This is a genomic window from Jonesia quinghaiensis DSM 15701, from assembly GCF_000423205.1.
Lineage (GTDB): Bacteria > Actinomycetota > Actinomycetes > Actinomycetales > Cellulomonadaceae > Jonesia > Jonesia quinghaiensis.
In genome coordinates this window covers 57,672-288,357 of sequence record NZ_AUHN01000009.1, presented here as the reverse complement: position 1 = coordinate 288,357, position 230,686 = coordinate 57,672, and the positions used below count along the sequence as shown (strand labels likewise).

The following is a 230,686-nucleotide window of genomic DNA, read 5'->3' as shown; positions in this document are numbered from 1 at the left end:
GTGGCGTTTGGTTCACCTTCGAGGGCTTCATCCATGTACTTCTTCCACATTGGAGCAGCCAATGTGGAGCCGTACACACGAGGAATGAAACGACCGTTGATGGTTACGTTCACCATTTTGATCTTCTGGTTGTCTGGGTTGCCCATCCAGATTGCTGTGGACAGATCAGGGGTGTAGCCAATGAACCAAGCACTACCGTTGTCGTTTGTTGTACCGGTTTTGCCAGCAGAGGGGCGACCGCCGGAGAGAGCAGACGCGGCAGCGCCTCCGCCAGGTTGCATGACCTTACCCAGTGCGTAGTTCATCGCGTTGGCTACGTCAGTGTTCAGTGTCTGACGGCAGTTTTTGCCTTCGATAGGTAGTTCCTCGCCGTTGGCGTCTGTCACTTTAGTGACTGCCATGGGGGCACAGTAGGTTCCCCCTGAGGCGAAGGTTGCGTATGCGGCAGACATATCAAGAGGGGAAGACTCCTGGATACCCAGAACCATGGATGGGAAGACTTTCACTTCACCGTTAGCGCTGGGGTGGGTGGGGCGGAAGCCAATGTCGTACGCGGTGTCAGCTACTGCACAGAGGTCCATTTCAGACATCATGTAAGCGAATGCGGTGTTGACTGATAGAGCAGTTGCTTGCTGGACGGAGATGCGTCCTGCTGCACGACCGTCAGCGTTGTTGGGGTGCCACGTGTCAGTACCCATGGCTACGCACGATGCCTTGAACTGGTTTGATACCCAGTTTTTGCGGTCTGCGTTGACGGATTCGCGCAAGGTGTGACCTTCTTTGAACCATTCTGCTAGGGCGAATGCTTTAAAGGTCGACCCAACTTGGAATCCGTTAGACCCGCCCATGTCAGAACCTGCGGAGTAGTTCACCGAAGTTGCAGTTTTTGATTTGGTGGCGTTCGGGACATACCTGCGGTTTTGGGCCATTGCAAGAATTTCACCGGTGCCTGGTTCAACGCTGGTGATGGCACTGGCGAATCCGTAAGCGTTGTCGCGAGGCATGCCGTCGCGAACAGTGCGGTAGGCAGCCTTTTGCTTCTTGGGATCCAGTGTGGTGATGATGTTGAGGCCACCGCGGTAGAGCTTGGCGGTGCGCTCGTCTTCGGTTTCGCCCAGTGCAGGGTCCTGAATGATGGATTTTGTGACGTAGTCACAGAAGAACCCGTTGTATCCCGCTCCTTCACAACCGTTGTGCAGTGGTTGAACGTCAAGTGTGTCTTCAAGCGGTGTGCCGATTGCTTCGTCGTATTCGTCTTGAGTGATGTAACCCTGTTGGTACATCAAGCCCAGTACGATGTTGCGGCGACGCTGCGATTCGTCAGGGTTGAGTGAGGGGTCCCATGTTGAGGGAAGCTGTGTAACACCAGCGATCGTTGCTGCTTCAACGACGGTGAGGTCTTTCGCGCTCTTGTCGAAGTAGTAGTTGGATGCGGTTTCAACTCCGTACACCTTGGAACCGAACTGCGCGAGGTTGAGGTAGTTCTCAAGGATTTCTTCCTTGGGCATCGTCTTCTCAAGGTTGATCGCGAGCTTCGCTTCACGGAGCTTACGGTCAATGGTTCCTTCGCGGGCCTCTTCCACGGCGAGGATGTCGCCCTCTTTGCTGGCCTTGTGGATGAGTACGTTCTTCACGTACTGCTGAGTCAGAGTTGATCCACCGGCTTGGCCACCTTGCGCGTTGGTGCGTGCTGCACGCAGGACACCTCGAACATCGACACCGCCGTGTGACCAGAAGCGTTGGTCTTCAGTGGCGATAACAGCGTTTTGCATGTGCTCGGAAATGTCGTCCAACGGCACAACGAGGCGGTACTCGGAGTAGTACGTTGCCAGGACAGTTTTCCCGTCACGCGCATAAATCTTTGATGCCTGTGACGGTTCGTCAATCTCAAGTTCTGTCGGGAGTTCATAGAACGTCTCCGCAGCTGTCTCGGTGGCAGTACTGGCCCCGGCAGCAAATGGAACTATCAGACCCGCTGTCAGCACCCCACCAATCACAGACAACCCAAGGAACATGGTGATGAGCCCAGCGACCTGGAAAGGATTCACGGGCTTAGTGTTCTTGATTGTGGATGAGGAGGAAAACGGTGTCTGTTCGGTGGATTGGTCGTCACGAGCAGAGTTCGGCATACGTATACCCTACGTGAATTGACAGGGTTGTAGTGGCTCGTTTCCGCGAAAGTATGTGCGGGTTTGGTAACAGCACAGTTAGGATCAGTGTATGGCTCAAAAGTGGGAATACGTGACCGTTCCGTTGATCATTCATGCAACAAAGCAGATCCTCGATAACTGGGGATCAGAAGGTTGGGAGCTTGTGCAGGTGGTGACCGGCCCAGATGGCAACGGGCTCGTTGCTTATATGAAGCGTCCTTTGGCAGATTCCTGATGGGGCGAGTGGAATCCCGGCTCGCTGATTTAGGAATTACCTTGCCTCAGGTTGCTGCACCAGTGGCATCCTATGTACCTGCTGTCCGTACTGGTTCGCAGGTGTGGACCTCCGGGCAACTGCCCTTCATTGAGGGGAAATTACCCCAGACCGGCAAGGTGGGTGACGGGGATGGGCTGGTCAGTCCTCACCACGCCACAGACCTCGCAAGGACTGCAGTGCTCAACGCAGTAGCGGCGCTGCAAGCACTTATCGGTGATCTCGATGCCGTTGAACGCGTCATCAAGGTTGTTGGGTTTGTGGCCAGCGCGCCAGATTTCACGGGTCAGCCTGGCGTCATCAACGGTGCAAGCACCGTGTTGTCAGAGATCTTTGGTGACCGCGGTATTCACGCACGCTCCGCCGTCGGCGTAGCTGTGCTTCCTCTCGATTCACCAGTTGAAGTTGAGATCATCGTGGAGTTGGCCGCCACCGCATAGGTGTGCTTTCCATCTAGACAAAGCAATGCCGTGACAACCACAAGGTTGTCACGGCATTGCTTTTACTCTTGTTGTTCTCCGCGCGTACTAGCGTGCGCGGCGTTCCAACCGGTCGATGTCCAGTAGGACAACGGCGCGGCCTTCGCGGCGCACCCAACCGCGGCCAGCAAAGTCAGCAAGCGCCTTGTTCACTGTTTCACGCGAAGCGCCAACCAACTGGGCGAGCTCTTCTTGGGTGAGGTCGTGGGCAACTCGCACTCCCTCATCAACCCGTTCGCCAAAGCGAGTGGAAAGGTCAAGGAGTGCCTTGGCAACGCGGCCTGGAACGTCTGAGAAGACGAGGTCAGCGAGGGCTTCGTTGGTACGGCGCAAGCGACGGGCAAGCGCAGTCAGCAAGTGGCTGGCGAGACCTGGGTTGTCTGCAATAGCGGCTACTAGTGCTGAGTGCTCAAGTTCGTACAACACTGAATCTGAGACAGCGCTAGCACCCAGGGAGCGTGGCCCTGGGTCAAAGAGTGAGAGTTCACCAAACATTTCGCTTGGGCCAAGGATCGCGAGGAGGTTCTCACGCCCATCACCTGAGGAGGAGCCAAGCTTAATCTTGCCCTCTTCGATGATGTAGAGGCGATCGCCGTTCTCCCCCTCGTCGAACAGTACTTCACCCCGGTTGAGTTCCACCTTGGTCATGGACGCGAGCAGGGCGCGCCGGTCGCTGTCCTCCATGGTGGCGAACAGGGGCGCAGAGAGGACGACGTTTTCGTTTTCCACGGGACACTTCCTTCACATGAGAAATTCGTTATTCCTCAAACAGTGTGCACTAGGCGTGCAGTTTCACGGTACCGCGTTTTGGCCAAACCGTCAGGTTGTGGCGCGCAGCCCAGCGATCATACCCGTTATACGCGACGTTATGCGCTTTGACGGGCGACAAGCTCGTCTGTGACGGCCATGAGAGCGGTTCGCACGTCCTTCTCATACGTGGTGAGTGCGAGTTCGCTCCGTTTGAGGTCGGGTAGGTCAGTGACAGAGTACAGGGTATGGGCGGTGAGAACCTGTGCGGACACGTCCTGAAGCTGGGAGTTCATCGTTGGTGAAATTGACAGAAACTCTTGGAGGTACCCGCCCAACTGAGGGGGCGGGGTCGCTTGAGCGATTGTTAAGTCAATTCTGGCGCGGATGAGCCGGCGCCAATGCGCGATAGTCGCGAGTTCTGTACGCAGGCGTCGTCGAGTTTCCTGAAGTTCAGTTTCAGAGAGTTCGACGTAGCTTTCCTGCGACTCGGCGTGAGGCATACTCGCTCCCGGTAGAGTGTGCTCTGCGGTGAATGTTGCGGCGGTGAGGCAGTAAAAACCTGAAGATTTCCGGCCGCATGCCCCTATGCCAATGAATACGTTGAGGATACCCCACATGAGGGGGAGAGTAGAGGAGTAGGTCGAACTGTGGTGGAAAGCGCTCAACCATCGCTGTCTTTGGTCCGCCGGGCGCGCCGCATACATCGTGAACTTGCAGTGATCCACCCAGACGCTCACTGTGAACTCAACTTTCGTTCACCCTATGAGTTGCTCGTTGCAACTGTGTTGTCGGCGCAGACCACTGATGTTCGAGTGAACTCTGTGACACCTGAACTTTTCGCACGTTTTCCTGATGCTTGGGCCCTTGCTCAGGCGACCGAGACGCAGGTAGAAGACATTATTCGACCTACCGGTTTTTTTCGCGCGAAAGCGCGGTCGTTGATTGGTATTGGTCAAGCATTGGTGGAGCATCACCAGGGTGAGGTGCCTGCCCGTTTGGAAGATCTTGTGGCGTTGCCTGGTGTTGGCCGTAAAACCGCCAACGTTGTGTTGGGTGATGCGTTTGGTGTCCCGGGAATCACCGTAGATACCCATGTGGGTCGTTTAGTGCGCAGGTGGCAATGGACAACGCAAGAGGACCCTGTTGCTGTTGAGCGGGAGATTGCTCAACTGTTCCCCCGCAAAGAGTGGACGATGTTGTCTCACCGCATCATTTTTCACGGCCGTAGGGTTTGCCATGCCCGTCGGCCGGCCTGTGGGGTGTGTCCGCTTACGGCGCTGTGCCCCTCTTCGCGCGTTGGGGAACAGGATCCACTACGTGCCGAAAAGCTGGTCAAAGGACCAGAAGAACTACTCGAACGACTTACCCAGCCAATCCACGAGTAGATCGTTCACCGTGTCCGGTGCTTCTTCAGTGAGGAAAAACCCGGCGTCGCTGATCATTTCAAAGCGTAAGTTCATGCATAACGCCATGGAGTCGGCGGCAATAACTTCCCTGCGTAACAAACCATCATGTGCACCATGCAATTGCAACGCCGGAACTGAAATCCCCGTACGGATCGCTTGAACGTACCTGCGCCCCAGAGGTGTCGGCATGCCACGTGCGTACCAACGTAATGGCTCTAAACTTCCGCGCGCAGCAAAGGGAATCCGTAACGCGTTGGCGTACACATCAACAATTTGGCCGGGAACAGGTTGATGGCCGAGGTGATCGAACACTAAGGACACAGTATTTGCTCGGGCGATACGTCGTTCACCTAAGGAGGGGATGCCCAACCCGGCGAGCCTGCTTACCGGGCGTTTGTGCAGCGAAGCGCGCAGAGAGGCGTGTAACCGGGCTGGGTGAGGGGCGCTCAGCGCTGCAACCCCACGGGTGACTGCTGGTTGTAGGGCAGGCATCGACCAGGCTGTTATTGCTCCTAGACCATGCCCAACGATGACTGCGTTGCGGGCGCCCAGCGACCTGATGACTCCGGCGACGTCCCGGGTGAGAGTGATTTGGTCGTATCCACTAGGCGGTTTGTCCGATGCGCCGGTTCCGCGCATGTCCATGGCGGCTACCCGGTACCCGGCCTCAGTGAGGGCGGGGATGACATGGCGCCACTGCCACCAAAACAGCGGGGTGGAGTGGAGAAGTACTACCAGGGGGCGGGTGCTTGCTTGCCCAGCGGTCACCACATGGAAGCGCCCGCCGTGAGCTGAGACGAACTCATGCTCCCACGGGCCCTCGATTAAAACATCGGAGTAATCGCGATTCACCCTGCTGAGTCTAGTGACCGTGTGCGGGTGATGCGTCAGCCCGCAGTCTGATTCTCCTGCGACTCTCGTCGCTCTTGTTCTTTTGCACGCCGGTCTTTTGGTGGATCAAACCGGTAGCCGACGTTACGGACAGTTCCGATGATCTGCTCGTATTCCACACCAAGTTTCGCGCGCAGGCGGCGCACGTGGACGTCAACTGTTCGAGTGCCTCCGTAGTAGTCGTAACCCCAAACCTCTTGGAGGAGTTGCGCACGGGTGAAAACTCGCCCTGGGTGCTGGACCAGGTACTTCAGGAGCTCAAATTCCTTGTACGTCAGGTCAAGGGGCACCCCGCGCAATCGTGCGGTGTAGCCCGATGCGTCAATGTATAGCTCACCTGAACTGAGTTCCTCAGGGTGACTAGCCGATTCGATGTGTGTGGCGCGTTCTCGAACAAGCCTCAGTCGCGCTTCGACTTCGGCAGGGCTCGCCGAGTCGAGCAAGAAATCATCTGCACCCCAATCAGCGGTAACAACCATCAGGCCACCTTCGGTGACCACGAGAATTACCGGGACATCGAGACCTGTGGCGTGCACCATGCGACACGTGGAGCGTGCTCCCACCAGATCTTTGCGCGCATCAATGAGGACTACGTCAGTCTCAGGTGCGTCAACAAGTGCCGATGCGTCCAGTGGTAGTGTGCGCACCTTGTGGGTAAGCAGCCCCAGTGCTGGTAGAACTTGCGCCGAGCCCCCAGAGGCTGTGGTCAGCAACAACAGTTCAGCGATGGGACTCACCTCCAACGATTGCGTCCAGTGATGGACCACGGCATGTGATCCAGTCGTCATTCCTGCGCCCTATTATTGCAGTTGGTGAGGTCAACGGGGTGGATCTGTCCGAAAACGCCGCAGACTAAGTTCGAGGGCTGCGCCAAGATCTGAAAGACTGGACCGCGTGAAACTCTCTACACGGGCCGTTTTGACGGCGGCAGCGGCAGCGGGGCTAGCAGCTGGGGCTTTCCTTGGTGAATTGCCCTTCATCGCTGCATTGGCGCTCATCGCATTCCTCTTCGCCTACGGGTGGAGGCCTCTGTTGCGCCTCCCATCGGGCGGTTCAACGCTCATTGTGGTGTTGAGTTCGCTCGGCGGCTTGGCAGTTGTGTGGGCAACGGAAGATGAACCGTGGCTCCGTTTCTTACCTCTTGTGCTGGCCATGGGCGTGCTGCTGGCGTTTATCGCAGAGATGCTGCGCCCCTACCCCCGGTTGCGTTTGGTGGATTCCCTTATTGGCACCGTTACCGGAATCGTGGTGGGCGTGTCGAGCGCGGCGTGGTTGGCAACCTACCGGCTTGAGGGCGGTGTGGAACTGGTGGTGGCATGCACCGTTGGTCTCGCTGTGGCATCAGCTGTCGCGGCCACTCCACTCGCTGGCTCCTTAGCGTTGCTGGCATCAGTTGGTGCAGCAACTGTTTCTGCTGCTGCTGTAGCCATTGTGATGCCTGAACTCACCTGGGTGTCCGGGGTGAGCATCGGGGTTTTAGCGGGGATTATCGTTGGAGCTTTGCAATTGTTGTTCGACAAACTACCGCAACTCAAAACGCGCCGGTCATCGTTCTCCGTTATTACCCTGCCCCTCGCTGTCACAGGGATGATGGGCTATGTGGTGGGACAAATTCTGATTTAGTTTCACACCGTTGGTCAGGCGTGGTGTGGTCGTAGCTAGTACACCAAAGCTTGCGCACCTGGCCGCATAATTTCCTCCACAAAAGCTGGCGCCCCTGCTATTCGCACACCGTCAAGGAGGTCTTCTTGGCGCAGATTGCGGCGCGCAGCGCACTGAGAGCACACCGTTACCGTGCCCTCCTGACGCAGGAGAGTCATGAGTTCCTCGAGGGGTACCGCATGCTCAAGGTTGAGTTGACGCACCCCGCCTGGGGTGGCTAACAGGGCAGAGTTCCCGGTCAACCACACCGACACCTCGACGCCTGCCGCAACCGCTGCTGCCGCGACGGTGAACGCTTGGTTCGTCAACTCCGGCGCATCAATGCCTTGCGTAGATTTCACAACGAGTGCACTCATCACTGCTCCCTTATTTTGGTGCCTGCAACACGCCCAGATTACCCCGCGCGCGAACACCTCCCAGGGGGCCGATGCACCCGCTAGACTGATCTCATGGACGTAGATATCAAGGTGCTCGAAGGTTTCTTCCTCGGCTTGCTCGTCGTTGTATCAATAACAATCGCGTGGTTTGCGGGCTACGTGGTGTACAAGCTCTTCAAGGGGCAGCGGTAACAGTGAGTTTTACGATCCCCGAAGGGCTAGCACCTGAGCTGTACCCGCTGGCATGGCTGGTAGGAACGTGGCGTGGAGAAGGAATTGTTGAATACCCAGGCATAGACGCCTCGGGATTCACCCAAACCGTGGTGTTTGATCACGACGGTGGCCCTTATCTGCGCTACGAATCCACCATTCACCTCACCCCAGGGCGTGCACCACAGGTTCCCGACCCGTTGAACCCACAATCCGCCGTCACTGATGATTCTGGGACTGACGCTGACGGCGAAAACGCTGCCACACAGATGCAGGACTCTGACGTGTTTTGGTCCACAGAAACCGGTTACTGGCGGATCGCCCCTGAACCACACCAAGGAGTACCCGAGGGCCAAATCTCCCTCGAAGTTCTCCTTGCGGATCCAGCTGGCCGGGTTTCTGTCTACCTCGGCGCATCAGGGGACGGCAAAGTGCAACTAGTGTCAGACCTCATTGCAAGAACAGGCACAGCCCCTGAGGTCAGCGCATCACAACGCATGTATGGCAACGTCAACGGGCAACTCATGTGGGTGCATTCACTGGCCGCCTTTGGGCACCCGTTGCAAACATACGCCTCGGCAACCCTTACCCGGCAGGAACAGTGACCACACAAAGCACCACCCCCGCATCGCCCACCCCACACTTCACCAGCCCACTACTACAACGCCACGGAGCTGTTGCAGCCACCGGAGCCGATGCTGGTATTGCTTGGCACTACGGGGACCCCACCGCTGAACAACGGGCACTCGCACGTGGCCAAGCGGTCGTTGACCAGTCACACCTGCACATCATCACAGTCAGCGGACCCGACCGCCTGACCTGGCTGCACTCCATCACCTCCCAACACCTCAGTGCGCTGCCACCGCGTACCTCCACCGAACTGCTCGTCATGTCCCCTCAAGGGCACCTCGAACACGCCGCTGCGGTCATCGACGATGGCACCACAACCTGGCTCATCACCGAAGCCGCCACCGCACAAGGCCTCACCACCTGGCTAAACCGCATGAAATTCGCCATGCGAGTCGACATCGCCGACGTCACTGACCAATGGGCGGCACTCGGCGAACCACGAGACGCCGAAGCCACAGCAGACGAACCAGTAACTTGGCGAGACCCATGGCCCAACGTCCTTGACGGGGGCACCCGCTACGGTCCTGACATAAGCGAACACCCCGGCGCTGAACGCCCATGGCGACTCGTCATTGTGCCTCGCACAGAGCTCGCCTTTGAGGTCACTCAACGCGAAAATTCCGGCTGGACACTTGCTGGAACCTGGGCTGCGGAAGCCGCACGAGTCGCTGCCTGGCGCCCCCGGTTCTCCGCTGAAGTTGACCACCGCTCCATCCCTCACGAACTCGACTGGCTACGCACCGCCGTACACCTCAACAAAGGGTGCTACCGCGGCCAAGAAACCATTGCCCGGGTCCACAACCTCGGCCGCCCACCACGCAGACTCGTCATGCTCCACCTCGACGGATCCGGTCACCTCCTGCCTGAGCCCGGCGCAACAGTGCACAACGGCGACCGCGAAATTGGTCACATCACCTCAATGGCTCGCCACCACGAACTAGGACCGGTGGCGCTCGCTGTTATTAAACGGTCTACACCGGAAGAAGACACCCTGACGGTGGCTTGTGATGGCGGAGATGTCGCTGCCGCCCAAGACGTCATCGTTCCGGGTCACGGGCAGGCCGCAAGCCGTCCAGCGCAGCGCGGACCAACATCTCGACTTGCCCGCGGCGCGGTCAATCTCACCGGTCCGGGCCGCCCCTCTTAACCCACAACGAGCAGCTCTCTTTCTGCACGAAGACCCCCACCGTAGGTCCTTGCCCCGCACTGACCTGACACATCACGAAAGCCGACGACAGTGCCACTGACTCGGGGCCAAGCCCTCGTAGACCGATTACGTTTGTGGATGCGACGCGGCTGGGCTCGAGTGAGCAGGGCGGCTTGGCCAACTGCGACCACTGCGATTGCGTGCGGGTTGTCCTACTGGGTGGGACAACACATCGTTGGGCACCCCTACCCGTTTTTCGCCCCCGTCGCAGCCTGGGCGTCACTGGGCTACACCTCAGATCGATCGGTTCGTAAGGTCGCAGAAACTGGCATCGGTGTGTCTATCGGTGTGTGGTTGGGTGACCTTTTTGGGCACACCTTCGGATCAGGACCGTGGCAGGTAGCGGTCATTGTATTTATTGCGGTACTTGTTGCCCGCTTTGTGGGTTCCGGAGCACCGCTTGCTACCCATGCTGGAACTCAAGCAGTGGTGCTGGTGGGGCTACCCATCGGTGTGCTTAGTCCGGCGTTGGGTGGAGGGTTTGGCCGGTGGTCTGACGCGCTTATTGGCGCTGCTGTCGCCACACTTATTGCAGCGATTATCCCCAACAATCCGACGCGTCGGACGCGTTCTGCTGCCCACCATGCCACCCGTGAATTGGCTGAAACACTGACATTGATATCAACGGCGCTTGCCAGTGGCAACGAAAACGATCACGACACAGCAATGACTCGGGCCCGCTCAACTCAGGCAAGTTTGGATGACTGGTCGTCGGTGTGCACGGCAGCACTGAATGCCACAAAAATTAACGCCTCCGCCCGAACCTACCGGAGGCACATCGTTGAACTGGATAAACAGCGGGTACTCATTGATCGAGCAATTCGGTCCACCCGAGTTATCGCTCGGCGTGCAAAAGCAACCACCCCAAGCGAGGGCAGTGAGCAGGTTGCGGACTTGCTGCTTCAGACCGCGCATGCAACCAGAGCGTTGGCTGATGCGATGGCATTGGGTAAGGACCCTGCTGTCGCTCGCGAGTATTTACGTGACGCAGCACACCTTGCGGCACCGGGCTTGTTGGGTGAGAAGGAATGGCAAGCACAGGCGCTCATTTTAGTGTTGCGCTCGGCCATCGTAGACTTGCTGGAAGCAGCAGGTGCCAGTGAGCAAGAAGCACGCGACGCCCTCGCTGCGATCTCCTGACCCGCCATTACCCGAGGTGACCTCCATGTTCGCGTTCATCCAACATGCCATCATGTTCATCCTCACGACCGCATGCTTCGCGATTGAAGTGTGGGCGTTGGTTGACGCCTCACGTCGCCCCGCTCGTGCATTTACCGCTGAGGGCAAACGCACAAAGAAGTTCTGGTTGATCCTTCTTGGTGCCTCGACACTTGTTGGATTCCTGGGGCTCGAACCCCCACTGGGCGCCGGCTATCTCGGACTCATGGCGCTCTTCATTGCGATCCCTGCGTTTATTTATTTCGCCGATGTTCGCCCAGCGTTAAAGCCCTATGGTTCTGGGAATTCTCCACGAGGCAACACTGGGACGTGGTGACATGCGCGCAATTTTGCAGCGCGCATCGCGAGCTAGTGTGACTGTTGACGGGCAGATTGTTGCCTCGTTTGACCGGCAAGGGATTGTGGCTCTGGTGGGGGTCACCCATGATGACACCGTTGAGCATGCTGAGAAACTAGCGCGAAAAATTGCGGATCTTCGCATTTTGGATGATGAGTTGTCTGCTGTGGATGCACAAGCGCCCATCATTGTTGTGAGTCAGTTCACGCTCTACGCTGACGTGCGCAAAGGCCGCCGCCCAAGTTGGAACAACGCGGCGCCGGCTTCAGTTGCAGCGCCACGTGTCGATGACGTGGTTGACAGGCTTCGTGAACGGGGCCTTGAAGTGGGTACCGGGGTGTTCGGGGCTCACATGGACGTCGAACTCATCAATGATGGCCCTGTGACCATCATTGTTGAGGCATGACACGGTAGGAGTGACCACCCGTGGACAAAGGAGAGCAGATGACCAAGGACACCAAGCCCCTGACTATTGGCCTGGTCATTGACGATTCTCTGGACAGGCCTGATGGTGTGCAGCAGCATGTTTTGACGCTGGGCCGTTGGCTCACCGGCAAGGGGCATACTGTGCACTATTTGACCTCAACCACCCAACGGTCAGACCTGCCGCGCATCCATTCGTTGGCTCGCAACCTTCCTATGACGTTTAACGGAAACCGGTTGGGCATTCCTATTGCGGCGGACCGCAAAGCAATCGCACAACTTTTTCGGGACGTTACCTTCGATGTTCTGCACATCAATATGCCGTACAGCCCGCTGTTAGCTGGCAAAATCATTGCTGCGGCTCCGCCCTCCACAACCATTGTTGGAACGTTCCACATTATGCCGTGGAACACGTTGACCTCAGTGGGGACACACCTTCTTGGGGCGATTCAACGTCGGCAGCTGGGGCGGTTCCGTCAGGTCATTGCCGTGTCGACCCCGGCGGCGGAGTTTGCTGCCAAAGCCCTGCGCGTCGACCCCATCGTGATTGGGAACCCTGTGCGGGTGCTTGGTTTCAGCCAAGCGCGCGATGCGGAACTAGCCCTGCGTGATGAGCAGCCAGAGGGCCAGCCCGTGAAGATCTTCTTCCTTGGACGACTCGTTGAGCGTAAAGGAATACTCGAACTCCTCGCGGCTGCTGCGCGCCTCCGTGAACTCACGACAACACCGTTTGAACTCGTTGTTGGCGGCAAAGGCCCCCTCCAAGACACCTGTCTGCGCTACGTGGCTGAAACCAACCTTGATGACATCACCACGTTCTTGGGGTATGTCGCTGAGGATGACAAAGCCGAACTTCTCGCAGCGGCTGACATCGTGGCGTTGCCCTCCACAGGGGGCGAAAGTTTTGGAATTTCTGTCGTTGAAGCGCTCGCTGCGTGCCGCGGCGCGGTGATCGCTGGGGACAACGCAGGGTACCGAACTGTCATGGAAGGACTGGAAAACCAACTCATTGACGCCACTAACACAGAGGCGTTCGCTCAGCTCCTTCAAGGTTTTGTTGAAGACCCGCAGCGGCGCGATGACGCCAGCGCGAAACAGGTTGAGACCGCCCAACGTTTTGACGTGGACTACATAGGGCGCAGAGTGATTGAGATATACGGTTCGTAACACCTTTCACGCCGCTGGCGAACATGGGCATATCTGAGCGACCAAGAGGGGTTCAAACCACTACAGTCGTACATAAGCCCGCCTAGTCATGCACCGCCTAGGCAGCACTCGTGAGGAGCGCACCATGTTTGAAAGATTCACGGATAGAGCACGACGTGTCGTCGTCCTCGCCCAAGAAGAGGCGAGAATGCTCAACCACAACTACATCGGGACTGAGCACATTCTGCTCGGACTCATCCATGAGGGTGAGGGCGTCGCAGCAAAGGCGCTCGAGTCCCTTGGCATCTCGTTGGACGCCGTGCGCTCCCAAGTCACCGAGATTATCGGTGAAGGGCAGCAAGCTCCGAGCGGCCACATCCCCTTCACCCCACGCGCGAAGAAGGTTCTTGAACTTTCCTTGCGTGAGGCGTTGCAGTTGGGCCACAACTACATCGGGACTGAGCACATTCTCCTTGGCCTCATCCGTGAGGGCGAGGGTGTAGCAGCTCAGGTTCTCACCAAGTTGGGAGCTGACCTCAACCGGGTGCGCCAGCAGGTCATCCAGTTGCTTTCTGGCTACCAAGGTAAAGAACCAGCAGGCGTTGGCGCTCCTAATGAGCCCACACCTGCAGGGTCAGCAGTCCTTGACCAGTTTGGCCGCAACCTCACCCAGGCAGCACGTGAGGGAAAGCTTGACCCAGTTATTGGCCGTAGTAAAGAAATTGAGCGCGTGATGCAGGTTTTGTCACGCCGCACAAAAAACAACCCCATCCTCATCGGTGAGCCCGGTGTTGGTAAAACTGCCGTGGTTGAGGGCCTCGCCCAAGACATCATTGCCGGGGATGTACCAGAAACCCTCAAAGACAAGCAGCTGTACACCCTGGACCTTGGGGCTCTTGTTGCCGGGTCACGCTACCGTGGTGACTTCGAAGAGCGACTGAAAAAGGTCCTCAAGGAAATCCGCACCCGTGGTGACATCATCTTGTTCATTGATGAAATCCACACCCTAGTCGGGGCAGGTGCAGCCGAGGGTGCAATCGACGCTGCGTCGATCTTGAAGCCAATGCTTGCTCGTGGTGAACTGCAAACAGTGGGTGCTACCACTCTTGATGAGTACCGCAAGCACATCGAAAAAGACCCAGCCTTGGAACGCCGTTTCCAGCCTATTCAGGTTGCTGAGCCAAGCCTTGCGCACGCCATTGAGATTCTTAAGGGGTTGCGTGACCGCTACGAGGCGCACCACCGGGTCTCCATTACCGATGATGCACTTATTGCGGCAGCGACACTGGCTGACCGGTACATCAACGACCGTTACCTGCCTGACAAAGCAATCGACCTGGTTGACGAAGCAGGTGCGCGTTTGCGTATCCGGCGGATGACTGCGCCACCAGAGTTGCGTGAACTTGACGAGCGCATCGCTGAAGCACGCCGCGAGAAGGAATCTGCGATCGATGAGCAGGACTTCGAAAAAGCTGCGTCACTGCGCGACAAAGAGAAGAACCTGATTCAGGAACGTCAAGACAAAGAGAAAGCCTGGAAGAACGGCGATCTCGACACTGTCTCTGAGGTAGATGAAGACCTCATTGCTGAAGTGTTGGCAATGTCGACCGGTATCCCAGTGACCCGTCTCAACGCAGAGGAATCCCAGCGGATCCTCAACATGGAAGGCGAACTGCACAAGCGTGTTGTTGGTCAAAACCGTGCGATCAAGGCTCTTTCGCAAGCGATTCGCCGTACCCGCGCTGGGTTGAAAGACCCCAAGCGTCCAGGTGGGTCGTTTATCTTCGCTGGTCCAACTGGTGTTGGTAAAACCGAGTTGGCTAAGGCGTTGGCAGAGTACCTGTTCGACGACGAAGACGCACTGATCCAGCTCGACATGTCTGAGTTTGGTGAAAAGCACACCGCCTCACGTCTGTTCGGTTCCCCTCCAGGGTATGTCGGGTATGACGAGGGTGGACAGCTCACTGAGAAGGTGCGCCGTAAGCCATTCTCTGTCGTGTTGTTTGACGAGGTGGAAAAGGCACACGCTGACATCTTCAACTCGCTGTTGCAGATCCTTGAAGAAGGTCGCCTTACCGACTCCCAAGGTCGAGTGGTTGACTTCAAGAACACTGTCATCATCATGACCACTAACCTCGGTTCAAAGGATGTTGCCAAGGGCGTTCAAGTTGGGTTCAACCTCAACAATGACGCAACAACAACCTACGAACGCATGAAGTCGAAGGTCAACGAAGAACTCAAGCAGCACTTCCGCCCAGAGTTCCTCAACCGTGTTGATGACGTCATCGTCTTCCCACAGTTGTCCCGCGAAGAAATCCTCAAGATTGTGGATCTCATGGTTGCCAAGCTCGACAAGCGACTTGCCGATAAGGCAATGAGCATTGAGCTGACACCAGCTGCGAAGCTCCTTCTCGCAGACAAGGGTTACGACCCAGTCCTAGGTGCCCGACCACTGCGTCGTGCCATCCAGCGTGAGATCGAGGACGTCCTGTCAGAGAAGCTACTCTTCGGTGAGTTCAACGCAGGTGACGTCATCCTCGTTGACGCTGAAGGGGAAGGCCTCTTGGGTGAGTTCACGTTCAGCTCGGAACCTAAGTCTGGTCGCGGAACCGTTGCTGTTGCTGTAAACAGCGACGGAAGCGTTGATGTTGATGAGTTGCCAGCGGTTGACTGATCACCGGTAAGACACACAAAGGCTCGGTCCACGCACTGCGTGGACCGAGCCTTTGTTATTGCCTGCTGCTAGCAGGCAATAACTCGTGAAAGTGTTAGTAGATGGCGGCGGATACTACTCAGCTGCCATCACGTGTCCATCTTCGCGCCGCCGTGTGACGTGGTGGGCAAGGAATGCCAGAACAGCCACGGTTGCGCTGACTAGGGCTACAGCCAGGGACGCTAACACGGCATCGTCAAGAACAAGGGGTAGCGCAGCTTCTACGACGTTTTGTGGCGCTCGAATGGCGTTGAGCTGTTCAGCGACTGCTGGGAGCCCCCACACCAGTACGCCCCACAGCACTGCACCAACGATGGCTACACAGGTGGCGGTGATACCTAACGCCCGCAATCGCCACCGCGCTAAGAGGGTGCCGCCGATGACCAGCAGGAAGGCCACAAAGGGCAACCACGCGCCGCTCCACGACAGCAGTGAATAACTGGTTTCTAGGTCAGCAACGCTGCCAATGTCGGCAACGGGAATGACGTAGTCAACCTCGGGAATGTATGGTGCAACCGCAATGTCACGTTCTTCGAGGTAGGTGCGTAGTGACGCGACGAGCGCCCCGCCGTCAACATTGAGAATCCCATCATCGGTGACCGTGAGCCCGGCATCTTGCCGCCCACTTGCTATCGCGATGACGTGGCGGTGAGACAACGAGAGAGAATTCGACCAGGCAGTGGCAAAGGTTTCTGATGCCACAAACTCACCCACATATTCCTCAACGATCTCGGTGAGCTGCGCCGTTGCCCGGTTTTGTGCGAGCGCGCGCAGTGCTGCGGTGAGCCCGTCATTGTCGCCACTTGGGAGGTTAAGTTCGTTCGTTTGCTCAGCGATTGTGTCGATCACAACGGTTGAGATCTCAGTGGTCAGGTATTCCTGAACGGCTGGTTCTTCGGCGAGGGGTGTCAGCGTGGTGGTGAACTCTGCGGTGTCGAGGAGGTGGGTGGAGCCCCAGGCACTCATGAGGCTTAGAGGGGTCGCTATCACTGCCAGGGTGAGGAGGAGCGCGCTGAATAGTGATCGGATCATGGGCGTTCCTCGATGCGTGGTGGCCGGTGGCGTGCCACCTGAGAAGGGGGGGCACTGGTCACCATTGTTCACCGGTTCAGGTGCTTTCGCCCGGCGACACGAGGTTTAGGACAAATCGGCGACTCGTTGCACGGCTTGGTTGATGCTCACTGGTGTGCATCCTTGTTCTATCCAGGCTGCGACTTGGCCTGGTTCATCGCGCATGAGCCCTAACCCGCGTCGCACGAGCGTGAGTGGGGGTTTGCGGGATTCTGCGAGGTCGCGCATCAGTCGGAAAAAGAATGTTTGCAGGCGTGGGCGTTTGATGCACAGTGCGTCTGCGAGTATTCCGGCTTGCCGGGCGTCCTCGATGAGTTGCGCCGCGAAGATTCCTTCGGCAATGAATAGCGGTGCGCCGGTGATGTCGGCGTGTGCCATTCCGGTGCGCCGTGAGGTGGAGATGTCGTAGATCGGGATGTCGCATCGTCCGGTGGTGACTAGGCTGCTGAGCGCGGCGAATGCTTCCGCGCTGTTCCATGATGCTGGTGAGTCCCAGTCCACGATCCCGAACCTGCGTGGCATGTCGGGGTGGTCGTGGTCGTGGTAGAAGTCATCAAGGTTGATGGAGGGGAGCCCGAGCCGTTCTGCGAGGCGTGATTTTCCTGAGCCTGATGGGCCGGTGAGGAGGAGCACCTTCGTCGTGCTGGTTGGTGGCCCTGCGGGGGCGTGTGAGGTGGCGGGCGCAGTGGCGGCGGCTTGCATGTCAGACTCCGAAGGCATGGGTGCCATTCTCTCACCTTAGGGCCCTAGATCTGTATTGCTGAGACCAGGTTCTCACCTGTGCCGCGCACATTGCCTATGGGGTGTGTGGCGTGCCGGGGGAGGGGTGGGGTTGTGCGTGCTCTTCGTGGTGTTCGATGTGGGCGAGGGCCACGTCAAGGAGGTGGCGGATGTGATCGTCGGCTAGTTCGTAGTGGATTTCTCGCCCGTGCCGGTGGGCGGTGACGACGTGGTGAGCTTTGAGAAGCCGTAGGGAGTGAGATACGGCTGATTGGCTGTGTCCGATGAGGTCACTGAGGTCGCTGACTCGGGTTGGCCCGTTAAGGAGGGCAGACACGATTCGAATGCGCCCTGGGTCGCTGAGGATGCTGAAGGTGTCGGCGAGGTGCTCTGCAGTGTGTGGAGTGATGATGCGTGGGCTGCTGGAGGTCACGGTGTCCTTCAAAGCGTTGACGGGCTTAGGGGTGGGCGGTTGTGCCTGTTGTGCACACCTGGCTGCGTGGTTCGCATTGGATTGTAGCGTGGGGAATGTTGTGGTCGCTGGCAAAGAGGCGAAGCGCTGCGGTCAGTATGCGCTGGTGGTTGGTGGGGTCGTCGATGATCAGGTGAGCGCTCGCTGCGTGGGTGTCGGTGGTGATGCTCCAGACGTGTAGGTCATGAACGTCGATGACGCCGGGGATGGTGAGTAGGTCCCTGCGCAGCTGTGTGAGGTTGGTTTCTGGTGGCGCTGATTCCAGCAGGATGCGCAGTGCGGTGCGGGCGAGGGCCCAGGTGCGGGGAATGATGAACACGGCGATGCCCAGGGCAACGGCGGTGTCGATCCACACCCAGCCGGTGGTGGCAACGAGCATGGCCCCGACTATCACTGCGAGGGAACCGATGAGGTCGGCGAGGACTTCGAGCCTAGCGCCGGTGAGGTTGAGGTTGGTCTTGGAGCCGCTTGCGAGGAGCCGCCACACGATGATGTTGACTGCTAGCCCGGCGCTCGCTGTGATGAGGAGGGGTGTGGTGGCGAGGGTATGTTGCGCGCCGATGCGGGAGAACGCTTCGTAGAGCACGTACCCGGCAACCCCGGTGAGGAGGGCGGCGTGGGCTAGGGCGGTGAGGACTTCGAGGCGGTGTGAGCCGTAGGTGCGCCGTGTGCTGGGTGTGCGTTGAATGGCTGTGACGGCGAGCAGGGCTAGGAGTAGGCCGATGCTGTCTGTTCCCATGTGGGCGGCGTCGGCGATAAGGGCTAGGGATCCGGTGAGGTGCCCTGCGATGAGCTCGACCACCATGAAGGTGAGGGTGAGGCAGAGCGCTATGGTCAGGATGCGTTGGTGATGGCGGGCTTCGTTGGGTTCTGTGGGGTGGGGGATGTGGTGTGAGTGGTTGTGTCCCATGGTGCCTCGTCTCGAGAATATGAAAGCATGAACATTCTTTCATATATTAGCGGGTGAGAAAAGTGACACAATGACAATGTGGTCAGACCACAGCGTGCAATGGCGAAATCTCAGGGATAGCATGAGGGCATGCAGACCTACGAGACCGTCCTAATGCGCATCGAGAGCGGTCTAGCGCAGGGCAGATGGGAACTAGGCGACCACCTCCCCTCAGAGCGATCCCTCGCTGAAGAATTCGCTGTATCCCGAGCGTCCATCCGCGAAGCGCTCCGAGTCCTCGAAGCCATGGGAATCATTACCCGAGGCACCGGATCGGGGCCAGAAGCAGGCGCCGTCCTCGTCGACCGACCAGCCGCCGGCCTCGGCGCAGCCATCAAACTCCACGTAGCCTCCGGTGCGATGCCCGTCCACGACGTCGTGCAAATGCGGCTCCTCATTGAAACCTGGGCCGCGCAAACGGTCGCCATGCGATGCGCCGCTGAACACCTCCACTCCCCAGCAGACGAGGACTCCTGCCTCAATCGGGCCGTTGCGCTCCTGCACGACATGGAAGACAGCGCACTCAACCACGTCGAGTTCCAGCGCCTCGACACCGAATTCCACGTTGAACTTGTTGCCCTTGCTGGCAACACGCTCTGCGAAGCAACAATGCTTGGCCTGCGTCAAGCAATCGCTGACTATGTGGCAGTAGGGAGCGCTCGCATCGACGACTGGTCGGCTCTGGCGCATCTTCTCATGGATGAACACCGGCAGATCATCACCGCATTACAAACTGGTGATGCTAGTGGGGCAGCAAGTGCTGTGGAGCAACACATTGAAGGGTTCTACCGCCGTGCCCTAGGGCACGGCAATTACTGACCCGCGCCACCTGCCAGGCAAGGGTTGTGAGAAAATGGTGCGGTCACGCGCGTACTGAGCGGCGATGCGTGGCCATCCACACCACCGCGGTGCAGACGATTGCCACGGCGCTAAACGCTGCGACCCACCCAACGATGACGTTGGGGTTTTGGTCACCGAGGCGCGCCACACTCACCCAGGTCAAGCCCCAAGCGATAGCGAGCGGCGCGGTGACGAGGCCAGGGAGACGGAATGTCAAGGCCACAGCAATGATGACTGCGATGATGATCAGCAGAATCGCCCAAAAAGTTCCGCCGGGTGGGATGTCTTCAACGCCGTAAAACACCAAAGCAGATGCCACGTTGGGGATGGATGCTACGGCAACCCACCCGACATAGAGCCCAAACACTGCGCGCCACGCTAGCTGAGCGGCCGTTGGTAGTGATGAGTTCGGGACAAGGGCAATGGCGATGACACACAACACTGCGAGCAGTAGGAAAATAACAAGAACGGACAACCAGAGCAGTTCAAACCGGACGGTAAAAATCCACCCCACATTGAGGATTAATGAGGCGGTCACCCAGGGCCATATTTCTTGGAAAAGTGCGCTGTCGCGAATCCGTGGGTTGAGGTTCCACACCGCCAAAGCGACCAAGCCTAGGTAGATCACAGTCCAGATGCTGAACGCCGGAGTGTCGGGGGCAACTAATGTCGCGTCCGGAGCTAACACCCCACCGGCAGTCTCTGTCATGGACATTCCACCAAAGACCCCGGAGCCGTACATCGCGCCAAATAGCGCGAGAATAGCGGTGACAAGGACGATCAGGGATGGGGTAAGCGTGTTCTTCTCTGACATGTCTTCCTCTCAAAGATGGGGGTGGACAGCCAAACCGATGCGGAGAAGTCCCCACTCCACACATCAGATCAGACCATTACGCCACAGAGTTTGGCATCATTTTCCTTGAGTACCTATCACCTCGCAACGGGAAGTCAATGAACAGCCACTCTTGGGACGACATTTCTGACACGACGCAGCCCATGCGTTACCTGCTCGCGCTGAGCGACGGTCAGCGGTACGCTCTCACCACCCCCACACTGATCGGCCGTAACCCCCACCGTGAACAGGGCGAGGAATCCTTCGCCTGCGTAATGATCACCGATCCAGACCGGACTGTCTCAAAAACGCACCTGCTTATCGCAGTTGACTCGGCGGGACCTTACGTTATGGACAGGCGATCAACTAACGGCACTGTGGTCACCCTGCCCGACCATCAACAAATAATCTGCGGCCCTGGACAGCGCGTACGGTTCAGCACAGGGACAACGATCCTCTTTGGTCAGTTCTCACTCAGTGTTGAACTGCACCGCTAGCCATCTGACCGAATCAAAGGAGTAACGATGGACCACGCATGGGGAGCGGCGACATCACACGGCAATCGCCGGACAGTCAACGAAGACTCATTCCTCGCGGGCCTGCCGGTGTTCGTCGTTGCTGACGGGATGGGAGGTCACCAACACGGTGACATTGCTTCCGCGATCGCAGTAGACGAATTTTCCCGCCTATCCCAGTACTCAGTGATCAACCCTGACCTCGTGGACGCAACGTTCCAACGCGCCGCAAACAGGCTACGAGATTCACTGACTGAAGGGGTGGGCGGCACCACGGTATGTGGTGTGGGGGTCACGTTGCAAGATGGTGCACCCTACTGGTTGGTCTTCAACTTGGGAGACTCGCGCGCCTACCGGCTCCAGGGTGCCCGCGAACCGCGTTCCACTGAAAACGGTATGACCACCCGGCTCGAGCAGATCTCCGTGGACCACTCAGTGGTGCAAGAACTCATCGAACGTGGCGCGGTTGACCCCTCAGCTGCTCACACCCACACACAACGTCACGTCATCACCAAAGCGCTTGAAACGCAGAGCATACCGTTACCGGATTATTGGATGCTCCCAGTGGAGTCTGGTGATGAGATCATGCTGTGTTCTGATGGATTGACGGACGAGCTTGCCGATGAAGAGATAGAGGCTATTTGGGCAACAGCCCTCAACCCTCAACACGCTGCGGAACAACTCGTTGCGGGGGCAGTAACTGCCGGTGGACGAGACAACGTGACAGTCGTTATCGTCACCAGCAGCGTGGTAGGTTACGCAGCATCCCAAGTGCAAGAAAGCACGGGAGCGATAAGCGCTGAAACAGGGGAGATACCCGCTGCTTTAGCATTGGAAGAGAGCCTTGAGCACACCACGCCAAGGTACCCCAGGAGTTAACATGATGCTGTGCCGCACTGGTCAAGGAAACCTCTTGACTGTGGCGAGGGACAATACGTTCATTGTGCTGCGCCCTCGCGCTGCCGAACACCCCCTCGATCGAGAGATGGGGGTCCACTTGTGGCATGCCCTGGCATCGGAACGTGGTGTCCAAAAATGTATGAGTTTGTTAGCGCAAAATGGCTTAGAAGAGATGCCAGATTTTGCGTTAATCACTGTGCGAGGCGCTGGCTTGCACGTCATTGTGCGGGGCTTTTTTACGGTCCTACTCCTCAATCACGACGGGCGTTATTCCTCCGTTGACGCTGATGGTGCTGCCACGTGGCGTGAGTACGCCGAACTTCCCGCAGCAGAGTTTTGCATTCGTGGGGTTCCCGGGCTGACATTAACTGGCGCAGATTCATCATATTTGGCGTCCGGTGTCGCATCCGTATCGATCCTGTGTTCCCTCGGGTGGGATGACCCTGATGACCCAGTCACCTCCATTGAGCAACCCCCAACCGGTGCTCACAACATGGGCGCACTTCTCGACGCAGCAACAGCACACGATGCCCCGCTACACCGCGACGCTCACATACCCGATGCGCTGACCCCGCACGTCAAAGCGTGGGAGCAACGGCAAGGCGCCGTTACCCAGGTGATGCCTGTCATAGAAGATGACCCACGGCTTGCTGACGCTGAAGCGCGTAAAAAATCCGCCGCATCGGGCGCACCTGCACAACCCGCATCAAGCATGCAGCGCCCCACCCCAGAATCCGGTGCACACGCAGCCCACGCCCCTGTCTCGCCCGTCTCAGGGGCAACACGGATGCCCCAGCAGGTGTCCTCCGCAATCGCCTCAGGGGCGATCCCTCTGCCAGATCTTGCCGATGCCCACCTGGGCTACCAGCACAAAACAGCGACACAATCCACCATGCCACCGCCCCCTCCGCCCAGCTTGCCCCGTTTAGGGGAAGCCACCCAACCAGGGCTCCCGGCGTACGTCACTGAGCTAGAAAGCCGTCACGATGAGGCCTACCGGCCGCGCCCAGCGGCACCGCAACCAGCAGGGATCGACAAAGAACACACACCAACTCCGGCGCCACCCGCTCCGGAGAAGCCTCAGTCACTCACGGAACCCCACATTGGGGACAGCACCATCACCGCTCACCACGACGCCGATGATAACCACGCTGGCTCTGACAGCGACGGTGACACCAGCTCCACCATCCTGACCGGAAATCTTGTGGAGTACCGCCAAGCGATGGCACACGGCTCTGAACTTCCCGTCCCAGAGGACCCCGTTTCAACCCAACGTGCCGTGCCAGTCCCTGCCCTGCGACTGTCCAACGGTGTTCGCATCCCACTAGACCGCACAGTCCTCATTGGCCGCGCCCCCCAAGCCTCCAGGCTCCCCGTCCACGAGTTACCACGTCTCGTCAACGTAGCCAGCCCCAACAATGATGTGTCGCGAACCCACGCCCAAGTGCGCATCGACGGTGAACTCGTCCTGGTCACAGACCTCAACTCCACCAACGGGTTACTCCTGACCGAACCAGGCCAACAACCACGACGTCTACACCCTGACGAGCCCACCCCACTGACACCAGGAACACTGGTTGACCTGGGTGACGGCGTGACCTTCGAACTTGAGGTCACCAGATGAACGGACGCCGCCAACCCTCCATCCCTCCCAAGATTCCCGGCTTCGAATACGTCGGGCTGTTAGGCATGGGCGGATTCGCTGACGTCTTCGAATACCGGCAAGACTTCCCACGCCGCCCAGTCGCTGTGAAGGTCCTGCTTTCCACCTCGCTCGATGCTGGTGCCCGTGACTCGTTCTTCGCTGAAGCCAACATCATGGCCCGGCTCTCCCAGCACCCCTCGATCGTCACCATCCACCAAGCAGCCATCGCCTCTGACGGGCGCCCCTACTTTGTGATGGAATTCTGTGCCAAACCCTCCCTTGGTGCACGGTTCCGTTCAGAACGCATCTCCGTTGCGGAAACACTACGCACCGGGGTGCGCGTCGCCTCAGCAGTAGAAACAGCACACCGGTCCGGGGTGCTTCACCGCGACATCAAACCAGCGAACATTTTGGCCACCGACTTCGGGTGGCCCGCCTTGACTGACTTCGGGATCGCTGGGGCAGTGGGAGACAAACTAGCCGCCGCAGGCATGTCCATTCCATGGGCCCCGCCTGAAATGTTGCTTGATGAACCCTATGGTGACGCGCGCTCTGACGTGTACTCACTTGGCGCAACAATGTACTCCTTGCTCGCCGGGCGCTCACCCTTTGAATTACCGGGGCAATCAAATAGCCCCACGGACCTCATCACCCGCATCGAACGCGCCCAACTGCCAGCCATTGGACGTATCGACGTCCCACAAGAGCTCGACGCTGTGCTAGCGCGGGCCATGGCACGCGACCCCAACCACAGGTTCTCCTCAGCGTTGGCATTCGCCCACGCACTACAAAATATTGAACGCCAACTTCAACTCCCGGTAACCGGCGTTGACGTTCCAGACATCACCCCAACAGCTCCTCAAACATCGGCTGCGTCCCCGGCGAAACCAGCCTCGGAACGTTCCGTCACTGTTGTTCGCGGGCAAGACACCAGCGCCTCCAGCGCCCATACGGCAACAGGTCTAGCGCCAAGCACCATCGCGCCATCAGCACATTCTGCCCCGCTCCCAAGCGACACCACCGGTGGGCCAGGCAATAGCGTGCTGACGGGGCAAGAGGACATCGTCACACGGATGCGTAGCGTGTCAACCATTAACCCTGAGGTGGAAACCGAGGCGGATAAAGCCACGCGTCTACGCCCCATCACCACCATCAACTACGAGATTCCAGAGCAAAGCGCCGCGCCAGCGCAAGGGCAAGCTCCAGGAACACCTGGGCAACAAGGGTGGTCAGCACAACTAGCGCAACGGGCGAATGACAAAAGTTTTGAGCCCCGACAGTTTGAAGACACTGACGACAAAGCCCCAGACTTCTACGATGCTATGCACCGTTCTGCGGCAACTGGGCGCGCTCGCCGCCGCCGGGGCAAGATGCTCATCACAGTTGTTTCGCTGCTCGCGCTTATAGCCATGCTCGTGTATATCGGGCAGAATATATTGAACAACGAGGCACCAACTGGCAACAGTACAGAGCCGATCTACGATGACGCGCCAGACCTCAACCTCACCGACTCTGTACCGTCAGTTATCAACCTTCGGGTTGCTCAGCAGAGCGATTCATCGGTGACATTTACGTGGGACAACCCGCAACCAGCACCAGGAGATAGTTACCTGTGGCGCGTCGTGAACGTCACCGGCTCTGGCACGCCAACACGAACTGACACTGCGCTCGCCCAGATACCGCTGCTGGACGACAGCGATTCAGTGTGTGTGGAGGTGTCGTTGGTGAGAGAAAATGGTAAGGCGTCCACGACGCCAACAAGGGAGTGCACCGAGTGAAACTATTGCCCTTGCGCAATAGAGGGAAGCAGCAGGATCGTACGACGCATATGTCCCCCTCGCGGATGTCGTCGATCGCTGCAGGGATTGCTGTGCCCGCTGTTTTAGCGACGCTAGCTATCATCAACCCCGGTTACGACATTTCTGATGTTGATCTCAATGACGGAACCGTGTGGGTCACGAACAGCACGGAACTCAAAGCTGGGCGCTTCAACGCCAAAGTCCGTGAACTCAACGGTGGTGTTATCCCTACCGAACAACGCTTTGATGTGCTCCAAGACGGTCAAGACATCATCATGCATCAAGGTGCCACGCTCTCTCACGTGGACCCCGCGAATATGGCCATCGACGTTGTCGCTCAAATGCCCGCTGGTGCCACTGTTGACATGTTTTCCGGTGCGGTCAGTGTCATTGACCCTAGCGGTAGTTTATGGATCAAGCGAGCATCGGACCTGCAAAGCATCGACGACACCACCCCCGCGGATGCTGACCTTGCCGACGGGGCTGTGGCTACGGTGGGGCGCGATGGGGCAACGTATGCGTGGGACCCATCGAGCGGAAACGTCACAACATATGTGATGGGCGGCGCACAAGCTAGCCAAACAGGTGTTGTTGAATTAGCCGATGCAACGGGAATTGCCGTTGACCCCACTGTCCCTGCGTTAACCCCCCAGATCACAACCGTAGGCACCCGCCCCGTCGTAGCTGTGGGCACTACCGTGTACACGGAAAAGCAGTCAGTTGCCCTAACAAGCTACGGTTCAACTCTGCGTTTGGCCGACAATACCGGCGCTGGTTCCGACGTTGTGGTCGCAACTGACCGGTCGCTGTTGTCGATCAACCTTGACTCGGGAGAAGTCACAGAACTTGCATCGGGAGCACAAGGCGTCCCAGCGACACCCGTGGCTTTGAATGACTGCCTCTATGGTGCGTGGGCTTCAAGTTCGATGAACTACATCAATACTTGTGATGACGTAGGCATGCAAAGCATCGAGGGGTTAACTGAAGCGTCATCCCCAGTGTTCCGGGTCAACCGCAACATCATTGTGCTCAATGATGTTGCGCAAGGGCGCGTGTGGTTGCCGGAGAACATCCCCACCCCGGAGGAACCCAACTGGACTGAAGTTCAGGCTCCAGATTCTCCTGACAATGAGAACAACAATGATGATGAATCTGAAGTGGTGCAGTCCAACACCGCTGAGTGTTTAGCTGACGACCGCGCACCCAACGCCAATGATGACGACCTTGGGGTGCGGGCAGGGCGTACAACAATCCTCAACATTTTGGGAAACGACACAGTGGGGCAGTGCGGGATTATCGCAGTGTCAGAGACGAGCGCGTTGCCGGATAGTTTTGGCTCCGTTGAGATGATCCACGCTGGCCGTTCGCTGCAAGTCACTGTCGACAAAAATGCAACCGGCACACAGGAGTTCACATACACGATTGCCGACGGCCGGGGGAAGAACCCGCCATCTACCGCAACCGTAACGTTGACTGTTTCAGATGAGGCCAGTAACTCCGCCCCAGAGCAGATCCAAGATTCCCGCTTCGATGTGGAGCAAGGCGCCCAGGCCACCTACAACGTGTTGGCTGACTACCTTGACCCAGACGGTGATCAGATGGTGTTGGAATCAGCGTCACTGGAATCTGAAGAAGGCGCAGTACGCGCCAGCCAAGATGGAATTCTGACCTATATTGCCGACATTGATCAGCAAGGTGTCCAACAAGTTGACGTTGTCATTAGTGACGGTACAGAACGCATCACCTCAACTGTTGCCGTTGAGGTCGCTGCGGCAGGGACGCTACCTCCTACCGTTGACCCCATCCACCATGTGACGTACGTTTCCTCAGATGTTGAGGTCAACGTGTTGTCCGCGGTGAACCTGCGGTCGGTGGAGCCTGCGCGTCTAGCGGGAGTTGAAGAGGTCGCGGGAACCACGATCACCCCTGATCTTGATTCGGGTACTTTTACGTTCTCCGCACCAACACCGGGTACGTACTATGTGCGGGCAACTATTGTTTCTCCCCCACACAGTGTTACTGGACTTGTCCGTATTGATGTGCGTGAGTGGCCTGGTGAACCGTTACCGCCAGTGGCAGTGTCAGATGTTGCGTTGTTGCCAGCTGGTGGGCAGGTCACTGTTGCGCCGCTTGCTAACGACTATGACCCTAATGGTGGGGTATTAGTTATCACTGGGGTGACGGCGTCGGAAGACTCGGCGTTGTCCATCGGTGTGACCGAACACCGGTTTGTCACGATTAAATCCAGGCTGACGCTGACAGAACCGGAGGTCGTGACGTATGAGATCGACAACGGGTATGCGAAAGTCAGCGGAAATATCCTGGTGCAACCCACTGAGCCCTCTACACAGCAGCGGGCGCCGGAAGTAAAACCCATTACAGCGACTGTTCGCACTGGTGGGGTAGTGACCATCCCCGTTCTCGACTATGCAACGGATGCTGATGGTGACCGTATTTCCGTGGTTCAAGACTTACCGGAACCGCTCCCAGAAGACCAAGGTCTACTTTTTGTCTCGGGTGATGTCATCCGATACCAAGCACCTCAAGATCCCCGCACCACAACCACCACGTTCTCTGTGCGTGATGAACACGGCAACGTATCCAATGGCCAATTAACGATTTTGGTTCACGAGTCGGACCCGGAAGCAAAACAACCGCCAAGCCCGCGGAACATTACGGCACGTGCCTACGCTGGGGAAACTATTCGTATTCCGATTCCGTTGACCGGGATCGATGTTGATGGTGATGGTGTGACCCTGCTGGGTTTGGGCGACGAGGCCCCCGTTCAGGGGTTCATCAGTGCACAGGGCGCGAACTGGTTGGAGTACACAGCTTCGCGTACTGCGCGTGGGACTGACGTGTTCACCTACGCGGTAGAGGATTGGACTGGTCAGCGTTCTATTGCCAGTGTCCGCGTGGGGCTTGTTGAGAAGCCTGAAGGTGCACTTCCCATTGTCGCCACCGATGATGAGGTCACGGTTGAGCCAGGTGCATCGGTTGAGGTTCGGGTTCTCCGCAATGACATTGACCCGTCTGGTCTTGATCTGTCCTTGCAACCTCTCCCTCAAGTTGAGGGCATTATTGCTGTAGTTTCTGAGCGGCGAATTGCTGTTGAGGTTCCGCGAAACGCTGAAGAGAAAACGTACGCCATTCCTTACAGTGTGACCAACCCGGTTGGTGGGACTGCCTCGGCTGTGTTGCGTGTCCACGTTTCTGCTGAAGCGGGTATTGCTGCGCCAATTGCCGAAGACATCGTTGTTGCACCAACTGAAGTGGTTGACAAACAAACCGTTGAAGTTGACGTGATGGAAGTCGCTGAGAACCCGTCCGGGCCTCTCAGCGACCTGGACTTGTCGATCCCGCCCAGCCACTCAGAAGCAGCAGCAGTTTCCCCAGGTGGCAAAGTGATGGTGACGTTATCGAGCACTACACAGACCATTCCTTATCGGTTGTCGAACCGCAACGATAGTTCCGCGTACACATACGCGTTTATTACTGTGCCAGCTTTGGGTGACTTCCCACCGACAGTACGCCCGAAGGTGCGCGAATTACGTGTTGCTAGCGGCTCTGAAATCACAATTCCGTTGGCTGAATTTGTTCAGGTGGGACCAGGTAAAACTGCGCGAGTGTTAAACCCTCAAACGGTGACAGCAACCCAAAGCGACGGCAGCTCGTTGGTGGTTGATGACACCACGTTGCGTTTCGTTTCGTCACCAGGTTTCTCCGGAACAGCTTCGATCACTTTTGAAGTGTGGGATTCGCAAACGCAGTCAGAATCTGGCCGATCAGCTGTCCTCACGTTGCCCATCACAGTGTTCGCGGAGGAGGACCTACCACCGGCCTTCTCACCCACAGTGGTTCGAGTGCCGCAGGGGTCTGATCCAGTGAGTGTTGATTTGAACCTCTTCACCACCCCCGCTGATGGTGCGGAGAACGCCCAGTTCGGGTTCCGAGTTGCAAGCCCTGCAACGTCTGGTTTTGTGGCAGGAATTGACGGGTCAACGTTGAACGTTTCCGCACCACCGGAGCTTGCGCGTGGCACCCAAGGTTCGCTCGCAGTGACGATCAATTATGGGCTAGCAGGTTCCACTCAGGTCACGGTGCCGTTTGAGGTTGTTGCCTCGACAAAACCCTTGGCTTCGGTGAGTAATAAAGATGTCCTTGCTGATGCTGGTGTGTCGCAAACTGTTGATCTTTTAGTTGGCGCATACGACCCAGTGGGGTTGGGGTTGCGCATCACTAGTGTGCGCGTGTTGACCTCCGGTACGGGAACGACCGCATCGGTGCAGGGCAATAAGGTGGCGGTCACTCCGGGCGGTGATTTCTCAGGCACTGTTCGGATTGCTGCAACGATCACTGACGGACTCAATGACCCGAACCGTAACATTGAGGCCACCGTCAATGTCACGGTCCGTAAGGTTCCCGATGCGCCGCGCACCCCGCGTGTTTCTTCACCGTCGAACCGGTCAGTGACTGTTGCGTGGGATGCCCCCAACGCCAACGGGGCTGTCATCACCGACTACCGGGTGACAGCGCAACCGGGTGGCCAAGTACAACAGTGTTCCTCAACGAGTTGCACAATAACTGGGTTAACGAATGGCACCGAGTACCGGTTTACTGTTGCTGCACGCAACGATGTTGGGTACTCGGATGAGTCACCGGTGTCGAGCGGTATCACCCCTGATGTGTTGCCCGGTGCCCCAGGTACACCGCAACTCACTGACGGCGATGGGCAAATCACCGCAACGTGGGATCGGGCGTCCAACGAAGGTTCCGCGATTCGCTCTTACACGGTAGAGATTTCCCCAGGTGTGGGTGATCAAGGAGTTACCGTTCGTGAAGTAACCGGAACAAACACCACCATCACTGGCCTAACAAACGGGACGTCATACAAGGTCCGTGTGCGTGCTAACAACTCTGCCGCAACAGAGGGTGGCGCTGGGCCATGGAGCCCGATGTCCGCCTCCGCGACTCCTGCCGGTCCACCAAGCGCACCGTCAGCATCGGCGCGGCTTGGCGGTTCCCAAGAAATTAAAGTGTCGTGGAAACTCGACTCCACAAATGGTGCGGCTCTGCGTAACTACACGGTGACCGTGTTGCAAGGCGGCAATGAAGTGCGCACTGTGACCCTCGATGCGAACGTGACTGACTGGTCATTCAACCGGGCGGAAGACGGCGTGGACTACCGGTTTGCGGTACGCGCAATCAACCGCGCTGGTACTTCACGCCCGGGAACCACTGAGGCGATCTCGACGTTCTCAGCGCCCAATGCACCGAACGCCGGGTCAACGTCAGTGGACGACAACCGGGACTACGCGCAAGGCGGCAAGATCACCTTGAACTGGTCAGCGCCATCAAACACCGGTGGTGCGAATATTGCGATCACACACTATGAGATCGCTGGTATTGACCAGCGCATTAGCGGCACCAGTTACTCACTAGATGGGCTCACCCCAGGGCAAGCCACCTCCACCCACCGGGTGCGCGCCTGTAATACCCGGGGCGCCTGCTCAGACTGGTCCACGCTACCCAGTGCAACACCACTCACCAGACCACAACGCCCGTCTGTTAGCGCTAGCTTCACCTCCGATTTCTCGGATTTCACAGTGACAATTACTGGCCGAAATGCGGGAGGTTATTCCGGTGTTTCTTATGAATACCGAATCAACGGTGGGGCATGGAGGGGCGCTAATCCTGGTGACTCTATCGACCCTCCTGGGAATACAGAGTCGAGCGAACAGTCAGGACAGATTCTTATCGAGGCTAGGGCGAAGAATGACTCTGGGTTTAGTGCCATTGAATCCACTTCACTAACCTTGCGCCAGCCAAATGCGCCCACGATCACTCAAATCAACGCGTGGTGGGAAGGCGCGATTGAAATGAAGTGGACGTCAGCGCCGAGCCGGGGCTATGCGGTTAAAGAATATGAAGCCTGCTGGTCTGTTCGCGGTTCCACGTGTTCGAACTGGCAACGTGTTGGCGGAAAAGACGCAGACGAAGCAAGGATGGACTTGGCGGATGACAACAAACTGCCTGAGGAAGGTAGTGGAGAGTTCGATCTCCACCTGAGGGCAGTGACCAACACCGGTAACGGTGCAACAACCGTCACAGGGTTCACTTACACTCGGTAAGGCAGCCAGCAGAAACCACAGCAGCCAAAGGCCATTCGCCAAAACGAACGTGCCGTGACCAGCACTGTCGCTAGGACAGTGCATACTTGGGGTTAGTAGTGAGGGAGTCGAAAGGGATATCCGTGGACGCAGAGACAAAAAAACCGGCACCGGCCGGCAAACAAGAGAGCCCAGCATCCGCGGCACTCACCCCCATGACCCCGCAAGACGCAGCGAAATTCTCCACCATGTTCAACGCCATTGTGGACAACATTTCCCGAGCAGTCCTCGGTAAAAAACGCGTCATACGGCTCGTCCTCACCACCCTGATCGCTGAAGGGCACATCCTCCTCGAAGACGCCCCAGGAACAGGTAAAACAGTCCTCGCGAAATCCCTCGCAGCCTCCATCGAAGGCAGCCACTCCCGTATCCAGTTCACCCCCGACCTCCTGCCCTCAGACGTCACCGGTGTGAACATCTACGACCAACACTCAGGCACCTTCGAATTCCATAAAGGCCCCGTGTTCGCGTCCATCGTCCTCGCCGACGAAATCAACCGAGCCTCACCCAAAACCCAATCAGCGCTGCTCGAAGTCATGGAAGAATCCAAAGTCACCGTTGACGGCGTGACCTACGGTGCAGGGCGCCCCTTCATGGTGATCGCCACCCAAAACCCCATCGAGCAAACAGGGACCTACAAACTCCCCGAAGCCCAGCTCGACCGGTTCCTCATGAAAACAGCCCTCGGCTACCCAGACCACGACTCCGTGATCACCATCCTCACCGGCTCCGCGCAACGCGACCGCACAGCATCACTACGCCCAGTCATCAGCGGAGAAGACATCACCGTCCTCTCCGACATCGCCGGGCACGTCTACCTCAACCCCGCCATCGCCGACTACGTGGCCCGCCTCGGAGCCGCAACCCGCAACGACGCCGAAACACGCATCGGTGTATCTGTGCGTGGCTGCATCGCACTCGTGCGCGCCTCCAAAGTATGGGCCGCCGCCCAAGGGCGTAACTTCGTCATCCCAGACGACATCAAAGAACTCGCCTCCGAAGTCTTCACACACCGGATCATCCTGGACCCCGAATCAGAGTTCAACGGCGTCACCCCAGCAGATGTCATGACCCGGATCCTGGCATCAGTGGCACCACCAACCGAACAGATGTGACCCCCACGCCTCCATGACGACGCCCCCCACAACCAGCAACGCCGAGGTGCGGCTAAGACGCCTCAGCGTCAGCCCACTCGCGGTCTACCTCGCTGCGCTTGCCCTCACCGCAATCATTGCCGGGCAAATCCTGGCCTGGCGAGAATTTATAGCAGTGGGACTCGTCGGCCTCACTGGGATTCTGCTTTCAGCGGCCTACACGGCCGGAAAATCACACTATGGTGTGCGGCTCGTGCTCGCAGACACCCACGTCAAAGTTGGGCAACGAGCGATCGGACAAGTAGACGTCACCAACATTGGCCGCCGCCGCCTCCTGCCCGCACGCATCGAAATGCCCGTAGGGCGACGCCGCGCAGAATTCTCCCTACCATCCCTCGCACCAGACCAAACACATGACGAAATCTTCGCGATACCTACTAAACGACGTGCCGTCATTACAGTGGGACCAGTCTCATCCGTCCGCTCAGACGCACTCGGGCTCATCCGCCGCGAAATCGTGTGGACCCAACCCTACGACCTCTACGTGCACCCCCCAACAGTTCGTTTAGGCACCCAAATTGCCGGTGTTTTACGCGACCTTGAGGGGCAAACACTCAAAACAATCTCCGACAACGACATGTCCTTCCACGCACTGCGCGAATACGTGCCCGGCGATGACATGCGCAACATCCACTGGAAAAGCTCAGCCCGCAACCAAAACCTCCTCGTCCGCCAGTACGAAGACACTCGGCGCACCACCACAGTGCTTGGCATCGACGAAGATGCAGCATCATGGCGCAGCCCCCACGACTTTGAGCTTGGGGTGTCCGTGGCAGCCTCACTAGGCACCCAAGGAATCAGTAACGGCCTCGAACTCACCGTACTGTCACAGCAACGCCAACTGCGAACCATGAGCCCACGCGCACTCCTTGACGACTCCTGCCGCCTGGCCACCACAGCAGACAACCCGGACTGGATCAGCCACGTCATGTCCCGTGACGAACCAACGGCAACGTTGGCAATCATCGTTACCGGTGCCGTGCACACCCCCATCCAACTGCGAGAACGCCTCACCGTGTTTGATCCCGGCCTGCGAGTGCTCGTTGTGCAATGCGACAGCGGCCACCGTGCCACCGTCACACACCGGGACCAACTGAGCATTTTGCGCCTCGGTAACCTCAACGACCTTCCCCGTGCCCTAGCGTTGGCGGTTGCCCGGTGACCCCCGTCCAACCCACCACACCGAAAAAAACCTCAGGAACCCGCTTCAGCGAATGGGGTGCGATCTCAGCGTTCATTGACGTTGCGCTCATCGTGCTGCTCGTCGCTGTTGCCCTACTACCAGTCCTGTCCGCATACGGAACCTCAGCAGCTATCTACGCAGTCATTACCGGTGTGCTCGCGGGCGCAATCCCCGTACTCATTGGGGCGTACCTGCGTTGGCCGTTGCCTGTGACCCTTGCGATATCGGTGCTGGTGTACGTCGTCATTGGGGGAGCGGTCGCCTTCGGTGACAGTCTCACCGCAGGGCTGTTACCCTCCCGCGAATCAATCGCAGGGACCCTCACAGGGCTTGTCGCCTCATGGAAACAAGCCCTCACGCTCGACCCGCCACTGGGCGGAGATTCCGGGCTTCTTCTGCTGCCATTCCTCATGGGATACCTCGGGTCACTGCTCGCAGCATCACTTGCGGTACGCCGCCGCACCTGGACAATGACTCTCCTGGCAGTGACCGTTCCCCTCGTCATCATGGCAACTGCGATCCTCTGGGGAACTGCCACCGCTACCTACGCGTCATTAGTTGGCACCATTGTGGCTGTGTCAGCAGTGGTGTGGAGTTCCTGGCGCATGGGGTCCTGGCGCCCCCGGAGAATCGCAGCCCTAGCAACAGTTCTCGCGGGGACCATCGCGGCCGGTGTCGTCGCTGCCCCGGCGGTCATCATCGACACACCACGTTTTGTGTTGCGCACTGTTGTTGAACCACCCTTTGACCCACAAGACCAAATCAGCCCTCTGAGTCAGTACCGTTCCTACGTCAAGGACTACGCAGAATCTGACCTTGTCACAGCCCGTGGCCTGCCCGAAGGTGCAGTGATTAGGTTGGCGACCATGGACAGCTACGACGGGGTCGTGTGGTCTGTGTCCGGCGATGGCAACCGCGCAGGTTCAGGGAGTTTCCGGCGTATCGGTGAACAAGTGACCGCAACCGTTGACGGAGAACGCATCACCACCACCCTGGAAATCGGGGCGCTACGGGGAGTGTGGCTCCCCACAGTGGGTTACCTCAGCAGTATTGACTACCGCCGTGGTGTCGCCAACGACGTCCGCTACAACGACGCCACCGGCACCGCCATCGACGTGGCTGGGGTTCGTCAAGGCCTCACCTACCAGCTTCAAGCAGTATTGCCACCTCAACCCACCGACGAAGACCTTGGTGAAGCCCGCGCCGGGCGTATCGCCATCGCCGATGCTGACAACATTCCCAGCGCTGTCGGTGAACAAGCGTCCCTCGTTGCCCGTGAAGCCTCCACGGTTCCCCTGGTTGTGCGGGCATTTGAAGAGTACTTCACCACCCAGGGCTACTTTTCCCACGGAGAACAAGTCTCAGGGTTTCCCTCCCTGTCAGGTCACGGTGCGGCACGCATCGCAGACCTTCTCACTGCTGAGCAGATGGTGGGTGACGCGGAACAATACGCCTCAGCGATGGCGCTGTTTGCCCGCCAACAAGGCTTCGCCTCACGTGTGGTGATGGGGTTTATTCCTGAAGAAGAGGACTACGAAGCCGAAGAAGTCACATTCACCGGTGAAGACATGGCTGCCTGGGTGGAGGTGTACTTTGAGGACTACGGGTGGGTGTCGTATTACCCCACACCTGATGAATCGCGCACCCCAAACATGGCGGATGACCAATCTGAACCAGAACCACAACCAGACTCAGTGCAACCACCACCAGACCCAGCACCGTCGGTGACACCACCATCCCCAGACATCGAAGACCCAGCGGTAGAAACCCAAGAAGACCAAGACCGTTGGTCCATCGACTGGGCAACGGTAGGCAGACTTGTCGCTGTGGTTGGTCTACCCCTGATTCTTTTGCTGGGGCCACCTATTCTCATCATGGCGTTGAAGCTTAAACGGCGACGCAGGCGCGCGCGCACCCAAGGGCGCGCAAAAGTCGCCGGGGCGTGGAATGAAATCCTTGACACTGCGGTGGACCACGGAGTTCCCCCACGTCAGGACCTCACCCGCCGAGAAACCGCGAAGTACATCGAAACTCAAACACAGGTGCGTGGCATGGTTGGTCTTGCTGAACGTGCGGACCGGGCCATCTTCTCGGATGTGGAACCTTTCAACGACAATGTGGAACGGTTCTGGTCCGATGCGCTCCAACAGGTGGCTGCCCTATCTGCAGGCAAGAGCAGGGTGCAACGGGTTCGGGCTCGCCTGTCCCTCGCCTCGTTGTCACGTACCCGAGGTGCTCACACCACCGAGCAAGCCCGCCCCGCCTCACGCATCACTGTGATGGCAGATACCAGCGCTTCGGATGACTGGGTGACACATGACAAAACCCCCACCCCAGCCTCACGGAGGCGGGGCAGGGGCATCGGCATCATGACTAGCGGCCTGTTCCGTCGATTGCGAACTCGTCGATCGCGTCCACCACGTCAGGAGTAAGCGCGGGGGCGTCGAGCGCTTTGAGGGAATCTTCGAGTTGGGCGACACTGGACGCACCAATGAGGACTGAGGTGACTCGGTCGTCACGCAGTAGCCATGACACTGCGAGTTGGGCCAAGCTCTGACCGCGTTGCTCAGCAATAGCAGCGAGCCCTCGTGCGCGGGTCAAATAGTCGTCAGAGACCTTCTCAGCGGTGAGGAAATGCCCAACTGCGGCCCGGGAGTCAGCAGGGATTTTCCCGTCAAGGTAGCGGTTTGTGAGCAGTCCTTGGGCTAGGGGAGAGAACACGATCATTCCCATACCGAGCTCGTCGACTACCTCAAGTAGCGACTTCCCGATGCCCGTCGGCGCTCCGGCGTCCGGCTTTTCGACGTGCCGGTTAAACATGGAGTACGAGGGTTGGTGGAGCAGGAGTGGGGTCCCTAAGTCGCGGGCCACAGCATACGCACGTTTCGTTTGCTCAGGGGAGTAGTTGGAAATACCGGCGTAGAGGGCTTTTCCGCTTGTTACCGCAGTGTGCAGAGCCCCCATCGTCTCTTCAATGGGGACGGTTGGGTCAGGGCGGTGCGAATAGAAAATATCAACGTACTCCAGCCCCATCCTGGTCAAAGATTGATCCAATGAGGACAGAAGATATTTGCGCGACCCGCCATCACCGTAGGGTCCAGGCCACATGTCATAGCCAGCCTTGGAGGAGATCACCATTTCATCGCGGTAGGGGAGGAAATCTTGGGCGAGGTGGCGCCCAAAGTTCTCTTCGGCGCTGCCGTAGGGCGGGCCGTAGTTGTTGGCTAGGTCAAAGTGGGTGATGCCGTTGTCGAAGGCTGCTCGCAGGATGTCGCGCTGCCGGTCAAACGGGGTTGTGTCACCAAAGTTGTGCCACAACCCCAGTGAGATTGCTGGAAGGTCCAACCCGGAACGACCAGTGCGTCGGTAACGCATTGAGTCATAGCGGGCGTCGTCGGCGCTATAGCGGGCCATGAGGTGTTCTCCCAAAATGTTGTCGAACCGTGATGCAATCTGTGATCACCACCACGAAGGGTTGGGTAGGATCGGAGTGCGCCAGACTCAATGGGGAGTCACGGCGCACCTAACTTTTCCCACAGTGGACCCTACCGGACACTGCCCGGCCGCCACACCAGATGTTAGAAGCTGGTCTGGGCGAGCTCATCGAGAGCCACAATGAACTCCTGGTAGGTGCTGGCTCGAGTGGGGAACCACGACGGGTCGTGGAACCCCACTCCAGCGTTGTCTGCTGCCACAGCCCATTGTTCGGTGACACCTAACACCACAGCCCACGGCAACCAACGGTAAAACACCTGTGGGGTTAGTGTTTCTGGTGTGGGGTCACTGAGGTAGGTGCGGAAACCGATGAGTTCCTCAAAGTAGGCGCGCCCCAATGGGGTGCGTTGTTTGCGCCCTGCTTTGACCAGTGCCTCATGTTCGAGGTCTTGACGGAATAGGCCAAGTTGCGCGGTTTCTTGCCCAATTTCTTGGAGTACTTGAAGGAACTGGGGGGCGAGTTGTTCGGCGATTGAGGTGAGTTCAGCGCGGGGGGCATCAGCGAATATGGCGTCGAGCAGCGCTGACTCAGCGGCTGTGGTGGAGTCTTCGAGGTCTGGGTTGTGAGTCAAAATCCATGACCCAGTGTTTTGGGTGATGGTGAGGTGACCGCGGTCAGCTAGGTCTAGCAGCATCGCTGTTACCTCGCGGGCGCGGAGTTCTTTTGCTGCTAGGGCCCCAGCCACTGCGACGGTGAGGTCGTGGGGTGGGGTGTTGCGGGCTGGGATTGTTGGGGTGTCCATCACGGTGGTAATGGGGCTTCCACTGTGTTCCCGCACCCATGCGACGTCCGCTAAGGGTGCGTCTTTGGCGCGTTGGTCTGGGCGGCGTCGGGTGAGGAGGTACACCCCTGCGGTGACGCTTAGCGCAATGACAGCGATCATGGCGACCATAGTCCACGAGTTACCTTCATCGAGGCCTTGATCAATGTTTTCCGTCCAGGTGGGGTCAAATTCTGGCCCTTCAGTGCCTTCGCCTGGGGTGTCGCTGTCTTCGGGTGAGTCCACATCAATGTCATTGACTCCTAGGCGTGTGAACGTCCCTTGGGGCCAGGTGACGCGAGCGGCCAGGGTTGTGCCCTCGCGGGCATCGAGAAGGGAAAGGGTAGGGTTCGCGTTGCCTGAGACATCACAGGTGACTGGGGGAATCTCGGATTCCTCGTCTTCGTCTTCGTCTTCTTCTGTTTCGGGGGCAGCGAAGTCGCAGGTGGCTTTCCGTGGTGCCCGTGGTCCATCGATTGCTGTGGTCACCGTGGTGGTGAACCGGTCAGTGGTCATAATTGGCCAAAAGAACTCTTGGTCGAGGTTCTCTGATGCGCCGCGGGCAAAGGTTAATGTGCCTTCAACGGTGTAGGACAGTTCAGCGGTGAGGCGCTGCGGTAGTTGCCCGGTGGTGGGGGTTAAGACCACATGGAGCGTGTTGCCGTCATCAAGCACGGAGTGCGTGAACTCTGTGTCTTCGCTGGTCGCGGTGATGTTTGCATATTCGAGGCGGCGCCATTCTTCAGGGGCATACTGTGTGAAACGGTCGAGTTGGCGCCCCAGTGTGCTCGGTGGGGTTGAGGCGAACTCCCAGGTGTGTTCTTCGTGGACGGTGACTTGCCCCTGTGCGGTGAGTTCAACGGAGATGTCGATCTCGTGGGTGGTGACCTCAGGTGGCTCTACCTCGGCGAAACTTGCTGGTGCAAACACCATCATGCTCACCATCACTGTGCCAAGTGTGGCCAGTACCCGCCGTGAGGCGGTGGTGAAGCGGTGCGAACTCAAAACGGTGTTACGGGGCATCAGTGCTAATCCAAGGTGAGGGGTTGGTGTACACGTCGCGAACAGCTTCGTGGGCTGCACCGACCATTGCGGCCCCGGACCCAAGGGTGCCGGGGAGGATGTCGAACGTCGCCCATGGTGCAGAGAGAACTTGGCTGCGTAGCGCTTGGGTGATCGTTTCGACAATATACGGGTAGAGGTCAGCGTAGATCCCACCGAGAACGACCATGTGTATGTCGAGGAGGTTCGCGTAATCGCTGAGGGCGCGTCCTAATGCTACGGCTGCGCTGTGGACAGCGGCTGTGGCTGCTGCGTCGCTCGTGTGAAGAGCGGTGGTGAGGCCTGTAATGCCGTCAGCTGTTTCGAGGCCTGCGGCGGTGAGGATGGCGTCGAGGCCGGCGTATTGTTCGAGGCACCCTTGTGATCCACATGAGCACGGTGGGCCCTCAGGGTCGATGGTGACGTGCCCTAGTTCACCTGACCAGCCGCGCCGACCGAGGAACAGTGTGTGGTCCAGAATGATGGCTGAACCAATTCCTACTTCCCCGGACACGTAAATGAAGGTGTTGAGACCCGCTGCGTGTTTGGCTGCGAGTGCGCCGTAGTTCGCTTCATTTCCGATGCGCACGGTGATGTGTTGGCCGGTTGCGTTGGTGATGGCCGTGGTGATGGCGGAGGTGTCGACCGGGTCGAGGTCAGCCCACCGGAGGTTGGGGGCTATGCGCAGTGTGGCGTTGTTGGGGTCGACGAGTCCGGGCAGGGCTAGGTGTGCTCCAGCGATGATGGGGGTGGAGTGGGTGGGGCGGTCATTGGAGGTGTGGACTGCGTTGATGAGTTCAGTGGTGACGTGTGCGAGTTGGTTGAGGACGTCGGTTGGGTTTGAGCCGTGAAAATCACCCGGGATGATCACACGGTGGTAGGGCGTGCCGGTGAGGTCGTGGATGACTCCGCCCAAGTAGGACACGTTCACTTCGAGCCCGATGCCAAAGTAGGTTCCTCGAGCGGGGACGAGGGGGACTGCTGGGCGCCCGGCACGTCGGGAGAAGACGGGGTCGAGTTCGGCGACGATTTGGGTGTCGACGAGCAGGTCAACCAGTGAGGAGACGGTTGCTCGGGTGAGTCCGGTGCGTCCAGCGATGGCGGCGCGAGAGAGCGGCTCGTCAGCGGAGTAGATCTCTTGGGCGACGAGTGCGAGGTTGCGCTCGCGCAGGGTGTGTTGCCCTGCGGCGCTATGAACAACTGCCATGGTGTTGACCTTACCGAAAAGGAGGGTTAAGTTTAATCACACAACAAATATCATCACCTTCGATAGGAGAGCGTGCAATGGCGCAGCAAAACATCAACTTCTCATTCGGCCTATGGACCACCGGATGGCAAGGACGTGACCAATTCGGTGACGCCACCCGCGAACACCGCAACCCAGCCGATGACGTCCGCCACCTCGCAGAACTCGGTGCCTGGGGCTTCACGTTCCACGACGACGACGTTGTACCTTTCGGTTCCGACGACGCCACCCGTGACCGCCTCCTCGGTGAAGTCAAAACCGCAGCCGAAGAAACCGGACTGACCATCGAAATGGTCACCACCAACCTCTTCTCCCACCCCGTTTTCAAAGACGGTGGCCTCACCTCCAACGACCGCTCAGTGCGCCGCTTCGCACTACGCAAGGTGCTCCGCAACATCGACCTCACCGCAGAACTCGGCGCAAAAACCTTCGTCATGTGGGGTGGACGTGAAGGCTCCGAATACGACGGCGCCAAAGACCTCCACGCAGCCCTCGAGCGCTACAAAGAAGGCCTGGATCTCGTTGCCGGGTACATCAAAGACAAGGGCTACGACATCAAGATCGCCCTGGAACCCAAGCCAAACGAACCACGCGGAGACATCTTCCTACCCACCGTTGGCCACGCACTAGGGTTCATTGCTGAACTCGAACACGGCGACATCGTGGGACTCAACCCAGAAACCGGCCACGAACAAATGGCAGGCTTGAACTACACCCACGGTCTCGCCCAAGCGCTGTGGGCAGACAAACTCTTCCACATCGACCTCAACGGGCAACGCTCCATCAAGTTCGACCAAGACCTCGTGTTCGGCCACGGTGACCTGCTCTCCGCGTTCTTCACCGTTGACCTGGTAGAAAACGGTTTCCCCGCCTCACCAAACGCGCCACGCTACACCGGCCCACGTCACTTCGACTACAAGCCATCACGCACCGAAACTGTTGCTGGTGTGTGGGACTCGGCAAAAGCCAACATGGACACCTACACCATGCTGGCCACAAAAGCCGCTGCCTACCGCAACGACCCAGAAGTCCAAGAAGCCTTCAAAACTGCTGGTCTATTCGAACTAGCCACCCCCACCCTGGGTGCTGACGAAACAGTGGCTGACCTCCTCGCAGACACCACCACATTCGAAGACTACGACGCCGACACAGCCGCCGAACGCGACTTCGGTTTCGTACGCCTCAACCAGCTTGCCCTCAAGCACCTGATCGGCTGACCCATGACACGACGACTTGTAGCCGGGGTGGACTCCTCCACCCAGTCGTGCAAGATCGTCATCCGTGACGCGGAAACCGGGGCGCTCGTGCGCTCCGGTTCCGCGAAGCACCCCAACGGAACTGAAGTCCACCCCACACACTGGTGGACCGCATATCAGGAAGCGGCAGCAGCCGCTGGTGGCCTCGATGATGTCGAGGCCATTGCCGTTGGCGGACAGCAACACGGGATGGTCGCACTCGACGAAAACGGTGACGTCATCCGTGACGCACTGCTATGGAACGACACCCGCTCCGCCGCAGCCGCACGTGACCTCATCACCGATCTCGGTGCCCTACGCGGAACCGACGGCGCACACGCCTACGCACACGAGATCGGGCTCGTCCCCGTCGCATCGTTCACCGCCACCAAAGTGCGCTGGATGCGTGACACCGAACCCCACAACATGACACGGGTAGCAGCAATAGCTCTGCCCCACGACTGGCTGATGTGGCAAATCATCGGCGCAGGTGGGGAACCCGGCGCTGCCCGCGACCTTACCGCACTGGCCACCGACCGGTCAGACGCATCGGGCACAGCGTACTTCAACCCCACCACGGGGCAATACGACCGTGAACTCTTCGAACTAGCCGCCGGGCCAGGCACCTTCGACCGCATAACGTTGCCACGCGTTTTAACCCCCAACGAGGCTGCCGGGCGCACCCCGTGGGGTGCGATCGTGGGCCCAGGGGCAGGCGACAACGCAGGAGCAGCACTTGGGCTAGGGGCAGCGGCAGGGGACATCGTTCTATCTGTTGGTACCTCCGGGGTAGTCACCGCCGTATCAGCGCAACAAGTGTGCGATGTCACCGGAAACGTGGCCGGATTCGCCTCCGCCACCGGCGACTACCTGCCGCTCGTGTGCACCATCAACGCCTCACGAATCCTCGACGTGGCCTGCCGCATGCTGTCCGTGGACTACGACGAACTCGCACGCCTGGCACTCAGCGCACAACCAGGCGCTGGCGGCCTCGTACTCGTGCCCTACTTCGAAGGGGAACGCACACCAAACCGCCCCGACGCCACCGGCACCCTGCACGGCATGACGCTGGAAAACACCACACCAGCAAACATCGCCCGCGCCGCCGTCGAAGCGCTCCTATGCTCACTGGCCGACGGTGTGGATGCCTTACGAAGCCTAGGAGTGGACGTGCAACGGTTGCTCCTCATTGGAGGTGGAGCGCAATCAGTAGCCACCCGGACAATAGCGCCACAAGTATTCGGCATGCCGGTCACCGTGCCTGCCGCCGGAGAATACGTCGCTGACGGCGCAGCCCGCCAAGCGGCGTGGGCTCTCCTCGGAGGCGACACGCCACCACACTGGCCGCTCGCCGGAGTGCAAGTGTTCGAGGGTGAACCACAACCTATCATCCGTGAGCAATACGCGGCGGTGCGCGACCTGGCGTAACCCTTCGTTGTTGATGCCCGGGCCGTCGCAGCCCGGGCATCGTACTCTCTGCCCGCGTCCCCTCTCTGCACTTCACTTCTCTCGTCCCATCGTCCCTCTCCTTCTCCTTCTCCTTCTCCTTCTCCGGAACGAAAGTGGGCGCAATCCCACTTTCCCTTTCGAAAGTGGGCAGGATCCCACTTTCGTTGGTAGGGGCGGAGGTTGGCGGGTGCTAAAGGGGCGGAGGTTGGCGGGTGCTAAAGGGGCGGAGAGGGGCAGGTGCTAAAGGGGAGGAAGCGCGCGGGAACCGGGCCACCCTCAACGTTCGTTACACAACGGCAACCAGATGCGCATCACAAGACCCACATCACGATTTAACAATGCCTTAACCTTGAAAGGAGCTTCGCCCCGGGAGTCGCCCCCGCAACGAGCGACGCCCGCCCGCAGGAATGAGGAAGGCCCGTGTCCACCCCCACCGCAAAAGTCATCTCCGTTGGAATCGTCGACGACTCCGCCAGAGACCGCGAACGCATTGTTGAGCTCCTCGAGCACTACCAAACACAACACTTAGTGCATTTACACATCCGCCAATTTGAAGACGGCGCAGCGCTCCTCGAAAACTACCGCCCCGACTACGACGTCCTCTTCCTCGACATCCAAATGGGCGGGATCGACGGCATGAAAACCGCTGCCGCGATCCGACGCGTCGACTCCTCAGTCATCGTCATCTTCGTGACAAAAACCGCCCAATACGCCACCAGCGGCTACGCCGTCGACGCCCAAGGCTACCTCCTCAAACCCGTATCATCCTTCGCATTCGACGCAGAACTCACCCGCAGCCTCCGCCACCTCAACCGCATGAAACGCGACTCCATCCTCGTCGGATCATCCGTGGCACCACGCAAAGTCGACGTCGCCGACATCCTCTACATCGAAAGCCGCAAACACAAACTCACCGTCCACACCATCGACGAACACATCTCCTTCAACGGAACCCTCAAAGACTTCGAAACACTCCTGGCACCCCACAACTTCTACCGCTCCAACTCCGGATACCTCGTCAGCCTCCGCCACGTCGAAGCCATTGACCGCGAAGACTGCATCATGTCCAACGGCGACGCCCTCAAAGTCAGCCGCGCCCGCAAAAAAGGCCTCCTCGAAGCCCTCACCGACTACATCGGCGGGAAAGTCGTGTGATCCTCCAAGCCCTCCCAGACATCCCCCGCTGGTACACAGGGCTCGCAGAATGGTCCGCCGCACTCGTCTACATTCTGCTGCTACGCCCCCGGTTCACCGGATGGAAACGACCAACACTCATCGCCGCAGCACTACCCGCACTCATCGGCATCCAAGTGTTCATGGGGTCCCTACCCCTATCCTTCTGGACCATCGGCATGGCAACCGCCGTACTATCCATCTTCGGATTCATCTACCTCAGCAGCGAAACAACCGCCAAAGACGCCGGATACCTCACCGCCCGAGCCTTCGTCCTCGCCGAACTCGTCGCATCACTGCAATGGCAACTCTGGGTCCACTGGCTCCCCGAACACCCCACCCCAGCACTAGGAACCATGGCATTCACCGCCAGCATCGGATTCCTCGCAGTGGCCTACAGCGCCGGATTCACCTCCGCCTACTTCGCCGAAAAACGCAACATCCCCCGCGGCCAAACCCTCGCCATCGAAGGCCACTCACTCGTCACCGCCCTGGCCATCGCGCTGGGCACATTCCTCGTCTCCAACCTCAGCTTCATTACCACCGCCACCCCCTTCTCCGGGCGCACCGCCATCGACATCTTCTACATCCGTACCCTGGTAGACCTCGCCGGATACGTCGCCCTCTACACCCAACAAAGCCACCTCAACCAAGTCAACAACGCCGTAGCGCTCGCAGAAACCCAAGCGATTATGCGAGCTCAACGCGACCAGTATCTTCAGTCAAAACGCAATATTGGAGAACTCAACAGGATCCACCACGATCTCAAGCACTACGTTGCTGCGATCCGTGATGAAGATTCCGCCGCGTTACGGTCCACCTATCTGTCACATATTGAAGACAGCATCACCGGGTACGAATCCCAAATCGAAACAGGGAACTCAGTTCTGGACATCATTCTCAACTCCAAAATGGAGCGTTGCCTGCGTGAAGATATCGCCATGACCATCGTGGTGGACGGAACATCAGTTGAGTTCATGGACGTTCTGCCACTCAGCTCCCTGTTTGGCAACGCTCTGGATAATGCCATTGACGCGTGCCGAAAAGTTGAGGACAAAGAAAAACGCCTCATCAAAGTGTCCGTGTACACGAAAATGGATTTTGTTCTCATCCGCTTTGAAAACTACACCGATGCCAACGTCGCCTTTGTCGAAGGGCTGCCCCAAACCACAAAACGCAATAAAACCCGCCACGGATACGGGGTATTGAACATGCGCAACGTGGTGGAAAACTACAACGGTTCCATGACTATCGACGTGGAAGAGAACTGGTTCACTGTGCGCATTCTCCTGCCCCGCCAGTGACAAGTGACAGCCGATGCTTGGGCTAGGTAACAGCAACACCCCGGCGTTTTCCGCATAAAAAATGGGCTGGGGTCTCTCGAATATCGAGAGACCCCAGCCCACGTGCTACTGCGTCGTGAAGGGTTTAGATGACCAGCTTACTCAGCGGCCTCAGCGACGTTTCCGTCCTGGTCCATGGTCCACACCTTGCCTGTTGCTGCAGAGGTCGCGGTGACAACAAACTTGCCGTCCTCAACCTGCACAGTGGACATGTACTTCTCCACAGCCTCTGATGGGTAGTAAGGCATAACCCACATGCCGTACTTCTGAGTGGGGCTCTGCACGTCAGATGCCAACATGATCTGTGGTGCGGTGCCGATTTCAGCCAACTGGTCGTTGATGATTTTCACACCCTCTTCAAGGTCAGCGATGAACTCAGCGCTTTCCTCAGCGTTGTCACCAGCTGCGTCGCCGCTGCCCTCGCCCTGAGTGGACTGGGTAGAAGAGGTGGTGGCGTCCTGCTCGGCATCGGAGTCACCACAAGCCGTCAGCCCGAGGGCCCCTGCAGTGGCGATCGCTGCGGCAATCGAGAACCTGGTCAGTCGGTTGTTCATGTTTTTCTCCTTTGTCGTGCGCCGCCGATGCATCAGCGGCTTGGTCTGCCCCACCCGTTCAACAGGTGTGTGGGTACAGGATGTGGAAATCAGGGTGGTGCGGTCGGCTAGGCCGACCGCACCGGGGGTGGTACTTACTGGATGGGTTCGCCACCACAGGTGAGGCCGAAACCGAACTCGTAGGAGTTCCCTGCGGAGTCTACGTAGGGGTCGATCTCACCGGCAACGTCTTCGAGGCTAGCCTCAACGGTGTCCATGTTCTTTGGCATGACGATGGGGAGGCGGCCACCTGGTTCAGACAACCCAAGCGCAACATCGAGCATTGCTGCGTCTGACACACCGAATCCAACCAGGATGCCGTCGGAGTCTGCTTCAAACTCAGCGGGAATCACCATTCCTGAGCTCAGGGACAACATGGTGATCACAGGGATGTCCTTACCGGAATCCTCGATTGCTTTGGTGGCACGTTCGAAAGCGTCAAGGTCAGCTTCGTTAGAGATCCGTGATGTTTCACCGAAGTAGGAACGGTTTTGCTTGCTGCCATCTTCGAGGATGTCACCACCGATGGAAGTCTTACGGACGTTGTCGCCGTCAGCGGTGTAAGGGCGGTACTGGAGAGACAGCGGGTAGAACTCTTTGGTTTCCTCGTCCATACCAGCGTTGGTGAAGTTTCCACCGTTGTCAGGGTTACGCATTCCGACAAGCACCATGTCAACATCTGACAGGTCAGGCGCTGTGTACTTGGTGACTTTCTCGTCGTCGTCGAGTTTGACCTCATCGGTGATGACGGTACCGAAGTACTGCTCAGCAACCTCAATGTCGATGCTTGGGCCGTGGGTGTATTCCCCGGGGCCAAAGAGGCTGTTGTGACCGGTGTCGTAGCTCTGCGGAATGTACACAGTCATGTTTTTGTAGTTCGCCGCGTCAGCGTTGCAGGTCATTGCTTCGCCGGAGTTCTTCACCGAGATCACAGACTTGTGCTGAGCGTCGAGGCCAGCTTCAACGAACTCGTCGTTTCCAACTGTTGCCAAGGACGCGTCAAGGTCCTGGTAAGGGTTCTCGTACAAGCCAACACGGAAGATGTTCGTCAGAACGCGGCGCCCGGTGTCAGCCCAGCGAGCATCTGCGTCAACGTCAACGTCCCCAGCTTCAAATGCTTCGCCCCACATGTCATAGGCGGCACGCAACGGTTCGATGTCGTTGTTCCCACCGAACTGGTCAACACCAGCCTTGAGGATTTCAAAGTGACGTTCCTCAACGGTGAGCTTTTCTGCACCCCACGACGTGGCGATGAAAGCGTCAGGGTCAGTTTCACCACCTGAGGTAACCCCCCAGTCGGTGACAATGACACCGTCGTAGTTGTTGTCAACGCGCAGAATGTCAACGCGTTCCTTGTCGTAAGCGGAACCCATGGCGTTGCCGTATGCAGGGTTGCCCTCAGCATCAAGAATGATCGAGTAGGAGGTCATCAGCCCACCGGAAGACAAAGCCTCGGTGAATGGCTTGAGCTGACCGGCCGAGTTACCACCTGGCAGCACAGCGTACTTACCTGATTCGGTGTGAGCCTCACGGCCACCTTCACCAGTGCCATCACCAGGGAAGTGCTTGATCACTGTGGAGACCGAGTCTTCACCCCAACCAAGGCTGTTACCTTCGTCGTCGTACGTGTTCTGGAACCCGTCAACGTACGCCTTAGCCATCTCACCAGCCATGTCAGCGTCTTCACCAAGTGTTCCGGTGATACGGCCCCAACGTGGTTCAGTGGCGAGGTCAATTTGCGGGCTGAGCCCATTTGCGAGACCCATTGCACGGTACTCAGCGGAAACAACTTCACCGAACTGGCGCACAACCTCGGCATCAAATGTTGCAGCAAGCCCGAGCAGTGCTGGCCACTGTGACACGCCACCTTCTGCACCGGCGTAGCTGTCTTTAGCGTCATTGCGTGGGTCGGTAGAGAAATTCACCGGAATGTACGGTGTGGATTCTGAGGCAAGCGTTTCTACGTGGGCTTGCATTTCATTGGTCCACAGAACAACGGGTTCAATCTCGTTACCACCGGCGTACAGGACGTTACGCAGGTAAGAATCTGCGAGATATTCCTTCTGGGCGTCAGTGAGACCGTCGCCAGGTGCGCGCTCGTGGCTGGAGAACAGCATGAGACCGGATACTTGGTCAATAGAGACCTGTGGGGCAAGGTCAGCGGCACGGTCCTCAGGGGACAGGCGCCAGTCTTCCCACGGGTCGAGGCTGCCGTTGCCGTTCATGTCTTTAAATGCGTAAGTCACACCGTCGGTTTCTTCTTCCAAAACAGTGAAACCGGCGTCCTTACTGAAGGACAGTGTCTCCCCGTCCCGCGGGTTGTCAACGACGGTGAACGTTGTTGTTCCGTCGGTGACCTCACGAGTGGTGTAAGTGGTAGGACCCTGATCTTCAGCGTCCTGCGCAGGTGTTGTAGATGAGCAGCTAGCCAGCAGGATCGAAAGTGATCCAGCTAGAGCAAGCCCACGGGTGACGGGTGAGTTCCTCATTAAATTCCCCATATCAGCTTGTGGTCTGCCACGAGACGGCAATCGTCTGTGGTTGCTTGGTCGTGTCACGCGATGGGCTGGGTGTTACTCACTGTGGTGTGTGAACGTCGTTGTCGTTGATGGATCTCAGCGCCTTACTGCCATGTACGGCTCTCAGCCATCGCGTACTGGCCACGCTAGATACTGTTGCGCAGCGGTTAGACAACATGTGCATGTTCTGGCGTTTTCTTTGCATGATCCGTTGACAACACGGGGAGTTCACGCTTTCGTTAGGCCATTGTGCTGCCGATCTTTTCCTTGAGTCGTTACTGCTGCGTGCGGTGTTCTTCACCGCACGGTAGCGCGGCTGTGATGCAACTCGTGCACGCAAAACGACTGAACGTTGATCGGCGCTCCAACGGTAGGGGCATCGACCCTATGGTAGATGGGACTGGTGACGGCGCCTTTGCCGAAGGGGGCAACCGCGGGAGGAAGACGTCGCCGTCAACGAACATCAACCCATTGAAGGGTTGTACAGCTCAAAGGAGTGCTCTTGTGGAATCCACACCAGTGAAAGACGCCAGCGGGCGGAAACCGATGTCGAACAAAAAGTTCCTCGGCATTTGGGTCCCCGTTCTGGCACTCTTGACGGTGATCCTCGTTGTCGCGAACGTTGCGTTGAACATCGGCTCCAACTGGGTGGCCTCGCAGCTGGGAACGGGAACCTACACCGTGAACAGTTCCGAGGAAGCCGAGGGGTGGGACACCGACTACTACACCTCGGAATACGACTCCATCGAAGCTGTTGACGCCGCCGCCAAGGAAGTTGTGCAAGAAATTGCTGGCGAGGGAATTGTCCTCGCTAAGCACGAAGGCAACGCACTACCACTCGCATCTGGCGCTAAGGTCACGATGCTTGGCCGCGCAGCCGCAGACCCCGTTTACGGTGGTTCCGGTTCCGGTTCGGTAGACACCTCGCAGGCCGTTGACGCACGCCAAGGCCTCATCAACGCAGGGTTCGAGGTGAACGAAACGGTCTTTGAAGAGATCAGCGCGTTCGCTGGTGAAAACCCACGCGGCCACATCGAAATGGACCTGCCAGACCAGTCCTCATACAACATCGGCGAACTTCCCGTTGGCAACTATGAGGAACAGGCTGGAACATTCAGCGACTACAACGACGCCGCACTCATCTACTTGGGCCGCCCCGGTGGTGAAGGTGGCGACCTCGCCACCGACCTCAAGGACTGGGACGACAACTACACCCAGGGCCAACACCAACTGGAACTCAACAAAGATGAGTTGGACCTTATCGACCTGGCCACTGAAAACTTTGACACCGTCATCGTGCTGGTGAACTCCTCAACCTCCATGGAGCTTGGTCCAGTTCAAGACAACGCAGATGTTGACTCCGTACTCCTTATCGGATCCCCTGGAGCAACCGGCTTCAACGCGGTTGGCGAGGTCCTCACCGGTGACATCAACCCCTCTGGGCGCACCGTTGACCTGTGGGCCACTGACTTCACCGCTGACCCAACCTTTGTGAACTTCGGGAACTTCCTCTACAGCAACCTTGAGGTGTCATACCCAGCCTCAACACTGGAAGCTGTGGCATCCAACGCCACGGTGACAGATGAAGCACCATTTGTGAACTACCAAGAAGGTATCTACTTCGGTTACCGCTACTACGAAACCGCAGCAGCAGAAGGCTTCATCAACTATGACGACGCCGTGGTGTACCCCTTCGGGTACGGCCTTTCCTACACTGACTTCGAATGGAACGTCACCAACTCTGAACTAGGTGCGGTTGACGGCAGCATCGCCGTTGACGTCGAGGTCACCAACACCGGTGACGTTGCAGGCAAAGACGTTGTTGAACTGTTCTACACCGCCCCATACACCGAGGGTGGAATCGAAAAAGCTGAGGTTGTGCTCGGCGGGTTCCAAAAGACCGGCCTCATCGAACCTGGGCAATCAGAAACAGTCACCATCACCCTCATGGTTGAGGACATGGCGTCCTACGACTACGAAGGTAACCGTGCCTACGTGCTCGAAGCCGGGGACTACGTACTGAGCTTGCGCACCGACTCACACAACGTGGCTCAAGGCGTAGAACCCATCACGTACACCGTTGATGAAACTGTCGTGTACTCCGGTGACAACACCCGCTCCACTGACCAGGTTGAGGTCACTAACCAGTTCGACGACGTCTCAGCGATGTTCACTGACAGCGACGAACAAGGCAAAATCCGTAACATGTCACGTGCGGACTTCGCCGGAACATTCCCCACCGCGCCAAGCGATGACATGCTCATCGCAAACGACGATGTTGCTGCTGGGTTCGCAGCCTACGATGCGCAGGCAGCAGCCGAAGCATCTGACGTTGAGATGCCCACAACCGGCAAAGACAGCGACCTCACCCTCATCGATATGCGTGGACTTGAGCGCGACGACCCACAATGGGGCGAACTGCTCGACTCACTCAGCGTTGATGACATGACAAACATGCTGCTCAACGGTGCATACCAAACCGGTGCCATCGTCTCCATCGCTAAACCAATGACGACGGATCTTGACGGACCAGCTGGGTTCTCATCATTCATCAACGCATCAGTTAACGGTGTGGCCTACCCTTCCGAGTACCTCATCGCTCAAACATGGAACCCTGACATGGCGCGTGCCATGGGGGACATGCTTGGCAACGAGGCGCTGTTCAAGGAAGTTAGCGGTTGGTACGCGCCAGCAATGAACCTGCACCGTTCACCATTTGCCGGGCGTAACTTCGAGTACTACTCCGAAGACCCATTCCTGTCAGGTGTGCTAGCAACAGCAGCATCCAACGGTGCAGCACAAAAGGGCCTTTACACCACCCTGAAGCACTACGCACTCAACGACCAAGAAGCTAACCGTGTCAACAACGGCATCGCGACCTGGGCCAATGAGCAAACGATCCGTGAAATCTACCTCAAGCCATTCGAAATGGCTGTGAAGAACATCGAGATGCCTGTCCCATACATTGCGGACGACAACGGCACCATCGAGGAAACCACGGTTGGTGCAACCGCTGTCATGAGTTCCTTCAACCGTATTGGTTCCGTGTGGGCCGGTGGTTCCGAAGCGCTCATGGACACGGTGCTGCGCGACGAGTGGGGCTTTGAAGGTTTCGCGATCTCCGACTTCAACCTGTACCGCTACATGAACCCCAACCAGGGCATCGCAGCCGGAACGGACTTGACGTTGACGTTCGCACCATCGAAGTCGTTTGACGACACCAGTTCAGCGTTTGCTGTGAGCAACATCCGCAACGCCACCCACAACATTTTGTACACGGTGGCTAACTCCAACGCGATGAACGGGTTCGCCCCTGGCGCAACCGTGACCTACACCCCACCAACCTGGCGTTACATCCAGATCGGGGCGTCAATCGGTCTAGGGCTGCTCATCGTGGCCGGTGCGGTACTGGTGTTCCGACGTGTACGCAAACACTCCGCTGCACAACCAGCAGTAACAGTGACATCGGACTGACACTCATGTGAGTGCAGGTCATAAAGCAGCGGGGCCCGTGGTAATCACCACGGGCCCCGCTGTTCTATGTCTTACTTCACTGGCATGTATGCCAACTTCGGACGGTTGCTTTCGATCCGGGCTACACCCCGGCGCGGTACCCGTTCTGCCGCCACGTCTCGTACAACGCGATGGATGCCGAGTTAGTGAGATTCAAGGAACGTAGTCCAGGGAGCATGGGAATACGCACCTCGCTGGTGATCCGTTCATGGTTGAGAACCGTGTCATCCAAGCCGGTGGGTTCTGGCCCAAACACCAACAAGTCAGTAGGTTCGTACGTGATGTCAGTGAAGTTCACGGTCGCGCGTGTGGTGAAAGCGAACACCCGAGATGCCGGGTACAAGCCCACAAGCGCATCAAAATCACGGTGAATGTCCATGACCGCAAGGTCGTGATAATCCAGACCGGCCCGCTTCAACTTAGGTTCAGACAGGTCAAAACCTAACGGCTCCACCAGGTGCAACCGCGCCCCGGTCACAGCAGCAAGGCGAATCGCACTGCCAGTGTTCCCCGGAATGCGCGGCTCATGAAACACCAGATGCGGCACCCCAGACGGGCTCGGATCAACGGCAACAGGGGTTCGGTGTAATGGGTGCTCAGTCACCGTTCCATTATCGCCGCTTCACCGGCCCGCCTGGGTGAAGTTACGCGGAGATCCCGCGCACAGCATCGGGAATGGGGGTGTCACCATTAATGGCTTCCCACTGTGTTCTGATACTTGAGTCGTTGGCGAGGGCAGCAGCAATGAGGGAGGCAACATCGCCGCGGGTGATCTCACCGCGATCAACCTCAGTGCCAACGGTGACCTGACCGGTGGGCGCGTCATCGGTCAGGGCGCCTGGGCGAATAATGGTCCACTGCAGACCACTGTCCCGCAGGGCGATGTCAGCGTCACGCTTAGCGTCAACGTAAGCCGCCCACACCTCACCGGCGTCGTCGGGGACGGGGTTATCAACGCCCATCGCAGAGATTTGCACAACGCGGGAAATACCTGCTTGTTGTGCTGCCGTGATGGTCTTCACTGCGCCTTCGAAGTCCACTGTGTGTTTGCGCTCGATACTGCCATCTGGGCCACCGCCTGCAGCGAAGACCACGGCGTCACAACCAGCGAATGCCGCTGCGAAGTCGTCAACGGTGGATTTTTCGATGTCGAGGAGGCGTAGCTCGGCACCAGCCTGCTTGAGTTCTTCGCGGTAGTCCTCACGGCGCGCCAAGGCAATCGGCAGGTGGCCGCCTTGAACGAGAAGGGGGTGGAGGTGCATGGCGATTTTTCCGTGGCCGCCAACCACTGCAATTGTGCTCATTTATCGACCGTAACAGCGGGGGTGAAGCCCTGCGCGCTGGTCCGCTCAGCGCGAACTCTCCCCGGATTAAAGACCTAGTTCTTCGGTTAGCTCCGTCAACTCCTCAGCCGCCGAACGCTGTTCGCTGAGGCTTTGTTCGCGATAGTGCAGGAGTGATTGCGCGTCCACTCTACGGTGTGTTCCGACCCTGCGGTAAAGGATCTTTTCTTCATCGAGTAGACGGATGAGGAACGGGCGAGAAACCTTCAGAAGGTCAGCGGCTTGCTGTGTGCTGAGTTCAGCGCTTTCTGGAACGATCGTGATTGTTTGCTCGGCAGCTATCGAACCGATGATGTCCCGCAACATGGGAAGAAGGGTGGTTGGGATGTCCACGCTGACGTGTGTGTCTGTGGAGTCCTGTGGTGTGAGAGTGCGCAGGAGCGTCCTCGCGTCACGCACGCGATCTTCTGCTGCCTTATGGATAGTCGCCATGAGTGGCCCTCTTTTCGCAATAAACGAACTAGTCGAAATAAGTGAAACACTTAAGCGTGTTGGGAGTCAATGTTCGCTTTTGAGTTTTGGTTCGGAGCGCGCGCGCGAGAGAGGCGTTTAGGCGATTGAGATAGTGTGGCGGAAATGTGAATGTCCACGTCGTGGCCCTTAAGTCTCTTTACGGCTGTCAGTCAACGGGGTGATAATGGGACGCAATAGTCAAGAGCGACCGCGAAGGTATCATGCCGCAGAACAGACAACCTCCCAGCCGATGGGTCATCATCGCTTCCGTGATTGCCCTCTCCGCTGGGCTCAGTTCCTGTTCCGATGAGCAACGAGAAGGCCGCAGCGATCAACAACCTGGTGGGGTAGTGGGGGAAACGATAGACCCGGAACTGGACTACTCGTATAAAGCTGTCATTGACAGAGCCAGCGGAACCGTGCGGCTACCGCTTGATGTTGCGCTGGGTTTCCCAGGAACCACTGATCATTTCAGTGAGAGTTCTCCCGAGGAGTCAAAATATATGGTTGCGTGCCTTACGAAGGCTGGCTACCCCCACACATACGAACCGGAACGTGATTCACTCGATACCGAGTGGTACTACTTTGGGCCGTGGGTGGAGGGCAACGTTGAACGGTGGGGTTACGCAGGGCCGCCCAGCCCGTCCGGGGACGCGGACACAACTTTCAGTGTTGTCCAACCTGGCCCAGGTGTCAGGGAAAAAGAGGGCTACCCCGACGCAGTCGCTGACTGTGTTGCTGCAGTTGCCGTGACTGGTAATACCGTGTGGAGCATCTATACAAAGCTACCTGAACCGGTCACGATGGCTGACTCGGATGCGATTGATTTTGCCACGTCAAGTGACACCTACCGGGAGGTGATCGGTGAGTGGCGAGAATGCATCGAGGGCAACGGCCTAGAGATGGTGAAAGAGTACACCGGTAGTGGGTGGATTGAGGGTGTAGACCTCAACGTGCTCGATGAGAAAAATATTCGAGCTGCGGTCGTTGATGTGCAGTGTAAGGACGAGGTGAACTATATGCAGCGCATTCTCGACGTCGCTGCAGCGTATCAAGGGCCTATCGTTGAAAAATACGAAGCAGAACTAGCAGATGCATCCCAACAAATAGCGGATCACCGCCGTGAGGTAAAGGATTCTTACCTCACGTGGTTGAGCGAAAACCCGTGAGGTTCTGACTATGAAAGTTAGGCGTTGGGGCACTGTCTTCGTTCTTCTCACCACTTTCATCACCGGTACAGGTGTCGCTGGGTGTTCACCAGGCAGTGGACGTGATGAAGCCGGAGCCCGTGATGAGACAGTGGTGACGCCGGAGCTGGATTACTCCTATAAGGCTGAGATTGATGAATCGACTGGCGCTGTGCGCTTACCGATCACTGCTGCTCTTGGTCTGCTAGGGGAGGGAACCGACATCGATTCTGAAGGGTCACCTCCGTACATTGCGCGATGTTTGACGGAGGCCGGGTACCCACACACGTACGACCCTGACCGGGTTCAACCAACACAAGAGTGGTACCACTTTGGCCCATGGGTTGAAGAAAACGTCGCCATCTGGGGTTACGTGGGCCCGCCCGGCGGCGGTGGTGACGGCGTGCGGACGTTTGATGCGGTGCAACCAGTGAATGCTCGTTCTGAGGCGGAGGGCTGGCAGGAACAGCGAGCTGAGTGTGCTGGTGAATTTATCAATGAGGTCGGTTTGGTGTCGAAAGTGTTGGAGAAACTACCTGCTGAAGTTACCCAATCACATTCCCTCGAATTTGCGCACTCCTCTGACACATACCACAAGGTGCAAACCGAGTGGCGCGAATGCGTGGAAGGCCGCGGCCTTGAACTCGTTGACGAATACACGGGGGCTGGATGGATTAAAGGCGTTGACGTGAATGAACTCAGTGAGGAGAACATTCGTGTTGCTTTAATCGATGTGCAGTGTCGAACCCAAGTGGACTTTATGCAACGCATCCTCGATGAAGCGGCCGCCCTTGAAGGTCCAATAGTCGAAAAATATGAGGCTGAAATTGCCGAGGCTGCTCGTGAGATCGCTGATATTGCAGAACGCAAACGTGAACTAGCCGCTTCCGCGCAGTGAGGGGCGGTGGGATCACTGCGCCGCTAAACAGGTGTTTATTTGCATGGTGAAAAATAAGCTACACGTTCTCTGCCAGTGTGAATACGGTGAAGGCTCTCTCACGGCGGGGCATGTGGTGGGTAACTTCCAAGGCGCAAAAATCCATAGGTAGCCTTTGCATGACTCAGTGCAAAACCGTGCTCAACCGAAACTTTCAAGAAAGAAGTTCCCTATTGAATGTTCCACCCCTGGTAAAAACAAAACCTAGACTACGTGTCGTACTAATGGGCGGCATCATATTTTCAGTTGTGACAGGTTGTTCTTACGCAGGTGGGGCTGCGCAGAAGGAGACTGTGGAGAACTCGCCGACCGTATCCCGCGATTCCACGTATAAGGCAGTTGTTAGGGAGGGCGCAGGAGAAATTTCATTTCCGACTGACCAATATGAATCTTCTGCTCAAGGGTACTTATTGGAGACCTCTGCAATGTACCTGGATCTCGCACTCTGCCTTCACGAGAAGGGCATGCCGTCCTATTGGGCACAACGTGAAAACATTGGGCCCGAAGAGAATAGGCGATACGGGCGCTGGATCATGAGCAACGCCGAAAGTCACGCGTATGTCCTTGTCCCCGACAAAGAGCTGGAAAGAGCTTTTCAATGGGAAGCATTGTTCAATGCTGAGCACGAAGATGTCTTGTCCAGTGAGCAGTACGAAAAGGCGGAGTCAGAATGTCTCGACACTCCATCACCCGATCTGATGGACGCATTAGGCGGTCCGCCCCTGCCTGATGAGATCTCGAAAATAGGAAATCAAACCTATGACCTCATGTTGGCATCTGACGACGCCGCTGCAGTCTTTGCTGACTGGGAAGTCTGCCTGAATGAAGCTGGTTTGGAACGTGTGGGCGATGATGACCCGTACGGCATTGTGGGCGTTGATTACAGTGTCGCAAGCGAACAGTCCATCAAAGTGGCGGTCACCGACGTCGCATGCAAACAGGAAACCGACTTCGTGCAGCGCCTCGCGGACATCGAAGCATCTTTTCAAGGCCCAGTTGTGAAGAAGTACGAAGCCGAACTGGCTGAGCTTCACGCATTCGACGAAAAGGTCACCGAAAACCGTAAGGCATTCCTGAACGCAAACGCGGCCAAGGGTGAAGCCCTGTGGAAGCCATGAGCACCAGTCTGAACTCCGAGTCAACACAGCGAAGTGAGGATGGAACTTGAATAGTATCGTTGGCAGTTTACTCATTGTCCTGCTCTTGGCATCATGTGGAGCCACTCCGGATGAATCGAGCGCAACACCACAGGTGATTGGTGGAGAATCGCTCGATCCGGATGATTACGAGCGTGACATGAAAGCGACCGCCATCCTTGATGGTGATACGGGTGAGATTGTCTTACCGCTTGAGCAGTTCTTCATGAGTAGAGATGAGCAATCAAAAGTTGATGGGGCGATTATTCTTTCCATGGCGTCATGTATACATGATGCTGGTTATCCAGCGCTATGGGTTCCGTTTGGAGAAAGAGAGCGTAAAGAAAGCCAGCGCTATGGTCGCTGGGTGTTGGAGTACGCAGAGAAATATGGATACAGCGATATACCTGACTTGATAGGTCAAGAAATACGCGACCACGAAGTTGCCTTTGGTCAGTATTATTCAGAGGAAGTCAATATCCCTGAATATGACAAAGTTATCGAGGACTGTGGGGGTAACGGTGAGGATTCCGAGATTATTGCCTCTGCCTTCGAGGACGGCGCACCGCCTGAAGTGCTGGAGATGAGGCAGCTGTCATACAACCTCATGAAAGAAACCCCAGAAGCGCAAGCAGCCGAAAATGAGTGGCGGCAATGCGTCGAAGAAGAGGGACTCGTCGTTGAAGAAGTCGACAATGAGTACGCCATCAAGGATGTTTCTTACATTGATGCTGACGAAGATTCCATACGAGCCGCGATCATAGATGTTCGATGCAAGGAAAAGACCGATCTGATCAAACGGCTCTCAGATATTGAAGCATCGTATCAGGCGCCAATCCTCAAAAAATATGAAGCCGAGCTTGTTGAAATGCGCTCCTCCGTAGAGGAAAGCATAGCGGCAGTTGATGTCTTCATGAATAACCACAAGAAAGAAGCACAAACCTTGGAAGCCTTGGCCAACAACATCCCATAGATGTACACCGCTATATGATCGACGAGGCAATTGTTTAGTTTTCATTAGTGCAGCTATTGCCTTCGCTGGTTCTAACATCTAGGTGGCGTCTTCGGTCTGCCTCGAAGGCCCAAGGTGCCACTACTAATTTTATTGAGGAAATAGTGAAAAAGTTTTTTGTAGGTTTAGTTATTTTGGGTCTCATGACGAGTTGCTCTTCAAAGCAGAGCGCGCCAAGCGACGATGTGGAAGTCTCTGACGTCAGAGACAAGAGTTTCAAAGCGGAAGTCAATGAAAGCACCAGTCAAGTCCAACTGCCGATAGATGATTTTTTATTCACGGATGATGAACTGCGCGAGAGTGATTCCGCGGTTCTTCTAGAACTTTCTTTGTGCATGAACAGCGAGGGTTATCCTGCATCTTGGTCTCCTGCAGAGACCGGAATCGAGCGCGAATGGTATAGGTATGGGCGTTGGAATAAGGATTACGCCGCTAAACTCGGGTATACGGATATTTCTTCAGTGGAAGGGTCATCTCCCGCGTTGATTAGTGAGCAGAAGTTCCTTAAAGAGTTTGCCGAAGTGGTTAACAGCGCCGAATATGATAAAGCGCAAACTAAATGTTCTAGCACTAACAGTGAAGTGCGGAGCGTGATGCGTACTATGAAGGAGCTTTCCGAAGAACTTGTTCAAATGCGTGAACAATCGTACTTCCTCATGATGGAAACAGACGATGCTCAGCAAATACTTGCGGAGTGGGAAGAGTGTCTCAAGGTTTCAGGGCTGGAACGAGATGAGTCTGTTTCCCCGTTCGCGATTAAAGGGGTGAGCCACGATGTGGCAGATGAAGATTCGATCAAAGCTGCTTTAGCAGATGTAAAGTGCAAAGAAGAAGTTCATTTCATCCAACGGTTGGCAGACATCGAAGCGTCTTTTCAAGGGCCCCTAGTTCAGAAGTATCAATCTGAACTTGTTGCTGCTCAAGAAGAGATTGACGAGACGATCACCAGCAACCGTGAGTACCTCAAGTTAAACGCAGCCAAGGGTGAAGCCCTGTGGAAACCGTAACTCTCAAGACATAAACACAACAGCACCGCCTTGCGGGAGGTTCAAACTCCCACAGGGCATCATGCGCGTTAAACCCAACACCCAACTAATGAGCACACTGGTGCACAGTGTGAAAGGCACACCATGACAACACCCGAGTGGGACACCGAGATAATGTCCCGCGACACCCCAGATTCAGCGGGCCACACCGCCCCACAAACTGACGGCGACGGGCCACCGCGCCGCCGGTTAGGGCTCACCCGCAACTGGATGGTGATCTGGGTTGTTGGCACACTCGCGGCGCTGAGCATCGGGTACCTAGCGGGATTCCTGGTGCGCACCCCACTCGACCAAGCACAAGAGAACTCAGCTGTCGCCATCGAAGCGACCGCTACTGTCACCATGCACGAGTTCCTCCCCGACATCGCAACCGCCAAAGGGGAAGTACGCAAAGGCCGCACCGTCACCCTCCCCGAATTCACGTTACCCGGTGGTGAAAGCCCCATCGTCACCGAACGCATCGCAAAAGCCGGTGCCACAGTGCCCAGCGGAAAACCCGTGGTGTCCATTGCCGGGTACCCCGTTTTTGTGCTGTCCATACCGTTCCCGCTCTACCGCGACCTCGCCCCAGGGGACTCCGGCCAAGACGTCAAAGCACTCCAAACCGAACTGTCACGCCTCGGCCACTACACCGGCAGCATCGACGGCGAATACGGACCCGGCATGGCTGCCGCCGTCCGCGACCTGTACCGCAGCGCAGCAGCCACCGCACCACAAGCATCGGCCGAACTGCGTGACGCAGTCACCGCAGCCCAACAAGAACTCAACGCAGCCCGCGGCACCACAACCAGCAACACCGGTGACACCCCAAACAGCGACGCCGCAGAAAACACCGGCGCCGCTGACGGCACCGGCCCAGCAGCAAACACCAGCACCGCCGCGCTTACGGCGGCACTCAACGCAGCAACCCTGAAAGCTGACACACCGCTGCCAAAGTTCTCAGTCATCGCGATACCGGGCAAAAAAGTTGACGTCATCAAAGCCCCAGCCGTAGGGACCAGCCTCGCCGACGGCGCTGACAGCCTCCAACTGCGCAGCCAAGGCACCAGCGCCACCGGTCGGCTCACTGTTCTCGACGCGGAAGGGTTCGCTGAAGGTGACACAGTCAGCATCACCGTGCAAACCAACACGAACGTCACCGGTGAAGGGAAAATTACCAGCATCTCCGACTTCACCGAAGGCGACAACGCGAATAACATCCCACCCGGTTACGACTTTGTGGTGAACATCCCCAGCGAAGACGCCGCCGCGTTCAGCGACAACGACGCAGTAACCATCACCAACAACCAACAAACCGCGAAGGGCACAACAGCCCTGGCTGTACCACTGCTCGCGATCCGGCAAGACGCCAACGGCACCTACGTGCTCACCGTGGATGACCCAGCAACAGCGGCAGACCCCACAACCCACACCCGTGTAGACGTCACAGCAGGTCAACAACAAGACGGCTGGGTTGACGTCACGGGCGCTAACCTCACCGACACCAACACCGTCGTACTAGGTGGTGGCCGGTGACCGCAGTCATCAACGCCCACCAACTATCACGCAGCTTCCCCGGCACCCCACCCATCCACGCACTACGCGACGCAACCCTCAGTGTTGAACCCGGCGAAAAAGTAGCCATCTATGGGCCATCCGGTGCCGGAAAATCAACGCTCCTCAACCTCCTGGGCTTACTCGATGGCCCCACCACAGGAAGTTACACGGTCCTCGGTGAAGAAACCGCCACCATGCCTGCACGCACAAAAGACCGCCTCCGCTCCCAAGCAATCGGTTTTGTGTTCCAACAGTTTCAAATCCTGGGGCACCGCACCACCCGCGAAAACATTGACCTCAAACTCTCCATCGCCCGCATACCCCACGCTAAGCGAGCAGCGCTCGTTGATGACGCCCTGGAAAAAGTTGGCCTCACCCACCGGGCAACATCCCAGGCACGGAACCTTTCCGGGGGAGAGAAACAACGCCTCGCTATTGCCCGCGCCATTGTGAACCGCCCGCAACTCCTCCTCGCCGACGAACCCACCGGTAACCTCGACGCCCGCAACACAGACCTCGTGTTGAGTTTGCTGGATGACTTCTCCGCAGCAGGCATCGCCGTGGTGGTCATCACCCACTCTGACCGCACCGCCGCATGGTCCCACCGCAACGTGTTCATCTATGACGGGGTACTCTCAGCGACCCCACCAAGGAGCTGACCGGTGCGAATCTTTGTAGATACCTTCCAGGACTGTGCCATCGACATGACAGCGCGCCTACAACGCACCCTGCTGCTCATCATCGCGGTGGCGTTAGGGGCCGGAACGTTTGTGATGTCGTTGGGGTCCAATGTCACCGCATCGCAACAAATCGCCAATGACATGGCCGCTGGGACCCTCGACCAGATCAGTGTGGCGGTGTCAGGGGGAACAGACACCAACAACTTCCCCGATGACGCCGATGCCCGCGCCCTGACCCTACCCATGGTGCTGTCCTCCGGTCGCCGCATTGATGTCGACATTGACACGGCCCAACCCAACAGGTTCACCACCGCCAACGTTGACGAATACGTCCAAGGGGTCGCTGTCGCTGGGGTAACCACTGGGTATTTTGACGTCATGGACCTTACCGGCGGAACTGCCGGGGCGTGGGTGTTGGACTCCACCCAGCACACCAACGTCGCCTACCTGGGGGTGCAGGCAGCCAAGGAGTTAGGGATCCCCACAGATACTCCCTACCCTAGCGGCTATCAAATTTCTCTTGCCGGGCATCGGGTTGATGTTGTTGGCATTGTGCAGTCTTCCGAGCGGGCCCGGGTCGACAACGTCATCCTGGTGCCCTACGCCCAAGCGGTGGCGATGAAAATTTCCGATAGCGAGGCTGTGTTGACGGTGCGCACCGCCATTGGTGCGGGTGGGCCGGTATCAAAGGCTCTGCGGCAAGTGGTGCGCCCGGACGCCCCCGAACGCCTCACCGTCACCCAAGTGGCGACGTTGGATTCGCTGCGGTCCGGGGTGGATTCCCAACTGTCCCGCCTGGGGATGTCCGTGGGTGTGATGCTGCTTGCCCTGACCACCCTGCTGATCGCGAACTCCATGATTGTTGCCGTGATGTCCCGCACCTCAGAGATCGGGTTGCGCCGAGCCTTAGGGGCCTCCCAGGGCGATATTGCGCGCCTGTTCCTCACTGAGGGGGCCATTACCGGGTTCCTTGGCGGGTTGGCTGGCGCCGCACTGGGTGTGGTCGGCACGCTCGTGACTGCGTTGGCGAACGGGTGGAGCGTCACGATGCCCTTGTGGCTGCCCTTCATCGGGTTGGGAATCGGCACGGTTGTGGGGATCCTTGCCTCGGTGTACCCGGCTACCTCAGCTGCACGCATCAACCCGGCAACAGCAATTCGCGTCGACTAGTCGACGAGGGGAGGGGCTAGAGCTGAACCCCAAGCTCAGTGGCAAGTGCGGTAACGCGGGCGTTCAAATCGTCGCGGATGAGGCGCATCCGCTCCTCACCGTCAATGCCGTCATGTGATGGTTCAACGGTGTCCCACACAACGATGGGCGCTTGACCGGGGTGCTCAATGGTGGCTTCCGTCCCCACCAGAACAACACGGTCAACGGTGTCGAGAAGTGCTTGGTCAATTGCTTTAGGGTGTTCGCCGTCCATGGTCGCGCCGATCTCTTCAACGCTGCGCTGGGACAGGGCGTTGAGCGCACTGGCAGGGTGGGTGCCTGCTGAGTGAACAGCTACGGCGTCACCAACGAGGTGGCGCATGAGAGCTGCTGCCATTTGCGATTTTCCGCCGTTTTTCACACAGACAAATAAGACGGATGGCGTGGGTGATGGCATAGGTGGCCTCCTGAGTTGATGGTGGTCTCACCGCACACACTATCGCCAATATAGAAGAGTGTCTATATAAGTGTGTGGAAACATGCCGATGCCCGCCTCACCTCGCGCTGGACACAAGGTGGAACGGGCATCGGCTGGTGGCGCTTGACTAACCTACCGGTTAGGCAACCGCCGACTTCATGGGGAGTGGCCGCCACCGCTCCTCACGAGCTGTTGCCCACCATGCGGTTGCTCCAGCAATCAGGAGCCACATGATGAGGCCAACAACTGCCAGTCCAGCATTCGCTGATGTTGCTCCCGCAATTGACGCATTCAGTGCGTCAGCCGCCAACGGGAGGGGCAGAAGCGAATTAAGGATCTGGAAAAACTCTGGCGCAGTATCAATCGGCAATAAACCGCCAACACTTGCTGCCTGCACAGCAAAGAACAACAGTGACAGAAGCCACCCTGTGGCCCGGCCCCACACAAGAACAAACACCTCAGTGAGCACCATAAATGTCAACGTCCCAACGAGAAGCACCACGATGGTCAGTGGCCAGTTCGCGATCTTCACACCAAAAGCTGCGAGTACGGCAAGTAGCGCCGCAACCTGCACCACAGTGACGATGCCGGGGATGACCAAGCCTGCCCTCAAACGCTCACCGGTGGGAACAGTAGTTCCCAAGAAGCGCCGTGGGGCGATGCGGTGAATGAGGGACAGGGCGAACGCCCCCACCCACATGAAGATCGCAGCGATCGCTGCGGCCAACCCGGTGATGGAGCTGCCCAAGGGGTTGGTTTCGTTGTGCAACGAGGTGATGGGCTGAGCTAAAACGGAACCGAGGCTCTCAGGAATGTCGCCAAGTTCAGCAACCTGATCCGATGCTTCAGTCAGGCCACCTGCAAGGTCACCGGCACCGCCAGCAATATCCCCAGATCCATCCTCAAGTTGATCTAACCCGTCAGCGATACCTGTTGCGCCGTCTTTAGCGCCAACGATTCCAGTGGCAAGTTCCGAGGTGCCGGTGGCGAGTTGGGAGGACCCTGATTGCAGTTGTCCCGCATTCGATGCTGCGGAGGACAGGCCACCAGAGAGTTGGGTGAGTCCTTGGGAGAGTTGCCCTGCCCCGCCGGCAAGTTCTGAGGTACCAGTTGAGAGCTTTTTCGCACCGGTGGACAGTTGTCCGATTCCCTGTGTCAATGCGGGAGCGTCTTCTGCGAGTTGTGACGTGCCGTTGGCAAGTTGGCCCGCTCCTTCAGCAAGGTCATTGACCCCGCCTGTTAGGGCTGGTGTCGACGCAGAAAGGAGCTCCGTGCCCTGTGCTAGTTCGCTTGCCCCTGTGACAACTCCCTGGGAAGCTTCCTGCGCTTTCGCGAGCGCTTCAAGCGCTTGGGCGCATTCGGGTGAGGTCACGTCAGCGCACGCTGCGTTGACCGCAACGATAGCGTTGTTCGCTAGCGCTGCCCCTTGGGCGATGCCTTGAGCGGCAGCATTGATTCCTTGAGTGGTTTCAGGCAGGGACTCTACGTTCTGTGCTAAGGCGTTGAGACCGTCAGCCAGGCCTTGGACACCATTGTCGAGCTGCTTGATGCCCTTGGGGAACGCTTTGGCTTCTTTGTTGAGTTGGCTTAACCCCGTGGATAGTTCTTTGGCGCCGCCAGCGAGCTCTTGAGCGCCGCCCGCTAGTTGGCTACTTGCGGTAGCAAGTTGTCCTGCACCAGTGCTTGCTGATTGCACACCAGAGGTGAACTGGCCAACCCCAGAGTTGAGCTGCTGCGCGCCATCGGCGAGTTGGGTGGCCCCGGCGCCAGCACCGTCGAGCCCGTCAGCGAGTTCACCAACACCACCAGCGGCCTGCCCAATAGCGTCGTTAAGTTGTTCCGTACCGTCAGCGAGTTGGGTGGCGCCATCTGCGGCGTCAGTGATCCCGTCAGTGAGTGGTGCAACCTCAGTCAACGTTGAGTTAATGAACATCTCGGTGATGGTGTGGCCAGTTGTTGCCGCCGCTGTTTGGGAAACGTACTGGGCGAGGAAAGAGACAAGTTGTGAGTTCGCCTCGTTGGTTTCCACCGTGATGTTAGCTTGGCGGGGGTTATTTTGTAGCGCCCCCGTGATGTTCGCGGAGAAGTCTTTGGGGATGGTGATGACTGCCGCATAGTCACCGTTCTCTAAACCATCACGGGCGGAATTCTCCGAGACAATATCCCACGTCACGGTGTCATCGTTGGTGGTGAGCCCAGCGGTCAGAAGGCGCCCGCCAGGGAACTGTTGGGCGTCGTCGCCTTCGCCAATGGTTGCCATCTCGTCGAGGTTGACAACAGCAGCAGTCAGGTTCGACGCGGCGTCTGCTCTGTCATGGTAGGACCACAACATGATGGCAATTGATGCCACCGGCAGAATGGTCGCCAAAATGATGGCGATGATTTTGGTACGTGAAGTTCCGGTCACGGGATGTCCTTGATGCGGTAGGGCGTGCTCGGTGCGGTTTACAGGGCGCTGCCGGCGAGGCGGCGGGTGACAAGCGGGGTGACAGTCAGTGAAGCATCGGCGTTAGCTGATGTTCCAATGAGCGTGACAATGCCGTGCTCGTGAAGAGGCGCAAGGTGCTGATACAGGGCGTCTAACGTGCCCGCATCCAATGTGGTGTCTGTTCCTGTGGTGACCAGCAGCATGCCGGTGTCTAGGGCGACAACCGCGGCACTGTGTGGGTCATTCATCAGGTTTTTGGTAACACGCCGGACATCGTCAAGTGTGTTGACCTGCGTGTGGAAAGCAGTAGATCGACGCAACTTACTGCGTTCCTCTGGTTGGACACAGTCCGCAACCGTGACGGTGCCTGATTCGATGCGGTGCCGGCCTGTCAGCGCGGCCAACACACCTTGGCGAACCGAAGGGTCGGTGCTGTGCAACAACACAACGTCCCCTGGGGTGGCGGTCAACGTGAAGCCTGACAGAAGCGGGCGGTCCGTTGTGTCGTGCACGGTGACGTCCTCGGCGCGAATGACCACACCAGGGTTGTCTTGCGCCCAAGCATCTTGGCTCAGGCGTTTTTCCAGCCCTGTGCCTTCCACATCAAGTTGCGGCATGGAACGCTCCAACCAACGGGGTAACCACCAAGCGCGATCACCAAGGATCGCCAGAACGGCTGGAACAAGGGTCATGCGCACAATAAACGCATCAATGAACACACCGATGGCGAGAGCAAAAGCCAGAGGTTTGATGATGGCGTCCCCCGTGGGAACAAACGAACCAAACACAGCGATCATAATGATCGCCGCTGCGGAAACAACGCGTGCTGACTCGGTATACCCGGTCAGAATCGATTGTTGAGCATTCCCGGTATGCACGTACTCTTCGCGGATTCGCGAAACGAGGAACACCTCGTAGTCCATCGCCAACCCAAACAGCACACCCATCACAATGATCGGCATGAAGGAAATAACCGGGCCAGTGGTATCAACATTCAACAGTGACGCGCCCCAGCCATAACCGAAGACCGCCCAGGTCACACCAAACGATGCCATCACCGACAGGAGGTACCCAACTGTTGCCTTCAGGGGGACCGCAATGGAGCGGAACACTACAAGCAACAGCACGAGGGACAAGCCCACGACAACAGCGCCGAACGGTAGGAGAGCATCAGAAAGCTTCTCTGAAATGTCGATGCCCGCCGCAACCTGACCAGTAACCATCATGTTGGAAACACCAAGGTCATTTTCCCAGGTGGCAGCTTGTTCACGAATGTCATGCACCAGGTCAGCGGTGCGCGGGTCTGTTTGCCCCCACTGAGGCACAAGCTGAATCATGCCGAGGTCAGCGGTCATATTGGGTGTGGCAACCGCAATAGACACAACCCCGTCGATCTGCTCAATGTCCTGAGCTAGGTCAGCGACAACACCAAGTGGGTCATCGGACGCGATGATGTCTGCCGTGACCAAGATTGGGGCGTTGTATCCCTCACCGTACTGCTCAGCAATGAGGTCATAGGTGTCCCGCACTGCAGTACCAACAGGCTGAGAGCCGCTGTCCATGAGCGCCAACGCCATGTCTTTGACCGGTATCGCAGCGATACCCAGCAATGCAACGCATGTCACGACAGTCAGCCACGGTTTCCGGGTCACCACAGTCACCCACCGGGCTGTTTTCTTCGGTGCGCCGGGTACAACGCGCTTGCGTGGGCGTAACCGCTCCCCAAGAAGAGAAAGCACGGCAGGGAGAAGAGTTAAGGCAACCAACACGGCAATAGCGACAGCGGCTGCTGCCGCCAACCCCATCACAGTGAGGAAGGGGATGCCCGCCACAGCCAACCCGGACAACGCAATAATGACGGTGATACCAGCAAAAATAACTGCAGAACCGGCGGTAGCCTGGGCGCGAGCAATAGACTCCTGGACCTCAAGGCCTTCAGCGAGTTGACTTCGGTGCCGCGAAATAATGAACAGTGCGTAGTCAATCCCCACCGCCAAACCAAGCATGATGGCCAACGTGGGGGTTGTTGACGACACGTCGGTGAATGCGCCAGCAGTGACAACCAAAAGCATCGACACCGCCACGCCAATAATGGCAGTGATAATTGGGACGCCAGCAGCCACCAACGACCCAAACGTGATGGTCAACACCAGTAGCGCAACCCCGACCCCAATGACCTCAACGATGGAGAAGTGCACTGTGGTCATGGTGAACATGCCACCACCCACGTTCGCTTCGAGCGGCGTGGTGTCATTGATCTCTTGAGCGAGGTCAGTGAAACCATCAAGGGTTTGCTCACTGATGCTACCGAGTTGAGTGTCGAGCTGAATTTGGAGTAGCGCCGCTTCGTTACTCGGGGAGAAAGCCGTTTCCCCGCCCTCGTCAAAAGGGTTCGAGATGACCGCGACATCCTCAATCTGTGAGGCGTCATCCACGATGCTGGTGATCTGCGATTCGAAATCACGGATGTCCTGACCAGCTGGAGCCGTCAGGAGAAGCTGGCCACTTGCCCCAGCTACCTGCGGGAAACGCTCAGACAGGACATCGAGGCCCTCTTGCGCTTCCGTTCCTGGGATGGACAGGTTGTCGTTGAACTTGCCACCAGAAAACACCGCTGCCGCAACCGACAGCACGATAATCAGTAACCACGCCCCAATTGTTGCGAGACGATGCCGGGACAGAGTCCGACCAAGGTTATACAGCGCAGTTGACATGCGGGCTCCTGCGGGATGGAGGCGTGGTGGGCGATGCGGGATGTCGCCAACTCGGGCTCAATACGTTTTTGTATTCAATACAATAGTGGATTGAACTAGAATGAGGGTAGTGTGCTTTATCGCACACGATGGTGAGAACAAACGATCACAGCAGAAGGGCACCACCATGACCCAGGAAACGGAAGGCGCAGCAACGCAGCCCAGCGCCACCTCCCACGCTGTGCGCCGCCGCGAAAACACGCGACTACGCCTCCTTGAAGCAGCCGAAAAAGTCTTCGTCGACAAAGGATTCGGAGCCACCCGCGTCGACGACCTCGTCAACGAAGCTGGGTTCACCCGCGGCGCGTTCTACTCAAACTTCGACTCCATCGAACAAGTCTTCTTCGACATGTTCGAACGCATGTGCCAAGAACGCATCGACGTGTCCCTCGCCGTCCTCGACGAATTCCCCGACAACGTCGACCCCCGCATCGCCATCACCGAAGCCTTCGACCGGCTCGAAGTCCTCTCCGACAACTGGTACCTGATCCTCCAAGAACTCCACCTCATGTCCGTGCGAGTCCCCGGCGCCCGCGACCGCCTCAACTACCACCGCGACGTCTTTGGACCCCAAGCACAAGTCATCATCAGCGGATTCCTCACCAAATTCGGGCGCACCGCAAACGTGCCCCTCAGCCAACTCACCGAAGCCGTCGTCGCGCTCTACCTCAACACCATCGTCATGCGCCTCATGCACGGCATCAACTACGAAGGCATCCAAGCCTCACGCGCCATGATCGGCGAAATCGCCATCCGATTCTCCGACCCCATCGAACCCAACGGCGCCCAACCCCAAGTCACCTCACCTACCCAGGCATAACCCCAGACACCCCGCCGCCACCCTCACCCAGGTGATCCTGCGGCAGTGGGTCGGTACCGGTTTTAGGGTCGCTATACGTGTGGTGAGTAACGGCCTGCACAGGGAACTCCACCACCGAGCCGCGGAACAACTGCTCACCCGCCCGACGCGCAGACTCATGCACAATCGCCACCACCGTGTGCGCCAACTCCACCGGGGTGTGAATAAGAATCTCATCATGCAAAAAGAACACCACCTGCGGGTCACCCACAAACGGGTCAGCCAACGTCAGGTGACGCATCCGATTACGAACCTCCAACATCCACAACATCGCCCACTCCGCAGCGCTACCCTGCACAATGAAGTTGCGGGTAAACCTGCCATACCCCCGCGACCGCATGCGGCGCTCGCGGGCCCCCTCAGCGTCCTCGCCCTCATCCGGTGAGCCAAAAGAACCTGCCGGCGATGTCCGCCCCAGCCACGTCGTGACCTGACCGCCCTGTTCACCCGTGCGAGCGGCGGCCTCCAGCATCGACATGGCATGAGGGAACGCAGCACGAAACTGGGGGAGTACCTGAGCGCTCACCCCCGTGGTCCCGCCATACATGGCCCCCAACATGCCAAACTTTGCGTGCTTACGGCTGGGGACAACCTTCGCGTCGGCAATGGCTTGATACATGTCCACGCCCTGCCCCGCCTGCGCCATCGCAGCATCGCCAGACATCGCCGCCAACACGCGCGGTTCCAACTGGGCGGCGTCAGCGATCACAAACGTCCACCCCTCATCGGCACGCGCAGCCTCACGAATAGTGTGCGGAAGCTGCAGCGCACCACCACCATCCGCGCCCCACCGGCCCGTCACCACGCCACCAGGTGTATACACCGGGCGGTACCTGCCGTCCTTAACCCACTCATCCAGCCAGGACCAGCCATGCGCGGTCCACAGCCGTTGCAACTGTTTGTACTGTTCCAACGGTTCCAACACTGGGTGACGGTGCTCGCGCAACGCCCACTTACTCGTTGTTGTCACCGGAATGCCCGCACTGTTTAACGCCTTCAACAAGTCCTTCGGCGAATCAGGGTTCATCTCCGGGGCGTCAAGCAGTCTGCGCAACTCTTGAGCTTGACGTTCCAACAACGCAGGCCGGTGACCAAGCGGCGGACGCTCACCTAACTGCGACACCAACAACGCCTCATGAACGTCTCGATCCCACGGCACGCCAGCATCCCGCATCTCTCGAGCAATGAGTGCCCCAGCCGACTCCAACGCAATAAGAAACCCTAAACGTTGCCGATGCCCATCCGCGGCACTTGCCAACACCATCATTTGCCGTGCGAGTTCCGCCACCGCGTCGGGCGGAGAATCCATTGCTGACAAATCAAACAGCGCATCACTGCGGGTAGGTGTTGGAGAATCCCACCAGGCTGCGTCAGGTGACACCACTTGTGGTGCACCTTCAGAAGCGCCAGAATCCACCCACAACGCGTTACGCAAAATTGCCCGCGCCAACCGCAGATCGTGACACCGCATCACCCGAACATCGTGCGCTAACAGAACGTCATAGGTCACTGAGGAGTCCGCCCACACCCAACGCGGGCGAGTTTTGTCCTGCTCAACCACCCACGCAGGCAGATCCGCTGCATTCAGGGTGAGAGGGGCATCGGCGTCAACGTGCCCCGTTACGGGGTCCACAGTGCACGGCGTCGCGCGGAAGGTGTCGCCCAGCGACTCAATGACGATGTACACACCACCATTGTCCGGTGTCCCTCTGACACCCGCCTACCCGCTAGGCGAAAGCTGAGCGGGGCAGGGGGCACGCAAACGGGCTGCCCCTCACAAGTGTGAGGGACAGCCCGTTGTCACGATGCGTGCGTTGAGATTACTTCACGTCGTCATCAACCCAGTCGAAGGTCTTGGTAACGGCCTTCTTCCACAAACGGTATTGGCGCTCGCGCTCAGCTTTCTTCTCGCTGGGCGCCCAACGCTTGCCTTCCTTCCAGTTGGAGCGGACATCGTCCTCCCCGTTCCAGAAGCCCACAGCGATACCTGCAGCGTACGCTGCACCCAGTGCGGTGGTTTCCGCGACCTCGGGACGGATCACCTCAACGCCGAGTTGGTCTGCTTGGAACTGCATGAGCAACTCGTTGGCGACCATGCCGCCATCAACCTTGAGTTCGGTAAGTTCCACGCCAGAGTCAGCGTTCATAGCGTCAACAACTTCACGGGTTTGGAACGCCACAGACTCTAGGGCTGCTCGGGCAATGTGGTTCTTATTGACGTAGCGGGTCAAACCAACGATCGCGCCGCGTGCATCGGAGCGCCAGTGTGGTGCAAACAGGCCAGAGAACGCGGGTACGACGTACGCGCCACCGTTGTCATCCACCTTGCGCGCCAAGTACTCAACGTCCTGGGAATCTTCAAACAAGCCCAGGTTGTCGCGCAACCACTGAATGAGTGACCCGGTGACCGCAATGGACCCCTCAAGGGCGTACACCGCTGGTTGGTCACCGATTTTGTAGCACACGGTGGTGAGCAAACCATTCTTGGAGTGAATGGGTTCGGTGCCGGTGTTCATGAGCATGAAGTTCCCGGTGCCGTACGTGTTCTTCGCGGTACCAACCTCGAAGCATGCTTGACCGAAGGTTGCTGCCTGCTGGTCGCCCAAGATACCGGCAATGGGCACACCAGGGACGAGCCCCTGCTTGCGACCGTGACCATACACCTCGGAGGAGGACTTAATCTCAGGGAGCATCGACATGGGGATCCCCATGGCCTTGGCCATCGATTCGTCCCACTGCAGGGTTTCGATGTTCATCAGCAAAGTGCGTGACGCGTTGGTGACGTCAGTGACGTGAACACCACCGTTGGGTCCACCGGTCATGTTCCACAGCACCCAGGAGTCGGTGGTGCCGAACATCAGGTCACCCTTTTCGGCCGCTTGACGGGCGCCGTCGACGTTGTCCAGGATCCACTTCACTTTGGGCCCAGAGAAGTAGGTGGCAAGAGGCAGACCAGTGAGTTTCTTGTAGCGTTCCGCGCCTTCGTCACCACCAAGCTCGTCGACGATCTTCTGGGTGCGGGTGTCCTGCCAGACGATGGCGTTGTAAACAGGCTTACCAGTGTTGCGGTCCCACACCACAGCGGTTTCGCGCTGGTTGGTGATACCCACAGCGGCCACGTCATCGTAGGTTGCGTTGCCGCGGGTAAGAGCCAAGCCCACAACTTCGCGGACGTTGTTCCAAATTTGGTCGGCACTGTGCTCAACCCAACCAGCCTGCGGGAAGATCTGGTCGTGTTCGAGCTGCCCCACAGAGTGGATGGTGCCTTGTTGGGTGAACAGGATAGCGCGGGAGCTAGTGGTTCCCTGGTCGATGGCGAGTACAAATCGCTTGGTCATTATTTTCTTTCCCTCTCAGTGTCAAACAGGTTCACGGCAAACAAAGATGGTCAGTAGATCGCTGCGTAGAGTACACCGGCGATGACACCACCGATGATGGGGCCAACGATAGGTACCCAGGCATAACCCCAGTCTGAGGTGCCCTTGCCCTTGATGGGCAAAATCGCGTGGGCGATGCGGGGCCCAAGGTCACGAGCAGGGTTGATGGCGTACCCGGTTGGTCCACCGAGGCTCATACCAATGGCAACAACGATGAGTGCTACTCCCAGTGGGCCGATCATTGTTTCGGTGTAGCCCGAAACCAGAACCCAGTACACGAGGATGAAGGTACCGATAACCTCAGTGACGGTGTTCCACAAAGGGTTGCGGATCTCTGGGCCAGTGGCGAACACGGCGAGTTTGAGGCCTTGGTCTTCTGTGGCGTCGAAGTGTGTTTTGTAGGCGAGCCACGCGACGACAGCACCAAGGAATGCGCCAACAAGTTCAGCAGCGAGGTAAACGGAGATACTTGTTGCATCAACTGCGATCTGGCCGTCAACGAACCATTCAGCACCGGATGCGGCAATACCCAACGTTACTGCTGGGTTGAGGTGTGCACCCGAAGCGAAGGCCACGTACACACCAGCGAAGACTGCGAAACCCCAACCAAAGGTGATAAGGACCCAACCAGTGGAGTTGCCTTTTGTTTTGGCAAGTACCTGGTTAGCGACAACCCCTGCACCCAGAATGATCAGTGTTGCTGTTCCGAGAACTTCGGAGAGGAAAACATCTCCGAGTGTCATGCTGTCCATGCATTCCTGCTTTCTTTGACGTCGTTGTCAATAATCTCCCGCACCTTTGTGACGTGCGCGTCGGACGGGATGCGCCCGGTGCGGGTTGTGTCGTGTGGGGTGGCGTCGGGCCACCCCACACGGACAAATCAGGCGAGTTTTTCCATCGGGGCTAGGTCAGCGGCCTTGAGACGTGCCCGCTCAGCAGCAACATCGTCAAGTTCTTTCTCCGCTGCTTGTTCAGCCTCGACCCGGGCCGTGTATGAGGCAACCTCTTCACTGCGTTGCTCCTCATCCCAGCCCAAGACCTCAGCGGCGATGTGCGAGATCTCCTCCAAAGCAGCCAAGCCCTTGTCTGCGTACTCGTAGATGATCCGGGTACGGTGCAACATGATGTCCTCCAAGTGGAGAACCCCTTCATGCTGGACGGCGTACCAGATCTCCGCGCGCAGGTAAGCGTCAGCGTGCTTCAGCGGAGCAGCAAGTGATGGGTCTTGCACACAGGCTGCAGAAATTTCGTTGATCATCGAACCGTAGCGGTGCAGCAAGTGTGCCATCATCTGCTTTGACCAGCCGAAGCGCTTAGATAGCGCCTTGGCTTGGTTAGTCATGGCAGCCAAGCCCACAGCGCCAAGCAGTGGGATGTCGCTGGTCACTGAGGGGCGGCTGGATGCTTCTGGGCCAAGAGCGAAGTCCACGGCATCTTCAGCCATAACCCGGTAGGTGGTGAGTTTTCCACCAGCAATAACGGTGAAACCTGGGTTCGGTGAAGCCACCGTGTGTTCACGTGAAACCTTCGAGGAGGACGTTCCCTCTTTGGTGCCTGGTTGGAGCAGCGGGCGCAAACCAGCCCACGTGCCGATGATGTCGTCGCGGGTGAGTGGGTCTTGCAACACGGCGTTGGCGTGGTCAAGGACATAGTCAATGTCTTCAGCTGTTGCCACAGGGTGTTGCAAGTCGTGCTTCCACGGGGTGTCGGTTGTGCCAATCACCCAGTAGCGCGACCACGGGATAACAAAGAGGACGGATTTTTCGGTCTGCAGAATCAGCCCGGCAGTACCTTTGATGCGGTCGCGGGGAACCACAATGTGGATTCCCTTAGAAGCCAACACCTTCAAACCACCAGTGCCACCAGCAAGCGCCTCGGTTTCTTCCGTCCACACACCGGTTGAGTTGATGACGTGGCGGGCGTGGACTGTGAAAGATTCACCGGTCTCAAGGTCTTTGAGGACTGCGCCGTTAACGCGACCAGCGGGTGACTTCTTCAGTTCGGTGACCTGCGTGCGTGAGCATGCGTGCGCGCCATAGGACACAGCAGTACGTACCAGCGTCAACGTGAGGCGGGCATCGTCAACTGAACCGTCGTAGTACTCAATAGCGCCGACAGCTGCGTCATGGCGTAGTGAGGGGAACTTGCGTTTCATCGATGCGCGACCGTGGTGACGGTGGAACGGCATAGCCCGCTTGCCAGGGGCAAGGGAGGCAAGAATGTCGTAGAGCATGATGCCCGCGCCAATGTAGGGGCGCTCATAGTGCTTGGTCAGTGGGAAAAGGAACGGCACTGGCTTGACCAAGTGGGGTGCGAGTTTGTTGATGAGCATGTCGCGCTCCGTCAACGCTTCATGCACCAGGGAGAAGTCGAGCATCTGAAGGTAACGCAACCCGCCGTGCACAAGCTTTGATGAACGGCTCGATGTCCCAGAAGCCCAGTCTTGGGCTTCAATGATCGCGGTGTTGAGGCCGCGGGTGACCGCGTCAAGCACGATTCCCGCGCCGGTAACACCACCACCGATGACAAGAACATCCAAAGGACTGTCTGGTGTTGTTGCCTTCAACGCTTCCAACGAGCGGGTGCGAGTATCTGGCGTCATTGCGGTGTTGGCTGTCTGGGCAGACATAAGTGACCTTCCACGGGGATTGGGTTCGCTCTAAATATTCATCCGGTAGAACAGTTGCGCAACTCGTGTGCACATATGTGCGACACTGGGGTATGGCGTACCGAGACCAAGACATCCTCAAAGCTGCGTCAATGTACTACCTGCAAGACATCAAGATGGAGACAATCGCACGCCACCTCGGCACCTCCCGATCAACCGTTTCCCGCATGATTAAAGAGGCCCGCGAGTCTGGTCTCGTTGAAATCAATCTTCGCCCAACCCAGTCCCGCGCGCCTGGGATACGCCAACATTTCCGGTCTACCTGGGGTGTCGAAGCGTTCGTCGTACCAGTACCCGAGTCAATGTCCTACGAGGCCAGGCAAGACCATGTTGCAATTACGTGCGCCCGACTTTTAGGCACATGGATCCAATCCGAGATGGTTTTATCCATTGCCTGGGGCACAACAACCTCGGCGATCGCCCGCCACCTCACCAAAAAACCCACCCACGGCACAGTAGTTGTGCAACTCAACGGTGCAGCCAACACCCGCACCTCCGGCGTCGCCTACGCGGGGGACCTGATCGCAACAATTGCCGATGCGTTTGATGCGCACGCCGTGTACTTCCCCGTCCCAGCGTTCTTCGATTACGAAGACACAAAAGCTGCGATGTGGCGTGAACGCTCCATCCAACGGGTCCTTGACGTACAACGACAAACCGACATCGCCCTGTTTTCCGTCGGAGCACTCACAGGCGGTCTACCCAGCCACGTGTACTCCGCCGGGTATCTGGAACCCCAAGACGTCGCAACCCTCGACGGTGAAGGCGTCGTCGGTGACGTGTGCACAGTGTTCCTCCGCAAAGACGGAACCTACGCAGACATCCCCATTAACCGCCGCGCAACTGGCCCAAGCCCAGAACAACTCCGCACCTTCCCCCGCCGGGTATGCGTCGTCTCCGGTGACAACAAAGTCACCCCACTCCTCGCGGCCCTACGCGCCGGAGTCATGACAGACCTCATCATTGATGAAGTCACCGCAACCCGACTCATGGTGCTCGATGCGCAATAGACCACCATCCACCACTGGGCGTAATCTTGCGCTGTGACATCTCCCCACTTCACACTCCGTAACGCCCAGCCCCGCGACGTTCGCACCATCCGCCGCCTCGTGGAACCCTACGCCCACGAGCGAATCCTCATCGCCAAAGAAGCGGTCGCCTACTACGAAACCGTCCAAGAGTTCGTCGTGGCAACCACAGCACAAGACACCTCCCAAGTGATCGGCTGCGGCGCCCTGCACGTCATGTGGGAAGACCTCGCCGAAATCCGCACAGTCGCAGTCGCCCAAGAACACCTCGGGCAAGGCATCGGACACGCCATCGTGGCCGAACTCATCAACCGGGCCCGCGCCATGGGACTGCGCAGGCTGTTCTGCCTGACCTTCGAAGTGGACTTCTTCGCCAGCCACGGCTTCCACCCCATCGACGGAACCCCCGTATCCATGGAGGTCTACGCCGAACTCCTACGCTCCCACGACGACGGTGTCGCAGAGTTCCTCGACCTCGCCCGAGTAAAACCCAACACCCTCGGCAACACGCGGATGCTCCTCAAACTCAATGAACCACAGGCGACGTAACCACACCTCGAACCGGTGGCGGCGGGGCATCAGGTAAATGCAACACATCACCATCGTTCTCAATCAACCCATCAACAATGAGCGACACAATGCACGACTCCAACTGCGCCGCATCAGGCCACACACCATCTAACTCACGCCGCTGCGCAAACCCGTTATCCCGCAAATAGCGCATCACCTTGCCACGCACCTGACGGTCAGTACCCTCAAAACGCTGCGGGCGGCGCGCATCGGCATGCTCATCCACGGGGTAACCAGCCAACCGCCACGCGCAATGCTTTTGCACAGGGCACAACCCACACTGTGGAGCACGAGCTGTGCATATCAACGCACCAAACTCCATCGACGACACCGCCCACAACGCCGCCTCATCATCGCCATGAGGAACCAACGACTGCGCCAACCGACGCTCCACCGCCGAATACGACGGCGACGGCAACGCCTTCCCCTCAACAACCCGCGCCAACACCCGCCGCACATTGGTGTCCACCACGCTCGACCGGCGCCCAAACGCAAAAGCCACCACCGCAGCAGCCGTATACTCACCAATCCCCGGCAGCGCTCGCAGTTCCTCCACCGTGGAGGGAACCTCACCGCCATACTGGGCTGTAATGACCCCAGCACATTCATGCAGGCGCAACGCACGGCGCGGGTAACCCAAGTTCGCCCACTCTTTGAGGATCTGCGCACGCGGGGCGCCAGCAACATCAGCCGGGGTGGGCCACCGATCCATCCATCGTTGCCACAGAGGGGCAACCCGGGCGACAGGGGTTTGCTGGGACATGACTTCGCTGAGTAAAACACCCCACGCCGATGTTCCTCTCCGGCGCCAGGGCAGGTCACGGGCGTTGCGACCAAACCATAGTGCTAGTTCCGTCTGAACAGGGACAAGAGTCTGTGCGGTGGGTATGGGGGCGCTCACGCGCACCATTTTGACACGCCGGTGATGCAAGATGCGTCGCAATCGGCGTGGCTCACACCACAACGGGGTGAGTGGCTTTACCGTAATCGCATGGACGAGCCACCACGCCGACCATCGACAACACGACCACCGTTGCCCGGTGATACACCAGGCAGCGCGCCTGGCGGCGCGCCTAGACAGCACACAACTGCGCGCCCGCGTGGTAAACGTCCCCCGCCACGCCGCCCACCAGTTCCGCAGTGGGTGTACTGGATCAGGCGCACCGTGGCGCTTGTGATTGTGCTTGCTGTGCTCGCGCTGATTGTGTTTGCGGTAGTGGGTGTTTCTCGCCTGGTTTCTTCGGCGTTGGCCAGCTCTGATGCTGGTGAGGGGCAGGGAAGTGCGCAATCCGCCGATGCCGGTGACACTGGGCCACAACCGTGCAGCCCAGATGACTTAAGTTTGGCGTTGAGTGGCGCAAAACAGAGCGTTGCCGCTGGTCAAGCGATGGCGTTCACGGTGTCGATGGAATATGACGGTGAGGCTGACTGCACGGTAGATGCTGGGCTCACTGAGCGGGTGGTGACAGTTCATTCAGGCAGCGACGACATTTGGTCCTCAGCGCACTGTGATGACGCTGGGTCGCGGGCGCTACTTTTTTCAACGGGCGACAAAGACGAAATTTCGGTGCCGTGGAACACTGTGCGCTCGGACAAAGAGTGCAGCAGTGACCTACCAGCGTTACGTGAAGGCACGTACTACGCGGTGGTGAGTTATGCGGGAAAGTCCTCGCAGCGAGTTGTTTTCCAAGTCACTGACGGCTAACCCGCAATGTTCGGTTAGGTTACACGTACCGTTCGAGGATGCTTGATTCGGCGAGCCGTGACAGGCCTTCGCGTACTGCGCGGGCGCGTTGCTCTCCGACACCGTCCACTGCCATGAGGTCTTCAATGGTGGCGGATAGGAGTTTCTGCAATCCGCCAAAGCGTTGAACTAGGCGATCCAAAATGGTTGGTGGGAGCCGGGGGATGCGCGCCATCAGGCGGTAGCCGTGTGGTGCAACAGCTGCGTCGAGGGCTTCGCCACCACCCGGCAAGCCGAGCACCCGACCAATGAGCCCAAGGTCAAGTAACTGGGTGGAGTCGAGTGCGGCCAGTGCGGCAAGAACTTCAGGCACTGAGTGGTTCTTTTTGCTGGTGTCGACGTAGTCGCGCAGCACAAGTTCTCGGTCTGAGCTGATTGCACCAATGAGTTCGTCATGTTGCAGGGCAAGGAGTCGCCCCTCCACGCCGAGTTCAACAACGTAGTTAGCGACCTCGTCAGAGATGCGCCCCACCATTTCGAGGCGCTGGACGACGATGCACACGTCGCGCACCGTCACGAGGTCTTCAATTTCGAGCGCGGATAGTGTGCCACTGACCTCATCGAGGCGAGCTTTATAGCGCTCCAAGGTGGCAATTGCTTGGTTAGCGCGCCCAATGATGGTGTCAGGGTCTTCGAGAACGTGGCGCCTATTGCCAACGTACAACGCGATGATGTGCATCGATTGGGACACGGAGATCACTGGGAAGCCGGTGTGCTTCGCGACGCGTTCCGCTGTGCGGTGACGGGTCCCGGATTCTGAGGTTTCAATGGTTGGGTCAGGCAAGAACTGCACGGCTGCCCGGCGGATTCGCCGGTTAGTGGGGTCCATAACAACCCCGCCGTCCATTTTGCAGAGCTCTCGCAGCCTAGTGGCGGAGAAATCAACGTCCAACGCGAAACCGCCGGTGGAAATCTTCTCGACTGTTTCGTCAATACCTAACACGATGAGAGCGCCGGTCCGGCCCCGCAGGATCCGCTCCAGCCCATCACGCAGTTCGGTGCCTGGGGCAACAGCCGCCAGGGTGTCGCGTAAGAGTTGGTCATTGAGTGAATCTGCAGAGAAAGCCACAGCAAAATACTACGGGAACAACCCATGAAAACGCGGTCACGCCACAAAGATCAGCCCGTAGTATGACACCGCCGTTAACTGTGTGCTCGTTCTAACGCCTCCTGAACGGTGCGGGCAGGCAGGATTTCAAGCCCAGCAATAGGGTTTAACTGGGAGTTTGCGGGAACGACAGCTCGGGTGAATCCGAGGCGCGCGGCTTCTGAGAGTCGGCGGGCAAGCCCTTGTACTGAGCGCAGTTCACCAGCCAATCCAACTTCACCTAACGCAATTGTCCCAACGGGGAAAGCTTTGTCTTCCACTGCGCTCATCACGGCGAGCAACATCGCAAGGTCAACGGCTGGTTCAGTGATGCGGGCGCCACCAACGGTTGAGACGTAAATGTCGGCATCCATGAGCCTCGCGCCCAGGTGACGGTGCGCAACCGCAAGGATCATCGCGAGCCGTGAGGAATCCACGCCGCTGGTTGTCCGGCGCGGATTGTTCAAGGAGGAGGGGACAACCAGTGATTGAACTTCAAGGGCGAGGGGCCGCCGCCCTTCTAAGGTCACCGTGATGCAGGTTCCAGGGACCAGCATATTCACTTGGGAGAGGAACAACCCTGACGGGTCAGCTAGCCCAACAATCCCGGCTTCGCCAAGGTCGAAACATCCCACCTCATCGGTGGGGCCGTAGCGGTTTTTCACCGCACGAACCATGCGCAGACGCGAGTGGCGGTCGCCTTCAAACTGACACACCACATCGACAAGGTGCTCTAGTGTGCGCGGCCCCGCAACACTGCCGTCTTTGGTGACATGCCCAACGAGAATGGTGGGGATGTTCCGCTTCTTTGCCACACTAATGACCGCAGAAGCTACCTCTTTAACTTGGGCGACCCCACCTGCAGCGCCTTCAACTTCGGTGGACGCGATGGTCTGTACCGAGTCAAGGATGAACAGGTCAGGCTTTATGGCATCGACGTGCCCCAGTACTTGCCCCAGATCAACCTCAGCGGCCAGGTACAAACCGTCACTCAACGCGCCGATGCGTTCTGCGCGCAGGCGCACTTGACCGGCTGATTCTTCAGCGGTCACGTACAGTACACGCTGACCGGAGCGCGCCGCAGTGGCCGCGACGTCAAGGAGTAGCGTGGATTTTCCCACCCCAGGTTCACCAGCGAGCAACACCACGGCCCCTGGCACTAAACCGCCACCTAAAACCCGGTCAAATTCGCTAATGCCGGTGGCGCGCGCCTGCGCAATGTGTGAATCAACGTCAGAGATGAGTGTTGCTGACGTGGTGACGGTAGAAGCGGCGGTACGTGGCCCTGAGGTTACTGATGCCTCAGTGAGGGTTCCCCATTCGCCGCACTGGGTGCAGCGACCAACCCATTTGGGAGTCGACCATCCACATGCAGAGCAGGTGTATGAGGTACGGGCTTTCTTTGGTGCGGCAGGCATAGACACAATGTAGTGCCTGCCCCCGACATGTTCGGGTTGTGCTCCACCCGTCGTGCGTCTGCGCGCTATACAGTAGGACCAGAAACCCGATGCCAGGAGGCAACAATGACGCAGCCACCCATGAGCCAACCGGACCCGAACGAGCCTGGTGCACAGCACTCACCCGCCCCGGAGGTCAACAATGAGGTTGATGCACAGACCTCCGATCAAGATGCCCCGGAGGACAAGAATGCTCTGCCGGTAACAAATGGGCGCAAACTCGTGTGGGTCGCTGCCATTTTGGTGGCGTTGTATTTCATTATTCAAGGACTCGTTGGAATCGTCACAGGGTCCGATGCTGCGCCAGCACCCGCCGCGACAGTGACACAAACGGCAGAGGTTCCTCAACCTACCGGCGAACCAGTGGCGCTGCCGGAAGATGCAACAACCTTTGCCTCCGCCATGCCAGAGACTGTGCGGCAGTACACGCGCACCTCATACACCCAACTTGATCAGTTGCCGTTCCCAGACGCTGTCGAGGGCCACACCTTGACGTACCAGGGTGAACTTGACGGCGCGACAACCACCTATAACGTGTTGGCTGTGCAGTTCGCGACACCTGACGAGGCCGCTGCTGCTGCCAGTGAACGCATGGGTGAGACGCCAGCGGAACCTGTGATGATTGATGAGCAAGAAGTCGGTTTGTTGTACTTGGTCCAAGACACCGCACAAACACTTGAACCGCTCAGTGCTGATGTTGCCATTGACCCTCAAACCGGTCAGGCAGTGTGGACAAATGCTACTGCTCTTTTTGAGGTCTACGGCGCTGTTGCCGATTTGCGCAATGTGACTGTCGGTTTCCCGCTATAGCATTAACGCCACAACCAACAAGGTGAAGAGGGAAACAACAACACCATGGCCAGGACCCGCCCACCGGGCATGAATGACGTTGCCCGCCTGGCTGGAGTGTCGCATCAGACAGTCTCGCGTGTGCTGAACGATCACCCTTCTGTGCGCCCACAAACGCGAGATCGTGTGATGGAAGCAATTGCTGAGTTAGGGTATCGCCGTAACTTGGCTGCCCGCGCTTTGGTGACGCGGCGCACCGCAACGATCGGTGTTATCACCTCTGGCTCGGCGTTGTTCGGTCCGCAGCGTGCATTTGTCGCCATTGAAGAAGCTGCCCGCGAGGCCGGGTACATTTTGGCTGCTGCCACGGTGAAGCGCCCCACCCCTTTGGCGATGAACACGCTACTGGACCATTTGTTATCCCAAAATGTTGAAGGCATCGTCATTATCGCGCCGCAACGTGAAGTGATTGAAGCTCTGAAGAGTTTTGAGTGTTCCGTGCCCGTGGTGGTGTTGGCCGATGCCCAAGAGATGCCCGCTCACATTAGTACTGTCTCCCTCGACCAGGTGGAAACCGGCCGGTTGGCGGTGCGGCATCTCGCTGAGTTAGGGCATCGCGAGATTGCACATATTAGCGGCCCGTTGGACTGGACGGATGCTCGTGGTCGCTTGGAAGGCTGGCGCAGTGAGTGTGAGGCCTTGGGGTTGAACCCGGTGCCATTGATTCAGTCTGACTGGTCCAGTGAGCGCGGCTATGAGGTGGGCTGTGATCTGGTCCGGGCTGGTGTACCGACTGCTATTTTTGCCGCGAATGACATGATCGCTCTGGGTGTGATGAGGGCATTGTATGAGGCTGGCTTGCGGGTTCCCCATGACGTATCTGTCATTGGCGTCGATGATGTTCCTGGGGCCAGCCAGTTCATTCCGCCGTTGACCACGATCCACCACCAATTTGCCCGGATGGGGCGTCAGATTATTGCCACGTTGCTCGCCGCGATTAACGGCGCTGATGTGTCTAATGTGGTGTTAGCGCCAGAACTTGTGGTGCGACGTAGTACCGCTGAACCGCGGTAGTGAGGCGTGTTCTTGAGCAGACCGGGTTTTCGGTGTTTATCACGCCGGTAGGACCCGTTCTGGGACTTGCCCCGCACCATATGTGAACGTTAACATTTAGGCATCCAGAGTCCGGGTAGACGGTGGTGGCCTCCACCAAACACCAACCAGCACTACCCGCGTGAGCATCACTGTGACGCGGCCGGCCTGGGCACAACGACGTGGCGACAAGGACACCGATGAATCACGACACCACCCAACCCACCACCGAAGCAGTACGCAGTGCACTGCTCTCCGGCGACACATCACTCGGCATAGAATTTGGGTCCACCCGAATCAAAGCCTGCCTGATCGGCCCGGACGGCACTCCCATTGCTACCGGCAGTCACGACTGGGAGAACTCCTATGTCGACAAAACCTGGACCTACGCCCTCGACGCAGTCGACGCAGGCCTCCAAGACTGCTACGCCAAACTTGCCGCAGACTGCGAAACTCGCTACGGAGTTCGCCCCACAACGTTTGGTGCCATTGGCGTTTCCGCCATGATGCACGGCTACCTGGCGTTCAACGCCAACGACGAACTTCTCGTCCCCTTCCGCACCTGGCGCAACACCTCAACAGGGCCAGCCTCCGCTGAACTCTCTGAACTTCTCGGGTACAACATTCCCCTGCGGTGGTCCGTCGCCCACTGGTACCAAGCCATTCTCGACAACGAAACCCACGTCAAAGACGTTGCCTTCCTGACGACACTGGCCGGGTATGTCCACTGGCGCCTCACCGGCGCCAAGGTGCTGGGTGTGGGAGATGCATCGGGCATGTTCCCAGTAGATCCTGCAACCCGCGACTACGATGCGCGCCTGCTAGCACTCGTCGACGAACGCGCCACCAACCACGGCACCTTCCCATCATTGCGATCCCTGCTGCCACAAGCGCTCATTGCCGGGCAAGACGCAGGTCGCCTGACGCAAGAAGGTGCTGCCTGGCTTGACCCAACAGGCACCCTGGCGGCAGGAATTCCACTGTGCCCACCAGAAGGCGACGCGGGAACCGGAATGGTTGCCACCAATGCTGTAGCAAAACGCACCGGAAACGTCTCAGCGGGAACATCAATTTTCGCCATGGTTGTTCTCGAAGAACCACTGAAAAAAGTCCACCACGAACTGGACCTCGTCACCACACCAGCTGGCGACCTCGTAGCAATGGTGCACTGCAACAACGGTGCCTCCGAGCTCAACGCGTGGGCTGGACTGCTCGGAGAATTCGCCCAAGCACTCGGCGTCACCGCTGGAGCAGACGACATTTTCGGCGCATTCTTTAGTGCCGCCCTCGAAGGTGCCGCCGATGGTGGGGGACTCCTGGGGTACAACTACCTTTCTGGTGAGCCCATCACCGGGCTCGACGAAGGACGCCCACTCTTTGTGCGCACCCCCGACAGCCGCCTAACCCTAGCGAACTTCGCCCGCACGCAAATCTATGGTGCCTTTGGCACGTTGGCGTTAGGTATGCGAGTGCTGCATGCTGAAGGCGTCAAGATTGATGACATGTTCGCCCACGGCGGGATGTTCCGCACCGCCGGAGTTGCTCAACGCCTCCTGGCAGCTGCAATTGATGCACCGGTGAGCGTAGGAGACACCGCTAGTGAGGGTGGCGCATGGGGTATTGCGGTCCTTGCGGACTACACGCGCGCCCGTGCAGCCGAAACAACAACCGCTGAACTCGGAACTCACCTGCGCGACCACGTTTTTGCGTCCGCGCGCATCGATACCGTCACCCCAGATCCTCAAGATGTCGCAGGCTTCACGGCCTACCTCGATCGTTACGACGCAGGCCTCGCTATCGAGCGTGCCGCCGTAGCAGCCCTGTAAATACGACCATCACGTAAGGAACCTCATGTTCAGTACCGAAGAATCTGGTGCCGCACCAGCGCGCACCGCAACCGCCGCCCCTGGGCTTGCGGGGTATAGCCAAGAAGTTCTCGACGAAATCGCCGCCGTGCGCAAAATTGTCTCGGACCTGCACGCAGAACTCCCCAAATGGGAACTTGTCGTGTGGACAGCCGGGAATGTCTCGCAACGGTTGAAGAGTGCGGACCTGTTGGTGATCAAACCATCGGGGGTCACCTACGACGAACTCACCCCAGAGAAGATGGTGGTGTGCGACCTCGACGGCAACCTCATCGACGGTGACAAAGCACCATCATCTGACACTGCCGCACACGCGTACGTGTACCGCAACATGCCAGGTGTCAACGGAGTAGTTCACACTCACTCCACCTATGCCACCGCTTGGGCTGCTCGGGCAGAACCCATCCCATGCGTCTTGACGATGATGGCGGATGAGTTCGGTGGGGATATCCCCGTGGGGCCATTTGCGCTCATTGGCGATGACTCCATCGGTCAAGGAATCGTCGAAACACTGCGGGACTCGCGTAGCCGCGCAGTCCTGATGCGCAACCACGGCCCCTTCACCATTGGTAAAGACGCAAAAGACGCCGTGAAAGCTGCCGTCATGGTTGAGGAAGTAGCTCGTACCGTGCACATTTCCCGCCAACTTGGCGAGCCTGGGCGCATCGGCCAGGCAGACATCGATCGGCTGTTCGACCGCTACCAGAACGTTTACGGTCAGTGACGCATCGGCGTGTTACTGCACCACCTGAAGTAGATACCTCTCACTCACCAACGCAAGGACACACACTATGAAGAACCCATTTGAGGGTAAAGAGATCTGGTTCCTCACCGGATCGCAAGACCTCTACGGCGAAGAAACACTCGCCCAGGTTGCCCAGCAATCCCAAGCCCTCGTTGACATCATTGACGGGGCTGACGCCATCCCCGTCAAGGTGGTGTGGAAGCCAGTCCTCAAGGACTCAGACTCGATCCGCCGGGCCATGCTGGACGCCAACGCAGATGACTCTTGCGTGGGTCTCGTCGCGTGGATGCACACCTTTTCACCAGCGAAAATGTGGATCCGCGGCTTGGATGCGCTGAAGGTACCCCTCCTTCACCTGCACACCCAAGCCAATGTTGAGTTGCCGTGGGCAACCATCGACATGGACTTCATGAACCTCAACCAGGCTGCTCACGGTGACCGTGAGTTCGCGTACATCCAGTCGCGCATGAACGTACAGCGCAAGATCGTCTCAGGGCACCCCAGCGACGAATCAGTCATCAGTGACATTGCTGCGTGGGCTCGGGCAGCAGCTGGTTGGAATGCTGCTCGTTCGATGCGCGTCGCACGTTTTGGTGACAACATGCGCAACGTCGCAGTGACCGAAGGCGACAAAACTGAAGCTGAGATCTCTCTTGGTGTCTCAGTCAACACCTGGCCTGTTAATGAGCTGGTCGCAGCTGTTGACGCTGTCGAAGAATCAGCCATTGATGCGCTTGTCGCCGAGTATGAAGAACTCTACGACGCGGACGAGCAACTTCGCCGTGGCGCTGAACGCCACGACTCGCTACGTTACGGTGCAGCGCAAGAAATCGCATTGCGCGGGTTCTTGGAAGAAGGCGGCTTCGGCGCATTCACCACGAACTTCGAAGACCTTGGCGCGCTGCGTCAGCTCCCGGGCCTTGCTGTGCAACGCCTCATGGCCGATGGGTACGGTTTCGGTGCTGAAGGTGACTGGAAAACGGCAGTCTTGGTGCGCATCGCAAAGGTGATGGGATACGGCCTCCCAGGTGGCGCGTCGCTCATGGAGGACTACACCTACGACCTCACCCCCGGTAATGAACTGATCCTCGGTGCGCACATGCTTGAGGTCTGCCCCTCACTGACTACGGCTAAGCCACGCCTTGAGGTGCACCCACTTGGCATTGGTGGCAAGGAAGACCCAGTACGTTTGGTCTTCACCGCAGATCCAGGGCCCGCCGTGGTTGTGGCGATGTCTGACATGCGTGAGCGGTTCCGTCTCGTTGTGAACGTGGTGGAGAACGTTGAGGCACCTGCCGAACTGCCTAACTTGCCCGTTGCTCGTGCTGTATGGCGCCCAGAGCCAAACTTCAAGGTGTCAACGCAGGCATGGTTGCTGACCGGTGCGGCCCACCACACCTGCATGGACACTGCTGCCAGCCTCGAAACGTGGTTGGACTTTGCGCAAATCGCTCAGACTGAGCTTGTTGTGATCGATGAGAACACAAAGATCCGCGAGTTCGCTCAGGAGTTGCGCTGGAACCAGGCGTACTACCGTTTGGCTCAGGGGTTCTAACAAGTTTCCTCATGTGGTGTGTGGAAGATAAGGCCTAGGCCTTCGTAGCGGGGTGTGAGCATGTGCTCACACCCCGCTGTCGTTCGTGTGCGTGTGCCCGCTTAGCAGGGCGCTTGGTGGCTATCGTGCGCTCTTGTGCAGGTTCATCGGGAGAGGGAGGGGAGTGAGGTCACCAGACGGTAACAGTATTGTTCAATCGATTGACATTTATTAGTACAGCGGAAAAACTAATGGCAGGTCGGTGGTGGGTTTGCCCACTGTGGCCGCGGAACACTCCGGAGTGAACAACGACGTTTCAAGGAGAATCAATGTCAATGAAGAGAATTCTCAGCGTGGCAACCATTGCCACAATGGCTGTAGCGCTTGGAGCCTGCTCGGGTGACGGTGCCGGTGGGCAAACATCAACACCTCCCGAAGGTGGTGGTTCTGCGGGGGAATCGAAGACTGTTGGTGTTGCGATGCCAGAGCAGACGCTGGAGCGCTGGCAGGCTGATGGTGCAGCCGTCACGCAGGGATTGGAGGCTGCAGGGTACGCGGTGGACCTGCAGTTTGCTGGCAATGACATCCCTACCCAGCAAGAACAGATTGATCAAATGATCACCAAGGGTGTTGACGTGCTGATCTTGGCGTCTATTGATGGCGCGTCACTATCCACGCAGCTTGATGCTGCAGAGGCGAGTGGCATACCCGTGATTGCCTATGATCGGCTTCTCACAGGGTCACCAAACGTCGATTTCTACGTTACCTTTGACAACTTTGCTGTTGGGCAACAACAAGGCACCTCACTCCTCGCGGGACTCGGTGTTCTTGATGCTGAGGGAGAAGCAACAGGAGAAGAAGGGCCATTTATGGTGGAACTCTTCGCTGGCTCACCCGACGACAACAATGCCAAGTTCTTCTTTGACGGGGCAATGAGCGTGCTGCAGCCATACATCGATAGTGGTGTGTTGGATGTCGCGTCAGGGCAAACTGACTTTGGGCAGGTGGCTATTCAAGGCTGGGACCAAGCAAAAGCTCAATCGCGCATGGATGACTTGTTGACGTCCACCTATCAGCAGGAGCAAATTCAGGGCATCCTTGCGGCAAATGATGCTTTGGCGCGCGGTGCGATTACAGCTCTGCAGGGTGGCGGGTACGGGCTCGAGGATATTCCTGTGGTGACTGGCCAAGATGCCGAACTAGCGTCCGCAAAGTGGATTGCCGAAGGGTGGCAGTACTCCTCGATTTTCAAAGACACCAGGAAGCTCGCGGACACCGCAGTGGACTCTGCCACTGTGCTGCTTGAGGGCGGTGAACCAGAGCCTAATGACACTGAGACCTATGACAACGGGATGAAAGTTGTACCGTCTTACTTGCTGGAGTCTGACGTGGTGACGGCGGAAAATCTTAGTGCGTTGCTCGTAGATTCTGGCTACTACAGCCAGTCTGAAGTGGATTCCGGTAGTTCTGACTAACACTGCTGTTAACCGAGGTGCGGGTTCCTGAGGTAAAGCCTTTATGTGAAGGTGCAAACTCAGGAACCCACACTCTTGTCAGATTTCTACATCGATGTAAAAATGGTCATAGCGATCGAAGAAGCAGTCTCGCGCGGGCTGCTGCATTTTTTTCACCGGTTTCTACATCGATGTAGGGACGTTAGGGAGCGAAGGAAAAACAATGGCAATCACGCAGCCGGCACCAGGCGAATTACTGGAGCGCAATACCGCCCTCGTTCAGAGCATGCCCGCAAATCCTGTGGTTGAATGCCGTGCAGATCCGTGGGTTATTAACGAAGGGGAGATGTGCTATTTCACTGCTTCTTACCCGGATTTCGATAAAATCGTCATTCGCGGTGCTGCCACAATCGATGATCTCCGAGATGCCCCTGAGGTTGTTGTCTGGACCCGCCCGACAGTTGGTGACATGGGCGGCAACATCTGGGCGCCTGAACTACACCGCCTCAATGGGCGGTGGTATGTGTACTACACAGCAGGGCACGCAGATAAGCCATTCCGCATTCGCATGTATGTGATTGAGGGGATTGGTGATGACCCGCGCACTGCGCAATGGTCCCAGCCCCGGCGCATCCATTCGACATGGGATGAGTTCTCACTGGACGGCACGGTCTTCCAGCACCAAGGCGAGCTCTACTACGTGTGGGCACAGCGACCCTTGCAGCCAGAAGAGACACCTGAGGAACAGGTCATTAACTCAGACCTCTACATTGCACGCATGACTGATCCCTTTACTCTTGGTTCGGAACCTGTGCTGCTGACAACCCCCGAGCTTCCCTGGGAAATTATTGGCTACCGCGTCAACGAAGGTGCGGCAGTCATTGTCCGTCACGGACGAGTGTTCATCACTTACTCAGCCAGCGCCACCGACCACAATTACTGCATGGGGCTGCTGTGGGCCGATGCCAACGCTGACTTGTTGGACCCGCAGTCTTGGCACAAAGCGCAAGAACCTGTTTTTACCTCGCACGATGCAACGAGCTCTTATGGTCCAGGGCATAACTCGTTCACTATCGATGCTCAGGGAAACGACGTGATGGTGTACCACGCGCGGTCTTACCGAGACATTGACGGAAACCCCTTGTTTGACCCCAACCGTCACGCACGAGTACAGCATGTGTACTGGGATGCGAACGGTTTCCCCCAGTTTGGTGTCCCAGTTGGCGATGGCGTTGTTCCAGTTCGCTGTGTTGGTCCTAGCGGAACCGTGTTGTCCGCCGCCCCCCAGGGCGGCGGGCAACCTTCCCTTGCTCCGCTCATGGTCGAAGAGTCCCTTTCCGATGCTGCGACGATCGCCTCAACGCAGTTTCGGGTTGTACACAGCGACGATGTTCGCATCGTTCTCGAGCCACTTGAACACGCCGGTGTGCACCTTGACACCACGTGGTCTGAGATCGATGCACTCCTTGGGGGAGGTGCGCGCTTCACCCCATAGTGGAGGACTGAGGTCCTAGAGTCCTCACCTCACTCGTCGCTGCGTTACCTTCCAGCGGGCACCGGTTATCGCCGGTGCCCGCTGTTTTGCGTTCATAAAGTTTCTTGTCTTCAAGACTTGTACAAAGGTCCAGTTCCCTGTCTCGGTCATGAAATACCGGTAAACAACACTGTGACCTGCAGGGCCGCCAGATTGTGCCGTTACTGGGTGAAAGTGGCTGCGTTTTGTGGTTTCGTCACCCCCTCGCTCGCGAAAGCCTCAAAACACCTAAAAGACTCGAGGTTGGGCCGTTATCGAAATGAAACCACTTCTTGTCTTCAAGAAGTTGACTCAACGTGATTGGTGCGTCACTCTGTAAGAGTCTCAAGACATACCGCGAGTGAGACAGTCACCTCTAAACAGGTGACGCAAGGCGATGGCGCCCGAACTTTAGGAGTCAACGCTGACATCCCACTCGCACCCACCCTTTGACAGGATGTTTTCTCAAGGAGGAGAAATGATCAGCAGGAAGTTCACTGCGATTGCAGCAGGACTCACACTGACACTAGGACTCGCAGCATGTGGCGGGGAAGGTGCAGGCAGTGGTACGAACAACGACACGGCAGACAAAGACCCCAGCGAGCTCGTCGTTGGTGTAGCAATGCCTACCCAAACATCAGAGCGTTGGATCGCTGACGGTGACGCTGTCAAGTCGGGCCTCGAAAACGCCGGCTACCAGGTTGATCTTCAGTTCGCTGACGACGACATCCCAACCCAGCAAGAGCAGATCGACCAGATGGTCACCAAGGGCGTTGACGCCCTGATCATCGCCTCGATCGACGGCACCGCACTTTCCACCCAACTCGATGCCGCTGGGGCTGCAAACATCCCCGTCATTGCATACGACCGCCTCATCAACGGTAACGAGAACGTAGACTTCTACGTCACCTTCGACAACGAAAACGTCGGTGTCCAGCAGGCCACCTCACTTCTCGTTGGTCTTGGTCTGATGAATGAAGATGGCTCCGAAGGCGATGCTGAAGGTCCATTCAATGTTGAGTTGTTCGCTGGTTCACCAGACGACAACAACGCAACCTTCTTCTTCAACGGTGCGATGAAGACTCTCCAGCCATACATTGATGACGAAACCCTCGTTGTCCAGTCTGGCCAGAGCGAGTTCGGTGCCGTGGCAACGCAGCGGTGGAGCCAGGATGAAGCACAGAAGCGCATGGAAAACCTCCTCACCTCGACCTACAACTCAGGTGACAAGGTTGACGGCGTTCTGTCACCATTCGATGGGATCTCCCGTGGAATCATCTCCGCACTCGAAGGTGCTGGTTACGCAACTGACGAGATGCCTGTCATCACCGGACAGGATGCAGAAATCGCATCTGTGAAGCTCATCAACGATGGCGTGCAGTTCGCCACCATCTTCAAGGACACCCGCAAGCTCGCTGACCAGGCCGTTGACGCAGCAAGCACCTTCCTTGAAGGAAGCATCCCAGAGCCAAACGACACCACCAGCTACAACAACGGTGTCAAGGATGTCCCATCCTTCCTCCTTGAGTCAGACATTGTCTACAAGGACAACATTGCAGCACTCCTCGTTGACTCTGGGTACTACACCCAGGCTCAAGTCGACGCAGGCCAGTAATATCCACTGGGCCGGGCAGCAGCGCTGCCCGGCCCAGCACCACCCTATTAATTCAGTGACCCACCAATGAAGGAGGGACGGGTAGCATGAGCGACAACATCCTAGAGATGCGCTCGATCACCAAGACGTTCCCCGGTGTCAAGGCGCTCGATGACGTAAATCTCAGTGTGCAACGCGGAGAGATTCACGCCATCTGCGGCGAAAACGGCGCGGGAAAATCTACCCTGATGAAGGTACTGTCCGGCGTGTACCCACACGGAACGTACCAAGGAGAAATCCATTTTGACGGTAAACTCGGTGAGTTCGGATCTATTAATGACTCCGAAGCGCGCGGGATCGTTATCATCCACCAAGAACTCGCACTCATCCCTTACTTGTCAGTTGCTGAGAACATCTTCCTCGGTAACGAACAGAAAACACGTGGGCTCATTGACTGGGACAAAACCAACGCCGAGGCGGCCAAACTGCTCGCACGCGTTGGATTGTCGGAGAACCCAACCACTCCGGTAAACCAACTGGGTGTGGGCAAGCAACAACTGATTGAAATTGCCAAAGCGCTCTCTAAGCGCGTCAAGATCCTCATTCTTGATGAACCCACTGCGGCACTGAATGACTCAGACTCCGCGCACCTTCTTGACCTGCTCCGTCACCTCAGGGGACAGGGCATCACCTGCATTATGATCTCCCACAAACTCAATGAGATCACTGACATTGCAGACTCGACCACCATCATCCGTGATGGGAAAACCATTGAAACGCTGAAGGTCGGACCTGAGTTCACGCAGGATCGCATTATTCGCGGCATGGTCGGCCGAGACCTGGAAAACCGATACCCCGAACACGTGAGTTCAGTGGGCGAAGAAATCTTCGCTATTGAGGACTGGACTGTTCATCACCCCACGCAACATGACCGCGTCATCGTCGACAATGCAAGCCTGCATGTCAACAAAGGCGAGATCGTCGGTATTGCAGGGTTGATGGGGGCGGGGCGTACTGAGCTCGCCATGAGCGTTTTTGGACGTTCATATGGCTCGAAGATCAGCGGCACCGTTCGTATGCACGGCAAACCAGTAAATCTGAAGACCGTGTCTGATGCGATTGATGTTGGCATCGCCTACGTCTCTGAAGACCGTAAACGCTATGGACTGAACCTCATTCAGGACATTAAAACCAACACCACGGCAGCTGGTCTGTCCAAAATCTCCCGCGGTGGATGGGTGAATAGCAACGAAGAACTCAAAGTTGCTGAAGAATACCGCACCTCGTTGCGCACCAAGACCCCCAACGTTCACGCGCTTGTGGGCAAGCTCTCCGGTGGTAATCAGCAAAAGGTTGTTCTCGCTAAGTGGATGTTCACTGACCCTGAGCTGCTGATTCTTGATGAGCCAACTCGAGGCATCGACGTTGGTGCGAAGTACGAGATCTACACGATTATTAACAAATTGGCAGATCAAGGTAAAGCCGTCCTGGTGATCTCCTCAGAGTTGCCGGAGTTGCTGGGTATCTGTGACCGCATTTACACCCTGTCAGCTGGAACGATCACTGGTTGCGTGCCCAAAGAGCATGCAACCCAAGAAAGCTTGATGGAACTCATGACCAAGGAAAAGGAACGAGTCTGATGTCAGAGACGAAAGGGCTCGTAGCCCTTGTCACGCGCAACCTGCGCCAAAGCGGTATTTACATAGCTTTTGTCGCCATCGTTATTCTCTTTGCGATTTTGACTGATGGTATTCTGCTCGCTCCGAACAACCTCACCAACCTGGTTCTGCAGTACTCATACATCCTGATCCTTGCTATCGGTATGGTGATGGTGATCATTGCAGGCCACATCGACCTCTCCGTTGGTTCGGTGGTGGCGCTCTCCGGGGCTGTTGCTGCGGTACTGATCCAACAGCAGGGCTGGCCTTGGTGGGCAGCTGTACTCGCCGCACTAGTGGCTGGTTTGCTGGTTGGTGTTTGGCAGGGTTTCTGGATCGCCTTTGTGGGGATCCCGGCATTCATTGTGACCCTTGCCGGTATGCTTCTCTTCCGTGGGCTAGCACTCCTCATCTTGAGCAATATCTCAATCTCCATCTACGACCCCGCATACAAGCAGGTTGCTGGCGGATTCTTTAACGGCTTGATCGGCGGAGACGGATACGACGCCTTCACCCTTGTCATTTTCGGAATCGGTATTCTTGGCTTCGCAGTCATGCAGTGGCGTGCCCGCATGGCCCGCCTGGCATACCAGCAAGATGTCGAATCAATGCCACTGTTCATTGGCAAGCTTGTCGTTGTTGCCATTGTGGTTATGGCATTCGCATGGCAACTCGCTACAGCACGTGGATTGCCATACGTTCTGATCCTGCTTGCTGCTCTCATCATGATCTACACGATGATCACCAAGCGCACCATCTTCGGTCGCCACATTTACGCAATCGGTGGAAACCTCGCCGCAGCGCAACTGTCTGGTGTGAAGGTCAAGTGGGTTAACTTCTCGATCTTCGTCAACATGGGCTTCCTTGCTGCTCTCGCAGGCATCGTCTTCTCCTCACGATCATCCTCCGCTCAGCCAGCTGCCGGTGAAATGTTCGAGCTTGATGCGATCGCGGCCTGCTTCATCGGTGGTGCTGCAGTGACCGGTGGTATCGGAACGGTCATCGGAGCGATGGTTGGTGGTCTCATCATGGCCGTCATGTCCAACGGTATGTCGATCCTCGGTGTGGACCAGTCCATCCAATCAGTGATCAAGGGTCTCATCCTCCTGCTCGCTGTTGCATTCGACGTCTACAACAAGCGGCGCGCTGGTACGCGCTAATAACAGACCTCCTGTCAGAGGCCGTGCGTGACCGTCCCCCTGCGTCATGCACAACTAATAGGGCGGCATCTCCACCACCTGGTGGACATGCCGCCCTATTGGCTTGTCGGAAGCCTGCTATGGGCGCGCAGCGAACCGTTCGAGAAGTTCTGAGTGCCCGGAGACCACAATGAGGTCGTTTGCGGAGATGCGTGTTCCGGGGGTGGCATAGATAAATTCTTGCCCCGGCGACTTCACCCCAATGATCGTGACACCGTATTTTTCCAACACTCGAGACTGCTCAAGTGTGAACCCCTGTGTTTCCTTAGGGGGGCGCATTTTCACGATCGTGAAGCCGTCCTCTACCTCGATGTAGTCCAGAAGTTTTCCGGACACGAGGTGGGCGACCCGGTTACCGGCATCGGACTCGGGGAAAACCACGTGGTGGGCGCCGATGCGTTGCAGGATTCTGCCATGCTCGGCGGAGATAGCTTTTGCCCAAATTTGTGGGGTGCCTAGGTCAACGAGGTTTCCGGTAATGAGAACCGAAGCTTCCAATGCGGTGCCGACACCCACGACAACCACGGAGTAGTCGCGGATACCGATTTGCTCGAGCGCTTCGGGGTTCGTGCAGTCTGCTTCAACAACTGAGATCCGGTCAGCGTAGTTTGCCACCAGTTGAGGGTTTGTCTCTACGGCGAGGACATCTTGCCCCATGCGGTCTAAGGTCAGTGCGAGGGAAGAACCAAAACGCCCCAACCCAATGACTAGCACGCCTGCGTCGTTACGCGATTCTGTGGTGCGTCGACGCCTCGCGACGGATTGTGCGATGGAAACCCCGGCGCCGCGGCTAGCTCCGCTGCTTCGCTCAAGGGCGAGGATATCCTCGTGTGTATCAGCCAACGATCGGCCTTTCCTCTGGTAGTCGAATGACACGTCGCCGTGATCGCAGGGCAAGTGCAGCCCCAAATGTCATGGTACCGACACGTCCCACATACATCAGCATCACGAGCATGTATTTCGCAGAATCTGGGAGGTCGGGTGTGATCCCCGTGGACAACCCCACGGTGGCGAACGCTGAGATCACTTCGAACAGGATGACATCGAGAGCCAGCCCGGTCAGTTCCAGCATGATCAGGCAAGAAACCAGGATGATGGTGGCGCCTAGGAACGTCACTGCCACCGCTAGGCGCAGAATATCTGCGGGGATCCTGCGCCGGAATACTTCGGTGTCACGGTCACCGCGAGCTTCCGCCACGATGGCGAGCATTAACACCGCGAGGGTCGTGACTTTAATACCACCTGCCGTGGAGGCACTGCCACCTCCCACAAACATCAGCGCGTCAGTAATGAGCCAGCTGGATTCGTGCATCGCCCCGATGTCGATCGTGTTGAACCCGCCAGAACGCGGCATGATGGCCAGAAAGAGGCTCGAGAGAATTTTCTCGTCAAAGGTCATGCCGCCCAGTGTTGCTGCGTTGCGCCATTCAGCAATGAGGAACCACACCGCTCCCACGGCAACAAGAAGAGCTGAGGTGACCACGGTGAGTTTGGTGTGCAGTGTCCACAGCGTGCGATTCCGACGGGCTCGCGCGAGGTTGAGGATGACCGGGAACCCCAACGAGCCGATAAACACACCCATCATGATGGGACCCAAGATGAGCCAGTCACTGTAGTAAGGCATCAGCCCTTCAGTGGTGGGGAGGAAACCGGCGTTGTTAAAGGAGGACACGGCAAAGAACACGCTGTGCCACAGCGCTGAACCTGCGGAGTCGTATACCGCAAAGAAACGAGGGAACAGCAGCAGCGCAATGCATAGTTCGAGGGTGACTGAGGTGATGACCACAACCCGGATGAGTGACCCTACCTCACCGAGACGAGTTGTTTTGGTTTCGCGGGCGGTAAGGATCTTCGCGGTGAGCCCAAGTTTCCGAGACACTGCCAGCCCAAGGATGGACGCCAGCGTCATGACACCGAACCCGCCGATTTGAATGCCAGACAAAATGGTTGCTTGCCCAAAGAATGACCAGTGAGTGGCAGTGTCGACGGTTGTTAGACCAGTGACTGAGACTGCTGAGGTTGCGACAAAGAGGGCGTCTGCAAACGGGGCACGAACCCCAGTGGTTGTAGCAATGGGCAGTGATAGCAAGCCTGCGAAGGCGAAAATAACAAGACCGAAGGCTAGGAGGGCGAGCGCAGCAGGGTAGCGCCGTGCGATGCGGTCAGCAGATTCTCTGCCCGCCCAGAACGCTGCCAAAAAGCGTGCTAACACCCCAGTCCTTTCACACCGCCGCTTAGGCAAATATCAGGGGGCGGTGAACTTGTTCAAAGGAAACTCTGCCACATTTCCGCGGTTCTGCGCGTCTAGGGGACCGTTGCGTCCCAGTAAGCAGCCACGTATTCGGAGAATGTAAGCCATCTCACGTGCGAACTCGATTATCCAGGGTGTCTCGTTGTACCGTGGACCATGCCCATCTTTGCCCACGTGGCGTGGTCCGGGGAGATGCTCAATTATGACTTTGGGCCAACCCATCCGATGTCCCCTCTCCGCCTGGATTTGACGATGCGTTTGCTTCGTGAGTTGGGCATCGTCAACGAGCCGCATATCCGGCTTTCTCCCAGTGAACCTGTTGCACGTGACCTGTTAGAACGCGTCCATGAACCGCACTATGTGGACGCAGTCATGAAAGCGTCGCAGGGGGACTACACCGATGAGGTGTGTGGTTTAGGGACAGAGGACAACCCCAGTTTCCCCGACATGCATGAGGCTGCTGCCCGCATGACGGGAGCAACCGTGGACGCCGCCTTGGCGGTGTGGGGTGGGCAGAGTATGCATGCGGTGAATCTTTCTGGCGGGATGCATCATGCGATGCCAGGCGCAGCCTCGGGTTTCTGTATTTATAACGATGCCGCGGTCGCCATCAAGATGGTGCAGGAACTGGGCGCCCAACGTGTCATGTACATCGACCTGGACGCGCATCACGGTGACGGTGTTGAGACGATGTTTTGGGATGACCCCAGTGTGTTGACCTTCTCCATCCACCAAAGTGGGGCAACCCTGTTTCCTGGCACGGGATTCCCCACAGATATGGGTGGCCCTGGTGCGCTAGGAACAGCGGTTAATATTGCGCTGCCACCACGTACTGACTCTGCGGGCTGGCTGCGAGCGTTGCATGCGGTGCTCCCCGATGTTGTGCGTGCTTTCCAGCCAGATCTCATTATTTCTCAGCATGGTTGTGACGCGCACTGCCTTGATGCCCTCTCTGATCTTCGGGTTAACGTCGATGCGCAACGCCAGGCAGCTGTTCTGGTGCATCAGTTGGCCCATGAGGCCGCTCAGGGGCGCTGGGTGGCGCTGGGTGGTGGGGGCTACTCTGTTGTGGACGTGGTGCCCCTTGTGTGGACGCATGTGGTGGGCATCGCTAGTCATCAGGAGGTGCCGAGCGACACGCCTACCCCGCAACGGTGGCAAGGTTACATTGACATGCTGTTGGACCACGACCCGCCGCAGTTTCTTGGCGACCGTCTTGGTGCCGCTACTTTTACCCCGTGGTCTGCGGGTTTTGACCCTGACAGCGAAGTGGACCGGGCAATCAGGGCCACACGGAACGCAGTTTTCCCACACCTAGGAATCGATGCAACCCACGAGTTGTGAGCGAGACGCCACGCCGAGGAATGGACAAGAGGGTGGCAAAAAACTTAAGGTTGACAGATATCTGTGGTAAAAACACGCTACTTCTCGCGGTAAGATAGTAGACGGACTTTTCCACACGTAGTAAAGACACCAACGACTGTGAGGAACCAGCATGGGCTCCGTCATCAAGAAGCGCCGTAAGCGCATGGCGAAGAAGAAGCACCGTAAGCTGCTTCGTAAGACGCGTCACCAGCGTCGTAACAAGAAGTAATTACGCTCCTTATTTTGAAGCGTCTCTGTGGGGCTCACCAGCAACAGCTGGTGAGCCCCACAGTTGTTTTGTGGAGAAAAAGGCAATCGCGGTAACTTCTGTCGGAATCCACGGGAAAATGTGGAGGTTGCACTAACACATCACGTAGAGTGTGAGAAACACTGAAACTCAGCGCTTTCTATCGATGAAGATGGCGGAAGAGAGAAGCATTAATGGCTGCCACTATGCAGGATGTCGCCAAACGGGCTGGCGTCTCTGTGAAAACCGTGTCCAACGTCGTGAACGGTTACCCCTACATTCGCGACACCACAAAAGAAAAAGTCCTCGCGGCAATAGCCGAACTCGACTACCAAATGAACACCACAGCCCGGTCACTCCGGTCCGGGAAAACAGGCATGATCGGTCTCGCCGTCCCAGAACTGTCCCTGCCGTACTTTGCGCAACTAGCTGACGCAGTCATCCAACACGCAGAAACCCGCGGCCTGACCGTACTCATTGAACAAACCGGCGCAGACCCAGCCCGCGAACGCGAAGCCCTCTACGGTAGCCGCCGCCAACTCACTGACGGTCTGATCATGTCCCCGCTTGCCCTCGGCCCCAACGACGTTGACCTCTTCACCGTGCCCTACCCCCTCGTACTTCTCGGCGAACGAGTATTCAACTCCAGCGCAGACCACGTCACCATGCACAACGTTGCCGGCGCACAAGCCGCAACAGAACACCTCATTGCGCAAGGATGCCGAAAGATCGCTGTCCTAGGTGCCCACGAAGGCGAAGTCATGGGATCAGCAAAACTCCGGACCGAAGGCTACCTCAAAGCGCTCGCAGAACACGGCATGGAGCCCGATCCACAACTCATACGCGAAGTTGGGCTGTGGCACCGGTCAACAGGCGCTGAAGCCCTCTTCCAGCTCGTGGATGAGGGTGTGGAGTTCGACGGGATATTTGCACTGAACGATGCTCTTGCCTTGGGAGCGCTCTACGCACTCCATACGCGCGGCATTGCCGTACCAGAGCAAGTAAAAGTGATCGGGTTCGATGACATCGACGATGCCCGTTACTCGTTCCCTCCGTTGTCCACCGTTGACCCTGGCCGGGACCAAATTGCCCACACAGCAGTGGACCTTCTCCAGCAGCGCATCGACAATCCTCACGTAACCCACCAGCCACAAAAAATCGTGACAAGTTACTCGGTGGTGCAGCGAAACTCTACCCAGCTGTAACGGGCTGTCCTGTCATACGCGGCGGCTGAGTCGAATGGTGCGCTCCACCTCAGCATTGATGAGCAGGGAATCATCCGAGCGAAACCCGGGTGCCAGCCGTCGGTCAATGGTGGACCCAGCAATCACCGCGGGTAGGGCAACAGGGACGATGAAACCGGCAAGAATAATGATGAGTGGAAGCTGCCAGGTGAGCATCGTAAAAGCTGTGAGGAGCAGCAGAATAGACAAACTTGTCGGGAAGAAAGTTAGTGGCGCCAGGAGAACAAACCTCCACGTCGCAGCAAATGCGTCGGTGTAGCGCAGTTCCACAGCGAGGTAGAACGAAAAAGCCACCGTCGTCATGGCAGCCACAATCAGGAACGGAATGAGGAAAAACGCTGCGGTTTCGAGGCCGTTAAGTTGGGCTATCCGGAAGGCGTACAGGTCAGCGGCAGCTAAGGCCGCCACCGCAAGGAAAGGCCAACCGCGCTGGTTCGATGCCTTCCAACTGCGAGCGTAATAGGACCAAAAATCATGCCACACCCGATCGCTTGGACTCCCAAGAAACAACGCAGTGACCAGCCGCGAACAGCTGCGTGATGCGGGGAGTATGCCGGTGACGATACCCCCCGCAAGAACGCCAAGAATCCACAAAAGATTCAGCAGAACGAGGGACGTTGCATAGTTCAGGTAAACCATGACTCGTGCGGCCCAGTTCATCTGATCCTTCTTTCTTCACGCACGGTCAAAGTGCTGTCACTGTGGTGCTGGTGTTCCATCAATCCCACGATAGCCGCTGACATGAACAAGCCGGTCACCGGCTTGACGGTACCCGGCGAAAGCTATGGTGGACTGACCCGTTGGCAAGGTGACAGGGAAGGTGACCCCTTCGACCAAGCCAAGGTCGTTGAGGTTACCTGATGGCAGGGCAACAGGTTGAGCAACAACCATGGGAGCTAACCGCAAGTGGTCCGGGAACCCATCGGGAAGAGGCACTGGTACCTGCTCAGGAACAGCTGATAGGTCCAGCACAAACCAGGTGCCACGCAACGAGTCATCACACAGAGTTGTTGAAGTTTCTCGTGACTCTCCGCCATAAGGCAGGGGAGAAACGACCGGCCACCCGGACGGCATGAGGAGCAGTCGGCGGATCTGCGCCTCATGCTGTCCGGGGGAGTCTGCGTGGCGCACATGGTGGACGAGGAACTCTGTGCCATCGTCGTCACGGAATACGCTGCAGTGCCCAGGTGCGATGAGCCCAGGCAATCCCGGAAACTGGTGCCCAGCGAGGATTTGTGTTCCCACATTGGTGGGGTCCAGTTCGCACGTGTCATCCATGAGTCGCCGATCGAGCAACCGGTTACCTGCGCGGTCGATGTAGGGACCAATGGGTGCGGGTGCGTGAGCGACCCGAACGTCGTAGGCGTTGAAGAGTGAATCGAACGAGACAAAGAGGTTGTAATTGTCAGGCTCTCCAGGCTGTGGTGCACGCAGGAAAGGCCCTTCGAGAGCCCCTTCAACGGCCCGGGGGCGAGCAGCGATGCGTTCGCCCATGCTGCCAGGATGACGAGGCATACCTGTGATGGGATCAAGCTCTAAGGCGTAGAGCCCGGAAAAGAACGAACCGTAGGTGAGCCACGGGCGTCCCTGGTCATCCCAGGTCACGCACGCGTCGATGGCGTTTTGGGAGGAGTGGTTGTGGTGCGTGCGCACCACAATGCCTTCGTCGTGCCACGGGCCAAGCGGTGTGGGTGCAGTGGCTAAACCAATCGCTGATGTTCGTGACCCAAAGGACGATGCTGACCACAGCATCCGCCAAGCGGTGTCAGTTCCTTCAGCGCCACGCCATCGAACTACTTCGGGTGCCCAGAGCCCTTGTGCATTCGCCCAGTTATGGGCTGATGGGGGAACACCATCAAAAGCGGTGCCATGCCAGTCCCAGGTGACCAGGTCAGGTGAGGTGCGGATGTGGACGCCTGATGGGGCTGGCCCATCCGCGCAAGCGTCGGTGGACATCATGACGTATAGGCCATCATCAGCGCGAACAACGGTGGGGTCGTGCGCATTGCGCAGACCCCACGTTGTTGGTGCTGAGCTGATGGACGAGCGAAGTGGCTGCGTCTCAGCGGTCATGGTGCGGTGTTATCCCTTCGACCCAGTCAAGGCAATGGACTCAATGATTTGGCGCTGGAAGATCAAGAAGATCAACAGCACAGGGATCAGTGCGACAAATGATGCGGCCATGATCAGGGGGTAATCGGTTTGAATGGCGTACTGCGCGTTGAATGATGCGATAACAAGTTGCAGTGTCTGCTTCTCGGGGGAGTTCAAGTAGATGATGGGGGCGAGGTAGTCGTTCCAGATCGCCATGAACCACAGGATGAACTGAGCAGCGATAGCTGGTCGGATCAGTGGCAGTACCATGCGCCCGAAGGTTTGCAGGTAGCCAGCGCCATCAATTTTTGCTGCTTCGAGCATCGAGTCAGGGACTGAACTGAGGTATTGACGCAGGAAGAAGATCATCATGATGTTTCCGAACAGCCCTGGCACAATCAGCGGGAGGAGGGTGTTAACCCAGCCCCACTCGGAGAACATGACGAACTGCGGAATCATCAGGGTGGGGTAGGGGATCATGAGCCCTGATAGCAGGATCAGGAAGAACCCATTGCGGAAAGGGATGCGTAGCTTGGCGAAGGCATAGGCTGCCAAGGAGGAGAACACTGTTCCCACGATGGTGACGGAGAACGCAACGATCAGTGAGTTCGTAATACCGGAGAGCAGTGGGCCAGCGGTCCAAATGCGTACGTAGTTTTCCCACACAAATGGGTCGGGGATCCACTGTGGAGGTAGAGCGAAGACGCCTTCACGGGTTTTCAGTGAGGTCGATAGTGTCCACAGGAGGGGGCCGACCATGATGATCCCGCCGAGGGATAAAACAAACCCAACAATGATGTTGCCGAGGCGTTGCTTGCCCTGGGAGCTTGCTGGACCAAAGCCTTTGCCGGGGATAAGGAGTTTCCCGGTGCCAAGCTTGGGGAGTTTAGAGGAGGGCGCCTTGATGGGGTCAAGGCCTTGTGATGGTGATTCAACGGTGGTCATGGCGCGGCCTCACTCGATGGAGAAGGAGTTACGGGCATTCAGGCGGAACTGAATGGCGGTGATGACAAAGACGATGAGTCCCAGCACGATTGACATCGAAGCCGCATAGCCCATCTGCAGGTTGTCGAATGCCTTCTGCCAGATGTACCAAACGATGGTTGCGGAACTGAACTGCGGGCCGCCGTCAGGGGTCATGATGTTGATTTCAATGAACACCTGGGCTCCACCGATGATGGAAGTCACCACAAGGAAGAACGTCACGGGCCGGACCATTGGCAGGGTGATGGAGCGGAACTTGCGTAGCGCTCCTGCACCGTCAAGTGCTGCTGCCTCATAGAGGGAAGCGGGCACGGACTGGATGGCTGCTAAGTACAGCAGCATCGAGTATCCCAGCCCTTTCCACACTGTCATGAGGATGATGGCGGGTTTGACTGTTGAGGTATTTTCAAGCCAGTTGGGACCGTCAATACCAAAGATTGCGAGGGTCTGGTTGATCAGACCGAAGTCACCGTTGTAGGCCCACTGCCACATAATCGCGATTGCGGCAAGTGAGGAGATAACGGGGATGTAGTAGATCGTTCGGAAAAAAGTTGTTCCTCGCATCTTGCGGTTCATCGCTAGTGCGAGCAGAAGCGAGAGGATAAGACCGATCGGAATACCGATCATCAGGTAGAAGGTGTTGAACAACGCCTTGTGGAAGTACTCGTCCTGGAGGAGTCGCTCGTAGTTTCCCAATCCGATGAAGTTCATCGGACCCAGGCCATTCCACTGTGTTAGTGAGGCATAGACCGAAAAGATCAGCGGGTACAGGGTAAAGATGGTGAAACCGACGAGCGGTACGGCGATAAAGGCAAGTCCGATACGGCGTTCACGGGCGTGAAGCCTACTGGTGCCAGAGGATCTCTGGTTTGCTGCTTTTTTCGTGGCCGGCGTCGGGGGTGTCGTGGCTACATCATTGAGTGCCATCACAGTCTCCCTCCAGGGTGTGGCGGGAGGGGAGCGATGCTCCCCTCCCGATGATGATTAGTTGACGCTTGACATCTCAGCGTCGGCGTTTGCTGCGTCGAGGAAGGACTGCATTTTTGGTTGTGCTTCCTTGAGATATTCCTCAGCGGTCATGTCCCCATCAAGAACCGGTTGAATGTTGGTGAACAACTCGTCGTACCATTCACCGTTGTATGTCCGGTTAGCAGGCAGTGCCCGGCCGTAGGTCTGGACAACGTCGAGGAACTCTTTGCGGTTCGCTGGAACAGCGCCTTCTTCAGCTGCCCATTCCTCAGCAACATCAATGAGGTTAGGGATCTGAATGTTGGCGTCAACCAGTGCTTGCTGACCTTCTTCGTTGGCGGTCAGGTAAAGCAGGAGGTCAATGGCCTCGTCTGGGTGTTCCGTGGTTGCTGAGGCAGCAATTCCCAAGGTGCCGATCCAGGTTGCTGGCTCACCGGTGGAGCCAACTGGGTAAGGCATGAGGTCCCAGTCAAAGTCGAGGGTCTGGTAGGTCGAAACGTCCCATGGCCCAACGGGGAAGAACCCGATTTCGCCCTTCATCCAGCGCTGGTAGGTGTCCAGAGTCTGGGCTTGTGCGGTGGAGGGGGTGACGCCGTGCTTGTTTTCAACATCTGCCATGAACTGCAGCGCTTCAGCAAATTCAGGGGTGTCTACAGTGACGGTTTTGCCGTCTTCTGAGAGCCAGTCCCCGCCGTTTGACCAGACGAAGGATTGCAGGTTCCAGGTGATGTTCAGGCCGGTGCCCCACTGGTCGAGTTCGCCGTCACCATCGTTGTCTTTGGTGAGTTTTTTGGCAATGTCCAACCATTCGTCCCAGGTGTAAGGCTGGTCTGGGTCAGGGATATCTATCCCAGCCTCTTCGAACATGGTTTTGTTGTAACCCATGGAGAAGGGGCCAACGTCCTTGGGCATGGCGTAAATGGCGCCTTGGCCTTGGACGGTGCCGTCGTAGCGGTAGGAGTCCACTCCGTACTGCCAGATGTTGTCGAGGTTGACAACGTCAGAGCCCTCAACGTGCTCGGTGATATCCATGATTACACCAGAGTTCACAAACGACTGAACTTCACCAGGGGCAATGTAGAAGACGTCAGGGACTTGGCGGCCTGTAATGGTCGCTTTGAGCTTGGTGGAGTAGTCATCTGCGGTGGTAACAATGACCTCAACGTCGACGCCAGTGTCTTTTTCGTATTGGGCGATGACAGCCTCGTAGGCCTTCTTTTCGTCTTCGCCGCCACGGAACATAAAGGTTAGTTTCTTGCTGTCATCATCGGCGTTTCCACCACCTGCACAGGCGGTCAAAGCCAGTGTTGCCGTCAAAAATGCGGCGCCAACATGGATGAGGCGTGACTTCTTCATCACGAGTCCTTCCTAGAGTGAGTACTTCTGGGCAGAGCGCGGTGGGTGAGTACAGAGTATTCTGCGTCCGCTTCTGCCGTGAATCGTCATCGATTCATCAGTTCTACATCGATGTAGATAACCTTGCACGAGAACTCCGGGAACGTCAAGAGTGTGACGCAGGCAATTTTACATCGATGAAGAACTGTGACCTTCGCAGAAGAAGCATCGCCGTTTCACCTCGCAGGCACTCGACAGAAAAAGGCCTGGTTGCGGTGTTGACGTTCCCCCGGGGGGTGGCGGTAAACTTTCTACATCGTTGTAGAAGCGAGGTGTTGGAATGCGACACCGCACTGTAAATACCGCCACACAGCAAGGGAGCTGGAGATGGGGCACGCACGCCCACCCATGGGTTGGAACTCCTGGGACTGTTACGGCACAACCGTCACCGAGACGGAACTTCTCGCCAACGCGCAGTTTATGGCTCAGCACTTAGCTGAACACGGGTGGGACACCGTCGTCTGTGACATTCAGTGGTATGAACCAAACGCCCGTGCCGGAGGCTACAACGACAACGCCACACTTCTCCTTGACGCCAACGGGCGCCAACTTCCCGTCCCCGAACGGTTCCCCTCCGCACTGAACGCTGCAGGCCACAACACTGGTTTTACCGCAATCGCCAAACAGATCCACCAGCTGGGATTGCGGTTCGGTGTGCACCTCATGCGCGGTATTCCCCGTCAGGCAGTACGGGACAACCTTCCTATTGCCGGATCAACCTGGCATGCCGCAGACGTGGCGAATCCAGCCTCAACGTGCCCCTGGAACAGCGATAACGTCGGTGTGAACACTGAGCACCCCGGGGCGCAAGACTGGTATGACGCACTCATCGACCAACTCGCCCGTTGGGGAGTGGACTTTCTCAAAGTTGATGACATGCTCGCGCCCTACCATGCTCGCGACATCGAGATGATCCACGCCGCAATCAAACGCGCCGCCGCTGCACACGGCACGGACATCACCCTCTCCTTGTCACCAGGCACCCGAGTATCACTACGTCGCCAACCCCACCTAGCCGCCCACAGCACGATGTGGCGCATCAGCGATGACCTCTGGGACCGTTGGGAAGACCTCACCGCCCAACTGGACCGCCTTGCCCTATGGGCGCCACACCAAACCCCAGGTGCTTGGGCAGACGCAGACATGCTCCCACTAGGGCGCATCGGGATTCGAGCCGAGCGTGGAGAACCCCGCGATTCCCGGCTCACCCACAGCGAACAACAGGTCCTGATGAGCGCCTGGACGCTGGCCCAATCACCGCTGATGATGGGGGGGGATCTACCAACATCAAGTCCCCAAACCATCGAGCTCCTCACCAACGCTGACCTTTTAGAGCACTACCGCCAAGGCATCGCAGCGCACTGCATCCTCCATGAAGGTGACATCCGGGTGTGGGCCACTCCACCGCAGGCGAAACTGTGCCACGTTGCAGTGTTTAACCTCGCAGATAACTCCCACACCGCTGTCATCGACCTAGCAGATATTCCTGCCTCTCCACAGGCCACAGCGGTAGACATATGGAGCGGTGAAACATTCACCGTCAACCCAGGCAACGAACAACACCCGTACCCGCACATCGTCCTTGAGCTTGCACCACACAGTGTGGTGCATCTGCGGCTAGACACCGGTGACACCGACGTAAACACGGTCTAATCACCACCGCAACCACGACACACCCAAACGTCTTGTACCCCCGCCCCGCATCTCACCGAGGAGAACACCATGGCAACCGCACGCCTCCACCTAGACCCAGCATTCACAGTTGGCCCCGTCCGCCCACGCACCTTTGGTGCCTTTGTTGAACACCTTGGCCGGTGCGTTTACGAAGGTATCTTTGAGCCCGAACACCCAGAAGCTGACGACGACGGATTCCGCACCGACGTTCTGGCCCTGACCCGCGAACTTGGAGCAACCTCCGTACGCTACCCCGGAGGGAACTTCGTGTCCGGGTACCGCTGGGAAGACGGCATCGGCCCAGTAGAAAAACGCCCCACCCGCCTCGACCTCGCCTGGCACTCCTCAGACCCCAACCACGTTGGGGTCGACGAATACATGACATGGTGTGCCAAAGCAGGTGTAGAACCCATGATGGCCGTCAACCTCGGTACCCGCGGAGTCCAAGAAGCACTCGACCTCCTCGAATACTGCAACGTCCCCAGCGGCACCTACTGGTCAGACCTCCGCCGTGCAAACGGACACGAAGAGCCCTACCGCATCAAAATGTGGTGCCTCGGCAACGAAATGGACGGCCCTTGGCAGATCGGGCACAAAACCGAACACGAATACGCCCGCCTCGCCACCGAAACAGCCCGTGCCATGCGGATGATTGACCCCAGCATCGAACTCATTGTGTGCGGATCCTCCGCGTCCGACATGCCAACCTTTGGGCGCTGGGAAGCGACCGTCCTCGAAGAGGCCTACGACTACGTCGACATGATCTCCGCCCACGCCTACTACTGGGAAAAAGACGGAGACCTCAACTCCTTCCTCGCCTCAGCAGTCAACATGGACCACTTCATCGACTCAGTAACCGCAGCCGCAGACTACGTGCGTGCCGTCAAAAAGTCTGACAAACGCATCAACATCTCTTTTGATGAGTGGAACGTCTGGTACATGGACCGTGCCGAATCCGTCCCGCCAACCGGTGACGACTGGCCAGTTGCACCCAAACTCCTCGAAGACCACTACAACGTCGCCGATGCAGTGGTTGTCGGGAACCTGCTGATCTCCCTGCTCCGCCACACCGACCGAGTAGCCTCAGCATCCCTCGCACAACTGGTCAACGTGATCGCGCCCATCATGACCGAAAAAGGCGGGCGAGCCTACCGCCAAACAACGTTCCACCCCTTTGCCATCACCGCTGCTAACGCAACCGGCGACGTCCTGCAAGTAGGCATCGACGCACCAACAATGACCACCACCCGCTTTGGTGACGTCAAAGCCATTGATGCCGTCGCCACCCGCGACACCGACACCGGGACCACCAACCTGTTTGTGGTGAACCGTGCGCCAGAAGAAGCAACAGAACTCCGCGTAGACCTACGCGCACTTTCTGGGTTCGCCGAGAACAACATCAGCTCCGTCCAAGCGGTGACCTACCACCACGACGACCACACTTGGCAAGCCACCGCAGACGACGACACCACCGTCGTCCCCACGGCAAACAAGACCGCACGCATCGACGGTCACGAACTCGTGATCGAACTGCCCGCAATCTCCTGGTCACACATCGCCCTATCCCACTAAAAACTTCCGGCTGCACGGGTGAGGTCTACACCCCGTGCAGCCGGAACACCACGCAAGGAGTCGCTGTGGCACACCGCCAGATCATCGCAACCACAATGTTGGCGCTACTCGCCCTCACCAGCGGGTGTGCAAACACCCAAAACGACACACCAACCGCCACAGCCCTCGAAGTCAACGGGTCACTCGACGCACACGACCCATCCCTCATCATCGACGACGCCGGGACCCCCGACACCAACGATGACGTATGGTACGTCTACTCCACCGGCAACGGAGCGATTGGACTAGGCTCACCCCAAGTACGCCGCTCAGAAGACCAAGGAACCACCTGGGAAGACCTCGGGCCAGCCTGGACAGCAGCAGACGAACCCTACTGGGCACGAGAAATCATCACCGGTGTCGACAACTTTTGGGCACCAGAAGTCGTGGAACACGACGGCACCTACTACATGTACTACTCCGCCTCAACGTTTGGGTCTAGCACCTCACTCATCGGGCTCTACACCAACACCACCCTTGATCCGCAAGACCCCAACTACAGATGGGAAGATCAGGGCGAAGTTCTCCGCTCCACGTCAGACTCAACAGTCAATGCCATCGACCCAGGAATATCCGCGGACGCTGATGGCAATCCATGGATGGTCTACGGCTCCTTCTGGGACGGACTTGTTATCGTTCCTCTGGAATGGCCAAGCGGAAAACTCCCGGGACAAGCAGAAACCACCGACGACCCACTCGCAGCTTCAGGCGTCGAACCACAACTCATCGCCCAACGCGGCTACGCTCCCAACGCTATCGAAGCTGGTTTCCTCTACCAACGTGACGGCTGGTACTACCTCTTTTTCTCCCGCGACTCCTGCTGCAAAGGCACCGACTCCACTTACAACATGGCCGTTGGCCGATCCCAAAGCATCACCGGCCCCTACGTCGACGCTAACGACGTCCCACTCACAGAGGACGGCGGCCTCCCACTGCTGTCCACCACGGGAAATATGATTGGGCCAGGCGGACAATCCGTCGCCCGCTCAGGAGAAATAGACGTTCTCGCATACCACTACTACGACGCCGACCTTGGCGGCCAATTCCAACTAGCGCTACGCGAACTCGCCTGGGACGACAACGGATGGCCCATCGCCACTACCGACGCCGAACGCCAAGCGCAGGAGGCCAACGCATCCGTAGAATGACACTATGACAAGTCCCTCAGCCGACGTAGTGCTTTACTCGCGAACCACCTGCCCCCTGTGCGACGAGGCCCGGGACATCGTGGCCCGGGTATGCCGCGAGGCTGGCGTGGAATGGGTTGAAACCGTCATTGATGACTCACCGCAACTCATCGCAACATTTGGCGACTACGTCCCCGTGGTCGAAGTTGCCGGCGTGCAACAAGGGTTCTGGCACATCAACGAACCGCGACTCGTGCGAGCGATCGCCGAGTTACGCCCGTGAACACCAACCGAGACGTCCCTGTCTCAACGTTGCAACGCCTCCCCGCCTACCTGCGAGTCATCGACGCACTGATGTCCCACAGTGTTTTCCAAGCACCCTCCACACTCCTCGCCGAACGCGCAGGCGTCGGGCCAGCAAAGTTCCGCAAAGACATGTCCGTGATGGGAGCAACCGGGGTTCGCGGCTACGGCTATGACCTGACCACACTGCGAGAACAAATAAGGGAAACCCTCGGTTCGCGCTCGCAGGTGGGTTTTGTCATCGTGGGGATGGGACACCTTGGGCAAGCACTTGCGCGGTCTTCCACCTTTGGCCGGGGAGGGTTGAGTTTACGCGGTTTGTTTGATGTTGACCCACATATTGTGGGTCGCCTGGTGGCAGGCCATATCGTTGAGCATGACCATGTGATGCCGGCAGCAGTTGTTGACCGCGGTGTTTCTATCGTTGTGTTGACGACTCCCTCCGAGGTTGCTCAGGAAGTCGCCGATGCTGCCGTTGCAGCTGGTGTGCACGAGATTTTGAACTTCACCACTACAGCGTTGCGCGTCCCACCGTGCGTTGAAGTCAGGGGAGTGGACCTTGGCGTTGAATTGCAGATGTTGGCCTTCCGCGCCCGTCAGGGACCTGCGCGTCTAGCGCCTGCGCCGGGGGTGGTGCAGCCGCCACCGGCAAAGAGCCTGTAGCGATCTCGTTGTGCTGGGTATCTGGTTACTCCGTGTCATTGTGCGGACACAAAAGGTCGGGTCCTCTTGATGGGAGGACCCGACCTTTTGTTGTGATCAGCTATGCGGCGAGGTATCAGCCTTTGATTGCTGAAATGTCGAGGGAGATCTTGACCTTGTCACCAACGAGAACGCCACCAGCTTCGAGAGCTGCGTTCCAGGTTAGGCCGAATTCCTTGCGGGAGATTTCGAGTGAGCCTTCGAAGGCTGCGCGTGCGTTACCGAAGGGGTCGGTTGCTGCACCTGTGTACTCAACGTCGATGGTGACCTGTTGGGTCACGCCGTTGATGGTGAGGTCACCGGTCACGGCGAGGTCTTCAGGGGTTCCGGTGACGGAGGTTGAGGCGAAGGTCCACGCTGGGTTGGCGTCTACGTTGAAGAAGTCTGCTGACTTCAGGTGACCGTCGCGGTCTGCGGAGCCTGTGTCGATGCCGGAAGCGTCGAGTTCTGCAACGACTGACGATGCTTCAACTTCTTCACCAACAGTGATGGTGGCGGAGGTGATGGGGACGGAGCCGCGAACCTTGGAGATTCCGGCGTGGCGCACGGTGAATGATGCGTGGGAGTGGCTTGCGTCGGCGACGTAGGTGCCGGTGGCGAGTTCGGTGGGAACTGCAGTCATGAGTTACTCCTTGGTGAGGTGATGGATCGGTATGGTTGAATGCTCAATATTTGAGCCTTCAACTAACTCTTACCGCCACTCTAATCAAAAACCATCTCGAGCGCAACCGCTACTTGAAACGTCAAATAACATAACCCCGGGGTGTCCTCTTTTGTGTCACTCCACAGAAGAAGAAAACATCACGGCACTCCGCATTCTGAGGGATAAACACCCGACGCGAGGTTTTCCGGTATTTTGAAGACAGAAACGACAACGTCGCACGCGCCGAATCGCGCATCAGTGCAGGGGGATTTATGACTGACACCGCCCAATTCACCGATTGGCTCACCCATGACCAGCAGCAACACTGGCGTTGCTACCTGGAGGGCAACGCCAGGTTATGGGATGCGCTCGCCCGGGACCTTGAATCCCAAACGGACCTTTCGCTCAGTGAATACGAAATTCTCGTACGCCTCTCAGAGCGCAAAAATACTGCAATGCGAATGTCGGAACTTGCTGATGAACTAGCTCAATCCCGATCCCGCATCACTCACACAGTCCGCCGACTTGAGGAACGGGGGCTAGTCATCCGATCCCAAACCCCGGGTGATGGGCGTGGAGTGAACTGCACCATGACACCTACTGGACGTGACGTCTTGCAGCAAGCTGCCCCGATTCACGTGGCTTCAGTGCGAACACGGCTTGTCAATGTCATTACGGATGAAGAACTCGCGGTCCTTGGGCGGATGTTCGCGCGGCTGGCGCGCCAGGATTCAGACGAAGATCACCACTGCTGACATACTCAATCCCCGCAATCTTTGACAGACTAGTGGCATGTCTACGACCATCGTCCACTTGTTGCGCCACGGCGAAGTCCACAATCCCGAAAAAGTCTTGTACGGGCGGTTACCGAACTACCGACTTTCTGAACTTGGGCAAGAGATGGCTCGACGAGTTGCGCAGCACCTCCACGGCGAAGGCCGCGACATCACCGCGGTCATTGCGTCTCCACTCCAGCGCGCGCAGGAAACAGCCCAGCCCACCGCGCAGGCTTTTGGTCTTGAGATCGCAACTGATGAACGAATTATCGAGGCAGAAAACTACTTTGAAGGCAAAACCTTCGGTGTAGGTGATGGCTCATTGCGTCACCCACAGCACTGGCCGCGCCTCATCAACCCATTCCGCCCGTCCTGGGGGGAGGCGTACAAACAGCAAGTGCGTCGCATGCACGCAGCAGTTGATTCAGCTCGCACTGTTGCAGCAGGACACGAGGCACTCCTCGTTAGCCACCAACTACCGATCTGGATCGCTCGGCAAGCCTATGAAGGCAAAAAGTTGTGGCACGACCCCCGCAAACGTGAATGCAACCTTGCTTCGCTGACCTCCCTTCATTTTGACGGAGATCAACTTGCCAAGGTTGTCTACAGCGAACCCGTTGCTGACCTTTACCCAGGCGCATCCCGCGTCGCAGGAGCGTAAAGGAACTTTTCCAGAATCTTCACAGGCAAGTGCGAGAGAGTTTTCACGTGGTCTCCCCAGCGCGAACAGCACGGTATGTCTTTGTAGCTCTTACGGTCACCCTGTCAGTGGCCGTGACATCGAGTTGTGCCCAAGAATCGGGCAACAATACCGATGTCGCCCAACAGGGCTACCAATCCGGCGACGGTTCAATTACGACGTGGTCTCCCCAGGAACGTCGTGAACCTGTCACCCTCACCGGCACTGATTACGCCGGAGAACCAGTTGATACCTCAGTACAACAGGGCGGCATTGTTGTGCTGAACACGTGGTACGCCGCATGCCCGCCATGTCGCGCAGAGGCTGATGACCTCCTCCAAGTCGCTACTGACAGAGCAGATGACGGAGTGACTCTCTTAGGTATCAACCGGCATGACGACGCCGGTACGGCACAGGCCTTCGAACGGGAACACAGCGTGACCTGGCCGTCAATCAATGACGCCGATGGAGCTGCCACAGCAACTCTGTCAGGGGTTGTGCCGGTTAAAGCCGTGCCTACCACAGTGATTTTGGACCGTGAAGGACGGGTTGCAGCGCGCGTTTTAGGCGAGGTTGACGCTTCAACGCTCAACGGGCTGATTGATGATGTCCTGGACGAGAGCGCGTGAGCGCCTCACTGGGAGATCTCTTTGCATCAACCGCGTTCTCCGGTTCGATGCTGCTTGCCGTCCCTGTAGCGCTCCTCGCGGGTCTTGTATCTTTTGCCTCTCCCTGCGTTGTGCCACTTGTGCCGGGGTATGTCGGGTTTGTGAGTGGATTAGCAGCTCAGGGAGTTGGCCAACACGACACCAACACCACCGCAACGAAACCGGTAGCCTCACGCCGAGTCATCCTCGGTGTGGCGCTGTTTGTTGCTGGCTTCACGGTAGTTTTTGTCGCTGCAGGTGTCCTCACAGGAGCGTTGGGGGCAGCACTAAACCAGTGGTCCACGACGATTACCCGCATCTTAGGTGTTGTGGTCATCGTCATGGGCCTCGCCTTCATGGGGGTGTTCTCCGCCCTCCAGTGGGAGCGTCGTCTCCACGTTGCCCCGCGTGCTGGGTTATGGGGCGCCCCAGTTTTAGGCTTCGTCTTTGGGCTAGGTTGGACTCCGTGTCTTGGTCCAACTCTTGTTGCGATTAATGCCCTCGCCCTGTCAGAGGGCACGTGGCAGCGCGGGGCAATACTGGCTGTTGCATATAGCCTTGGGCTCGGCTTGCCCTTCATCCTTATCGGCGGCGCACTGGAACGCTCACAACGTATTTTGGGTGTGTTGCGCCGCTATCGGGTGGCGATCATGCGCATCGGCGGGGGTATGTTGGTGCTTCTGGGGCTTGCTCTGGTGACAGGGGCGTGGAACTGGTTGGCGACACAGATGTCGCTGTGGATTGGCGGAGTGGGAACGGTGGTGTAGCAGATGTCTGAACTCAACGTGCCAGTCCTGGGCGTGGGAGGGTGGCTGCGTTTTTTGTGGCGCCAATTGACGTCGATGCGGGTGGCCCTACTGCTCTTGCTGTTGCTTGCGGTTGCTGCGGTTCCTGGCTCCGTGTTTCCCCAATGGGATCAAGATGCTGTGCGCACAGCCCAATACGTTGCAGACAACCCAGACACTGCACCGTGGCTTGATCGCTTGGGTTTCTTCGAGGTGTATTCCTCTCCGTGGTTTTCCGCTATCTATATTTTGCTGTTCATCTCCCTTATCGGGTGCATTATTCCGCGCACCATGGTGTACGCGAAAGCGTTGCGCACACCACCACCTAAAACGCCTGCGACGTTGACCCGGTTTGAGTACCGCGAACAGGTCAGCACTCATGATAGTGATCTCGATCAGATCAGCGAGCGTGTCACCCGAGCACTGCGTGGGCGATCGCTGTGGCCTCGTTTCCGTGTGTCGATGGTGGATGAGGCTCCAGGTCAACGTTCCTTTTCTGCTGAGCGCGGCTATTTACGGGAAGCAGGGAATCTTGTTTTCCACATGTCGTTGATCGGCATTCTTGTGTCCTTTGGGCTTGGGCAGATGCTGGAATATCGTGGGCAAGCGATCGTCCAGCAGGGCAGGGGCTTTGTAAACGCTCAGGTGTCATACGACACTTTCGAAACAGGGTCACTGTTCTCTGATGATTCGATGCCTGCGTTCCGCATTACGTTGGATGACTTCACGTCCCAATTCAGAATCACCGATTCAGCCGCACAAGACTTCACCGCTTCGGTGACGTTGACGGAGGAAGACGGCACGGCAAGCCAACACGACATCAAAGTGAATGAACCGCTGTCTGCACACGGTGCAAGTGTGTATCTCATGGGTAACGGACACGCCCCAGTGGTTACTGTGCGTGACGCCGCTGGTGAGATTGCGTTTTCCGGTGCGGTGACATTCCTCCCAGAAGATGCCCAATACACGTCCCGTGGTGTCATCAAGGTTCCTGATGTGTCAACGGGCGAGCAACTGGGATTTGTTGGATACCTTCTGCCTACCGCAGACTTTTCGCTGGGTGCTGGGCGTTCCGTGTATCCAGAGGCGCTCGACCCGTACCTCATTCTTGACTTATTCCGCGGGGACCTTGGGCTGGATGAGGGTGTTCCACAAAATGTGTATCAACTCCAGACCAACAAAATGACCCAGGTTACTGGGAATGAGTTGACGACCGCACCTGTGGTGATAGCCCGTGGTCAAACAGTTGACTTACCGCAAGGGCTTGGCACTATTACGTTCGACGATGTTGTGCGTTACGCAGCGTTTGACGTGCGCTATGACCCCACCTTGGTGTGGTTGGCGTTGTTCTCCATCACGGCGCTTGTGGGGGTGGCTTTGAGTTTGTTCATTCCGCGCCGCCGTGTGTGGGTTCGAGTACGTGAGATAACTCCGGCAGGCGCCCCACCCACAGTGGACATTGAGATGGCGGCGTTGGCGAGGGGCCAGGACTCAGGGTTGGGTCATGAACTGCACCGAGTCCGCGATGCAATAACTGGTGAAGTAACTCAACGTCAGCGAAGTCGCGACATTTAACGTGGCCCGTGTGATAACTGAAAGGCGAGAACATGCAGCTCGGTGAACTGAGCGACTACTTCGTGTGGGGGACTGTAACGGCCTACACGATTGCGATGGTGGCGTTTGCCGTCGATCTATCGAAGGTCGCTGAAGGTGCGCGCGACCAAGAACGCCCAACGTTTGTGGGGCGCCGCACAACAATGCTTGGTGTTGCTATGGCGACAACAACCCTTGGTGCGCTTTTCCATGTTGTGGCCACGGTCCTTCGAGGCGTGGCAGCAGGCAGGGTGCCTTGGGCGAACATGTATGAGTTCACGTTGACGGGTACGCTCGCCGCGGTTTTGGTGTTTCTTGGCGTGAATCTGTGGAAGGAGATCCGGTTCCTGGGAGTTTTTGTCACCCTGCTCGCCGTGACCTTCCTGATGGTTGGCTTGCGTGGGTTTCACGTCGAGGCTGATGGTGTCCAACCAGCGCTACAGTCCTACTGGCTTGTCATTCACGTAGGAATTGCAGTGCTGGCGACGGGTGTCTTCACGGTGGCGTTTGTGTTGTCAGTTCTCCAACTTATGCGTGCGAACTATGACCGTGCTGAAGTAACAGAATCCACGCGTGCCAAGTGGCGAGTTGCCCTTCCTGCCTCTGACCGATTGGAAGCTCTAGCTTTCCGAATCAACGCCATTGGTTTCGTCATGTGGACGTTCACCATCATCGGTGGGGCGGTGTGGGCTAGTGAAGCGTGGGGGCGGGCCTGGAACTGGGACCCCAAAGAGGTGTGGTCATTCATTGTGTGGGTTATCTATGCCGCATATTTGCATGCACGTACCACCCGTGGGTGGGATGGAAACCGGGCAGCGTGGTTCGCGATCGTTGGATACGCCACCGTGTTGTTCAACTTCACTGGTGTCAACATCCTCTTCTCAGGTTTGCACTCCTACGCTCAGTTGCCGACCTGACCGTCTTGATCGTGGAGCGGCGCACCGGGTGAATGCTGCTAGCCATTGATGGGGGCGAGCTCTCAGTAGTCTCAAGCTAGTGAAGAACGCGCATAGTGATGGGGCCCTGACAATGTCAGGGCCCCATCACTATTTACTTAGTCACTGGATCCGCCAGAATCACTTGAACCACCGCCGGAATCTTGACCATCAGGAGGGGTGGTGTTGTCATCGCCACCTGGTTCAGCATCGGGCTTGGGTTTTTTATTGTGGCCTGTATCTGGTGATGATGCGCTTGATCCGGTGTCAGAGTTTTTCTGAGACGAGTCAGAGGGCTTTTTGCCATTGCGTGGGGTGTTGCGTTGCTGTTGGCTTTTGAGGCGCCACAAAAATTCAGGGTCGTCATCTGGTGCTACTGGGCCAGAGCGCCCGCGGCGTGACGGGGGCGGAGAGTACCCTGCCGGCGATGATGTGGCAGTGGAACGCCCAGAGGTGAAAACAACCCAAATGAGTGGGCCAAGTAACGGCAGAAGAATGATCACCACAGCCCACAGGAACTTTGGGGCGTGCCCTCGCTTGTGCTCATCAGCGTTGATGAGGTCGATGAGGCAGTACAAAGCAGAAAGAAAGATGGCGAGGAAGAGCAGGACACGTAACATGCAACTAGCCTAGACGGTTTAGGCTTATGGTGTGCCATTGATCATCTACACGTTTATCCGTCTCGCTGCCATTATTGTGTGCGCCCTCGGCCTGTACGCCGCCGGTGCTCGTAGTTCGGTGCTGTGGCTCCTTGCGATCATCATCGGAATGATGGTCTCCTATTTGCTGTTCCGCGGTCCGCGCGATAATGCCGCACGATACCTCCAAGAGCGGGCCGAGCAGCGGAAATCCAAAGGTGAACGGTTTGGTCCAGCCGCAGCGTTGGATGCTGACTATGAAGATTCCCTTGGGGTCGATTCAACAACGCAAAGCCCTGATACTGCAGGCAGGTCAGAGAGCTAGGCCCACACCGAAGAGGACGCCGTAGGCCAGCTCGTAAAGCCCGGTCGCGGCAAGTACAGGGATGAGCAGTTTGCCACGTACCCCAATCCGCACTGACAGCGCGAGGATGCTCGCTGGGATGAGTAGAACAAGTGTGGCTAGTGTCCAAGGTGCCCAGAACGCTGTAACAATGGCGAGGGCGAGTGGAATCCAGATCATCGCAACGTAGATTTTGCGGGCGCGGTATTCGCCGAGGCGTACCGCTAAAGTGCGTTTTCCACTCATGAAGTCGGTGGGGATGTCCCGGATGTTGTTGGCCATCAGGATGGCGCAGGCGATGAGCCCAACTCCCACGGCGCCAAGTGTGGCAGGCCAGGTGATTGTGTCGGCTTGAATGTATGTGGTGCCGAGTGTGGCGACCAGTCCAAAGAACACAAAAACCCCGACTTCGCCAAGACCTGCGTAACCGTAGGGGCTTTTACCGCCGGTGTAGTACCAAGCAGCGGCGATGCATGCGACACCTACAGCGATTAGCCACCAGTGCCCGCTGAGGGCGACAATGATGACCCCAAGGATCGCGCTGATTCCGAACGCAGTGAAGGCTGCTGTGCGTACGGCTTGGGGGGTGGCGAGGCCGGCTGCGGTCAGGCGTAGTGGGCCAACGCGGTCGAGGTCGGTGCCTTTCACGCCGTCAGAGTAGTCATTGGCGTAATTCACCCCTATTTGCAGTGCTACTGCGAGGGCGAGTGCCAGCAGTGTGAGGAGCGGATTGAAATGGTCGATGTGCGCTGCGGCTCCGGCTCCGATGAAAACGGGGGCTGCTGCTGCGGGTAGTGTGCGGGGCCGAGCCCCGGCTATCCATTCTGACGTGCTCGCCATGACGTGTCCTTTCGTGGGCTACGGTGTGTTCCCCGACAGCAGGTGTGTGGCCAGTTCGGTGACTAGCGCACGACTCACTTTCCCGGTTGTGCCCACTGGAAGGTTGGGCACGAGCAGAATGTCTTGAGGTGCGTGTGCTTTTCCAAGATATCGTGTGATCTGTGCGCGAATGATGTCGCGTTGGGCTATCTCGCTGTGGGCAGAAGCGGCAGTGACCACAGCGACGACTCGTTGTCCCCACCTGGGGTCAGGGAGACCGATGACGCAGGCTTCGCCGATGCCGAAGTTCCCGGTGAGGGCATGTTCTACCGCAGCAGGGGCCACGTTGACGCCGCCGGTGATGATGATGTCGTCGGCTCTGCCATGGACGGTGAGTTGCCCATTTGTCAGGGTGCCGAGGTCGCGGGTGACGTGCCATCTGGTGTCAGATTCCCAGTAGAACGATTCTGCTGTTGCCGTGGGGGCATGCTGGTAGCCATCTGCGAGCATCGGCCCGGCAATCATGATTCGCCCTGTTGGTGAGATGCGGATGGTCACGCCGTCGAGTGGGATGCCGTCGTAGACGCACCCGCCTGCTGTTTCGCTCATGCCATACGTTGTTTTTAGGGTGATTCCTTGGGTTGCTGCCTGCTCGAGTAATGCGGGTGGGGCTGCGGCTCCGCCAAGCAGGATCGCGTCGAAGGATCGTAGTGCGGCGATAGTTTCGTTCGCGAGGGCTGGGTCAGGTGGGTTGAGGAGTTTGTGGAGTTGGGTGGGGACAAGCGCTGTGTAGGTGCGCGGGGCGTTGAGTTGGTGGGTGGAGGTAATGAAAGCTTCTGCGGTGAAGCGAGGTTCGCGGGGTACTGAAATGGGCGAGTATCCAGCTACGGCGCTTCGGGCAAGGACTTGAACGCCGGCGATGTGCGTGGTGGGTAGGGCGAGAACCCATTGGCCGTGCCCGCCGAGGCGTGTTGCAGTGGCGGTGACAGAGGCGAGTAGCGCCTGTGCTGATAGCGCGACGAGCAGTGGTGTACCGGTGGATCCTGAGGTGGGCACGGTGAGGCGGGGTGCGGACTGAAGATCATCGAGGAACTGGTCGATGTCTTTGATGCTGTACGCGTGGGGTGGTGCGGGGGAAATTCGTGTTTCTGGGCGCGATGTCACCACTCCAGAGTAGTCGGCGCCCTACACTGGCAGTGATTCACATGTCTGTCACACCTTGATCACGTATCGGAGTTGTTGAGTGGTTACTCAGGCCAAAGCCCGCCCTTCGGTGGTACCCAGCCCTTTGTCGATGCGTTCACGTTGGGGGCGCAGTGTGGCAGGTGTCCTGGTGGCGGCAGTGACGTTGGCCGGTTGTAGTGGTGACCCGGAGCCTGGCGTCACTGAAACAGCGACGGTGACGCCACCGTCTCAGATGGACAAAACCACACCTCCAGAACCTGTGTTGGATATCGTGTGGCCGCTCACGGGGGTTCCTGTTGAGAAGTTGCCGCAACGACCTGCGGTGGCAATCAAGGTGGAAAACACCTCAGCGTCACGCCCACAAAGCGGCCTAGAAGATGCTGATGTTGTGTGGGAAACCATCGTGGAGTTTGACGTGTCGCGGTTTGTTGCGGTGTTTCATTCCACGTACCCGAAAGAGGTTGGTCCTTTGCGCAGTGTGCGCCCCATGGACCGCCGCATTGTGTCGCCACTTGATGGGGTGTTTGTCTTCTCCGGCGCTCAGGCTGGGATTTTACGTCAAATCCGGCAAACCGATGAGCTCTTCCCTGTTGATGAGAACAATGCTGCTGGGTCAATGTGGCGTTCGCCGAATAGGTTCGCACCGCACAACCTGTATGGCAATGTGGAGCAGTTCGCCGAGATCGCCGATGCTTCACACAGCGATTCCCCCCAGGAGCAGTTCGCCTTTGCGCGAGGGGATGAGAAGTCTGTGGTTGCCACTGAGGGCAAGAAAATCAAGAACTTGTCGCTGAGGTTGTCCTCCGCATCGGCGCCGTCGTGGCGTTGGGATAGCACGTCAAAAACTTTCCTTCGTAGCGAGGGTGGGGCTCCGCACTACTCAGCGGCTGGTGATCAGCTGTCTGCTGTGAATGTTGTTGTGGTGGAAGCCGAGCATTTTGATTCGGGTTTTAATGCCCAAAACGATGCTGTTGTCCCGGACTACAGGTTGAAGGGTGAAGGTAAAGCAACGGTCATAACCCAAGGTCGGGTCCTTGAGGGAACGTGGCGCAAGAAGAAGATGGCCGATCCGTTGACATTGTGGACCAAAGACGGCGAGCCGTTGACCTTGGCGCATGGAAACACCTGGGTAGAACTCTTACCAAAAGGTAAAGGGAGCCTCACTACCGAGTAACAACTTGGTGTCAATGTATGCCAGGACTAGCACGGTGTTGGCAAAGTTGAGATCATCAATATATGACCGCTCTCCCCGAAGACATCTCCCCGTTGCCCTACGCAGCGAACTACGGTGCGCGGCGCGTCACGTCCCACCCCATCAAGGGGTATCGCCCACTACGCGCTGTCGAAGACATCATCGAAGACGATGATGATGCCGAAGAGCTCGTCTGGGTTCGCCCAACTGAAGTATCAGCCCCTAGCGCAGCGGCCGTGTCGGTTGCCTTCGTCCTCCTCGGCACCGTCACCGTAGCGGGTGCTGCCCTCGCCGCAGAAATCATCGTGTGGATGGCGGGGGGATTCGCTGCCATGTGACAGCGAATACCCACAACTGAGAGCGCTTAGTAGTAGTACGGGAAGGCGTCCCATTGTGGGTCGCGTCGCTCTAAGAAGGCGTCTCGCCCTTCAACAGCCTCGTCGGTCATGTATGCCAAGCGGGTTGCTTCTCCTGCGAATACTTGCTGGCCCATGAGTCCGTCGTCAGTGAGGTTGAAGGAGAACTTCAACATTCGGATTGCTTGCGGTGATTTGGTGGCGATAATGCGGGCGTACTCTAGCCCGGCGTCTTCGATGTCATCGTGGTCTACGACGTCGTTGACGCTGCCCCAGTCGTAGGCGTCTTGGGCGGAGTATTCGCGGGCGAGGAAGAACACTTCTCGTGCTCGTTTTTGCCCGACTTGCTTGGCGAAGTAGGCGGAGCCGAAGCCTCCGTCGAATGAGCCCACGTTGGCGTCGGTTTGTTTGAAGCGGGCATGTTGACGGCTCGCTATGGTGAGGTCGGCGACGACGTGTAGTGAGTGTCCGCCGCCTGCTGCCCACCCGTTGACGAGGGCGACAACAACTTTAGGCATCGTGCGAATGAGTCGTTGTACTTCAAGTATGTGGAGGCGTCCAGCACGTGCGGGGTCGATGCCTTGTGCGGTGTGTTCGTTGGTGTCTGTGACGTATCGGTAGCCGTCGCGTCCACGGATACGTTGGTCTCCGCCGGAGCAGAATGCCCAGCCGCCGTCTTTGGCGCTTGGGCCGTTGCCGGTGATCAGGACTGTTCCCACGGTTGATGTCATGCGTGCGTGGTCGAGTACTTGGTAGAGCTCGTCGACGGTGTGGGGGCGGAACGCGTTGCGTACCTCGGGGCGGTGGAAGGCGATACGGACCACGGGGAGGTCGCGTTCGGTGTCGCCGGTGCGGTCCACACCGCGGTGGTAGGTGACATCGGTGAGGTTGTCAAACCCTTCGATGAGCCGCCACCGGGCGGGATTGAACGTTGTGGAAACCTGTTGGGGAAGTGCGCTCACCCCTTCACTGTAGGGCAGGAATTGGGTGCTCGGCACATGTTGTTAACATGCCGGTAGCATGCGGGGTGTCACCGTTACATGATCGATACGCGCGCATCGCTGCGGGAAACACCGAGTACATGACCGCTCAGTAGGGTTGCGACATGACCACGCAACCGCGCCGACAACCCCGAGGTATGGCGCGCCGTGAGGCGATAATTCTTGCCGCACGTGACCTCATCATCACGTGCGGCCCTGCGAGTATTACGCACCGTCGAGTTGCTCAAGAGGCTCAGGTTCCCCTTGCTGCTACGACATACTACTTTGATTCATTGGATGAACTGTTGGCTGATGCTGGCCAACGTTTGTTCAGCGCGTGGGCAGCGCACGCAGCAGAGGTTGCCACATCTGCGTTGACCACTGTGCCAACGCACGTCAATGAGGTGGCGCACCTCATTGCGGAGGCAGTGTTGCCGCCAGGGGACGACAACGCTATTCGAGGTCACTATGAACACCTCATCACCCAAGGCCGTGACCCACAACATGCTGTCCTGGTCAGTGAATGCCGTGACATCCACCGCAGCGCCATCACCGCGCTTCTGCGTTCCTTCACTGTTCCTTTAAGCGCCGATGTGTTGGTGGCGTACTGCGAAGGGGTGGCTATGAATGCGTTGGCTCATGGGCAGTCGCCACGAGAACGAGTCGCCCACAGCATTGCCACACTCATTGGTAGTGCCCTGCCTCCTCTTACGGGTATTGATGTCACGATTGATTCCCTCCAGGACGCCAGAACACCCGCGACACTCCACAGCGTGTAGGGCGCAGACCGCAAGATCACGTGGGGTGATGCGCGTACGCTGGTCACGTGCATGTCTACTCACTACCGTTGCGTACCACGTTCCGAGGTCTTCAACGCCGCACCGGCGTCGTCTGGTCAGGGCCTTATGGGTGGGCAGAGTTCTCCCCCTTTGAGGAGTACGACGACCACGAAGCGCTCAGTTGGCTCCAAGCCGCCTACGAGGCCGCGAATCTCCCGCCCGTCCCAGTGCTACGCAACCGCATACCCGTGAACGTCACCGTACCGGCGACTACCGCTGAACGGGCGCACCACATCGTCACCTCATCGCAAGGCTGCACCACGGCGAAAGTGAAGGTCGCTGAACCAGGTCAAAGCCTCGGCCAAGAAATTGAACGACTCGAAGCGGTCCGTGACGCTCTAGGACCAGCCGGGCATATTCGTGTTGATGCCAACGGGGCATGGGATGTCGACACAGCCGCTGCCCGACTCACCGTCCTCAACCGGGCAGCAGGGGGACTGCAGTACGCCGAACAACCCTGCCCTACTGTGCCTGAGCTCGCGCAACTTCGCCGCCGCATGAGTGTGCCTATCGCCGCCGACGAATCTATTCGCCGTGCTGAAGACCCCTACCAAGTCATCGCCCAAGATGCCGCAGATATCCTCGTCCTCAAAGTGCAACCACTCGGGGGAGTACGCGCCTGCTTGCGTCTTGCCGAAGAACTTGGCAAACCCGTCGTGGTGTCATCGGCGCTAGAAAGTTCAGTGGGCCTGCGCCAAGGACTACACCTAGCAGCAGCCCTCCCCGAGCTGCCCTACGCGTGTGGGCTCGCCACCGCTCAACTCTTCACCACAGACACGATCGACCCACCACTGCTCCCCGTCAACGGCCACATCACACTCACAGACACCGCACCAACCCCCGCCACCCTGACCGCCAGCGCAGCCTCACCGGACACCACCCACTGGTGGGAACAACGCATCACACGGGTACAACAACTTCTCGGCTCAGCACAACCACCGACCGCCCACACCGGAGGCAGATGACAATGCCCACCCCACCAACCACCCTGCCTCAACTCCCGCCATCACTGACCACCACAAGCGCCATGATCGCCGAGTTCATCGCCCACGGCGGGCAACACATTGTGCTCAGCCCAGGGTCACGTAGCGCCCCCATCGCCTACGTAGCCTACGCAGCAGCCCACCACAAACACATCACCCTGCACGTCCGTATCGACGAACGAAGCGCCGCCTACCTCGCCCTCGGCATCGCCAAAGCACACCCCACCAGCCCAGTCCTGGTCGCCATGACCTCAGGGACCGCAGTAGCCAACGCGCACCCTGCCGTCCTCGAAGCACACCACAGTGGGCTACCACTGATCGTCATGAGCGCTGACCGCCCCCACGAACTCCGTGGAACCGGCGCAAACCAAACCACCGAACAACCAGGGCTGTTCGCACACGCACCACGCCTCACCATTGACCTGCCCGCACCCTCCACCCAACCCAGCGAACTCACCCGAGACGCCCGCCACGCCCGCACCATCATGGCGCGCAGCATCACCGCCGCGCTCGGCACCTTCACCCACCACCCCGGGCCAGTACACCTCAACGTTTCCCTACGGGACCCCCTTGCCCCCACCACCCAAGAACTGGCCACCCTCACACAATGGTGGGTGAACACCCCCACCGCGCAGGTCACAGTGCCACACCACGTGGCAACAGTCACCACACAAACAACCGAAGAAACATCTCCCCAAGCCAGCACCGCACCAACAGCAACACTCAACACCGACATCCACCGCCCCATCATGAGCCACCCACACACCGTGGTTGTCGCAGGCGACAACGCAGGGGTACAAGCCGCAGCGCTCGCAGAACGCTACCAGTGGCCCTTAATCTCAGAACCTTCCAGCGGGGCCCCGAGCGAGCTGTGTACCGTGCCAGCCCCCGGAGGGTTATTGCGCCACGCGCAACGCCACCCCGAGTCACCTGTTGCGCGCATCGTTGACGCCACAACACAGGTCATTGTGTGCGGACACCCCACTTTGACACGCCCCGTCATGGCTCTCATGGCACAGGTGGATCACCTCGTCATAGCGCCAACGGATGCCGGGCCCTGGAACGACCCCACCGGGAACGCTGACCTTGTTATCCCCTTAACAGAACTGGTTAGCCTCCCGCAGCACACCACCTCTCACGATGATCCACCGCGAGGCGAGTGGCTGAACCAGTGGCTTCACGCAGCCCACAACCTCACTGATTCGATGCGCCAGATGAGTAGCGGCAACGACCTGACCGGCCCCTTCACCCCGCAGCGACTAGCGATGCTGCTCAGTGACGAACTCGATGCCCGTCACACCCTGGTGCTGGGATCATCCTCAGTGATTAGGGACCTTGACCTGTACGGGGCGCTGTCCCCCCAGGTGCGTGTGTACGCTAATCGCGGGTTGGCTGGCATCGATGGCGTGACCTCCACCGCTTTAGGAATCGCTGTGGCCCAACCACAGCACCACTGCGTGCTTGTGGTGGGGGACCTAACGTTCCTGCACGACATCAACGGGCTGCTGCGTGGACCGCAAGAACCACACATCAACCTCACCATCATTGTGCTCAACGATGATGGTGGGGCGATCTTCCACGGGCTAGAACACTCCGCTCACGGCGACGACGAACTTTTTGAACGGGTCCTTGCCACCCCACATGGGGCGAGCATCGAGCACCTATGTGCTGGCTACGCAGCGGCCTGGCAACAAGCCGAAACCATTGATGAGTTGCGAAGCGCCCTTGCCACGCAGCCCAACGGGATTCAGGTTGTTGAACTGTCGATGTCCCGAGCAGACCGCGTAGCAGGTCGCGCCGCCCTCGATCACCGGGACATCACTTCATAGCAAACTCTCAGGTCATTGTAAGGGCCCTTTGAGGCCACGGGTGTTTCCTTAAGTCAGGACAAAGGAGGACACCATGACAGACAACAACTCACTCACCCCGGACCAGCCGGAAGCCCAACGCCCCACCACACCTCGTGCAGCAGACGCGCACACCACCGCACCAATCCCCGCAGTGCCACAGCCGCCGGCGCCCCCAGCGCCAACGTCTGCACAGGCGAGCGGGTATGCCAGTGTGCCGCCAACCCAGGCGCACGCAACACCAGCCCCACCCGCACCACTGGAAACACAAGAAAAACCAGCAGGCAAGCAGCGGATCTGGGCGCCCGTCGCAGCCACAGCCGTGGCATCAGCACTACTGGCTTCGCTGGGGACAGCAGCCGCAACAGGTGCGTTCACGGCCAGCGATAACGAACCGGCTACCACCACAAACACCGCTAGTGAAGCACCGGAAGCGGTAACCGTCCCTGTTGCTAACTCCACCTCAACCAACCCTGACTGGCAGGCAGTGAGCGCTGCTGTGTCACAAACCGTGGTCGCCATTGAAGTCACGTCGACCAGTGGTGATGGGCAAGGCTCCGGTGTCATTATCGGAACTGATGGTCGCATCCTCACCAACAACCACGTGGTTGAAGGCGCAACAAACGGAAAAATCACAGTCACCCTCGACGATGGCCGCATCTACGATGCAACAATCACCGGTCTCGACGCAGCAACTGACCTTGCCGTTATCACATTGACTGACCCACCCTCAGACCTCACCGCTGCAACATTCGCTGACTCTGACGCTGTGACCGTTGGCGATTCAGTCATCGCTATCGGTAACCCGTTGGGCTTGTCACAAACCGCAACCACAGGCATCGTCTCCGCATTGAACCGCCCAGTAACCACTGCGCAAACCGAAGATGGCACCCTTGTAGTCACCAACGCAATCCAAATTGATGCTGCCATCAACCCAGGGAACTCTGGCGGCCCACTGTTTAACGCCAAAGGCCAGGTCATCGGTATCACCTCATCGATTGCGACCATGTCCCAAGGGTCCCAAAGCTCCTCAAGTTCGGGCTCTATTGGACTTGGTTTTGCCATCCCGTCAAACTTGGCCCAAAACATTGGTGACCAGCTCATCGACAACGGGGAAGCTGAACACGCATTCCTTGGTGTATCGATGACTGACGGTACTGGGAAAGTTGACGGCGCCACGCGTCAGGGGGCAGTTGTTGCTGAGGTGACCCAAGGGTCACCGGCAGCGGAAGCGGGAGTGCAACCCGAGGACATCATTGTGTCCATCAATGGGAAGTCAGTGACAGGCGCTGAAGCGCTGACCGGTTTGGTTCGTGAACTGCAATCAGGCCAACAAGTGCCGCTCGGGATCATCCGGGACGGCGAGTACGTCGAAGTGACTGTCACGTTGGCAACAAAAACTGAAGAGGCGACCACGGTTCCGCAAGAGGAATCCTCACAGGACTCTCAGTCAACTGACCCAACAAACCCCAACAACATCCCTGACTTGTCAGACATGTTTGGCTCTGGTCCAGGTCGCCAAGGGTGATCATCAGTTACTGATATAGCTGGTGACTCAACGAGGTACCACCACAGCGTGGGTGTTGCGCACGATCCTCCACGTGCACAACACCCACGCTGTGTCCTTTGTTTATCACAGCCCATCACATGAGGAAGGACCGGGTTTCCTGGTCTAGTTGGCTCCACACTGCGTTGCGCGCAGATTCTGCGTCAGCGCAATTCCTTGCTGCGGCCGCTAAGTCTTGGCATTGTGCAATGGTGTGGCGTGAGAGTATCCATCGCACCAGCGGTAGGGCATCGGGCGACATCGACAAACTGGAGACCCCTAACCCCGTAAGGACTAGTGCCATGAGTGGGTCAGCGGCGGATTCTCCGCACACTCCCACAGGTTTTGCCTGGCGTTTTCCCGCCTCACATGTTGCGGCAATGAGGTCGAGGACTGCAGGTTGCCACGCATCAAGAAGGTCCGATAAACCGGTGTGCATGCGGTCTGCTGCCATCGTGTATTGGGCAAGATCATTTGATCCGATCGACACGAAATCAATGTCACGCATGATCTCGTGGGCTCTTAGCGCAGCCGCTGGTACTTCGATCATGACTCCTACGCGTTCGATGCCATGAGCCCGAGCAAGCCGGGCAAAATGCGTCGCCTCAGCAGAGGTAGAAATCATCGGAGCCATGACCCATATGCGGTCGCGTTGATTTGTTGGCAGTTGCTGAACCAGCGTTCCGAGTGCTGCGAGTTGCTCCTCGAGGAGTTCTGGCATGGTCCGCACCAAGCGATAGCCGCGTACGCCCAGAGCAGGGTTTTCCTCAATGTCATGGTGTGCAAAGGACAACGGTTTGTCGGCACCTGCGTCCAGGGTGCGGATCACGACCTTCCGCTCACCTAATTGCTCGGCAACGAACCGGTAGTGAGGTAACTGCTCGTGGCGTGACGGTGCGTGCGAGGAGTCGAAAAAGAGCACTTCAGTGCGGAAGAGCCCCACACCTTGAGCCGCTGATTCTGATAGGTCAGTGGCGTCTTGGCTGGTGCCAATATTTGCTAAGAGTGCAACAGCATGGCCGTCTTGTGTCGCTCCTGGTGCGGTACTTTTTGTCGCTACGTGCCGGTTATGCGCTTTGCTGAGTAATGCGGATACCTGTTCGTCCGTGGGATGTACTATGACACTGCCGGTGTATGCGTCAACAGCAACCAATGTGCCATCAGCTAGAGAGGCGCTGCCTGGGGCGCGAACAACGCAAGGGATCCCACGTTGAGCAGCGATAATAGCTGTGTGCCCTGTTGTGCCGCCTTGCTCGGTCACTATGGCTCTGACAAGTTTCACGTTGAGTGCAGCAGTGTCAGCCGGAGAAAGGTCTTCCGCGCAGATCACGCTAGGGATAGTGAGCTCTGAAGCTCGGTTGATGGCTCTGCCGTCAAGCAGAGAGACAACCCGATCGCGGACGCTATACAGATCAGTGACGCGCTGCGAGAGAGGACCTCCTGCTGCACTAAACATGGTGGCAAAGTGTTCGATGCTCATCTCGACTGCGCTGGTCGGCGATTGCCCGTCTGTGATGCGTTGGGAGATGTCATCGGCAAGTGCCGGGTCACGCGCGATGGCCACAGTCGCGAGCAGGATGTTGCGCAGGTCGCCGTCGGAGCTGTGGGCGTGCTGATTGAGGTCACTGGCAACACACTCAATCGCGTCCATTGTTCTCGCGATAGCCGTTTGTGGGTTCTCATCGTGGGGTGGCGCATCAGAGTTTCGGGGTGCGGAGTTGTTTGCGGTGAACCGAAAAACCGGTGCAACAGCACACCCATGGCCTATGCCTTGTCCTTGTATGACAAGGGATTCAACAACGTCCGTCACGAGGCGTCCCAGTTTGTTTCCACTAGTTCGGCAAGTTCATCGAGGGTGTCCTTGCCAGAGTCATGAGGGCAACTCAGCACAACTTCTTCGCCGTGTTTCAACGCCAAACTCATCACCATCAGTGTGCTGTTTGCGGCCACGGGTGTGTCATCGGGGCGAGAGATAGAAATGGTGTGCCCGCTGGCAGTAACAGCCTGGGTCAGTAGTGAGGCCGGGCGTGCATGGAGGCCTTGAGCGGAACCGATATAGGTGCGTCGTTGCAACATACTTTTTCCTGTCGTGGTGGTTTTATCTAAGATCGTCACTGGAAGAATGCAACAAAAAAAGACCTAGGTATACCGCATTTGCGGGCACCTAGGTCTTGCCTGAATCGCTCAGTAACAATCCGTGCTTCCATATATAGCTCAGCTGATATCTGCTGGTCAAGCCCTTCGAAAAGTGCGTTATGTGCCCACCCTACGGTATGGACATGTCGTGGGGCAGTGCATTGACCTCGATGATGCTGGGCTTTCCTTGATCGATGGATACGGTGCTTACTGAGGCATTTGCTAGTGATGTGATCAGCGGAGATTCGCTGATCAGGGACAAATACGTTGTGAGCGTTACCCCATGAGAGATGACGGCGACACAACCATCTGGGTGGTGGTTCTCAATCGTGGTGAAGGCGGAACGCACGCGGGTGCGAAACTCCAAGCCGTTTTCACCGCCAGGGAAGCTCGTGGTGTCTCCAGTCAAGACATCATGAAATGTCTGGTAGATGTCTCGCTGAGCAAAAACCTCAGCTTCGCGCCGAGCTTCGTCACTGCCGAAGGAAAGCTCTCGGAGATTATCATCCACATGCAACGGGGTGTTGGGGTGATGGGCAAGGATTTCTTGAGCGGTTTCTACCGCCCGCCCTGATGGGCTTGTCCAGACGGCGTCCAGAGGCTGGTGGGCCAGCATGTGTGCTGTAGCGCGCACCATGCGTAAACCATCGGCGGTGATGGGTGAGTCGCACCAGCCCTGCATGCGTGCGGTGTCGTTGTAGACAGTTCGGCCATGACGAACAAGGAACAGGGTTAGCGGCATGCCGTTATCGTACTCAGATGGATCGATGTTCTGTCTATGGTTGACAGGTAGGGAAAGATCGGTTGATACTAATCGGAGTTCGGGATTGTTACTGTCTGACAGGCAAGACCCAAGTTTCGCAGTGAACCCTTTGAGGGGTTCGCTCTGCGCGGCTTGGGTCTTTTTTGTTGTCGTTTTCGCCAGTACCTGAACAACTACCTATGCTGTTCATGCTCGGTTCAAGGAGGAATCGAATGAAATACGATCAGACTGCTGAACAAGTGCTTCGTGGAGTGGGTGGTGAAGGCAATGTTGCTTCGCTCGTACACTGTGCAACTCGCCTACGATTCACGTTGAAGGACGCATCCAAGGCAAATAAAGATGCTGTAGAACGTGCTCCAGGTGTCATTACGGTTGTTGAATCTGGAGGGCAGTTCCAAGTTGTCATTGGCAATGACGTTCCGCTTGCCTACGAGGAAATTGGGAAGATATCTCGGCTGACGCAGCAAGAATCTGGTCATGTTGCGGCCACGGGCAACATTTTCAACCGGTTTGTTGAACTGATCTCGTCAATCTTCCAACCGATTTTGTGGCCACTCGCTGGCACCGGGCTCCTCAAAGCCCTCCTGGCTTTAGTGGTGCAACTGGGTTGGATGGATACGGCAACCAGTACATACACTATCCTCAATGCAGCGTCAGATGCGCTGATCAACTTCTTGCCTATGGTGTTGGCGATTACAGCAGCTAAACGCTTCAACGCTAACCAATTCGTCTCACTCGCCATTGCTGGGGCGCTGGTCTACCCCGCAATCATCGATCTCAATGCGCTGGGTGAGCCAGTTGACTTCTTCGGCATCCCGGTCGTGATGGTCAGCTATGTGTCCTCCGTTATTCCCATCATCGTTGCGGTGTGGGTTCAAGGGCATCTTGAGCGCTTCTTCAAGAAGGTGCTGCCAAGTGTGGTCAGGAATTTCCTCACCCCGATGCTTGTCATTCTCATTCTTGTTCCACTGACATTGCTGACTATCGGCCCAGCAACAACCTTTGTTGGTAATGGGATCTCAGGTGGCATCGAATGGTTGTGGAACCTCACTCCAGCCATTGGTGGAGTTCTCATGGGTGGTCTGTGGCAAGTATTTGTGATCTTTGGTTTGCACTGGGCATTCGTTCCCATTATCACCAACGACCTCGCCGTATCAGGGTACTCATTGCTCACTGGACCACTTTTCGCGGCAGTCCTTGCACAAGCGGCAGCTGCGTTTGGAGTGTTTTTCCGCACCCGAAACTCAAGTATGCGTCAACTCGCTGGCTCATCTTCGCTGTCAGGCTTCCTCGCAGGTATTACTGAACCAGCTATCTACGGGGTGACTTTGCGACTCAAAAAGCCCTTCATATACGGGGTTATTGGAGGTGCAGTAGGAGGTGGAATCGCCGCTGCTGGTGGGTCCGCAGTAGAGGGTTTCGTCTTGCCAGGCGCAATTACTATCACGTCCACCATGGGGGTTGGGAACTTTGCTATGCAACTCCTGGGCACCGGAATCGCCATGGCCATTGCCTTCACGCTCACCGTGACCCTTGGATTCACTGACGTCCCTGAAGACTCCACAGCGTCATCAGCGCCTCCAGCGGGCGACAACACAGTTATTACGACACCAGTTGCAGGCGATGTTGTTGCCTTGAAAGATGTGCCTGACAAAGTCTTCTCCGGCGGTGCGTTAGGTGCCGGTGCTGCTGTTCACCCCCGCGACAACACCCTGAGCGCCCCAGTAAGTGGCACCCTGGTCACTGTGATGCCTCATGCCTTTGGGATTCACACCGACACAGGAGTTGATGTGCTGATCCATGTTGGAATCGACACCGTCCAACTCAATGGAAAACACTTCACAACGGCCGTCACTCAAGGGCAACGCATCAATACGGGGGACACGCTCACCGTCATAGACCGAACAGCGATTGCAGAAGCCGGCTTTTCACCACTGACAGTTGTTCTCATTACCAATCCCGCCGCAGTAGGTGAGGTTGAGGTGGCACAACCCGGTGCTATCGAGCAGGGGGAACCGCTGCTCACAGTTGCCAGTGTAAAAACACCAACACCGGCCTAGTACCACCCTGAGTGTGGGGGCGCACTATAGCGCCTCCACACCCCTTCCCATTGTTTCGTCATCTCGATTCGTTCAAGGAACCAGTATGTCTCAATCCACTAGTCCACTATTTCCTCAAACTTTTCTTTGGGGTGGAGCAACAGCAGCAAATCAGATTGAAGGTGCTTATCAAGACGGCGGTAAAGGGCTGTCCATTCAGGATGTGACTCCCCGTGGCATTATGTCTGACCGTGTTGAAAAACCCACACCAGATAACCTGAAAAACATTGGCATTGACTTCTACCACCGCTACGCCGAAGACATTGCGCTATTTGCCGAGATGGGATTCACTGTTTTCCGTTTCTCCATGGCGTGGTCTCGGATCTTCCCGAATGGCGACGAAGAAACCCCCAACGAGGAAGGGCTAGCATTCTACGACCGGGTCCTTGATGAACTTGAGAAGTATGGCATCGAACCTCTGGTCACCCTGTCACACTACGAAACTCCGTTGCACCTCGCCGAACAATACAATGGCTGGGTCAACCGGGATATGATCGGCTTTTTTGAACGGTATGCAAGAACTGTTCTTGAGCGGTACCACACCCGAGTCAAGCACTGGCTCACGTTCAACGAGATCAACTCGGTGCTGCATATCCCCTTTGGTTCCGGGGCGATCAACACTCCAACCGCCGACCTTGAACCCAATGATTTGTACCAAGCAATCCACCACGAACTTGTTGCCAGTGCGCGAGTAACCCGGCTCGCTCATGAGATCAATCCAGCTCTCAAAGTGGGGTGCATGGTCATCGCCATGCCAATCTATCCGCTCACCCCTCACCCTGATGATGCGATCAAAGTGATGAATGCTGATCACGCCAACTTGATGTTTTCCGATGTCCATGTACGCGGCTACTATCCCGGTTACGCACAACGGTTCTTTCGGGATAACAACATCACTATGACGATCACCGACCAAGACCGCGAAGACCTCAAAAACACTGTTGATTTTGTGTCCTTCAGCTATTACATGTCTATCTGTGACAGTGCTGACCCACGGGCTAGACAGGGCGGTGCAGGGAACATCATGGGTGGAGTCCCAAACCCGACACTTCAGGCATCCGAGTGGGGATGGCAAATTGATCCGCAAGGGCTGCGCGTGGTGCTGAATCAGTTCTGGGATCGCTGGCAAAAGCCGTTGTTCATTGTTGAGAACGGGCTAGGTGCCCGCGATGAACTGACCCCCGATGGCGACACGTTCACTGTCCATGACGACTACCGAATTGATTACCTCAATGATCATCTGGTGCAAGTAGCGCAGGCACTTGACGATGGCGTTGACATCATGGGGTACACCGCCTGGGGTTGCATCGACCTGGTTAGTGCTTCAACAGCACAGATGTCAAAACGCTATGGGTTCATTTACGTGGACCGCAACGATGACGGTTCAGGGACGTTGAAACGCTACCGCAAAAAGTCTTTCCATTGGTACGCTGACGTGATTCGCACCCGCGGTGCCTCGCTGAGTCGGTGACAACTCCAGTGAGCAAGAGCCTTCAGCAACTGCCACAAACCACAACAGCTGAACCAAGGACGTGACAACTGTGCAAGTAAAACGGGTCTTTAACAACAACGTGGTCCTGGGGTTGGATGATGCTGGGCGCGATGTTGTGATCTTGGGGTGCGGAGTTGGATTCGGTGCTCATCCGAATGACGTTATCGATAAAGAACGTATAGAACGCACCTTTGTGCCCCACGATACGTCGGTAGAACGCCTCGCAAGTTTCGTTGCGGATATTCCTTTGTCTATCATCGAGGCCATTGAAAATGTCCTGCCCTACGCCCGTGAACAACTTGGTGAACACATCACAGAAAGGGTGCTTATTCCATTAGCGGACCATGTCAACTTCGCCGTCATGAGAGCGCGTGAAAATGCACACATTGAGTATCCCTTGGTCTGGGAAGTGGAAAACCTATACCCCGCAGAAGTGCGAGTTGCTCGCTATGTTCATCAATACATTGAAAAAACTATTGATGTCAGCCTTAGCCCACAGGAAATAGTCCCGCTTGCCCTCCATTTTGTGAATGCACAGTATGGTTCAGGCGATATGGAATCAGTGATGCGAATGACCAAAGCGCTCGCTGCTTCTTTTGAGATTATTGAGCAGGACCACGGCATTTCGCTTGATGAAGAATCAGCAGCTGTCGCGCGTTTCATTACGCACATGAGATTCTTGTTCTTTCGGCAACAAACACACGCCAGTACTTTGCCTATAGGGGACGGAATCACTGCCGCTGTTCAAGAAGCACAGCCACGGGAGTACGCAACCGCCCGGCGCGTGGCTGCCCGGCTGGGTGAGTTGTTTCAGTGGAACGTGACTGATGAAGAGGTGTTGTATTTGGCGCTACATGTCACTCGCCTGACCGCCCCATTGCGCAGCAATGCCCCCACGGCTGAGAGCAGGTGATCGCCATGCCTTCAGCGCTGCAAGATGATTCGTCACCACGACAGGTTGCTTGTGCCGTGCTGGAATACATTGGAGGAGCCGGCAATGTGGTGTCAATGAGTCATTGTTTTGTGCGACTGCGATTTGCTGTGTCCCATGAAGAGCAGGTTGATGAAGGGTTGCTGAGCGCAGTCCCTGGGGTTGCGATGGCGCTGTGGCAGCGCGGAGAGATTCATGTTGTTCCCCGCGAACATCTCATGGAAATTTACAGCGAAATCCAGGTAATCGTGGGGCGTTGACGTCAGGGACGTGGAGCTTGCAGAGCTGACATCATGGGGGCAAGTTTTGCCCGAGTTTCAGCTAGTTCGTCAACAGGTGAGGATGCGGCCACAATCCCGCAGCCAGCAAATAACCGCATCCGGTGTGGGTTAGTGGGGTCAGACTGTGCGGAGCGCAACGCGATTCCCCATTCACCGTCCCCGTCACCGCCCAGCCAACCAACAGGCCCGGCGTAACGTGCCCGGTCCATGTGCTCAATGTCGGCAATGGTGTGTGCTGCTTTCATCGTCGGTGTTCCGCACACCGCCGCAGTTGGGTGCAAAGACGCCGCTAAACTCAGCGACGTTTCATGACGTTGAGGGTTAATGACACCGGTGACATCACTGGCCAAGTGAAGAACGTTGGGCAGGTGAAGAACAAACGGGGCTTCAGGGACGTTCAACGATGTGCAGTGCGGGCGCAGCGCATCGGCAACAGAGATCACCGCATACTCGTGTTCTTCAAGGTCTTTGGATGACCGCGCAAGAAGACCGGCACGAGCGGTGTCGGTGGCATCATCCCCAGTGCGTTGGATTGTGCCAGCAAGAACCCGGGACGTGGCAAGCCCCTTTTCTGCTCGGACTAAAAGTTCTGGGGTAGCGCCCACCAACCCATCAACACTGAACGTCCAACAATCCTTGTAGGCGGTTGCTAGGTATGTCAGCACATGGCGGGAATCCAGTGGGTGTTCGGTGGTGGCGATCAGGTCACGGGCAAGCACAATTTTGTCGAGCTCCCCGCCGCGAATCCTATTAACAGCGTCGGCAACAATTTCCATCCACTGCTCAGAGCTGAGCGTGCCCTGGGTGAAGCGCACCTCACCAGGGGACAGCACAGGTTCGTGGCGGCGAACGTGATCCATGTGCGCGGTGAGGTGGTCAACATGGGCGCTGGTGTGAGCAGCGGCACCAGCCTCAGTCACGGTGGTGAGCCACCACGTGTCCCCGCGACGCCCGACAATAACCCGTGGAATCACCATGACGGATTGGTCTTGGGACGCGTAGGAAAAGGCGAACGAACCAAACGCCACCAAACCGCTTCCGGGTTGTTGCACATCGTCACGAATCACAGCTTTGCCGTGGATGCGCGCCCACCAGGCTTCAGCTTGATCGAAACGATCCGGGCCGCTGGTAGAGATACGTGCCACCTCACCCCAGCCCACGATGCCCTGACCACGGCGTACCCACGCTAGTGGGGCAGTGCGCGGCAGCAAAGAAATAAGAGAGTCTGTTGCTGTACCCAACGGTTCAATAGCGACCGTGTGAACCAGCAAGGATGGTTCTTGGGCAGAAGGGTGCGCTGCGTCAGCGACAGTAGGTGCGGGGTTGTTCTGCATGCTCACACCCACCACAATACGGTGTCTTGCTGGGGTGGGTCTGCGATAATGAGCGCATGCCACGAGCCTCCCTAGACAAGAAGCCAAGCGATGTAGCCGCCATGTTTGATGGAATTGCAGATCGCTACGACCTCACGAACGACATCATTTCTCTCGGTCAAGACCGTGCATGGCGCCGAGCCACGGTGCGGGCAGTGTCTCCACAGCCGGGGGAGCGGATCTTGGATTTGGCAGCAGGTACGGGAACGTCATCGTTGCCGTTCAGCGATGCTGGTGCTGACGTTGTGCCCTGTGATTTTTCCTTGGGAATGCTGCAGGTGGGCAAGTCTCGCCGTCGTGACCTGCCGTTTGTCGCCGGTGACGCCATGCAGTTGCCTTTTGCGGCGGAGTCATTTGACGCCGTGACAATCTCCTTTGGCCTGCGAAACGTCTCTGATACCACGGCCGCATTGAGTGAACTGTTCCGTGTTCTGCGACCAGGTGGCCGCCTGGTGGTGTGCGAGTTCTCTACCCCCGCTTTTGAGCCTTTGCGCACGGTGTACTCCGAGTATCTGATGAAGGCGCTACCAAAAGTTGCTGGTTTTGTGACCAGTGATTCAGGGTCCTATGACTATCTGGCGGAGAGTATTTCTCAGTGGCCAGATCAGCAAACACTTGGCCGGATGATGCGCGGTGTGGGGTTCACTCCTGTGCGTTTCCGTAATCTCACGGGTGGCATTGTTGCACTGCACCACGCGGTGAAACCGCGGTAAGTATTGCGGCAAAAATAGCGGTGGGGGTGATGACAGGACATGTCATCACCCCCACCGCTATTTTATTGAGGTGTTAGTTGTCGTGCATTACCACGAAGCGTTCCGGGCGAGCTCAAGAGCGCCTTCTTGCCACCATTGTCCAGCGCCAGGGCCGCCGTTGCAGCTGCCGTCTGATTCGCCAGGCAACTTGATCCACAACGTTCCGCGGAATGCGCCGTCGTCTTTAAGTGCGGGCTTGTCACCAAGGGCACGGCCGCGAGGGTTGCACCATTCGCCGTTAGAACCGTTGCCGTTGCGTGAGGTGTCAACAACAAACTTCGCGCCGCCGGTGAGTTCGGAGATGCGGTTACCGTACTCAATTTGTGAGGCTGTCGTTTGGTAGTTCGAGACGTTCAGGGAGAACCCTGCTGCGTGCTCGAGACCAACTTGCTGGAGGCGCTGAGCGATGTCCTGAGCGGACTTCCACCCGCTGTGTCCAGCATCGATGTATACCTCTGCGCCAGCGTCACTGAGTTCTTCTGCAGCGTATGCCAAGAAACCGACCCGGTCACCTTGTCCATCACAGTCACCCAGTTGGGCTAGTGCATCGGGTTCAAGAATCACGATCGGATCGCCGACAATTCCTGCTGCCACTGCATCGATCCAGCCAGCATATTCGCTGGTGGACACTCCACCGGAGGAGTGAAGTCCGCAGTCACGCCCTGGGATTGCGTAGGCAACGAGGGTCGCTTTTTCTCCGGCTTCGTGTGCTGCGGTGGTGTACTCACGTACCGAGTTTGTAGTGTCTGCGTTGCTTGTCCAGTCACCGATCCAGCGGGCAGCGGGGGTGAGGGCAATTTTTGCCAGAAGTTCTTTGTTGGTTCCCGATGCCTGTTCCCACGCTGAGTAGGCCTGGGTGGATGTGTCGACGAACAGCTCGCTGGACCCTGGTTGGGTTGGGTCGGAGGGGTCGTCTGTGGGTTCTGGTTCAGGATCGGTGGTGGGGTCAGGCGTTGGGTTGTCTGTGGGTTCTGGTTCTGGGTCTGGTGGATCAGGGATCTCGGTGTCGCCTGAGCAGGAGATGCCGTTGAGTGAAAACTGCGACGGTGCAGTGGGGGAGTCACCAGTGGCGATAAATCCGAATTGGGCTGAGCCGTTCTTTGCTAGTTGGCCGTTCCATGAGGCGTTGCTGGCCGTCACGGTTCGTCCTGTTTGGGAGATCTGAGTGTTCCACGCTTGGGTGATGGCTTGGCCGGTTGGCTCCTCCCAGGTGAGTTCCCAGGAGTTGATGGCGTTGCCCGTGTTGATCACGGTGACGGTGCCTTGGAATCCGCCTTGCCACGAGCTGGCAATGGTGTAGTCGACGCTGCAGTTTCCGGCGGCGCTGGCAGGTGCTGCGGTGATGAGTGCTGTGGGAACTAGTCCGGCAGCGACGAGTGCCGTTGTGCTGAGCAGACTCAGGGTACGTTTCCTCATGTGACCTCCTGTGATGGGTTCGATGCCTGTTGTCCGACTATGGTCTAGCGCGGTGTGATCCGTAAAGGTGCAGAACTCGCCATGGGGTAGTTGTGCCGTGCGTGTGGGGCAGTTTGGCATCGGTGCTAGAAGGCTAGTTGATCGCATGTGCGTGGTGTTCGCACAGTGGGTGAATCGTTTAGGCGCGCAGGGTAGGCGCGTTCCTGTGGTCCCGGACCTTGGTCCTGCTGTGGTGGTGGGTGGTTGGGGTCACTGTGGTGGGGTCATGGGGAGTTTGACCGGTCCGACACATATAAATCTCGCAATGTGAGATTTGGGGCGGGCAAGTTTTCGTGCCCCGTTGAGGCGGCATGGGGGCCATTCTCAGCGGTTCTCGCTGATGTTCTGCGTGCTGTCAGGCTTGTGACCTAACTCATCGGCCGCGTTGGTGCGGACTTTAACTGTGATCGTCGCTACAGTATGTAGCGTGCTTGTGCGTCCCTTCACAAGCAACCGCAGGAGTCGATGGTGATTCACATGCGCGCCCGCCTGCCAGAGCGGACGCACCGGGACCTCGGTCCCACAAAAAGTGTGAACAAGTGGCAAAGGATGGGGAGAAGTTATGAGAGTCATCGGCAGAGCTGCCCATGGCTGTGCCGGGTGCTGCGGCACAGTCCTCGCTGCTCGCGCACTCCCGCACGTTCCCGCAACTGAACCCGTGACAAGGGCGGTAACCCAGCCATGAACAATCCGTACGTGCCCCTGCTTGTGCTGATGGGGATCAGCATGGTTCTCGCCATCGGCGGCGTCGCCGCCAGCGCACTTATCGGTCCCAAGCGCTACAACAAAGCAAAACTCGAAGCGTACGAGTGTGGCATTCAGCCCACACCGCACGCAGTAGACGGCGGTAAATTCCCCGTCAAGTACTACCTCGTAGCGATGACCTTCATCGTGTTCGATATCGAAATCATCTTCCTGTACCCCTGGGCAGTCGACTTCACCCACCTCGCCGCTTTCGGTGCCGTGGCGATGCTCTCCTTCCTCGCCCTGATCACCGTGCCATTCATCTATGAATGGCGTCGCGGCGGATTTGACTGGGTCTGAGCAGAAAGGCACCACTGACCATGGCACACGACGAACCATCACCAGGTTTCCTCACCGCTTCCCTCGAAGACCTCGCCGGGGTTTTCCGCAAAGGCTCCATGTGGCCAGTCACCTTCGGGTTGGCATGTTGCGCAATCGAAATGATGGCCACAGCATCATCACGCTTTGACGTGGCGCGATTCGGTATGGAAGTTTTCCGTGCCTCACCACGCCAAGCTGACCTCATGATCGTTGCTGGGCGCGTCTCGCAAAAAATGGCACCCGTGGTCCGCCAAGTGTATGACCAGATGGCAGAACCCAAATGGGTGCTATCCATGGGGGTTTGTGCGTCCTCGGGGGGCATGTTCAACAACTACGCAATTGTGCAAGGGGTCGACCACATCGTGCCGGTCGACATCTACTTGCCAGGCTGCCCGCCACGCCCAGAAATGCTCATCAACGCCATGCTGGAACTGCACACCCAGGTGCAGAACGCACCGTTGCTTGGCAACCGCCGCCGCATTATTGAATCCGTTGAACGCGCAGCCCTTGAAGCCACCCCGGTATCCCAGATGAAAGGGCTCCTGGCATGAGCGACATCACTGGCCCAGCGACCCAACAGCACACCCCGTCACTCTTCGGGGACAATAGCCATGAAGTTGTTGATGTTCGCACCGGTATGTTTGGCTCCAACGACTCCGGTGACACCTCAGGCTTTGGTGGCTTGACCCGGGTTGTGGGGATCCCTAACGCATCACCGCGCCCACTGGGCTCATGGTATGACGATGTGGTTGACGTCCTTGAGGAAATCCTCCACGAACAAGACACCACAACCGCCATCGAATCGGTGGTTGTCGACCGCGACGAACTCACCCTATTCATCGCCCGCGAACACCTCGTTGCAGTGTGCCAAGCGCTACGCGACGATCAAGACCTTCGCTTTGAACTATCCCTAGGGGTCTCTGGGGTCCACTACCCACACGACCAAGGCCGCGAACTCCACGCCGTCTACCACCTGACATCCGTCACCCACGGACGGTCACTGCGCCTCGAAGTTGCTGCGCCAGACGAGGACCCAACGATCCCCTCCACGGTGAGCGTCTACCCCGGCAACGACTGGCATGAACGGGAAACGTTCGACTTCTTCGGCATCAACTTCACTGGCCGTGATGACCTCACCCGCATCGAAATGCCCGATGACTGGCCCGGCCACCCACAGCGCAAAGACTATCCACTGGGCGGAATCCCCGTGGAGTACAAGGGTGCCACCATCCCTCCAGCCGACCAACGGAGGTCATACTCATGAGCGCCCCCACCAGCGGCCCACACGCCACCCGCAACGTTTTTGATACTGATGACGCCTCCTTCGAAGCAATGGGAGGAGACTGGGACGATGTCGCCCAGCGCATCCGTGAACTGGGTGAAGAACGCATCGTGGTGAACATGGGCCCGCAACACCCCTCAACGCACGGGGTGCTGCGCCTCATGATTGAGATGGACGGCGAGTACGTGACCGAAGCCCGCGCGGGAATCGGATACCTCCACACCGGCATCGAAAAGAACATGGAATACCGCACCTTCACCCAGGGTGTGACGTTCTGTACCCGCATGGACTACCTAGCGTCCTTCTTCCAAGAAGCCGCATACTGCCTTGCAGTGGAACGACTCCTCGGCATCGAAGCACCAGAACGCGCCCAAATCATCCGAGTCATTCTGATGGAACTCAACCGGATCTCCTCACACTTTGTGTGCCTGGGGACCGGTGGTAACGAGTTGGGCGCCACCACCGTCATGACAGCGGCGTTCACAGGACGTGAAGAGATCCTGCGGATCTTTGAATCAGTATCCGGGCTACGCATGAACAATGCGTACATTCGCCCCGGTGGGATCGCCCAGGATGTTCCACGAGACTTCGCCGACGAAGTGCGCTCACGCATCCCGAAGATCGAAAAATACCTCAAAGACCTCGCTGACCTGTGCCTCGGGAACCCAATCTTTAAACTCCGCACCGTTGGGGTGGGGCACCTGAACCTCTCAGGGGCGATGGCCCTAGGCATCACCGGCCCCATCTTGCGCTCAGCAGGGTTGCCCTACGACGTGCGCAAAGCAAAACCGTACTGCGGTTACGAAAACTACGACTTCGACGTCCCTGTTTCATCAGATGCGGACTCCTACTCGCGTGTGGTGTTACGCGCAGAAGAATGCTGGCAGTCACTGCGGATCATCAAACAGGCTCTCGCCAAGTTGGAAGGCACCGCCGGTGCACCAGTGATGGTCGAAGACAAAAAGATCGCGTGGCCCGCCCAACTAGCTATTTCCTCAGACGGCCAAGGAAACTCCTTCGAACATATTCGTCAAATCATGGGCAGTTCCATGGAATCACTGATCCACCACTTCAAACTGGTGACCGAGGGCTTCCGAGTACCAGCTGGCCAAGTGTGGCAAACCGTCGAACACCCGCGCGGTGAGCTGGGTGTTCACCTGGTCTCAGACGGCGGAACCCGCCCCTACCGGGCCCACTTCCGTGACCCGTCCTTCAACAATCTTCAAGGCACGTCCATCATGTGCGAAGGCGGCCAAGTCGCCGATGTTGTGGTGGCTGTGGCATCAATTGACCCCGTGATGGGAGGCGTGGACCGATGACCGCCAACGCTGGTTTTCCGCAGGCACACACAGGCGGGTATGAGCCCGATGTGTATGACCAGTTGGTGCAGGACACGCAAAACATCATTGCTCGCTACCCTCAAGCCAGGTCAGCGCTGCTGCCCATGCTGCACCTCGTGCAATCGATTGATGGGTTTGTGTCTCGCAGAGGCATCCAGTTCTGTGCAGAACAACTAGGCATGACCGCAGCAGAAGTGTCCGCTGTGGCAACGTTCTACACCCAGTACAAGCGCAAACCCAACGGCGATTACACCGTTGGGGTCTGCACAAACACCCTGTGCGCCATGATGGGCGGTGACGCCATTTACGAGGAACTGTCCGAACACCTCGGAATTGGGCACGACGAAACGACCGAGGACGGCAAAGTAACCCTTGAACGGGTTGAATGCAACGCCGCCTGCGACTTCGCCCCCGTGGTGATGGTCAATTGGGAGTTCTTCGACAACCAAACCCCAGACACTGCCCGCACCCTGGTGGACGAACTACGACTAGGCAACGACGTCACCCCAACACGTGGACCGTCCAAAGTATGCGACTTCAAACATGTCTCACGAGTACTCGCTGGTTTCCCAGACGGGCTAGCTGACGAGGGGCCAAGCGCTGGTGAAGCATCTGTGCAAGGCACCCAGTGGGCAAAAAACCACCAAGCCCCGCACTCCCAACACCCCGACACTGCCGCAGAAACACAAGGCACACCACGTGATGGTGAACCACACACCGGTGACGAAGGCTCCTCCGCTGAGCGGCCAACAGGTGCTGGCACCCCCACCACAGATGATGGGAAGGATCTGACATGAGCAGTGACGTTGGGCTCGCCCCGGTACTCACCAGCCTGTGGGACCACCCTCAGTCTTGGACGCTCAAAACCTACCTCGACAACGGCGGGTACCAAGGGCTGCGCCAAGCGCTCACCATGGCACCAGCAGACATCGTCCAAGCTGTGAAGGACTCTGGACTGCGCGGTCGTGGTGGAGCTGGATTCCCCACCGGCATGAAATGGGGATTTTTACCCCCAGACGACGGTGGCCCCCGCTATCTGGTGGTCAATGCTGACGAATCAGAACCAGGGACCTGCAAAGACATCCCCTTGATGATGGCCACCCCCCAATACCTCATCGAAGGTGTAGCCATCACCTCCTTTGCGATCGGGTGTACCCACGCATTCATTTACGTACGCGGTGAAGTTGTTCATGTGTACCGCAGGCTCCTCAACGCAGTCGAAGAGGCCTACGCCGCCGGATACCTAGGAAAGAACATTCTCGGGTCAGGTTTTGACCTTGACGTCACCGTTCACGCTGGTGCAGGGGCATACATTTGTGGCGAAGAAACCGCACTGCTCGACTCCCTCGAAGGACGCCGCGGGCAGCCACGCCTGAAACCACCATTCCCCGCTGTCGCAGGGTTGTACGCCCGGCCAACAGTGGTCAACAACGTGGAATCTGTGGCCTCCGTACCGCAGATCATTGCGCAAGGCGCCCAATGGTTCACCTCCATGGGGACAGAAAAGTCCGCAGGTCATGGCATTTTCTCCTTGTCTGGGCACGTTGAACGACCCGGCCAATACGAGGCCCCACTTGGCATCACACTGCGTGAACTCCTGGGCATGGCCGGTGGGATGCGCGGCGGACGCCCCTTGAAATTCTGGACCCCAGGCGGCTCGTCAACTCCACTGTTCACCGACGAACACCTCGATGTGCCCCTCGACTACGAGTCCGTCGGAGCTGCTGGGTCCATGCTCGGCACCCGCGCACTACAAATCTTCGATGACACCACCTCCGTGGTCCGCGCTGTCACTCGATGGACAGAGTTCTACGCCCACGAATCCTGCGGCAAATGCACACCATGCCGCGAAGGGACCTACTGGCTCAAACAAGTGCTCCGGCGCATCGAAGCTGGGCAAGGAACACCAGGGGACATCGAGAAACTCCTCGACCTGTGCGACAACATCCTCGGGCGAGCATTTTGCGCACTCGGTGATGGGGCCACCTCATGCATCACCTCCGCGATTAAATACTTCCGTGAAGAGTTCGAAGCAGGAATGCACACCCCAGCAGCTGAACTCTTCCCCCCACAACGCACAGCGTTGTTCGACTACACCCCACGCACCACCGCCCTCACCGCAGTGGGAGGACACTGATGAGCGACGACATCACCATCACCATTGACGGTATCGAAACCCAAGTCCCCAAAGGATCACTGGTGATCCGGGCCGCAGAAAACCTAGGAATCGACATTCCCCGGTTCTGCGACCACCCACTCTTGGAACCTGCTGGCGCCTGCCGGCAATGCCTCGTCGATGTGGAAATGCCGGACCGCGAAGGAAACCTGCGGGCCATGCCAAAACCACAAGCATCGTGCACCTTGGCAGTATCGCCGGGCATGGTGGTCCGCACCCAAAAAACATCCGCAGTGGCGGACAAAGCTCAAAAGGGTGTGCTGGAACTCCTCCTGATCAACCACCCCCTCGACTGCCCAGTCTGCGACAAGGGCGGTGAATGCCCCCTGCAAAACCAGGCACTATCACACGGGCACCCCGACTCCCGGTTCACCGACGTGAAACGCACCTTCCCTAAACCCATCAAAATCTCCACCCAGATTCTGCTCGACCGGGAACGCTGCGTCCTGTGTCAACGCTGCACCCGGTTCTCACAACAGATCGCCGGAGACGCCTTCATCGACCTCCAACAACGTGGCGCAATGCAGCAAATCGGCCGGTTCGACGCGAAGGTTCTTGGGTTCGCCGACGAATACAACCTCGATGACCTCCCCGAAGAAGGGGACACCATCACCCGCACCGCAACCGACACCCCAACCGGCCCAGCTCAACTCGACGAATCAGGAGAAACCTTCTCCTCATACTTCTCGGGAAACACCATCCAAATTTGCCCCGTCGGAGCCCTCACCTCAGCGGCTTACAGGTTCCGTGCCCGCCCCTTCGACCTCGTCTCAACACCGGCCATCTCCGAACACGACTCATCAGGGTCAGCAATCCGCGTAGACCACCGTCGCGGAACAGTGATGCGGCGCCTCGCCGGGAACGACCCAGCTGTCAACGAAGAGTGGATCACCGACAAAGACCGGTTCGCCTTCACCTGGCAAAACGCCCCTGGGCGCATCACCACCCCCATGATCCGCGAACGCGGCGACGGCGGTTTCCGCGGTGAACTGCGCGAAGCATCCTGGGGTGAAGCGCTAGCCTACGCGGCAGCAGGCATCACCCGGGCACGCAACAACCACCAACAACCAACAGCGACCAACCGCGTCGGTAACGGCGTGGCAGTCCTGCCTGGTGGCCGGCTCACCATCGAAGATTCCTACGCCTACGCCAAATTCGCCCGGGTAGCACTCGGCACCAACGACATTGACGCCCGCGCTCGCGTCCACAGTTCCGAAGAACTTCAGTTCCTCGGCTCACAGGTTGCTGGGCAGGGCATCGGTGTGACATTCGGTGACCTCGAACATGCTGACACTGTTGTCCTGGTGGGCTTTGAACCCGAAGAAGAAGGCGGTGTGGTGTTCCTGCGCCTGCGTAAAGCAGCGCGCACCGGGAAACTCGCCACCTACGCCATCGCGCCGTACGCATCACGCGGAGTGCAGCGCATCCACGGTTCCACGGTGATCACGACGCCGCCCGGTGAGGAAGCCGCACTCCTGGCTGCTCTTGCACAAGAATCAACGGAGAGTACTGAACTCAGCGATCTACACACGGCACTTCACACCAAAGATGCTTCTCGTATCCTCGTGTTGGGTGAGCGTCTTGCCGCGCACCCAGGTGCCTACAGCGCGGCTGTTCGTTTAGCCGCAGCAACAGGCTCACGGATCGCTTGGATTCCTCGACGAGTCGGGGAACGCGCCGCTGTGGATATGGGTGCGCTCCCTTCCCTGCTGCCAGGTGGCCGCCCAGTGGAAGATCCAGGCGCGCGCGTCGATATAGCAGCAGTATGGAACGTTGAGCACCTGCCCACTTCAGCGGGGCGAGACACCAACGCCATCATGACCGCGCTTGCTCAGGGTGATGTCCGCGCACTGGTTGTCGGTGGTCTCCAACTTGAAGACCTCCCCGACCCAACACAAGCGCACAACGCGTTAGATGTTGCCGACTTTGTGGTCAGCCTTGAAGTGCGGGCATCAGACGTCACCACCTACGCCGATGTTGTTCTCCCCGTTGCTCCTCCAACGGAGAAAGCCGGTGCGTACTGGAACTGGGAAGGGCGGGTGCGCCCATTTGGTCGGGCGCTGACCACCTCGGCACTCCCAGACCACCGAGTGCTGTCCTTACTTGCCGATGCGCTGGGTGCCCCTATTAACACTGCGGACTTGGCAGCGGTGCGAGGAGAAATTGATTCCCTCGACCGCTGGGACGGTGTACGCATGTCTGCCCCAGGTAATCAGGCAGCATCAGGCCCCAAGCCTGGCCCGGGAGAAGCGATCTTAGCGAGCTGGCACACGCTACTAGATGACGGTGCACTACAAATCAGCGAACCTTATCTTGCTGGCACCGCAAAAACACCAGTGGCACGAATGAGCGCAACACTTGCCGCTCGTTGCGACATCACCGAATCAGACCACGTCACGGTCTCCACAGAGCACGGATCCATCACTGTGCCGGTGGTCATCACCGACATGCCCGTGAACGTGGTGTGGTTGCCGTTGATGTCTCCGAGTTCTCATGTCCACCGAATGCTCAATGCTCGCAGCGGTGACATTGTGCGCGTCACGCGAGCAGCCGACTCCACAGACCTTCAAGGCGGTGACCAGTGATGGCCGATTTTTCCGGTGACACACTCATCACCTACGTGGTGAAATCCATCTTGATTATCGTCTTCTTGCTGACCAGTGTGCTCATTGCGATCTGGTTTGAACGCAAGGTCATCGGGCGCATGCAGGAACGACCCGGCCCTAACGTGCACGGCCCTTTCGGGTTGCTTCAATCGTTGTTTGACGCGATGAAACTCCTCATCAAAGAGGACATCACCGTCAAAGGCGCGGACAAGTTCCTGTACATTTTGGCCCCCATGATTTCGGTGTTCTGCTCACTGTTGGTGTTCGCGGTGATCCCTCTGGGGCCAGAAGTGGCCATTCCTTTCACCGACATCGTCACTCCGCTGCAACTGACCGACTTCCCAGTGGCCACACTGTACATTTTGGCGTGTGCCTCAGTAGGTGTGTACGGCATTGTGCTTGGTGGTTGGTCGTCAGGTTCAACCTACCCACTGCTTGGCTCGGTGCGTTCAACCGCTCAAGTCATCAGCTATGAACTAGCCATGGGACTGTCCCTGGTGTCGGTATTCATCATGGCCGGGTCCATGTCAACCTCGCAGATTGTGTCTAGCCAAGACACTATGTGGTGGCTGTTCCCACTCTTCCCAGCATTCATCATTTATGTGATCTCGATGATGGGAGAGGTTAACCGACTACCGTTCGACCTGCCAGAGGCTGAAGGCGAACTTGTGTCGGGGTACATGACTGAATACTCCTCGATGAAGTTTGCGTGGTTCTTCCTCGCTGAATACATCAACATGCTGAACGTGTCCGCAGTAGCGACCACCCTGTTCCTTGGGGGCTACCACGCACCATGGCCTATCAGCCAAATCAACGACGGCATGTTCGACCAGGGCTGGTGGGGATTGCTCTGGTTCGTGCTGAAAATGTGGGCCTTCATGTTCTTCTTTGTGTGGGTTCGAGGAACGCTGGTGCGGTTCCGGTACGACCAGTTCATGATCTTCGGGTGGAAGGTTCTGATCCCCGCAGCACTCGGATGGATTTTCATTCTGACAGCGTTCCGTGGCATCCAGGAGTTCGGCAACGTTGACGCCCGCCCAGCACTATTCACGGTGGCGGCAATAGCGGCAGTGCTCCTTGTTATCACCTTGATTGTTGATCAACGGCAAGCCAAACGCGCCGCACAAGCTGCCCCGCCACCGGGCACACCGCAACCACAAGAAGCATTCGACGCTTTCGAACACGGCTACCCAGTGCCACCGCTGCCTGGTCAACAACTGCCACCGTCGCCACGCGCTGCCCGACGCACCGCACAGGCGCCAACAGCCCAACTGGAACCACAACGTGAGGAGGATGGCGATGACCGCTGATGGCCAGACACCCAACGAGCTGCCCGGAGCCGACGACTATCAGTCGGCAATGCCCGAGGCAGGTCCCATCAAAAAGCTCCTTGCGCCAGTCGCAGGTTTTGGCGTCACCTTGAACTCGTTCTTCAGCCCCACGGTGACAGAACAGTACCCGTTTGAAAAAGTACCCACCAAACAGCGGTATCACGGCCGACACCAACTAAACCGTTACCCTGACGGCTTAGAAAAGTGCATCGGTTGTGAACTGTGCGCATGGGCTTGCCCAGCGGACGCCATCTACGTTGAAGGTGGCTCCAACGCCGATCTACCCGATGGTGGACACATGTCGCCAGGCGAGCGGTACGGCAAGGTCTACCAAATCAACTACCTGCGGTGCATCTTTTGTGGGTTGTGTATCGAAGCGTGCCCCACCAGGGCACTGACAATGACCAACGATTATGAGCTAACGGGCCCAACCCGCGAAGGGTTGATCTTTGAGAAGAACGACCTGCTCGCACCGTTGCATGACAACATGCTGGCCGCCCCGCACCCCATGGTTCCTGGCACCCAGGACACCAACTACTATCGCGGTGAAGTCAGTGGACCGACACCAGAACAGGTTGAATGGGTTGAAGAACACCGGCCCCACGACCCAACGTTGGCAACGGTCCGCACCGCAGCGCACAGTGCAACGTCACCGTCAGGCAGTTCAATCCCATCAACGCAGCCTGGGTCGGTGACACCATGACCTCACCTGCCGAAGCTGTCCTGTTTTGGTGCCTAGCACCACTGATGGTGCTCGCCTCCCTCGGGTTGCTCTTTGCCCGCAAAGCAGTGCACGCAACAATGTCCGTGGTGTTTGTCATGATCTGCCTCGCGGTGTTGTACATCGCTAACGAAGCCCCCTTCTTGGGGATCGCTCAAGTTGTGGTCTACACCGGCGCAATCATGATGCTGTTCCTCTTTGTCATCATGCTGGTTGGTGTGGATGCCTCTGATTCCCTCGTCGAAACAATCCGCGGTCAGCGGTACCTCGGGTGGATGATCGGTGTGGGGCTAACCATCGTTCTCCTCACGTTCTTGGCGCGTGTCTCCTTTGATCAAGGAATCGGTCACAGCGCCACCGTGGACCAAAACCCCACGGCTATCGCCCGCACACTATTGGGTAACTACGTATTCCCCCTTGAATTGGTTGGAATTCTCCTTGTCACCGCGGCCTTGGCTGCGCTGACGATGACCCACCAGCGCAGGCTCCACCCGCGCGTCTCCCAAAAGGACCTCGCCGATGCCCGTGTTGCGCATGGCCGCCGGCTTACCCCGCTGCCAAGCCCTGGTGTGTTCGCTGGACGCAACGCTATGGATGTTCCAGCGCTCGACCCAGATGGAAACCCGGTGGAGAGTTCAGTCTCACGGGTACTTCGTGCTCGTGGTCAAGACCAGGTTGCTTTCGTGGATCCAGACATTGTGCAACTCACCGAAGCTGGTGAATCTGCCCCGGCTACTTGGAATCGGGTGAACGCAAACACCGAGTCCGCTCCAGAGGCCGCTGCCCCCAATGATTCGGTGGACAAGTCAACACCAGAAGAACAGGAGAAGTGACGTGGAATACTCCAACTACCTGTATCTCGCTGTGTTGTTGTTCTGTGTGGGAGCTGCCACCGTCCTGCTGCGGCGCAACGCCATCATCGTTTTCATGGGCATCGAACTCATGCTCAACGCAGCGAACCTCGCCTTTGTCACCTTTTCTCGCATGCATGGTGACATCACAGGTCAAGTTGTCGCGTTTTTCGTCATGACTGTTGCTGCCGCTGAAGTAGTTGTTGGCCTCGCCATCATCGTGTCCATTTACCGATCACGCAGGACGGTGTCAGTCGATGACGTCAGCCTGCTGAAGAACTAGCCGCCAGGAGTCACAGATGATCAACGCTGCATGGCTGCTCATCGCCATTCCGCTGGCCAGTGCCGCACTGCTCCTCCTTGCCGGTCGCAAGGCTGACACGTGGGGTCACTGGCTCGGAGTGTTCGCCTCCGCCGCCTCATTTATCCTGGGAGCGGGGCTATTATTGGCCCTGCTTGGGCGCGACGCAGGGGACCGAGTGCATGACGTCCACCTCTTTGACTGGATCACTGCAGGTGATCTGGTCCTGCACGCTGGACTGCGTGTTGACCCACTGTCCGTCACCTTCGTCCTGCTTGTGACGTTCGTGGGATCGCTGATCCACTTGTACTCCGTGGCATACATGTCTCACGACACAGATCGCCGCCGCTTCTTCGCCTACCTCAACCTCTTTGTTGCTGCGATGCTCATTTTGGTGCTCGCAGATTCCTACCTGTTGCTATTCGTTGGGTGGGAAGGTGTCGGCCTGGCATCCTATCTGCTGATCGGGTTCTGGAACCACGTACCCACCTACGCCACAGCGGCGAAAAAAGCTTTCATCATGAACCGTGTCGCTGACGTTGGCATGATCGTGGCACTGGGTGCCTTGTTCTCCGTCTTTGGGGCGCTGGACTTCGCCAGCATCGAAACTAGCGCGGCGACTGGAGGAGCCAGCGAAGGCATGATGACCCTCATTGGGTTGATGCTGCTTGTTGCTGCCTGCGGAAAGTCAGCACAATTCCCACTTCAGGCGTGGCTTGGCGATGCGATGGCTGGACCGACCCCCGTGTCAGCGCTCATCCATGCCGCAACGATGGTCACCGCCGGGGTCTACCTTATTGTGCGCTCAGGCCCTATCTACGACCAAGCGCCCATGGCGCTATTGGCCGTGGCAATCATCGGTGCTATCACCTTGCTCTTCGGTGCCATTGTTGGTTGCGCGAAAGACGACATCAAGAAGGCGCTCGCCGCCTCAACAATGTCCCAAATCGGGTACATGATGCTCGCCGCTGGTCTCGGGCCTATTGGGTACGCTTTTGCGATCTTCCACCTCATCACCCATGGCTTCTTCAAAGCAGGAATGTTCTTGGGCGCAGGGTCAGTCATGCACGGCATGAACGATGACGTTGACATGCGCCGCTTTGGTGGCCTGTCGCGCTACATGAAAATCACGTGGATCACCTTTGGTTTTGGCTGGTTAGCTATTCTGGGTGTCCCACCGTTCTCAGGGTTCTGGTCCAAAGACAAAATCATTGAAGCAGCGTTCTCGGCCGGGCACGGTGAAGGCTGGCAGCCGTGGGTGTTCGGTATGGTTGCGCTCTTTGGGGCAGGGCTCACCGCGTTCTACATGTCGCGGTTGTTCTTCATGACCTTCCACGGCAAAGCACGCTGGAACTCTACGGGAGCAGATGGGCAACCAGAACGGCACCCGCACGAGTCACCAGTACTCATGGTTGTACCCATGGTGGTTCTGGCGGCTGGCTCGGCATTCCTCGGCCTCATTTTGGCTGCCGGGGGACGGTTCGCTACCTGGCTTGAACCTTCTACCGGGCACGCAGAACACCACGACCCAGTACTTCCCATCCCGGTGATCATTGCAGCAACTCTCATTGTTGTGGCCGTCGGTGTGGTCATCGCTTGGCGCCAATACGTTCTCGCTCAGGTTCCCGCGATCCCACCGGTTGGATCACCACTGACCCGCGCTGCCCGGCGTGATCTGTACCAAGACGACGTCAACGAGGCAGTCTTTATGCGACCTGGTCAATACGCCACCCGCGCCCTGGTTTACGCAGACAAAAAAGCTCTCGATAACAGCATCACCGGTGCGGCAGGGCTTCTTGGCTTGCTGGGACTGGGGTTGCGACGACTGCAGAACGGATACGTGCGCACCTATGCAGCGTTCATACTCATCGGCCTGGTCGCGTTGCTCGTCGCGGCCGCTGTGCTGTGGAACTAAAGGGGGATTAACTCATGTCAACTGATTCCCTCCCACTGATCAGCATTGTTGCGCTGATTCCTCTGCTTGGGGCCGCAATACTGTGGGCACTACCCGCTCGGGCTACACGCCATGCCCGCACTCTCGCGCTTGCCGTGTCACTCATCGCGCTGGTGGGAACAGGGTTCCTGGTTGCAGCTTTTGATGCGCGCAACCCCGGAGTTCACCAACTGAGCGAAACGTACCGCTGGATTGAGACCATCGGAGCCTCCTACGCGGTGGGAGTTGATGGTGTTGGGCTTGCACTCATCGTGTTGTCCGCAATCCTTGTGCCATTGGTGATTTTGGCTGCGTGGCATGAACACGCAACCACTGATTCTTCACGCGGCAGTAACCGGATTCGCCACTATCTCGCACTGGTACTGGTGCTGGAAACCTTCATGATCCTCATTTTTGCGGCTCGTGACGTGTTCTTGTTCTATGTCGTGTTCGAAGCGATGCTGATCCCCGTATACTTCATGATCGGCTCATTTGGAACAGGCGCCCGCCGGCGCTACGCAGCAATTAAGTTCCTCATGTTCTCCCTCATCGGGGGACTCATCATGCTGATCGCGATGATCGTGCTGGTGCAGCAGGGGCCAGGGGGGCCGCAAGCGTTCCTGACAGAAAACCTCACCGGTGTTGTCGCCAACGCTGGTTTGGAACGGTGGTTGTTCCTCGGGTTCTTCATACCCTTCGCTATTAAAGCCCCCATGTTCCCGGTGCACACCTGGCTTCCCGATGCCGCCCAACACGCCCCAGCAGGCACCTCGGTTCTCCTTGTTGGAGTGTTGGACAAGGTCGGAACATTTGGGATGCTCACCCTGTGTCTGCCGCTGTTTCCCGCAGCAAGCCAGTGGGCTGCACCAACGATTATTGTGTTCGCACTCATTTCGATCATTTACGGTGCGCTGTTGGCTTTGGGGCAACGCGACCTTATGCGGTTGATCGCTTACACATCGGTGTCGCACTTTGGCTTTATTGTGCTTGGTATCTTCACTTTTTCCAGCGCTGGGATCTCTGGTGCCTCGTTCTACATGGTCAACCACGGGCTTTCAACAGGGTTGCTCTTCCTCGTCGCCGGGTTCTTGTTCCTGCGTTCACGCAGTGACCAGCCCCACCTCATTGCAGGGTATGGCGGCATGCAACGAGTTACACCAGTGTTGGCGGGGGTGTTCCTCATTGCTGGTCTCTCCGCGTTGTCAATGCCGGGACTATCCACGTTCATTTCAGAAATCACCGTTTTGGTGGCAGCCTTCGAAACATCGCCGTGGGTTGCGGCTATTGCCGCACTTGGTGTGGTGCTAGCAGCGTTGTACGTGCTACTGACTTACCAACGGATTTTTACCGGACCACCGCCGGAAGACTTTTCAGCCCCTGATCTCACCATGCGCGAACGGTGGGTAGCCGCTCCATTGATCGCGCTGATGCTTGCGCTGGGCTTTGTGCCAAATATTGCGCTGAACTATCTCAGCGATCCAGCTGAGGTCTCTGTTTCCACTGTGCAAGGAGGCAACTGATGTCTGTTGAACCCCTGGCGTCATTCATTGCGCCACACATTCAGTGGTCCTCCCTTGTGCCGCTCCTCATTATTTTTGGGACGGCCATCGTCGGTGTGCTTGTTGAGGCCTTTGTTCCTGGCCCCTGGCGCCGGACCGTACAGATCGTTCTTTTCCTTCTTGCTCAAGTTGCAGCGCTGACCGCAGTTATTGTTTTTGCGGTGTTGACCCTTCCGCAGGCCACGGAGCACGATGTTTTCCCGGTGGGGACCTCGTTGATTTTGGACCAGTGGTCTATCGGTGTCCAAGGGATCCTTCTGGTTGCCTCGATCCTCGCCTCGTTGGTGATGATTGATCGCACCTCGGCGCGTCAGGACCACTTTGCCCCGCTGGCCTCCGCTATTCCAGGTTCTCGTTATGAGGAAGAGGCGCGCCTGCAGGGGGTAGAGCAAACAGAGCTATTCCCGCTGACGCTTTTCGCCATAGGGGGCATGCTGGTTTTCCCAGCGTCCAACGACTACCTCACCATGTTTGTTGCACTTGAGGTGTTGTCACTGCCGTTGTATGCCATGACTGCGATGGCACGGCGCAGGCGTTTGCTGTCCCAAGAAGCATCCTTTAAGTACTTCACGCTCGGTGCGTTTTCCTCCGCGATATTCCTGTTCGGGGTTGCCCTCATTTACGGTTACTCTGGTCAACTCACCGTAGGAAGCAGCTTCATTGCTGCCCAAGCGCCTGAAGTAGCAGGCGTTCTCCCCGACACCATCATCATGTACTACGCAGGGGTGATCCTGGTGGCTGTGGGCATCCTCTTCAAAATCGGTGCAGTACCTTTCCATGCGTGGACGCCTGACGTGTACCAAGGTGCACCTACCCCCATTACGGGGCTCATGGCTGCTTGCACAAAAATCGCAGCTATTGGTGTTCTCGTGCGGTTCCTCTTTGTGGGGGTTTACCCCCTGGGGCTCGAAGACATCAAGCCACTGCTTTACCCTCTGTGGGGTGTCGCTATCCTCACCATGCTGGTGGGGGCAATCATTGCAACAACCCAAACAGACATGAAGCGCATGTTGGCTTACTCCTCCATCGCCCACGCTGGGTTCCTTCTCATCCCACTGCTGGGACCAACGGGAGAAACCACACTAGCTATCCAGTTCTATCTTCTGGTCTATGCGGTGGCAACCATTGGCGCATTCGCTGTGGTCACCCTTGTCCGCGAAACAACAGCACAGGGAGAAATCCTGGGAGAGGCAACCCACATTGGTCAGTGGGCTGGGCTTGGGCGGCGTTCACCGTTCCTGGCTGCAGCAATGTCAGTGTTCCTGTTGTCATTTGCTGGATTGCCACTTACAGCAGGGTTTATCGCTAAATACCAAGCGTTCAGCACTGCAGTTGGTGGCGATGCCTGGATTCTTACCGCGGTGGGTATCGGTGCCTCTGCTATCTCGTTGTTCTTCTACATTCGGGTGATGGTCCTGATGTTCTTTGTGCTCCCAGCAGAAGAACGTACCGGTGAGCACGATGACACAGCGCCACGCCCTAACCCTTCAGACCCAGCTGAGGTCCCGGACGACACACTTCACGGTGAAGCAGCAGAGCCTGCTGGCACTCCAAGCGCGGTCTTGTCACCCGCGCGTACTGCAATCGTTACGCCTGACATGCCGACCCGTGTTGCTGTCGTGCAGTCACAAGGGCCAGCGCTTGCCGTTATTGGTCTCAGCGCTGCTTTCCTCCTGATCGTGGGGGTTTTCCCCACCCCGATCCTTGATGTTCTCTCAGCGCTGATGTGACACGGGTGAACACCCACCGTTGTGCGCGACATCTACGGTAGATTAAAGGGTAAACGTCAGTATGCGTGGCGGACACCACCTAGCGATGCTCAGGGTGTTCGCCACGCATCTCCGAACTCAACAGGCTAAGTTCAACTTGTGACTAACGTATCTCTGGCATTTCCCCTTGCGGATGACGACATGTCCGCAGCGCTCGCCCGCGAACTCCACGCGGTTGAGCAGTCCCTTGCTGGCGCCACCGCCCACGCTGACCCCATCGTCAACGAAGCGGCCAACCACCTAGCGAGCGCTGGAGGTAAACGCCTACGCCCAGTCTTGACACTTCTCACCGCACACCTAGGCGCTGGTATCAACGATGATGTCCGCAAAGCAGCGGTTGTTGTCGAACTGACGCACCTTGCATCCCTCTATCACGACGACGTCATGGACTCAGCGCCTATGCGGCGAGGAGCACCATCAGCGCACGAGGTATGGGGAAACTCTGTTGCCATCCTCACGGGGGACCTTCTTTTCGCTCGTGCCTCACGTCTCGTAGCTGACCTTGGCCCAGAGGCAGTACGTATTCAAGCAGCCACGTTTGAGCGCTTGTGCTTAGGGCAACTCCACGAGACCCTCGGCCCGCTAGACGGGGTAGACCCCGTGACGCACTACATTGATGTCCTTGCGGACAAAACCGCCTCTCTCTTGGCGACATCCGCGTTGCTGGGTGCCCGGTATGCACAGGCATCCCAAGAAGTTCAGGACACCGTTGCCCACTACGGGGAACTTGTTGGTGTTGCTTTCCAACTTGCTGATGACGTCATTGACGTCATGTCAGACGGCAATGTCACAGGCAAAACCCCTGGCACAGATCTGCGCGAGCAAGTTCCAACAATGCCCGTGCTACTACTGCGCAAGCTGGTCGCTTCAGACCGTGCCACGGCATCGGACCGTGAACTATTAGCCATGATTGATTCCGACCTCAGCTCAGATGAAGCGCTGTCAGCAACGGTGGCGCGCCTGCGCGAACACCAGGTCATTGAGGACACCCGTCAACGCGCCACCCACTACGCCTCACAAGCCGTGGCCGTTCTTGCGGCATTACCGCAAGGCACTGTCCGCAAAGCACTAGAGGATTTTGCCCAAGCACTTGTTGACCGGACTGCGTGAGTATCGTTGTCCACGAAGGAACCCTGGTCCTGCACAACGCCTATTCCAGTGGTTAGTATCAAGGGATACGCGCACCTCGCGCATGTCCATGTCTGCCAAGGAGGGCAGGCGGCCAACATGCTCGTCGCTCCGGCGGCGGACACGAGTGAAGTAAAGGCTTTGTGACGTGTTCTTCTATTCGCCCGGTGACCACATTGCATTGGTTGTCGACCACTTTGCTGTCTTGCTTCCCAAGGACACAAAGGCCACCGTTGTCACAACGATTTGGGAACGTTGCTCGTCCACGAGCCAACGTGGATTGTTGGGGGTTCTGCAAGCAGTGACCTCAGCTTTGGACCAAACTCTGGAGAACTTGCCAGACTTTGTCATCGTTGAGCAACGTCAACATGGACACACAAGCGATGTCCGTATCGCGGTGAGCGGTGAAGCGATTGCCCGCATTAAAGTCACCAACGAACCCAAGATCCAAGAAGTCAGCGGCCGTCACATCGCGATGTGGTTGGAACAGAGTTACTCCGCAGTGGAGTACTTGGAGTTAGGGAACCACAGCGGTTCCCAGTCGTTGCCCTTGGTGTCGGGTGTGGTGCGGTGTTCCGGCCTCATGTGGGAGGCCGCCGAGGTGACTGTGTCATCTCCCGAGTCCCACCCGTTGACTGTGGTGTCACCACCCAGCGCCCCATTACACACTATCGATGAAGATTTAGGGCGCACCCTCATAGAAATTCCAGAGGAATGGCTTTCAGATCATGAGGTAGATGACTCTCGCGCCGACTACGCCATGGACCAAAGTCTCTCGGTAGAGGAAGCGCAGGAGCTCGCTCCAGTTGCGTCCCAGAACCACGAACGAGCTAACGATGATGCCGTGGCACCACTGATGAATAATGTGTCAGATAGTGTGGCTGCACCTGTCGGAGGGCTCCGTGAAGTAGCAAGCGGGAACGTTACGTCAATCACAGTTCCACCGCCTGCTCTCTCCACCTCGCCGGTCGGAACTCGCAACCGCGGAACAGGCTACGCGCCGCCTATTGTCGGTGTTGGCGTGGTGCGTTTCTCTCATGGGGAGGTCGTGGAATTAGGTAGCCCCATCGTCATTGGACGCAAGCCCACAACTGAAGGTTCTGGGGCGCCGATGACAGCGCGGCTCATGTCTGTGCCCAGTCCGTCGAAAGATATATCAAGGAACCATCTGATGATCCGAGTAGAGGCCGGCCACGTGTTGGTTGAAGACCTCGATTCGGTCAATGGCACGGTGCTTCGGCGCCGTGGCGAGTCCGAGCGAACATTACCTGCACGTGAGCCTGTGTTAGTGCTCAATGATGATGTAGTCGACTTGGGGGATGGAGTGAGCCTTGAGTTTGTTGGTTTGAGATGATACTTGCTCCTGATGCTTGGTCAGGCGCATACTCATAACCGACGACGGCGGGAGATGGGGAGATTTCCTGCAAGAAGTATTGTCATAGCTAGTGAGCGTGTTTCGCTGGCTGAAATTCGATACAGTCAACCTCTGTATTACTGTGCGCTACGTTAAGTTTTGGGAGTCTTCAGCATGTCAGCACCGCAGCTGTCACTCGAGTATTGCGGCGAGTGGTTCCAGCCGGATCCGGCAGATACCTTCGACATTGGTCGTGAAGGGGACCTGACGATCGACGACAATCCGTATCTGCATCGGCGATTTCTGAAGATTTCGTACCAGGACGGTATTTGGTGGCTCGCAAACGTCGGGTCGTTGCTGTCCGCGACCGTGTGCGACACCTCAGGTGGCGTACAGTCGTGGCTGTCACCGGGTAACCGAATCCCCATTGTGTTTCACTCAACCACCATTGTCTTTACCGCTGGACCCACCACGTATGAGTTACTTGCTCAACTTGAAGGTCAGCGTTACCAAGCTGAGCACGTCCCAGCGCCTGAGTCTGGTGACCAGACCATTGGGATGATTAACTTCACGCTCAGCCAGAAGCAACTCATTGTTGCTCTGTGCGAACCGATGTTGCGCCGTGAAGGAACAGGATTCACCGAGATCCCGTCAACAGCCGATGCTGCTAAGCGTTTGGGCTGGGCAATCACCCGCTTCAACCGCAAGCTGGACAACGTGTGCGACAAGCTAGACCGCATGGGTGTTAAAGGCCTGCGTGGGGGACCTAAGCAACTCGCCACAAACCGCCGTGCTCGCCTTGTGGAGTACGCAGTGACCACCAGGCTGGTCACGGCAGAAGACCTACCGCTTCTCGATATCAAGGATGACGAGGCGTAAAAGTTCACGTCTAAGCCAGCAGGACATCCCGCTGGCACGTACATGGGGCACCGTCTAGCGTGAGCGCTGGGCGGTGCCCCATGCGGCACAATGGGTATATGTCACGTGCAACATTCCCATCTCCTGCCTTTCCCGCCTATCCAGCTTTGAGCATGAACAAGCCAGAAGGCTGGGTTGAACTTGCTGCCGTGGGGTTACCCCTTGCGATCGCAGCGGACGTTCCGGCAAAGCAGTTCCGGCCCAATGTGTTGGTGACCATGACTCGCCACGGTGTTGATCATTCGATGGAGGCCGCTGAGCGTGATCTGGCGTCTCGGCTGAAACGCCTCACGCGATTTCGCGAAGAATCCCGTGTCCAGGATGAAGCTTTTGGTGGCCAGCGACTCACCATCACCGGGCGCTTTTCGTCGGGACGTGGTGAAATCATCCACCAAGTTGTGACTGTTGTGGTGATAAACCGTGGATATGTCTACGACGTGGTCGAGATCACGGGTACATGTTCGGCTCAGTCGGGTGAGAATATAAGAAACGATGTTGTTGACATAATGAAAAGTCTCGACATCGCGTGCGAATGACAGGGCTTCACGGGGTGTTACAACCTCCCAAGCCGTGAACCGGTGATTCCATCTCCCGGTCTTTCTTGTCACTGTAGTGCACAGAGAACAACAGATCCGCGGCCACTGACAGGTTCAGTTGCCGCCAAGCAACGGAAGGCGCTCAACTCCGTGACCATTGACCGTCAATTGCGAGTGGCTGTCGTCGGGGCAGGCCCCGCAGGCATTTACGCATCAGACATCCTGTCGAAGACCGATCTGGACGTGTCCATCGATCTCTTCGATCGGCTCCCAGCGCCTTTCGGGCTTGTCCGTTACGGTGTCGCTCCAGACCACCCACGCATCAAACAAATCATCACGGCCTTGCATAAGGTGCTTGACCGGGGGGACATTCGTCTCCTGTCGAATGTTGAGTTCGGGGTTGATGTCACCCTTGATGAACTCCGCGAGTTCTATGACGCCGTGATCTTCTCCACTGGCGCAATCAAAGACGCAGCGTTGTCGATCCCCGGGATCGACCTTCAGGGCTCTTATGGCGCAGCTGACTTTGTGTCCTGGTATGACGGGCACCCAGATGTCCCAGACACCTGGCCGTTAGAGGCGCAGTCTGTCGCTGTGCTGGGCGCCGGGAACGTTGCCCTCGACGTGGCTCGCATTCTTGCTAAGCACCCCAAGGACCTGCTGAGCACAGAGATCCCTGACAACGTGTACCAGGGACTGACTGCAAGCCCGGTGAAAGACGTTCACGTTTTCGCGCGCCGTGGCCCTGCGCAGGCAAAGTTCTCTCCTCTTGAGTTGCGTGAACTGGGGCACATCCCCGATGTTGACGTCATTGTTTACCCAGAGGACTTCGACTTTGACGAGGGCTCCATTCAAGCCATCAACTCGTCTAACCAAACAAAGCAAGTTGTCAAGACGCTGACCGACTGGACGCTCAAAGACCCAGCGTCATTCACCGCGTCACGCCGTTTGCACCTGCACTTCCTGCATGCACCACACGAGTTAGTCGACATCGATGGCGATGGTGCAGTAGACGTTTTGCGTACCGAACGCACCAAACTGAACGGTGACGGCACAGTATCCGGCACAGGTGAACAGCACGATTGGCCAGTGCAGGCTGTGTACCGTGCCATTGGGTACTTTGGCTCTGAGCTCAAAGACGTTCCTTATGACGCTACTCGTGGCGTTATCACCAATGCTGAGGGGCGAGTGCTCGACACTACCGGTGAGCACGTGAACGGTTTGTACTGCACCGGGTGGATTAAGCGTGGGCCAGTTGGCTTGATTGGTCACACAAAGTCTGATGCTTCAGAAACCATCCGTCACCTTGTTGAGGACGCATCAGATCTTTCTGAGTTCGCCACCGCGTCGCGACCAGAACCAACCGCTATTTCGGAATTCCTTGCCGAGCGTGGAGTTGACGTCATTGAGTGGTCGGGCTGGAAACTTCTCGATGCTTGGGAGCAGTCCCTTGGTGAGCAGAACGGCCGTGAGCGCGTGAAGGTTGTGCCACGTGCCGAACAAATCGCGATCTCGTTGGGCCGCCAGGCTGCCCATGTCTAACACGCGGCAGATTATCCTTTCTGCCTTTGTGTAAACAACCCCTCGACCACGCTTGTGGTCGAGGGGTTGTTCGCTGTGGGCGAGGAATCGCCCGATGAGGGAACCTCTGGCGCGATGAAGGCGTTGACGTGAGTGACACATCAGGTTGTGTTACAGGTAGAGCAGGGCTGTTGGCGATGACCAACAAGGGCGAGAGGATGGGGCCATGGGGCACCGACACTTTAATGGCGTGAAAACTGCAGCGCTTTTTGGTGTGATGTGGGCGCTGTTACTTGGCTTGTGGTACCTCGTGGGCAATGGTTCTCCTGGGCTGCTGGTGCTCTTCAGTGGTTTTGGGCTAGCCATGACGTTCTACACGTACTGGAACTCAGACAAGCTGGCTATTAAATCCATGCATGCCCGCCCGGTCTCCGAGTTTGAGCAACCAGAGATGTATCGGATTGTGCGTGAACTCTCTACGGCAGCACGTCAACCGATGCCTCGCCTCTATGTTTCTCCAACGATGAGCCCCAATGCGTTTGCCACTGGCCGTAATCCCCGCAATGCAGCGGTATGTTGCACCGAGGGAATTTTGCAGCTCCTGGATGAACGTGAGCTGCGCGGTGTGCTTGGCCATGAGTTGATGCACGTATATAACCGGGACATCCTCACGTCATCTGTTGCTGCAGCGATCGCTGGTGTTATCTCATCAGTTGCGAACCTCCTGTTCTTCTTTGGTGGTTCCGACCGGGATCGCAACCCATTGGTGCTTATCGCCACGATGGTGTTCGCGCCCCTCGCGGCGTCAGTGATTCAACTCGCTATTTCACGAACCCGCGAATACGACGCTGATGAAGACGGAGCAAAACTGACCGGTGACCCGTTGGCTTTAGCCTCGGCGCTTCGCAAACTCCAATCGGGAACAGTGCGAGCACCATTGCCACAAACCCAAGACCTCGCAGATGTCTCACACTTGATGATCGCCAACCCTTTCAAAGGTGGGGGTATTGGGGCGTTGTTTGCCACTCACCCTCCGATGGATCAACGCATCGCACGCTTGGAAAACATGGCTCGTGGCATGAACGGTGGATCGCCCCACACAGGGCGGTACTGACCGTACAGTCCTCAAGCGTGTCACTCGTCTTGATGGACGCATAAACCGCGCCGCCCACGCACTAAAGTGTGAGGGTGCGCTGGTCAGATACCCCCCGAGTCGAGCAAACCCTTCTTGTCGTGTTTTTGCTGTGTCTTACTGCTGCCGCTGGAATCACGCCGTGGAATGCTGAGACACCACTGACTGCATCTGAACTGGGATGGAGTGGCATGCTCGCGAATGTCGTGAGCGCGATCATTTTTACACTCTGGTGCTTTTTGGTTGTGCTGATCTGGTGCCAACCAGTCACTGCCCTCATTGTTGGTACGCCTATGATGTTGCTGAGCATTCTCGATATCTTCCATCCTGACTTACAACACCCTCTGTCCATTGTTCTTAGCCTAGGAATGGCGCTGTCATGGGTGGGTGCTCTTGTCGTCCTGGTCAAGCGGCACAGCACCATGAAGCGGGTTGTGTCGCGTGCTGTTTCTCATGGAGCGCCATTACAAGACGATCTGGCACACTACGTCTTGGGTCAGATTGACATGGTCACGGTGGGGCGCCGCAGCATTGTCACCGTTGCAGTAGTACTCCTCGCAGGTGTCGTGGCGTCAGGTATGTATATGTCTCATGTCATCGAACAACGCAATCAGGCTCAATGGAAGCTAGCTTCCATCACCGCTGTCGGAGAAAGTACCGTGACAGTGGCCCAAGACAACGGTGGAACATGCACTGTGTCAGTGGTGGAGAGCCACACGGTGGGGGATTGGGTGCCAACTCTGATATCCGAGTCATGGTGCGAGATCACAACCCAAGGGGAGTACCACGACCCCACTTTCGCAGTGGCGATTCTTTGTGCAGTGTTCCTTTTTGGTCTCCTCGGCTTTCGATCCTGGTATGTGACTCCTCGAAGGGTGCACCGTATCGTCACACAAGGGGTGGCCACCCAGTGTGTGGGGGCTGTCGATGGTCGCCGTTTCCCGCTACCAGGAGTGCGTTGGGGGCGTATGCCACTGATGACCATCTCAGTGCCGTGGAATCACGCTGAAGTCACCGCGCCACGGAGCCCTTACTTGATGCCAGGGGGCCTTGATGGTGGGCATCACGCTGTGATTCAGGCTGTGGCGCTCACCAAAGCCTGTGGGTGGTCCCACGGCTTGCGGATCTTCCTGAACGAGTTGGCGGCAGATGCCAAACCGTCCGCAGCTACACCACACAAAGAGACCGCAAGTATATTTCTGATGGATCCCAAAAATCCTCGCCGTGGAGTGCTGTTGTATCGCACCGGTGAGATTTTCTGGGTGAATCTGGTGTTGGCGCAACAGCGATAGTTCGGCGGTGGGTCACAAACATGCTCACCCACCTGCCTACGTGCTATCCCCGAGTAGGTAAGTTGTAGAGGTCCGCAAGGAACCGGGCGACACCATCGTCATCGTTGCTGGTGGTGTGGGCATCGGCATGCGCCTGTGCGTCCTGGTGTGCATTTGCCACTGCCACACCAAGACCAGCCCACCGCAGCATCGGGATGTCGTTGGGCATGTCACCAAAGGCCACAACCTCGTGCGCGCTAACACCGTGACTAGTGGCCCAGCGCTCAAGTGCGGCGGCTTTTGTCACACCTGGTGCCGTCATTTCGGCCAAGCCGTGTGCCCCTGAATAGGCGAGGAGGGCACGGTCGGCAACAACTTCTGAGACATGGGTGAAGAACTCATCGTCTTCCATGCCTGGGGAGCGTGCCAAGAGTTTGCCAGTAGGTTCGTCTCTCATCGTCTCAACGGAGGCAATGAGTATGCCGTGTTCCAGTGCTGAGGGCACCGCAAAATCTGCCTCTCGAACAGCACCACTGACACGCTCTGCGGCGAACGTGACTGCGGGCAGCCGCTTACGCAGGTCCCGAACGATGCCCGCCACAGCATCGTAAGTAAAGCCCCGCACTTGCGTGGCTTGTTGGGCACCAAAATCCCACACGCAGGCACCATTAAGGCAGATCGCGCGCCCGTGAGCAGGGGCAATGTGGGCGAGAGGAGTCATCCACCGCGGAGGGCGGGCAGTGACAAAAACCACCTGGACGCCACGCCGCTCAAGGTCCTGCAACACGTTCCTTGTGAAATCAGAAACGGTGAGGTCACGACGAAGCAGTGTGCCGTCCAGGTCGGTGGCAACGATGCGGGGCAGAGCCATCAGCGCGGCATATCAGCGGTAGTTGGTGAACTGCACCGCGAAGTCGAGGTCAGATTCCCGCAGTAGTTGCTGAATGGCTTGGAGGTCATCGCGTGACTTTGAGGTTGCGCGAACTTCCTCACCGGTGATTTGGGTTTTCACTCCCTTTGGGCCTTCTTCACGGATAATTTTGGTGACCTTTTTCGCGCGGTCCCCGGCCAACCCTTCCTTCAAGACCCCCTCGAGGCGGTATTCCTTGCCAGAGGCCTGAGGTTCACGGTCATCGGTGTCGAATGCTTTGAGTGAAACGTTGCGCTTGATGAGTTTTGTTTGGAAAACATCAAGGACAGCGAGTACTCGCTCAGAGGAGTTTGCGGTCAGGACAATCTTTTCTGTCCCAGACCACTCAATGGAGGCTCCCGTGTTTTTGAAGTCGTAGCGCTGCGAGATTTCTTTCGCAGCCTGGTTGAGCGCGTTGTCCACCTCTTGGCGGTCAACCCGCGACACGATGTCCATTGATGAGTCAGCCATGAAAACTCCATCGGTTAGCAGGCGGTGAGCCTGAGCGGTCTTGTGGGGGAGAGTCTATGCGAGGTCCACTGTATCGGTCACGCGGGGTTGGCGCAGTCGGCTACTGCGTGCTTGGCGCACCGCATCGATCGTGAAGAACGTCAGCGCCACCCACACCAGCGCAAAACCGACCCAACGTGCTGTGGGCATCGGCTCATGAAAAACCAGATAGCCGATGATGAACTGCAGCGTTGGCGCTAAATATTGCAAGATGCCCACGGTTGCCAGCGGTAAGCGTCTCGCTGCGGTGCCGAACAGGATGAGCGGGAGCCCAGTGACGATGCCTGAGGCAAGTATCAGCCCCAGGTGGGTTGGTCCGTGAGCGGCAATACTCAGTCCGCTGGTTGTGCCAATGAGTACGAGCAGTGTCACTGCAACAGGAGTGGAAATGATCGTTTCTGCAGCCAAACTCGTGATGGAGTCAATGTGCCGACCAACTTTCGCTTTCACGAGTGAGTACAGCCCAAAGGAACAAGCAAGCACCACTGCGATCCACGGGAACCTGCCCAACCCGGCGGTCATGACAAGTACTGCGGTTGCGCCAATACCTAAGGCCACCCATTGCAGTGGACGGATTCGTTCCCGCAACACGATGACGGCAAGCAAAACGGTGACGAGGGGATTGATGTAGTACCCCAACGATGTGTCGAGGATGTGCTTGGTTGATACCCCGTACACGTAGACCAGCCAGTTGATCACAATGAGCAGTGATGCGGCTGTCAGGCTGAGCCAGGCGGGGCGCGCCGCCCGCCACCCAGTGCGCAGGGTGCCTGTTATTGCGAGGAGTGCGAGGCAAAATATTGTTGTGAACACGATGCGCCACGCAATGATTTCCCATGGTGAGGCTGCGTCAATGGCGGCAAAGTAAAAGGGTAAGAAACCCCAGATGACATATGCCCCTATTCCAGCCGCGAGGCCTAGACGCACAGGGGAGGAGGGGGCGGTGTTCACATCGTTGATCCTAGTTCGCGTTGTGGTGTTGCGGGGTGGCAGGGTCGAGGTTGTGGAGTGTGACCACTGACTCACCGCAGGAGCGGGGTGACGATTTTTCATTTAGCCGATGATTGAGTATTGTTAATTCTGCTCGCAGGCAGCGCAACGTTAATAGCGTTGGGTTGAATGAGAGTGGATCGGCAGCTTGCCCGAGCGGCCAAAGGGAGCTGACTGTAAATCAGCCGCGTTACGCTTCGGGGGTTCGAATCCCTCAGCTGCCACATATTGACGGGGAGAGTCTTATGACTCTCCCCGTTTTTTGTTTTCCTTTCGTTCGGTGGGGTGTGTTAAAGGCCTCACAAGGGTGTGTTTATCCGTTTTAGTTGGCGTATTACGGCCATTTTCACCGAGTCGGAAATAGGGTGACCACCATCACCTGCTCTGGGATTTGGTGTTGATGCAACAGAGTGTGTAGTCTTTTTCTCGTTGCCCCCGTAGCTCAGTGGTAGAGCGCAATCTTGGTAAGATTGAGGTCACGGGTCCGATTCCCGTCGGGGGCTCTGTTGATGCTCGAAAGCACGGCGTGCCATAATGGAACGTCGTTGCTTTGGCGTCACAGGAAGATCGTCTGGTCTTCATCACGAGGCGGGATAGCTCAGTTGGTCAGAGCGCACGGCTCATAATCGTGAGGTCGCGGGTTCGAGCCCCGCTCCCGCTACAAATTCATTCCATGCACGCTACGGCGTGCTTTTTATTCGATCCGGCTGCGCCCAATACGGCGCGAGAGGTGGCACTACCGTGGCAAGCAAGAGCTCTGACGTTCGCCCGAAGATCACGCTCGCATGCGTGGACTGCAAAGAGCGCAACTACATCACCAAGAAGAACCGTCGCAACAACCCAGACCGCCTGGAAATGGCGAAGTTCTGCCCACGTTGCGGCAAGCACACTGCACACCGCGAGACTCGCTGATTCACGCGGAGGGTTAACACCTGTGTCGATCAACCACGACTATGTTGGCCGTGAGTACCCACGTACCACTGCTTACCAAGTAAGTCGCGAGAAGATCGCCGAGTTTGCCCGATCAATAGGCTCTCAGAACCCCGCCTGCCTCTCTTACGAGGCAGCGCGGGGTTTTGGCTACCCTGATGTCGTCGCGCCCACCACGTTCGCTGTGATCATTGCTCAGCGTGCTGAAGCGCAGTACATCGAAGATCCGCAAGCTCGTGTTGATTTCAGTCGAGTAGTTCACGCTGACGAACGATTCTCCTACAGCCGCCCGATTTTCGCTGGAGATAATCTGGTCACTGTGCTCCATGTTGAGCGCATTGTTGAACGCGGCGGACTAGCAATGGTGACTACACGGTGCGACATCTACGCACAAGGCAGCGATGCTGATGAGCATGTGGTTACTGTTCGGTCGACACTGGCCGTGCGTGGGGAGGAGTCATGAGCGAGATGCCACAACTTGCCGGGAGTGTTCCCGAATTTGATTCTCTAGAACTACGTGCTGTGGTTGCCCAGCGTACTTACGCTGTCGAGCGGTCAACACTAGTTCGCTACGCCGGGGCAAGTGGCGATTTCAACCCCATCCACTGGAGCGATCACATCGCAACGAACGTGGGGCTCGACAGTGTCATTGCCCACGGTATGCACACCATGGGAGCCGCGACCAGTGTGGTAGAGGATTGGGTCACAGACCAGCGGGCCATCCTTGACAGCCAAACGCGTTTTGCTCGCCCCATCCCGGTGCCACATGACGGTGAAACGAGCGTTGACGTCACTGCGACAGTTGGGCTCCTTGACGCAGATAAGCGTCAGGCGCGTATTGATCTCACAGTGGTTAATGAGGGCAACAAGGTGCTTGCCAAAGCACAAGTGCTGGTGCAGTTACGTTAAGTAGCGCATCGCACTTCATCAAGACACCCACCGCGGGGCCAGCTCACTGAGGAGCTGGCCCCGCAGTGTTTCCTGCCACAAACTCAACGTCAAGAACTTCTTGACGGATGGCACCGTGCTCCAACAACGACACAACGATAGAGCCGATCATCTCGCCTTTGCCGGGTAATGGTTGGCGCACGGTAGTGAGCCGGTCACCGCCCAACCAGGGAAGATCCACACCGTCAAAACCGGTCACGGATAGCTGCCGCGGAACATCGAAACCCATCTCGCGTGCTTGCTGGAGAACACCAGCGGCGAGCAGGTCTGATTGCGCCATGATCGCTGTGGGGAGCACACCATCGGGGTATGTTGCTGGGTCAAGAAGCGCGCGCGCTGCTTGTTGCCCATCTTCTATGAGTGACGAGCGAGCTTGCCATATTGCGGTTGGGGTGACACCAGCGTCTAATACACCGCGGAGTCGAGCGCGGCTCGGTAGGTGATCCGTTGCTGGGTCTGCTTGTGCATCACCAGCAATGCGGTCAGCCGCAATACTCTGTGAGGAGACTAATCCGGGCGCATCGCCGGTATTTAACGACAGAGTCACACAGGCAATGTGCTGGTGACCAAGGGATCGTAGATGCTCAGCCATTTTCCGCATGCCCGTGCGGTCATCGAGTCCAAGGTGCGGTGCTCCGTCGATACGTTGGCCTTCTGCGATAACAACGGGGATGTTGCGTTGGCGCATAGCGCGGTAGGCAGGGTCGTTTGTGTTTCCACCCCACAGCAGGATGCCTGCGTCCATGGCAGCAGTTTGCACAAGGGGGTGGGTGCCATGTTCATTGTGTTCTTCCGAGTCGCCTGGGATAAGGAGAACGCCGAGACCATTTTCTCCCAGCGTGCGGACCAATCCATCAAGTGATGACACCAAAACTGGGTCCCGAAAACCTCGCCTGATGGCATCGCCAATCACAACCCCTACGATTCCGGTTTTCCCGGATCGCAGCTGACGTCCCAGTGCCGATGGGCCAGTGTAGCCAAGTTCTTTGGCTGCTGTGAGGACTTTTTCGCGGGTGGTGACAGCGATGGGACCAGACTCTGAGAACGCAAGGGAAGCAGTGGATATAGACACACCTGCACGGCGGGCCACTTGCGACAGGGTGGGTCTGGTGGCTGACATCGCATCGCTTTCTCTGGTTTTTGCATTGACTCGGTGGTTGAACTCGCCGACTATATACATAGTAGAAGTCGAATCGATTCGATTCTTGCAGACGCCGCACCATTGTGAAAGGGATACCACGATCGCCGCTCCACCTTCCCCTCCCTCATCAGGGGTGATTGAACCTCGAATCCAGCAGGCCCGCTGGTCCCTCATTGTGCTCTTTGCGCTGCTTGGATTGTCCTACTCCAGCTGGTTGGGGCGGTTGCCCACTGTCAAAGAGCGCCTTGCGCTATCTGAGGCAGAACTCGGGCTCGTCTTCCTCGCTGGAGCAGTGGGCTCCCTGGTGTGTGTCACCTTTGCGGGCAGCCTCGTGCAACGCTTCGGCGGACGAACACTACTAACTGTCAGCGCTTTTGGTATTTCGGTGGCTTTCCTCCTTGAAGGGTTGGGTCCAACCATCGGGTCAGTGGAACTTCTTGCGTTAGGAATCTTCCTCAACGGATGTTTTGTTGCCCTGACAAATGTTCCACAAAATGTTGAAACTGCTGCAGTGGAACGGCGCATCGGCCGCGCAATTTTGCCGCACTTCCATGCTGCCTATTCCATCGGTGCAGTTCTTGGGGCACTCATCGGTGCGGCCTGCTCTGCCGCCAACGTCCACATCATGGTGCAACTTGGCGCGACCTCAGTCATCGCACTGATCGTGCGCCTCATCCTTATTCCCCGAGTCATTGTTGACACCGAACTGACCCCACATGAACGGTGGGACAGGGCACTCAGTGCTCGCAAACGACGGGTCGAACGAGTCGAAATCAAAGCAGGCATTGTCGTTCCCACGGAACCGCGCACCCTTGCTGTTCTCCTGAGATCGCGCCGCGCATCGTTGGGTTCTGCGCTTGGAGCGTGGCGTGAACGACGCACCCTGCTCATCGGTGTAGTGATTTTTGCTGCCGCGATGTCCGAAGGGTCAGCCAACAACTGGTTAGCAATCGCCGTCGTGACTGGATTCGACAAAACAGAATCCACTGGAGCGATCATGCTCAGTGTGTTCCTGGTGTCCATGACTATCGTGCGGCTCGCCGGCACACGCCTCATCGACCGGTACGGGCGGGTTGCCGTCCTCGCCGGGTCTGGTGTGACCTCGGCAATCGGACTAGTCCTGTTTGGTGTTGCCCCATCCTTCCCACTCGCCATCGTTGGGATTGTGCTGTGGGGTGCAGGGGCGGCACTTGCTGTCCCGCTCGGTATCTCTGCTGCCTCAGATGACCCACTGAAAGCTGCGGCCAGAGTCTCTGTCGTGTCCGCTTTCGCTTCCACCGCTTCGCTGGCAGCCCCACCGGTGTTGGGTTTCGTCGCTGACGTCACCGGCACCCGGTTAGCCCTCACCCTGATCGTCGTCTTCCTCATCATCGCTGTCCTTGTGTCGCGCAACGTTGCACCGCTGCCACGTACCGCAGCCGTTCACTCATCAGGAGAATCCACCCCATGACACCTGTGCTACCTGAAGCTCGCATTCTTGCGCGGGCCAAACTTGCTGTGTACACCACCTTCTTTGTGGTGGGTTTTGTGTTTGCGTCATGGGCTTCACGGATGGTTGCTATCCGTGACACCCTGGACTTCCAACCAGAGCAAATGGGAAGGCTCCTGCTGGTGGGTGCGGTGGGGTCAATATTGGCCCTACCGGTATCGGGGTGGGTTGTGCAACGCATCGGCGGGCGCCGAACCATCATCGTGTTTTCCATCGTGATGTGTGGCGGGTATGGCCTGACCGCAACAACACTGGGAAGCGTTCCCATCATGATGACAGGTCTGTTCCTGTTTATCGGGGGCATCGGCATGGGGGTCAATGACTCCGCAATGAACTTTGAAGGGACCCGGGTCGAGGGGGCGCTCAAACGCTCCATCATGCCCCGATTCCACGGATTCTTTTCCCTTGGCACAATGGCGGGTGCGCTCGTTGGAGCGCTGGTTGCTCGCAACGGCATCACGCTGATGCTGCACGTTGGCATCGCCATCATTGTCGGATTTATCATCGTTCAACTTGGCGCCCGGTGGCTGCTCCCCGCAGGGTTTGATACCCAAGACATCGATGTGACATCCCCTGCACCAGCGGTAGGTGCACCCGCCCCCCTTGAATCCCCACAGTCTGCTCTTGCTCAACCTAGTGTGTGGGCGGCTTGGCGTGAGCCGCGCACCTGGATGATCGGGTTAGTTGTGCTCGCTGCAGCGCTGACTGAAGGCGCCGGAAACGACTGGATCGCACTAGGCGTTACCGACGGGTTCCACGTCACCGAAGAATGGGGATCACTCACCCTCTTTATCTTCTTGACCTTTATGACAGTGGCCCGTTTTGCAGGCACCACCCTCATCGACCGCCTGGGGCGCGTCACCGTGCTAAGGATGTGCGGTATTAGTGCGATTGTTGGGCTCATTCTCTTTGCCTTAGCGCCGTGGATGTGGCTCGCACTTGTCGGCGCAGCACTGTGGGGCTTAGGTGCAGCCCTAGGATTCCCCGTCGGGATGAGTGCAGCAAGTGATGATCCGCGGCAAGCAGCAGCACGCGTCGCTGTTGTCGCCACCATTGGTTACGCAGCGTTCTTTGCTGGTCCACCACTCCTTGGCGAGCTTGCCGCTCACGTAGGGTACCGAAACGCGATGCTCGCCATCATCGTGCCAGCAGTGGTCTCCGTGATTGTCGCTTTTGTCGCTCAAGCCAAACAACCACAGAACACGAATGCCACCAGCGAACGGTAGGGTAGACGGGTGACTTCACCGACGCATCCTCGCCCCACAATCCTCGACGCAGCCCGCAACGATGTGCGTTTCAGCGACCTAACAACACTGCGAGTCGGTGGCCCCATCGCCACCTACGTCGAAACCTCCACGCACGATGACCTGATTGCCGTAGTGGACTACGCAGACACCCACAACATCCCCCTCGTTGTCCTCGGTGGCGGGTCCAATATTGTTGCCGGTGATGCCCCATTCCCCGGCATCGTCGTGCGTGACATCCAACAGGGTGTGTCAGTCTCTGCACAAGATGCCTGTGGTGGCGCTTCAGTCTCCGTCCCTGCAGGTCACAACTGGGACGCATTCGTTGACGAAGCGATCACCCGCGAATGGGTTGGTGTGGAATGCCTCGCAGGTATCCCGGGCACTGTAGGAGCTGCACCAGTACAAAACATCGGCGCATACGGCCAAGATGTCTCCCAAGTCATCTCCTCCGTGCGAGTGTGGGACCGCGAAGAACGCAGGGCCAGGATGCTTGCACTCTACGAACTGCAGTTCGCCTACCGGGATTCACTACTCAAACGCAGCATGACCCAACCGCCAACTGACGGCGAACGCCGGTGGGGACCAAGCCCGCGGTACATCGTGCTAGAAGTGTCCTTCCAATTCCGGTTAGGAACCCGATCTGCCCCCGTGGCATACCGGGAACTAGCAGCACGCTTAGGCGTGCAGATGGGGGAGCGGGCAGACACCCGCCAAGTTGCTGATGCAGTCTTAGCGCTCCGCGCTGGTAAAGACATGCTGGAGGATGCCGTTGGTCGGCCACACGTAGCCGACACCCCAGGAGTTCGCGCGACACCAACCCAGCCTTCTCCTGCAGACCAACCTCACGACGCTGAACCTCGCTACAACCGGTGGAGTGCGGGATCTTTCTTCACCAACCCCATCGTTGACGCCACCCGCGCGCAAAGTCTCCCCCCAGGAGCGCCACGGTTTGACGTGCGAGGCCAAGAATCTGAGGGAACAACAGGACCATCACTGGGGAAGGTCGACCCAACACGGGTCAAAACCTCCGCCGCGTGGCTCATCGAGCACGCCGGATTGTCAAAAGGATTCACACTCGACACCAACGCCCCAGCAGGGCTATCAACCGTACACACCCTCGCCCTAACAAACCGTGGCGGAGCCCAAGCCGCTGACATCGTGGCCCTCGCAGAACACGTTGTGACCACAGTTCGTGAAAAGTTTGGCATCACACTGCACCCAGAACCTGTTGCCATCAACATCAGCAGCGCGGCGTTTCAACACCCCAGTGAATAACCATCACAAACGCCACACCAACAGCCTTGTGGTAGTGATCACACAACTTTTCCGCTGATTGTCTGTCACCTTAGCGTCGCCTCCGCGTCACTTCAGTAAGCAACAATGAGCAGATGAGCGCACCTCCCCACGCAACCGCCACACCCACACCAGTACAACGGCGCACAATAGCCGCCTGGTCTGCATGGGACTGGGGTTCAGCCGCATGGAACGCCGTGATCACCACGTTCGTGTTCACCACCTGGCTCACCTCATCAGCTTTCGCCCCCACTGACATTGCTGAACAAGCAGCAAACACCAGCGACCCAGGGCATGCCACAGCCAAACTCGAGGTCGCCGGCATCATCGCGACACACACCACCTGGCTGAGCTGGGGAACAGCGCTCGCAGGATTGGCTATTGCGCTTATCGCACCTGTCCTGGGTGCGCGGGCAGATGCTGGGGGGCGCCGGAAACTGTGGCTGGGGATTAACACCACCGCAGTGGTTATCTTGTCGATGCTGTTGTTTTTTGTGACTCCAGATCAAGAAAATCTTTCCGGCAACGTGGTCCTAGGTATTGTGATTTTGGCCGCTGGGAACATCTTCTTTGAGCTAGCTTCCGTGAACTACAACGCGATGCTGAACCAGATTTCCACGCCAACAAACCGCGGCCGTATTTCAGGCATCGGGTGGGGAGCAGGGTACCTCGGGGGCATTGTGCTCTTGGTGATCGTGTACTTTGGCTTGGTCGAACCAGAAGTCGGTGTCTTTGGTATCACCGGTGAAAACGGACTAGATATCCGGGTGGCAGTGTTGTTCTCAGCGCTGTGGTTCGCAGCATTCGCGATTCCCGTGTTCCGTGCCGTTCCAGAACAACCCAGCGTCGCAACTGTGCCACCCACAATCATGGCGTCCTACCGCAAAGTGGGCGCTGACATCGCCCGCTTGTGGCGCACCGACCGCACAACCCTGCGCTTCTTGTTTTCGGCAGCGATCTACCGCGATGGCCTAGCCGGGGTTTTCCTCTATGGGGGCATCCTCGCTAGTGGAACCTTCGGTTTCACCAGCGGTGAAGTTATCCTCTTCGCCATTGGTGCGAACGTGGTCTCAGGGATCGCCACCATTGTGTTCGGGTTCCTTGAGGACCGGGTTGGTGCGCGCTTAGTGATTATTGGTTCCCTGCTCGGCATGATCGTGTCCGGACTAGTGGTGTTCCTCGGGCACAACGGTGGGCCCACAATCTTCTGGATCTTCGGTTTGATGCTGTGCATTTTTGTTGGCCCAGTGCAATCAGCGAGCAGGTCCACTGTTTCTCGGCTTGCAACGCCCACCACTGAGGGGGAACTCTTTGGTCTTTACGCCATGACTGGTCGTGTTGTGTCCTTCCTTGCGCCCTTGAGTTTCGGGGTCATGGTGGCGATTTTTGATGAACAACGCTTCGGCATATTGGGCCTTATTGCGATTTTGGCCGTCGGGCTTGTGCTTGTGTGGCCGCTCAACCTTATGGGGCGCGATCGCTCTACAGCCCACCGTGCCCCCATAGAACGTCACATCACTGACTGATGACCAATGACCTGTGTGCATCAAAGAGTGTGCCACCAGTAGGCTGACACTATGTGGCAGAACGACATTCTTGGCAGCCCCTGGCGTGCACTCACCACCACGCTTCCACCGATTCGTGGGGCGCAAGTAACTGCAACTCTGGTCAGCACTGAACATACCCTTCATCGACCACCAGGGCGCACCACCGCCGTGCTCTACCTCCACGGATACAACGACTACTTCTTCCAACGTCATGTTGGTGAATTCGTTGAATCGCAAGGCCTTGGGTTTTTTGCCCTAGACCTCCACGGCTATGGCCGGTCAACTACTGATGAAACCACCCGAAACGACTGCCATGACCTGCGCGAATACGGCCACGACCTAGCCTGGGCAACCGCACAAATCAACGCTGCAGGCTACGACAAACTCCTCATCATGGGGCACTCCACGGGCGGGCTTATCGCCACGTTGTGGGCGCACTCCGCCACCGGGCGGCGCACCGTGGATGGCCTGATCCTCAACTCACCGTGGTTCGATCTCAACCGCCCATGGTTCGACCGGGTGATCGCCACAGCGATGCTGGACGCCGTAGGCCATCGAGTCACCGACTACATCATCACTAATGACCCGTCGCCGTACACGGACACGCTGCACACCTCCACGGGAGGAACCTGGGAGTTTGATTTGCTCCTCAAACGTGCTGAGCGCACACCAGTGCGCGCCGGATGGCTCCGTGCCATTCGTGCCGGGCACGCCAGGCTTTCCCAAGGGCTTGGGTTAAACATCCCCGTTCTCATTGCCACCAGTGCCCGAAGCGCCCACTGGAACTCCTCGCCCCAAGAGTTAAAGTCCAGTGACATTGTGCTTGATGTCAACCAAATCCACGCACGCGCAGACAAAGTTGGGTACAAAGTCACTACTGTGCGCATCGACGGTGGAGTTCATGACCTCTCTTTAAGCGCACCTGGCCCACAACAGGCTTACTTTGATGCGATCTCCCACTGGCTGGGAGACAATGGTTACACCGAACCAGGTGCGATCAACCAAGGAGCACAATCCCATGATCCAACTCGACCTGACGTCTGACGTACCACCGTTCACACAGATCAAACGCCAGATCGTTGACCACATTGCGCGTGGTCAACTGCCTGTTGGAGACAAGCTGCCCCCTATCCGTGTCTTGGCACAGGAACTGGGTGTTGCAGTGAACACGGTGGCGCGTAGTTACCGGGAACTTGAAGATGAAGGCTACGTCATCACCCAGGGGCGAGCCGGAACACGGGTGAGTGCCCGTGCAGTGTCCAAAGAACTTGCGTTAGCCCAGCACGCTCGCGCATATGTGGCGATTGCTCGCGAGGCCGGAGCCACAGACGACGAAGCATTAGATGTGGTGCGCACGTACCTCAAAGAGATCACTCAGTAACCGCCTAGCCTGTACTTTTGTGGGTGATCACGGCACAACCCGTAGAGTTGAACCGTGATCATCGCAACCCACAACGGCAAGTTCCATGCAGACGACGTCTTCGGCGTGGCTCTCCTCACGGAGATTCACCCTGATGCGACTATCGTGCGCACCCGAGACCCTCAACGCCTCGCCGAGGCTGACATCGTGCTTGATGTCGGTGGTGAGTACAACACCGAAACACGGCGCTACGACCACCACCAAAAATCATCTGGTGCCCGGCCAAACGGCATCCTGTACTCAGCTTTTGGTTTGCTGTGGCAGGACTACGGCCGCCAATGGTGTAACAACGACGACGTGTGGTTAAAAATTGACACCCGACTAGTCACTGCCATTGACGCTGTCGACAACGGGCAAGACCTCTACTCCCTGACAGACTTTGGTATTCGCCCCTTTGACCTTTCCGAATACCTCGGTTTATTCAACCCCATTGGCGATGATGAAGACTTTGATAGCCAGTTCACCGTTGCGGTCGAGTTGGCGCGAACCATTCTTCACCGGCTCAAAGCAAAATACGTGGCAGTTCTCGATGCTGAACGCTACTTCCAGCAAGCCTATGCGGCGAGCCCAGACCGCCGTTATGTCATCTTGGAGCGGTACATCCCACACGGTGGGATCTCCTCCAAGCAACCAGAGCTGTTGTACACGGTTTACCCAGGAGCGACGGGGAACTGGACCATTCAAGCGGTGCGCCCAGACAACGCCCAGTTCTCCAACCGCAAAGACCTCCCCGCTGCATGGCGCGGTCTCAATGGCAGCGAACTAGCTGAGGTCACAGGTGTGGCCGATGCTGTGTTCTGCCACAAAGCCGGTTTCATTTGCGCAGCTCAGACGCGTGACGGAGCACAAGAACTACTCCGCCAAGCGCTCGAGGCCTAAAACGCTTGTGACCGTGCCGGGGCAGGTTCGGTCAGGAGTCGGAAGGCTCTGGTGGGCTCATCAACCACTCATCGATGTCCACTAGCGCCGCATCGATAACACTGCGTGGCGCGCGGCTTGCTAACAGCGAATCGCGCGCCAGTTGTGCAAGTTCAGGGTCTGTGAAGCCGTGAACATTTCTGGCAGCTTCATACTGAGCAACCAACCGCGACTTAAACAACAGCGGGTCATCCGCACCAAGCGCAACACGCACCCCAGCATCTACCAGCGTCCGTAATGGGACGTGGGCGTCATCCTGATACACGCCCAAACTGACGTTGGAGGCCGGGTTGACTTCACAGGCAATACCAGCGGAAGCAACACGATCCAAAACCCGCTGGTCCTCAACAATGCGTACCCCGTGCCCGAGGCGATCGGGGTGAAGCTGATCAAGGACCACCTCCACATGGTCCGCACCTAACAGCTCACCGCCGTGGGGGAGTGATGCTAAACCGGCGTCTCTGGCCATTCGGAACGCGTAGGCAAACTCGCTGGTGCGTCCGCGCCGTTCGTCATTAGACAGGCCAAATCCCATCACGTCGCCATCGGCGTCACCTGCATATTTCACGGCGAGCCGGGCAAGGGTGCGGGCTTCTAGTTGGTGTCGCATCCGTGAGGATGCCACCACAATGCCAACAGAAACACCCATTGCTCGCCCTGCGGTGCGGGCTTCATCCATCACAATCTCTAGTGCTGGTGTGATGCCTCCAACAAAGGGGGCATACGAGGTGGGGTCAACTTGGAGTTCTAGCCGGCGTGAACCTTCCGCAGCATCATCGGCAATAACTTCGCTGACAACTCGGCGCATATCCGCTTCACTGCGCACACATGCTCGTGCCGCGTCGTATAGCCGCTGGAACCGAAACCACCCGCGAGAGGTGGCAGGTAGACGAAGCGGAGCATCTGTGGTGACCCCCTCGGGTAAGCGTATGCCGTGCTGACGGGCGAGGTCAGCGACAGTCGAGGGGCGCATCGAGCCGGTGAAATGGACGTGCAGGTGGGCTTTGGGGAGCAAGCGGAGATCGCGCATGACCAGAGTCTGCCACAGTGATTGCGATCACGAGTAGCCAGCACAATCTTCGGGACCTCCGGCCCAAGGAAAAGACGCGTGTTCAGGAAAGACTAAAGAACATACATCTCATTTATTCGTGGAGGGGGAATCATGAAGGTACTCGTCACCGCAGCATCGCGGCACAGTTCAACCCGTGAGATTGCTGCCGAGATCGCCGCGACAATCCGTGCTCAGGGGATCGAATGTGATCACCGTGAGCCAGCAGAAGTTAAAGACCTGTTGGGATACGACGCGGTTGTCCTTGGCTCAGCAATCTACGTTGGTCAATGGTTGGGCGACGCAAAAGACTTCGCAGACCGGCTTGCGCCACAACTGCGGGAACGCAAGGTGTGGCTCTTCTCGTCAGGGCTTGCTAACCAACCCAGCAAAGAAGCGAACAATACCCCTGCTTTGGCGGCGCGGGTTCAGCAAGTAGGTGCAGAGGGGCACAAGCACTTCCCCGGCAAACTCGATGTTCTGCAACTCAGTCTGGCAGAGCGGGCTGCCATCATGGCAGCGCGCGGCAAATACGGCGACTCACGTGACATGAGCGTTGTGCGCGGCTGGGCGATGGCAATCGCTAGTGAAGTAAGCAGTGTCAACGCTTCCTAGGGGTGGGATGCCGTTCAATCACTGAAGAATGTGTGATGTTGACCGCCACTCTCACCCTCAGTTAACACTTTCGTCGGAGATTCGCGTAGTATGTTGAAGGCGATAACGACTGGTGAGGCCATGTGTCATACATGGTGTTCACGCTCTTGTTTGAGAGTTGACGGTTGATATCCACAGGGTAGTGGCGCAATTGGTAGCGCAGCGGTCTCCAAAACCGCAGGTTGCAGGTTCGAGTCCTGTCTGCCCTGCAGTGAAAACCACCCATACAATGTGTATGGGTGGTTTTCTTTACCCCGGAAAGCACCATAAGATTATGGACCAGCGCAGCGTGCTTGTAGACTATGCGCTGACGCGTGGCCACAAGGTCACAGGGCAGTGGCGCAATTGGTAGCGCAGCGGTCTCCAAAACCGCAGGTTGCAGGTTCGAGTCCTGTCTGCCCTGCGCTTCGGTCGTTGTGATGCGCTTGTGCACCGCTAAGACTTGGTACAACGTTGGGATAAAAAGTAGTGAGCGATTCAGCTTCGGACGCAGTCAACGGCGACGTCACACGTGCCCAGAGTGGGTCGTCCTCCTCATCTCGTGGCGGCAAAAAAGAAAAGCGCCCAAACATCTTCAAGCGCACTGGCCGGTTCATCCGCCAGATCGTGACCGAACTCAAGAAGGTCGTCACGCCAACTCGTAAAGAGTTTGGGCGCTATGTCGTGACGGTTATCGTGTTTGTGATTGTGGTCATGGCGTTTGTTCTTGTTGCGGACTGGATCATCAAGATGGGTGCCGACGCGCTCTTTGGTTAAACATCACACTGCTGCAGGACGCCACTCGTCGATTCAGTAACTCACTGCGCACAATCGACTGTGGGCTTTAATGAGTCCCGCCAGATTTGGTTCTGATCACATTTGTCATCAGAGTTAGCCAGAAGCCAGTAAATAATGGAACAATAGTGAGTTGCAGGTTTTCTGCATGCCTCCACAACATCTGGAGCGCTCACAAGCAGATTTAAGAAAGCAGGTTGGCACGTGTCTCAGGAGTCGTACGAATCGACAGAAGAGAACGTAGACGCTCTCATCGACACCACCGACGAGGGCGACGTTACTGTGTCCGAGGACTCCACCGCAGACGCGACCGACGTGACGGCTGACAATGCCGAGACTGAGGCCGACGAGCACGCTGGTGAGCCAGCACAGGAACTCGACCAGAGTGACGCTCCATCCGACGAGGATTCAGTGTCCAGTGAGGCTGCTGAGTCAGAGGAATCTGACGAGGACGGCGAAGCAGGCGAAGAGGACCCACTCGAAGTATTCCGCAAAGAGTTGGATTCCCTTCCTGGTTACTGGTACGTCGTTCACTCTTACGCAGGGTACGAAAACCGTGTGAAGACGAACCTCGGCACCCGCATCCAAAGTCTCAATATGGAAGACTTCATCTTCCAAATTGAGGTACCGATGGAGGAAGTCGCCGAAATCAAGAACGGTCAAAAGAAGATTGTTCGTCGCGTGCGTATCCCAGGGTATGTTCTGGTTCGCATGGACCTCACCGATGAGTCATGGGGTGCAGTTCGCCACACTCCAGGCGTGACCGGCTTCGTAGGGAACACACACCAGCCAGTGCCGCTCACCAGGGATGAAGTTTTCTCCATGCTCTCGCCAATGATCGAGCAGCCAGAGCAGCCTAAAAAGAAGAGCAAGAACAAGCCTGCAGAGATTACTGTGGACTTCGAAGTTGGCGAGTCGGTCACAGTTACCGATGGGCCATTCGAAACCTTGCCAGCCACGATTTCCGAAATCAACATCGAAGCCCAAAAGCTCAAGGTGTTGGTGTCGATCTTCGGCCGGGAGACTCCGGTCGAACTGAGCTTCAACCAGGTCGCCAAGATCTGACCTTGACCTACGAACGATCGCCCGCTTGCCACAAGATGGCTGGCGGGCATCGTGCGGTCGGTCACGAGAAGCTCCGCCCTAGGCTCCGGAAAACCTGGAGCTCAGCACTGTCAATCAGAAGGACCCGAAATGCCTCCAAAGAAAAAGAAGGTCTCTGGACTCATTAAGCTCCAGATCAACGCTGGTGCAGCAACACCTGCACCTCCTATTGGCCCCGCGCTCGGTCAGCACGGTGTCAACATCATGGAATTCTGCAAGGCCTACAACGCAGCGACTGAAGCTCAGCGCGGCAATGTTATCCCTGTGGAAATCACCGTGTATGAAGACCGTTCATTCACCTTCATCACTAAGACCCCACCTGCTGCCCAGCTCATCAAAAAGGCTGCTGGCGTAGACAAGGGATCAGGTGTTCCACACACCAACAAGGTCGGCTCACTGACCATGGGTCAGGTACGCGAGATCGCTCAAACGAAGCTCGAAGACCTCAACGCCAACGACATTGACGCTGCTGCAAAGATCATTGCTGGCACCGCACGGTCCATGGGCATCACGGTTCAGGACTGATCACTTATTCATCCGGCTCATTCGTGAGCCTAGTGGCAGGATCCGCGCGGATCCAGACCACGACTGCTTAAAGGAGACAGCAGATGACAACGCGCAGCAAGGCTTACAAGAACGCGGCCGAGAAGATCGACCGTTCACGCCTCTACACCCCAATCGAAGCAGTTCGTCTCGCCAAAGAGACCGCTGCAGCTAAGTTTGACGCAACCGTTGAGGTAGCGTTCCGCCTTGGTGTGGACCCACGTAAAGCTGACCAGATGGTCCGCGGAACCGTGATCCTTCCACACGGCACCGGTAAGACCGCACGGGTCCTGGTCTTTGCAACTGGTGAGCGCGCTGAACAAGCACGCGAGGCTGGCGCTGACATCGTCGGTGGCGACGAACTCATCCAGAAGGTCGCAGACGGTTTCACCGACTTCGATTCAGCTGTGGCAACTCCAGACCTCATGGGTAAGGTTGGCCGTTTGGGTCGTGTCCTTGGCCCACGTGGTTTGATGCCAAACCCAAAGACCGGAACGGTCACCATGGATGTCGCTAAGGCAGTGAACGACATCAAGGGTGGAAAGATTGAGTTCCGCGTCGACAAGCACTCAAACCTTCACTTCATCATCGGTAAAGCTTCTTTCACCGACGTGCAGCTCGTGGAAAACTACGCCGCTGCCATCGATGAGGTACTCCGTTTGAAGCCATCGTCCTCAAAGGGCCGCTACATTTCCAAAGCGACTCTGACCACAACGATGGGCCCTGGTATTCCAGTTGACCAGTCCAAGACCTCGAAGCTTCTCGAAGAGAACTAGTCGTTTGCACTGAGCAACAAGGCAACACCCAACAGCGGGAGAGAACTGATGTTCTCTCCCGCTGTTTGCATGAGATCTGTCGCTGTGACGCATGCCCCTTTATTGGCTGTTGCATCATGCCAGGCTCTTCGCCTACAGTTGCTCTGTACCCAAGACCGCTGGTTGTCTGACGCCTGACGTTAGACCGAAGTCCTTTACCGGGGCCCGCGCAGGTAACGATCTTCTCCTACAGTCTGTAGGTTGTAGCCTCGTGCCTGTGCGCGAGGCTTTTTTATTGCCCTGATGGGATGGGAGCTGGATCCACCAGCAAGGCAAGCGGCATCGAATCGGAAGGATTGCCATGGCGAGGCCGGACAAGGCAGCCGCAGTAGGCGAGGTAGCGGAACTCTTCCGTAACTCAAACGCTGCAGTGTTGACCGAGTACCGCGGACTCACCGTCTCGCAGCTCCAAGAGCTGCGTCGGTCGCTCCGCGGCAACGCATCCTACGCCGTGGTGAAGAACACGCTCGCTGGCATTGCGGCCAAAGAAGCTGGTGTCGAGGGACTCGACGCTGACCTCAATGGTCCATCAGCCATCGCATTCGTTACTGGTGACCCAGTAATGGCTGCAAAGGGCCTGCGTGACTTCGCCAAGGCTAACCCTCAGCTCGTGATCAAAGCAGGTGTTCTTGACGGACGCCCACTCACGGCAGAGGAAATCACCAAGCTCGCAGACCTCGAGTCTCGCGAAGTACTGCTTGCCAAGACCGCTGGTGCCGTTAAGGCCGCCATCGCGAAGGCTGCTTACGTTTTCCAGGCGGCACCATCCAAGGCTGTCCGCACAATCGAGGCCCTGCGCGAGAAGCAGGCATCGACAGAGGCTGCCTGAGTTTCCGCTCAGTTCGCCCCTGTAAGACAGAACATTCTGCTTCACGCAGTAAAGATCGAAAGGATTGCCTATCATGGCTAAGCTCACCACTGAAGAGCTCATCGAAGCTTTCAAGGAACTCACCCTCATCGAGCTCTCTGAGTTCGTCAAGGTCTTCGAAGAGACCTTCGACGTCACCGCTGCTGCTCCAGCTGCTGTAGCTGTTGCTGCATCTGCTGGCGGCGAAGCTGCTGCTGCAGAAGAGAAGGACGAGTTCGAGGTTATCCTCGAAGCTGCTGGCGACAAGAAGATCCAGGTCATCAAGGAGATCCGCGCTCTCACCAGCCTGGGCCTCAAGGAAGCCAAGGACCTCGTTGACAGCGCTCCTAAGGCTGTCTTCGACGCTCCAGTTGACAAGGAAGCTGCAGAGAAGGCTAAGGCCGCTCTCGAAGGCGCTGGCGCAACCGTCACCCTTAAGTGATCAACGCCCCGCTCGCGGGGTATATGCATCGTTTCTCGATGCTCTGATCAGCTGGCAGGCGACCCGTATCCAGTTTGTGGATGCGGGTCGCTTCGTCGTCACTGATAAAACACAACTTCACTCCTTGAATGACGTGCCGCGCGTCTGTTCTGAGAGTAAGTTGCCACGTGACATGCCCGACATTTCTTGCGCCTATTTGGCGACCTCGGGTATGCTAACGGTTTGCGCTAACGTATGCCCGCCCTTGGGCTTTTTTCTCATGGGCGGCTACACAGAGAGTTCATTACTACCAGCATGATCCTGCTAAATAATGCGGGTGAACGCGATGGAGTGAACTCACTAGGCACTTAATACGGTGTCTTGAATTGTGGACTCCACAGGCTAACAGCACACGTCTGAGGGGTGACTTACGTTGGCGTAGTAGCGTGCACACGAACCGCAGGGAAGGACCCCTCTTGGCTGCCTCGCGCACCCCTTCTGCTCCGACCGCCGACGCAATTGCTCAACGCACTGTGTCACGACGTGTCTCATTTGCAAAGATCTACGAGCCTCTCGAGGTGCCAGACCTTCTAGGTCTGCAGGTCGACAGCTTTGACTGGCTCATTGGCCATGATCGCTGGCGAGCACGCGTCGAAGCTGCGAAATCAGCAGGTCGTAAAGACGTACCAGAAACTTCCGGTCTGGAAGAAGTTTTTCAAGAGATTTCACCGATTGAGGACTTCGGTCAAACGATGTCCCTCTCGTTCTCGAATTACCGATTCGAGCCACCAAAGCACACAGCTGACGAGTGCAAGGATAAGGACTTTACCTTCGCCGCACCACTCTTCGTAACTGCTGAGTTCTTCAACTACAACACTGGCGAAATTAAAAGCCAGACAGTCTTCATGGGTGACTTCCCCTTGATGACTGAGCGCGGCACCTTCATCATCAACGGCACAGAGCGTGTCGTTGTCTCTCAGTTGGTCCGCTCCCCAGGCGTGTACTTTGAGCGCACCCCGGACAAGACCAGCGACAAAGACATTTTGTCAGCGAAGATCATCCCGTCGCGCGGTGCGTGGCTGGAGTTTGAAATCGACAAGCGTGATGCTGTCGGCGTGCGTGTTGACCGTAAGCGTAAGCAATCGGTTACCGTGCTCCTCAAAGCACTGGGCATGTCGGAATCAGAGATCCGGGAATCCTTTGCTGAGTTCCCAGTAGTGCTTGATGCACTCGAAAAGGACTCCGTCCACACTGCTGATGAAGCACTTGTTGACTTGTACCGCAAGATCCGCCCAGGCGAGCCACCAACAGCTGAAGCTGGACGCAACCTCTTGGAGAACTTCTACTTCAAGTCAAAGCGTTATGACCTCGCCAAGGTTGGTCGCTACAAGGTCAACAAAAAAATCGGTGTAGACGCAGCCATCGATCAGTCAGTCCTCACCCTTGAGGACATTGTCTCGACGATTAAGTACCTTGCTGCGCTCCACGCAGACAAGACATCACTTACTGCTCAGCACGAGAGTGGCCCAGTTAACATCCGTGTTGAAACGGACGACATTGACCACTTCGGTAACCGCCGTATCCGTGCAGTTGGTGAACTGATCCAGAACCAGATCCGTACTGGTCTGTCACGTATGGAGCGTGTCGTTCGCGAGCGAATGACAACTCAAGACGTCGAAGCCATCGCGCCTCAGACACTGATCAACATTCGGCCTGTTGTTGCAGCAATTAAGGAATTCTTCGGAACATCCCAGTTGTCGCAGTTCATGGACCAGAACAACCCACTTGCAGGGTTGACTCACAAGCGTCGCTTGTCAGCCCTGGGCCCAGGTGGTCTTTCTCGTGACCGCGCAGGCATGGAAGTGCGTGACGTTCACCCATCCCACTACGGCCGTATGTGCCCCATCGAAACACCAGAAGGCCCGAACATTGGTCTGATTGGTTCGCTGGCATCATTTGGTCGCATCAACCCCTTCGGCTTCATCGAGACCCCATACCGCAGGGTTGAAGATGGTCGCGTGACCGAAGACCTCGTTTACCTGACTGCAGATGATGAAGACCGTTACGTTATCGCACAGGCAAACACCCCTCTGAACGAGGACGGTTCATTCGCTCAAGAGCGCGTGTTGGTCCGTACCAAGGGTGGCGAAACTGACGACGTCCTCGGCGTCGCAGTGGACTACATGGACGTGTCACCACGCCAGATGGTTTCGGTTGCTACGGCATTGATCCCATTCCTTGAGCACGACGACGCTAACCGTGCGCTCATGGGAGCCAACATGCAGCGTCAAGCTGTGCCGTTGGTTCGCTCAGAGGCTCCTTACGTGGGAACCGGTATGGAGTGGCGTGCGGCTGTTGACGCAGGTGACGTCATCGTTGCGACAAAACCTGGTGTCATCACCGAGGTCTCAGCTGACCTCATCGTTGTTGCCAACGATGACGGAACAACAAGTTCATACCGAGCATCGAAGTTCCGCCGTTCAAACCAGGGCACCTCGTACAACCAGCGTGTGATTGCCTTCACTGGTGAGCGCGTAGAGGTGGGATCTGTCCTTGCAGACGGTCCAGCCACTGATGGTGGAGAGCTCGCACTGGGGCGTAACTTGCTCGTGGCGTTTATGTCATGGGAAGGGCACAACTTCGAGGACGCGATCATTCTGTCGCAGCGCCTTGTCCAAGATGATGTCCTTTCTTCGATTCACATCGAAGAACACGAGATCGACGCACGCGACACCAAGCTTGGCCCAGAAGAGATCACGCGTGACATCCCGAATGTTTCGGAAGATGTCCTCGCAGATCTTGACGAGCGAGGAATTATCCGAATCGGTGCCGAGGTGTCTTCTGGTGACATTCTCGTTGGAAAGGTAACTCCTAAGGGAGAGACCGAACTTACCCCTGAAGAGCGCCTACTGCGTGCAATCTTTGGTGAGAAGGCACGCGAAGTGCGTGACACATCCCTGAAGGTTCCACACGGTGAATCGGGAACCGTCATCGCGATCCGTACCTTTAACCGTGAAGACGGCGATGAGTTGCCCGCTGGTGTCAACGAACTGGTCCGCGTCTACATCGCGCAGCGTCGTAAGATCACCGCTGGTGACAAGTTGGCTGGTCGTCACGGTAACAAGGGTGTCATCTCGACAATCCTGCCTGTTGAAGACATGCCGTTCCTCGAAGACGGAACCGCTGTTGACGTCATCCTGAACCCCATGGGTGTTCCAGGGCGTATGAACGTCGGACAGGTACTTGAGGTGCACCTCGGATGGATCGCTAACCAAGGATGGGACACCGCGCTGGCAACAGAAGGTGACTTGGCCTGGAAGGACAAGATTCCTTCTTACGCTCAAACATCTACTGCTGGTACTCCGGTTGCAACACCTGTGTTCGATGGTCTTGAAGAAGACGCACTGATCGGGCTTTTGCAGTCCACCATGCCTAACCGTGATGGTGAACGAATGGTCCGGCCAGACGGTAAAGCTCGTCTCTTTGACGGTCGCTCCGGTGAACCGTTCCCAGAGCCGATCTCCGTGGGTTACATGTACATCTTGAAACTCCACCACTTGGTGGATGACAAGATTCACGCACGGTCCACTGGTCCGTACTCCATGATCACCCAGCAGCCACTCGGTGGTAAGGCACAATTCGGTGGACAGCGATTTGGTGAGATGGAGGTGTGGGCTCTGGAAGCGTACGGTGCTGCATACACGCTTCAGGAACTGCTCACCATCAAGTCGGACGACGTCCCCGGGCGTGTCAAGGTCTATGAGGCGATCGTTAAGGGTGAGAACATCCCAGACTCCGGAATCCCCGAGTCGTTCAAGGTTCTCCTCAAAGAAATGCAGTCGCTATGCCTCAACGTTGAAGTTCTCTCATCAGATGGTGTTTCCATCGAGATGCGCGAGAACGACGACGAGGTATACCGTGCAGCCGAAGAGCTAGGCATCGACCTCTCTCGCCGGCCCAACGCTGCATCGAGCATCGACGAGATCTAAATCTCACCTCTATGGGTGGGCATCGTGGGGCGATGCCCACCCATACAAGCCACATTTCTGTAACACCTCCACCGTGCCTTCCAGAACAACCCATCTTGAAGGCAAACGAAGGAAGTAGGACACCTTGCTCGACGTCACTGAATTCGACGAGCTGCGTATCGGACTGGCAACTGCCGAGGACATCCGCACCTGGTCTTATGGCGAAGTTAAGAAGCCTGAGACCATCAACTACCGTACTCTCAAGCCTGAGAAGGACGGCCTCTTCTGCGAAAAAATCTTTGGTCCCACCCGTGACTGGGAGTGCTACTGCGGTAAGTACAAGCGAGTCCGGTTCAAGGGCATCATCTGTGAGCGTTGTGGCGTTGAGGTCACCCGCTCCAAAGTACGTCGTGAGCGAATGGGGCACATCGAGCTCGCCGCTCCTGTCACACACATCTGGTTCTTCAAGGGTGTGCCTTCACGTCTAGGGTACTTGCTGGACCTCGCACCAAAAGACCTCGAAAAGGTCATTTACTTTGCTGCGTACATGGTGACGTCCGTGGACGTCGAGGGACGCCAAGAGGACCTGCCAAACCTCCAAAACGAAATCGACGTTGAGCGCAAAGAGATCGAAGATCGCCGCGACAACGACATCAACACGCGCGCTGAAAAGCTCGAAGCAGACCTCGCACAGCTTGAAGCTGATGGTGCACGCGCCGATCAGCGTCGCAAGGTTCGCGATGCTGCTGAGCGCGAGATGGCGCAAATTCGCAAGCGTTCAGACATCGAATTGGAACGCCTGGATCTCGTCTGGGACAAGTTCAAGAGCCTCAAGGTCTCTGACCTCGAAGGCGACGAACTGATCTTCCGTGAACTTCAGGACCGTTACGGCACCTACTTCGAAGCGTCCATGGGTGCTGCGGCAATCCAGAAGCGCCTAGAGAGCTACGATCTCACCGCTGAAGCAGAAAACCTGCGCGAAATCATCCGCACAGGAAAGGGCCAGAAGAAGACCCGTGCGCTGAAGCGTCTCAAGGTCATCAACGCGTTCCTCACCACAACGAACAAGCCATCAGCAATGGTGCTTGACGTTGTTCCTGTGATCCCACCAGACCTTCGCCCCATGGTGCAGCTCGACGGTGGACGCTTTGCCACCTCTGACCTGAACGACCTTTACCGTCGTGTCATCAACCGTAACAACCGACTGAAGCGTCTGTTGGACCTCGGTGCACCAGAGATTATCGTGAACAACGAAAAGCGCATGCTTCAAGAAGCTGTGGACTCATTGTTCGATAACGGACGTCGTGGACGCCCAGTTACCGGTCCAGGTAACCGCCCACTGAAGTCCATCTCAGACATGCTCAAGGGTAAGCAAGGACGTTTCCGTCAGAACCTCTTGGGTAAGCGTGTTGACTACTCAGGACGTTCCGTCATCGTGGTTGGCCCAACCTTGAAACTCCACCAGTGTGGTCTGCCTAAGCAGATGGCTCTGGAACTCTTCAAGCCCTTCGTCATGAAGCGTCTTGTCGATTTGAACCACGCCCAAAACATCAAGTCTGCTAAGCGGATGGTTGAACGTGGACGCTCCGTGGTCTGGGATGTCCTCGAAGAGGTCATTACTGAGCACCCAGTGTTGCTGAACCGTGCACCAACCCTGCACCGTTTGGGTATCCAGGCGTTTGAACCCCAACTCGTTGAGGGTAAAGCGATTCACTTGCACCCACTCGTCTGTGCAGCGTTCAACGCTGACTTCGATGGTGACCAGATGGCTGTTCACTTGCCGCTGTCTTCTGAGGCGCAAGCCGAGGCGCGCATCTTGATGCTCTCCTCGAACAACATTCTGAAGCCATCAGACGGACGCCCCGTGACTATGCCTTCACAGGACATGATCATCGGTTTGTTCCACTTGACCTCAGAGCGCGAAGACCCCATCGGCGCAGGCCGTGCGTTCTCTCACGTCTCCGAAGCGATCATGGCTTTCGACGCTGGTTCATTGGACCTCAACGCCCCTATCAAGGTGCGCATGGATGGGTTCATTCCACCGAAGAAGGGCTGGACTGCTCCAGAAGACTGGCAGCTGGGTGAACCCATCGTGGTTGAAACCACTCTTGGACGTGCACTGTTCAACGAGCTGCTTCCCGTTGACTACCCATACGTCAACACGGTGGTCGACAAGAAGAAGCTGTCGCAGATTGTGAACGAGCTTGCTGAAACCTACCCCAAGGTTGAGGTTGCTGAATCACTGGACGCACTGAAGGAAGCCGGCTTCCGCTGGGCAACCCGTTCCGGTGTTTCCATTGCGATCTCCGATGTCGCTACCCCATCAGCGAAGGCTGAGATCCTTGCGGACCACGAGGCTAAGGCCTTGAAGATCCAGCAACAGTACGACAAGGGTCTGATCACCGATGATGAGCGCCGTCAGGAACTCATCGAGATCTGGACGCAGGCAACGGACAAGGTTGCTAAGGCGATGCAGGACAACTTCCCGGCTCGCAACACTGTGTTCCGTATGGTTGGTTCCGGTGCGCGTGGTAACTGGATGCAGGTTCGCCAGATCGCTGGTATGCGTGGGTTGGTGGCAAACCCTAAGGGTGACATCATTCCTCGCCCAATTAAGTCCAACTACCGTGAGGGCTTGTCGGTTCTGGAATACTTCATCGCGACCCACGGTGCCCGTAAGGGACTTGCTGACACCGCGTTGCGTACAGCAGACTCCGGGTACCTCACCCGTCGTCTGGTTGACGTTTCACAAGACGTCATCGTTCGTGAGCCAGACTGTGGCACAGAACGTGGTTTGTCGTTGCCAGTTGGTGAAGACATCGGTGACGGTACCTTGGTCCGCCACGAGAAGGTCGAGCAATCGATCTACACTCGTACGCTGGCTCAAGACGTTGAGGTTGATGGCGTTGTCATTGGCCACGCTGGAGACGATGTCGGTGACCTACTCATCGACCAGCTTGTTGCTTCCGGCGTGCACAACCTCAAGGTCCGTTCCGTTCTGACGTGTGAATCGCGTGTTGGAACGTGCGCGAAGTGCTACGGACGTTCACTTGCTACTGGCAAGCTCGTCGACATTGGTGAGGCTGTTGGTATTATTGCAGCGCAGTCCATCGGTGAGCCTGGTACCCAGCTGACGATGCGTACCTTCCACACCGGTGGTGTGGCATCCGCAGATGACATTACGCAGGGTCTTCCTCGTGTTACTGAGCTCTTCGAGGCGCGTACACCTAAGGGTGAAGCACCAATCGCTGAGTACACCGGGACTGTGCGTATTGAAGACGGTGACCGCAGCCGGCAGATCGTTCTTGTTCCTTCTGATGACTCCGAAGAGATTTCCTACCAAGTCTCCAAGCGTGCTCGTCTGTTGGTTCAGGATGGACAGCAGGTTGGTGTTGGTACTCAGCTGGTTCAGGGTGCCGTTGACCCCAAGAAGGTTCTGCGTATCCTCGGCCCACGTGCGACTCAAAAGCACTTGGTTGATGAGGTTCAAGAGGTTTACCGCTCACAGGGTGTGGACATCCACGACAAGCACATTGAAGTTATCGTGCGTCAGATGTTGCGTCGCGTGACGGTGCTCGATTCTGGAACCACGAACCTTCTGCCTGGTGAACTCGCTGAGCGTTCTCGCTTCGAAGATGCGAACCGTTCATCGTTGTCAACGGGTGGAACCCCAGCTTCTGGTCGCCCAGAGCTTATGGGTATCACTAAGGCATCGCTGGCAACTGATTCATGGCTATCAGCAGCGTCGTTCCAGGAGACCACTCGTGTGCTCACTGAAGCGGCAATGTCTGGACGACGTGATCCTCTGCTTGGTCTGAAGGAGAACGTCATTCTCGGTAAGCTCATCCCTGCTGGTACGGGTCTTCCTCGTTACCGCAATGTCAGTGTTGAGCCAACTGAGGAAGCGAAAGCTGAGTTGTACCCGAACTTTGGGTACGACGAAATCGACTTCTCCGGTTCAGGGTTTGGTGGAGACACCATTTCTCTCGATGACATCGAGTTCCCTGACTTCCGCTAGTCATTAGTAGCAATGGGGTGTGCCTAGTTGTCTTAGGTGCCCCCCATTGTTGTTTCTGCAGGACACCCCAGAGGTAGCGAGTAATTCTGTGCGCCAGAGCACTTTGACTGGTGAATGACTCGGCGGTATCCTAGAGAAATGTGCCTGCTGTCGCAGGTCGCCTCTTGAACGTCGACCATCGGTCGCACAGCACTCTTGTACCACCCGCGCAATGTCAGAAAACGCGTGTCTGGGGGAGATGTGCTCTCGCAAGAGATGACATGACGATATTTTTGTAGGTACCCCATGCGAAATTTCTGACAGATCTCGTTGGGCCATCGAGCCGGTGGAACGTGGCGTATCGCAGCCTGTGCTGTGGTGTGCCCGTGAGCGCCCGGTACGTTGGAAGGCCGATACAAACCATGTAGCCACAGCCGAGAGATCTCGGCTGGCTCGAAAAGACACGGAGTAATAGTGCCCACTATCCAGCAGCTCGTCCGTAAGGGGCGGACGTCGAAGGTTGGGAAGTCAAAGACTCCTGCCCTCAAAGGTTCCCCTCAACGGCGCGGTGTGTGCACCCGCGTCTACACAACCACACCGAAGAAGCCTAACTCGGCGCTCCGTAAGGTAGCTCGTGTAAAGCTCTCCAGCGGTGTCGAAGTTACCGCATACATCCCGGGCGTGGGACACAACCTCCAAGAGCACTCCATCGTGCTTGTTCGTGGTGGGCGTGTTAAGGACCTTCCCGGTGTACGTTACAAGATCATCCGCGGCGCGCTCGACACCCAAGGTGTGAAGAACCGCAAGCAGGCTCGCAGCCTTTACGGCGCGAAGAAGGAGAAGAGCTGACATGCCACGTAAGGGTCCAGCCCCCAAGCGTCCGCTAATCGCCGATCCTGTTTATGGTTCCCCGGTTGTGACGCAATTGATCAACAAGGTTCTCCTGGACGGCAAAAAGTCCGTTTCAGAGTCCATCGTGTACGGCGCCCTTGAAGGCGTTCGCGACAAGGCAGACTCAGACCCAGTAGTAATCCTTAAGCGCGCACTCGAGAACATCCGACCAGCACTCGAGGTTCGTTCTCGCCGTGTTGGTGGTGCGACCTACCAGGTGCCAGTGGAGGTTCGTCCTGCACGTGCAACCACCCTTGCGCTTCGCTGGCTGGTCGACTACTCACGCGCTCGTCGTGAGAAGACGATGACAGAGCGTCTCATGAACGAGATCCTCGACGCATCGAACGGCCTCGGGGCAGCTGTAAAGCGCCGCGAGGACATGCACAAGATGGCCGAATCGAACAAGGCCTTCGCGCACTACCGCTGGTAATCTCTATATGGTGGCGTCGCACTGCGGCGCCACCATGTACCAGTTGGTCGCAATACTTGGCCTGTTCCCCACCAGTAAGAGGTAACCCCGTGGCACTTGACGTGCTGACTGACCTGAACAAGGTCCGCAATATCGGCATCATGGCCCACATCGATGCCGGAAAGACCACCACAACAGAGCGCATCCTGTTCTACACGGGTGTGAACTACAAAATCGGTGAAACCCACGACGGCGCATCGACGATGGACTGGATGGAGCAGGAACAGGAGCGCGGAATCACCATTACTTCCGCTGCGACCACCTGCTACTGGAAGAACAACCAGATCAACATCATCGACACCCCTGGGCACGTTGACTTCACCGTTGAGGTTGAGCGCTCACTGCGTGTCCTCGATGGTGCCGTTGCCGTGTTCGACGGTAAAGAGGGTGTAGAGCCTCAGTCTGAAACCGTATGGCGTCAGGCTGACAAGTACAACGTTCCGCGTATTTGCTTCGTCAACAAGATGGACAAGCTCGGCGCAGACTTCTACTTCACCATCGACACCATTGTGAACCGACTCAAGGCCAAGCCACTTGTGGTGCAGTTGCCTATCGGTTCCGAAAATGACTTCATCGGTATGGTTGACCTTATCGAGCAGAAGGCATACGTCTGGCACGGTGAAACCAAGCTTGGTGAAGCCTATGACGTTGAAGAGATCCCAGCTGACCTCAAAGAAAAGGCTGAGGAGTACCGCAACCAACTCATTGAGGACGTTGCTGAGTCTGACGAAGAACTCATGGAGAAGTACCTCAACGGCGAAGAACTAACCGTCGCTGAGATCAAGGCTGGAATTCGTAAGCTCACCATTGCTGGTGAAGCGTTCCCAGTGCTTTGTGGTTCAGCGTTCAAGAACAAGGGTGTACAGCCCATGCTCGACGCTGTTATCGACTACTTGCCAACTCCTCTTGACGTTCCTTCAGTGCAAGGTACCGCTCTTGACGGCGAAACCGAGATCCTGCGTCACCCAGATGCTACTGAGCCTTTCTCGGCTCTGGCGTTCAAGGTTGCAACGCACCCCTTCTTCGGTAAATTGACTTACGTCCGGGTGTACTCCGGTAAAGTTTCTTCCGGTGCTCAGGTCGTTAACTCGACCAAGGGCAAGAAAGAGCGCATCGGAAAGCTCTTCCAGATGCACTCAAACAAGGAAAACCCTGTCGATGAGGCCGCAGCTGGTCACATCTACGCGTTTATTGGCCTCAAGGATGTCACTACTGGTGACACTCTGTGTGACCCACAGAACCAGGTCATCCTCGAGTCAATGACCTTCCCAGAGCCAGTGATCGACGTGGCCATCGAGCCTAAGACCAAGGCTGACCAGGAGAAGCTGTCAACTGCTATCCAGAAGCTTGCTGAAGAGGACCCAACGTTCCGCGTGAAGCTGGACGATGAGACTGGTCAGACAGTTATTGGTGGTATGGGTGAACTTCACCTAGACATCCTCGTTGACCGTATGCGTCGTGAGTTCAAGGTTGAGGCGAACGTTGGTAAGCCACAGGTTGCTTACCGCGAAACAATTCGTCGTACAGCTGAGAAGATCGACTACACTCACAAGAAGCAAACCGGTGGTTCTGGTCAGTTCGCAAAGGTGCTTGTCACCTTCGAGCCAATGGACACATCCGAGGGTGAACTTTACGAGTTCTCCAACGAGGTCACTGGTGGGCGTATTCCTCGCGAATACATCCCAAGCGTTGACGCTGGTATCCAGGCTGGTCTCCAGCAGGGTGTTCTTGCTGGGTTCCCACTCGTCGGTGTGAAGGCTCGTCTTATCGACGGTGCTTACCACGACGTTGACTCGTCAGAAATGGCGTTCAAGATTGCCGGCACAATGGTACTCCGAGAGGGTATCAAGCGTGCTGATCCGGTACTCCTCGAGCCAGTAATGGCTGTTGAGGTGCGCACCCCTGAGGAATACATGGGTGAAGTCATCGGTGACCTTAACTCACGCCGTGGAATGATTCAGTCCATGGAAGACGCTACTGGCGTCAAGGTCATCCGTGCACAAGTACCATTGTCCGAGATGTTCGGGTACATTGGTGACCTGCGGTCGAAGACTCAGGGTCGTGCTGTGTACTCGATGCAATTCGACAGCTACGCCGAGGTTCCTCGGGCAGTTGCCGAAGAAATCATCAAGAAGACCCGGGGCGAGTGAGTTCCCCACAGGTCGAACTGAGAAAACATCACATCAACCTGTAGCGACCGCCGCCCCGCAGATACGTGAACTCTATTTGAGTTAGTATTTGCACGTTCGGCAAAACTACCCAAGTCCCAGGAGGACCCCAGTGGCGAAGGCCATTTTCGAGCGGACCAAGCCGCACGTAAACATCGGTACCATCGGTCACGTTGACCACGGTAAGACCACGCTGACTGCTGCGATCTCAAAGGTGCTTCACGACAAGTTCCCTGACGTGAACCCAGAGTTTAAGTTTGACGAGATCGACAAGGCGCCTGAAGAAAAGCAGCGCGGTATCACGATCAACATCTCGCACATTGAGTACGAGACGGACAAGCGTCACTACGCACACGTTGACGCCCCTGGTCACGCCGACTACATCAAGAACATGATCACCGGTGCTGCTCAGATGGACGGGGCTATCCTCGTCGTCGCAGCAACCGACGGTCCAATGGCACAGACTCGCGAGCACGTTCTTCTTGCTCGTCAGGTTGGTGTTCCTTACCTCCTCGTTGCACTCAACAAGTGCGACATGGTCGATGACGAGGAAATCCTCGAACTCGTCGAGATGGAGGTGCGTGAACTCCTTTCCGCTCAGGGCTTCGACGGTGACAACGCTCCTGTCGTTCGCGTTTCAGGCTTCCAAGCACTTGAAGGCGACGCCAAGTGGATGGAATCTGTTGCAGAGCTCATGGAAGCTGTGGACAACAACGTCCCAGACCCAGTGCGCGACCTGGACAAGCCATTCTTGATGCCAATTGAGGACGTCTTCACGATCACAGGTCGTGGAACCGTTGTCACTGGTAAGGTCGACCGCGGTGTTCTCGATGTGAACTCCGAAGTTGAAATCGTTGGTATCCGCCCAGCGCAGAAGACCACCGTTACCGGTATCGAGACCTTCCACAAGTCCATGACACAGGCTCAGGCTGGTGACAACACCGGGCTGCTGCTTCGTGGAATCAAGCGTGAAGACGTAGAGCGTGGCCAGGTTGTTGTTAAGCCTGGTTCAATCACCCCACACACCAACTTCGAAGCTCAGGTCTACATCCTGAACAAGGACGAGGGTGGGCGTCACAACCCGTTCTACTCAAACTACCGTCCACAGTTCTACTTCCGTACCACGGACGTAACTGGTGTCATCACCCTTCCTGAGGGTACTGAGATGGTCATGCCTGGCGACAACACTGAAATGACTGTTGAGCTCATTCAGCCAATCGCTATGGAAGAGGGCCTCGGCTTCGCTATCCGTGAGGGTGGCCGCACCGTTGGTTCAGGCCGTGTCACCAAGGTGAACGAGTAATTCTCATCTGAGTGAATCTCTGATCCACAAAGTGGGCTGGTTGTCTTATGGCAACCAGCCCACTTTTTGTGTTCGGACATAAAGAATGGCTTAGTTGGTGTGACTGAATCCATCCACAGGCACTGCCGTGAAACGACACAAAGAGACGCTGGGGCGTTATACTAGTCAGAGTCTTCAGTACTACTTCGCAGTGGTCATGTGCAATGAACCCGTGTGACTTACAGCAAGTCTGTTGGAATTCCCCGGCCTTTATGGCAGTATTGAAGAGTTGCCTGTTACGGGCGCGATCATTCAAATATCGAACAGTGTGTTGAGCCGCAGGGCAGTTGCCTAGGATTAGTGTTGAGCTCTCTGTGCGATATTTTCAGATTGACGCTCCATGAACCCTGGTTCACACAGGCAAGCAGACGTTGTGAAGGTGACGACTGAACTTGCGTTCGGTTTCCCTTCTCACCTATGAGCGGCCCACACAATCGTGAGCATGAACGCAGATCGTCTAGGCGACACGCGCGAGTGCGGGGGTCGGACAGTAAGCGGTTCGAGAGAAGAGAGTCAGACGACGCCATGGCGGGACAGAAGATCCGCATCCGGCTCAAGTCCTACGACCACGAGGTGATCGACAGTTCGGCGCGCAAGATCGTCGACACGGTCACTCGCGCTGGTGCTACGGTCGTGGGCCCGGTGCCGTTGCCAACGGAAAAGAACGTTTTCTGCGTTATCCGTTCGCCTCACAAGTACAAAGACAGTCGCGAGCACTTTGAGATGCGCACACATAAGCGACTTATCGACATCATCGATCCCACACCAAAGGCAGTGGATTCGCTTATGCGTCTCGACCTTCCTGCGGATGTGAACATCGAGATCAAGCTCTGAGACTGGGGGAGAAGCATTCATGACTACCCAGCAGAATGATCGGCCGGTAAAGGCCGTTCTCGGAAAGAAACTTGGGATGACCCAAGTCTGGGATGAGGCCGGGCGCTTGGTTCCTGTAACGGTTGTTGCAGTTGAGCCAAACGTTGTGACCCAAATTCGCACCGTAGAAACTGACGGTTACGCAGCCCTTCAGGTTGCTACCGGACAGATCGACCCACGTAAGGTCACCAAGCCACTGAAGGGTCACTTCGAGAAGGCTGGGGTTACTCCTCGCCGTCACGTTACAGAGATCCGCACTTCAGATGCTGCTGACTACGCATTGGGTCAAGAAGTCACCGCTGGTGCCTTCGAAGCTGGCGCCAAGGTTGATGTCATCGGCACAACCAAGGGTAAAGGTTTCGCCGGTGTCATGAAGCGCCACGGCTTCTCCGGGGTTGGTGCATCACACGGTGCACACCGCAACCACCGTAAGCCTGGTTCAATCGGTGCCGCTGCTACACCGTCACGTGTATTCAAGGGCCTCCGTATGGCTGGTCGTATGGGTAACGAACGTATGACTGTGCAGAACCTAACCATCCACGCAGTTGACGCTGACAAGGGCTACGTCCTCCTCAAGGGTGCAGTTCCTGGCCCTAAGGGTGGCGTCGTGCTCGTACGCAACGCAGTGAAGGGAGCGTGACACCATGGCGGAAAACCTGACTGTCGACATCATCGACGCAACAGGACAGAAGACCGGTGCCGCTGAACTTCCTGGTGAGGTTTTCGATGTTGCACTGAACGTGCCACTCATCCACCAGGTTGTCGTGGCTCAGCGTGCAGCTGCCCGTCAGGGAACTCACTCGACTAAGACTCGTGGTGAAGTTTCCGGTGGTGGACGCAAGCCTTACAAGCAAAAGGGAACAGGTCGCGCCCGTCAGGGTTCAACCCGTGCTCCGCAGTTCGCCGGTGGTGGAGTCGTACACGGCCCACAGCCACGCGATTACGCACAGCGCACCCCCAAGAAGATGAAGGCCGCCGCTCTGCGCAGCGCTCTGTCAGACCGTGCACGCGCTGGTCGTGTTCACGTAATTGACAGCTTTGGCATCACCGAGGCTCCCTCGACCAAGCAGGCTTTGAAGGCACTTGCCTCACTGCCCTTGAGCAAGGAAAACCTTGGCGACGTGAAGCACATCCTCGTTATTCACGACCGCAACGATGAGATCGCACTCAAGTCGCTGCGTAACGTCTTGTCTGTTCAACTGCTCGCAGCTGACCAGCTCAACACCTACGACGTTCTTCTGTCTGATGACATTGTCTTCACCAAAGCGGCTCTTGACGGCTTCCTGGCTGGACGCAAGTCCACCGAGACCACCGAGGAGAACGCCCAGTGACAAAGCCACAGAAGGACCCACGCGACATCATTGTTGCTCCAGTCCTCACGGAGAAGAGCTATGTCGGTTTTGAAGAAGGCAAATACACCTTCCTCGTTAAACCAGACGCAAACAAGACTGAGATCAAGATTGCCGTAGAGAAAATCTTCGGCGTCAAGGTCGACTCCGTCAACACCATCAACCGTCAGGGTAAGACCCGTCGGACCCGTTTCGGAATTGGCAAGCGCAAAAACACCAAGCGCGCGATCGTTACTCTTCGTGAGGGACAGATCGACGTGTTCGGTGGAGCGGCTAGCTGATACCGTTCGAGAGCAGATTAGGATAGATCCCCATGGGAATCCGTAAGTACAAGCCGACGACGCCAGGCCGCCGTGGCGCCAGCGTTGCCGACTTTGTCGAGATCACGCGCTCGCAGCCGGAGAAGTCACTGGTCCGTCCACTTACCAAGACAGGTGGACGCAACAACTCCGGTCGTATCACCACGCGTCACAAGGGTGGTGGACACAAGCGGGCTTACCGAGTGATCGACTTCCGTCGTCACGACAAAGATGGCATTCCAGCCAAGGTCGCTCACATTGAGTACGACCCAAACCGTACCGCTCGTATTGCCCTCCTGCACTATGCAGATGGCGAGAAGCGTTACATTATTGCGCCAAACAAACTGAAGCAGGGCGACTTTGTTGAGGCTGGTCCGAATTCGGACATTAAGCCTGGCAATAACCTCCCGCTTCGTAACATCCCCACCGGTACAGTGATTCACGCAATCGAGCTTCGCCCAGGTGGCGGCGCAAAGATCGCGCGTTCCGCTGGTGTCTCGGTTCAGTTGGTCGCTAAAGACGGACCATACGCCCAGCTGCGTATGCCTTCTGGTGAGATCCGCAACGTTGACGCTCGTTGCCGTGCAACCGTCGGTGAGGTCGGCAACGCCGAACAATCGAACATCAACTGGGGTAAGGCCGGCCGTATGCGGTGGAAGGGCGTTCGCCCAACTGTCCGTGGTGTCGCAATGAACCCCATCGATCACCCACACGGTGGTGGTGAAGGTAAGACATCCGGTGGTCGCCACCCAGTCTCGCCTTGGGGTCAAGCGGAGGGCCGTACGCGCCGTTCGAACAAGCCAAGCGACAAACTCATCGTTCGTCGTCGCCGCACCGGCAAGAAGCGCTGATAGGAGCCTGAACAATGCCACGTAGCTTGAAAAAGGGTCCTTTCGTTGACGGCCACCTTCAAAAGAAGGTTGACGCACAGAACGAAGCTGGCACCCACAACGTCATCAAGACCTGGTCACGTCGGTCGGTTATCACCCCCGACTTCCTCGGTCACACATTTGCCGTGCACGACGGTCGCAAGCACGTTCCCGTGTTTGTTACCGAAGCGATGGTTGGACACAAGCTCGGTGAGTTTGCGCCTACCCGTACGTTCCGCGGCCACGTTAAGGACGACAAGAAGGGCCGTCGCCGCTGACGAAAGTCAGTGGTTATGGTCATGACGAACCAAGAAGGCAGGACAGCAATGGAAGCCATGGCGAAGGCGCGGTTCATCCGTGTCACGCCCCGAAAGGCCCGTCGCGTCGTGGATCTTATCCGTGGCAAGCAGGCCACAGAGGCCGTAGCCGTGCTCAAGTTTGCCCCTCAGGCAGCAAGTGAGCCGGTACTCAAGGTCGTGCAGAGCGCAATCGCGAACGCACGGGTAATTGCCGACCGTGACAACGTAGCCTTTGATGAGTCTCGACTCGTCATCAAGACTGCGCTGGTGGATGAGGGACCAACCCTCAAGCGTTTCCGCCCACGTGCTCAGGGTCGTGCTAGCCAGATCCTCAAGCGGACCAGCCACATCACTGTGGTTGTGGCTCCGATTGACGACAAGGAAGGGGCCCGATAGTGGGACAGAAGGTTCACCCGCACGGGTACCGACTCGGAATCACTACTGACCACCGCTCGCGTTGGTTCGCTGACAGCACTAAGCCTGGTCAGCGATACCGCGACTACGTCCGCGAGGACGTCGCAATCCGTAAGCTCATGAGCGAAGGCCTTGAGCGTGCTGGTATTGCAAAGGTCGAGATCGAGCGCACACGCGACCGAGTTCGCGTGGACATCCACACAGCACGTCCGGGGATTGTTATCGGACGGCGTGGAGCAGAAGCTGACCGTATCCGAGGCGAGCTCGAAAAGCTCACCGGGAAGCAGGTTCAGCTCAACATCCTCGAGGTAAAGAACGCAGAGATCGAGGCTCAGCTCGTTGCCCAAGGCATCGCTGAGCAGCTCGCATCACGTGTTTCATTCCGCCGCGCAATGCGTAAGGGCATGCAGTCAGCGCTCCGCGCTGGCGCAAAGGGCATCCGTGTCCAGTGCTCTGGTCGTCTTGGTGGCGCTGAAATGAGCCGTTCGGAGTTCTACCGCGAAGGTCGAGTGCCTCTGCACACGCTCCGCGCGAACATCGACTACGGCTTCTTTGAGGCTCGCACAACCTTTGGCCGCATCGGAGTTAAGGTGTGGATCTACAAGGGTGACATGACTGAGAAAGAGTTCAACGCGCAGCAGGCCACACAGGCTCCTCGCGCTGGACGTGGTCGTGGTGGCGAACGCCCAGCACGTGGTGGCCGTCGTAACAACGAGCGCAACAGCAATGCAGCACCTGCAGCTGAGGCGCCATCGGCTGAGGCTAAGGCACCAGCCGCTGAGACCGGAACGGAGGCCTGAGCGAATGCTTATCCCGCGCAGGCTCAAGCACCGTAAGCAGCACCACCCATCCCGTACGGGAGCATCAAAGGGTGGAAACGTTGTGACATTTGGTGAATACGGCATTCAGGCTCTCACGCCTGCATACGTTACCAACCGTCAGATCGAAGCTGCACGTATCGCGATGACTCGTCACATCAAGCGTGGCGGTAAGGTCTGGATCAACATTTACCCAGACCGCCCCCTCACCAAGAAGCCAGCCGAAACCCGCATGGGTTCCGGTAAGGGTTCACCTGAGTGGTGGGTCGCAAACGTCAAGCCAGGCAAGATCATTTTTGAACTTGCCGGCGTCCCAGAGCCACTCGCACGCGAGGCAATGCGCCGCGCGATGCACAAGCTCCCAATGAAGTGCCGTTTCGTGGTGCGTGAAGGAGGTGCTAACTGATGGCTGTTGGAACAAAGGGCCTTGAGCCCAAGCAGCTCGACCTTCTTGACGACGCTGCACTGGTTGCCGAACTGGAGAAGGCGAAGAAGGAACTCTTCAACCTTCGTTTCCAGGCGGCTTCCGGTCAGCTCGAGACGCACGGCCGGTTGAAGGCTGTGCGCCGAGACATCGCAAGGATCTATACGATCCTTCGCGAGCGTGAGCTCGGCATCCGTACTGCACCAAGCGTGAGCGAGTGAGGCTGAAATGAGCGAGAACGTAGTCGCAGAACGCCCTCAGCGCAAGACGCGTCGTGGGTACGTTGTGAGTGACAAGATGGAAAAGACCATCGTTGTCGAGGTAGAGGATCGCGTAAAGCACCCGCTTTACGGTAAGGTTATGCGCAGGACCAGTAAGGTGAAGGCTCACGATGAGCAGAACACCGCTGGAATTGGCGACCTGGTCCTTATCATGGAGACCCGCCCGCTGTCCGCAACAAAGCGGTGGCGCCTGGTGGAGATCCTCGAGAAGGCTAAGTAAGCAGTCTGGCTCCGTGGGGCGGACCGTGTTTACGGTTCCGCCCCACTGGGGTGTCTGCAAAACCTTCTTCAGAAATTTATCCGTTCGGCAAGGCTCGCACCCGCGAGAACCAGCTCGACGACAGGAGTTCATTACATGATCCAGCAGGAGTCGCGACTTCGCGTTGCTGACAACACGGGGGCTAAGGAAATCCTTTGCATTCGTGTTCTCGGTGGCTCGGGCCGTCGCTACGCCGGTATTGGCGACACTATTGTTGCCACCGTCAAGGATGCAATCCCTGGCGGAAACGTCAAGAAGGGCGATGTCGTCAAGGCAGTCATCGTCCGCACGTCGAAGGAACGTCGTCGTCCCGACGGTTCCTACATCAAGTTTGATGAGAACGCAGCGGTGATTCTCAAGAACGACGGTGAGCCCCGTGGAACTCGTATCTTCGGCCCCGTTGGACGTGAGTTGCGTGACAAGCGATTCATGAAGATCATCTCGTTGGCTCCGGAGGTGCTCTGACCATGGCGAATATTAAAAAGGGTGACACAGTCCTCGTTATCGCTGGTAAGGACAAGGGCAAGACTGGCCGTGTCCTCGAAGTGCTTCGCGAGCAAGACCGCGTGATCGTTGAAGGTGTACGTCGTGCAACCAAGCACGTGAAGCCTGGTCAAACAGCACGTGGGACCCGCACAGGAGGGATCGAGGTCGTAGAGGCCCCTATCCACATCTCCAACGTGCAGTACTACGATGCCGAGACTAAGCGTGGAAAGCGTCTAGGCGCCCGCCTCGAAGAGGTCGAGCGTGATGGTCGCACCCGCGTTGCACGCGTTCGCGTGACCCGTGGCCACGGCGATGCAGAGAAGGACATCTGATGAGCACCGAGACTAAAACTCAGCCTCGTCTGAAGGTTCGCTACAACGAAGAAATTCGTACAGCGCTCCACGAGGAATTCAAGCACGAGAACATTAACCAAGTGGCGGGCCTGGTAAAGGTCGTTGTCAACATGGGTGTCGGTGATGCAGCGAAGGATTCTAAGCTGATCGAGGGCGCTATTCGCGACCTCACTCTCATCACTGGTCAAAAGCCACAGGTGAACCGAGCACGCAAGTCCATCGCTCAGTTCAAGCTCCGCGAGGGAATGCCAATTGGCGCCCACGTGACGCTCCGTGGTGACCGTATGTGGGAATTCACCGACCGTTTGCTGTCGATGGCATTGCCACGTATTCGTGACTTCCGCGGTCTTTCTCCAAAGCAGTTTGACGGCAACGGTAACTACACGTTCGGTCTGACCGAACAATCGATGTTCCACGAGATCGACCCAGACTCCATTGATCGGGTTCGCGGCATGGACATCACTTTTGTCACCACCGCAAAGACCGATGACGAGGGGCGTTCGCTCCTCAAGCGTCTCGGCTTCCCGTTCAAGGAGAACTGACATGGCGAAGAAGGCCCTGGTTAACAAGGCAGCCGCAAAGCCTAAGTTCGCGGTTCGCGCTTACACTCGGTGCCAGCGTTGCGGTCGTCCGCACGCTGTATACCGCAAGTTCGGACTCTGCCGTATCTGCCTTCGTGAAATGGCACACCGCGGCGAGCTTCCCGGCGTCACGAAGAGCAGCTGGTAACAACTACGTCGTAGGTCCGGCAGTCGTGCACTGATACGGCAGGACTGGATACCCCGACGAGGAAGGGCAGAAGCCCAATGACTATGACCGACCCGATCGCAGACATGTTGACACGTCTGCGAAACGCGAACTCGGCTTTCCACGAGACGGTAACCATGCCGTCATCGAAGTTGAAGTCGAACATCGCGGCAATTCTCAAAGCCGAAGGCTACATCACTGACTGGAAGATTGAGGACGCCCGCGTGGGCAAGAGCCTCGTCATCGAGTTGAAGTACGCCCAGACACGCGAACGTGCGCTTGCAGGCGTACGTCGTATCTCGAAGCCAGGTCTTCGTGTATACGCAAAGTCCACCAACTTGCCAAAGGTCCGCGGCGGTCTTGGTGTGGCAATTTTGTCCACATCATCAGGCCTCCTCACTGACAAGCAGGCAGCACAGAAGGGCGTAGGTGGGGAAGTCCTCGCCTACGTCTGGTAATCGGAAAGGAGAAGGATACACATGTCACGTATCGGTAAGCTTCCCATTCCGGTCCCAGCTGGTGTGGATGTAACTATTAGCGGAAACCTTGTCACAATCAAGGGGTCCAAAGGAACACTCGAGCACGTAATCCCCGCCCCCATCGAGGTTTCTCGTGGCGAGGACGACACTCTCGTAGTGACCCGTCCGAATGACGAGCGTGAATCACGTGCGCTCCACGGCCTCACCCGTACCCTCCTGGCTAACATCATCACCGGTGTAACCAGCGGATACGAGAAAAAGCTTGAGATCGTGGGCACCGGTTACCGTGTGACAGCCAAGGGGAAGGACCTAGAGTTCGCTCTCGGATTCTCACACCCTGTGGTTATCACGGCACCTGAAGGCATCACCTTTGCTGTTGAAGCTCCCACCAAGTTTTCGGTGGCGGGAATTGACAAGCAGCAGGTGGGCGAGGTCGCTGCGAACATTCGCAAGATCCGTAAGCCTGAGCCATACAAGGGCAAGGGTGTGCGCTACGCCGGCGAGATCATCCGCCGCAAGGCTGGAAAGGCTGGTAAGTAACCATGGCTCTGAAGATTCTCGGAAAGGGCAAATCTGTCTCACGACAGCGTCGCCACGTTCGTCTTCGCAAGAAGATCCGTGGAACAGCTACTCGTCCACGCCTCGTTGTTACTCGTTCAGCCCGCCACATGGTGGCCCAGGTTGTCGATGACACTGTAGGCAAGACACTTGCCTCCGCATCAACGCTCGAAAGCGACCTTCGGTCGTTTGACGGTGACAAGACCGCAAAGTCCCGCAAGGTTGGCGAGCTTATCGCTGAACGTGCGAAGGCTGCCGGAATTGACACTGTTGTCTTTGACCGTGGCGGAAACAAGTATCACGGCCGTGTGGCTGCAGTTGCAGATGGCGCCCGCGAAGGCGGTCTGTCACTGTGATCTCCACAATCGTTTCAAAGCAAAGGACACTCTGATGGCTGCAGGGCAGCGCAATTCCGGCGCACCCACGGGTGGCGCCAATGAGCAGAATGACCGACGTGGTGGCCGCGGACGCGGCGAAGGCGGCGGTCGTCGTGGTGACGCAGCTGAGAAGAACGCATTTGTTGAGCGCGTTGTCACCATCAACCGTGTAGCTAAGGTCGTCAAGGGCGGTCGTCGTTTCTCCTTCACCGCACTCGTGGTTGTTGGAGACGGTGACGGTACCGTCGGCGTTGGCTACGGCAAGGCTAAGGAAGTTCCCGCGGCAATCGCCAAGGGTGTTGAAGAGGCAAAGAAGAACTTCTTCCGCGTCCCACGCATCCAGGGAACCATTACACACCCAGTGCAGGGCGAGAAGGCAGCTGGTGTTGTCTTCCTCCGTCCAGCAGCACCAGGTACCGGTGTTATCGCCGGTGGTCCAGTGCGTGCAGTACTTGAGTGTGCAGGCGTTCACGACATCCTGTCGAAATCGCTTGGTTCCTCAAATGCGATCAACATCGTTCACGCAACAGTTGACGCCCTCCAGCAGCTCGAAGAGCCAGCTGAGGTCGCAGCTCGTCGTGGACTTCCACTTGATCACGTAGCCCCTGCGGCCCTGCTTCGTGCACAGGCTGCTGGACTGGCTGCAAAAACCGCAGAGGCAGGTGCATGATGGCCAAGCTCAAGGTTACTCAGATCAAGTCCACCATCGGTGGAAAGCAGAACCAGCGCGACACGTTGCGCACCCTTGGGTTGAAGAAGATCGGACAGTCCACTGTCCGTGAAGACCGCCCAGAGGTTCGCGGCATGATCGCTACCGTGGCACACCTTGTCACGGTTGAGGAGGTTGACTGATCATGGCCGATAAAAAGGCTGAAGAGACGACAGCTGTTGAGCCTCTGAAACTTCACCAGCTTCGCCCAGCACCTGGTGCTAAAAAGGCGAAGACCCGTGTAGGTCGTGGTGAAGCGTCAAAGGGTAAGACTGCAGGTCGTGGTACCAAGGGTACGAAGGCACGTTACCAAGTTCCAGCACGCTTTGAAGGTGGCCAAATGCCACTGCACATGCGTTTGCCAAAACTTCGTGGCTTCCGCAACCCGTTCCGTGTTGAGTTCCAAGTTGTGAACCTTGACAAGCTCGCCGAGCTCTACCCAGAGGGTGGCTCAGTGACAATCGAGGATCTCGTAGCGAAGGGCGCCGTCCGTAAGGGCCAGCCCGTCAAGGTACTCGGCGGCGGAGAGATCTCTGTGAAGCTTGAGGTAGCAGTTGATGCTGTTTCTGCTTCAGCTCAGGAGAAAATCCAAGCAGCTGGTGGATCAGTTTCAGTTGACTGATTGACTCAGTGTGAAGGGTCGGCACACACTGTGCCGGCCCTTCGTCGTCTCCAAGCAGTAACGAATGTGTGTCTCACAGAATGCAACGCCGCAGTCTATGGGCAGAAGTGGTGCAAGCTGTGGATTTTTGTTCACGGCAATGTGCGTATAGGGTATCTTCGGTATCGCTATATCGATACATTGTCATTATTCCCTTGGAACTGCCGTAAAGAAGTCCATTATTTGCAGGCCAAGGCTTAGCAGTACGCCGCAATCGCGGTGAAATCACCGCGACAAGGGCTCAGGAGGACCATGTGCTAGGCGGATTCGTTCGGGCGTTCAGGACGCCAGATCTTCGGCACAAGTTGCTGTTCACCATCGGAATTATTGTGCTGTACCGGATCGGATCGTTTGTTCCGGCTCCTGGTGTCTCATACCCGAATATTCAAACGTGTCTTGCTAATCAGGAAACGAACTCACTGTTGGGGCTCGTAAACCTGTTCAGCGGTGGAGCGTTACTGCAACTCTCGATTTTCGCATTGGGCATCATGCCCTATATCACCGCGAGCATTATCGTGCAGTTGTTGCGCGTGGTCATCCCGCGCTTCGAAGCTCTTCACAAAGAAGGCCAAACGGGTACTGCGAAGCTGACCCAATACACCCGTTATCTGACTATCGGCTTGGCGCTTCTGCAAGCGACAACCTACGTCACCCTGGCACGTACCGGCCAGTTGATCCCCGGGTGTGATGCAATCCCTAACGACAGCATCATGACGTCGCTTTACATCATTTTGACGATGACCGCTGGCGCCACACTATTGATGTGGTTTGGTGAGCAGATTACTGACCGCGGTATCGGCAACGGAATGTCGATGCTGATCTTCATTTCCATCGCTGCTTCCTTCCCCGGTGCCATCTGGTCGATTACTCAGGGCTCCGGTGGATTCGGTAAGTTCGCAATTGTGATTGCTGTGGCGTTGCTTGTCATCGCTCTGGTTGTATTCGTTGAGCAGTCCCAGCGGCGCATCCCTGTTCAGTACGCGAAGCGCATGGTTGGTCGCAAGGTCTACGGTGGTTCTTCGACATACATCCCCATCAAGATCAACATGGCCGGTGTTATCCCGGTGATCTTTGCATCATCAATTCTTGCTGTGCCCTCGTTGATCGCACAGTTTGCTGAGTATGACACTGACTGGGTCGCTTGGGTGCAACGTAACGTTGCTTCCCCTTCAGCACCTCTCCACCTCGTGCTCTATGTCATCATGATCATCTTCTTCTGCTTCTTCTACACGGCGATTACGTTTAACCCGGACGAAGTTGCAGACAACATGAAGAAGTACGGTGGGTTCATTCCAGGCATTCGCGCCGGTCGGCCTACTGCAGAGTACTTGGATTACGTCATTACCCGGATTACATCCGCAGGTTCCATCTACCTCGCACTCGTTGCCCTGGTCCCTACAGTGACCTTTATAGCTATGGGAGTGGGCGACTCCATACCATTCGGTGGAACCTCTATTCTGATCATCGTTGGTGTCGGTCTTGAAACCGTGAAACAGATCGACTCGCAACTGCAACAACGCCATTACGAAGGGTTGCTCAAATGAGCGCACGTATTGTCCTCCTCGGCCCTCCGGGAGCCGGTAAAGGAACTCAGGCTGCACGTCTTGCCGGAGAACTCGGGGTGGAAGCTATCTCGACGGGTGACATTTTCCGCGCCAACATCAAGGGTGGAACTGAGCTAGGTCGCCTCGCACAGGAATACACCGCCAAAGGCGAGCTTGTTCCTGACTCGGTAACCAATGCAATGGTCAAAGACAAGTTGGTGTCGATGGTTGGCGAAGAGCCAAACCACTTGGGTTTTATTCTTGACGGATACCCACGTAATACCGCCCAGGTTGCTGAACTTGATGCGATCCTCGAGGAAATCGGCGTTACTCTCGATGGCGCTGTGGAAATCACAGCAGATCCGGAAGTTGTGATCGAACGCTTGTTGAAGCGTGCTGACATCGAAGGCCGGGCAGATGACACCGAACCTGTTATCCGCCACCGTCTTGGTGTGTATGCCGAGCAAACCGCGCCGGTTTCCGGCGTGTACCGCGATCGCGAACGTCTCGTCCAAGTTGACGGGATTGGCGATGTCGAGGACGTAACTGCTCGCTTGATCAAGTCGCTGGAGCAGTTCGGGTAAGTAGATCAATCACATCACGACGTCGCGGTGTCCGCGACAAAGCAGTGAACAAGCGGGGCGAGAGACATCTGTCTCTCGCCCCGCTTGTTGTACTAGGGAGCTGTTTTTGTGCCCTGTGACCTACCTCCTGAGCGGTGAGCATCGAACTTAAGTTCGGGACCCGACGATGTTGTACTCAAGACAATACAACGGCCATGTGCAGGGTGAACTTTGATGGATCGCCCCGTAAAGGCCCATATCTTGAACCTAAGTACTGGTGGAGTCTGCCTGCTGGTGGCATTCTGCTAAATGTAATGCTGACCTCGCGGTCAGTTTTGCTGATGAAACAACAAAGAGTTGGACAGTGTTGGGGGCGTTGTCAGGTTCTGCGCTACTCACGCAAGTTGGTGAGTTCTTAGTTGCCTTGCCCAGCGCGAACCCAAGTAGCCGTCTGGTGGCGCTTTGTGGGGCGACGTAGTTGACCTTAAGAATGTGCTCGCATCGGGCTAAGGAGTTACGAATGTCTGATCATTCCCTCACTGCTGGTGGGCGCGATGTCGTTGTACCTGCTCCTAGTCACCCTGAGTTAGAGACACCCACTGTGCGGCTTGCTTCTGTTGCACAACGGCGGATAGATGAAACCCTCAATCAACATCGCCCGCTGACAATAGTGCGTGCACCTTATGGCTATGGAAAGACGGGCCTGGTGGAGCAGTGGGTATCTGAGCAACAGGCCGAAGGGGTGTCGACTGGTTGGTTTTCTTTGCGGCAAAGCGGAAAATCGGTGAGATCGTATATTCCTCCTGCAGCTTGGCGTTCAACACCCTGTGTGGAACTCCTGGTGGATGACAATGTGAGTGCCCGGCTGTTGCATGGTCTGATCCAGATGATGCTCTCTGAGCGAGGGGTGGACGCAGCTGCTGAGCTGAGCGCAATGGAATATCAGCTGTTTGCGCGCTGTGGCACAGGGGAGTTCAGCGCATCACCGACCGATGAGGCTATCCAGGGCAGCGTGGCCGGTGTCCGGAGTGATGGCGAAGTAGCGTCTGGGGGGCGGGGCGAGTTGCCGCGCGCACTGCGGGCTTTTGGTGACTCCTCAACAAACAATGAGCACGATGAGATTCTTCAGATCCTTGGTGGGGTATCAGGGGGGCCGGTTACTACCGGTAGTGCAACGAGCCACCCGTTGATGTTGCAGGAAGATGCACAGATTCTTCTCGATGTGTTGCGTCGTCAGGCGAGCAAAGCAACTGATCGCACGGTCGTTGTCCTTGATGGGTATGTTGATGACACGGCATCGACGTCTTTGCTTCCGGAGATAATTCGGGTCTTAACCGATGCGGGCCCGGTGTGTCAGCTGGTTGTGATGACGCGAGAGGTGACGCGTCTTGAAACGTTTGGTGCTGTTTTTATTGACTCGATTCTTGTTATGCCTCAAGCGTTGCGGGCTACAGCCGGTGATGTGGTGGAATTTGGTGCGCGGCGCGGCGTGGATCTCAGCAGCGAGCAGGGTGAAGAGATTGTTCGTTTGACTGGTGGTTGGCCAGCGATGGCCGCGATGGTTGCATTGCAGGCGAGGCGTGATTCTCGTGGTGAGTGGTTTTATGACGATGTGTTGGACGATGTTGCGGGAATTTTTGAGCATGAAGTCTCGCAGCTTCGTGATTCGCTCAAACTTCGGGTGACTTTGGCCTCGATGTTTTTGCCTGTGCTGACTCCGGTGTTGGTTGATCGGATCTTGGGAGAATTTGGCGAGAGAATTTCGACGTTGTTGGCGTCGTTGGGTGTGCGGGTTGTTCCTGATTCCTCTCGGTGGGTGCATGGGCGGTCAGAGCGTGATGTGACGCGCGCTTTAGAGCATCTGGTTGAGGACGGTTATTTGCGGGTGTTGGATGAGGAGGCCGAGGTCCGGGCGTATGTTCGTGTACCGGTTATTGATCAGGTATCGAAGCGGTGGTTTGCCCAGGTTGATGTTGCCTTTAGCGGGCCGCTGGTTGAGCTGACGTGTCAGGTGATGGTGGGGCAGGGCTTGGCTTTGGAAGCTGCTGAGCAGTGTGTTGACCATAGTCGGTGGGAGGGCTTTGCGAGTTTTGTTGATGACAATTGGTATGAGCTGCTTGAGGCTGATCCGACGAGGTTGTTGACTGTTTTAGCGAAGGTCCCTTTGTCGGTGGGTGAGGCGAGCGACAAGCTGTCGATCATTAATCGGTTTTTGGATGCTGAACGCCGTGCGCAGGCTGCGCGATCTGGAGGTGTGCTGGCACGGTTAGGGGTGCAAGGACGGGCTCAGGAGGAGGGGGGACGTCACCTGTTGCAGGGGCTTGTTGATGCGTCTGATGCCGAGCAGGTGCGTCAGTGGACAATCCCGATGCTGGAGTGGGGAGCTTCTCTGATCTTGCATGGTGACCCTGCGCAGGCGGCACGTGCTTTGGCCTGTGCTCGTTTCTTGGCCCAGTCCCACGGGGCGGGTGCCGATGTCATGCGAGCGGTGGATGTCTATTCGGCGTTGGTGTTTGCCTTTGACGGTGAATTGGTGACGGCTCGTGACGTATTGGCTCATGTTGACCCTCCGGAGGATTCGTCTCTCTTAGACCACGCGTATTGGTCTACGTTGAGTCTTGTCAGCCTTGGTTCGTTGACGAAGTGTTTGGAGCCGCATGGTGAATTGGCTGATCCTACGTCGATGTTAGGTTCGGTTGATCCGTTATTTTTAGCGCGCTATTTGTTGCATATTCGCTGTCACATTGCGGCTCAGGAGTTGGACCAGGTTCTTGTGCGGTTGGCGGATTTGCGGGAGCGGTGCACGACGTTGTGCAATTTCCCGTTGGTGCGTTCGTTGATGTGTGACGCGACGGTTCATACGTATCTTGCGTTGGGGGATCACCGTGCTGCACAGGAGCGTCTTGATATTGGTCGTCCGTTGGATCCGATGGCGCGGGAGATGGCGGCTCGTATCGCGTTCCAGGCTGGCGATTTAGAACGTGCTGAGCGACTTGTGGACGGTGGGTTGTTGGTTGCGGGGCGTTCGTTGCGGTTTACGGCGGCCTATTTGGCATTGAAGGCATCCGTGTGTGCTTCCCAGGAGCGTTGGGCCGAGTGTTCTGCTGTGTTGGGTGAATATGTGCGGCTGTGTGCTCCGCAGGAGATGTGGGGGTATTTGGCAACGATGCCGCAGGAAGTCGTGGCGGAGTGTCTAGCGCGTTTCCCCTTTGTTGCTGATGCTTGCCCTGCTTTGGCAGCGGCTGGAGGAATGTATCCGGCTCCGAGCGTCCGTGTGTTGTTGTCACCTCGGGAGCAGGAGGTTCTCGCCGCGGTCGCTGAGCATCAGTCGTTGGGTGGAGCGAGCCGTGCGTTGTACGTGGGCGTGAATACTGTGAAGACTCATTTGACGAGTGTGTATCGCAAGCTGGGTGTTCATTCGTATGCGGAGGCTGTAGTGCGCGCACGGGAGTTGGGGGTATTGTCGTAGGGCTGTGGAAGCCAAGCGCAATGCAGCGGTTTTATAGGGCACCTGTGGAGAGAGTGCTGCGGGCTTGGTCCAGAGTTTTTGATGTGTGTGATGTGTCGAGACGACTGAAGGTGAACGGGGATTCCCGTTCACCTTTTGTGTTGTGCCTTGTGGCTCTATGGGCGAGTGCTATCGATTCCGCTGCGGTGGTGTGGTGCTGTCCGTTGGGGTTGTCCGCAGCCTCACCCGCTGTCACCCGTTGTCACCCATGGGTGAGTGTGTAGTGGGCGCGCTTGGGGGAGCGGTTGGCGAAAACTCACCCGGAGACTCACCTTAATAGTCACCTTCAGGTCATCCATGAGGTGAGGGTTTAAAAGGCTTTTCCTGTGCGAATGTCGGCTTTAGCGGCTTCTTTTGTGCCGCGACCGACGCACACGAAAAGAGGAACACCATGACTCACCAAAGGAGGTCCCTTCATCGCGCAGGGCACTGTCACAGCAGTGCTCAATCACGACGCATGGGGCTCAGCTTGCGCGCAACAGCTGGATCAGGAATATCACTCCTTCTGGCAGTCGTATTGACTGCCTTTTTCGCCGTCCCAGCATCAGCGCTACCTGGCGGATCGCTGATGCGTGACGTGAATGACTCGTCGTCGAACTTATCGTCTGCACAAGTGGTATCGGCAGATGATAGTGAAACTGAAGGGGGTGAGCCGATTGAAAATAGCGATTCGCCACAACCGCAGCCCCAACAAGATAATTCCGCGCCCGAAGCAACCACGCAAACAGAGGTTTCACCTGAACCTTTACCTGAGAAGCAACCTGCATCAGACCTAACAAGCCCCAGTGATCAGGCTGAAGAATCAGCTGGTTCGCCTGAGCCTCAATCCCTCGAATCTGACAATGACGCCACAAGTAGTCCGGTAAAAGAGAGTGCACAGGAGGAATCCCCGGCAAAATCAACGGATCCCGAAGGTACTCTCAGCAAAGCGGACAACGCCGAACTCAGCACAGCAAGTGGTCAGCACGTTTGTCTCAATGTTGGAAGCATCAATCCTTTTGAGCAGCAGCAGTCCACTGGCCGGTGGACGTCAGGAAATCTCGGTGGCGGCTATTCGGAGGATGACTGGTTTTCCATCCGTGGACGGATGACCTCCCTGAAGGCTGGCGCAGTAAACAAAGCGGTGTTCGGTTTTGACCGAATGGTGTCGGGCAAATATGCGCTTGATGATGCCCGGTTTGTGTCGCTGTCCAATGGTGCGAGTTTGGTAGATTTTTCAGTGACTACCAGCGGTTCGACGGGTACTATCACCGTGTATTTCGCGATGCCTGAAAATGTCACCTCAACGACGTTGACCTACCAGGCACATATTGCCTCCGAGTTTGATCATGGCGTGGGAATGGGAGCATCGAGTATCGGTGGGTCGCCGTACCACAACTATGTGGTGAGCATAAATTGCCGGAAACAAGGCAATAAAGAACTGCCCATTAAAGCATCGGACCTGTCTTATGCCCTCCTGACGGTGACAAAGAAAACCACCCCAGCCACCAGCTTGACCTGGCCATTCACGCTCTCAGGCAGCCAGCAAGCATCCTTTTCCCTGGGCAACGGTCAATCAACGACCTTCCGGGTGCCCCCACGTACCTGGACAATTTCCGAAACACCTTCCCACGGGGGGTGGGACCTAGCAGGTATCAACTGCACCCCCATTGCTGGCGCACGCTCAGGTGACTCAATCAGCGTCACGCTGGCACATAAAGCCAGCACTACGTGCACCTTCAGCAACGAACAACGGACTTTCGTTGATCTCACCGTGGTAAAAACAGCGGAACCGTCGTACACGCACACGTGGGATTGGTCGATCAACAAAACTGTAGACACCGATCAAGCCACAGGCGCATCATACCCATTCGCTTACACCGTTATAGTGACACCGAAAGACCAAGGAACCACCGATGCCCTGGTCACCGGGAAAATCACCGTTACTAACCCCAACAAATGGCCGGTGGAAGGGGTAACAGTCACCGACAGTTTGACCGGTTTCCCTGGTGCCCACTGCACAGTTCCCCAAGGCGCAGGAATCACCGTACCCGCACAGGGCAATGCCACCGTGAACTACACCTGCACGCTACCTGAAGACGTTGCCCCAACAGATACCGGCAGCAATAAAGCCAGCGCGACCTGGTCGAAAAAGAACTACCCCGGCACAAGCGGAACCGCCACCTCACCCCAGGTGAGCGTGGACATGTCCACAGCTGAGGTCACAACTATCGGTGCCACCGCATCAGTGAGGGACACCCACTATGACCTCACCCCCAGCGAACTTGCTGCTGGCGATGGTGTCAAAACCTTCACCTACACTCTGCCCATCACGGCGCAAGCAGGCACATGCGAAACGCTCGACAACACGGCAACCGTGACGCCATCAGGGCTCAGCACAAAAACCCTCAACGAACAGCACAGCGACTCTGCAACAGTCACGCTGTGCAACCAAGCACCCCTAGATGTCACCAAGAATGTGGTGGGCTCCCTGGAACGCACCTACGGATGGGACATATCTAAGGAGGCTGGCACCCCACTCCTCGACGAGAACACCAACGAAGCGACAATTCCCTACCGAGTGATAGTGACCCCAGAGAACTACACCGACGACGCTTGGGTTATGACCGGTAGCGTCACAGTACGGAACCCCAACGACTTCACCTCAGTCACAGCCACGATTACAGACGCAGTCAGCAACGGCGGGTGGAGCAGCCAAGACCCTCAATGTGTCGTGTCCGGCGGCGTTGACGCAGTGTTTGAGCCAGGTGACGAACGCACCTTCGACTACAGCTGCCAATACGATGCGCAGCCCAGTTACTCAGGGCTGAACACAGCAACAGCATCGTGGACCCAGGGTCAGGAAACCCTCACAGCAACCGGGATGGCTACCTTTGATGACGACGACTGGGGCATCACCCCATTCCAAGACCACGTGGACATCACAGATCAACTAACAATCGGTGGGATCAGTAGTGATCGCGAAACCCTCGGCAACATGACATGGGGGCAGGGGCAACAAACCTTCTCCTACAACAAAACCATCCCCGTTGCTGATGGAACCTGCGTCACCGTGGACAACACCGCAACTCTGACGCAAACATCCCAACAAGCAAGCGCATCCATGCAGGTGTGTAACCAAGCAGACCTGACAGTCCAGAAAAACGTCATTCTGGACCTCAGTCGCACCTTTGGTTGGGACATCACCAAAAACATCGAGAAGATCACCGGGCCTGATGAAACTGGTGCGGCACAGATCGACTATGCCGTCCTCGTTGAAGAGGTCGCAGCCCAGGATTCCTCATGGGACATCTACGGGTATGTCACAGTTGCCAACCCCAACAACTACACAGACGTCACAGCAGCGATCACCGACACCATCGATCTCCCAGGAGTGACCTGTGAGGTGGTAGGCGGGATCAACGGCGGAAACAGCGTCAGCGTACCAGCGCAGGGTGAAGCGACCCTGCCATACCTGTGTGACACCGGGGGAGAGCAACTCACCCAATACAACGGAGTGAACACCGCAACTGCGACCTGGACGCACGGCAGCGACGAGCGATCAGCAACAGGTGCCGCAGAATTCACCGAAGAAGACTGGACCATCAATGAATTCTCAAAAACTGTCACTGTTCACGACGCCCTCGTCGTAGATGCCAGCGATCCACAGCATCGAGAACTGGGCAGCATCACCTGGGCGGAAGCTGGAACCATCCACCCCTACACCTACAGTGAACAACTCACAGTGGAACCAGGAACATGTTCCACCATCACCAACACAGCCCAACTATGGTCACCAGTCGAGGAAAACCCACAACCCTTCGGTGGAGCCTCTTACAATTCCATGATCCTCGAGGAGTTCGATGCGCGCTTACTCGGGCAAGCACAACAAGAACGAACACTGTGTCACCAACAACAAATAGCAGCCTCCGTGACAGGCGTTGCGCAACATGACAGGCAGTACACCTGGGACATCGAAAAAATCGCCTCAGATGACATCGTCCTCGATGAAGATACAGCGTCAGGAGAACTGCCTTACACAGTCATCGTGACTGAAGGGGCGCCTCTCGACTCGAACTGGGTCGCAGAGGGAACAGTGACTCTCACTAATCCCAACAATTTCACCGCAATAACAAGTGATCTTGACATCCAACTCCCGGCAGCGGTGTGTGCACTAGACGGTGAAGCGTCACTGACTGTGGCGCCCGGAGAAAGCGAACAGCGTCAATACAGGTGCACCTTCGACCAGGACCCAGGTGCACTCACAGTGACTGCAACAGCCACGATCACAACGCACCCCACACAGTGGAAACAGCAAACACAGGCCGATGCGCTCGCAGAGATGCCCTTTGCCCTCGCCCAGGAAACAAACAGGACGATCACGGTGGAGGACACCCTGGTGGACTTTGAACCACAGTGGACAATCGACTGGGCTCAGGAAGGGACCACCCACCAGGTGGAATACGGGATTGATGTGCTTGTTGATGCTGGTGAATGTGTCATCGTCGAGAACACGGCGAGCATCGTGCAAACCGAGCAGAGCGCTGATACTTCCACCCAAGTGTGCCGAGACGAAGGTGGTGTTGGTGGAGTGATTGTCGAACCGCCAACAACTCCACCAACTCCGGCCACACCGGCAACTCCAACGGTGCCAACGGTGCCGCCAGGTGTTCAGGTGGTGGTGAACCGTGATGACAGCGGCGTCCTAGGGGTGAGGTATGACCTACCTTCGACCGGCGCGGATCTGACTACGGTCTACCTTGCAGCGACGGCTTTCCTCCTTGGGGTCTTCCTGGTTGCTGCGTCTGCGACGCGTCGGCGTAGGCGTGAGTAGGCGGGAGAGCGCCAGCTGTTAATGTGCAGCTGGCGAATGGCGGGCAGGGTGACCTGCCCGCCATTCTGCTGACAGAACGCGGCGGTACTAACGCATCGTGCAGGGCATCTCCTTCTTGGCAGGAGAGGTGGGCTGGCGCCGGTGCGGCATTTCTTTGTGAGGTAACCGGGATCACGGTTACAGGAAGTCTGATAGCAGGGTAGGATAGTTCGTTGGTATGTGTACACGCATGCCAACGACAGCAATGACAGGAGTTAGCGGAGTATATGGCGAAGAAAGACGGCGTCATCGAGATCGAAGGCACTGTGGTCGAAGCTCTCCCCAACGCGATGTTCCGTGTTGAGTTGGCAAACGGTCACAAAGTCCTTGCGCACATCTCTGGAAAGATGCGTCAACACTACATCCGCATCCTCCCTGAGGATCGTGTGGTTGTTGAGTTGAGTCCATACGACTTAACCCGAGGAAGAATCGTCTACCGCTACAAGTAACCACCACTCGATCACTGCTGTTCCAGCCTGGCGCTGGAGACAGCTGAGGAACCACGATGAAGGTCAACCCTAGCGTTAAGAAGATCTGCGACAAGTGCAAGGTTATCCGCCGTCACGGTCGCGTCATGGTCATCTGCGAGAACGTTCGTCACAAGCAGCGTCAGGGCTGAGTCCACTCAGCGAGAAGTGCTTGTCGCGACGGGATCACGACAGACCAGATCTCATATTTCGGGGTCGCGCCCGAACGATTCAGCAAGCGCACCGCCGTCAACCTCTCGGGTAAACCGACGTTGACACACCCTCGGCTCGGAGGCCGAGGCTCGCACAAACGCGAGAGGCGATGCATCAGACCTCCGAATGAAATACAGGAGCCACAATACGATGGCACGTCTTATCGGCGTAGACCTCCCTCGTGACAAGCGAGTTGAGGTGGCGCTTACTTACATTTACGGCGTGGGTCGCACCCGCGCACAGCAGACACTGGATGCCACTGGCATTTCACCAGACGTCCGTGTCAAGGATCTCGGCGACACCGAACTCGTCGCACTACGTGACTACCTCGAGGGCAACTACAAGCTCGAGGGTGACCTTCGCCGTGAGGTTGCTGCTGACATTCGCCGCAAGGTTGAGATCGGCTGCTACGAGGGTCTTCGCCACCGCCGCGGACTTCCAGTTCGTGGTCAGCGCACTAAGACCAACGCTCGTACCCGTAAGGGTCCGAAGAAGACCGTAGCCGGCAAGAAGAAGGCTCGCTGATCCGTCAGCGGCCGTGATGCTCAGGTGCTGAGCACCTGTCATCCCACCAGACCTCAACCCAGGAGAAAGAGCATATGCCTCCCAAGACTCGCGGCGCTCAGAACGCACGCAAGCCTCGCCGTAAAGACAAGAAAAATATTGCTGTCGGCCAGGCGCACATCAAGTCCACCTTCAACAACACCATCGTGTCGATTACCGACCCATCCGGTGCTGTCATCTCGTGGGCCTCATCTGGTCAAGTGGGCTTTAAGGGCTCACGTAAGTCAACCCCTTATGCTGCTCAGCTCGCTGCTGAGTCAGCAGCACGTCGTGCACAAGAGCACGGTATGAAGAAGGTTGACGTCTTCGTCAAGGGCCCCGGCTCAGGCCGTGAGACCGCGATCCGTTCCCTGCAGGCCGCTGGCCTCGAGGTCGGTTCGATCCAGGACGTTACACCTCAGGCGCACAACGGCTGCCGTCAGCCTAAGCGCCGTCGCGTCTGATCCCGAGCGAAACACTGCCACCTCTGTCATCGTGGAGTCCGCTCCGCGGAGACAGAGGAGGCGCACTGCAGATTCATTGCTTGTCAGGTCAATACCCTCCAGCGTCAGTTGGAGGCACTCAATATGCGTCATATAGCGGATGCATGTCGAAAGGACACCACACGTGCTCATTGCACAGCGCCCCACCCTCTCAGAAGAGATCATTACCGATGCTCGCTCACGGTTCACCATCGAACCACTTGAGCCAGGTTTCGGTTACACCCTAGGTAACTCACTGCGTCGCACACTGCTTTCCTCGATTCCTGGGGCAGCAGTAACGTCGATCCGTATTGATGGAGTTCTCCACGAGTTCTCCACCATTCCTGGGGTCAAGGAAGACGTCACCGAGATCATCTTGAACGTCAAAAACTTGGTGTTGTCCTCTGAGAATGACGAGCCTGTTGTCATGTACCTGCGCAAGCAGGGCGCCGGTGTTGTCACCGCCGCAGACATCGTGCCACCAGCTGGTGTTGAGGTACACAACCCTGACCTGCACATTGCAACACTCAATGACAAGGGAAAGCTCGAAATTGAGCTCACCGTTGAGCGTGGACGTGGTTACGTTTCCGCTCAGCAGAACAAGTCACTAGATGCTGAGATCGGCCGGATTCCTGTCGACTCCATCTACTCACCAGTTCTGAAGGTGACCTACAAGGTTGAAGCAACTCGTGTTGAGCAGCGCACCGACTTCGATCGTTTGATCGTTGACGTTGAAACGAAGTCAGCAATTGCCCCACGTGACGCTCTGGCTTCCGCCGGAAAGACGCTGGTCGAACTCTTTGGTTTGGCTCGCGAACTCAACGTGGAAGCAGAAGGCATCGAGATTGGTCCGTCACCAACGGACGCAGCTCTTGCCGCTGACCTTGCTCTTCCCATTGAAGATCTGCAGCTGACGATCCGCTCATACAACTGCCTCAAGCGTGAAGGCATTCACCAGGTCGGTGAACTTGTCGCACGCAGCGAGGCAGATCTGCTGGACATCCGTAACTTCGGGGCTAAGTCCATCAACGAGGTCAAAGAAAAGCTCCACGAGCTTGGTTTGGCACTCAAGGACTCACCGCTGGACTTCCAGCCGCCATCGGAGTCGGACTACTACGACGACGGCGACGTCGACGAGCAGTACAACTGACTTCTGGATTGATCGCATAGCGGTCACAAGAACTGCAAGGAGCAAGAACAATGCCTACCCCATCCAAGGGCCCTCGGCTCGGTGGTAGCCCGGCTCACGAGCGACACATCCTCGCGAACCTGGCCTCCAGCCTCTTCGAGCACGGTCGCATCACCACAACAGTGACAAAGGCCAAGCGCCTTCAGCCTGTTGCAGACCGTCTGATCACCAAGGCAAAGCGTGGAGACCTCCACTCACGCCGTCAGGTGTCACAGGTCATCCGTAACAAGACCGTTCACGTCCGCGACGCCGAAGGTGACGCAAAGACGATCGTTCACCGCCTCTTCACTGAGATTGCTCCTGCCATGGCAGAGCGTAACGGTGGATACACCCGCATCACCAAGATCGGCACCCGCCGTGGCGACAACGCCCCAATGGCTGTCATCGAGCTCGTCACCGAGCCCGTGTCACCTAAGCAGGCTGTTGTTAAGGAAGCCACTAAGGCTGCTGAGAAGGCTGCAAAGAAGGACGAGACTCCAGCTGTCGAGGAGACTGCACCAGTAGAGGCTTCAGAAACTACTGAAGCACCTGCTGCTGACGAAACCAAGTGATCCACCGGTGATGCTTTGACCATCACCACGTGAATTCACAGTGAGGGTGGGCCCTGACCAATTGGTCAGGGCCCACCCTCATTTTTTGTGGAACCGCACATCGAAGTGAATGAGTCATGTTGTGACTGGGGGGATCCCACAGTCAAAGCACACTAGTGCTGCCAGAGGCCGGCGGCGCCGCTCAGTGCAACGCGGTTGGCAACAACACGCGTGTAAGGGCCAATTTCGGTGAGTCGTTCCAATGCCCATGCGGACAGGTTATGTGCATTACCCCCGCCGATAAATACAGCATCCCAGCGATACACCGGATATAACGCCTCGACGACCTCAACAATTCGGTGTGACCAGGCATCATTGCCTATTTCACGGCGTACATGGTCACCAATGTACTGGTCGTAGGTTCCGCCGTGGAGGAATGGTGCATGAGACATTTCGAGATGGGCTTGAAGAGTGCCATCAGAAAAGTGTGCGCTTCCCAGGCCCGTTCCAAAGGTCAACGCAAGTTCTAGGCCTTCACCGCGGATCAGGGCCGCACCATGCATCTCGGAGTCATTCACAACGCGAACGGACACGTTGAAGCGTTCTGAGATCAGAGCCTGCACATCAAGGCCATTCCACTCCGCTTCAAGGTCAGGGACAATCTCAGTGTGGGGGCCTGCAGTACGAATGTAGTGCGGGGTATAGATGATTCGCCCACTGCGGATCATTCCCGGAATACCGACCCCAACCTTTCCAATGACCATGCCGGCGGTGGCTGCTGCGGCTTTTCGTGTAGCGATGTGGTCGATCAACGCATCGCTGCTGAAGGGGTAGTGAACAGGTTGTCTATGTATTTCTGTGAGTAGTGAACCGTCGACATCACACACAGCAGATTTAAGTGCTCCACCACCACAATCCACAGCCAGAATGAAGGTTTCTTGGGCTGCTGCCTGGTCATGTGAGGAATCACTATTTAGCGTCGCTGGATCCTGTGAGGGCAGCGATGACTGTGTGGGGGTGCTTTGCATGTAAACAGTGTAATTCTCCGCGCACTATCGTCAGCGACACGCGGGCATGTAGTGTGCGCTCACCAATGACGGACGTGTGGGGGAGAGGCCCTTTGCTTCCGGGGGGCTTGCGATGGCAGGTGTGATGTCATGCAAAGGTGTCCGGCTCCGGGTGCCCCATGCGAGACAATAGAGCGGTGATTCGGATTCGACTTGACCTTGCTTACCGGGGAACGAACTTTGTGGGGTGGGCTCGTCAGCCAGGCTTGCGCAGTGTTCAAGGTGTTCTTGAGGATGCTCTTGCATTGCTTGCCCGCCAGCCGGTCACCGCGAATGTGGCTGGTAGAACTGACGCTGGTGTCCACGCCCGAGGGCAAGTAGTGCACATAGATTTCCCGCGTGACCGCTGGGATAAGTTACCTGGACGCTCGGATCGAACACCGGAAAGAGCGCTGCTCGACAAGCTCAACGCAATGGTCCCGGCTGATGTTGTTGTCCAAAACGCAGTTGTGGCTCCACCAGGTTTCGACGCTCGGTACTCTGCGCTCTACCGTCGATACAACTACCGCATCGCTGATTCTGTGGACTATCGCGACCCGTTAACAGGAACGTGGGTTCTATGGTCGCGCCAAGCTCTTGACGTCGATGCCATGTCAGAGTCTGTTGTACCTCTTCTTGGTTTGAGAGATTTTGCTGCGTTCTGCAAACCGCGACGTGGTGCATCGACTATTCGCGAACTCCAAGAGTTCACATGGGAGCGGGCGACGCAGGGGCCAGACACCGGGTTGGTGCGGGCAACGATTGTGGCCGATGCTTTCTGTCACAACATGGTGCGTGCCATGGTGGGGGCGGCGCTAGATGTTGGGTTGGGACGTAAACCAGTGCAGTGGCCAGCGCACATGCTTGCCTCACGGTCTCGGGTAAATTCCAGTGTTGTGGTAGCAGCCCATGGGCTGACGTTGGAACACGTTGAATACCCACCTGATGATCTTCTGGCCTCGCGTGCGCATGCCATTCGGGCGCGGCGTCTTGATGAAGAAGCTGAACCTGTTGACTGTGACCAAAACCCTGATCAGCGTCTCTCCGGTAGCGAATATCCTTAAGGTATGGCTGTAGACAAGATCATTCTCTTTTATGCCTTCGCTCCGGTGGCTGACCCCACTGCGGTGCGGCTGTGGCAGACCGCTCTTGCGGAGAAACTTCACTTGACAGGGCGCGTTATTGTCGCGCCTCAGGGCATTAATGCCACGTTGGGTGGTCGGGTTGAGGACCTCAAGCAGTACTTGAAGACCACCCGTCAATACCCTGGTTTTAGAGCGCTCGATGTGAAGTGGTCGGAGGGTTCTGCCCGCGACTTCCCGCGGTTATCGGTAAAAGAACGTCCAGAACTGGTTGCTTTCGGAGCGCCAGAAGAAATCGTTGTTGACGCCAATGGTGTGGTCAACGGTGGGCGTCATCTAGCGCCACAAGAAGTGAATGATCTTGTTGAGGCGCTGGGTGAGGATGTTGTCTTTTTCGATGGGCGTAACGCGTTCGAAGCGCAGATCGGCAAGTTTGATGGTGCGATTGTCCCGGACACTCGCACAACGCACGATTTCATCCGGGAGCTAGATTCCGGCAAGTACGACCATCTCAAAGACAAACACATCATCTCGTACTGCACAGGTGGGGTGAGGTGTGAGATCCTCTCTGTTCTGATGAAGAATCGTGGGTTCGACAATGTTTACCAAGTTGCTGGCGGGATCGTGCGGTACGGCGAGCAATTCGGGACAAAGGGGCTCTGGAAAGGTCCGCTGTACGTTTTCGATCGACGTATGGTGCACCATTTTGATGGGGAATCCTTAACGCTAGGCCGCTGCACTGTGTGTGAGGCGCCAACTGAGCAATTCCTCAACTGTGCGGACCCAGGTTGTAAGCGCCTGCGTTTGTATTGTGGGGACCACGCTGAGGTCGCCCAAACAACGGTTTGCGCTGACTGCACAGAGCGCAGCGCTAACGTGACCTACCTCAAACAACAATAGTGGGAATCGTGCGCTACACTGATATCTGATTGCTGTATATCCGTGTCTGATGTGTGACTGGATGGTCGCTGGATCGCGAGTAGGAAAAGTTATTCGCTGATCCCGACCGCTTCAACCGTCACCTCGACTGGCTGTTTTTCTCGTTCTGACCACGACTGGTTAAACGATCTAAACAGATACACGTAATTATTGTGCTTCTCCCGAGACCGGTGCGCCCACTCGCTAGGCTCTATGAAGCGCTCGCCGACCTTTCTGCGCGCTGAGAAGCGACAGAGAAGACACGAACCGAAACGAAGGCTACGAACGTGCGTACGTACACCCCGAAGCCAGGCGACATTCAGCGTGACTGGTACGTCATTGACGCTACTGACGTTGTACTTGGTCGTCTCGCAAGCCACGTCGCTCAACTGCTCCGTGGCAAGCACAAGGCCACCTTTGCCCCTCACGTCGACGGCGGAGACTTTGTCATCGTCATCAACGCAGGCAAAGTTGCATTGAGCGGCAACAAACTAGACCAGAAGAAGGCATACCGTCACTCGGGTTACCCGGGCGGTCTGACTGCTGTTCCTTACTCTGAGCTTATGGCGAAGAACCCAGAACGTGCAGTGGAGAAGGCCGTTCGCGGCATGATCCCTAAGACCAGCCTCGGCCGGGAGCAGCTGACAAAGCTTCGCGTTTTCGCGGGCTCTGAGCACCCTCACGCTGCGCAACAGCCAAAGCCCTTCGAGATCACCCAAATCGCGCAGTAGGCTCCGGCTTACGCGAATATAAGGACGCGAGGACACTCCAGTGGCTGAAACCACCGTCGACATTGACACACTGGGCGAAGAAGAGACCCCCAGCACATACACCTCTGAGTCTGCTGCCCCTACGGGCCGCGGCCAGAGCATCACGGCGCCAGGTCAAGGTGTTGGCCGCCGCAAGGAAGCAGTTGCACGAGTTCGCCTCGTCCCTGGCTCAGGCCAATGGACCATCAACGGGCGCACCATCGAAGGCTACTTCCCCAACAAGGTGCACCAGCAGATCGTTAACTCACCACTGAAGGCTGTGGATGTCGAAGGTCGTTTTGACGTCGTCGCCCGCATCCACGGTGGCGGAGTAACCGGTCAGGCAGGCGCACTGCGCCTCGGTATTGCTCGTGCGCTGAACGGCATTGACCGTGACGCAAACCGCGCCACCCTGAAGAAGGCTGGCTTCCTCACCCGCGACGCACGTGCTGTCGAGCGGAAGAAGGCCGGTTTGAAGAAGGCACGTAAGGCATCGCAGTTCTCCAAGCGCTGATTCATTTCACGCTGCACTGCACACAAGGCCCCCACTGGAATCCAGTGGGGGCCTTGTGCTGTCCGGTGTGAGGCTCGAAACTCTACCCTCGCGATGTCATGGCGCCACGTGTGCTGCCCCGGGGTAAACATGCAGTAGATTAGAACGGCAGTCTCGGCGCGTATCGACCACGGTAGGCGCACCAATGCGCCGTTACCACGGTGGAACGAACAGGGAAAAGAATGGCACGACTCTTTGGAACCGATGGCGTCCGCGGGCTGGCAAACCGTGATGTCACAGCTGAGCTCGCTCTGGACCTCGCCGTTGGAGCAGCGCACGTTCTTGCGCTACGTGGGGAATTCAGTAAACCGCGACCGCGCGCAATTGTTGGCCGCGATCCGCGGGCATCTGGCGAATTTTTGTCTGCAGCTGTTGCCGCTGGCCTCGCCAGTGCTGGTGTAGACGTCATTGATGTTGGAGTACTGCCAACGCCTGCAGTTGCCTTCCTCACCGGAACCTTAGGCGCCGACTTGGGCGTCATGATCTCGGCATCTCACAACCCCATGCAAGACAACGGCATCAAGTTCTTCGACCGTAATGGCTACAAGCTCGACGACGACGTCGAAGATCAAATCGCCGCACACATGGGAGAGAACTGGGAACGCCCAGTCGGCGCACGGGTAGGGCGTATTTCCTATGATTACGAAGCCGTGAATGCTTATGTTGATGCCATTGTTGACACCGTCACCTACTCACTGGAGGGGTTACGGGTTGTGGTTGACTGCGCCCATGGCGCAGCAAGCCACGTTGGACCGTTGGCTCTCGAGCGTGCCGGTGCTGAGGTTATTGTCATCGGAAACGAACCGGATGGCGAAAACATCAACCACGAGTACGGGGCAACTGCACCGCGCCGAATGGCCGCAGCAACGGTTGGCCACTCGGCACACGTGGGTGTTTCCTTTGATGGAGACGCTGACCGGTGCATCGCCTCGGATGAAGAGGGCATCATTGTTGATGGCGACAAAATCATGGGGATTTTGGCGCTAGGAGCTGCTGAGGCGGGCCGCCTCAAAGACAACGTTTTAGTGACGACAGTGATGTCGAACCTTGGACTTCGTTTAGCGATGGAGGCCCATGGTGTCCGCACAGTCAATACTGCTGTGGGGGACCGGTATGTCTTAGAAGAGATGTTGCGCAATGGGTACAACATTGGTGGAGAGCAATCGGGGCACGTGTTGCTGACCGAGTTCTCCACCACTGGAGATGGTGTGCTGACTGCCCTCCACCTGCTCTCTCGGTTGGCTGAGAAGCGCCAGAAAATGAGTGAGGTTGCCTCGGTCATTACTCAACTACCGCAGGTCATGATCAACGTGCCTGGTGTTGATAAAGCTGCCGCTACCACGAACAGTGTTGTCCTTGAGGCGGTGACGGCTGCTGAAATCGCATTAGGTGACACCGGTCGGGTATTGCTTCGCCCCTCCGGAACTGAAGCGTTGGTGCGTGTCATGGTTGAGGCCGCGACGCAGGACGAAGCAGAATCAACTGCTCGCCACCTCGCTGACGTGGTGAAGAACAACCTGGCGTTGAGCTGAGCTCTTGCAGTAAGAGCACCTTGAAGAGTACGTGAAGGTGCCTGGCGCACATGTGCCAGGCACCTTTCTTATGCGACGATGACACGGTGACTTCCTCATCTCTCTACCGCACCGTTGAGTCATTACTCGAAGAACATCCCCACGGTGTTTTGCCGTTGATTCAAGCCGGTGATCCAGTTCTGCGCCGCCCCACGCAGCCGTATGACGGCGAGTTGGGGGCACTGTTGCCAGATTTTCTGCACGCATTGCACATGACCATGCTTGACGCTCCGGGCGTGGGTGTAGCTGCACCTCAGGTTGGTGTTGGTGTAGCGATCGCTGTTATGCGAGACCCAGGAGCTACCGACCCTCAGGACACTAGGGAACGGCAGGCTTTTCCTTTCCGAGTCGTGGTGAACCCGGCCTATGAGCCATTGGGTGATGAGCGAGTGACATACTACGAGGGATGCTTGAGTGTTGATGGGTATCAAGCGGCCGTTGCGCGCCCTCGGTCTATCCGTTTCACTGGCAGTGATGAGCACGGCGCTGGTTTTGATGAGGAACTCCATGGCTGGACTGCGCGGATAGCACAGCACGAAACAGACCATCTCAGTGGTGTGTTGTACATCGATAAGGCTGAGATTCGTTCGTTAAGTACGATAGATAACCTCGCTCGGCTGTGGTCGGACACTCCAGAGCCCCATGCCGCGGGTCTGGCTTTGGGCTTTGATGTGGAACAGGAGTTCTGATGGATGGTGTTGTCGGGTTTCTGGGGAGCATTAATGACGCGTTGATGTCTGTTGCCACAAATTATGAAGGCACCTGGCTTCTGTTCCTCTTTCTGTGGCTCTTCATCACGCTTGACGGGATATTACCTATCTTCCCCTCTGAGTCATTGGTGATTGCGGTTGTAGCCATTTCTGTTTCCACGGGGTCCCCGGCGTTGTGGCTTGTCGCCGTGGTCGCTGTTGTGGGGGCGATGGGTGGTGACATTACGACGTATCTCATTGGGCGCCGCGCCCAGGTGCATCAGTGGCGGTTTTTGAAGTTTCAACGCATAGCCCGGGTCCTCGATTGGGCTGAGCGTATGGTTGCGCGCAAGCCAGCAACGGTTATTGTGGCCGCTCGGTATATTCCTGGGGGGCGGGTCGCGGTGAACTTTACGGCGGGGCGCATGGTCTTTCCCATGAAGGCTTTTGTGTTTTTCGATGCGATTGCCGCTGTCACGTGGGCGATTTACTCGTGCTTGATTGGGTTAGGCGCTGGGGCATGGCTGAAGGGGCACCCTGTGTATGCGGTGATGATCGGTGTCACCGGTGGTGTGCTTATTGGGTTTGTTGTTGACGCTGTTTTGCGGCGGATTTTGGCCCGTCGGGGTACGGCACTGAAGTCGATGGAAGGGTATGTTCCGCCTCACGTGCCTGAGGTTCAACCCGCTTTTGAGCAGCCGCCGACATCGTCTTAGAGTTTGCGCAGTCGTACCCGTCGCACGGAGTGGTCGGCATCTTTGGTCATGACCAGTGTGGCGCGTGAACGGGTGGGCAAGATGTTTTCGGTGAGGTTTGGTTCGTTGATGGATTCCCAAATGGATTCTGCGGTGGCTATGGCTTGCGCGTCGTTGAGGTTTGCGTAGCGCCGGAAAAAGGAACCTGGTTTAGCGAACGCTGAGTCACGTAGCGAAAGAAACCGGTCAACGTACCAGCTACGAATGTGCGACGTTTTGGCGTCAACATAGATGGAAAAGTCAAAGAAGTCAGAGACCGCGAGGCTGGACATTCCTTCAGGTTGATGCCGCGCTGGTTGGAGAACGTTGAGCCCTTCAACGATCAGAACGTCGGGCCGGTTAACGCTTTGGCGTTCCCCGGGCACGATGTTGTATGTCAGGTGGTCGTAGACCGGAGCGTGGACTTGCCCGCGCCCCGCTTTGACTTTGGTGAGGAATCGAATCAGCGCCCGCCGGTCGTAGGATTCGGGGAATCCTTTACGGTCCATGATCCCGCGTCGCTCTAACTCTTCATTGGGGAGGAGGAAACCGTCGGTGGTGATGAGTTCTACCCGGGGTGTGTCAGGCCAGCGAGCGAGCATTTCCCGCAAGATACGTGCCGTCGTGGACTTCCCCACGGCGACAGATCCAGCGACACCAATGACATAAGGTGTACCCCCAGATTCCTCATGGAGAAATGTTGAGGTTGCCCGGTTAAGTTGCCGTGTCGCCCCAATGTAGAGGTTGAGGAGACGGGACAGGGGCCGGTAGATGGCGTCAACTTCTGCGAGGTCGATAGGGTCCCCGAGTCCGGCTAGACGAGTAACGTCGTCGTCAGTGAGGGGGAGAGGAGTGGACTCCGAAAGCCGCCGCCACGCTGCACGGTCGAGGTCCACGTAGGGGGACGCTGGTGTTGGGTTGTGGTCCGTCACGTTTTGATTTTCCACCACATATACCGCTTGGGGGAAATGCTGGGGAGCTCTGCACTCTGTGTCGTAGGCGACGTGTGGGGCATGAAACGCCTGACACTGGCTAGAATGGGCGTGACTGTGCTGCGTCGCGCTACCGCTGTTGATGCGCCAGTTGCCCAGCACAGCCATTTGCGGTGCTGGTCGGAGAAGCGATCGCCAGGTGCGTACCGTGCCTGAGGGAGGACATCGCAAAGATGTGTGGAATTGTCGGCTACGTTGGGTCAGCCACCCCATCGACCCGTCCGTTGGATGTTGCCCTTGAGGGATTGGGACGTCTGGAGTACCGCGGTTACGACTCAGCAGGGGTCGCCTTGGTTGCACCTGGTGTTGATACCGTGCACAGCGCGAAGAAGGCTGGGAAGCTGGTTAACCTTCGCAACGAGTTGGAAGCCTCACCGTTGCCGCACGCAACGGCTTCTATCGGGCACACCCGTTGGGCTACGCACGGTGCCCCTAGCGATGTGAATGCGCACCCGCACCTCGCGTTGGGCGGCAAGCTCGCTGTCATTCACAACGGCATTATTGAGAACTTCTTCTCCCTGCGCCACGAACTGTTGGACATGGGTGTTGAGTTTGTGTCTGAAACTGACACTGAGGTCGCTGCGCACCTGATCGCCCAGCAGTATGAGATCACCGGTGACCTCACTGCGGCGATGCGCGCTGTTGCCCAGCGACTTGAGGGAACGTTCACGCTGTTGGCGGTTCACGCTGACGCACCTGACACCGTCGTGGGGGCTCGCCACGACTCTCCGCTTGTTGTGGGTTTGGGTGATGGCGAGAACTTCTTGGGCTCCGATGTTGCCGCGTTTATCGCTCACACCCGTGAGGCGCTGGAACTAGGTCAGGACCAGATCGCAACAATCACCCCTAATGCTGTTGTTGTGACTGACTTTGACGGCCAAGTTGTTCAGCCTAAGCACTTCACCGTTGACTGGGATGCTTCAGCCGCTGAAAAGGGTGGCTTCTGGTCATTCATGGCGAAGGAAATCGCAGATCAGCCGCAAGCCGTCGCTGACACGCTGCTTGGTCGCACCAACGAAAGCGGCGACCTCATCCTTGATGACGCACGCATCGATGAATCTGTTCTTCGCTCTATCGACAAAATCATCGTTGTTGCCTGCGGTACAGCCGCATACGCGGGGCACGTCGCGAAGTACGCCATCGAACACTGGTGCCGTATTCCGGTGGAAATTGAACTAGCACACGAGTTCCGCTACCGGGATCCCATCGTCAGTGCTCGCACCCTTGTGGTCGCGATGTCACAGTCGGGGGAAACCATGGACACCCTCATGGCTGTGCGTCACGCACAGGAACAGGGCGCCAAGGTCATTTCGATCGTGAACACTCACGGTTCGACCATTCCCCGTGAGTCTGATGCCGTGATCTACACTCACGCTGGCCCAGAAGTTGCTGTGGCATCGACAAAAGCGTTTGTCTCTCAAATTACGGCCGCATACCTGCTTGGTCTGTACTTTGCACAACTACGTGGCAACATGTTCCGCGACGAAATCCACACAGTGCTTGAGGAACTGCGCGCCATGCCGCAGAAAATCCAAGAAGTCCTGGACCGTGGTGAACGAGTCCGTGAAATTGCCCGGTGGATGGTTGATACCTCCTCAGTGCTGTTCCTTGGCCGCCACGTGGGTTACCCCATTGCGTTGGAAGGTGCCCTGAAACTCAAGGAAATCGCGTACATCCACGCTGAAGGTTTCGCTGCCGGCGAGCTCAAGCACGGCCCTATTGCGTTGATTGAACCAGGACAACCAGTATTTGTCATTGTTCCTTCACCACGAGGTCGCAACTCCCTGCACTCCAAGGTCATTTCCAACATCCAAGAAATCCGCGCTCGCGGTGCCCGCACGTTGGTCATTGCTGAAGATGGCGATGAGGCAGTGACCCCGTTCGCTGATGAGGTGTTCTGGGTTCCGCAGTGCCCCACGTTGCTGTCACCGTTGCTGACGATCGTTCCGTTGCAAATATTTGCTGCAGAACTTGCCCGTGCCAAGGGGTTGGACGTCGACCAGCCGCGTAACCTCGCGAAGTCCGTCACGGTTGAGTAAGTGAAACGCCAGTGATCATCGGAGTGGGCATCGACGTTGTTGATGTTGAACGGTTTCGAGCAACTGTGCAACGTACCCCGCGGCTTGTGGAGAAACTTTTCGCTCCCCAAGAACGGGACATGCCCGTGGAGT

210 protein-coding genes and 5 tRNA genes (2 of these 215 only partly in view) are annotated in these 230,686 nt (G+C 57.3%); 162 read left to right on the top strand and 53 right to left on the bottom strand.

Annotated features, from left to right (window positions below):
* Nucleotides 1-2,129 carry the 5' portion of a transglycosylase domain-containing protein gene (locus G538_RS15955; protein WP_051196830.1) on the bottom strand. 193 nt of this gene lie to the left of the window's left edge, so the window shows 2,129 of its 2,322 coding nt (coding positions 1-2,129); it begins with the start codon at nt 2,127-2,129; its stop codon lies off the left edge, out of view.
* Between the two features lie 91 nt (nt 2,130-2,220).
* Between G538_RS15955 and sp36 the strand changes: the two genes are divergently transcribed.
* Together sp36 and G538_RS0109105 are read left to right on the top strand one after the other, a co-directional pair.
* Nucleotides 2,221-2,385 (top strand): Sp36 family protein, encoded by a 165-nt coding sequence (sp36, locus tag G538_RS18025; RefSeq protein ID WP_157544394.1) that lies wholly within the window; start codon nt 2,221-2,223, stop codon nt 2,383-2,385.
* On the top strand, nt 2,385-2,864 hold the full coding sequence (locus G538_RS0109105) for a RidA family protein (RefSeq protein WP_029069088.1): 480 nt from the start codon (nt 2,385-2,387) through the stop codon (nt 2,862-2,864). The genes sp36 and G538_RS0109105 overlap by 1 nt, the downstream gene beginning before the upstream one ends.
* 87 nt (nt 2,865-2,951) lie before the next feature.
* Here the strand turns inward: G538_RS0109105 and G538_RS0109100 are convergent, their stop codons facing one another.
* Both G538_RS0109100 and G538_RS0109095 read right to left on the bottom strand, forming a co-directional pair.
* On the bottom strand, nt 2,952-3,587 hold the full coding sequence (locus G538_RS0109100) for a Crp/Fnr family transcriptional regulator (protein ID WP_051196884.1): 636 nt from the start codon (nt 3,585-3,587) through the stop codon (nt 2,952-2,954).
* 182 nt (nt 3,588-3,769) lie between these two features.
* Nucleotides 3,770-4,153, bottom strand: a complete 384-nt coding sequence (locus G538_RS0109095) for an RsiG family protein (protein WP_029069086.1) — start codon at nt 4,151-4,153, stop codon at nt 3,770-3,772.
* Between the two features lie 150 nt (nt 4,154-4,303).
* Here G538_RS0109095 and nth point away from each other — a divergent pair, with 150 nt between their 5' ends.
* Nucleotides 4,304-5,038, top strand: a complete 735-nt coding sequence (nth, locus tag G538_RS0109090; RefSeq protein WP_245566830.1) for an endonuclease III — start codon at nt 4,304-4,306, stop codon at nt 5,036-5,038.
* Here nth and G538_RS0109085 read toward each other — a convergent pair.
* On the bottom strand, nt 5,003-5,911 hold the full coding sequence (locus tag G538_RS0109085; protein ID WP_029069084.1) for an alpha/beta fold hydrolase: 909 nt from the start codon (nt 5,909-5,911) through the stop codon (nt 5,003-5,005). The genes nth and G538_RS0109085 overlap by 36 nt on opposite strands.
* A gap of 35 nt (nt 5,912-5,946) precedes the next feature.
* The gene (locus tag G538_RS0109080) at nt 5,947-6,678 is read right to left on the bottom strand and encodes a response regulator transcription factor (RefSeq protein ID WP_035834004.1); all 732 of its coding nucleotides are present in this window, start codon (nt 6,676-6,678) and stop codon (nt 5,947-5,949) included.
* Nucleotides 6,679-6,844: 166 nt separating this feature from the next.
* On the opposite strand from G538_RS0109080, the gene G538_RS0109070 reads away from it, so the two are divergent.
* Nucleotides 6,845-7,573: a hypothetical protein gene (locus G538_RS0109070; protein WP_029069082.1), complete on the top strand. Its 729-nt coding sequence runs from the start codon at nt 6,845-6,847 to the stop codon at nt 7,571-7,573.
* Nucleotides 7,574-7,608: 35 nt separating this feature from the next.
* On the opposite strand, the gene G538_RS0109065 is transcribed toward G538_RS0109070, so the two are convergent.
* Nucleotides 7,609-7,968, bottom strand: coding sequence for a DsrE family protein (locus G538_RS0109065; RefSeq protein WP_029069081.1), 360 nt, complete (start codon nt 7,966-7,968; stop codon nt 7,609-7,611).
* A gap of 215 nt (nt 7,969-8,183) precedes the next feature.
* Between G538_RS0109065 and G538_RS0109055 the strand changes: the two genes are divergently transcribed.
* The 7 genes from G538_RS0109055 to G538_RS0109025 all read left to right on the top strand — a co-directional run bounded on the left by G538_RS0109055 (nt 8,184) and on the right by G538_RS0109025 (nt 15,795).
* Nucleotides 8,184-8,804, top strand: coding sequence for a heme-binding beta-barrel domain-containing protein (locus G538_RS0109055; RefSeq protein ID WP_029069080.1), 621 nt, complete (start codon nt 8,184-8,186; stop codon nt 8,802-8,804).
* Nucleotides 8,801-9,976, top strand: a complete 1,176-nt coding sequence (ygfZ, locus tag G538_RS0109050) for a CAF17-like 4Fe-4S cluster assembly/insertion protein YgfZ (RefSeq protein WP_029069079.1) — start codon at nt 8,801-8,803, stop codon at nt 9,974-9,976. The genes G538_RS0109055 and ygfZ overlap by 4 nt, the downstream gene beginning before the upstream one ends.
* A gap of 90 nt (nt 9,977-10,066) precedes the next feature.
* Nucleotides 10,067-11,176 carry an FUSC family protein gene (locus G538_RS0109045; protein ID WP_157544390.1) on the top strand — a complete coding sequence of 370 codons (1,110 nt, stop codon included), beginning with the start codon at nt 10,067-10,069 and terminating at the stop codon, nt 11,174-11,176.
* A 25-nt stretch (nt 11,177-11,201) separates the two neighbouring features.
* Nucleotides 11,202-11,531 (top strand): DUF2516 family protein, encoded by a 330-nt coding sequence (locus G538_RS0109040; RefSeq protein ID WP_029069077.1) that lies wholly within the window; start codon nt 11,202-11,204, stop codon nt 11,529-11,531.
* Nucleotide 11,532: 1 nt separating this feature from the next.
* The gene (gene dtd, locus G538_RS0109035; RefSeq protein WP_029069076.1) at nt 11,533-11,958 is read left to right on the top strand and encodes a D-aminoacyl-tRNA deacylase; all 426 of its coding nucleotides are present in this window, start codon (nt 11,533-11,535) and stop codon (nt 11,956-11,958) included.
* 38 nt (nt 11,959-11,996) lie between these two features.
* A complete protein-coding gene (locus G538_RS0109030) occupies nt 11,997-13,142 on the top strand; it encodes a glycosyltransferase family 4 protein (RefSeq protein ID WP_029069075.1) in 1,146 nt (381 codons plus the stop codon).
* A gap of 124 nt (nt 13,143-13,266) precedes the next feature.
* On the top strand, nt 13,267-15,795 hold the full coding sequence (locus G538_RS0109025) for an ATP-dependent Clp protease ATP-binding subunit (protein WP_029069074.1): 2,529 nt from the start codon (nt 13,267-13,269) through the stop codon (nt 15,793-15,795).
* A 114-nt stretch (nt 15,796-15,909) separates the two neighbouring features.
* On the opposite strand, the gene G538_RS0109020 is transcribed toward G538_RS0109025, so the two are convergent.
* From G538_RS0109020 to G538_RS15945, 4 genes are all read right to left on the bottom strand, one after another.
* Complete coding sequence (locus G538_RS0109020; RefSeq protein ID WP_029069073.1) at nt 15,910-16,866, bottom strand: hypothetical protein; 957 nt, start codon at nt 16,864-16,866, stop codon at nt 15,910-15,912.
* A gap of 105 nt (nt 16,867-16,971) precedes the next feature.
* Nucleotides 16,972-17,634 (bottom strand): uridine kinase family protein, encoded by a 663-nt coding sequence (locus G538_RS0109015; RefSeq protein WP_245566829.1) that lies wholly within the window; start codon nt 17,632-17,634, stop codon nt 16,972-16,974.
* 67 nt (nt 17,635-17,701) lie between these two features.
* Complete coding sequence (locus G538_RS15950; protein ID WP_211218600.1) at nt 17,702-18,058, bottom strand: ArsR/SmtB family transcription factor; 357 nt, start codon at nt 18,056-18,058, stop codon at nt 17,702-17,704.
* A gap of 25 nt (nt 18,059-18,083) precedes the next feature.
* On the bottom strand, nt 18,084-19,007 hold the full coding sequence (locus G538_RS15945) for a cation diffusion facilitator family transporter (protein ID WP_051196822.1): 924 nt from the start codon (nt 19,005-19,007) through the stop codon (nt 18,084-18,086).
* 129 nt (nt 19,008-19,136) lie between these two features.
* Here G538_RS15945 and G538_RS0109000 point away from each other — a divergent pair, with 129 nt between their 5' ends.
* Nucleotides 19,137-19,865, top strand: coding sequence for a FadR/GntR family transcriptional regulator (locus tag G538_RS0109000; RefSeq protein ID WP_029069071.1), 729 nt, complete (start codon nt 19,137-19,139; stop codon nt 19,863-19,865).
* Between the two features lie 43 nt (nt 19,866-19,908).
* Here G538_RS0109000 and G538_RS0108995 read toward each other — a convergent pair whose 3' ends face one another.
* Nucleotides 19,909-20,700, bottom strand: coding sequence for a hypothetical protein (locus tag G538_RS0108995; RefSeq protein ID WP_029069070.1), 792 nt, complete (start codon nt 20,698-20,700; stop codon nt 19,909-19,911).
* Nucleotides 20,701-20,837: 137 nt separating this feature from the next.
* On the opposite strand from G538_RS0108995, the gene G538_RS0108990 reads away from it, so the two are divergent.
* The 8 genes from G538_RS0108990 to G538_RS15935 all read left to right on the top strand — a co-directional run bounded on the left by G538_RS0108990 (nt 20,838) and on the right by G538_RS15935 (nt 36,516).
* The gene (locus tag G538_RS0108990; RefSeq protein ID WP_029069069.1) at nt 20,838-21,215 is read left to right on the top strand and encodes an FHA domain-containing protein; all 378 of its coding nucleotides are present in this window, start codon (nt 20,838-20,840) and stop codon (nt 21,213-21,215) included.
* 27 nt (nt 21,216-21,242) lie between these two features.
* Nucleotides 21,243-22,112 (top strand): PP2C family protein-serine/threonine phosphatase, encoded by an 870-nt coding sequence (locus tag G538_RS0108985; protein ID WP_029069068.1) that lies wholly within the window; start codon nt 21,243-21,245, stop codon nt 22,110-22,112.
* A 1-nt stretch (nt 22,113) separates the two neighbouring features.
* Nucleotides 22,114-23,757: an FHA domain-containing protein gene (locus G538_RS0108980; protein ID WP_029069067.1), complete on the top strand. Its 1,644-nt coding sequence runs from the start codon at nt 22,114-22,116 to the stop codon at nt 23,755-23,757.
* Nucleotides 23,754-25,556, top strand: a complete 1,803-nt coding sequence (locus tag G538_RS0108975) for a serine/threonine-protein kinase (RefSeq protein ID WP_029069066.1) — start codon at nt 23,754-23,756, stop codon at nt 25,554-25,556. The genes G538_RS0108980 and G538_RS0108975 overlap by 4 nt, the downstream gene beginning before the upstream one ends.
* Before the next feature lie 50 nt (nt 25,557-25,606).
* Nucleotides 25,607-31,708, top strand: a complete 6,102-nt coding sequence (locus G538_RS15940; RefSeq protein WP_084618256.1) for an Ig-like domain-containing protein — start codon at nt 25,607-25,609, stop codon at nt 31,706-31,708.
* Between the two features lie 194 nt (nt 31,709-31,902).
* Complete coding sequence (locus tag G538_RS0108965) at nt 31,903-32,862, top strand: AAA family ATPase (RefSeq protein ID WP_029069065.1); 960 nt, start codon at nt 31,903-31,905, stop codon at nt 32,860-32,862.
* Between the two features lie 13 nt (nt 32,863-32,875).
* Nucleotides 32,876-34,063: a DUF58 domain-containing protein gene (locus G538_RS0108960; protein ID WP_051196817.1), complete on the top strand. Its 1,188-nt coding sequence runs from the start codon at nt 32,876-32,878 to the stop codon at nt 34,061-34,063.
* Entirely contained in the window at nt 34,060-36,516 is a 2,457-nt protein-coding gene (locus G538_RS15935) for a transglutaminase TgpA family protein (RefSeq protein WP_051196814.1), read from the top strand. Before G538_RS0108960 ends, G538_RS15935 begins: the two co-directional genes overlap by 4 nt.
* Here G538_RS15935 and G538_RS0108950 read toward each other — a convergent pair.
* The 3 genes from G538_RS0108950 to G538_RS0108940 form a co-directional block, all read right to left on the bottom strand.
* Nucleotides 36,458-37,498: an aldo/keto reductase gene (locus tag G538_RS0108950; RefSeq protein ID WP_029069063.1), complete on the bottom strand. Its 1,041-nt coding sequence runs from the start codon at nt 37,496-37,498 to the stop codon at nt 36,458-36,460. The two genes, G538_RS15935 and G538_RS0108950, sit on opposite strands and share 59 nt — an antisense overlap.
* 164 nt (nt 37,499-37,662) lie before the next feature.
* Complete coding sequence (locus G538_RS0108945) at nt 37,663-39,363, bottom strand: DUF2207 family protein (RefSeq protein ID WP_029069062.1); 1,701 nt, start codon at nt 39,361-39,363, stop codon at nt 37,663-37,665.
* Nucleotides 39,353-40,588 carry an ROK family protein gene (locus tag G538_RS0108940; RefSeq protein ID WP_029069061.1) on the bottom strand — a complete coding sequence of 412 codons (1,236 nt, stop codon included), beginning with the start codon at nt 40,586-40,588 and terminating at the stop codon, nt 39,353-39,355. Before G538_RS0108940 ends, G538_RS0108945 begins: the two co-directional genes overlap by 11 nt.
* A 77-nt stretch (nt 40,589-40,665) precedes the next feature.
* Here G538_RS0108940 and xylA point away from each other — a divergent pair, with 77 nt between their 5' ends.
* The 4 genes from xylA to G538_RS0108920 all read left to right on the top strand — a co-directional run bounded on the left by xylA (nt 40,666) and on the right by G538_RS0108920 (nt 45,788).
* Nucleotides 40,666-41,844, top strand: coding sequence for a xylose isomerase (xylA, locus tag G538_RS0108935; RefSeq protein ID WP_029069060.1), 1,179 nt, complete (start codon nt 40,666-40,668; stop codon nt 41,842-41,844).
* A gap of 3 nt (nt 41,845-41,847) precedes the next feature.
* Complete coding sequence (locus tag G538_RS0108930; RefSeq protein ID WP_029069059.1) at nt 41,848-43,290, top strand: xylulokinase; 1,443 nt, start codon at nt 41,848-41,850, stop codon at nt 43,288-43,290.
* 441 nt (nt 43,291-43,731) lie between these two features.
* Nucleotides 43,732-44,466 (top strand): LytR/AlgR family response regulator transcription factor, encoded by a 735-nt coding sequence (locus G538_RS0108925; protein ID WP_029069058.1) that lies wholly within the window; start codon nt 43,732-43,734, stop codon nt 44,464-44,466.
* Entirely contained in the window at nt 44,463-45,788 is a 1,326-nt protein-coding gene (locus G538_RS0108920; protein ID WP_035833902.1) for an ATP-binding protein, read from the top strand. Before G538_RS0108925 ends, G538_RS0108920 begins: the two co-directional genes overlap by 4 nt.
* A gap of 137 nt (nt 45,789-45,925) precedes the next feature.
* Here G538_RS0108920 and G538_RS0108915 read toward each other — a convergent pair whose 3' ends face one another.
* Both G538_RS0108915 and G538_RS0108910 read right to left on the bottom strand, forming a co-directional pair.
* Complete coding sequence (locus tag G538_RS0108915) at nt 45,926-46,381, bottom strand: hypothetical protein (protein ID WP_029069056.1); 456 nt, start codon at nt 46,379-46,381, stop codon at nt 45,926-45,928.
* A gap of 134 nt (nt 46,382-46,515) precedes the next feature.
* Nucleotides 46,516-48,909: a glycoside hydrolase family 3 N-terminal domain-containing protein gene (locus tag G538_RS0108910; RefSeq protein WP_029069055.1), complete on the bottom strand. Its 2,394-nt coding sequence runs from the start codon at nt 48,907-48,909 to the stop codon at nt 46,516-46,518.
* Between the two features lie 534 nt (nt 48,910-49,443).
* Here G538_RS0108910 and G538_RS15930 point away from each other — a divergent pair.
* Nucleotides 49,444-52,413: a glycoside hydrolase family 3 C-terminal domain-containing protein gene (locus tag G538_RS15930; protein WP_245566828.1), complete on the top strand. Its 2,970-nt coding sequence runs from the start codon at nt 49,444-49,446 to the stop codon at nt 52,411-52,413.
* A 121-nt stretch (nt 52,414-52,534) separates the two neighbouring features.
* Here the strand turns inward: G538_RS15930 and G538_RS0108900 are convergent, their stop codons facing one another.
* From G538_RS0108900 to G538_RS0108890, 3 genes are all read right to left on the bottom strand, one after another.
* The gene (locus tag G538_RS0108900; protein WP_029069054.1) at nt 52,535-52,999 is read right to left on the bottom strand and encodes a tRNA (cytidine(34)-2'-O)-methyltransferase; all 465 of its coding nucleotides are present in this window, start codon (nt 52,997-52,999) and stop codon (nt 52,535-52,537) included.
* Nucleotides 53,000-53,096: 97 nt separating this feature from the next.
* Nucleotides 53,097-53,756, bottom strand: a complete 660-nt coding sequence (locus G538_RS0108895; RefSeq protein ID WP_029069053.1) for an SDR family oxidoreductase — start codon at nt 53,754-53,756, stop codon at nt 53,097-53,099.
* A gap of 66 nt (nt 53,757-53,822) precedes the next feature.
* The gene (locus G538_RS0108890) at nt 53,823-54,227 is read right to left on the bottom strand and encodes a helix-turn-helix domain-containing protein (protein WP_029069052.1); all 405 of its coding nucleotides are present in this window, start codon (nt 54,225-54,227) and stop codon (nt 53,823-53,825) included.
* 242 nt (nt 54,228-54,469) lie between these two features.
* Between G538_RS0108890 and G538_RS0108880 the strand changes: the two genes are divergently transcribed.
* From G538_RS0108880 to G538_RS15925, 8 genes are all read left to right on the top strand, one after another.
* Entirely contained in the window at nt 54,470-55,417 is a 948-nt protein-coding gene (locus G538_RS0108880) for a hypothetical protein (protein WP_029069051.1), read from the top strand.
* A 10-nt stretch (nt 55,418-55,427) separates the two neighbouring features.
* Nucleotides 55,428-56,333, top strand: coding sequence for a hypothetical protein (locus G538_RS0108875; protein WP_029069050.1), 906 nt, complete (start codon nt 55,428-55,430; stop codon nt 56,331-56,333).
* Between the two features lie 263 nt (nt 56,334-56,596).
* The gene (locus tag G538_RS0108870) at nt 56,597-57,490 is read left to right on the top strand and encodes a hypothetical protein (RefSeq protein ID WP_169514110.1); all 894 of its coding nucleotides are present in this window, start codon (nt 56,597-56,599) and stop codon (nt 57,488-57,490) included.
* A 46-nt stretch (nt 57,491-57,536) separates the two neighbouring features.
* Nucleotides 57,537-58,481 carry a hypothetical protein gene (locus tag G538_RS0108865; protein WP_157544388.1) on the top strand — a complete coding sequence of 315 codons (945 nt, stop codon included), beginning with the start codon at nt 57,537-57,539 and terminating at the stop codon, nt 58,479-58,481.
* Nucleotides 58,482-58,624: 143 nt separating this feature from the next.
* Nucleotides 58,625-59,527 (top strand): hypothetical protein, encoded by a 903-nt coding sequence (locus tag G538_RS0108860; protein ID WP_029069047.1) that lies wholly within the window; start codon nt 58,625-58,627, stop codon nt 59,525-59,527.
* A 123-nt stretch (nt 59,528-59,650) separates the two neighbouring features.
* Nucleotides 59,651-61,081 (top strand): peptidoglycan-binding protein, encoded by a 1,431-nt coding sequence (locus tag G538_RS0108855; protein ID WP_029069046.1) that lies wholly within the window; start codon nt 59,651-59,653, stop codon nt 61,079-61,081.
* Nucleotides 61,078-61,761, top strand: coding sequence for an ABC transporter ATP-binding protein (locus G538_RS0108850; protein ID WP_029069045.1), 684 nt, complete (start codon nt 61,078-61,080; stop codon nt 61,759-61,761). Before G538_RS0108855 ends, G538_RS0108850 begins: the two co-directional genes overlap by 4 nt.
* 3 nt (nt 61,762-61,764) lie before the next feature.
* Complete coding sequence (locus G538_RS15925) at nt 61,765-62,952, top strand: ABC transporter permease (RefSeq protein ID WP_035833898.1); 1,188 nt, start codon at nt 61,765-61,767, stop codon at nt 62,950-62,952.
* 16 nt (nt 62,953-62,968) lie between these two features.
* Here the strand turns inward: G538_RS15925 and G538_RS0108840 are convergent, their stop codons facing one another.
* The 3 genes from G538_RS0108840 to G538_RS0108830 form a co-directional block, all read right to left on the bottom strand.
* The gene (locus G538_RS0108840; RefSeq protein WP_029069044.1) at nt 62,969-63,388 is read right to left on the bottom strand and encodes an arsenate-mycothiol transferase ArsC; all 420 of its coding nucleotides are present in this window, start codon (nt 63,386-63,388) and stop codon (nt 62,969-62,971) included.
* A gap of 160 nt (nt 63,389-63,548) precedes the next feature.
* Nucleotides 63,549-65,816, bottom strand: a complete 2,268-nt coding sequence (locus G538_RS0108835) for a YhgE/Pip domain-containing protein (protein ID WP_029069043.1) — start codon at nt 65,814-65,816, stop codon at nt 63,549-63,551.
* Between the two features lie 38 nt (nt 65,817-65,854).
* Nucleotides 65,855-68,551: an MMPL family transporter gene (locus G538_RS0108830; RefSeq protein WP_029069042.1), complete on the bottom strand. Its 2,697-nt coding sequence runs from the start codon at nt 68,549-68,551 to the stop codon at nt 65,855-65,857.
* A gap of 166 nt (nt 68,552-68,717) precedes the next feature.
* Here G538_RS0108830 and G538_RS17360 point away from each other — a divergent pair, with 166 nt between their 5' ends.
* Nucleotides 68,718-69,410, top strand: coding sequence for a TetR/AcrR family transcriptional regulator (locus G538_RS17360; protein WP_169514109.1), 693 nt, complete (start codon nt 68,718-68,720; stop codon nt 69,408-69,410).
* Here the strand turns inward: G538_RS17360 and G538_RS15915 are convergent.
* The 4 genes from G538_RS15915 to G538_RS0108800 all read right to left on the bottom strand — a co-directional run bounded on the left by G538_RS15915 (nt 69,397) and on the right by G538_RS0108800 (nt 75,455).
* Entirely contained in the window at nt 69,397-71,136 is a 1,740-nt protein-coding gene (locus G538_RS15915; protein WP_051196811.1) for a bifunctional 3'-5' exonuclease/DNA polymerase, read from the bottom strand. The two genes, G538_RS17360 and G538_RS15915, sit on opposite strands and share 14 nt — an antisense overlap.
* Before the next feature lie 133 nt (nt 71,137-71,269).
* On the bottom strand, nt 71,270-72,787 hold the full coding sequence (glpK, locus tag G538_RS0108815) for a glycerol kinase GlpK (RefSeq protein ID WP_029069041.1): 1,518 nt from the start codon (nt 72,785-72,787) through the stop codon (nt 71,270-71,272).
* Nucleotides 72,788-72,837: 50 nt separating this feature from the next.
* Nucleotides 72,838-73,578, bottom strand: a complete 741-nt coding sequence (locus tag G538_RS0108810; protein WP_211218599.1) for an MIP/aquaporin family protein — start codon at nt 73,576-73,578, stop codon at nt 72,838-72,840.
* Between the two features lie 128 nt (nt 73,579-73,706).
* Nucleotides 73,707-75,455, bottom strand: a complete 1,749-nt coding sequence (locus tag G538_RS0108800) for a glycerol-3-phosphate dehydrogenase/oxidase (protein ID WP_029069039.1) — start codon at nt 75,453-75,455, stop codon at nt 73,707-73,709.
* A gap of 92 nt (nt 75,456-75,547) precedes the next feature.
* Between G538_RS0108800 and G538_RS0108795 the strand changes: the two genes are divergently transcribed.
* Complete coding sequence (locus G538_RS0108795; RefSeq protein WP_029069038.1) at nt 75,548-76,504, top strand: sugar-binding transcriptional regulator; 957 nt, start codon at nt 75,548-75,550, stop codon at nt 76,502-76,504.
* A 33-nt stretch (nt 76,505-76,537) separates the two neighbouring features.
* Nucleotides 76,538-77,071 (top strand): amino-acid N-acetyltransferase, encoded by a 534-nt coding sequence (locus G538_RS0108790; protein WP_029069037.1) that lies wholly within the window; start codon nt 76,538-76,540, stop codon nt 77,069-77,071.
* Here the strand turns inward: G538_RS0108790 and G538_RS15910 are convergent.
* A complete protein-coding gene (locus tag G538_RS15910) occupies nt 77,049-78,002 on the bottom strand; it encodes an HhH-GPD family protein (protein ID WP_051196808.1) in 954 nt (317 codons plus the stop codon). The two genes, G538_RS0108790 and G538_RS15910, sit on opposite strands and share 23 nt — an antisense overlap.
* A gap of 81 nt (nt 78,003-78,083) precedes the next feature.
* Between G538_RS15910 and G538_RS0108780 the strand changes: the two genes are divergently transcribed.
* Nucleotides 78,084-78,797 (top strand): hypothetical protein, encoded by a 714-nt coding sequence (locus G538_RS0108780; protein WP_157544386.1) that lies wholly within the window; start codon nt 78,084-78,086, stop codon nt 78,795-78,797.
* A gap of 19 nt (nt 78,798-78,816) precedes the next feature.
* Here G538_RS0108780 and disA read toward each other — a convergent pair whose 3' ends face one another.
* Both disA and radA read right to left on the bottom strand, forming a co-directional pair.
* Nucleotides 78,817-79,905 (bottom strand): DNA integrity scanning diadenylate cyclase DisA, encoded by a 1,089-nt coding sequence (gene disA, locus G538_RS0108775; protein WP_029069035.1) that lies wholly within the window; start codon nt 79,903-79,905, stop codon nt 78,817-78,819.
* A gap of 74 nt (nt 79,906-79,979) precedes the next feature.
* Complete coding sequence (radA, locus tag G538_RS0108770; RefSeq protein WP_029069034.1) at nt 79,980-81,341, bottom strand: DNA repair protein RadA; 1,362 nt, start codon at nt 81,339-81,341, stop codon at nt 79,980-79,982.
* A 105-nt stretch (nt 81,342-81,446) separates the two neighbouring features.
* On the opposite strand from radA, the gene G538_RS0108765 reads away from it, so the two are divergent.
* The 10 genes from G538_RS0108765 to mmsB all read left to right on the top strand — a co-directional run bounded on the left by G538_RS0108765 (nt 81,447) and on the right by mmsB (nt 94,784).
* On the top strand, nt 81,447-82,190 hold the full coding sequence (locus tag G538_RS0108765; RefSeq protein WP_029069033.1) for a hypothetical protein: 744 nt from the start codon (nt 81,447-81,449) through the stop codon (nt 82,188-82,190).
* A 45-nt stretch (nt 82,191-82,235) separates the two neighbouring features.
* Nucleotides 82,236-83,243: a LacI family DNA-binding transcriptional regulator gene (locus G538_RS0108760; RefSeq protein WP_029069032.1), complete on the top strand. Its 1,008-nt coding sequence runs from the start codon at nt 82,236-82,238 to the stop codon at nt 83,241-83,243.
* A 218-nt stretch (nt 83,244-83,461) separates the two neighbouring features.
* Nucleotides 83,462-85,087, top strand: coding sequence for a xylulokinase (locus G538_RS0108755; protein WP_029069031.1), 1,626 nt, complete (start codon nt 83,462-83,464; stop codon nt 85,085-85,087).
* Nucleotides 85,088-85,112: 25 nt separating this feature from the next.
* Nucleotides 85,113-85,850 carry an L-ribulose-5-phosphate 4-epimerase gene (locus tag G538_RS0108750; RefSeq protein WP_084618250.1) on the top strand — a complete coding sequence of 246 codons (738 nt, stop codon included), beginning with the start codon at nt 85,113-85,115 and terminating at the stop codon, nt 85,848-85,850.
* Between the two features lie 67 nt (nt 85,851-85,917).
* On the top strand, nt 85,918-87,426 hold the full coding sequence (araA, locus tag G538_RS0108745; RefSeq protein ID WP_029069029.1) for an L-arabinose isomerase: 1,509 nt from the start codon (nt 85,918-85,920) through the stop codon (nt 87,424-87,426).
* Nucleotides 87,427-87,734: 308 nt separating this feature from the next.
* Entirely contained in the window at nt 87,735-88,880 is a 1,146-nt protein-coding gene (chvE, locus tag G538_RS0108740) for a multiple monosaccharide ABC transporter substrate-binding protein (protein ID WP_029069028.1), read from the top strand.
* Between the two features lie 202 nt (nt 88,881-89,082).
* Nucleotides 89,083-90,354, top strand: coding sequence for a glycoside hydrolase family 43 protein (locus tag G538_RS15905; RefSeq protein WP_029069027.1), 1,272 nt, complete (start codon nt 89,083-89,085; stop codon nt 90,352-90,354).
* A 496-nt stretch (nt 90,355-90,850) separates the two neighbouring features.
* Nucleotides 90,851-91,987, top strand: coding sequence for a multiple monosaccharide ABC transporter substrate-binding protein (gene chvE, locus G538_RS0108730; protein ID WP_035833894.1), 1,137 nt, complete (start codon nt 90,851-90,853; stop codon nt 91,985-91,987).
* An 86-nt stretch (nt 91,988-92,073) separates the two neighbouring features.
* Nucleotides 92,074-93,606 carry a multiple monosaccharide ABC transporter ATP-binding protein gene (gene mmsA / locus G538_RS0108725; RefSeq protein ID WP_029069025.1) on the top strand — a complete coding sequence of 511 codons (1,533 nt, stop codon included), beginning with the start codon at nt 92,074-92,076 and terminating at the stop codon, nt 93,604-93,606.
* Nucleotides 93,606-94,784: a multiple monosaccharide ABC transporter permease gene (gene mmsB, locus G538_RS0108720; protein ID WP_029069024.1), complete on the top strand. Its 1,179-nt coding sequence runs from the start codon at nt 93,606-93,608 to the stop codon at nt 94,782-94,784. Before mmsA ends, mmsB begins: the two co-directional genes overlap by 1 nt.
* A 117-nt stretch (nt 94,785-94,901) precedes the next feature.
* On the opposite strand, the gene G538_RS0108715 is transcribed toward mmsB, so the two are convergent.
* Nucleotides 94,902-95,594, bottom strand: coding sequence for a potassium channel family protein (locus tag G538_RS0108715; RefSeq protein ID WP_051196876.1), 693 nt, complete (start codon nt 95,592-95,594; stop codon nt 94,902-94,904).
* 64 nt (nt 95,595-95,658) lie between these two features.
* A complete protein-coding gene (locus tag G538_RS0108710) occupies nt 95,659-97,035 on the bottom strand; it encodes a TrkH family potassium uptake protein (RefSeq protein ID WP_157544384.1) in 1,377 nt (458 codons plus the stop codon).
* Between the two features lie 195 nt (nt 97,036-97,230).
* Between G538_RS0108710 and G538_RS0108705 the strand changes: the two genes are divergently transcribed.
* The 3 genes from G538_RS0108705 to G538_RS0108695 all read left to right on the top strand — a co-directional run bounded on the left by G538_RS0108705 (nt 97,231) and on the right by G538_RS0108695 (nt 99,891).
* Nucleotides 97,231-98,418, top strand: coding sequence for an acetoin utilization protein AcuC (locus G538_RS0108705; protein ID WP_029069021.1), 1,188 nt, complete (start codon nt 97,231-97,233; stop codon nt 98,416-98,418).
* Nucleotides 98,419-98,569: 151 nt separating this feature from the next.
* Nucleotides 98,570-98,668 (top strand): 30S ribosomal protein bS22, encoded by a 99-nt coding sequence (locus G538_RS17760; protein ID WP_003792170.1) that lies wholly within the window; start codon nt 98,570-98,572, stop codon nt 98,666-98,668.
* Between the two features lie 212 nt (nt 98,669-98,880).
* A complete protein-coding gene (locus G538_RS0108695) occupies nt 98,881-99,891 on the top strand; it encodes a LacI family DNA-binding transcriptional regulator (protein WP_029069020.1) in 1,011 nt (336 codons plus the stop codon).
* Nucleotides 99,892-99,903: 12 nt separating this feature from the next.
* On the opposite strand, the gene G538_RS0108690 is transcribed toward G538_RS0108695, so the two are convergent.
* Genes G538_RS0108690 through G538_RS0108670 form a run of 5 tightly spaced genes read right to left on the bottom strand, consistent with a single transcriptional unit; the run spans nt 99,904 to nt 105,333 of the window.
* Nucleotides 99,904-100,590, bottom strand: a complete 687-nt coding sequence (locus G538_RS0108690; protein WP_029069019.1) for a DUF624 domain-containing protein — start codon at nt 100,588-100,590, stop codon at nt 99,904-99,906.
* Nucleotides 100,591-100,626: 36 nt separating this feature from the next.
* Nucleotides 100,627-102,003: an arabinan endo-1,5-alpha-L-arabinosidase gene (locus tag G538_RS15900; RefSeq protein ID WP_051196804.1), complete on the bottom strand. Its 1,377-nt coding sequence runs from the start codon at nt 102,001-102,003 to the stop codon at nt 100,627-100,629.
* Between the two features lie 9 nt (nt 102,004-102,012).
* A complete protein-coding gene (locus tag G538_RS0108680) occupies nt 102,013-102,969 on the bottom strand; it encodes a carbohydrate ABC transporter permease (RefSeq protein ID WP_211218598.1) in 957 nt (318 codons plus the stop codon).
* Nucleotides 102,970-102,978: 9 nt separating this feature from the next.
* Nucleotides 102,979-103,935: a carbohydrate ABC transporter permease gene (locus G538_RS0108675; protein WP_029069017.1), complete on the bottom strand. Its 957-nt coding sequence runs from the start codon at nt 103,933-103,935 to the stop codon at nt 102,979-102,981.
* Between the two features lie 57 nt (nt 103,936-103,992).
* Nucleotides 103,993-105,333 carry an ABC transporter substrate-binding protein gene (locus tag G538_RS0108670; protein ID WP_029069016.1) on the bottom strand — a complete coding sequence of 447 codons (1,341 nt, stop codon included), beginning with the start codon at nt 105,331-105,333 and terminating at the stop codon, nt 103,993-103,995.
* Between the two features lie 366 nt (nt 105,334-105,699).
* On the opposite strand from G538_RS0108670, the gene G538_RS0108665 reads away from it, so the two are divergent.
* The 5 genes from G538_RS0108665 (at nt 105,700) to G538_RS15890 (ending at nt 110,750) form a co-directional block, all read left to right on the top strand.
* Entirely contained in the window at nt 105,700-107,025 is a 1,326-nt protein-coding gene (locus G538_RS0108665) for a glycoside hydrolase family 27 protein (protein ID WP_029069015.1), read from the top strand.
* A 69-nt stretch (nt 107,026-107,094) separates the two neighbouring features.
* On the top strand, nt 107,095-108,618 hold the full coding sequence (gene arfA / locus G538_RS0108660) for an arabinosylfuranosidase ArfA (RefSeq protein ID WP_029069014.1): 1,524 nt from the start codon (nt 107,095-107,097) through the stop codon (nt 108,616-108,618).
* Nucleotides 108,619-108,683: 65 nt separating this feature from the next.
* On the top strand, nt 108,684-109,805 hold the full coding sequence (locus G538_RS15895) for an arabinan endo-1,5-alpha-L-arabinosidase (protein WP_157544382.1): 1,122 nt from the start codon (nt 108,684-108,686) through the stop codon (nt 109,803-109,805).
* A 4-nt stretch (nt 109,806-109,809) separates the two neighbouring features.
* Nucleotides 109,810-110,067 (top strand): glutaredoxin family protein, encoded by a 258-nt coding sequence (locus G538_RS0108650; RefSeq protein WP_029069013.1) that lies wholly within the window; start codon nt 109,810-109,812, stop codon nt 110,065-110,067.
* Nucleotides 110,064-110,750, top strand: a complete 687-nt coding sequence (locus G538_RS15890; protein WP_051196802.1) for a redox-sensing transcriptional repressor Rex — start codon at nt 110,064-110,066, stop codon at nt 110,748-110,750. The genes G538_RS0108650 and G538_RS15890 overlap by 4 nt, the downstream gene beginning before the upstream one ends.
* A gap of 115 nt (nt 110,751-110,865) precedes the next feature.
* On the opposite strand, the gene G538_RS0108640 is transcribed toward G538_RS15890, so the two are convergent.
* On the bottom strand, nt 110,866-111,411 hold the full coding sequence (locus G538_RS0108640) for a YceI family protein (RefSeq protein ID WP_029069012.1): 546 nt from the start codon (nt 111,409-111,411) through the stop codon (nt 110,866-110,868).
* Between the two features lie 293 nt (nt 111,412-111,704).
* Between G538_RS0108640 and G538_RS0108635 the strand changes: the two genes are divergently transcribed.
* The 6 genes from G538_RS0108635 to ccsB are packed head-to-tail and all read left to right on the top strand — an operon-like array spanning nt 111,705 to nt 116,829.
* Nucleotides 111,705-112,187, top strand: coding sequence for a MarR family winged helix-turn-helix transcriptional regulator (locus G538_RS0108635; RefSeq protein ID WP_029069011.1), 483 nt, complete (start codon nt 111,705-111,707; stop codon nt 112,185-112,187).
* Between the two features lie 37 nt (nt 112,188-112,224).
* Nucleotides 112,225-112,869 carry a histidine phosphatase family protein gene (locus G538_RS0108630; protein WP_029069010.1) on the top strand — a complete coding sequence of 215 codons (645 nt, stop codon included), beginning with the start codon at nt 112,225-112,227 and terminating at the stop codon, nt 112,867-112,869.
* A 47-nt stretch (nt 112,870-112,916) separates the two neighbouring features.
* A complete protein-coding gene (locus G538_RS0108625) occupies nt 112,917-113,516 on the top strand; it encodes a TlpA family protein disulfide reductase (RefSeq protein WP_425402187.1) in 600 nt (199 codons plus the stop codon).
* Between the two features lie 47 nt (nt 113,517-113,563).
* Nucleotides 113,564-114,301, top strand: coding sequence for a cytochrome c biogenesis CcdA family protein (locus tag G538_RS15885; RefSeq protein WP_084618286.1), 738 nt, complete (start codon nt 113,564-113,566; stop codon nt 114,299-114,301).
* A 3-nt stretch (nt 114,302-114,304) separates the two neighbouring features.
* Nucleotides 114,305-115,894: a cytochrome c biogenesis protein ResB gene (gene resB / locus G538_RS15880; RefSeq protein ID WP_051196800.1), complete on the top strand. Its 1,590-nt coding sequence runs from the start codon at nt 114,305-114,307 to the stop codon at nt 115,892-115,894.
* A 32-nt stretch (nt 115,895-115,926) separates the two neighbouring features.
* On the top strand, nt 115,927-116,829 hold the full coding sequence (ccsB, locus tag G538_RS0108610) for a c-type cytochrome biogenesis protein CcsB (protein ID WP_029069008.1): 903 nt from the start codon (nt 115,927-115,929) through the stop codon (nt 116,827-116,829).
* Between the two features lie 137 nt (nt 116,830-116,966).
* Here the strand turns inward: ccsB and G538_RS17355 are convergent, their stop codons facing one another.
* Nucleotides 116,967-117,467, bottom strand: a complete 501-nt coding sequence (locus tag G538_RS17355; protein ID WP_051196797.1) for a PLDc N-terminal domain-containing protein — start codon at nt 117,465-117,467, stop codon at nt 116,967-116,969.
* Between the two features lie 31 nt (nt 117,468-117,498).
* Here G538_RS17355 and G538_RS0108600 point away from each other — a divergent pair, with 31 nt between their 5' ends.
* A complete protein-coding gene (locus G538_RS0108600) occupies nt 117,499-117,810 on the top strand; it encodes a DUF4229 domain-containing protein (RefSeq protein WP_084618246.1) in 312 nt (103 codons plus the stop codon).
* Here G538_RS0108600 and G538_RS0108595 read toward each other — a convergent pair.
* Both G538_RS0108595 and G538_RS15870 read right to left on the bottom strand, forming a co-directional pair.
* Nucleotides 117,799-118,668, bottom strand: a complete 870-nt coding sequence (locus tag G538_RS0108595; protein WP_029069006.1) for a 1,4-dihydroxy-2-naphthoate polyprenyltransferase — start codon at nt 118,666-118,668, stop codon at nt 117,799-117,801. The two genes, G538_RS0108600 and G538_RS0108595, sit on opposite strands and share 12 nt — an antisense overlap.
* Before the next feature lie 18 nt (nt 118,669-118,686).
* Nucleotides 118,687-119,811, bottom strand: coding sequence for an AMP-binding protein (locus G538_RS15870; protein WP_051196795.1), 1,125 nt, complete (start codon nt 119,809-119,811; stop codon nt 118,687-118,689).
* 130 nt (nt 119,812-119,941) lie between these two features.
* Between G538_RS15870 and G538_RS15865 the strand changes: the two genes are divergently transcribed.
* Together G538_RS15865 and G538_RS0108580 are read left to right on the top strand one after the other, a co-directional pair.
* A complete protein-coding gene (locus G538_RS15865) occupies nt 119,942-121,006 on the top strand; it encodes a DUF3048 domain-containing protein (protein ID WP_035833890.1) in 1,065 nt (354 codons plus the stop codon).
* A gap of 62 nt (nt 121,007-121,068) precedes the next feature.
* A complete protein-coding gene (locus G538_RS0108580; protein ID WP_029069005.1) occupies nt 121,069-121,362 on the top strand; it encodes a hypothetical protein in 294 nt (97 codons plus the stop codon).
* Nucleotides 121,363-121,388: 26 nt separating this feature from the next.
* Here the strand turns inward: G538_RS0108580 and G538_RS0108575 are convergent, their stop codons facing one another.
* A complete protein-coding gene (locus tag G538_RS0108575; protein ID WP_029069004.1) occupies nt 121,389-122,342 on the bottom strand; it encodes a 1,4-dihydroxy-2-naphthoyl-CoA synthase in 954 nt (317 codons plus the stop codon).
* Nucleotides 122,343-122,485: 143 nt separating this feature from the next.
* On the opposite strand from G538_RS0108575, the gene G538_RS17350 reads away from it, so the two are divergent.
* The 4 genes from G538_RS17350 (at nt 122,486) to G538_RS15850 (ending at nt 127,557) form a co-directional block, all read left to right on the top strand.
* Nucleotides 122,486-123,139 carry a TetR/AcrR family transcriptional regulator gene (locus G538_RS17350; protein WP_157544380.1) on the top strand — a complete coding sequence of 218 codons (654 nt, stop codon included), beginning with the start codon at nt 122,486-122,488 and terminating at the stop codon, nt 123,137-123,139.
* A gap of 47 nt (nt 123,140-123,186) precedes the next feature.
* Nucleotides 123,187-124,164 carry an o-succinylbenzoate synthase gene (locus tag G538_RS0108565; RefSeq protein WP_029069003.1) on the top strand — a complete coding sequence of 326 codons (978 nt, stop codon included), beginning with the start codon at nt 123,187-123,189 and terminating at the stop codon, nt 124,162-124,164.
* Nucleotides 124,161-126,011, top strand: coding sequence for a 2-succinyl-5-enolpyruvyl-6-hydroxy-3-cyclohexene-1-carboxylic-acid synthase (menD, locus tag G538_RS15855; protein WP_051196790.1), 1,851 nt, complete (start codon nt 124,161-124,163; stop codon nt 126,009-126,011). Before G538_RS0108565 ends, menD begins: the two co-directional genes overlap by 4 nt.
* 73 nt (nt 126,012-126,084) lie before the next feature.
* Nucleotides 126,085-127,557, top strand: a complete 1,473-nt coding sequence (locus G538_RS15850) for a S1C family serine protease (RefSeq protein ID WP_051196788.1) — start codon at nt 126,085-126,087, stop codon at nt 127,555-127,557.
* A gap of 115 nt (nt 127,558-127,672) precedes the next feature.
* Here the strand turns inward: G538_RS15850 and ptsP are convergent, their stop codons facing one another.
* The 3 genes from ptsP to G538_RS15845 all read right to left on the bottom strand — a co-directional run bounded on the left by ptsP (nt 127,673) and on the right by G538_RS15845 (nt 130,453).
* Nucleotides 127,673-129,385 carry a phosphoenolpyruvate--protein phosphotransferase gene (ptsP, locus tag G538_RS0108550; RefSeq protein WP_029069002.1) on the bottom strand — a complete coding sequence of 571 codons (1,713 nt, stop codon included), beginning with the start codon at nt 129,383-129,385 and terminating at the stop codon, nt 127,673-127,675.
* The gene (locus tag G538_RS0108545) at nt 129,382-129,651 is read right to left on the bottom strand and encodes an HPr family phosphocarrier protein (RefSeq protein WP_029069001.1); all 270 of its coding nucleotides are present in this window, start codon (nt 129,649-129,651) and stop codon (nt 129,382-129,384) included. Before G538_RS0108545 ends, ptsP begins: the two co-directional genes overlap by 4 nt.
* A 190-nt stretch (nt 129,652-129,841) precedes the next feature.
* On the bottom strand, nt 129,842-130,453 hold the full coding sequence (locus G538_RS15845) for a histidine phosphatase family protein (RefSeq protein ID WP_051196786.1): 612 nt from the start codon (nt 130,451-130,453) through the stop codon (nt 129,842-129,844).
* 233 nt (nt 130,454-130,686) lie between these two features.
* Here G538_RS15845 and G538_RS0108535 point away from each other — a divergent pair, with 233 nt between their 5' ends.
* The 4 genes from G538_RS0108535 to G538_RS0108520 all read left to right on the top strand — a co-directional run bounded on the left by G538_RS0108535 (nt 130,687) and on the right by G538_RS0108520 (nt 135,256).
* The gene (locus G538_RS0108535) at nt 130,687-132,534 is read left to right on the top strand and encodes a beta-glucoside-specific PTS transporter subunit IIABC (protein WP_029069000.1); all 1,848 of its coding nucleotides are present in this window, start codon (nt 130,687-130,689) and stop codon (nt 132,532-132,534) included.
* A gap of 85 nt (nt 132,535-132,619) precedes the next feature.
* Entirely contained in the window at nt 132,620-134,044 is a 1,425-nt protein-coding gene (locus tag G538_RS0108530; protein WP_029068999.1) for a glycoside hydrolase family 1 protein, read from the top strand.
* A 61-nt stretch (nt 134,045-134,105) separates the two neighbouring features.
* Nucleotides 134,106-134,978 (top strand): PRD domain-containing protein, encoded by an 873-nt coding sequence (locus tag G538_RS0108525; protein WP_029068998.1) that lies wholly within the window; start codon nt 134,106-134,108, stop codon nt 134,976-134,978.
* A 5-nt stretch (nt 134,979-134,983) separates the two neighbouring features.
* Nucleotides 134,984-135,256: a PTS sugar transporter subunit IIB gene (locus G538_RS0108520; protein WP_029068997.1), complete on the top strand. Its 273-nt coding sequence runs from the start codon at nt 134,984-134,986 to the stop codon at nt 135,254-135,256.
* Between the two features lie 2 nt (nt 135,257-135,258).
* Here the strand turns inward: G538_RS0108520 and G538_RS15840 are convergent, their stop codons facing one another.
* Nucleotides 135,259-136,611 (bottom strand): isochorismate synthase, encoded by a 1,353-nt coding sequence (locus tag G538_RS15840; RefSeq protein WP_035833963.1) that lies wholly within the window; start codon nt 136,609-136,611, stop codon nt 135,259-135,261.
* A 56-nt stretch (nt 136,612-136,667) separates the two neighbouring features.
* Between G538_RS15840 and G538_RS0108510 the strand changes: the two genes are divergently transcribed.
* The gene (locus G538_RS0108510; RefSeq protein WP_029068996.1) at nt 136,668-137,363 is read left to right on the top strand and encodes a demethylmenaquinone methyltransferase; all 696 of its coding nucleotides are present in this window, start codon (nt 136,668-136,670) and stop codon (nt 137,361-137,363) included.
* Nucleotides 137,364-137,450: 87 nt separating this feature from the next.
* Here the strand turns inward: G538_RS0108510 and G538_RS0108505 are convergent, their stop codons facing one another.
* A complete protein-coding gene (locus G538_RS0108505) occupies nt 137,451-138,818 on the bottom strand; it encodes a glycoside hydrolase family 6 protein (RefSeq protein ID WP_029068995.1) in 1,368 nt (455 codons plus the stop codon).
* A 720-nt stretch (nt 138,819-139,538) separates the two neighbouring features.
* Between G538_RS0108505 and G538_RS0108500 the strand changes: the two genes are divergently transcribed.
* The 21 genes from G538_RS0108500 to G538_RS17340 all read left to right on the top strand — a co-directional run bounded on the left by G538_RS0108500 (nt 139,539) and on the right by G538_RS17340 (nt 163,672).
* Nucleotides 139,539-139,901 (top strand): NADH-quinone oxidoreductase subunit A, encoded by a 363-nt coding sequence (locus tag G538_RS0108500; RefSeq protein WP_029068994.1) that lies wholly within the window; start codon nt 139,539-139,541, stop codon nt 139,899-139,901.
* Between the two features lie 20 nt (nt 139,902-139,921).
* On the top strand, nt 139,922-140,473 hold the full coding sequence (locus tag G538_RS0108495; protein WP_029068993.1) for an NADH-quinone oxidoreductase subunit B: 552 nt from the start codon (nt 139,922-139,924) through the stop codon (nt 140,471-140,473).
* Nucleotides 140,470-141,186, top strand: coding sequence for an NADH-quinone oxidoreductase subunit C (locus G538_RS0108490; protein WP_029068992.1), 717 nt, complete (start codon nt 140,470-140,472; stop codon nt 141,184-141,186). The genes G538_RS0108495 and G538_RS0108490 overlap by 4 nt, the downstream gene beginning before the upstream one ends.
* Entirely contained in the window at nt 141,183-142,523 is a 1,341-nt protein-coding gene (locus tag G538_RS0108485; protein ID WP_029068991.1) for an NADH-quinone oxidoreductase subunit D, read from the top strand. The genes G538_RS0108490 and G538_RS0108485 overlap by 4 nt, the downstream gene beginning before the upstream one ends.
* Nucleotides 142,520-143,341, top strand: a complete 822-nt coding sequence (gene nuoE / locus G538_RS0108480; protein WP_029068990.1) for an NADH-quinone oxidoreductase subunit NuoE — start codon at nt 142,520-142,522, stop codon at nt 143,339-143,341. Before G538_RS0108485 ends, nuoE begins: the two co-directional genes overlap by 4 nt.
* Entirely contained in the window at nt 143,338-144,681 is a 1,344-nt protein-coding gene (gene nuoF, locus G538_RS0108475; protein ID WP_029068989.1) for an NADH-quinone oxidoreductase subunit NuoF, read from the top strand. The genes nuoE and nuoF overlap by 4 nt, the downstream gene beginning before the upstream one ends.
* Nucleotides 144,681-147,305, top strand: coding sequence for an NADH-quinone oxidoreductase subunit G (locus G538_RS0108470; protein WP_029068988.1), 2,625 nt, complete (start codon nt 144,681-144,683; stop codon nt 147,303-147,305). The genes nuoF and G538_RS0108470 overlap by 1 nt, the downstream gene beginning before the upstream one ends.
* Nucleotides 147,305-148,636, top strand: a complete 1,332-nt coding sequence (gene nuoH, locus G538_RS0108465; protein WP_029068987.1) for an NADH-quinone oxidoreductase subunit NuoH — start codon at nt 147,305-147,307, stop codon at nt 148,634-148,636. Before G538_RS0108470 ends, nuoH begins: the two co-directional genes overlap by 1 nt.
* A 49-nt stretch (nt 148,637-148,685) precedes the next feature.
* Nucleotides 148,686-149,360, top strand: a complete 675-nt coding sequence (nuoI, locus tag G538_RS15835) for an NADH-quinone oxidoreductase subunit NuoI (RefSeq protein WP_051196870.1) — start codon at nt 148,686-148,688, stop codon at nt 149,358-149,360.
* Nucleotides 149,357-150,211, top strand: a complete 855-nt coding sequence (locus G538_RS15830; RefSeq protein ID WP_051196783.1) for an NADH-quinone oxidoreductase subunit J — start codon at nt 149,357-149,359, stop codon at nt 150,209-150,211. Before nuoI ends, G538_RS15830 begins: the two co-directional genes overlap by 4 nt.
* Nucleotide 150,212: 1 nt before the next feature.
* Entirely contained in the window at nt 150,213-150,512 is a 300-nt protein-coding gene (gene nuoK / locus G538_RS0108450) for an NADH-quinone oxidoreductase subunit NuoK (protein WP_029068986.1), read from the top strand.
* Between the two features lie 16 nt (nt 150,513-150,528).
* On the top strand, nt 150,529-152,445 hold the full coding sequence (gene nuoL, locus G538_RS0108445) for an NADH-quinone oxidoreductase subunit L (protein ID WP_029068985.1): 1,917 nt from the start codon (nt 150,529-150,531) through the stop codon (nt 152,443-152,445).
* Nucleotides 152,446-152,459: 14 nt separating this feature from the next.
* Entirely contained in the window at nt 152,460-153,983 is a 1,524-nt protein-coding gene (locus G538_RS0108440) for an NADH-quinone oxidoreductase subunit M (protein WP_029068984.1), read from the top strand.
* Nucleotides 153,983-155,752, top strand: a complete 1,770-nt coding sequence (nuoN, locus tag G538_RS0108435) for an NADH-quinone oxidoreductase subunit NuoN (RefSeq protein WP_029068983.1) — start codon at nt 153,983-153,985, stop codon at nt 155,750-155,752. The genes G538_RS0108440 and nuoN overlap by 1 nt, the downstream gene beginning before the upstream one ends.
* 138 nt (nt 155,753-155,890) lie before the next feature.
* Nucleotides 155,891-156,901, top strand: coding sequence for a polyprenyl synthetase family protein (locus G538_RS0108430; RefSeq protein ID WP_029068982.1), 1,011 nt, complete (start codon nt 155,891-155,893; stop codon nt 156,899-156,901).
* A 166-nt stretch (nt 156,902-157,067) separates the two neighbouring features.
* A complete protein-coding gene (locus G538_RS0108420; protein WP_029068981.1) occupies nt 157,068-158,273 on the top strand; it encodes an FHA domain-containing protein in 1,206 nt (401 codons plus the stop codon).
* Between the two features lie 174 nt (nt 158,274-158,447).
* Nucleotides 158,448-159,152: an FHA domain-containing protein gene (locus tag G538_RS0108415; RefSeq protein WP_029068980.1), complete on the top strand. Its 705-nt coding sequence runs from the start codon at nt 158,448-158,450 to the stop codon at nt 159,150-159,152.
* A 98-nt stretch (nt 159,153-159,250) separates the two neighbouring features.
* Nucleotides 159,251-159,727 (top strand): hypothetical protein, encoded by a 477-nt coding sequence (locus tag G538_RS17345; protein WP_051196778.1) that lies wholly within the window; start codon nt 159,251-159,253, stop codon nt 159,725-159,727.
* A 150-nt stretch (nt 159,728-159,877) separates the two neighbouring features.
* Nucleotides 159,878-161,269, top strand: coding sequence for an FAD-dependent oxidoreductase (locus tag G538_RS0108405; RefSeq protein WP_029068979.1), 1,392 nt, complete (start codon nt 159,878-159,880; stop codon nt 161,267-161,269).
* Between the two features lie 205 nt (nt 161,270-161,474).
* Complete coding sequence (gene htpX / locus G538_RS0108400; protein WP_029068978.1) at nt 161,475-162,362, top strand: zinc metalloprotease HtpX; 888 nt, start codon at nt 161,475-161,477, stop codon at nt 162,360-162,362.
* A gap of 74 nt (nt 162,363-162,436) precedes the next feature.
* Nucleotides 162,437-163,672, top strand: coding sequence for a hypothetical protein (locus tag G538_RS17340; RefSeq protein ID WP_029068977.1), 1,236 nt, complete (start codon nt 162,437-162,439; stop codon nt 163,670-163,672).
* 43 nt (nt 163,673-163,715) lie between these two features.
* Here the strand turns inward: G538_RS17340 and G538_RS0108390 are convergent, their stop codons facing one another.
* From G538_RS0108390 to rarD, 3 genes are read right to left on the bottom strand one after another with little or no spacing between them, the layout of a single operon-like run.
* Nucleotides 163,716-164,522 carry an HAD family hydrolase gene (locus tag G538_RS0108390; protein WP_035833884.1) on the bottom strand — a complete coding sequence of 269 codons (807 nt, stop codon included), beginning with the start codon at nt 164,520-164,522 and terminating at the stop codon, nt 163,716-163,718.
* Nucleotides 164,523-164,534: 12 nt separating this feature from the next.
* Complete coding sequence (locus G538_RS0108385) at nt 164,535-165,032, bottom strand: YajQ family cyclic di-GMP-binding protein (protein ID WP_029068975.1); 498 nt, start codon at nt 165,030-165,032, stop codon at nt 164,535-164,537.
* Nucleotides 165,033-165,086: 54 nt separating this feature from the next.
* On the bottom strand, nt 165,087-166,022 hold the full coding sequence (rarD, locus tag G538_RS15810; RefSeq protein ID WP_035833957.1) for an EamA family transporter RarD: 936 nt from the start codon (nt 166,020-166,022) through the stop codon (nt 165,087-165,089).
* Between the two features lie 181 nt (nt 166,023-166,203).
* Here rarD and G538_RS0108375 point away from each other — a divergent pair.
* The 6 genes from G538_RS0108375 to G538_RS0108355 all read left to right on the top strand — a co-directional run bounded on the left by G538_RS0108375 (nt 166,204) and on the right by G538_RS0108355 (nt 167,900).
* Nucleotides 166,204-166,285 (top strand) — tRNA-Tyr (locus tag G538_RS0108375).
* A gap of 207 nt (nt 166,286-166,492) precedes the next feature.
* A tRNA-Thr gene (locus tag G538_RS0108370) sits at nt 166,493-166,564 on the top strand.
* Nucleotides 166,565-166,648: 84 nt separating this feature from the next.
* Nucleotides 166,649-166,722: transfer RNA gene (locus tag G538_RS0108365), tRNA-Met, on the top strand.
* An 80-nt stretch (nt 166,723-166,802) separates the two neighbouring features.
* Complete coding sequence (gene rpmG / locus G538_RS17755) at nt 166,803-166,973, top strand: 50S ribosomal protein L33 (RefSeq protein ID WP_083775094.1); 171 nt, start codon at nt 166,803-166,805, stop codon at nt 166,971-166,973.
* Between the two features lie 22 nt (nt 166,974-166,995).
* The gene (locus G538_RS0108360; protein WP_029068974.1) at nt 166,996-167,454 is read left to right on the top strand and encodes an FAS1-like dehydratase domain-containing protein; all 459 of its coding nucleotides are present in this window, start codon (nt 166,996-166,998) and stop codon (nt 167,452-167,454) included.
* On the top strand, nt 167,451-167,900 hold the full coding sequence (locus tag G538_RS0108355) for a MaoC/PaaZ C-terminal domain-containing protein (protein WP_342664645.1): 450 nt from the start codon (nt 167,451-167,453) through the stop codon (nt 167,898-167,900). The genes G538_RS0108360 and G538_RS0108355 overlap by 4 nt, the downstream gene beginning before the upstream one ends.
* Nucleotides 167,901-167,943: 43 nt before the next feature.
* Here the strand turns inward: G538_RS0108355 and G538_RS0108350 are convergent, their stop codons facing one another.
* Nucleotides 167,944-169,059 carry a LacI family DNA-binding transcriptional regulator gene (locus tag G538_RS0108350; protein WP_029068972.1) on the bottom strand — a complete coding sequence of 372 codons (1,116 nt, stop codon included), beginning with the start codon at nt 169,057-169,059 and terminating at the stop codon, nt 167,944-167,946.
* A 154-nt stretch (nt 169,060-169,213) separates the two neighbouring features.
* Here G538_RS0108350 and G538_RS15805 point away from each other — a divergent pair, with 154 nt between their 5' ends.
* The 7 genes from G538_RS15805 to G538_RS0108315 all read left to right on the top strand — a co-directional run bounded on the left by G538_RS15805 (nt 169,214) and on the right by G538_RS0108315 (nt 176,955).
* Nucleotides 169,214-170,530, top strand: a complete 1,317-nt coding sequence (locus G538_RS15805; RefSeq protein ID WP_035833881.1) for an MFS transporter — start codon at nt 169,214-169,216, stop codon at nt 170,528-170,530.
* The gene (locus G538_RS0108340; RefSeq protein ID WP_035833878.1) at nt 170,527-171,795 is read left to right on the top strand and encodes an MFS transporter; all 1,269 of its coding nucleotides are present in this window, start codon (nt 170,527-170,529) and stop codon (nt 171,793-171,795) included. Before G538_RS15805 ends, G538_RS0108340 begins: the two co-directional genes overlap by 4 nt.
* 9 nt (nt 171,796-171,804) lie before the next feature.
* Nucleotides 171,805-173,091, top strand: coding sequence for a UDP-N-acetylmuramate dehydrogenase (locus G538_RS0108335; RefSeq protein WP_051196776.1), 1,287 nt, complete (start codon nt 171,805-171,807; stop codon nt 173,089-173,091).
* A 113-nt stretch (nt 173,092-173,204) separates the two neighbouring features.
* Complete coding sequence (locus tag G538_RS0108330) at nt 173,205-174,635, top strand: MFS transporter (RefSeq protein WP_029068969.1); 1,431 nt, start codon at nt 173,205-173,207, stop codon at nt 174,633-174,635.
* A 51-nt stretch (nt 174,636-174,686) separates the two neighbouring features.
* Complete coding sequence (locus tag G538_RS15800; RefSeq protein ID WP_051196774.1) at nt 174,687-175,700, top strand: alpha/beta hydrolase; 1,014 nt, start codon at nt 174,687-174,689, stop codon at nt 175,698-175,700.
* Nucleotides 175,675-176,037, top strand: a complete 363-nt coding sequence (locus tag G538_RS0108320) for a GntR family transcriptional regulator (RefSeq protein WP_029068968.1) — start codon at nt 175,675-175,677, stop codon at nt 176,035-176,037. Before G538_RS15800 ends, G538_RS0108320 begins: the two co-directional genes overlap by 26 nt.
* Before the next feature lie 54 nt (nt 176,038-176,091).
* Nucleotides 176,092-176,955 carry an MYG1 family protein gene (locus tag G538_RS0108315; RefSeq protein ID WP_029068967.1) on the top strand — a complete coding sequence of 288 codons (864 nt, stop codon included), beginning with the start codon at nt 176,092-176,094 and terminating at the stop codon, nt 176,953-176,955.
* Between the two features lie 31 nt (nt 176,956-176,986).
* Here the strand turns inward: G538_RS0108315 and G538_RS0108310 are convergent, their stop codons facing one another.
* Complete coding sequence (locus G538_RS0108310) at nt 176,987-178,024, bottom strand: adenosine deaminase (protein WP_035833875.1); 1,038 nt, start codon at nt 178,022-178,024, stop codon at nt 176,987-176,989.
* Nucleotides 178,025-178,156: 132 nt separating this feature from the next.
* On the opposite strand from G538_RS0108310, the gene G538_RS0108305 reads away from it, so the two are divergent.
* The 46 genes from G538_RS0108305 to rplQ all read left to right on the top strand — a co-directional run bounded on the left by G538_RS0108305 (nt 178,157) and on the right by rplQ (nt 220,202).
* Nucleotides 178,157-178,657, top strand: coding sequence for a flavodoxin domain-containing protein (locus G538_RS0108305; protein WP_029068965.1), 501 nt, complete (start codon nt 178,157-178,159; stop codon nt 178,655-178,657).
* A 175-nt stretch (nt 178,658-178,832) separates the two neighbouring features.
* Nucleotides 178,833-178,905 (top strand) — tRNA-Trp (locus G538_RS0108300).
* Between the two features lie 121 nt (nt 178,906-179,026).
* A tRNA-Trp gene (locus tag G538_RS0108295) sits at nt 179,027-179,099 on the top strand.
* A 65-nt stretch (nt 179,100-179,164) separates the two neighbouring features.
* Nucleotides 179,165-179,452: a preprotein translocase subunit SecE gene (gene secE, locus G538_RS0108290; RefSeq protein ID WP_029068964.1), complete on the top strand. Its 288-nt coding sequence runs from the start codon at nt 179,165-179,167 to the stop codon at nt 179,450-179,452.
* A gap of 222 nt (nt 179,453-179,674) precedes the next feature.
* The gene (gene nusG / locus G538_RS0108285; RefSeq protein ID WP_029068963.1) at nt 179,675-180,535 is read left to right on the top strand and encodes a transcription termination/antitermination protein NusG; all 861 of its coding nucleotides are present in this window, start codon (nt 179,675-179,677) and stop codon (nt 180,533-180,535) included.
* 129 nt (nt 180,536-180,664) lie between these two features.
* Nucleotides 180,665-181,099, top strand: a complete 435-nt coding sequence (gene rplK / locus G538_RS0108280) for a 50S ribosomal protein L11 (RefSeq protein WP_029068962.1) — start codon at nt 180,665-180,667, stop codon at nt 181,097-181,099.
* 83 nt (nt 181,100-181,182) lie between these two features.
* A complete protein-coding gene (gene rplA / locus G538_RS0108275) occupies nt 181,183-181,893 on the top strand; it encodes a 50S ribosomal protein L1 (RefSeq protein ID WP_029068961.1) in 711 nt (236 codons plus the stop codon).
* Nucleotides 181,894-182,233: 340 nt separating this feature from the next.
* On the top strand, nt 182,234-182,761 hold the full coding sequence (gene rplJ, locus G538_RS0108270; protein ID WP_029068960.1) for a 50S ribosomal protein L10: 528 nt from the start codon (nt 182,234-182,236) through the stop codon (nt 182,759-182,761).
* Nucleotides 182,762-182,834: 73 nt separating this feature from the next.
* Complete coding sequence (rplL, locus tag G538_RS0108265) at nt 182,835-183,221, top strand: 50S ribosomal protein L7/L12 (protein WP_029068959.1); 387 nt, start codon at nt 182,835-182,837, stop codon at nt 183,219-183,221.
* 455 nt (nt 183,222-183,676) lie between these two features.
* Nucleotides 183,677-187,189, top strand: a complete 3,513-nt coding sequence (rpoB, locus tag G538_RS0108260; RefSeq protein WP_029068958.1) for a DNA-directed RNA polymerase subunit beta — start codon at nt 183,677-183,679, stop codon at nt 187,187-187,189.
* Between the two features lie 124 nt (nt 187,190-187,313).
* A complete protein-coding gene (locus tag G538_RS0108255; RefSeq protein ID WP_029068957.1) occupies nt 187,314-191,186 on the top strand; it encodes a DNA-directed RNA polymerase subunit beta' in 3,873 nt (1,290 codons plus the stop codon).
* Between the two features lie 453 nt (nt 191,187-191,639).
* Nucleotides 191,640-192,014 (top strand): 30S ribosomal protein S12, encoded by a 375-nt coding sequence (gene rpsL / locus G538_RS0108250; protein ID WP_029068956.1) that lies wholly within the window; start codon nt 191,640-191,642, stop codon nt 192,012-192,014.
* Nucleotide 192,015: 1 nt separating this feature from the next.
* Entirely contained in the window at nt 192,016-192,486 is a 471-nt protein-coding gene (gene rpsG, locus G538_RS0108245) for a 30S ribosomal protein S7 (RefSeq protein ID WP_029068955.1), read from the top strand.
* A gap of 89 nt (nt 192,487-192,575) precedes the next feature.
* A complete protein-coding gene (gene fusA / locus G538_RS0108240) occupies nt 192,576-194,675 on the top strand; it encodes an elongation factor G (protein ID WP_029068954.1) in 2,100 nt (699 codons plus the stop codon).
* Nucleotides 194,676-194,805: 130 nt separating this feature from the next.
* Nucleotides 194,806-195,996, top strand: coding sequence for an elongation factor Tu (gene tuf, locus G538_RS0108235; protein WP_029068953.1), 1,191 nt, complete (start codon nt 194,806-194,808; stop codon nt 195,994-195,996).
* Nucleotides 195,997-196,560: 564 nt separating this feature from the next.
* Nucleotides 196,561-196,869 (top strand): 30S ribosomal protein S10, encoded by a 309-nt coding sequence (gene rpsJ, locus G538_RS0108230; RefSeq protein ID WP_012867945.1) that lies wholly within the window; start codon nt 196,561-196,563, stop codon nt 196,867-196,869.
* A 19-nt stretch (nt 196,870-196,888) separates the two neighbouring features.
* A complete protein-coding gene (gene rplC / locus G538_RS0108225; protein ID WP_029068952.1) occupies nt 196,889-197,548 on the top strand; it encodes a 50S ribosomal protein L3 in 660 nt (219 codons plus the stop codon).
* 4 nt (nt 197,549-197,552) lie between these two features.
* On the top strand, nt 197,553-198,239 hold the full coding sequence (rplD, locus tag G538_RS0108220) for a 50S ribosomal protein L4 (RefSeq protein WP_029068951.1): 687 nt from the start codon (nt 197,553-197,555) through the stop codon (nt 198,237-198,239).
* Complete coding sequence (gene rplW, locus G538_RS0108215; RefSeq protein ID WP_029068950.1) at nt 198,236-198,538, top strand: 50S ribosomal protein L23; 303 nt, start codon at nt 198,236-198,238, stop codon at nt 198,536-198,538. The genes rplD and rplW overlap by 4 nt, the downstream gene beginning before the upstream one ends.
* A 32-nt stretch (nt 198,539-198,570) precedes the next feature.
* The gene (gene rplB, locus G538_RS0108210) at nt 198,571-199,407 is read left to right on the top strand and encodes a 50S ribosomal protein L2 (RefSeq protein ID WP_029068949.1); all 837 of its coding nucleotides are present in this window, start codon (nt 198,571-198,573) and stop codon (nt 199,405-199,407) included.
* A gap of 14 nt (nt 199,408-199,421) precedes the next feature.
* The gene (gene rpsS / locus G538_RS0108205) at nt 199,422-199,703 is read left to right on the top strand and encodes a 30S ribosomal protein S19 (protein ID WP_015770883.1); all 282 of its coding nucleotides are present in this window, start codon (nt 199,422-199,424) and stop codon (nt 199,701-199,703) included.
* 48 nt (nt 199,704-199,751) lie between these two features.
* The gene (rplV, locus tag G538_RS0108200; protein ID WP_029068948.1) at nt 199,752-200,120 is read left to right on the top strand and encodes a 50S ribosomal protein L22; all 369 of its coding nucleotides are present in this window, start codon (nt 199,752-199,754) and stop codon (nt 200,118-200,120) included.
* Nucleotides 200,120-200,938: a 30S ribosomal protein S3 gene (gene rpsC, locus G538_RS0108195; protein WP_029068947.1), complete on the top strand. Its 819-nt coding sequence runs from the start codon at nt 200,120-200,122 to the stop codon at nt 200,936-200,938. The genes rplV and rpsC overlap by 1 nt, the downstream gene beginning before the upstream one ends.
* A gap of 4 nt (nt 200,939-200,942) precedes the next feature.
* On the top strand, nt 200,943-201,362 hold the full coding sequence (rplP, locus tag G538_RS0108190) for a 50S ribosomal protein L16 (protein ID WP_029068946.1): 420 nt from the start codon (nt 200,943-200,945) through the stop codon (nt 201,360-201,362).
* Nucleotides 201,362-201,601 carry a 50S ribosomal protein L29 gene (rpmC, locus tag G538_RS0108185; protein ID WP_015770887.1) on the top strand — a complete coding sequence of 80 codons (240 nt, stop codon included), beginning with the start codon at nt 201,362-201,364 and terminating at the stop codon, nt 201,599-201,601. Before rplP ends, rpmC begins: the two co-directional genes overlap by 1 nt.
* A 7-nt stretch (nt 201,602-201,608) precedes the next feature.
* The gene (gene rpsQ, locus G538_RS0108180) at nt 201,609-201,881 is read left to right on the top strand and encodes a 30S ribosomal protein S17 (protein ID WP_029068945.1); all 273 of its coding nucleotides are present in this window, start codon (nt 201,609-201,611) and stop codon (nt 201,879-201,881) included.
* Between the two features lie 135 nt (nt 201,882-202,016).
* Nucleotides 202,017-202,385 carry a 50S ribosomal protein L14 gene (gene rplN, locus G538_RS0108175; RefSeq protein WP_029068944.1) on the top strand — a complete coding sequence of 123 codons (369 nt, stop codon included), beginning with the start codon at nt 202,017-202,019 and terminating at the stop codon, nt 202,383-202,385.
* A gap of 2 nt (nt 202,386-202,387) precedes the next feature.
* On the top strand, nt 202,388-202,738 hold the full coding sequence (gene rplX / locus G538_RS0108170) for a 50S ribosomal protein L24 (protein WP_029068943.1): 351 nt from the start codon (nt 202,388-202,390) through the stop codon (nt 202,736-202,738).
* The gene (gene rplE, locus G538_RS0108165) at nt 202,738-203,301 is read left to right on the top strand and encodes a 50S ribosomal protein L5 (protein WP_029068942.1); all 564 of its coding nucleotides are present in this window, start codon (nt 202,738-202,740) and stop codon (nt 203,299-203,301) included. The genes rplX and rplE overlap by 1 nt, the downstream gene beginning before the upstream one ends.
* Nucleotide 203,302: 1 nt before the next feature.
* Nucleotides 203,303-203,488: a type Z 30S ribosomal protein S14 gene (locus G538_RS0108160; RefSeq protein ID WP_029068941.1), complete on the top strand. Its 186-nt coding sequence runs from the start codon at nt 203,303-203,305 to the stop codon at nt 203,486-203,488.
* A gap of 77 nt (nt 203,489-203,565) precedes the next feature.
* Nucleotides 203,566-203,964 carry a 30S ribosomal protein S8 gene (gene rpsH, locus G538_RS0108155; RefSeq protein WP_029068940.1) on the top strand — a complete coding sequence of 133 codons (399 nt, stop codon included), beginning with the start codon at nt 203,566-203,568 and terminating at the stop codon, nt 203,962-203,964.
* A gap of 21 nt (nt 203,965-203,985) precedes the next feature.
* Entirely contained in the window at nt 203,986-204,525 is a 540-nt protein-coding gene (rplF, locus tag G538_RS0108150) for a 50S ribosomal protein L6 (protein ID WP_029068939.1), read from the top strand.
* A 2-nt stretch (nt 204,526-204,527) separates the two neighbouring features.
* Nucleotides 204,528-204,899: a 50S ribosomal protein L18 gene (gene rplR / locus G538_RS0108145; protein WP_029068938.1), complete on the top strand. Its 372-nt coding sequence runs from the start codon at nt 204,528-204,530 to the stop codon at nt 204,897-204,899.
* 34 nt (nt 204,900-204,933) lie between these two features.
* Nucleotides 204,934-205,590, top strand: coding sequence for a 30S ribosomal protein S5 (gene rpsE, locus G538_RS0108140; protein WP_029068937.1), 657 nt, complete (start codon nt 204,934-204,936; stop codon nt 205,588-205,590).
* Nucleotides 205,590-205,772, top strand: a complete 183-nt coding sequence (gene rpmD / locus G538_RS0108135) for a 50S ribosomal protein L30 (protein WP_029068936.1) — start codon at nt 205,590-205,592, stop codon at nt 205,770-205,772. Before rpsE ends, rpmD begins: the two co-directional genes overlap by 1 nt.
* 2 nt (nt 205,773-205,774) lie before the next feature.
* Nucleotides 205,775-206,251 (top strand): 50S ribosomal protein L15, encoded by a 477-nt coding sequence (gene rplO / locus G538_RS0108130; RefSeq protein ID WP_051196773.1) that lies wholly within the window; start codon nt 205,775-205,777, stop codon nt 206,249-206,251.
* A gap of 293 nt (nt 206,252-206,544) precedes the next feature.
* On the top strand, nt 206,545-207,834 hold the full coding sequence (gene secY, locus G538_RS0108125; RefSeq protein WP_029068934.1) for a preprotein translocase subunit SecY: 1,290 nt from the start codon (nt 206,545-206,547) through the stop codon (nt 207,832-207,834).
* Nucleotides 207,831-208,418 carry an adenylate kinase gene (locus tag G538_RS0108120; RefSeq protein ID WP_029068933.1) on the top strand — a complete coding sequence of 196 codons (588 nt, stop codon included), beginning with the start codon at nt 207,831-207,833 and terminating at the stop codon, nt 208,416-208,418. The genes secY and G538_RS0108120 overlap by 4 nt, the downstream gene beginning before the upstream one ends.
* A gap of 499 nt (nt 208,419-208,917) precedes the next feature.
* On the top strand, nt 208,918-211,866 hold the full coding sequence (locus tag G538_RS18435; protein WP_029068932.1) for a helix-turn-helix transcriptional regulator: 2,949 nt from the start codon (nt 208,918-208,920) through the stop codon (nt 211,864-211,866).
* Between the two features lie 496 nt (nt 211,867-212,362).
* Nucleotides 212,363-216,718, top strand: coding sequence for a hypothetical protein (locus tag G538_RS0108105; protein ID WP_029068930.1), 4,356 nt, complete (start codon nt 212,363-212,365; stop codon nt 216,716-216,718).
* A gap of 266 nt (nt 216,719-216,984) precedes the next feature.
* A complete protein-coding gene (infA, locus tag G538_RS0108100; protein WP_015770901.1) occupies nt 216,985-217,206 on the top strand; it encodes a translation initiation factor IF-1 in 222 nt (73 codons plus the stop codon).
* A gap of 56 nt (nt 217,207-217,262) precedes the next feature.
* Entirely contained in the window at nt 217,263-217,376 is a 114-nt protein-coding gene (gene rpmJ, locus G538_RS0108095) for a 50S ribosomal protein L36 (RefSeq protein ID WP_029068929.1), read from the top strand.
* Nucleotides 217,377-217,587: 211 nt separating this feature from the next.
* Complete coding sequence (gene rpsM / locus G538_RS0108090) at nt 217,588-217,962, top strand: 30S ribosomal protein S13 (protein ID WP_029068928.1); 375 nt, start codon at nt 217,588-217,590, stop codon at nt 217,960-217,962.
* Between the two features lie 74 nt (nt 217,963-218,036).
* The gene (rpsK, locus tag G538_RS0108085) at nt 218,037-218,444 is read left to right on the top strand and encodes a 30S ribosomal protein S11 (protein ID WP_029068927.1); all 408 of its coding nucleotides are present in this window, start codon (nt 218,037-218,039) and stop codon (nt 218,442-218,444) included.
* 163 nt (nt 218,445-218,607) lie between these two features.
* Nucleotides 218,608-219,612 carry a DNA-directed RNA polymerase subunit alpha gene (locus G538_RS0108080; RefSeq protein WP_029068926.1) on the top strand — a complete coding sequence of 335 codons (1,005 nt, stop codon included), beginning with the start codon at nt 218,608-218,610 and terminating at the stop codon, nt 219,610-219,612.
* 50 nt (nt 219,613-219,662) lie between these two features.
* Nucleotides 219,663-220,202, top strand: coding sequence for a 50S ribosomal protein L17 (rplQ, locus tag G538_RS0108075; protein ID WP_029068925.1), 540 nt, complete (start codon nt 219,663-219,665; stop codon nt 220,200-220,202).
* Nucleotides 220,203-220,354: 152 nt separating this feature from the next.
* Here the strand turns inward: rplQ and G538_RS0108070 are convergent, their stop codons facing one another.
* Entirely contained in the window at nt 220,355-221,209 is an 855-nt protein-coding gene (locus G538_RS0108070; protein ID WP_051196771.1) for an ROK family protein, read from the bottom strand.
* A 158-nt stretch (nt 221,210-221,367) separates the two neighbouring features.
* Between G538_RS0108070 and truA the strand changes: the two genes are divergently transcribed.
* From truA to G538_RS15790, 7 genes are all read left to right on the top strand, one after another.
* Complete coding sequence (truA, locus tag G538_RS15795) at nt 221,368-222,291, top strand: tRNA pseudouridine(38-40) synthase TruA (protein WP_051196769.1); 924 nt, start codon at nt 221,368-221,370, stop codon at nt 222,289-222,291.
* 3 nt (nt 222,292-222,294) lie between these two features.
* A complete protein-coding gene (trhO, locus tag G538_RS0108060) occupies nt 222,295-223,209 on the top strand; it encodes an oxygen-dependent tRNA uridine(34) hydroxylase TrhO (RefSeq protein WP_029068923.1) in 915 nt (304 codons plus the stop codon).
* 305 nt (nt 223,210-223,514) lie between these two features.
* On the top strand, nt 223,515-223,958 hold the full coding sequence (gene rplM, locus G538_RS0108055; protein ID WP_029068922.1) for a 50S ribosomal protein L13: 444 nt from the start codon (nt 223,515-223,517) through the stop codon (nt 223,956-223,958).
* Nucleotides 223,959-223,998: 40 nt separating this feature from the next.
* A complete protein-coding gene (gene rpsI / locus G538_RS0108050; RefSeq protein ID WP_035833864.1) occupies nt 223,999-224,490 on the top strand; it encodes a 30S ribosomal protein S9 in 492 nt (163 codons plus the stop codon).
* A gap of 221 nt (nt 224,491-224,711) precedes the next feature.
* The gene (gene glmM, locus G538_RS0108045) at nt 224,712-226,061 is read left to right on the top strand and encodes a phosphoglucosamine mutase (RefSeq protein WP_029068920.1); all 1,350 of its coding nucleotides are present in this window, start codon (nt 224,712-224,714) and stop codon (nt 226,059-226,061) included.
* Between the two features lie 86 nt (nt 226,062-226,147).
* Nucleotides 226,148-226,789 (top strand): peptide deformylase, encoded by a 642-nt coding sequence (locus G538_RS0108040; RefSeq protein WP_029068919.1) that lies wholly within the window; start codon nt 226,148-226,150, stop codon nt 226,787-226,789.
* Complete coding sequence (locus G538_RS15790; protein ID WP_051196767.1) at nt 226,789-227,505, top strand: DedA family protein; 717 nt, start codon at nt 226,789-226,791, stop codon at nt 227,503-227,505. Before G538_RS0108040 ends, G538_RS15790 begins: the two co-directional genes overlap by 1 nt.
* Here the strand turns inward: G538_RS15790 and coaA are convergent.
* Nucleotides 227,502-228,455, bottom strand: coding sequence for a type I pantothenate kinase (gene coaA, locus G538_RS0108030; protein ID WP_029068918.1), 954 nt, complete (start codon nt 228,453-228,455; stop codon nt 227,502-227,504). The genes G538_RS15790 and coaA overlap by 4 nt on opposite strands.
* 233 nt (nt 228,456-228,688) lie before the next feature.
* On the opposite strand from coaA, the gene glmS reads away from it, so the two are divergent.
* Both glmS and G538_RS0108020 read left to right on the top strand, forming a co-directional pair.
* Nucleotides 228,689-230,554 carry a glutamine--fructose-6-phosphate transaminase (isomerizing) gene (gene glmS, locus G538_RS0108025; RefSeq protein ID WP_029068917.1) on the top strand — a complete coding sequence of 622 codons (1,866 nt, stop codon included), beginning with the start codon at nt 228,689-228,691 and terminating at the stop codon, nt 230,552-230,554.
* A gap of 11 nt (nt 230,555-230,565) precedes the next feature.
* Nucleotides 230,566-230,686, top strand: partial view of a holo-ACP synthase gene (locus G538_RS0108020; protein WP_029068916.1) — the start only. 230 nt of this gene lie beyond the right edge of the window; 121 of the gene's 351 nt are visible here — the first part of the coding sequence; it begins with the start codon at nt 230,566-230,568; its stop codon lies beyond the right edge, outside the window.

Bases quoted from the DNA above. Each gene is read 5' to 3' on its own strand.
- sp36 (WP_157544394.1), top strand. From the start codon at position 2,221: ATGGCTCAAAAGTGGGAATACGTGACCGTTCCGTTGATCATTCATGCA.
- G538_RS0109105 (WP_029069088.1), top strand. From the start codon at position 2,385: ATGGGGCGAGTGGAATCCCGGCTCGCTGATTTAGGAATTACCTTGCCT.
- G538_RS0109100 (WP_051196884.1), bottom strand. From the start codon at position 3,587: ATGGAGGACAGCGACCGGCGCGCCCTGCTCGCGTCCATGACCAAGGTG.
- G538_RS0109095 (WP_029069086.1), bottom strand. From the start codon at position 4,153: ATGCCTCACGCCGAGTCGCAGGAAAGCTACGTCGAACTCTCTGAAACT.
- G538_RS0109065 (WP_029069081.1), bottom strand. From the start codon at position 7,968: ATGAGTGCACTCGTTGTGAAATCTACGCAAGGCATTGATGCGCCGGAG.
- G538_RS0109040 (WP_029069077.1), top strand. From the start codon at position 11,202: ATGTTCGCGTTCATCCAACATGCCATCATGTTCATCCTCACGACCGCA.
- dtd (WP_029069076.1), top strand. From the start codon at position 11,533: ATGCGCGCAATTTTGCAGCGCGCATCGCGAGCTAGTGTGACTGTTGAC.
- G538_RS0109030 (WP_029069075.1), top strand. From the start codon at position 11,997: ATGACCAAGGACACCAAGCCCCTGACTATTGGCCTGGTCATTGACGAT.
- G538_RS0109025 (WP_029069074.1), top strand. From the start codon at position 13,267: ATGTTTGAAAGATTCACGGATAGAGCACGACGTGTCGTCGTCCTCGCC.
- G538_RS0109020 (WP_029069073.1), bottom strand. From the start codon at position 16,866: ATGATCCGATCACTATTCAGCGCGCTCCTCCTCACCCTGGCAGTGATA.
- G538_RS0109015 (WP_245566829.1), bottom strand. From the start codon at position 17,634: ATGGCACCCATGCCTTCGGAGTCTGACATGCAAGCCGCCGCCACTGCG.
- G538_RS15945 (WP_051196822.1), bottom strand. From the start codon at position 19,007: ATGGGACACAACCACTCACACCACATCCCCCACCCCACAGAACCCAAC.
- G538_RS0109000 (WP_029069071.1), top strand. From the start codon at position 19,137: ATGCAGACCTACGAGACCGTCCTAATGCGCATCGAGAGCGGTCTAGCG.
- G538_RS0108995 (WP_029069070.1), bottom strand. From the start codon at position 20,700: ATGTCAGAGAAGAACACGCTTACCCCATCCCTGATCGTCCTTGTCACC.
- G538_RS0108990 (WP_029069069.1), top strand. From the start codon at position 20,838: ATGAACAGCCACTCTTGGGACGACATTTCTGACACGACGCAGCCCATG.
- G538_RS0108985 (WP_029069068.1), top strand. From the start codon at position 21,243: ATGGACCACGCATGGGGAGCGGCGACATCACACGGCAATCGCCGGACA.
- G538_RS0108980 (WP_029069067.1), top strand. From the start codon at position 22,114: ATGATGCTGTGCCGCACTGGTCAAGGAAACCTCTTGACTGTGGCGAGG.
- G538_RS0108975 (WP_029069066.1), top strand. From the start codon at position 23,754: ATGAACGGACGCCGCCAACCCTCCATCCCTCCCAAGATTCCCGGCTTC.
- G538_RS15940 (WP_084618256.1), top strand. From the start codon at position 25,607: ATGTCCCCCTCGCGGATGTCGTCGATCGCTGCAGGGATTGCTGTGCCC.
- G538_RS0108965 (WP_029069065.1), top strand. From the start codon at position 31,903: ATGACCCCGCAAGACGCAGCGAAATTCTCCACCATGTTCAACGCCATT.
- G538_RS0108960 (WP_051196817.1), top strand. From the start codon at position 32,876: ATGACGACGCCCCCCACAACCAGCAACGCCGAGGTGCGGCTAAGACGC.
- G538_RS0108950 (WP_029069063.1), bottom strand. From the start codon at position 37,498: ATGGCCCGCTATAGCGCCGACGACGCCCGCTATGACTCAATGCGTTAC.
- G538_RS0108945 (WP_029069062.1), bottom strand. From the start codon at position 39,363: ATGCCCCGTAACACCGTTTTGAGTTCGCACCGCTTCACCACCGCCTCA.
- G538_RS0108940 (WP_029069061.1), bottom strand. From the start codon at position 40,588: ATGGCAGTTGTTCATAGCGCCGCAGGGCAACACACCCTGCGCGAGCGC.
- xylA (WP_029069060.1), top strand. From the start codon at position 40,666: ATGGCGCAGCAAAACATCAACTTCTCATTCGGCCTATGGACCACCGGA.
- G538_RS0108930 (WP_029069059.1), top strand. From the start codon at position 41,848: ATGACACGACGACTTGTAGCCGGGGTGGACTCCTCCACCCAGTCGTGC.
- G538_RS0108915 (WP_029069056.1), bottom strand. From the start codon at position 46,381: ATGAACAACCGACTGACCAGGTTCTCGATTGCCGCAGCGATCGCCACT.
- G538_RS0108910 (WP_029069055.1), bottom strand. From the start codon at position 48,909: ATGAGGAACTCACCCGTCACCCGTGGGCTTGCTCTAGCTGGATCACTT.
- G538_RS0108895 (WP_029069053.1), bottom strand. From the start codon at position 53,756: ATGAGCACAATTGCAGTGGTTGGCGGCCACGGAAAAATCGCCATGCAC.
- G538_RS0108890 (WP_029069052.1), bottom strand. From the start codon at position 54,227: ATGGCGACTATCCATAAGGCAGCAGAAGATCGCGTGCGTGACGCGAGG.
- G538_RS0108880 (WP_029069051.1), top strand. From the start codon at position 54,470: ATGCCGCAGAACAGACAACCTCCCAGCCGATGGGTCATCATCGCTTCC.
- G538_RS0108875 (WP_029069050.1), top strand. From the start codon at position 55,428: ATGAAAGTTAGGCGTTGGGGCACTGTCTTCGTTCTTCTCACCACTTTC.
- G538_RS0108870 (WP_169514110.1), top strand. From the start codon at position 56,597: ATGGGCGGCATCATATTTTCAGTTGTGACAGGTTGTTCTTACGCAGGT.
- G538_RS0108855 (WP_029069046.1), top strand. From the start codon at position 59,651: ATGACAACACCCGAGTGGGACACCGAGATAATGTCCCGCGACACCCCA.
- G538_RS0108840 (WP_029069044.1), bottom strand. From the start codon at position 63,388: ATGCCATCACCCACGCCATCCGTCTTATTTGTCTGTGTGAAAAACGGC.
- G538_RS0108830 (WP_029069042.1), bottom strand. From the start codon at position 68,551: ATGTCAACTGCGCTGTATAACCTTGGTCGGACTCTGTCCCGGCATCGT.
- G538_RS17360 (WP_169514109.1), top strand. From the start codon at position 68,718: ATGACCCAGGAAACGGAAGGCGCAGCAACGCAGCCCAGCGCCACCTCC.
- glpK (WP_029069041.1), bottom strand. From the start codon at position 72,787: ATGACCAAGCGATTTGTACTCGCCATCGACCAGGGAACCACTAGCTCC.
- G538_RS0108810 (WP_211218599.1), bottom strand. From the start codon at position 73,578: ATGGACAGCATGACACTCGGAGATGTTTTCCTCTCCGAAGTTCTCGGA.
- G538_RS0108800 (WP_029069039.1), bottom strand. From the start codon at position 75,455: ATGTCTGCCCAGACAGCCAACACCGCAATGACGCCAGATACTCGCACC.
- G538_RS0108795 (WP_029069038.1), top strand. From the start codon at position 75,548: ATGGCGTACCGAGACCAAGACATCCTCAAAGCTGCGTCAATGTACTAC.
- G538_RS15910 (WP_051196808.1), bottom strand. From the start codon at position 78,002: ATGGTGCGCGTGAGCGCCCCCATACCCACCGCACAGACTCTTGTCCCT.
- G538_RS0108780 (WP_157544386.1), top strand. From the start codon at position 78,084: ATGGACGAGCCACCACGCCGACCATCGACAACACGACCACCGTTGCCC.
- radA (WP_029069034.1), bottom strand. From the start codon at position 81,341: ATGCCTGCCGCACCAAAGAAAGCCCGTACCTCATACACCTGCTCTGCA.
- G538_RS0108765 (WP_029069033.1), top strand. From the start codon at position 81,447: ATGACGCAGCCACCCATGAGCCAACCGGACCCGAACGAGCCTGGTGCA.
- G538_RS0108760 (WP_029069032.1), top strand. From the start codon at position 82,236: ATGGCCAGGACCCGCCCACCGGGCATGAATGACGTTGCCCGCCTGGCT.
- G538_RS0108755 (WP_029069031.1), top strand. From the start codon at position 83,462: ATGAATCACGACACCACCCAACCCACCACCGAAGCAGTACGCAGTGCA.
- G538_RS0108750 (WP_084618250.1), top strand. From the start codon at position 85,113: ATGTTCAGTACCGAAGAATCTGGTGCCGCACCAGCGCGCACCGCAACC.
- araA (WP_029069029.1), top strand. From the start codon at position 85,918: ATGAAGAACCCATTTGAGGGTAAAGAGATCTGGTTCCTCACCGGATCG.
- chvE (WP_029069028.1), top strand. From the start codon at position 87,735: ATGTCAATGAAGAGAATTCTCAGCGTGGCAACCATTGCCACAATGGCT.
- G538_RS15905 (WP_029069027.1), top strand. From the start codon at position 89,083: ATGGCAATCACGCAGCCGGCACCAGGCGAATTACTGGAGCGCAATACC.
- chvE (WP_035833894.1), top strand. From the start codon at position 90,851: ATGATCAGCAGGAAGTTCACTGCGATTGCAGCAGGACTCACACTGACA.
- mmsA (WP_029069025.1), top strand. From the start codon at position 92,074: ATGAGCGACAACATCCTAGAGATGCGCTCGATCACCAAGACGTTCCCC.
- mmsB (WP_029069024.1), top strand. From the start codon at position 93,606: ATGTCAGAGACGAAAGGGCTCGTAGCCCTTGTCACGCGCAACCTGCGC.
- G538_RS0108705 (WP_029069021.1), top strand. From the start codon at position 97,231: ATGCCCATCTTTGCCCACGTGGCGTGGTCCGGGGAGATGCTCAATTAT.
- G538_RS17760 (WP_003792170.1), top strand. From the start codon at position 98,570: ATGGGCTCCGTCATCAAGAAGCGCCGTAAGCGCATGGCGAAGAAGAAG.
- G538_RS0108695 (WP_029069020.1), top strand. From the start codon at position 98,881: ATGGCTGCCACTATGCAGGATGTCGCCAAACGGGCTGGCGTCTCTGTG.
- G538_RS0108690 (WP_029069019.1), bottom strand. From the start codon at position 100,590: ATGAACTGGGCCGCACGAGTCATGGTTTACCTGAACTATGCAACGTCC.
- G538_RS15900 (WP_051196804.1), bottom strand. From the start codon at position 102,003: ATGACCGCTGAGACGCAGCCACTTCGCTCGTCCATCAGCTCAGCACCA.
- G538_RS0108680 (WP_211218598.1), bottom strand. From the start codon at position 102,969: ATGACCACCGTTGAATCACCATCACAAGGCCTTGACCCCATCAAGGCG.
- G538_RS0108675 (WP_029069017.1), bottom strand. From the start codon at position 103,935: ATGGCACTCAATGATGTAGCCACGACACCCCCGACGCCGGCCACGAAA.
- G538_RS0108670 (WP_029069016.1), bottom strand. From the start codon at position 105,333: ATGAAGAAGTCACGCCTCATCCATGTTGGCGCCGCATTTTTGACGGCA.
- G538_RS0108665 (WP_029069015.1), top strand. From the start codon at position 105,700: ATGGGGCACGCACGCCCACCCATGGGTTGGAACTCCTGGGACTGTTAC.
- arfA (WP_029069014.1), top strand. From the start codon at position 107,095: ATGGCAACCGCACGCCTCCACCTAGACCCAGCATTCACAGTTGGCCCC.
- G538_RS0108650 (WP_029069013.1), top strand. From the start codon at position 109,810: ATGACAAGTCCCTCAGCCGACGTAGTGCTTTACTCGCGAACCACCTGC.
- G538_RS0108640 (WP_029069012.1), bottom strand. From the start codon at position 111,411: ATGACTGCAGTTCCCACCGAACTCGCCACCGGCACCTACGTCGCCGAC.
- G538_RS0108635 (WP_029069011.1), top strand. From the start codon at position 111,705: ATGACTGACACCGCCCAATTCACCGATTGGCTCACCCATGACCAGCAG.
- G538_RS0108630 (WP_029069010.1), top strand. From the start codon at position 112,225: ATGTCTACGACCATCGTCCACTTGTTGCGCCACGGCGAAGTCCACAAT.
- G538_RS15885 (WP_084618286.1), top strand. From the start codon at position 113,564: ATGCTGCTTGCCGTCCCTGTAGCGCTCCTCGCGGGTCTTGTATCTTTT.
- resB (WP_051196800.1), top strand. From the start codon at position 114,305: ATGTCTGAACTCAACGTGCCAGTCCTGGGCGTGGGAGGGTGGCTGCGT.
- ccsB (WP_029069008.1), top strand. From the start codon at position 115,927: ATGCAGCTCGGTGAACTGAGCGACTACTTCGTGTGGGGGACTGTAACG.
- G538_RS17355 (WP_051196797.1), bottom strand. From the start codon at position 117,467: ATGTTACGTGTCCTGCTCTTCCTCGCCATCTTTCTTTCTGCTTTGTAC.
- G538_RS0108595 (WP_029069006.1), bottom strand. From the start codon at position 118,668: ATGGCGAGCACGTCAGAATGGATAGCCGGGGCTCGGCCCCGCACACTA.
- G538_RS15865 (WP_035833890.1), top strand. From the start codon at position 119,942: ATGCGTTCACGTTGGGGGCGCAGTGTGGCAGGTGTCCTGGTGGCGGCA.
- G538_RS0108580 (WP_029069005.1), top strand. From the start codon at position 121,069: ATGACCGCTCTCCCCGAAGACATCTCCCCGTTGCCCTACGCAGCGAAC.
- G538_RS17350 (WP_157544380.1), top strand. From the start codon at position 122,486: ATGACCACGCAACCGCGCCGACAACCCCGAGGTATGGCGCGCCGTGAG.
- menD (WP_051196790.1), top strand. From the start codon at position 124,161: ATGACAATGCCCACCCCACCAACCACCCTGCCTCAACTCCCGCCATCA.
- G538_RS15850 (WP_051196788.1), top strand. From the start codon at position 126,085: ATGACAGACAACAACTCACTCACCCCGGACCAGCCGGAAGCCCAACGC.
- G538_RS0108545 (WP_029069001.1), bottom strand. From the start codon at position 129,651: ATGTTGCAACGACGCACCTATATCGGTTCCGCTCAAGGCCTCCATGCA.
- G538_RS15845 (WP_051196786.1), bottom strand. From the start codon at position 130,453: ATGCCGCTAACCCTGTTCCTTGTTCGTCATGGCCGAACTGTCTACAAC.
- G538_RS0108535 (WP_029069000.1), top strand. From the start codon at position 130,687: ATGAAATACGATCAGACTGCTGAACAAGTGCTTCGTGGAGTGGGTGGT.
- G538_RS0108530 (WP_029068999.1), top strand. From the start codon at position 132,620: ATGTCTCAATCCACTAGTCCACTATTTCCTCAAACTTTTCTTTGGGGT.
- G538_RS0108520 (WP_029068997.1), top strand. From the start codon at position 134,984: ATGCCTTCAGCGCTGCAAGATGATTCGTCACCACGACAGGTTGCTTGT.
- G538_RS15840 (WP_035833963.1), bottom strand. From the start codon at position 136,611: ATGCAGAACAACCCCGCACCTACTGTCGCTGACGCAGCGCACCCTTCT.
- G538_RS0108510 (WP_029068996.1), top strand. From the start codon at position 136,668: ATGCCACGAGCCTCCCTAGACAAGAAGCCAAGCGATGTAGCCGCCATG.
- G538_RS0108505 (WP_029068995.1), bottom strand. From the start codon at position 138,818: ATGAGGAAACGTACCCTGAGTCTGCTCAGCACAACGGCACTCGTCGCT.
- G538_RS0108500 (WP_029068994.1), top strand. From the start codon at position 139,539: ATGAACAATCCGTACGTGCCCCTGCTTGTGCTGATGGGGATCAGCATG.
- G538_RS0108495 (WP_029068993.1), top strand. From the start codon at position 139,922: ATGGCACACGACGAACCATCACCAGGTTTCCTCACCGCTTCCCTCGAA.
- G538_RS0108490 (WP_029068992.1), top strand. From the start codon at position 140,470: ATGAGCGACATCACTGGCCCAGCGACCCAACAGCACACCCCGTCACTC.
- G538_RS0108485 (WP_029068991.1), top strand. From the start codon at position 141,183: ATGAGCGCCCCCACCAGCGGCCCACACGCCACCCGCAACGTTTTTGAT.
- nuoE (WP_029068990.1), top strand. From the start codon at position 142,520: ATGACCGCCAACGCTGGTTTTCCGCAGGCACACACAGGCGGGTATGAG.
- nuoF (WP_029068989.1), top strand. From the start codon at position 143,338: ATGAGCAGTGACGTTGGGCTCGCCCCGGTACTCACCAGCCTGTGGGAC.
- G538_RS0108470 (WP_029068988.1), top strand. From the start codon at position 144,681: ATGAGCGACGACATCACCATCACCATTGACGGTATCGAAACCCAAGTC.
- nuoH (WP_029068987.1), top strand. From the start codon at position 147,305: ATGGCCGATTTTTCCGGTGACACACTCATCACCTACGTGGTGAAATCC.
- nuoI (WP_051196870.1), top strand. From the start codon at position 148,686: ATGCCCGAGGCAGGTCCCATCAAAAAGCTCCTTGCGCCAGTCGCAGGT.
- G538_RS15830 (WP_051196783.1), top strand. From the start codon at position 149,357: ATGACCTCACCTGCCGAAGCTGTCCTGTTTTGGTGCCTAGCACCACTG.
- nuoL (WP_029068985.1), top strand. From the start codon at position 150,529: ATGATCAACGCTGCATGGCTGCTCATCGCCATTCCGCTGGCCAGTGCC.
- G538_RS0108440 (WP_029068984.1), top strand. From the start codon at position 152,460: ATGTCAACTGATTCCCTCCCACTGATCAGCATTGTTGCGCTGATTCCT.
- nuoN (WP_029068983.1), top strand. From the start codon at position 153,983: ATGTCTGTTGAACCCCTGGCGTCATTCATTGCGCCACACATTCAGTGG.
- G538_RS0108415 (WP_029068980.1), top strand. From the start codon at position 158,448: ATGTCAGCACCGCAGCTGTCACTCGAGTATTGCGGCGAGTGGTTCCAG.
- G538_RS17345 (WP_051196778.1), top strand. From the start codon at position 159,251: ATGTCACGTGCAACATTCCCATCTCCTGCCTTTCCCGCCTATCCAGCT.
- htpX (WP_029068978.1), top strand. From the start codon at position 161,475: ATGGGGCACCGACACTTTAATGGCGTGAAAACTGCAGCGCTTTTTGGT.
- G538_RS0108390 (WP_035833884.1), bottom strand. From the start codon at position 164,522: ATGGCTCTGCCCCGCATCGTTGCCACCGACCTGGACGGCACACTGCTT.
- G538_RS0108385 (WP_029068975.1), bottom strand. From the start codon at position 165,032: ATGGCTGACTCATCAATGGACATCGTGTCGCGGGTTGACCGCCAAGAG.
- G538_RS0108355 (WP_342664645.1), top strand. From the start codon at position 167,451: ATGAGCGAGATGCCACAACTTGCCGGGAGTGTTCCCGAATTTGATTCT.
- G538_RS0108350 (WP_029068972.1), bottom strand. From the start codon at position 169,059: ATGTCAGCCACCAGACCCACCCTGTCGCAAGTGGCCCGCCGTGCAGGT.
- G538_RS0108340 (WP_035833878.1), top strand. From the start codon at position 170,527: ATGACACCTGTGCTACCTGAAGCTCGCATTCTTGCGCGGGCCAAACTT.
- G538_RS0108330 (WP_029068969.1), top strand. From the start codon at position 173,205: ATGAGCGCACCTCCCCACGCAACCGCCACACCCACACCAGTACAACGG.
- G538_RS15800 (WP_051196774.1), top strand. From the start codon at position 174,687: ATGTGGCAGAACGACATTCTTGGCAGCCCCTGGCGTGCACTCACCACC.
- G538_RS0108320 (WP_029068968.1), top strand. From the start codon at position 175,675: ATGATCCAACTCGACCTGACGTCTGACGTACCACCGTTCACACAGATC.
- G538_RS0108310 (WP_035833875.1), bottom strand. From the start codon at position 178,024: ATGCGCGATCTCCGCTTGCTCCCCAAAGCCCACCTGCACGTCCATTTC.
- G538_RS0108305 (WP_029068965.1), top strand. From the start codon at position 178,157: ATGAAGGTACTCGTCACCGCAGCATCGCGGCACAGTTCAACCCGTGAG.
- rplK (WP_029068962.1), top strand. From the start codon at position 180,665: ATGCCTCCAAAGAAAAAGAAGGTCTCTGGACTCATTAAGCTCCAGATC.
- rplA (WP_029068961.1), top strand. From the start codon at position 181,183: ATGACAACGCGCAGCAAGGCTTACAAGAACGCGGCCGAGAAGATCGAC.
- rplJ (WP_029068960.1), top strand. From the start codon at position 182,234: ATGGCGAGGCCGGACAAGGCAGCCGCAGTAGGCGAGGTAGCGGAACTC.
- rplL (WP_029068959.1), top strand. From the start codon at position 182,835: ATGGCTAAGCTCACCACTGAAGAGCTCATCGAAGCTTTCAAGGAACTC.
- rpsG (WP_029068955.1), top strand. From the start codon at position 192,016: ATGCCACGTAAGGGTCCAGCCCCCAAGCGTCCGCTAATCGCCGATCCT.
- rpsJ (WP_012867945.1), top strand. From the start codon at position 196,561: ATGGCGGGACAGAAGATCCGCATCCGGCTCAAGTCCTACGACCACGAG.
- rplC (WP_029068952.1), top strand. From the start codon at position 196,889: ATGACTACCCAGCAGAATGATCGGCCGGTAAAGGCCGTTCTCGGAAAG.
- rplD (WP_029068951.1), top strand. From the start codon at position 197,553: ATGGCGGAAAACCTGACTGTCGACATCATCGACGCAACAGGACAGAAG.
- rplB (WP_029068949.1), top strand. From the start codon at position 198,571: ATGGGAATCCGTAAGTACAAGCCGACGACGCCAGGCCGCCGTGGCGCC.
- rpsS (WP_015770883.1), top strand. From the start codon at position 199,422: ATGCCACGTAGCTTGAAAAAGGGTCCTTTCGTTGACGGCCACCTTCAA.
- rplV (WP_029068948.1), top strand. From the start codon at position 199,752: ATGGAAGCCATGGCGAAGGCGCGGTTCATCCGTGTCACGCCCCGAAAG.
- rplP (WP_029068946.1), top strand. From the start codon at position 200,943: ATGCTTATCCCGCGCAGGCTCAAGCACCGTAAGCAGCACCACCCATCC.
- rpmC (WP_015770887.1), top strand. From the start codon at position 201,362: ATGGCTGTTGGAACAAAGGGCCTTGAGCCCAAGCAGCTCGACCTTCTT.
- rpsQ (WP_029068945.1), top strand. From the start codon at position 201,609: ATGAGCGAGAACGTAGTCGCAGAACGCCCTCAGCGCAAGACGCGTCGT.
- rplN (WP_029068944.1), top strand. From the start codon at position 202,017: ATGATCCAGCAGGAGTCGCGACTTCGCGTTGCTGACAACACGGGGGCT.
- rplX (WP_029068943.1), top strand. From the start codon at position 202,388: ATGGCGAATATTAAAAAGGGTGACACAGTCCTCGTTATCGCTGGTAAG.
- rplE (WP_029068942.1), top strand. From the start codon at position 202,738: ATGAGCACCGAGACTAAAACTCAGCCTCGTCTGAAGGTTCGCTACAAC.
- G538_RS0108160 (WP_029068941.1), top strand. From the start codon at position 203,303: ATGGCGAAGAAGGCCCTGGTTAACAAGGCAGCCGCAAAGCCTAAGTTC.
- rpsH (WP_029068940.1), top strand. From the start codon at position 203,566: ATGACTATGACCGACCCGATCGCAGACATGTTGACACGTCTGCGAAAC.
- rplF (WP_029068939.1), top strand. From the start codon at position 203,986: ATGTCACGTATCGGTAAGCTTCCCATTCCGGTCCCAGCTGGTGTGGAT.
- rplR (WP_029068938.1), top strand. From the start codon at position 204,528: ATGGCTCTGAAGATTCTCGGAAAGGGCAAATCTGTCTCACGACAGCGT.
- rpsE (WP_029068937.1), top strand. From the start codon at position 204,934: ATGGCTGCAGGGCAGCGCAATTCCGGCGCACCCACGGGTGGCGCCAAT.
- rpmD (WP_029068936.1), top strand. From the start codon at position 205,590: ATGGCCAAGCTCAAGGTTACTCAGATCAAGTCCACCATCGGTGGAAAG.
- rplO (WP_051196773.1), top strand. From the start codon at position 205,775: ATGGCCGATAAAAAGGCTGAAGAGACGACAGCTGTTGAGCCTCTGAAA.
- G538_RS0108120 (WP_029068933.1), top strand. From the start codon at position 207,831: ATGAGCGCACGTATTGTCCTCCTCGGCCCTCCGGGAGCCGGTAAAGGA.
- G538_RS18435 (WP_029068932.1), top strand. From the start codon at position 208,918: ATGTCTGATCATTCCCTCACTGCTGGTGGGCGCGATGTCGTTGTACCT.
- G538_RS0108105 (WP_029068930.1), top strand. From the start codon at position 212,363: ATGGGGCTCAGCTTGCGCGCAACAGCTGGATCAGGAATATCACTCCTT.
- infA (WP_015770901.1), top strand. From the start codon at position 216,985: ATGGCGAAGAAAGACGGCGTCATCGAGATCGAAGGCACTGTGGTCGAA.
- rpmJ (WP_029068929.1), top strand. From the start codon at position 217,263: ATGAAGGTCAACCCTAGCGTTAAGAAGATCTGCGACAAGTGCAAGGTT.
- rpsM (WP_029068928.1), top strand. From the start codon at position 217,588: ATGGCACGTCTTATCGGCGTAGACCTCCCTCGTGACAAGCGAGTTGAG.
- rpsK (WP_029068927.1), top strand. From the start codon at position 218,037: ATGCCTCCCAAGACTCGCGGCGCTCAGAACGCACGCAAGCCTCGCCGT.
- rplQ (WP_029068925.1), top strand. From the start codon at position 219,663: ATGCCTACCCCATCCAAGGGCCCTCGGCTCGGTGGTAGCCCGGCTCAC.
- G538_RS0108070 (WP_051196771.1), bottom strand. From the start codon at position 221,209: ATGCAAAGCACCCCCACACAGTCATCGCTGCCCTCACAGGATCCAGCG.
- truA (WP_051196769.1), top strand. From the start codon at position 221,368: ATGCGAGACAATAGAGCGGTGATTCGGATTCGACTTGACCTTGCTTAC.
- trhO (WP_029068923.1), top strand. From the start codon at position 222,295: ATGGCTGTAGACAAGATCATTCTCTTTTATGCCTTCGCTCCGGTGGCT.
- glmM (WP_029068920.1), top strand. From the start codon at position 224,712: ATGGCACGACTCTTTGGAACCGATGGCGTCCGCGGGCTGGCAAACCGT.
- G538_RS15790 (WP_051196767.1), top strand. From the start codon at position 226,789: ATGGATGGTGTTGTCGGGTTTCTGGGGAGCATTAATGACGCGTTGATG.
- glmS (WP_029068917.1), top strand. From the start codon at position 228,689: ATGTGTGGAATTGTCGGCTACGTTGGGTCAGCCACCCCATCGACCCGT.